The sequence below is a fragment of the Streptomyces kryoterrae genome (assembly GCF_054072135.1).
In genome coordinates this window covers 2,119,811-2,350,496 of record NZ_CM133358.1, presented here as the reverse complement: position 1 = coordinate 2,350,496, position 230,686 = coordinate 2,119,811, and the positions used below count along the sequence as shown (strand labels likewise).

The following is a 230,686-nucleotide window of genomic DNA, read 5'->3' as shown; positions in this document are numbered from 1 at the left end:
ACGACCGCGCTCGTTTCATTCGGTCCGGCGGGGTTGGTGCCGGTTTCGGCGTGGATACCCGCAGGGCCGGCACCAGCCGTCACAGCGTGCCGGGCCAGTGTCAGGGCCGCCTCGGCCTGGAGCGGTTGGACCATCGGCGCCAGCCCCGAGGAGACCGCCGGAATCCGCAGCAAGGGGGCGCCGAACGGGTGGCGCTCGGAGACGTAGGCCTTCGTCAGCCGGTACGCCCCGCGCGCCGCGCCGGTCACGGCGGCCGACCGCAGCAGAGCCAGGCGTGACCGGATCGCAGCGTGCCCAGGGCCGGAGGCGATCGGCGTGGCCGCAGTGCGGTGCACCAGAACCGTGTGTTCCTGGTGTTCCGGATGCGGGAGCAGTGCAGGCCGCTGGACTTCTGGCCGCGGCGGCTCACGCCGTGTCGGGCGCGACGGACCTGGACCGCTTGCGCGACCTGGAGCGAACCGCTCCACTCGCGGCTCGAAGCGACCTGACGACAGGGGTGGCGCCGGCGCGCGGCTTCCTGGCGCTGCTGGGATATGGGTCGGCGCCCCGACTTGGAATTTGTAAACTGATCGGTTTACGATGGCCCTGAAACTGACCGGTTTCCTCAGTCGGAGTCCCGGTGGGGGTGCTGCACCCCCGGTTCCGCGTCGACGGCCGTGCGTGCCGAGATCGAACATCCGAGGTCGCCGGACCGCAATGAAGCGGTCCGCCCTTCTCCGGATATGAGCGTGTTGTCCGAGACCGGAGTAAGCCATGAGTGGGATTCACCCGTTCCGCGTCCTGCGTGCCAAGCCCCTGTGGATAGCCAACGGCGTCATCACGGGCGTCCTCGCGCTGCTGTTCACCGTGTTCTACGTCGGGGCCAACATCGATCCCGTCGATCACATGAAGAATCTGCCCGTCGGCCTGGTCAATGCCGACAAGGGGGCCGCCGTCGGCGGTAAGCAGGTCAACCTGGGGGCTGGGATCACCGAGTCGATCAGGAAGTCCACCGCGAGCGGGGACAGGATCGACTGGAAGGTCATGGACGAGAAGGAGATGAAGAAGGAACTCGGCAAGGGCAAGCTGTACGGCGCGCTCGTCGTCCCCGCCGACTTCACCTCCGCCACCACCGCACTCACCGGTGCCGCGACCGCCGGGGTCCCGACCCGGCCGACGCTGACGGTGCTGACCAACCAGTCCGCCGGCAGCGTGGGCTCCGGTCTGGCCCGGACTGTGACGACGCGGGCGGCCGAAAACGCCTCGCTCCAGGTGGGCAGGGAGCTCACGGCCCAGGGCGGGGCCGGGCAGGCGGAGCTGCCCGCCGCGGCACGCGTCCTGCTGGCCGACCCGGCCGCCGTCACCGTCGAGGACGGTCATCCTCTCGACTCGCACAGCGGCCTGGGCCTGACGGCGTTCTACTACTCGCTCGTCCTGGTGGTCTGCGGCATGCTCTCCGCCAACGTCATCAGCGGCCAGGTGGACCACGCCCTCGGCTACACCCACAACGACATGGGCCCGCTGCGCCTGCACCGCCCGCTGATCCGGGCGACCCGGGTGCAGACCCTCGCCGTCAGCAGCACTCTCATGGCCGGGCTGTCGCTGCTGATGGGGAGCCTGGTCATGATGGGCGCGGTCGGCCTCATGGGCATGCACGCCGCCCATCTGCCGCTGCTGTGGCTGTTCTCGGTGTGCGCCATCGCGGTCTCCGGGATCGGTGCGCTCACCCTGCTCGCCGTCTTCGGTACGCCCGGCATGCTGGTGGTCACGCTGGTCTTCATCGGGATGGCGGTGCCGACGGCCAACGCCACCACGCCGATCCAGGCGCTGCCCGGCTTCTACCGCTTCCTGGCGGAGTTCGAACCGCTGCGGCAGATCACCGGCGGCATCCGCTCGATCCTCTACTACGACGCCCAGGCCGACGCCGGCCTGACCCGGGGCTGGATCATGATGGCCGTCGGCCTCGCGGCAGCCGCCCTCTTCGGCTTCGGCGTGACCAGCTGGTACGACCGCAAAGGGCTGCACCGCATCCCCGCCGAGACGGAGCCCGAGAAGGCCGCGGCCCCGGCGTAGCGGAAGGCGGCTCACCCAGGATGGGGCCACTACTCGGGGTGGCCCCGGTGTGCGTCGCCGCCTTGGGGGCAAGAGGCGCGCATCAACAGGGCTCTGCGACGGTCTCTCCGCCAAGACCGTTGCCGAGCCTCTGAGTGGCCTGCCTTCGTGCGCTCGGCGTCGGGCGTCTCCCCGACACCCCACGGAAACCGATCGGTTTATATTTCGTCCGATTCGAGTTAACCTCGCGGTATGACTACCGAAGTGAAGCAAAGTCCCCGGGAGCGGCTGCTGGAGGCCGCGGCCACGCTCACCTACCGCGACGGCGTCGGCATCGGCGTCGAGGCGCTGTGCAAGGCGGCGGGGGTGTCGAAGCGCTCCATGTACCAACTGTTCGAGAGCAAGGACGAACTGCTGGCGGCAAGCCTGAAGGAGCGTGCCGCTGCCTTCGTGGCGAGGGCCCTGCCTCCGGCGGATGACGGCCGTTCCCCCCGTGAGCGGATCCTGTACGTCTTCGAGCGGGTGGAGTCGCAGGCGGGTGCGCCCGACTTCCGTGGCTGCCGGTACCTGGCTGTGCAGATCGAGCTCAAGGATCAGGACCACCCCGCGAGCCGGGTGGCCCACCGGATCAAAGCGAACCTGACGGCCTTTTTCCGTTCCGAGGCCGAACGGGGCGGCGCGAGCGACCCCGACCTGCTGGCCCGGCAGCTCATCCTGGTCTTCGACGGCGCCAGCGCCCGCGCGGGGATCGGCGCCGACAATCTGACCGGGCTCATCGCGCCCACCGTGACCACCCTGCTCGATGCGGCAGGCGTGCGCTGACGCATCCCCTTTCGAGCAGGTGTCGTGACCGTGCCCTCCCCAGGGCGATGGCTCCCGCCCGCGATTCCCCGCAATCGAGGGGAGCACGGTGGTCGTACGGGTGTTGAGGGGCGTGCCGTGCGCCAGGAAGGCCGTCGTCTCGTCGATATCAGTGCCCAACAGCAGGTACGCGGCTTCCTGGGGTCTCATCCGGTCGGCCCGGACCACTTGGCCGCATCGCCCTTGGCCTCGGCGGCGTAGCCCTACACCTGCAGCTGGAGCGTTCAGGGGTGCCGTAGTAGCCCTTGAGTGCGGAATCGGCGACCGCAGTGCGGATGACACTCTCGCGTCTCTCCTGTGCGCTGACCCTGTCGCCGCAGGTGGCGACCTCGGTCTCGCGCTCGGAAACCGATTGGTTTACGATGGTGGAAACCGGTCGGTTTCTCAATGAGTCCAAGGGCTGGGCCGTGGTCACGCACCCTTCGGGCGGACCCTCTCCGAATCACGCGTCCGCAGCAGTTCACACAAAGGGAAGCCAGCGAGATGCCCAGCCACGAGTCCCGTCCCACGATTCACATTCCGGGGACCATCAGCCAGACCATCGCCCCGCGCGCAGGACACCGCAGCGACGAGGGGACTCTGCGCTACCTCAGAGCGGGCACCGGTGCTCCCGTGGGCCTGCTGCACACCGTGCGCACCCAGGCCCGAGCACTTCCGCGATCTCATCCCGCTGATCGCGGACCAGCACGCCGTGTGTGCCCTGGACCTGCCGGGGATGGGCTGCTCAGAGATCGTGCCCGGCGCGTCGTCGCGGTCAACACGCACGACTTCCCCGGCGGTATCGCCCGCTCCAGCCTTCTCGCCCGTGTGGTGGTCAGCGGTGTCCTCACTCCGGGAGTGGGCCCGGTGGTCGCCGGGGTGGAGCCCAAGCCCGTCGTCCGCCGGATCCTGCAGGGCGGGCTGGTCGACAAGACCGCGCTGCGGGAGGACTACCTCGACGAACTCCTCCAGGTGGGCGGCCGCCCCGGCTACTCGACCGTCGCCCGGGGCGTGTACCAGAGCCTGCCCAGCCTCATCGCCGCCCGCTCGCGCTACCCCGAGGTCAAGGCACCCGTCCACCTCGTCTACGGGCAGAAGGACTGGTCCCGGCCCTCGGACCGGCAAGCCGACAAGGAGCTGCTGCCGGCCGCCGATTTCACGCAGGTGCCGGGAGCAGGCCACTTCATCGCCCTGGAACGGCCCGACCTGCTGGCCGGCCTGCTGAACGCGGTGGCGTGACCGCCCCGAGAGCGCTGTAGTCACCCCCGTTCGGGTGTAGTGCGGGACGGGAACCACGTTCGACCATGTGCCCGACAGCGTCGTGGCACGCAAAGGAGCAGCGCATGGCGGAGATACAGATCGAGTTCGACGTTCCGGCAGAGATGCGTGACGGCACGGTGCTGCGCGCGGATGTCTATCGGCCCGGCGGTACGGGACCGTGGCCGGTGTTGCTGAGCCGGCTGCCGTACGGCAAGCAGACCCCGATGATGGGCGTCGTACTCGATTCGCTGGCGGCGGCCAGGCACGGTTTCCTGGTGGTCCTCCAGGACACCCGTGGCCGGTTCGCCTCCGAGGGGGAGTGGGAGCCGTTCACGTATGAGGTGAGCGACGGTTACGACACCGTACGGTGGGCCGCCGCGCTGCCCGGCTCGAACGGCTCCGTCGGCATGATCGGCGGCAGCTACTTCGGCAACACCCAGTGGATGGCGGCGCTGTCGAAGCCACCGGAGCTGAAGGCCATCGCGCCGATGATCACCTGGTCCGACCCGGACGACGGGCTGTGGACGCGTGGCGGTGCGATCGAGCTCGGCCTCAGCGTGCCCTGGTCGCTCCTGCAGGGGGCCGACACCCTGATGCGCCGTCACTCCACCGACCTCGACGGGTTCGTGAACGGCATCACCGGGCTCGTGCAGGATTTCGACGGCCTGGCGAGCGGCGGTTACGGGGAGCTGCCCGCCGGGCGGTTTCCCGCGTTCGCCCGGCACGACCTGCCCGAGCTGGGCTACGAGCGTTCCCGGCGCGAGCCCGAGTGGGCGGCGTCCTGCACTGTCGCGGGCCGGCACGGCGAGGTCGATCTGCCCACCTTCCAGGTCGGCGGCTGGTTCGACATCTTCGGCCAGGGCACACTCGACAACTTCACCGCCATGCGCCGCGCCGGCCGGTCCGCCACGCTGGTCATGGGCCCGTGGACCCACACCAACTGGCGGCACGTGGTCGGTGACGTCAACTTCGGGTTCGGCGCGCACTCCGACTTCATGGGCATGCGCGGACGCCTGCACGACATGCAGTTCGACTGGTTCCGGCGCACCCTCGGCGAAGGCGAAGGCGAAGGCGAAGGCGAAGGCGAAGGCGAAGGCGGCGGCGACAGTGGAGCTGTGGAGCCGGACACGGGCACGGTGCTGCTGTTCGTCATGGGCATCAACCAGTGGCGCGAGGAGGCGGAATGGCCCCTGTCCCGGGCCGTGGACACGGACTTCCACCTGCGCGCCGACGGACGCCTGACCCCTGAGCCGCCGTCCACCGCCGAGCAGGCCGAGGAGTTCACCTACGACCCCATGGACCCGGTGCCGACCACCGGCGGCGCGCTTCTCATGGGCGGTGGGCTCCTGAACACCGACGAGTTCCGTCCCGGACCGCTCGACCAGGCGGCCGTGGAGGCGCGGGACGACGTCCTGGTCTTCACCACCGAACCGCTCACCGAGGACGTCGAGGTGACCGGCCGGATCCGGGCCGTGCTCTTCGCCGCCACGGACGGACCCTCGACCGACTGGGTGGCACGCCTGTGCGACGTCGATGAGAGCGGTGTCTCCCGCAATGTGGCCGACGGCATCGTGCGGGTGCGCGCGGCGACGCCGGGGGAGGCGGCCGAGCATGTTGTGGACCTGTGGTCGACCAGCATCGTCTTCCGGGCGGGGCACCGGATACGGGTCCAGGTCACCTCCAGCAACTTCCCCCGCTGGGACCGCAACCTCAACACGGGCGAGCCCGAGGAGAGCGCGACCACGGCCCGAGTGGCCCGCCAGCGCGTCTACCACGACCCCGCCCGGCCCTCCCGCATCGTCCTGCCGGTGGTTCCGGTCCCATAAGAAGCACCGGAGATCCACACGGCGGACATGGGCGACTCCATCTCGCACAGGGTGATCCTCAGCAGTACGTCCGTCGAGCGCCACAGTCGTGGGATCGATTGTCACCCACCGGCCTCATCCGTTTCCCTCCCAACGCACCAGCGACCGGGGCGCCTTTGCGTGTGGCGTCGAGGCGCTCGGCGACCGGTGCGGTGTCGCGGCGGCGACAGGCGACACGGGGAGGGCCGGATCGGAGGCCGGATCATCCCGCGACTCTGGTACGTGGGCTCCAGCTCACGCCGGGTGCGTGACCCGTCTGTACGGGGCCGCGCCGGCCCCCGCGGACCGGGCCTCTCGTCGCGAGGTCGCGTCGCCACAAAGGCCGTCGGGGCCGTCGGGCCTGTCCTCCCGGTCGTCGCGCGCCTTCCCCGACCCGCCCGCCGTACTTGAGCTGTCCTTGTGCAGTCGGCGGTCGGCCGCCCTTGGTCGCCGACCCCGGGCCAGGCTCGCAAGGGCGCCGCCGAGCACGTCGGCGACACCGAGCCGTACGGCACGCCACTCCTCACGTCACTCCGCTGCATTCCACCTGAGTCCCAGCCAGGCCACGTCGATCACTGCCGACGGACTCGCGGCTTCACCGGCCTGCGCCCGGTGAGTACGGACTTCGCCGATGGACACGAGGCCGGCCGGCCCCTGAAGCCTGAGCGCCCCCACCGACTCCACCTCGAACCCCGCGTGCCGTGGTCATCCGCCGCACAACCCGACTTGCATGAAAAAACCGATCGGTTTACGGTAGGTGAAACCGATCGGTTTTCATCTTCGTGGAGGTAGTCATGACAGAAATCAAGGGCGCCGGCGTCTTCGTCACCGGAGGCAGCCGTGGCATCGGCCGGATGCTGGTCGAGGAGCTCCATGCGCGCGGGGCCCGCAAGGTCTACGCCACGGCCCGTGACCCGCGCACGGTGACCCACCCCGATGCCGTTCCGCTGGCGCTCGAGGCCACCGACCCGGCATCCGTGGCAGCCGCAGCCGAGCAGGCCCAGGACGTCACCATCCTGATCAACAACGCCGGGGCATCCGTCCGCGCTTCGTACCTCGACTCCCCGATGGAGGACGTGCGCCGGGATCTGGAGACCAACTTCTACGGGCCGCTGCTGGTCACCCGGGCCTTCGTGCCGATCATCGAGCGCAACGGCGGGGGCCACATCCTCAACGCCCACTCCGCCCTGTCCTGGCTGGCCGACGGCACGCCCTACGGCGCCTCCAAGGCCGCCCTGTGGTCGCAGACCAACTCCCTGCGCCTGGAGCTGCAGCCGCGCGGCATCGCGGTGACCGGACTCCACATGGCCTACGTGGACACCGACATGACCTCGGGTCTCGACGCGCCCAAGGCCGACCCCCGCGACATCGCCGTGGCCGCACTCGACGGCATCGAGGCGGGAGCACACGAGGTGCTGGCCGACGACACCACCCGCTGGGTCAAGTCCCAGCTGTCCTCCGACCTGGAAGCCATGTACGCCCAGTTGAAGAAGTGACACCGCGGCGGCGACGACGACGGGCTGAGGGTCGACGCTGAAAATGAGAGTTGACAAGGCCTCTGACCTGCCCACTATCACTTTCACGGTCATCGAAGTAGCTTCGGTTTGTGGAGTTGTAAATGAGAGTGGGTCTGACCAGCCCTTATCGTGAGACGAATCTGGCCTCGCGGCGGCGCGGACTCACTTGATACAGGGGAAGCTGCCGCCTCCGTGCCGGCACACGCGCAGTTGCCGTGTTTGTGCAGCACCGTGACGGGCCCTGTTCCTCGCCTCGTTCGCCTCGCTCATCAAGGACAGGGGCAACGAGTCATACCGGCGCCGGAGGCCACGAACCCGAACCGGGCTCTACAAGAAAGGTAATGGGCTTCCCTCTGGATGAGCTCAAGGTACGGATGGGCCTCTACCGGACCGTGCTCACCGAAGTCCGGCGCGACGACCTGATCCCCTGTTTTATCGCTTTGATGTCGTGTCCCTCATGGGGTACGGGAGGGGTCGGGCCTGCGGGTTTGCATGTTGCACTCTGTCGTGTCCGCCAAAATGTGTTCCATTCCTCTCGCGGGTGGGAGGACTGGCAGGTGTCGGTCAAGCCCGCAGTCCCGGACGGGATGCCGGTCCTGATCGAGGACGACCTTCTCTTCGAGGACTCATCGGGGCCCCGGCCGACCGTGGCGGTGAACCGGTGGCTGCGTGAGCTGCTGACGAACTCTCATCCTCCTCCCGCCCGGCTCGGGCGGCAGGCTCGTCAGCGGCTGGCCGGCGCCGGGGGACGGAACGCGGTGGCCCGCCTGCCGTGGCAGTGCCACGTCAAAGCCGTCCATTCGCCAAGCCGGTCCGGTCTGCTTCGCCGGGACGCGTGCCGCGGCGGATAGGTGTTCTCGTGGTGCGAGCAGAACAGTGCGTGTACCGTCTGCGGTAGCTGTCATGGTTCCGAAGTACCGGTCGCCCGTGAGCACACCTTCACGGGCGATTTTGTTGTCCACCGTCTCTGAGGATCAGGGCGATCACCTCCGGTTCCCCGCACGGTGCGGGACCGATTTCGAGTCCCCTTGGAGGACACATGGCCAGCGGCATCGTTAAGTGGTTCAACGCCGAAAAGGGCTTCGGCTTCATCGAGCAGGACGGCGGCGGCCCGGACGTCTTCGCCCACTACTCGAACATCGCCAGCTCCGGCTTCCGCGAGCTTCAGGAAGGCCAGAAGGTGAACTTCGACGTCACCCAGGGCCAGAAGGGCCCCCAGGCGGAGAACATCACCCCCGCCTGACGCTCGTCTGTTCAGCAGGCGCCGCCAGGTCACTGGCGCACGCCCTGTGAAAAGCCCGGCCGGGCCGTTACTACCGGCCGGGCTCTTCTATGGCGCGTACACCGAGCCTGGAAGCGGCTCGGCAGCTTGAATTTCCACAGTCACGGCAAAGCTCCAGAAGGTAAGCAGCAGAGGACTGGCCTCCGCTAAAACAAGCGGGGCCGCCCGTATAGCGGCCTACAGCCGCACAAGTCGCGCTTGATCGACGATCTTGTGTAAATGGCTTTGAGTACCTGCGCCTGAGCGCGCGTTGCCGTAGGAGTGGGCCGAGTTGATGCACTGGACAACTGCCGGCCGAGCCGCCCCTCAGGGGCGTGATCTCAATCATGTCGGGGAGGGAGGAACGAGGCATGACAGCTCGCGGTGGCACGACACAGGCTCAAGAGCCAGCTCTCCCGTAAAGCGACACGGCTTGCGGGGGACAGCCCCTGGGACACCGCCGCCAAGGCCGTGGCCGTCGTGCTCGGCCTGCTGGAGACGGTGGAAGACAGCAGCCCCCTCGGCGAGTGGGCACTGGACAAGGCGGGCAGCCTGCTCACCACCTTCGAACTGGCCTCACTCACCCGTGGCAGGGTCATGCAGTACGCGATCCCGGAGGAGCTCAAGGGCGACTACGGCGTACGCTCGCAGGCGCCGCGCACCCACCGATGGGTACCTCCGGCCCCGACCCCGGCCGTGCCGTAGAACCTCATGGACGGCAGCCAGTCCGGCACAGCACGGCCGCGGGCGTGGGGTGCCGGGCGGTGCACTCCGTCACCCTGCCCGTCAGTTTTCGGCGCCCGATCTGCTCCCGGCGAGCGCGGTGGGTTCGGCGGCGTCGCATCCGCAAGCAGCCGCGCGAACGTCTGAGCCGCCCGATACCCGCGCCACCTCAACTCCTGCGGGCGACAGGGAGACGCTGGAGAGGTGCCGGCGAATGACGTCCGGATCGGACGATCCACAGCTGTGAAAGAAGTTCAGGCGGGCTGGAAGGTGAAGGTGGGTTGCCCTGTGTCGCTCCGCAGCTCGGCGGCCGCTGCCAGGGCACATCCCTGCGGGCTGTGGTTTCCACGGTCGTGGTCGTGGGGCGAGGCCGGATCGGTATGCACCGACGTCGCGCTCGGTGCCCCGCCGGGCCTGGCTTCCATGGTGCGTTCATACCTCTGAGTGAGGTCGGTCGGGTTCAAGGGGGGCGGGAGCAGGGATCTGCCTAGGGTGATTTCTGGGGTGGCGGGCAGCCGCTCCGATCGGCGCGTCGACTCATGTACGGGAGTTTGTGTGGCGCAGCAGCACACGACGTCACTCCGGCTCCGTCTCCGGTACCGCTTCGACCATCTGGTCTCGGGGGGAACGACCGCGCTCATCGGCTGGCTGGCCCTGGCCTGCCTCGCCGTTGTCGTTCCGGCGAGCATGGTCCTTGTCTGGTCCGACCGGGCTGCTCCGGCAACGCTCTCCGGCCGGCTCACCGCGGTGTGGGTCAGCGTCGGTCAGACGCTGAAGATCGGGGGTGCGGTCGGTTCCCCGCTCTACGTGCTGGCTTCCGTGTCGCTCGCGCTGGTGGCGCTGCTCTTCGTGTCAACCCTGGTCAGTCTGATCACCACGGGTATCAACCGGCGCATCATGTTGCTGCGCCTGGGTCACTCCACCGTGGTGGAGATGCGGCACACCGTCGTCCTGGGGTGGTCGGACCAGGTGTTTCCCGTGATCGGGGAGCTGGTGGCCGCGAACGCGAACCAGCGCCGCTCCGCCGTCGCCGTGCTGGCCCCGCAGGACAAGGTGTGGATGGAGGACGAGATCTCCACCCGCGTCGGCGACAGTGGCAGGACGCGGATAATCTGCCGCAACGGGAGCACCACCGACCCCACCGAGCTGTGCCGGGTGAGTCCGCGCACCGCGAAGGCGGTGCTGGTGCTGCCTCCCACGGGGGATACCGGTGACGCCCATGTGGTGAAGACGCTGCTGGCCCTCGACGCGGCCGTCCCCGGGTTCGGTGAAGGGGAGGCGGTGGTGGTCGCCGCCGTCCGTGACTCCCGCAACCACATGACCGCCAGGCTGGCTGCCGGGCCCACGGGGCACGTCCTGTGCGTCGATGACATCGTCGCCCGGCTCCTCGTCTCGACGGCCCGGCAGCCCGGCCTCTCCCTCGTCTACTCGGAGTTGCTGGACTTCGAGGGAGACGAGTTCTACCCGGTCGCCGCCGGGGGCCTGGTGGGGCGTACGTTCGGCGAGGCGCTGCTGTCGTTCGCCACGTCCTCGGCGGTCGGCCTGCTGCACACCGACGGCAGCGTCACCCTCAATCCGGATCCGGGGTCGGCGATCGGCCCGGGCGACCGGATCATCGTCATCTCCCAGGACGACGACACGGCCGTGCGGACGGACGTGGCCTCCCGTGTCGAGGAGAACGCGATCGTGACGGCCGAGCCAAGGACCGCCCAGGCCGAACGCCTCCTCCTGCTCGGCTGGAACCGCCGCGCCCCGCTCGTCATCGAGCAGCTCGACCAGTACGTGAGCCCGGGAACCACCCTGGACGTCGTGTCGCTCGGCGAGTACGCGGCCACGCGCGGCGCCCGGGCCGTCACGGCCGAGCGGTCCCACCTCGAAGTCTCCTTCCACGACGGGGACATCACCGATCCGCGCACCCTGGCCAAGCTGGACGTGCCCTCGTACGACAGCGTGATCGTGATCGGTGAGACGGAGCTCGCGGCCCCGGCCTGCGGCTCGGCCTCGGACCCGCCTGTTAACTCCCTCGCTCCGGTGCCGGATCCTGAGGCCCGGGCGGACGACAGGACACTGCTCACCCTGCTGCATCTGCGGGCCGTCGCGGACGCCGCGCAGCGGCAACTCGCGCTCACCACCGAGATGTCCGACGACGGCAACCGGCTCCTCGCGCCCGCCCGGGACGGCGCCGACTTCATCGTGAGCGGCAGGCTGATCAGCCTGCTGATGACCCAGATCTCGCAGAGCCCGTATCTCGCCGGGGTCTTCGAGGAGTTGTTCACGGCGGAGGGGCACGAGTTCCACCTCAAGCCGGCCGCGGACTACGTCCGGGCCGGTCATGAGGTCTCCTTCGCCACCGCCGTCGAGTCGGCGCGCCGGCGCCGTGAATGCGCGGTCGGCTACCGGCTGCGCGCGCGGAGCGCCACGGGCCCCGACTACGGGGTGCGGATCAACCCCGACAAGCGGCAGCGGGTCCGGTTCTCGGAGGGGGACTGGCTGATCGTGCTCGCCGAGAGCTGACGGCGCGACGTCTGGGCGGCCCGCTACGCCGTGTGCACTTCCAGGGCGGTCCGCACCGCGGATTCCAGGGCTCCCTCGATCCAGGCGGGCTTGATGGAGGTGTGGCAGCCGGCGAAGTGCAGGTTGCCCTCGGCCTTGCGGACGTGGGGGAAGAGCTCGGTGTGCTGGCCGGGCAGCAGTACGGACGCCTCGCCGTAGGCGTACGGGTCGCGCATCCAGGACTGGGTGCGGCCGACGCCGGTGTAGAACACCTCGATGCGCTGCCCGAACACCTCCTGGACCCCGGCGAGGGCGCGCGGGTAGCGCTCCTCGTCGTCCAGGGAGTCCCACTTCAGGGCGTCGTCCGACCAGCTGTAGGAGGCGAGGATGACGCCGCCGGCGCTGCCTTCGACAGGGTAGGAAGGCTGGAACATGAAGCGGTTGGGGTTGTCGGTGGCCGAACCGCCGCCGATGACACCGGCCGCCTCGGGCTGGTCGCGGGTGACCACGCGGCAGGCGGCGTAGTGGGAGCGCTGGCCTGCGGAGATGTGGCCCTCGGGGACGGAGGAGTGGGCGCCCAGCAGCATTCCGTTCGTCGGCGTCTGCCCGGTCTGGTACTTCCGGTACAGGCCGGGCTGCACGGCCTCCAGCTCACGTTTCCAGTCGGCCTCGTCGAACTCCCACCAGCGGCGGCTGAATTCGAGCAGCACCTTGGTGGCGGCGTCGTAGTGCAGCTCGGTGACCGCGCGCCGCTTGCCGTACGAGAGCGCCGGGGCGACGGGGATGTGGCGCAGCCCGGAGAAGGGGACGGTGATGATGGCGGTGTCGGCGGTGAAGGTCTCGCGCCGCACGGGGCTGCCGCCGCGGCCCTCGGAGACGGTCTCGACGCTGACCTTGCCCTCGCCGTGGGTGATGCGGGTGGCACGGCGGTCGAGCCGTACCAGGTCCTTCACGCGGGCGTACATGGCGTCGGCCAGGGTGGCGGTGCCGTCGGGCAGTTCGTAGAAGGCGGTGTCGGGGCTGATCAGGGAGGCGCCGATGAAACTGTGTACGAAGGCGAGGTGCAGGCGGGAGGTGAGGTTCTCGACGGTTCCGATCAGGTCGATGGTCCGCTCGTCGAGCCTGGCCTCCTCCGTCAGGAAGCGGTACATCGACATGTGGCCGTAGCGCTGGATGACGCGTGCCCAGCCCTCGACGAGTTCCTTGTCCTTCTTGCCCTCGATCTCCTTGCGTACGGGGGCGAAGGCGTCGCGGACGATCTGCGATGCGGGGACGGACTCGTACGCCCGCGGCACTCCGAAGGAACGATTGAGCGTCTGCGGGGCGCGCGCGTAGTCGGCGCGGCGGACGCGGATGCCGTTGACGTAGATCCACGTCCGGTAGGCGGGGCGGCCGGCCGCGTCCACGTCGACCAGGTGGAAGCGACGGCGCTTGAGGCCGAGGCTGTCCATCAGTCCGGTGACCAGGGGGTGGCTGTCGGGGATGCGCATCGCGCCGGCCTCGGCGTACTGCTTCGGGTCGGCGAAGGGCTGGGCGGCGTTCTCGTGGCCGCCGGTGCGGAAGGTCTTGATCCGGCCGCCGACCCGGTTGGCGTTGGCCTCGATGACGGTGACCTGGTGGCCGGCCTCGCGCAGGAGGTGTGCGGCGGTGAGGCCGGCCGGCCCGGCGCCGACGATCAGCACCTTCTTGCCGGGGCGGCGCGAGCGGGGCAGACCGTTGTTCAGGAGGATGTCGGCGTAGCGCGGGACGAGCGGCTGGTCCTCGTCGTCCCGTACGAGGATGGCCCGGGCGATCGTCAGGCAGGCGCCCCAGTCGGTGACCGCGGTGGCGGGGGCGGCCTGCGCGGTCCCGGCGGAGGTGGCGGCGACCGTCAGCCCGCCGGCTCCGGCGACCGCGGCCGCGCCGGCGATGACGGTACGACGGGAGGGCGCAGGTGCGGGCCCGCCGGGGGTACCGGGAGCTTCGGGGTTTTCGGGGTTGGCATCGGGATCCATGATCATGACCCAACTCTTGCCGCCCGCCCGATCCCGGACGGCCAGAATGCACCCGCGCGGGAAAGTACCACCCGGACGTGTGTCGCGCGCTGTCCCGAGCTGACGAACTGAGTTTCGTACGGGCGGTCTTCGTTCCGAGCAGCCGAGCGCCGCACTGGCTGCACCGCCGGTGTTCCTCCTGGCCATGTGCCCCAGGGTTCTCCCGTCCGGCGGGGCCCAGGGACCTCACCCAGCTGGTGGTCAGCGAGCTGGTCACCAACGCCCGCAAGTACGCTCCCGGCCCCGTTCTGCTCCGCTGCTGGACGCGATCGCCGTCGACGGGTTCCCGCTGCTGCCGCCCCGCTCCCTGCGCTACATCGAGGCCCCCGCCTCCTACAGCGGGGACGCCCCGTCGGTCTTCCTGGGCGGCGGCATCACCGGGTGCCCGAACTGGCAGCGGTCGAGGTGGCGGTGAAGTTCTACGACCGCACCGGGACGAGGTCGCCGACTTGGCGATGCGGATTCGCTCGTCCGAGTTGTCCTTTCCGTGGGTTCACGGGCATTTGCATGCCGAAGTCATATATGGAGCAGCATCTGCGCATGGAGAATCCTGCATGCGATGGGACACCGTCGGCGGAGGGGATTTCGTCTGGACCTGAGGTCGTCTTTACGGCGGACTTCGGGTCTACCCGTCAATGGGTGGCAGGGCGTTCGTGGGCATATCCGAACGGCGGACCGGTCAACCCCGGCGACAACAAACTGGATCACCTGACGGCGGATCCCGCGTACAGCCGCTCGGGCACCTTCCGTGCCACCCTCCGCAAGGACGGCCGGTGGGACACGGGCCTGCTCACCACAGAGGGGAGCGAGGAGGCCTTCACCGTCCGTGCCGGGGATGTGCTCGAGGCACGGGTCAGATTGCCGTACGAGGCCGGGGCCTGGCCGGCCATCTGGACCTGGCGGGACGGCGACCAGGAGATCGATGTCTTCGAATACCACCCCGACAACCCCGACCTCCTGGAGCTGACCAACCACGTCCGCGGCGGCAACCTCTACTACCGCGATCCTGCTATCGGCCCGGGCGCGTGGGTCGACCTTCGCGTTGAGTTCGGCCCGAGGTCCGTGATCTGGTGGGTGAACGGCAGCCGGGTGTTCGCCGACCGCCAAGGCGTGGGGCGTGCCTGGCACGCCTACCTCATCGTCAACCTGTCGGTGTCCGCGGGCCGTTATCACCCGTCACCGGCTCCCCACGTCAAGGAGATGTCGTATGAGGTCCAGCACCTCGTGGTGCGGCGGCCGGCCGCGCTTATGGAGGCGCTGCCCGACGAGTCCGAGGCGGCGGCCGACTGCGACGGACCGTGAGCCTGCGGGTGACGGAGATATTCCGCAGGCCAGAAGCGGTGAACGCGGGGACGTGTTACTCACTTTCGGGTGACGGCCCGCACGGTGCCGGGGTGGCGCGGTGTGGCGGCTGCAGGCCGAGGCTTCCCGTCGTCCGCGCTCAGCGTCTCGGCAGCACCCGCGCGCTGGCGGCGAGCAGGTGCTGTGAGGAGCGCGGGACGTGATCTCCGTGGTGGCTTGCCTGTCACCAACCAGCCTTGGCGTTGCTGTAGGCCTGCTGGCAGGTGGTGTTGGTCGCTGCAGTGGAAAGCTTCTGCATGGCGTTGCCCCAGACCTTCTTGGCCACAGTCTCCATGGGGCGGGTCGCCGCCGGAATGTTCGGTGAGTACTTCTGCAGGGTTCCGATAGTGGCGCTGACGAATTTCTGGCACTCCAGGCCGGCGGTGTTCTGGTAGCGGGTGTCGAGGTCCTTCGCCACGGCCGTCGCGTTTGCGGTGGACCACGTGTTCCACGCACTGCACGCGTTCTCGGTGAACTTCTGCTGATCGGCGTCGCTCAGCATGAGCAGCTCCTGCAGAAGGGTGCTCTTGACCTTGTCGGGGACCGTGAACTGCTGGACGGGGAGCTTGTCCTGGAACTCGGCGATGGCCGTCTGGCATGCGGGAGGCAGCTGTGCCGCCTGCGCGGGGGACGGCAGTGTGAGCAGTGATGCGGACACGACGGTGGCGGCGACGGCGGCGCGCTGGAGGGTGTGACAGATGCTCATGGTGAACGTCCTCCTCAAGAGGGGCGGGTACCCGGGCGGGGCGCACGAGCAGCCCATTCACATAACAGCCGTAATCCGTATAAGTTACGCAAGTCGGTGCTGCTTCGGTGCATCGCGTGCGGTGAGCGCCGCAATCGAGGCGTGACGCAGCCCCGCTCCTGCAGCGGGCAGGGCTGCGCCAGTGACTGGCGGGCCAGGTGTCAGGCCCTGCTGGAATCGCGGCAGGTGGCGGCGCACTCTGCGTACTTCGGTGTGGGGTTCCAGAGCAGGCGGCCCTCGCCGGTCTGGCGGGATGTCATGCCGCGAGGCGCAGAGCGGCGTTTTCGGTCCGGAGTCGCACGGTGAGAACAGCCGCGTTGGCGGCGGTGAAGAGCACTGCCGTCATCCAGGCATTGAAGACCAGGGGAAGGGTGATGCCTTCGACGGCGACGAGAAGGTAGTTGGGGTGACGGAGCCAGCGGTATGGCCCGCGGCGGATCAAGGGCATGCCGGGGATGACGATCACGCGGGTGTTCCAATGAGGCCCGAGGGAGCGCACGCACCACCAGCGGCCGGCGTGCACCAGTACCTGCACACACAGGGCGGGACCGCCCAGGTATGGCAGGAAATGCCGGTGCCCGGCCGCCGCTTCGGTCAGGATGCCCGCGAAGAGCCCGATGTGCGCGGCGACCATGAAGGGAAATTGTTTTCGTCCGAACTCCAGCCCGCCCGCCGACTTCGCCCAGCGCGCGTGCTTCCAAGACAGCCACAACTCGGTCAGGCGCTCGACGGCAACGGTGAACAGCAGCACCAGCAGCGCCGCGGGCAGCTCGAAGAATGTCGAGGGATTCACACCTTTCCTTCCCTCACGGCCGGTTTATGTGGCTCCCGGCGGAATGATGGGCGGCCGGCTGCGTGAGAGACCACTATCACCGTCGGCCCCGGGCGGTGTCCTCCAGTGGAGGCTGCCTCGCTCGAACGAGTGGAAGGCCGTTTCTCACGTGCTCCTCGCGGCGTTCAAACGGTGATACATCCGGATGCCGAGATGCTTTGGGGTGGGCTGTGGCGTGCGCTGAGGGGGAGCATGTGCTGCGGGAGTTGGAGCCGTCGGTCGAGCGGCTGCTGGAGCGGCACCTGGCTGTCGCACAAGACTGGCTGCCGCATCAGTTCGTCCCCTGGAGCGAGGCACAGGACTTCGACGGGCCGCTCGGCGGCGCGGCGTGGGAGCTGCACCAGTCAGCTCTGGCCCGGGCCGTACAGGACGCCTTGGTGATCAATCTGTTGACGGAGGACAACCTCCCCAGCTATCACTTCGAGATCGCCACCCGTTTGCGGCGCGACGGTGCCTGGGGCGCGTGGGTGCACCGGTGGACAGCCGAGGAGGACCGGCACGCGGGGGCGCTGCGGGCTTTCATCCATGCACGCCGGGCGGTGGATCCCGTCGCTCTGGAACGCCTGCGGATGAGCCACATGGAGACCGGGTGGTCCGCCGGCTGGCTCTCTCCGCTGCACTGCCTGGCGTATGTGACCGTTCAGGAGCTGGCGACCAGGCAGGCGCACCGCAACACCGGCGCTCTGTGCGGCGACCGGGTGGGCGAGGCGCTGATGGCCCGGATCGCGGCCGACGAGAACCTGCACATGCTGTTCTACCGAGGGCTGTACCACGACGCCCTGCAAGCATTCCCCGACGAGGCGATGGCAGCCCTGGCGGACGTTCTGTGCGGCTTCGAGATGCCCGGCACGGCGATCGCCGGCTTCCGGGCACGGGCCGCGCGCGTCGCTGCGGCGGGCATCTTCAACCTGGACATCCATCACGAGCACGTCGTCCTGCCCCTGCTGCGAGCGCTCGGCGTGATGGAGATGCCGGCGCTCGGCCCGGCGGGACAGCAGGCACAGTCCCGGATCGGCCTGCATGTCGAGGCTCTGCAGACACGGGCGGCCCGCGCCCGCGACGTCTACGCCCGGATGAACGCCGAGCGGACGCATCAATAACGCGAACAGGCCAGATGCCTGACGCCCAATCAGACAGGAAGTCACAGAATGACGTATGCAGCCGAATCGGCGGCTGACCTGCCGGCACAGCGGCACGCGCTGCCTGACCTCCTTGTCACTTTGCTGACCAAACACCTGAACGTGCCCGTCCTCCCGCAGGAGCTCAAGCCCGCCACCACCTTCGAGGACCTCGGGATGGACTCCCTGTCCTTGATGGAACTCGTCGTGGCGGCGGAGGAAGAGTTCGGGATCATCCTCTCCGAGGAGACCCTGGACCTCTCACCGTCCGCGACGCTCGGCGAAGCGGCACGAGGTTTCGACGATGCCCACTGATATCGCGGTCACCGGCCTCGGCCTGGTCACTCCAGCGGGACTCACTCCGGAGGCCAACTGGGCCACTCTCTGCGCGGGCCGCTCCACGGCGGCCGCCGATCCCGTTCTTCACGGGCTGCCGGTCGACTTCTCCTGTCAGATCACCGGCCTTGACGCCGAAGCAGAACTCGGCCGGCTCACACGCCGCCTGGACGACTTCATCCAGTTCGCCATGGTGGCTGCCCGTCGCGCGGTCCGTGACGCGGCTCTCGACCCGCACACCTGGCGGGCTGAGCGCGTCGGCGTCGTCCTGGGGGTAGGGGGAACCAGCCTGACCGCGTACGAAAAGGCCTTCCAGCACCTCTCGGCGGGCCACCCTGACCGGGTCTCCCCGCTCAGCGTGCCGCGCAGCAACCCCAACATGGCAGCCGGCGAAGTCGCGATCGATCTAGGGGCCCGGGGACCGAACTTTTCCGTGTCCACCGCCTGTGCCTCGGGCGCGACCGCGATCGGCGTAGCCCGCGACCTGCTGCGTTCGGGAACGTGCGACATCGTGCTGGCGGGAGGCGCCGAGTCCGCCCGCTCCCGGATGACGGCCGCGTGCTTTGCACGGATGCGGGCCCTGTCCCGGCGCCGCGACCAGCCCCACCTCGCCAGCCGGCCCTTCGACTCCGCACGCGACGGATTCGTCCTGGGTGAGGGTGCCGCCGTCCTGGTCCTCGAGCCCTTGACCGCCGCGCGCTCCCGTGGCGTGTCCGTCCAGGCTCTGCTGCGCGGCTTTGGATCCAGCGCTGACGCCCACCACCCCATCGCTCCGCACCCCGAGGGCCGCGGCGTCATCCAGGCTGTGACCACGGCGCTGGAGGACGCGGGGTGCCGACCGCAGGACATCGGCCACATCAATGCCCATGGAACCTCCACCCCGACCAACGACACTGTGGAGGCGGCCGCCCTCACTCGGATCTTCGGCGACCAGCCGCCACCGGTCACAGCGCCCAAGGGCGTGATCGGCCACTCGCTCGGGGCAGCCGGTGCGATCGAGGCGGCCTACACCGTGCTCGCCCTGCGGCACGCCAGCATCCCGCCGGTGGCGAACTTCGAGTTCCAGGACGGCGATCACAAACTCGACATCGTGGCCGCCAGCCCGCGCCCTCTGACCATGGGCACGGGAATCAGCTGCTCGTTCGGGTTCGGCGGGCAGAACGCCGTGCTGCTGTTCGAGGCCGCCTGATGCGAGACAACCAGAGGGCACGAGATGAGGTACCACTACGGGCAAAGACGCGCCGGCGCGCCTGGCTGATCGTGGCAGGCGCGACGCTGACGGTGCTTTTCGCCGGCGCGCTGGCACCGTGGGCGGTGTCGCAGCTGAGCCCAGGAGGGACGGTCGCCCACAATGCCGAGGCGTTAAAGGCGCACCGGCAGGCGCAGCAACTGGGCGTGCCCGCGCCCGATCTGGTGTTCTCTGTGTCATCCCCTGCAGACGATGCAGACTCCGCATCCATGCCCAAGGCATCTGCAGCACGAGTGGCCGACGGAAGTTACGCCGTGGCGGCGGCCCTGGCCCGGCGACCTGAAGTGAAAACGGTCTGGTCGGCGACGACAACGGGTGATGCATGGCTGCGGTCCAAAGACGGGCACAGCCTGCTGGTCGCCACCCAGCTGAACGGCACGCAGAAGCAGCAGGAGCAGGCCGCGCCCGAAGTCGTCGCCGCAGCCCGGTCGGCCGTCCCGGGACTGCGACTTCAAGCCAGCGGCGCGATGCTGACCCAACGCGCCATGAACGACGCCATCGCACAGGACCTGCGCACAGCCGAATTGCTGGCCGCACCGATCCTCATCCTCCTCCTGGTCTTCGCATACGGCTCCCTGGTCCGCGCCCTGCTGCCCGTGGTCGTAGCCCTCGCGGCAGTCAGCTGCTCGCTGCCGGTTCTGGCACTGGTGGCCCAGTTCACCGAAGTCTCCCAGCTCGCCGTGAACGCCGCCGCGGCGCTCGGCCTGGGACTCGCTGTCGACTACAGCCTCTTCCTGCTCTCGCGCGTCCAAGAAGAAACCGTGCGCCAGATGGACCGGGAGCGGGCTCTGGCCGCCGCCCTACGATCCAGCGGCCGCTGCGTGGCCTTCTCGGCCGCCGCGATCACCGTCTGCCTGGCCACCGCATGGACGGTACCGGTTCCGATGCTCCACGGCCTGGCACTGGCAGGCATGACCGTGGCGGTTATGGCGGCGCTCATCACCCTGCTCGTACTGCCCGCCGTCCTGCGGCTACTGAGTCCCCGCCTCCTGGCCTGGGACCCCATGGCACCCTGGCGACACGCCAGCGCCGGCGACGACAGCCCCTTCTGGCGGCACACGGCTACCAAGGTCACCGCGCGCCCAGCCCTGGCAGGAGGACTGACGGTCCTGCTGCTCGCCCTGCTGGCCGTGCCCTTCTTCCACGTGCGGCTCGGCCTGGCCGACGACCGGGCCCTGCCCCCCACCGCAGCGGCGGCGCAAGCCGCACAGCACCTGCGCGCGGAATTTGCTGCACCCCCCGAACAAATCCTGACCGTCAGCGTCACCGGACCCCACGCGGCGAATGAGGCGATGTCCTACCGCGCCCAGCTCATCGACCTTGCGCACGTCACCGCCGTGCAGGTCGTACGCACCATCCCCGCCGGCAAAGCCGCGGGCCGGCAGCACCAGGCTGCGGCCGTCCTGCTGGTGGCCACATCGGCAGCTCCCGACACACAGCGTGCCACTGACCTGGTGAAAGCGATCAGAGACACCTCTGCACCCGGCAACGTACTGGTGGGAGGCCGGGCCGCAGAAGTGGCCGACACCGCACAAGCGGTCCGCGACGCCCTGCCCCGGTGCTTGACGCTGCTCGCCGCCGGACTGACGTTCCTCCTCGTCCTCTTCACCCGCACCGTCATCGCCCCCCTGAAGGCTCTGGCCGTGGCCGTCATCAGTCTGGGAGCGAGTCTGGGAGCACTCGTCGTCCTCTTCCAAGACGGTCACGGTCGCGCCCTGGTGGGTGACTTCACCGTCACCGGCTCGCTGGACACGCCCGCCCTGCTGTTCATCCTCCTGGTCACCCTCGCCCTTTCGGTGGACTACGAGGTGTTCCTCCTGGGCCGCATCCGAGAGGAATACCAGCGCAGCGGCGACAACCGAACAGCGATCATCGACGGCGTGGCCCGCACCGGCCGACTGGTGACCTGCGCCGCGACCGCGCTGATGGTCTCCACAGCGGCGATGGCAACATCCGACCTCACCCTGCTCAAGTTCATCGGGGCCGGCATCGCCCTCGGCGCCCTCGTGGACGCGGTGCTCGTGCGCGGCGTACTCGTACCCGCCGTGATGGCGGCCCTGGGCCCCGCCAACTGGTGGACACCCATCAACGTCAGATCCTCACTGCCGGTGACCGCGACCGCAGGGAAAGACAACGGCTGAGCGCATGACACTGACGACACAAGCACGAATCACAGACCCGCAGACGCCTGGACCCCGGCTGGCCGCGCTCCACACGGCCTTCCCTCCCTATCGCTACGCACAGTCAGAGCTCACCGCCGCACTGACCGCCCGGATGCCGACGCAGTCCGCAGCACGCACTCACCTGGCCCGCAAAGTCCAGTCCAATGCCGGCGTCGGTACCCGCCACATGTCCTTGCCACTGGACGAACTCCTGGACCTCATCGCAGAGGACGACTTCACCCAAAGAAACCGCATCTGGCTCGACACCGCCCTCGACCTGGGCCAGCAGTCAATCACCGGAGCCCTACGCACGGCAGGCGTGGACCCGCAACAGGTCGACGCCCTGTTCAGCACCACCGTCACAGGCCTGGCCGTACCGTCCCTGGAAACCCGGCTCGCCCACCGAATGGGACTACGCCAGGACGTCAAACGCATCCCGCTGTTCGGCAACGGCTGCGCCGGGGGAGCCGTGGGCCTCGCACGCCTTCACGACTACCTGCGCGCCCATCCCGGCCACGTAGCCGTCCTCCTCGCGGTCGAGTTGTGCTCGCTGGCGTACCGCCAAAAGGACACCTCCATGGCCAACGTCGTCGCCGGCGGCCTCTTCGGTGACGGTGCAGCCGCAGTCGTAGCATTCGGCACACACCGGCCCGGTGCACCAGGCCCTGAGCTCACCGACACCCACAGCTGGCTCATCCCGGACACCGAAGACATCCTCGGATGGGATATCGGCTCTCACGGTTTCAAGATCCTTCTCGCCCCCGAAGTCCCCACCCTCACTGAGGAATACGTCCCCAAGGCCGCCCACGACTTCCTCAGCCGCCACGGCCTGACGCCCAGCCAGATCGGCAGCTGGATCGTGCACGGCGGCGGGCCTAAGGTCCTCACCGCGGTTGAACAAGCCCTGGGTCTGCCCCCGCAAGCGCTGAACCTCACTCGCCAGTCCCTCGCAGCCCGCGGCAATCTCTCCTCTGTTTCTGTCCTGGACGTCCTGCACAGAGCCCTCAAGTCACCCCCACCCCCGGGTACTCCCGGCCTCGTCACGGCCATGGGTCCCGGATTCTCCATCGAGCAGGTTCTGCTCCACTGGTAGGCAACGCACCAGGCGGCGCACGGGCGCGCATCGGGTGCGCGCGGCGCGAGCGGGAGCACGGCCTCGCTCTGGTCGTCACCGTCATCGCCTTCCACCATGCGGAGGCCGCCGACCACGCCGACTGGCGGGTGGAAGTCGCCCACCCCCTCCGGCCGGGAACCTGGTGCCCGACGGCGTGGTGCTCCTGGCCGACGGCTCCAGCGCGTTCGTGGAAACGACCGCACCATGTCCTACGCACGCCTGGTCGCCAAGCTGGAGCGCTACGACGCCTACCGCAACGCACCGCCGTCTGGCCCCACCCCGTACGGCCGCACCAGCGGCTCCCGCCGGAGCTGCCCCGACCCCCGAGCACACCCCCAGGTAGACGGCACGCTGCCGCCGCCAGCCCCGACCACGGCTGGTTAGCGGGACGTGGCTGTCCCGCAGCTACGAGCCGGCTCCTGGCGCAAGTCCAGGAAGAACCGCAGCCGTACACCGGGCTCGCCTGGCTCACGGGTCGTACGGTCCGCAGGTGCGATCGCGCACCGCGCGGCGAGCAGTTCCTGGACCGCGAGTGCGGTTTCGTCATCGGCGGCCGCGATCTCTGTCGGCGGCGGTTGAATCCTGACCCGGTGTGGGCGGTCGAGTTCTGACCCACCGGGTCTGGTTGCTGGTGTTCAGTCGGTGTCGTGTGTGGCGGTGGGGACGCGTCCGAGTTGGCGTCCGCGCATGCGGTAGGAGTCGCCTTTGAGGGAGTGGACCTCGGCGTGGTGGACGAGGCGGTCGATCATGGCGGCGGCCACGGTCTCGTCGCCGAAGACCTCGCCCCAGCGTCCGAAGGGTTTGTTGCTCGTGACGATCACGGACGCGCGTTCGTATCTGTTCGAGATGAGCTGGAAGAACAGGTTCGCGGCCTCGGATTCGAAGGGGATGTAGCCGACCTCGTCGATCACGATCAGCGGATAGCGGGACAGTTTGGTGAGCTCGGCCTGGAGGTGTCCGGCGTGGTGGGCGGCGGCCAGGCGGTCGACCCATTCGGCGGCGGTGGCGAACGCGACCCGGTGGCCGGCCTGGCAGGCGCGGACCGCGAGTCCGATCGCCAGGTGTGTCTTCCCGGTTCCCGGCGGTCCCAGAAAAACGGCGTTCTCCTTGCCGGTGATGAAGTCCAACGTGCCCAGATGTGCGAGCTGTTGGCGCGTTATGCCGCGCAGATGGGTGATGTCGAGTTCCTCGATCGTCTTGATCGCGGGGAAGCGGGCGGTGCGGATGCGGGCCTCGCCGCCGTGGGACTCACGGGCGGAGACCTCCCGCTGGAGGCAGGCGACGAGGAACTCGGTGTGCGTCCAGGTCTCCTTCAGGGCGCGTTCGGCCAGGCGTTCAGCGGCGTCCAGCAGGGCCGGGGCCTTCATCGCCCGGGCCAGGAAGGACAGGTCGGCTGCGGTCTGACGGCCGGTCCGGGACGCCGCCGCGGCGGGGGTCTTGGTGGTGGCGGGCATCAGGAGACCTCCGGATCATCGGCCTGGCCGCCGCCCTCGATGAGGGTGAACATGCGGTCATAGGAGTCGAGCTGGCGTTGTTCGACCTCGACGACATCGGCTGCGGTGGCGGCGTTGTGCCGGCGGGCGGCCTGGGCCCGGGAGGCGTGGTGGTGGCGGTAGTCGCCGCGCAGAACGGCGGCGGCGCGGGCATGGACCGGGTCGGTGATGGTCTGCTGCTTGGCCCAGCACCGTGGATGGCGGGCGACCTCAGCCCCGCCGGGGGCGAGGGTCACGACGACCTCGTCGGTGTCGGTGCGGACCTGGACTTTCTTGCCGATGGCCAGGGGGTGCACGGAGTAGTCGCAGGTGTCGACGCGGATGTAGTGGTCGCGGCCGATGCGGGTGGCGAAACGCCACCAGCGCGGTGGGTCGACCGGCGGCAGGGTGAGCATCTGGGCCCGGTCGGCTTCCCACCGGTCGACGGGGCGGGCGCCCAGGGTGCGGTGCTGGCGCCGGTTGGCGATGGCCAGCCAGGTGGTCAGCTGGGTGGTGAAGTCGTCGGGGCCGGTGAAGGTGCGGCCGGGCAGGAAGCTGGTCTCCAGGTATCCGTTGGCCCTCTCCACGAGCCCTTTCGCTTCTGGATCGCGGGGTCTGCAGAGGTGGATCCGGGTGGCGAGCAGGCCCGCGAAGGCGGCGAAGTCGCCGGTCACCTTGCCGCGGCCGATGCCGGCCTCGTTGTCCCAGACCAGCATCCGCGGGACAGCGTTCCAGCCGGTCAGCAGCTTCCAGTGCCCGTCGATCAGGTCTCCGGTGGTGCGGGTGGGCAGCATCCGCGCGGCGATGATCCGCGAGTAGCCGGACACCATCACCAGCACCGGAGGACGGCCGGACTGCCCGTAACCGAGCGGGACGTCGACGGGTGGGAACCACAGGTCGCACTGGGCCAGCTCGCCGGGCTGATAGGTGGTGCGTGAGACCGGGTCGACGGGCAGATAGGCGGGCCGCAGCTCGCGTACGCGTTCCTTGAAGACGGTCATCCCGCGGTCCCAGCCGATCCGCTCGGCGATCACGGTCGCGGGCATCGTCGGGGTCTGCTTCAACAGCTCCCGGATCTGTGGCTCGACCGTGTCGACCGCCGAGCCCTTCGCCGGCCGGGAGTAGACCGGCGGCCGGTCGGTGGCCAGGGCCCGCTTCACAGTGTTCTTCGAGATGCCCAGCTGCCGGGCGATCGCCCTGATCGGCATCTGCTCGGCCCGGTGCAGCCTGCGGATCTCTGCCCAGTCCTCCACGGAAATCACCCTCTTCTCCTGACCTTCGATCAAGATCAGGTTGGTCAGAAGACCACGAAGTGGGTCAGTTTTGATCCGCCGTCAGAGGGTCACGATTCACCCGTCGCCGACAATCTCCACCACGTGCGCGTCAGTGATCTGCCTCATGCCTGGCACTACGCGCGGACACCCACAGAGGTTCTTCGATCCCGCTGTTTTCACCCGACCGAGTAGCGGCCGCCTCGGTGGCGACGTCCTGGACCTGGTCATGCACGCGAAGGCCGACCGGGAGTGGCCGGCGGCTAGCTTGAGGCGTCGGCCATTTGCTGCTCGTGGTGGTGCTTGAGCGCGCCATCACCGGCCGTGACGACGTCGGCAGGGGCGAGGTCGCTCCAGTACGCGTGCGTGACGATCGTCCCGGCGAGTTCGAATTCCCGCGCCCGAAGCCGGGCGACCTCCGCCGCGCTCTTTGGGATCCCAGCCTGGGGAGGCGGGGCAGGACGACTTCCGCCAGGCGCTCTCGTGCGTCTCCCACGCGTCCAGCGGTTCGGCCGACCACGGAACCCTTCCGGTAGAGCGCATCCGCGGGAAGGGACAGCACTGCGACAGTGAGCTGCTCAGTGGTTTGGGAGGTGTCTTGCCGTCTGTCGACGGTCTCGTATTTGGCTCTGACCGCGTTTTGGTGAATGATCTTGGTTTGTATATGCGAGTGGTCTGGCCTCGGTCGGTGTGGCCGTGCGCCGTCACGTGTGCTGGTTGCGGAGGCGGTGACGACCGGCTCGTAGTCGGCTGGCAGGAGTTTCACTGCCAGATTCACGGCCTCTGTGGCAGTTTCGACTTCGCCGACCACGGCGAGGGGATCACGGCGACGGACCTTGAACGATCCGCTGCGCAGAGGTTCGATGGATCCGGCCTGCAAGATCCAGGGGTCGCTGGTGCGGCTGCTGAAGAGCAGCGCGAAATGGCTGGTGAACGGATACAGCCGCCGTAGCCGTGGTGTCGCGGCAGCGGCCTCCAGCAGCGGAACGATGCCCGGATAGGGGTGTCCTGGCGAGCGAATTTCGTGGACATCGCGTGCCCACCGCCAGCTGAGTTGTAGAGACAGCATCGAGCTTCGACGACGGCGGCAGACCCGTGACTGCGCGCTGCAGCCATGTCGGGCAGAACCGGCTTCGGAGGCAGGGGTGGCGGTTCTGAGGCTTGGCTGCTCGGGTGCACCGCCACAGTGTGCTCCTGTCTGGGCTTTCACGAAAACGGGCAGAGCCTCGTATTTCCCCATCCGGAACTCCTCGTAATTGGCCATGGGGACGGCGGAGTCGGCGTCGTCGTGGCCATGGGGAGGACGGGCGTGCGTCGTCGTCCCCCGCGGTGCCAGGGTTTCCGGGCCGCCCGATAAACCGCCGGTCGTTAGGGCTGGTCAGGACTGTCCAGGGTGGCCGCAGGCCAGCGCGGAGCGCCGCCGAAGGCGCCCTTGACCGGCCGGACCAGCCCCACACTCAGCAGCCGGGCGGCCCGTCACCGCCGCAACCATCGACCCGGCGGGTGCGGGCGAAGCCCTATCCACCGAGTCACGGATGCGTAGGTGAGTGGCGCCGGGTTCAGGTGCGGGGCTGCCGAGAGGACGGCCAGCACCTGGCGCACAATGTCGACGCTGACTGTTCGGCTCCCGAACGCAGCACACCAGCAAGTCACGGCTCACCGCGTTCAGCATGCGGCCGCCGTCTCTGATGCCTGCGACGCCCTGCTCGCTCATACGAGGGGTTTCGGGACTGGTTGGCACGCCAGTGAGGCACGCCTAGAGCTGGGCGGCTGTGACGGTGATTCGTTCCCCCACGGCGCTGGCACAGCCGCACTCGGTCCAGGCCGGTGGACGCTGCCGTGTCCGGCACAAGGGGTGCCGGCAGGATTACTCATCCCTTCTACCCGCGGCGAATCCTATTTGCTGCTCTAGTAAATTCGAGGAAAATCCGCTCGCCTCATAAAGTACGAAGTGAGATGCGTAGGACTTGATCAACGACTCACGTTTTCGCCTACGCGGGGTCACTCATTTGCCACGCATCCGGATGAGGCAAGCGGCGTTAGAGAGGCATGAACGAAAGCAAGCCACAGGAACTGCCTCAACGCAGCGCGAGGACGGATAATCTGCCCTTGGTCCGTAATCTGACCGCGGGGAAATACGCATTTTTTCCTGATGTGGCGCACTCGGTGCTTGCGGTACAGGGCGCTGCGTTCGGCGACGGCGCGTGGGCCGAACATCGGATTACCGAGCCGCTGCTTCGCGACTTCTTCGGGCTGCTCGAGGCGCTTCAGGAGGAACTCAATTCGCGATGGAACAGCCAGGAAAGCTCTGGCCGTCGCGCGAGCAGTGCGTGACGGGGGCGCTATACGTGACACATGACTATGTGAATTCACCGTTCGCGCAGCGTCAGTGGTACTCCGACAGGTACTCCTATGGGTCGGACACCGGCTGGAACGGGGGGCCTGCCGACGGCGTGCACGCAAGGGTTCCCCTGACCACACCGGACGCGGGATGGGACCCGGTCGAGGAACTTGCCTACCTCCTGCAAGAGGCTGTCCCCCCGCAGCAGACGGCCAGGGTGCCGCCACCATGCAGCGAGCCCTCGTCCGGCGCCGACTTCACCGACTCGATGGAGAGCCTGGCGCAGATCACCGCTCAACTGCCGCCCACCCGACACTCCTCCGCCGGGCACCGGAAAATCCAAGTCCGAAAAGCCCGGCTCAAGTGGTTGCAGACCGGCAGCTTCGTCATCGTCGCGCTCGTTGCCGTCATCGTGGCGATGGTCAGCGTCTTCGGCGGCATGGTGGCCTACCGGCCTCTGCAGAACATCACGCCCGGCACCGGACGCGGAACGGTCCCGTCATGGCCCCTACTCGTGTACGGCCCCTGGATGGTGGCCTCTCTCTCCATCCTCCGCACTGCCCTGCATCGGCGCCGAGCCGTGCACTCATGGTTCATCGTTCTGCTGTTCTCTTCCATCGCGATAATGCTATGCGTGGCACAGGCAGACAAAACCTTCACCGCTATCTCCGGAGCTGCTCTGCCCGTCCTCGCATCCCTCGCATGCTTCCAGCAACTCGTCCGGCAAATCACCCTGACCCTGCCACCGCGGCAGGCCGCCCGCCGCCACCGCCAGTAGCCGGACCAACGAGTCCAGCGGCGCGTTGAGGGCGCGGTGTCAGCCCACAGCGGAATGGCGCCCTGTCCCCGATCGGTGGCCACGCTGAAAGACCTCCCTACGTTGTTCTGCGGGACGTGGTGAGCTCCTCGTATGGTTCACCCACCCAGGGGTGCCGGGTGTTTGTGTCCTGAACATGGATTGAGCTGGTTGTAGGAGCAGTTCTTGAAGTGATGCTGTGCGGAAGATGAAGGTTATTGGCCCTTCGGAGTCGCCCTGCGGGGGGAGGCTTCAAACCACCTCGTGCTGCGTTGGCTGAAGACCGTCGTGGTGAGCGACGAGGAAAAGGCGTCGTAAGAGGCGTCAGGTGGGGACCGGGAAGACGAACGCAAGTGAATCGCTGCTGACGTGTCGTAAGAACAAGGTGACATCGAAACCGGGGTGTATACCCAATCCCGGGATGAGTCTGGCGGGTGCCCGTTTACTGGCCAGGCGGTGTCCGGCATGCAGGCGACGTGAGCCCGGTCTGCGGCTTCCGTATGGAACAGGAGAAGGCGTTCCTTGCCGCTGCTCGTCTTGGTGGCGGGCGAGAGGGAGTGTCCCAAGCAGCCGAAACTGCAAGGGATCGAGTACCGAGGTCAGGTGCGCCGGCGGACCGGCTCGTAGTAGTGCTGAAGCCGCTGTAACGGGGGTGGAGCGAAGGGGCCGGGTCGTTCGTAGCTGAGTTGATCGCGTCAACCGGGCAGTGTCCGGGAGGAATTCGGTGGACCAGTTGAAGTCACAGGCCAAGCCGTTTGAGATTTCGAAGTGGGAAGTCAAGGAGGCGTGGAGGGAAGTCAGGGCGAACAAGGGCGCTCCCGGAGTGGACGGGCAGTCTCTTGACGAGTTCGAGAAGGACCTGAAGGGGAACCTCTACAAGGTCTGGAACCGGATGTCGTCAGGGTCTTACTTTCCGCTTCCGGTGCGCTCGGTGGAGATTCCCAAGCCGCATGGAGGAGGCACAAGAACCCTCGGGATTCCTTGTGTTGCTGACCGGGTCGCGCAGACCGTGGTGGCCAGGCATCTCATGCGCCGGGTGGATTCTGCATTCCACCCAGATTCGTATGGATACCGGCCCGGGCGGTCGGCGCTGGATGCGGTCGCGCGCTGCCGGGACCGCTGTTGGGAGAGGAACTGGGTCATCGATCTCGATGTCGCCAAGTTCTTCGACAGTGTCCGGTGGGACCTCCTGGTCAAGGCGGTGGAAGCCCACACTGACGCCGTTTGGGTGAGTTTGTATGTGCGGAGGTGGCTTCAAGCGCCGATGCAGCAGCCCGACGGCAGCCTGCTGGTCCGAGACCGGGGAACCCCGCAAGGGGCGCTGGTCTCGCCCGTGCTGGCGAACCTGTTCATGCACTACGCGTTCGACACCTGGCTGGCTCGGGAGTTTCCCAGCGTCTGGTTCGAGCGTTACGCGGACGACGCGGTCATCCACTGCGTCACCGAGCGGCAGGCCACCGAGGTTCTGGCCGCGCTCACGGACAGGATGGAACAGGTCGGGTTGCGACTGCATCCCGACAAGACCCGGATCGTGTACTGCAAGGACGGCAAGCGCCGGAACTCGTACGAGCACACAGCGTTCACCTTCCTCGGCTACACCTTCCGCGCCCGCAGGAGCCGGGACAAGAAGGGGCAGAAATTTCTCTCCTTCGACCCGGAGATCAGCAAAGAGGCACTGAAGAGGCTCGGGGCGGAGGTCCGTTCCTGGCACCTTCATACTCGTGCCGACCTCTCCTTCATCGATCTCGCCCGGTGGGTCAACCCACGGGTGGCGGGGTGGATGCAGTACTACGGCCGTTTCCGGCGGTCGGGACTGGATCCTCTTCTGACGCGTATCAACGCCTACTTGGTGCGCTGGATCCGCAAGAAATACGAGCGGCTCAGGGCGAAGCGGAAGGCCATCGCGAAGATGAGGGAGATCGCCCAGCGATACCCCCGTATGTTCGCGCACTGGCCCTGGGCCACCGCCTCGGCCTGGTGACCAGGACGGCAGGAGCCGTGTAACGAGAGATCGTTCCGCACGGTTCTGTGAGAGCCGAGGGGTGAGATTCCCCTCGGCTACTCGGCGGTTCAAAAGGCTTTGCCGCTGATGGCTTCTACTGATTGGCCGCCCGGTGCCCCACGACGACTCGGCTGCCAATAAGGAATTGCGAATGATCACCGAGTAGGGAATCGACAGCGAGGTCGTCCGTCGGGATGCACCAGCAGCACACCGTACGGAGGCAGCACATGGCCGCGATATGAGCTGGCATCGACGCAGGTAAGACGCACCACCATGACGTCGCGATCGATGAGAGCGGCCGCAGGGTGCTGTCCCGACGCGTCGCCAACGACGAACCCGAGCTCCTCGAACTTCTCGCCGCTGTCCTGGCCTTGGGCAACGAGGTGAACTGGGGCATCGACCTGGCCGACGGCGGAGCCGCCCTGGCCATCGCGATCCTGACCAACCACGGTCAGCCGGTGCACTACACCTCTGGCCGGGCCGTCCAGCGCGCCTCGGAGAGCTGCCGCAGCGAGGGCAAGACCGACGCCAAGGACGCCGCCGTCATCGCCGACCAGGCCCGCATCCGCTGCGACCTGAACCCCTTACGCACCAGCGACGAATCCGTCACCGCCCCCAAGATCCTCACCGGCCGGCGCACGGACCTGGTCGCCGACCACACCCGCACCAAGCACGCATGTTGATCCGGCAGTCGGTGCGGCTACCGAAGTGACCATGGTGGCGGTACTTTGCATTTCGCGGTCGAAGCCACCGGACTGGCGGGCTTGTCAACGTGTGACCGTGATCAGCGTATGGCCGTCGCTGCGTACGACAGTGTCGCTTCCGGTGTAATGCACCGCGACCTTGTGGATGCCGCGGCCCAGCTTGCCGATCGGCACCACGACTTGGCCCTTGGTGAGAGCGCCGGTGACGGACCTGTCGTCGACGCTGACGGTGACGGAACCGCTCGGGGTGATTCCGGCCGCCCAGGGGACCACCTGTACCGCGACCGAGAAATTGGTCGTCGTGGTGCCCAGCAGGGGCTGCGGAGCTACGAGGACAGTTGCAGCTGTACGGACGACCACCTCCGGGCTCGTCGCGGTCCCTGCCGGTCCGGACGTCGCCGTGGCCAGGACGCGAACGCTTAGATGCGTTCTCTGGTCGGCGCTTGTGACCCGGTAGTCCGACCCCGTGGCACCAGCGATCGGCCTGCCCGCACGCATCCACTGGTACGTGAACTTCAGGCCGGTTTCGCTCCAAATCCCGGCGCTGGCGCTGAGTTCGGAGCCGGGGCGCGGGTCTCCGGTGATCGCTGGGGGCGTGGTCGCGACAGGCCGTGTGAGATCGACCCCGACCGACTTCCGCAGTGGCAGGGCACGCGACGACGAGCCGACTGAGATCCTGTAGCTGCCGTCTGCAACACGCCACCCGTTCGCGTCGCTCCAGACGGAGAACGGCCGGTTGGCGGAAGTCGAGTCCACAACGACCTTGACCTTGCGGCTCTGTCCTGGCGCGAGTCGAACGCGGTCGAAGCCGACCAGACGCTTGCCGGGCTCGTCGACCGCGCTCGGGAAGGTGAGATAGACCTGCGGGACCTCCGCACCCGGCACGCTGCCGGTGTTCTTCAGGGTGAACCGGACCGTCGACTTCACGGCGCCGCTGTCGGGGTCGCTCTTCGTCGAGACGCTCAAGTCTGAGTACTTGAAGGTCGTGTAGGACATTCCGTGACCGAACTCGAAGAGCGGGTCGACGCGCCGGGCGTCGTACGACTTGTAGCCGACATCGAGCCCCTCGCTGTAGCTCACCTGACGGATTGCCGTCGGGTCGGTGCGCGTCGTCGAACCATCGGCGAAGACACCGGGGTACTGCGCGTTCGACCCGGAGCCGGTCGGCAGGTCGGCGACCGACTTGGGGAAGGTCACGGGCAGCTTGCCCGAAGGGTTGGCGTCGCCGAAGAGAAGTGCGGCGATGGCGTCACCCCCGGCCTCGCCCGGGTACCACGCCTCAAGCACCGAGGGCACGCTGTCGATCCATGGCATCACGACGGGCCCCACGTTCTCCAGTACGGCGACCGTGTGGGGGTTGGCAGCCGAGACCGCTTTGATCAGAGCATCGCCCCCACCGAGCAGGTTCGGTGTCGGGAGGTCGAAATACTCGCCTCCGAAGTTGTATCCGAAAACGATCGCGATGTCGGCGGATGCAGCCGTAGCGGCTGCGGAGACGGGGTCGCTTCCGTTGTTGTAGACGACAGTGTTGCCGTCCTTCGCCGCGCGGGCCGTGATGGCGTCGAGCGGAGCGGAAGGATCCGGGCACTCGACTGCCGCGGGCGCTCCCAATTGGCCGTACAGCGGCCCCGTGCACACCGTCTTGGCGCTCACGCCGTTCGTGGGGGTATTGGATGCGGTCGGTCCGATCACCGCGATCGTCTTGCCGTGGCCGCTGAGCGGCAGCAGCTTGCCGTCGTTCTTCAGAAGGACCGAGCCCTCTTCGGCGATCTTCTCGGCCGCGTCGTGGTGCTCGGCAGTACGCACATCCGGCGCTGCGGTGGCGGGCAGAGGGTTGTCGAACTGCCCGTTGGCGAACTTCGCCCGGACGACACGGAAGGCCGCGGCACGGACCTGAGCCTCGGTGATCTCACCGTCGTCGAGAGCCGCATGCAGATTGGCCGGTGAGAAGTAGTTCGGCTGGCTCAGCTCCTGGTCCAGGCCGGCGTTCAGGGATGCCGCAGTCGAGTGCTGGGCCCCGTTGTCGGTCACGACGTAGCCCTTGAAGCCCACCTCGTTCTTGAGGTAGTCCGTGAGGAGCGAGTGGTTTTCACAGGAGTACGTGCCGTTGACCTGGTTATAGGAGCACATCACGCCGGCGGGGCCGCTCGTGTCGTTCGCAATCTGGAACGGCATGCCGTAGACCTCGTGCAGGGTGCGCGAGTCCATGGTGGAAGAACTCGCCGCGCGGTCGAGCTCCTGGTTGTTGCCGATGAAGTGCTTCAGCACCGCAGCAACTGGCTTGCCGGGGTTTCCCTCTCGCAGCCCGTTGACCCAGTCCCCGGCGAGTGTTCCGCTCAGCAGGGGGTCCTCACCCAGGGATTCGGCGTTCCGACCGCTCCAGAGGCTGCGGGTGATGTCTACAGCCGGGCCGAGCACGGTGTTGTATCGCTTACGGAAGGCCTCGTCGGCCTGCGCGGCGCCCTTCTTCCAGCTCAGCCCGGTATCCCAGCTCGCCGCCTGCGCCAGAGGAACGGGGAAGGCGGTCACTCCTGGGGTGTAGGCGACTCCGAAGGGGCCGTCGTCGTCGGCAGTGAACGGCACACATGCGAGCTGGTCCGGATAGACGGCCGACCCGTAAGTCGTCAGGTTCGTCTCGTTCGCTGATGCCTCGTTCAGCCAGCGCATGGTCTGATCCAGCGTGGAGGCGTCCAGCAGGAGGCTCGCGCGCTCGTCCGCGCTCTTGGTCGTGTCCATCCATGCGCAGGCGGGAGCGGGAGCGGAATCGGCCCGTGCCGGGGGCGCGCCCACTTGGACGGCGACTATCAGGGCGGCGAGCGCGACGATCAGGTCTACGCGTCTGCGACGATCTGTCGGCAGGTACTTCCGGAGCGGGCTCTCGGCGATTGCGGGGCCCTGTACAGGGCTGGCCGTGATCTTCATTGATCGATGACCTCTCAGGGTGATGCCGAAGGCAACGCAGTGCGTTGACACGCGGCACGGCCAGACCAGGCGCCTCGGGGCAGCTTCGCCGGGCTGGGGGTCACCGACTGTGGGCTGATGCGCCGTGGGGTTGAAGGTAGCTGCCTCCAAAATGGACGTCAACCGGTTCACACAACTATCTGCTGTGTCGTCGGATGGGGGTGCCGATTGGCCACGTCGATCCGAGCGCCGGACCCGATGTCGAGCCTGAGGCCGTGGAAACTCGTGGCCGGTGGCGCATCACGGCGTCACACCGAGTCCCGGTCGGGACCGTAGACCGGTCCATTTTCGCGGGCATCACGCGCCGCCACGTATGGTCCGGTCCGTCTCATATGAACGGGGCTGTGTCCTGGATCCCTCGCCATGCGGAGGGGGCAGGCCGCCGTCAGGACTCAGCGGCCATAGAGGGGCGGCCGATGCGCCGGGCTTGCCCATGCTCCGGGTGTCCGGCGCTCAGTTCCCCGTGCGACTCTCGGGCAGGGTGCGGCTGCGTGCGGCCTGTGACGAGCCTCTGACTCGCAGCTCCGGGTGGATCTGGTAATGGCGCGCAGTCGTTCGCTCGCCGGAGATCCGCTCCATCAGCAGTTCTATCGCCTTCGCGCCCATCTTCTCGCCGAACTGCGACACGGTGGAAAGCGACACCAGCGGGTGGCCGGCGACGTGGATGTCGTCATACCCCACCACGGAGACGTCCCTGGTGGTCAGCCCCAGATCCGCGAGCGCACGCAGCACGCCGATCGCCAGGGTGTCGTGCCCGGCGAAGATGGCAGTGATCGAGGGATTACGGCTCATCAGTTCGCGTGCCACAGCGTAAGCGTCGTCCTGTGCGTCACTGCAGTATTCGATGATCGAGTCCAGGCCGGCGCCGGCGGTCATCTGCTCGTACGTCAGCAGGCGGAGCGAGTGCGGAGCGCGCGACTGGGCCTCCGGCCGCATCCGCATCGTGAGGTGCGCGATCCGCTCATGCCCCAGAGTGCGCAGATGGTCGAGGGCCAACGTCGTACCTGCGACGTCGTCATTGGTGACTGTGTCGTAGTTGACGGAGTCGTCGTGTCGTCCGATGAGGACGATCGGGAGCTCGAGGGCGAGGGTCTCGAGCCAGGCCGGCGTGACCTCGGGCGAGATCGCGATGAGACCGTCGACCTGACGGTCGGCCAGGTTCTCCAAGACCGGTGCACCGCTGAGTTCGCCGATCCCCGGGGCGATCATGAGTTGGTAGCTCGAGCCCGCCAGCTGTGCGGCCGCACCCTGCATGATCTGGGTCAGGAAGTCGTTGCCGAGGTTGGGGATCTCCAGGCCGATGCTGAAGCTCGACCCCCTCATGGCCCTGGCCGCGATGCGGGGCCGGTACCCCAGCTCCTGGATCGCGGCCTCCACGCGCGTCCGCATGGCATCGCTGACCCCGTACGCGTTGCGGATCACCTTGGACACCGCACCCTTGGACACTCCTGCGGCCCGGGCCACATCGTCCATCGAGGGGCGCCGAGCAGCGCCGGCGGACGCATCCGATCCCACGATTGCCCTCCTTCTTGAAACCATCCGCGAGGCTACCACCGCGCATGCGGCTCACGCCCCAGCCTTGTAGACCGATCGTCACTGAATCCGATCGCGGGTCGACTGCCACACTGCCTCTGAACATTGCTTCTACTCCAGGCTGCCGCTTCGCCTGGCGGCCTAGAGGTCGCGCGAACCAGTGTTTGTGAACCGGTTGACACTCGCATCCCCGAGTCCTACGGTCACTAGCACATTGCCGGACGAGTCCTGTTCACGAGGTCGTAACGTCCAGGCTCCACGTTTGGAATCCAATGGAGCATTTCATGCGAAGAAACCGTGCATTCGCGGTCGCCGGTGTCGGTGCGGCCGCAGCTCTGGCACTTGCCGGATGTTCGACCGACTCGAATTCCGCCTCGGGATCCTCCGGTGGCGGCAGCAAGACCCTCACGGTTGCCGGCTGGTCCGGTGACGACGTGATGAAGGCGGTCATCGCCCAGTTCGAGAAGGACAACCCGGGAGTCAAGGTCAAGCTGACCGGCTATCCTTGGCCGGCCATCCTGACGCAGATCAACACCCAGCTCGTCTCGGGCACCGCGGCTGATGTCAACGTCGTCTTCCCCGGCAACGGAAACCCGATCACGGCCCAGACCCTGGCAAAGGGCGGGTACCTCGCAGACCTCTCCTCCGAGAGCTGGGCTTCGAACTTCAACGAAGCGAACAAGAACGTCATGAGCGCCGATGGCAAGGTGCTGATGGTCGCCAACAACTCGACCATCATCCCCGCCACCTACAACACACAGGCACTCAAGGCCATTGGCAAGACGGCGCCGACCACGTGGAGCCAGGTGCTCGGCCTCTGCTCGGCCGCGAAGGCCAAGGGCAACGTGGCCTACGCGATGGCCGGCCTTGCCGGCGGTACTTTCAACTACCTGCCCTACGCTCTCACCGCCACTCTCGTGTACGGACCGAACCCGGACTTCTCGGCGCAGCAGGCAGCCGGCAAGGCGAAGTTCAGCGACTCCCAGTGGACCACCGCGCTGACGAAGTACCAGCAGATGCTCGACGCCGGGTGCTTCACCAAGGACTCGCTCGGAACGAGCCTCGAAGTCGCGCAGAAGCAGGTCGCCACGGGTGACGCCCTCGGCATCGTGACGGTGAGCAACCAGATCGTCGACATCCAGAAGGACGCGCCGAGCGGAACGACGTTCGAGACCGCCGCACTCCCCGCAACGGACGACCCCTCGCAGACTGTCCTGCCGGTCGGCCTGGGGGCAGGGTACGGCGTCAACGCCAAGGGCAACGTCGCGCTGGGGAAGAAGTTCCTCGACTTCTACATGTCCAAGAAGGGGATGGACGTCGCGGTCAAGGCCGGATCCATCTTCCCCAGCACCACGGTGGAGGGATTCAAGCCCGCGCCGGCTCTGGCGGGGGTCTCGGATCAGGTGCGCAGCGACAAGACCGCCGCTTTCCCCGACCAGACCTGGCCGAACGCCAACGTGACCCAGGTCTACCAGGACGAGCTGCAGAAGCTCCTGGGCGGACAGGCTTCGGTCAAGGACGTGCTCGCCGCGATGGATGCCGCTTACAAGGGATGAGCCGGAAGAACGGACAGCGCGGCGCGAGGAACGCGCACCACGCTGTCCGCCTCCAAGAGACAGCGAGGAGTCTCGTCATGGCAACAAGTGCTGATCCCGTGCGCACGGGCGCGCCGGCCTCCGGACCGAGGCGTCGGTACCGCAGTTACGCACAGTCGGTGTGGTGGTTCGTTCTGCCCGCAGCCGCGCTCTACGGGTTCGCGGTGATCGTTCCTGCGGTACAGGGCAGCCTCTTCGCGTTCACGGACTGGGACGGTGTCTCGTCGGTCAAGCATTGGGTGGGCCTGCACCAGTTCCGGTCGATTTTCGACGACACGAACACCCTGACATCGATCAAGAACACCCTGCTGATCGCTGTCACGGTGACAGTGGTTCAGAACGCCATCGGCCTGCTCATCGCTCTCGGTGTGAACTCGCAGATCAAGTCGCGGAATTTCCTGCGGGTTCTGTTCTTCGCGCCGGTGGTGATCACGTCGATCGCGGTGGGTTTCCTCTGGCAGAACCTCCTCGCCCCGGAAGGGGCACTCAACCAGGTTCTGGGGAACATCGGCCTCGGTGGAATGCGGCAGAACTGGCTCGGTGACCCGGACGTCGCGATCTGGGCGATCATCGCGGTCGTCATCTGGCAGTTCGTCGGATACTCCATGGTCATCTTCCTCGCGGGACTCCAGGGGATTCCGAACGAAGTGATCGAAGCGGCGGCGATCGACGGCGCCGGTCCGGTCCGGCGTTTCTGGTACATCGTCCGCCCGATGCTGGCTCCGGCGTTCACGATCAATCTGATGCTCTCCCTCATCGGGGGCTTCAAGCTGTTCGACCAGGTCTTCGTCATGACCCAGGGCGGACCCGGCGGTGCGACCGACACGATCTCGACGCTGATCTACAAGGACGCCTTCCAGCTGGGGCGATTCAGCAACGGCGCCGCCCTGGCCGTCGTACTGACCCTGTTCGTGGCTGCGGCATCGGCATTCCAGTATCGGATGATCTCCAGGAACGAAGGCTGAGATGTATCGCTACACATGGAGGACAGGGGTCCTCGAAGCCGTCATGATCCTGACGGCCCTGGTGTTCATTTTCCCGGTCTTTCTGCTCTTCAATATTGCCTTCAAGGCTCCTGGCGACCAGAGCTCGACCCTTGCACTTCCCAAGCATCCGACCTTCCAGAACTTCGTCGACGCATGGCACCAGGGTGCTCTCGGCGGTGGGCTCATCAACAGCGCGATCGTGACGGTCCTGACCATCGTCTTCCTGGTCGTCTTCGCGTCGTCCGCGGCCTACCCCCTCTCCCGGCTGCGCTCGCGGTGGTCCACCGTCAGCTACTTCGCGTTCCTTGCGGGACTCCTGCTTCCGATGCAGCTCGCTCTGCTCCCGCTGTACCAGACGATGCGCGACATCCACCTGCTCGGCTCGCTCAGCGGCGTCATCCTCGCGAACGTCGGCCAATCGATGCCGTTCACGATCTTCCTGTACGCCGGCTTCATGCGCGCACTGCCCCACGATTTCGAAGAGGCTGCCGCGCTCGACGGCGCAAGCGCGTTCCGCGCCTTCTGGTCGGTGGTTTTTCCTCTGATGCGGCCGATCACGGGAACAGTCGTCATCCTGAATGCAGTGTTCACCTGGAATGACTTCCTGCAACCACTGCTCTACCTGTCGGGTTCGGGGAACAAGACGATCACTGTTGCCGTCTACGGATTCGTGGGCCAGTACGGCGCCCAGTGGAACCTTATTTTCGCCGGGATCATCATCAGCATCGTGCCGATCCTGATCGCTTACTTCGTTCTGCAGCGCTACATCGTCCAAGGATTCGCGGGCGGCCTCAAGGGCTGATCCCATCGTTTTCCCCCCACCGCGATCTGGCGAATTGGAATTTACGTGACCATCTGGACGGGGCGCTTCATCGCGCCCGAAAACGACGTCGAATCCGCCCCGCGGTTCCGACGAGAGTTCTCCACCGAGCAGGGACACGGAGGACTGGTCGCAGCCACTCTGCGACTGTCCGCATTGGGCATCTGCGAGGCCTGGATCAACGGACGGCCCGTGACGGACGCCGTACTGACTCCGGGATGGACCAGCTACGAGTGGCGACTGCACTTCGTCGAGCTCGACGTGACCGGTCTCGTCGACGAGATCTCCACGCTTGCGATCACAGTCGGCAACGGCTGGTACCGCGGACGTCTGGGCTGGATCGAGACGCATCGTTACGGTCCGGACATCGCTGCCTTCGCGGAACTGCGGCTGACCTACGCCGACGGCCACGAGGCGGTGGTCGCGACCGATGAGTCGTGGATGTCCGGCCCCGGGCCGGTGATCGCCGACGACCTGTACGACGGTCAGGCCATCGATGCCCGACGTGAGGACGATGCCTGGCTGCGCCCCGGATTCCAGGCCGAAGGCTGGGCCGGTGTGCGCCTGGTGGACTACGACAGCGCCCGCCTCAGCCCCGACCCCGCACCGCCGGTACGGCGAATCGCCCACCTGCAGCCGCAGAGAACATGGCGCAGCGCTTCCGGCGCCCTCCTCATCGACTTCGGACAGAACGTCGTTGGCTGGCTCAAGCTCCGTGCGCGCGGACCCGTGGGGACGGTCATCACGGCACGGCACGCCGAGGTCCTCGAAGACGGCGAGCTGTGCGTACGGCCACTGCGTTCGGCTCTGGCGACCGACCATTTCACGTTGAGCGGCGGCGACGACACCTTCGAGCCGACCATGACCTTCCACGGATTTCGCTACGCCGAACTCGGCGGCTGGCCGGAAGGGCTTCCGGTCGATGACGCGGTGACCGCCGTCGTCATCTCCTCCGACCTGCGCCGGACCGGTGAGTTCGAGTGCTCCGACCCGGATCTGACGACCTTCCACGCGAACGTCGTCCGCGGAATGCAGGGCAACTTCGTCGACGTCCCCACCGACTGTCCGCAACGCGACGAGCGCCTCGGCTGGACGGGAGACCTCTCAGCGTTCGCGCCGACGGCCGCTTTTCTGTTCGACGTGAAGGACTTCCTCCTCGACTGGCTGCGTGACCTCGCGCTTGAGCAGTCCCACGCCGACGTCGTCCCACTCGTCGTTCCTGACATCCTCAAGCATGCCGTCGGCGCGGCAGCCGACCAACCGGCCGGCCCACCGACCGGCCACCCTGTCGCCCTGTGGAGCGACGCTGCCGTCTGGGTTCCCTGGGCACTGTGGGAGGCGTACGGCGAGATCACGATCCTGAGCGAGACACTCCCGACGATGCTCGCCCACGCGCGGAGGGTCCGCGCATCGCTGTCCCCTTCGGGCCTGTGGGACACAGGCTTCCAGTTCGGCGACTGGCTCGACCCGGACGCCCCTGCCGAACACCCGGAACGCGCCAAAGCAGACCCCGGTGTGGTGGCAACAGCGTGCGCGTACCGGACGATGACGCTCGTCGCGCAGGCGGCACAACTGCTCGACAGATCTGCGGAAGCCGCCGAATTCGCCGCTGCGGCCGCGGACATCCGGGCCGCGTTCCGTCGCCACTACGTCGGCGATCAGCGCATCAAGAGCGACTGCGCCTCCGTCTACACGCTGGCTGTCGCGTTCGGGGTGCTCGACGAAACGGAACGGGCCTGGGCCGGCGACCGGCTGGCTCAACTCGTCGAAGCGAGCGGCCACCGGATCTCGACCGGCTTCGCCGGAACGCCCTTCGTCACCGGCGCTCTGAGCTCGACGGGGCACATCGACACCGCGTACCGCCTGCTCCTCCAGCGCGAGTGCCCGTCGTGGCTGTACCCGGTCGCCATGGGCGCGACAACCGTCTGGGAGCGCTGGGACTCCATGCTGCCGGACGGCCGCGTCAACCCGGGCGACATGACCAGCTTCAACCACTATGCGCTCGGGGCGGTCGCCGACTGGATCCACCGCACCGTCGGAGGCATCGCACCCCTGACCCCGGGCTACCACGAGGTCCTGGTGGCACCGCAGGTTGCGGACGGCATCGACTGGGCTCGGTGCGCACTGCAGACCCCCCACGGCCGAATCGCTGTCGAGTGGCACCGCCAGGACGACCGCGTGACGGTCTCGGTGACCGTCCCCAGGGGCAGCAGCGCGGTCTTCCGCTGGCCGGGCCGCGCCGACCGCGAGCTGCCGTCCGGACGTCACACCCTCGACGTCGAGTTCTCGCGGTTGCCCGTGCAGATCGGAGTAGCTGGATGAGTCAACCGCCCGTGCGCGCCGCCTCTCCCGAGCGCCCGCATCTCCAGCCCTACCTCGATCCGAGTAGGCCTGTCGACGAACGTGTCGCCGACCTGATCTCACGTATGACCTTGGCCGAGAAGGCCGGCCAGATGCTGCAACTCGACGCCCGCGATGACCTTGACGACCTCGTCCTAGGCTCGTTGTGCGGCTCGCTCCTGCACGCTTCTCCCGAGAGAAGTGTCCACGCCCGCGAACTGGTGATGCGGACACGTCTGCAGATCCCCCTGATCATGGCGGAGGACTGCATCCACGGCCACTCGTTCTGGCCGGGCGCGACGATCTTCCCGACCCAGCTGGCCATGGCATGCAGCTGGGACCGCGAGCTTGTCGGGCGCGCCGCGCGAGCGACAGCCGTGGAGGTGTCGGCCACCGGAGTGCACTGGACGTTCTCGCCTGTGCTGTGCATTGCACGCGACACGCGGTGGGGAAGGTGCGACGAGACCTTCGGTGAGGACCCGTACCTGATCGGCGAGCTGGGCGCGGCCATGATTCAGGGATACCAAGGGGAAGGAATGGACGACAGGACTGCGGTTCTTGCAACGGCCAAACACTTCGCAGGGTATTCGGAAACCCAGGGAGGCCGTGACGCGAGCGAGGCCGACTTGTCTCCCCGCAAGCTCCGCTCGTGGTTCCTGCCGCCCTTCGAGAAGGCTGTAAACGCCGGGTGCCGGACCTTCATGATCGGCTATCAGGCGGTCGACGGCGTGCCGATCACAGCCAACAGCTGGCTGTTGAACGACGTGCTCAGAGGCGAGTGGGGCTTCACGGGAACCCTGGTGACCGACTGGGACAACGTCGGTCGGATGGTGTGGGAGCAAAAGGTGTGCGCCGACGACATCGAGGCAGCCGTCGTAGCGGTCACAGCAGGGAACGACCTCGTGATGACGACACCGGAGTTCTTCCACGCCGCCCAGGCCGCTGTCGCGCAGGGGCGCCTCGCAGAGTCGGCGATCGACGCCGCGGTCGCCCGGCTGCTCCGGCTGAAGTTCGAGCTCGGGCTGTTCGAAGACCCACGCCTCCCCGACCGCTCGCGGCAGGAGTCGGTCATCGGCTCTGCCGAACACACCGCCCTCAACCTCGAACTGTCGCGGCGTTCACTCGTGCTCCTGCGCAACACCGGGATCCTGCCGCTGGACGGGGGAGCAGCCCACAAAGGGGCCGCGCGGACATCCTCGGAGACACCACGCACGATCGCAGTCCTCGGCCCGCTCGCCGACGACCCCCACGCCCAGCTGGGCGACTGGGCGGGCGCATCCGGACAGGTGAACTGGCTGCCCGACGGACACCCCCGCGAGTTGACCACAACCGTGCTCGACGGATTCCACCACCTTGCCCCAGACGACTGGACCGTCGTCCATCGGCGTGGTGCGGAGATCGGTCGGCTGATCCCGGATCCAGCCGGCCCTGTACTGCCGGACGGCCAGCCGCGACCTAAGTTGTTCGTGCCCGCCGAGGCGAATGAGGCGGAGCTTGCTGAGGCGGTGGCGGTCGCGTCCCAGGCGGACCACGTTGTCGTGGTCGTCGGCGACACCGTGGGTCTGACCGGAGAAGGTCGCTCCACCGCGGCGCTCGAGCTCATGGGCTCGCAGATCGCCCTCCTCGATGCCGTACAGAAGCTCGATCGGCCCTTCGTCGTCGTCCTCATCCAGGGCAAACCCTCGACGCTCCCCGACTCGGCCCTGGGCGCGGACGCCATCGTCCAGGCCTTCAACCCGGGAATGCAGGGTGGCCGGGCGATCGCTGAGCTCGTGCTCGGGCACATCGAGCCGAGCGGGCGACTGCCGCTCAGCGTTCCACGCCACGCCGGACAGCTGCCGGTCTACTACAACCAGATCCGGGGACAACACGGTTACAGGTACGCCGATCTGACACAGGATCCGCTGTTCGCCTTCGGCGAGGGCCTCAGCTACACGACAGTGCACTACTCGGAACCGAGGATCCAGAACCCTGTCGTCCCGCCCACCGGGACGGTGCGAGCCACGGTGACACTGACCAACACGGGCCGGCGTCCGGCGCGAGAGACAGTGCAGGCGTATGTCCGCGACCGCGTGACAAGCGTGACGTGGGCCGATCGCGAGCTGAAGACCTTCACACAGGTGGATGTCCAGCCAGGTGATTCAGTCGAGGTGGAGATCCTGGTTCCCGCCACTGACTGCACCCTCGTCGACGCCTCGGGACGCCGCGTCGTCGAGCCGGGTGAGTTCGATCTCCTGGTCGGCAGTAGTTCACGCATCGAGGATCTTCGAGCCGCTACCTTCACCATCGAGCGCCCGGACGAAGCGACCGCTGCGGCGTTCCCCGGAAGGAAGCCCTGACGTGCCTCCGGGGAGGCGTCGTCGAGGCCGTCGTACCAGTCCGTCGGAGTGTTGCTATCGAAGGGACCGGCGTCCAGCCGCTCATGTGTCTCTTCTGATCGTGACGATAGTCCTGGCATCGTGGCGGGTGCCACTGACATCAGGCGACGCCTCTGAGCCTCGGTGCCGCAGATGCGACTGGCCGAGATAGATGTGACCTGGTCGCTTGATCAGTCACGGGGCCGCGCGTGAGGTGCTCGGACCGCCGCACGCCTGGGGCTACATCTTGTGCACCTCGACCGAGAAGCCGCGGGCGAGGACGCTGTTGAGGTGTTCGGCGTGCGCACCAAGCCACTGCTCGGTAGGGATGCCGGGGGTGCTGGTCCCGAGGAGTACGTAGTCGTCGGCGTCGGCGGTGCTCTTGCCGCAGCTGCAGCACAGGAGGCGCTGGAACATGGTGTCGGCGGGGCTTGTGTCACTGAGCATGAGCGGCAGAGTAATGATCATGGGCCGCTCGGCGTGGGGATTAAACCGCCTCCGCGCCCAACTGACCGGAGTTTTCCCGGGCCTCGAACGGGCACTGGACCTCACCAACACCGGACCATTCGTGCTACTGACCGGCTACCAGACCCCGGCGGCTCTGCGCCGGACAGGCAGGAAGAGGCTCGAGACCTGGCTGCGCAACCGCAAGGTCCTGCGTGGCCGCGCCGCGACCGGCTCGCTGAGACAGCCGGGGAGGCTGCCGGACGCCAGCACACCAGCCTGCCCGGCGAGAAACTCACCGCTCAGATGGTGCACACCCTGGCGGTGGAGGGTGATGGCCCTCAACCAGCAGGTCGCCGAGATCGACAAGGCGATCGAGGCCCGGTTTCGCGAACATCAAGACTTCGAAGTGATCACCAGCATGCCCGGCATGTGAAGCGCAGCGGTAAGTGGCCGGTTTTGCGCGGCGCTAAATGGCGGCCTTCGGTGGCTGAGCGCGTTGGAGTTCGCGGTAGACCGTGGCTCGGGAGATGTCGAACAGCTCTGCAAGCTCCGTCTGGGTGTGGGTACCGGCCGCGTGGGTAGCGCGGAGATGGCGGCGCTTCGCGGCGGTGACCTTGGGTTGCTTCCCGCGGCTTGCCGTTAGCCTTCTCCATCGCCATCCCTTCGCGTGTGCGCATGCGGATCAGATCAGCCTCGAATTCCGCGGTCATGCCGAGCACGTTGAAGAGAAGTTGGCCCACCGGGTCGGCAGGATCGTAGATCGATCCGCCCAGGCTGAGCTCGTCGTGGATGCCGCGAGCATCGGGCAGGGAGCGGTCGAGGCTGGTTACCGTGAGGGTGTCGCCGGCGCGGACGGCGACAAACGATTCGCGTAGACCTGGCCGGCTGCGATGGGTGCCGGTGAGGCCGTGGTCGACGTGGATGTTCTCGGGCACGACGCCGAGGGCGATAAATCTTTCGCGCTGCGCGGTGAGGTCCTGGCAGCTGTTGGTGGAGACGCGCGCACCGATGCGTGGAGGACGCAATTCAGGCGAGGCGTCGTGTCGGCCACCGGGCGAGGTCGGCATCGAGGAGCGCTGGGTCCCGGGCCGGTGGCACTTCGTCGAGTATCTCGAGGTGGGTAATTCGCTCTATGCGGAAGCCGCGGATTGCATGACGAAGCCGGCACCAACCGATAAGCAACCAGGCATCGCCTGCGCGAAGCAGGCCCATCGTCTCGACGTCGCGGACAGTGCGGGTTGGGCCATCATCCTTGTTGTCACCCGAGTAGGTGAGCCGCAGCAGACGCCCGTCGGCGATCACATCCGAGAGCATCCCGAGCGGCACGGCGTTATCCGTTTTCGCGACGGCGTCAATGACGTGCATCGTTCCAAGAATTTCCTCCACGGGCCCGCGATGGTCTTCGTTCATGACGGCGGCGATCTTGGCGCGTGCGCGCCGGGCAGCCCCCTGATAGGGCGACGACTCAAGCAGCGCGAGCCCGGCAAGCGTCGCCAGCGACTCGGCGGCAGACAGGTTCAGCGGTGGCAGCGAGTACTCGCGGAGGATCGAGTAGCCGCCCGTAGCCCCGTAATTCGCGTAGATGGGAACACCGGCGAGTTGCAGCGATCCGATGTCGCGTTCAATGGTTCGAGAGGAGACCCCTAGCTCGCCCGCGAGCCGAGCGGCAGACCACGGTCGACGCGCTCCCCGGAGCAGATCGACGAGAGCGTACTGACGCTCGGCTCGCTTCATAACCTCATTGTGTCAGGGGCGGAGGACGGCCGTATCCGCTGGGTCAGCTCCGCATGCTCCGTTGTCCGCCCACGGACCAGACTCGGCGAACACGGCCGTCCTCCGCGAAGTCAAAGACGTCGATGCCGCCGACGCGGACGTCGCCCGCCTGGACATCCCAGAGCAGCCGGCCATGGTCTCCGTCGATTGCGTCGGCGATGCTCGTGAAGACGACGCCAGGGTTCTGCCCGTGCCACCATTCGAGATACTGCGCAAAGTCCTCCGCGGTGCGGATGTCGTCCGCGGGGGTCGACCCGTCGGGCTCCGTCACAGCGAAATGGATTCGGAAGTCCTCGGAGCAGATCTGTCGTGCGATGTCGCCGTCGGTGTTCCACATCGTCAGCCACAGGTCGAGCGAGTCTCTGGCAGTTGCGATGGTCGTGGGTTTTGCGTGTTCGGTCATGCGTCTACCCTCGGGGGCCGGCGCGACAACTGTGTGTCGGTGTTCTTCGGGGTGCTGTGCCGCTTGCGGTGGCATGACCCGGTATTGGTGCCTGGGCTGGACCGGATGCCCTTTTATCGTGGCGCCCGAACATCCAACTCTTATGGGCTCGACAACCCAATGAGGCGTCTTCTACAGATCAGGGAACCAGCCACGAACCCGCTGTCTGACAAACGGGGTCTTCGGATCTGCGGGTGGGAAGGACGGCCTGACTCCTGTCGATGAATTGGGCTCGCGACGACGCCCCACATTGGGAGGTCCTGCTAGGCCGATCGATGCACATGGATCGGGCATGGTCACCGGTGACCCCCCGGGGCCGGCTCAGTTCTCCACAAGGGTCCGCAGTGTCCGGCGGAGCTGACCCGTCGCACTCGGACTGATCCCGGCCAGGAACGCGCTCTCGGCCTTCCCGTGCGCGACCTGCGCCGCGTCGTAGGTCTGCAACCCCTGTTCGGTGAGTGCAACGACGTTCCTGCGCCGGTCTGTGGGGTCCGGTCGTCGCGTGATGATGCCCTTGCGCTCGAGCACGTCCAGCAACGCCACCATCGTGGTGCGGTCGATGCCGAGCGTCTGCGCCGCCTGCAGCTGCGACGTCGGTTCACGGTGAGCCAGGACCCGAAGCGCCCCGAAGTCCTTGCTGTCGATCCCCAACGGCTCGAGCGTTGCGTCCGTCAATGCCGTGAGCTTCAGGGCCGCGTGCTTGAGGAGGTACCCCAGGACCTCGTGCGGGTCAGTGCTGGTGCTCGGCTCGGTGGACATGAAGCCCATCTTAGACTTAGCCTGATCGTCAGTACTACTGACGATCAGACTCCCAACGAAAGGCGCCATCGTGATCCTCGTCACCGGAGGGGTCGGCTTCATCGGCTCCCACACCGTCCGCGCCCTCACCGAGGCCGGCGAGGAGTGCGTCCTGCTCCAGCGCCGCACCCCGCAGGTACCCCCACACCTCGCGGACCTGCCTATCCACGTCGTCCAGGCCGACGTCGCCGACCTCGACGCCCTGCTCGCCGTCGGCCGGCAGTACCCGATCACCGGGATCGTGCACCTCGCCGTCGCCCTGCCGTGGCCGGTAACCGACGACGACCCGATCGAGGCCACGGGGGGAGCCCTGGAGGCGTTCCTCAACGTCGTCCGCGCCGCGCAGACCTGGGGTGTGCGCCGTGTCGTGACCGCGAGCACCATCGGCGTCTACGGCTTCACCTCTGAAGGCGCGCTGACCGAGGACATGCCGATCCCCCTGGGGCACTTCCACGCCATCCCGACGTTCAAGAAGATCACCGAACTTCTCGCCGGCCACCTCTCGGACGTGACCGACGTGGACATCGTCAACGCACGCATCTCCGGCACCTGGGGTCCCGGCGGACACCTGCCCGACCCGTTCTTCGCCGCCCCCTCCCTGGCCCATGCTGCAGCCCAGCGCAACGAACCCGACCTGTCGGGACTCATCGCGCCGCCGCACGCCGAGGACGCTCTCGATCTGCTCTACGTCAAGGACACCGGTCGCGCGCTCGCGCTGCTGCAGCTCGCCGGGAAGCTGCACCACTCCACGTACAACGTCGCCTCTGGTCGTGCCACGAGCAACGCCGACGTCGTTACCGCGATCAACTCCGTCGAGCCCGGCTTCCAGTGCGAACTCCCCTCGGCCGGAGACCGCCCGGTGAGCTGGCTCGACATCACACGCCTGCGCGAAGACACCGGGTTCGAGCCCCAGTACGACACCGGCGCAGCTGCCGCTGACTACATCGCCTGGCTGCGCGCGGGAAACCAGCGGTAACCCCCCAGTCGCCCTCGGCTGTCGTCACGCAGATCCGATCTTTGCCTTGCCGGAGACGACCACCCATCGTCTCCGGCAGGGACCCCGACGCCCTTCGAGAGATCGACCGATGCTGACGACCGAAGCGCGGACACTCGGCCGCCGGATCGCGTGCAACCCCCGTGCGATCAACGGACGGCCGAAACATGCATCCCTCCTGGGGGCGACCACAAGGCACGTCCGGCGCTCTCGCCGACGAGCTACTGGGGCTTCAAGGCATGCACCTGCTCACTCTGGTCCGCGTCGATGCCGGCACCGAGACCGCCGCTGAGCACCCCCACGGGCTCCTGCGCCTGACGGTCGAGACCGCCCGATCGCCTCTGGTCGCCTGCCACAGTTGCGGGGTGCTCGCTGCGGACCACGGCCGGCGCGAGCACCGCCTCGCCGATGCGTCCTGCTTCGGCACCCCCGTGCACTTGATCTGGCGCAATCGACGCTGGCGCTGCCGCGAACCACGCTGCCCGACCGGCGTCTGGTCCGAGGAGCACCCAGCGCTGCCCGCCCTACTTGGTGTGTTCCTCGGCCTGATGGTCTGCTGCGACCTCGGCGGAGCGATCAGCAGGACAGCCGTCGCCTTCGGAATAGTGGGCGTGAGCGGTTACGACCCGTCGAAGTTCAGCCCGATCGACATGACCATCATGGCCGCCGTGGTGGCGGCGGGCATGGTCCCTGCTCTCGGCATGACACTCGCCACCCTGGTTCGCCGCAGGCTCTTCACCGAGGCCGAGCGGGCCTAGGGCAAGACCGCCTGGCTGTTCGGCGCGGCCTCCATGCCCCAGGGCGCAGTCCCCTTCGCGCTGGCCGACCCCCTGCGGATGATCCCGGCAAGCATGGCCGGCGGAGCCGTCAGCGGCGCCCTGATCATGACCTTCGGCACCACGATCACAGTCCCCTACGGCGGCGTCCTCGCCATCGGACAGGTCGGCAAGCCGCTGCTCTTCGCCGTCTCCGTCGCCGTCGGCGTCCTCGTCACCGCTGCGGTCACGGTCGCCTTGAAGAGCCTGCGCCGTACAGCACAGGCCACCGCGCGCCCTGCCCCCGCCGGCATCCGCCGGAAGACGTCGGTGACTGTCTGAGGCCCCTTGGCCGGGAGGACCCGGCCGCCCGTGCGCCGAGTGCTCCAGGTCTTCCGAACTCGCCTTCCGGATCGATCATGAATCCATAGGCCATGGACACCCGTTGGTCTCCGGCCGGAATCAACCATCCCTCCGCAGTTGAGCCCTCGAGAACGTCGGCGTGCAGAATGCGCGGGCCGCCCCCTCGTACGCGGAGGTCGGCGGCAGCGCGATGCCACCCCAGTGATCCTGGAAGGCCACGGTGCGGTCGATCTCCGCAGCGGGAATCCCGTGCCTCAGCCACTTGTCGCGGTGGGGCCGGAAGACAAGAGGTCCGAAGGAGGTCCCGTCCGGCGCTGCGCGTCGGCTCCGGCATCATCACCGACGCCGTCGACCTGGAGGCCGGCGACGAGGGCGGTGGCCACGCAGTCCGTGTTCGCCGCGTCCTTCACCACCAAGACCCGTGTCGCCAAGGGCACCCCGGTCATCACGGTCGAGCCGGACTCCGCCGCCGGGGAGGCCGCCCCGGTCGCCGGCGTGGTCGAGGCCTTCGACGTCACCTTCTCCGCCCAGGCCACGGGTACCAAGAGGAAGCGTGCCCGCCGGAGGTGAGGGGCCGGTGCCGTGGTGCGGCACCGCACCGGCCTCACTGGACGCCGTTCACAGGTGATGGATTCTGCGGGACGACGCCTACAGGGCGACGAGCTGCCATTCCTGGTTGGACCCGCTGGTCGTGGGCCACTGGAGGACCTGGGCGCCGTCTGCTGTGGAGGCATCCTTGACGTCGGCGCACCATCCGTTGCCGACGTTGACGAGCCGGTAGTAGCCGCTGGTCGCGGGGACCAGATTCCACCACTGGTTGCCGGTGCCGGTGTCGGCCCACTGGTCGAGCTGCGCGCCCTGCGCGGAACTGCCCGGACTGTCCAGGACTTTGCCGCTGCGGACGTTGGACAGCCGGTAGGAGCCGTCGCTGTTCGGCAGCAGCTTCCACTGCTGGTTGGTGCCGCCGGTCGACGGCCACTGGATGATGGCGGCGCCGTCTGCGCTGGATGCGCCGCTGACGTCCATGACCTTGCCGCTCTTGCGGTTCACCAGCTTGAAGGTGCCCAGGTCCGCGGTGAAGGGCCGGTCGTAGATCTCCAGGTTGCGGATGGACGCCCAGACCCCGGCGGGCAGTCCGGTGACCGTCACCCGTACGTAGCGGGCCTGGGTACTGAGTACGACGGTCTGCACCTGGCTGGTGCTGGTGGTGCCGGTGCGGTCGACGAGGGTGGTCCAGGTGGTGTTGTCGGTGGAACCCTCGACGCGGTAGCGGTAGTTGGTGGCGTCCAGCTCCCAGGCGATACGGGCGCCGGTGAGGGACTTGGTCGCTCCCAGGTCCACCTTGAGCCAGTTCCCGGCGCTGCCGTTGTTGGCGCACCAGCGGGTGGCGGTGGAGCCGTCGACGGCCTTGGCCGCGGTGTTGCCCTTGGACGTCTCCTCGCTGCTGGCGGTGACGGTCTTGCCCACGGCGATGTCGGCCGGCTGCACGGTCCGGTCCAGGGTCACGCCGACCACGCTGTCCTCGGGGATGCGGGTCCGATTGATCCCGGTGACGGTCACCTTGCCGTCCGAGCTGACGGTGTACGACAGGTCGGTGCCCGACGCCACGTCGAAGACCCGGGTCACGTTGGCGTCCCCGACCGACGGCGTGGTGAACGAGGTGCCGCTGTAGCCGGGCAGCAGGTGGACATAGAAGGTGCTGTCCTTGGACGTGAACCCGTACTTGCCGTCGACCGGGTTCCACGGGCCGCCGCGGGTGCCGTACACGGCCTCGCCGCAGGTGGTCATGAAGGAACCGATCCTGCGCACCAGGTCCGCCTGGGCGGTGGGCACCACACCGGTGCGGTCCGGACCGACGTTGACCAGACAGGTGATGTTGCGTACCCAGGCGTTGACCATGATGTTCATGGCCGTGCCGAAGCTCATCACGCTCGCCCCGGCCTTGTAGCCCCAGGAACCGCCGATGGTGAAGCACTTCTCCGCCAGCTTGCCGGTACGGATCGCGCCGGTCGGGACGGAGGGCCCCTCCTCGCTGGCGAAGTCGCCGATCCAGCCGGAGCGCAGGGTGGTGACTGCGTCCGGCTGGTACTTGCGCACCAGGCCGGTCAGGCCGAGGGGGCGGCCAGTGGCGGTGTCGGTGTCGCTGTAGGCGGAGTCCACCGGCCACGCGTTGGCGGTGTCGCGGAACTTGCCGGGCTCCCAGAAGAACGCGGCGTCCCGGTCAGAGCCCTGCTGGCCCAGCCAGCCGCCGTCCCACCAGATGTCGTCGATCTTGCCGTACTGGGTGACCAGCTCCTTGACCTGCTGGTACACCTCGTTCTTCATGATCCGCGCGTTCTCCTTGTGCGCGGGATCGGTGGTGTAACCCCACGTGTTGGAGAGGCAGTTGGTGCCGTACACGTCGTAGTAGCCCGGGTAGCGCCAGCTCAGCGGCGAGAAGTACAGGCCCACCTTCAGCCCGGCAGCGCGCACGGCGGTCACGTACTGGTCGACGAAGTCACGCTGCAGGGGGGCCTGCCCGGAGTGCCAGGCGTTGGGATGGGTGGACGGCCACAGCGCGAAGCCCTCGTGGTGACGGGTCGTGAGCACCGTGTACTTCGCGCCCATGTCCTTGGCCAGCTGCGCCCAGTCGGCGGGGTTGTAGGCGGTGCCGGTGAACTGCTCGGCGGTGGCGTCGGTGACGTACTTCTTGTAGTTCTCCGGCGTGACGGCGGCGTTCTCCATGTACCACTCGCCCTTGGCCGGGCCGGAGTAGACGCCCCAGTGGATGAACATGCCGAGCTTGGCATCCTGCATCCACTGGATCTTCTCGTTGGACTGTTGCTCGACGCCCATGTCGATCTGGGGGATCCTCAGGGGCGGGAGCGGCAGCGGTTCACCGGCAGTGGCGGCGTGGGCGGGTATCGCCAGTGTCGGAGTGATCGCGGCGGCGACCGTCATGGCCGCCATTCCGGCAAGCACTCTTCGTCGAGTGATCGGATCTGACACGTGGATCTCTCCTCTGCGGCCGCAGGACAGAGCGGAGCGTCCGTGCTGCGGCTCGGCATCCGGGCCGAACAATGGGGGATTCACCCACGGGCAGTGGGGGCAGGGGAGCCCCCCCGGGGGCGTCCACCCACTAGGTGACATCGGATGTATTAAGGGGCAGTAACCCAGGACCTGTCCAGAGGGCAGGAGAAATTTCCTGGTCAACGCATGATTTTCGAGCGTACAAAGTTGTTGGGTCTTAATACATAGGATGTCCAGCAGGTGATTCAGGCTGTGGTGTCTCGCCATCCACAGACCGGCACCCAGGCCGCCGGCCGGCCCTGCCCATCGGCGACCGCATCGTTGACGCAGCGCCATTTCACATCTAGCGTCCTCCGACGGAGCCGCACACAATCCAACAGTTCGGACCGTGCTGACACGGTCCGTCGTGTTCTCTCCCCAGTCCGCCGTCCATCCGCGGATCGCCACCGTGAGTGAATCCGGCCCAGTCCGCCCTTTGTGGACGCGGCCGTTGGGCGCCCTGCGCCACTCACCACCGGTACCGGACCTCGCAGTCCGCCCGGCCCTTCCCCTCCTCCCGAAGGAAACCTGATGCTCCGACGCGCCCTCACCTCGGTGCTAGCCGCCGCCCTGAGTGTGTCCGCACTTCTCATCACCGGATCCCCCGCCCAGGCCGCCCAGGTCACCGTCACCAACGCGACGCAGTTCACCGACACCACGGGAGCCGTGGCGCACGCCCACGGCGGCGGGGTGATCAAGGTGGGCTCCTACTACTACTGGTTCGGCGAGAACCGCAACGCCGACAACACCTTCAAGGCCGTCTCCGTCTACCGCTCGACCGACCTGAAGACGTGGGAGTTCAGACGCAACGTCCTGACCCAGGCCAGTGACCCCGAGCTGGCCGTCGCCAACATCGAGCGCCCCAAGGTCGTCTTCAACAGCACCACCGGCAAGTACGTCCTGTGGATGCACAAGGAGAACGGCACCGACTACACCCAGTCCCGCGCGGCTGTCGCCGTCTCCGACAGCGTCGACGGCGACTACGCCTGGCGGGGCAGCTTCCGGCCGCCGAGCGGCACCACGTCCCGGGACATGACCCTGTTCAAGGACGACGACGGCACCGCATACCAGATCACCTCCGCCGCCGGCAACGCCGACCTGCAGATCTGGAAGCTCACCGCCGACTACACCGGCTACGACAGCCTCGCCGCCAACCCGTGGCCCGGCACCTACCGAGAGGCCCCCGCGCTGTTCAAGCGCAACGGCGTCTACTTCATGCTCACCTCCGCCAACAGCGGCTGGAAGCCCAACCAGCAGAAGTACGCCACCGCCACCAGCATCGTCGGGCCCTGGACCGCCATGACCGACATCGGCGACGCCACCGGGTACGGCTCCCAGACCACGTTCGTCCTGCCCGTCCAGGGCACCTCGGGCACCTCGTACCTCTACCTGGGCGACCGCTGGGGCAACTCCATGGGCGGCACGGTCAGCGACTCGCAGTACGTCTGGCTCCCGCTGACCTTCCCCACCAGGACCACCATGAACATGCCGTGGTATCCGCAGATCGCCATCGACGCACAGGCCGGAACCGTCACCGGCGTGGGCGGCGGCCCCTACTACAACCTCGTAGCCCGCCACAGCACCAAATGCCTCGACGTCTCCGACAATTCCGCCGCCGACAACGCCATCGTCCTGCAGTGGGACTGCAACACCGGCCTCAACCAGCAGTGGCGGCTGCAGGACGCGGGTGACGGATACGTCCGCGTCCTCGCCCAGCACAGCGGCAAGTGCCTGGACGTCGCGAACAACTCCACCGCCAACGGCGCCTTCGTCAACCAGTACCGCTGCGGGACAGGAACCAACCAGCAGTTCCAGTTCCAGGACCAGGGCAACGGCTACTACCGCCTCATGGCCCGGCACAGCGGCAAGTGCCTCGACGTCGCGAACGCCTCCACCGCCAACGGCTCCCGCCTCGTCCAGTGGCCCTGCGGCACCGGCACCAACCAGCAGTTCCAGCGGCACACCGCCTGACGCTCCAGCTGAAGTTCACTGTCACCGCTGCTCAGGGCCGTGTCTCCGCACGCATGGCTGACGTGCCCCCAGGTTCGGAAGGTTCGCGGCCTCTGGTGCGGCGGTGGTAGCGGCAGCGGCGGGCACACGACGGCCCACTGCTCGTCAGATCGGTCGGGTATCGGCGCACACCTCCGAATATTCGATCTATCTCCGGCCAAGATGACCAAGCCTCCGACGGATAGCGATGTGGCCGATGTCCACTCCGCAAATGAGCCGATGAACGTGCCGGGAGATCTCACCGTGATCAATGAATCCCAACCGTAGCGATGAAGCATCCTCGAGTTCGGCGGTGCCCTGGCCCTCGCGCCTCTGATCACTCAGCTGACCGGCGGCGCGGAAGGTGCTGGAGTATCCGTACCCGCCACGGACTGGCAGTCGCAGGCCTTGCCGATCGACAGGAAGCGCAACACCGTTGAGCGGGCGATCAACAAACTGAAGGGTTTCGGCGCGGTTGCGACCAGGTTCGAAAGGCGCGGCTGCATCTACGTCGGTACCGTCACGGCAGCCGCACTCGTCATCCGGCTTCGCTCATGATCGCCAGGACGCTGTCTAGTTGTATTGACCACGAGCGTTGTTAACAGTGGGCGGCGGAGGTCGTGATCAAGGTCGGCGGCACGTTATGGGCAAGGGGAAGCCAGCCGGAGTCGCGTGGTCGCCCACCGTCTCATCCCGTGGACGCCGCTTCATCGCACGATCTCTCCTCGGGAGGTGCAACCTGCACGAGGGCGCCTGGCGCGTGATCAGGCATGTGGTGCGCCACCGTCCCCTGCCAGGCGCGTGAGCCACTCACGCAGCAGGCGCTGCTCGGCGTCGCTCAGGACATCGGCAACGTCGGGTAGGGCGGCGCGCAGCGTGCGAGCCGCCGCGGGGGGACCGGACTCTGAGGCGGGGACCACCGGCTCGGCGCGAGTAACCGCCGCGACCATGGACTCACGCAGGACGGTCAACAGCGCCGGATTGCGGCGGTCCGCAGGGGTGGAGTGCCAGGTGGTGACCGCGCCCTGGCCGGTTGCCTGGATGATCTGGGCGGCCAGCTCCTCGTCGACCCGCAACCACCCCCCGGCCGCCAGCCGACGCACCCGCCCATGGAGGATCTCCAAGCCCGCGCGGTGTGCCGCGTCCGAACCCCGGCCGACGGCCCGGTTCATCACCGCGAACAGCTCGGGGCTGGAGACCCCGAACTCGACCACCATGTCCCAGCCCCGGCGCAGCTCCTCCACCGGGTCCTGTGGAGCGGGGTCGAGCTGCGCGCGCTTTCTCTCCAGGAACTGCGCGTAGCCGTGCTCGACGACGGCCTCAAGAAGCCCCTCCTTATCGCCGAAGAGGCGGTAGATCGCCGGCGGCTGCATTCCGGCCGCGGCCGCGACCGCGCGGGTGCTCACCGCGTCAGGGCCGCCGTTCTCCAGCAGCTCGACGGCGGCCTCGACGATGCGGCGCCGAGGGCTGTCGGTTGAGTCGCGCGTAACCATGAACCGATGGTACCGAGGATCTGGTTCCATCGGAATTTTCCAGTGTTACCGCTACTGTGATTCCAGCGGAAACAGTTTACGGAGACCTCAATGATCATCGTCACCGGAGCCACCGGAAAGCTCGGCCGCCGCACCGTCGAGCGCCTCCTGGAGCGCGTCCCCGCCGACCGCGTCGGCATCAGCGTCCGCGACCCCCGCAAGGCCCAGGACCTCGCCGACCGCGGTGTCCGCGTCCGGCGGGGCAGCTTCGACGACCCCACCTCGCTCGTACACTCCTTCGAGGGCGCCGAGTAACTGCTCCTCGTCTCCCTCGACCGCACAGGCCAGGAATGCGTCAGCGGCCACCGCGCCGCCATCGACGCCGCCGTGCAGGCCGGCGTCGGCCGCATCCTCTACACCAGCCAGATGGGCGCCGCCCACGACGCCCTCTTCCAGGCATGCCGGGACCACGCCCAGACCGAGGACCTGCTGCACGCCACCGGCCTGCCCTGGACCGCGCTGCGCAACGGCTTCTACGCCTCCAGCGCCCTGCAGTTCCTGGAGCCCACCCGCCACACCGGCGACATCGCCCTCCCTGTCGACGGCCCCGTCGCCTGGACCGCCCACGACGACCTCGCCGAGGCCACTGCGGTGATCCTCGCCGAGGAGGCCCGCTTCGAGGGGCCCACCCCGCCGCTCACAGGCCCGGCGGCGCTCGACTTCGACACCATCGCCGAGATCGCGTCCGAGGCCACCGGACGGCCCTTCACCCGCACCGTCGTCCCCGACGACGTCTTCCGAGAGCAGGTCCTGGCGCACGGCGCCCCGGTCCCGATCGCCGACCTGATGCTGAGCATCTTCGCCGCGTCGCGGAATGGCGAGTTCACCGCTGTCGACTCGACGCTGGCCGAGCTGATCGGGCGAAAGCCCGCCACCTTCCGTACCCAGCTGGAGCGTGCCTGGGCCGAATAGATCCAGTGGGGCGCGCAGCCAGCCCGGCCTGACTCGCCGCCCACAAAGGCTCGCCCTCTGTCGCCCGAGGCCGTCGATCACCAGATCGGCGGCCTCGGGCACAAGCCCAGACTCCACACCATCCCAGAGGTTTCCCATGCCCCATCCCCATGCCCGGCTGACCATCCACGGCAGACGGCTCCTCGTCGGCCGGGTCCGTGCTGGCAGGCCCATCGCCCACGTCGCCGAAGAAATGGGCATCTCCCGCACCACAGCCCACAAATGGGTACGGCGCTGGCGAGCCGAAGGCGATCCGGGGTTGTATGACCGCTCCAGTCGACCCCTGACGACACCACACCGAACCCCTGCCGATGTCGAGAATCGCATCTGCGAGCTACGACGCGACCGCAAGCTCGGCCCTGCACGGATCGGCCCGATCCTGGGCATACCCAGCTCGACGGTCCACCGCGTCCTGACCCGCCACGGCCTGAACCGGCTGCGCTGGATGGACCGGCCCACCGGTCAGATCATCCGACGCTACGAACGATTACGTCCCGGCGAAATGGTCCACGTCGACATCAAGAAGCTCGGCAACATTCCCGACGGCGGCGGACATCGGAGCATGCCCCGCCAGCAGGCCGCCGGCAATCGGCAGGCCACAACCGACGCGCGTAGGGGCGGCAGTCCCGTGATCGGCTACAGCTTCGTCCACACAGCCGTCGACGATCACTCCCGGCTCGCATACAGCGAGGTTCTGACCGACGAACGCAAAGAGACCGCGGCCTCCTTCTGGCAGCGTGCGAATACCTTCTTCGCCGAGCACGGCATCACCGTCGAGCGCGTCCTTACCGACAACGGCTCCTGCTACAGATCCCGACTGTTCGGCCAGACTCTCAGCGCCGCCGACATCGTCCATAAGCGCACGCGCCCCTATCGCCGGCAGACGAACGGCAAGGTGGAGCGCCTAAATCGCACCCTGCTCGACGAATGGGCATACGTGCGCTCGTACTCCAGCAACGCCGAACGCACCGAAGCCCTGGCGGACCACACCTACAACTACCACCGGTGCCACACCGCACTCGGCGGCCAACCACCCATCAGCCGCGTCAACAACCCTGCGGGTCAATACATCTAGTGCAACTGGTCCCCGACGGACGATTTGATCATCGCCTCGTCCAGGTCGAGATGGCGCGCTGCCTCCGCGCCGATCGCCCGACTGTCACCCGCGGTGAAGGTGTCGAGCAGTGCGCGGTGGTCGTGCTGCGCGAGTTGATCCACATGGAACGCAGTTACCGCCAGACGGACGTAACGCTCGGACGTCAGCCACAGCTGACCGAGAACCCGCCGGGAGACCGGGTTGAGCGCGGGCGCGAGCATGCTCTCGTGGAATCTGCGGTGCACATCCAGCCACCGCTCGACGTCACCGCCGCCCAGTTCGTGCAGTTCGTCGTGCAGGGTGGTCGCCAGTTCGACGTCACCCGGTGCGCGATCCCCAGGGGCCTGAACCATCAGGGGCGCCTCGATGAGACGGCGCATCGCGTATGTGTTCTCGAGCTCGGCCAAGGTCAGCTGGGTCACCATGGTGCCTTTGCGTGGCACCGTGACGATCAACCCCTCGGCCTCCAGTGTGCGCAGAGCTTCCCGCACAGGGACCACCGAGACACCGAAGCGTTCCTGGAGGTCCTTGGGCAGGAGACGAGCGCCGGAGGGAATCTCCCTGGTCAGAATCAAGGCGCGAACGCGGTCGACAGTTCGCGGTTGATGCCGGGGGACAAAGGGACATTGTTGCTGCGCGGGGTCATCGAGGGACCTCCGCCTCCTTCTCTGTCGGCAATCCTTGAGCCTTTAGAGTTTATAAACTAGTACAGCCCATGCCGCGCCTGCACTGTCGCCTTCCGGGAGCGCCGGGCATCCGTGACAACCTGCTAGGCACCCCACGTGCCGGCTTCACAAAAGACGAACCCACCGCCGTCCTTCGGGTCGTAGACCTGTGGTGCTCCGGCCGACGCGTCATGCGGTGTTACCCGTCCTTCAAGGGCATCGTGGCGGCCAAGAAGAAGCCGGTGACCTCCTGGGACCTGGCGGACCTGCGAGGCGCACCAGGTCGGGCTGCACGGCGCCTGCATCGTGGTCGAGTCGGCGGCCGGGCGGCCAGCGCGCACTACCGGCACGATCGTCAGGAACGAGGGCGCGGGTGGCAAGCAGCTCGCCGCCTTCCTCGCGGAGCACCAGTACGTGTGACCCGGCCGCTCAGGCCTGAGGTTCATCCGAGCCTGACGCGCAGACCGCCCCCACGCCCCTCTGCAACAAGGAGAGACGAAGTCCCATGCCTGAAGTTCTCGTCTACGTCGATCACGTGGACGGTGCCGTCCGCAAGCCCACTCTCGAGCTGCTGACCCTGGCCCGCCGCATTGGTGAGCCGGTGGCCGTAGCCCGCGGTGCGGGTGCGCGGAACACTGCCACCACGCTGGCCGAGCACGACGCGGCGCGGGTGCTGTTCGTCGATGCCCCCGAGTTCGCCGACTACCTGGTAGTGCCCAAGGTGGACGCGCTGCAGGCCGCCTGCGAGGTCGTCTCCCCGACCGCAGTGCTGGTGCCGTCCTCCGCCGAAGGCAAGGAGATCGCCGCCCGCCTGGCACTGCGCATCAGGTCGGGCATCATCACCGACGCCGTCGACCTGGAGGCCGGCGACGACGGCCCGGTGCTACCCAGTCGGTGTTCGCGGCCTCCTTCACCACCAGGTCCCGGGTGGCCAAGGGCACCCCGGTGACCACCGTCAAGCCCAACTCGACGGCCGTGGAGGCATCGCCGGCCGCCGATGCGGTTGAGCAGCTGGCGGTTTCCTTCGGTGAACTGGCCACCGGCACCAACGTCATCGCCCGTACCCCGCGCGAGTCGACCGGACGTCCGGAGCTGACCGAGGCGGCGATCGTGGTCTCCGGCGGCCGGGGCATGGGCGGCGCGGAGAACTTCGCGGTCGTCGAGACCCTCGCCGACCAGCTCGGCGCGACCGTGGACGCCTCGCGTGCCGTGGTGGACGCGGGCTGGTACCCGCACACCAACCAGGTCGGCCAGACCGGTAAGAACGTCTCCCCACAGCTGTACATCGCGGCCGGCATCTCCGGCGCCATCCAGCACCGCGCCGGTATGCAGACCTCGAAGACGATCGTGGCCGTCAACAAGGACGCCGACGCCCCGATCTTCGACCTCGTCGACTACGGCGTGGTCGGCGACCTCTTCGAAATCGTCCCCCAGCTCACCGAAGAGATCAGGAGCCGCAAAGGCTGACCTCGGGAAACCGCCTCGTCCAGCCTGGTTCCGTGGACGATCGCCATGCGGGTTCGCCGGCATCCAGGAGCCGAGGTCGCTGCCGCGGCGCTCGGTCATGAGCCGGCCTGCCTGTGGAGGAGGCTGTGGCTGCCCGTGCGTCCGAGGCCACGGATCTCCCGCAAGAGCTGCCTGACCGGTAGACCGCGGGATCCTCGGACAGCTCCGGCGCAGATGGTTGCGGCAGAGGTCGACCCCGGCAGGCGCGGTAACTGGGGCGGGCGACGCAGCCATCAACCGGCCCGGCGCGGGCTCCGCCAGTCAGCCGCACGCGACCAGGTGCTTCGCCCTGCCCCGCGTCACACCTTCCCTATTTGTTGACACATCAAGCACCTCAGTCAATAATTGACACATCAACAAGTCGCTGCCATGTGGCAGCCGAGCGGGAGTGCAGTAGGGGAGTCCATGACAGCCGCGTCCTTCGAACGGGTGCTTGGCTTTCGGCATGGTCGAGCATTACCGCCCGGTCCACAACGACAGTGCCTCGCCCCCACATCGAGGTGAAGGATGACCATGACCAAGCGCGGCACACACCGCCTTGCCCGCCTGACCGGAACAGCCGCGGCCGGCGCGGCACTCGTACTGACCGCCCAGGCACCGGCATCGGCCGCCGGCCCCTACCCGGTTTACTTCCAGACGAGCACGATTCCGGCTGAGTTCAACAGCATTCGGCCGGTCCACCCCAATGTGAGTTACCCCTGCAACACGGTGGTGCGGTCCGCGTCCAGGACCTCCGCGACGGGAGGCTACCCGCTGATGAAGTCGAAGGGAAACAAGCAGGAGTTCCAGGGCTACACGAGCAAGGACTGTTCCACGGGCGGGGGCACCTCTATCACCGTGACCTTCGGCGATCCGACGATGACTGATCCCAGCAACGGCCAGCCTTACTACCTGCTCGACTGGCGCTGATACCAACTCGCAGGTGGCCCGGGGCCGGGCTGGATCGCCCGGCCCCGGGGCGGAGTTCCAGTACGGGTGCACGGTGGCGGGTGTCGCGGTCGACCTCGAGAGCTCCGGTCCACCGTGCTCGTCCCCAGGCGCTCTGTTGGCCGACTCCGGTAACTCCCGTCGCGCGAACCCAGCCGAAGGCGGCGCCGTCGGTGACGGTGGTGCTGACAACGCGGCGAGGGTACGACGCTGCCGGGCACCCGGCAGCCGGCGCGGACGGAGCCGCCGGAAGCGACGGGCTGCCACGCCATGGGCCGTTCCGGCGCACGGCGTGGCAGCGGCCGAGTGTCCGCAACTTCCGTTTCAGCCGCCCAGTTTGACCGCACGGTGTAGGTCGTCGGCGTAGGCCTGGGGCTGTTCCCAGGCTGCGAAGTGGCCGCCGGCAGGGTGTTCCACGTACTCGCATATGTTCAGGAACGCCTCGGCGTAGCTTCGTGGCTCCGGTTTGGTGTCGCGCGGGAACACCGAGAGCACGGTCGGCGTGTCAATCCGGTCGGGGAGGACGGCCGGTTCGGTATAGGTGGAGAAAGAGGTGCCGATCGTGCCGGTGACCCAGTAGGCAGTGACCCAGGTGAGAAGCTCGTCCGGAGTGAAGGCCGAGTCGTCGGACCAGGACTCCAGCTTCTCGATGATCCACGCCGCGAGTCCGGCGGGTGAGTCGCCGAGGGCGACGGCGAGTGTGTTCGGCCGCGTCGACTGCTCCGCGATGTACCCGCCCTCGGCCCGGAACCACTGCGCCGTCCGGCCGAGGTAGGCCGCCGCGTCGGGCGCGAGCTTTGCCGGGTCGGCCGTGAACGCATGCTGCGGGGCGATGTTCGTGAGGTGCAGGGCGGCCACCCGGTCCGGGTGCTGGGCCGCGAGGATTTCCGCGACGGTGCCACCCACGTCGCCGCCGGACACCGTGTACCGCGGGTATCCGAGCTCGTCGAGAGCGTCCGCGACGATCCCGGCGATTCGGTTGACCGACATACCGGGGGTGGTGAGCGGGGCTGCGAACGGGAAGCCCGGCAGCGCGGGAACCACCACATGCATGTCCGCGAGCAACGGCAGAACGCGCTCGAACCGCAGCACCGAGTCCGGCCAGCCATGCAGCAGCACGACAACCGGGGCGCCGGGATCCGCGGACCGCTGGTGGATCACCCGCAGGTCGGTGTCGCCTGCCTTCACCGTCACCCAAGGCAACTCGCCGATACGGCGCTCGTGCACGCCCCAGTCGTACCCGTTCGCCCAGCGCTCGAGCAGTTTGTCGAGGCGGGTGCCCCTGATGCCGCGCGTTCCGTCTTCACTCCACGGGGTCGTGACACGCCGCGTCCCCTTGAGTCGTTCCAGCATCTCGTTGTTCATGTGTATCAGCATACACATGATGTGTATGCTGATACACATGACTTTGCGCAATGCGGCCGCCACCCGGCAGCGCATCCTGGAGCACGCACAACGCCTGTTCGCCCAGCACGGGTACGCCGCGATCACGGTCAAGGGCGTGGCCGACGCGGCCGGGGTGTCGCCCAACCTCATCACCCGCTATTTCGGCGGCAAGGATGGCCTCTTCCTGGCGGCAACCCGGGTGGAGATCCCGGTCTCCGACTCCTTCGACGGTGACCGTTCCGCGCTGGGTTCGCGCCTCGCGGCGAGCATCGTCCAGCGCTGGTTCGGCGCACCCGGGGAGGATCCGCTGCTCGTGCTGCAACGCGCGTCCGGCGAACGCCCGCAGGCGGCGGAGGCGCTGGCCGCCTTCCTCGACACCAACTCACTGGAACCGCTGCACCGCTACCTGCGCGAGAGCGGCCTGGACGACGCGGACGCCCGCAGCCGAGCCGCGGCGATCGACGCCTTCGTGCTCGGCGTCTCCACCCGTCGCCGGGTCCTGCGTTCCGAACTCGGCGACCCCGCCGAACTCCAGGCCTGGCTGAGCGCCACCATCCAACGCCTCACCGACGGGTGATGCCCGGCAGCGTGACGTACGGAAACTCCGCTTCCGGTCAGCACCTGCAGTCCGGTCATCGGCATCTGCCCGACCATCGTGATCACGGCCTTGGCGCCGCGACCAAGGACGTGAGGTGTGGAGGTCAGGCTGCTCGGGTGGTGGGTTGGCCCCAGCGTCATTCTCGGTGAAATGGTGGATGACCTGCCCGGAGTTCGCCCCGTGCGTGGCGGCCTGCGTGGGGAATTCGGCGGCCTTCCCGCCACTGCCGACCATCACGCCGTCGGGCGACGACGTCACGCTGATGACCGCGCCGGGCTGCACCCCGGCGTACCGCAGGGTGTGCATCGGTCGGGGGTCGGTCTGGATCAGCTCCCTGGTGCGCCGTACGACCGCGCTCGTGCCGTTCGGCCCGGGCTGAAGGTCGCCGAGGCTGACGACGCTCTCGTCGGGGAACGGATCAGCGGTGTACTTCTCGCCGAGGCGGTGGTTGTCAGGACCGCGCGGCCGAGGATGTGGCCGGCCATGGTGAAGCCGAGGGCGGCGGGGGTGGCGTCGGCCGACTGCCAACCGCGGCTTCGCCATGGTCGGCCTTCTCCGACCGCCGCTGGCAGGAGATCGCGGAGACCCGTCGGACCCTCGAACCGGTCATGCTGCGCATGTCCATCGAACGCGGCGATGTCGACTGGGAAGCCCGCGCACGAGCCGCCCACCAGCGTCTGACCCGCACCCCGGCGTGCGTGCCGGAGGAGGGCGAGCACTACAGCAGCGCATGGGCCGAAGCCCACCGCCTCTTCCACCGCACCCTGCTGGAGACCTTCGACCGACTGTGGACCGCGAGCGAGATGGCTCGCCGCTGGTCGGCGCACCGCAACCCCGGCCGGGACGGCGCCCTGGAACATCGCCGGCTGGAGGAGACGGCCCTCGCCCGCGACGCCGACACCGCGGCCCAGGTCCTGACCCAGCACCTCACCCAGACCGCGGACGTACTGACCGACTGCCCCTACCACGAACCCACGAACGAAGCCTGACGCACCCTGTCTGCCTGGCCGCAGAACTGCATCTGATCACCGACATCGGAGCTACAGCACGACCATCTGCTGCGGCGGAGCCCTCACTGTGATCACTGCGACCTGCGGCGGGTCATTGGCCGCCGGGGTGAGGTGTACGCATTTACTGCGGCAGTTCTGGAAGGGCAGGGCAGGCGTGACGATCGAACCAGTGACCGAACTCGAGAGCGGGGGCGCGTTGCGTTTGCCGCGCGCCCGCTCTCTCCTCGGGGGACTTCGTGCCCGCGTTGCAGCCGTTCCTCGGCTCGGCGGCCGGGCTGTCGCCGGGATCCGCGGGGCGCAACGCCAAACCGTTGCGCCCCGCTCGACCCGGGCCTACAGCTTGACCCGTACCACGCTGAACGGGAGGTGCGGGTTCGCGATCTGCCACTGGTAGTTGACCACCAGCAGATCCCTCCCGTCGAAGGCACCGGTGGACGGGACGTCCATTCCCTGACCGTTGATCCGGCGCAGCACTGTGCCCTTCGAGTAGTCCTTGTTCAGTCGGATCTCGCTGACTTCGCCCTCGGGGTGGTACAGGCTGGTGATGCTGTACAGCTTGTTGCCCCGCAGGAGCATCCCGTCCGGGCCGATGTCGTCGGTGCCGAGGTCGACCTTCCGGATCGAGCCGGTCCGGGTGCTGATCCGGTATACCCCGACGTCGGCGATGTCGGACATCAGGACGAACCGCCCGTCCGGCGAGACCACCACGCCGTCGCCGTTGATCTGCCCGCTCTTGTACTTGACCTCGGTGCCGGTGAAGTCCACTGCCTTGAGCAGCTTCTGGTGCGCCTTCTTGCTGTTCAGCTGGGCGGCCGTGATCCGGTACAGCGCGGGGTGGTACGAGTCGGTGGCGTAGGCGTCCCCGTTCGGGGCGATGGCGATGTCGTTGATCAGCGTGTTCTTTCGCGCACCGGAGTCAAAGACGTGCAGCAGGCCGCCGGTCCTGGTGCTGTAGACCCACACCCGGCCGGTCGGGCCGCCGGCCACGATCAGCCGTCCTGACTGGATTTTCATGCCCACCGCGCTGGTGCGGCCGTTCGTGCCTCCGGGCACGAAGACCTTCAGTTTCTTCTGATCGGTGCGGCCCCGGTAGATGGTGCCGTCGGTGGTACTTCCGACGTAGAAGTACTTCGTCCCCACCTGACGGACGATGCCCTCGGGATAGGTGTTCTGGCCTGGCAGGACGTAGGTGCTGATCTGCTTCTGGGATACCGGCGCCCGCTCGGCGGCCTGCGAGCCGGCCGGGAGGGCCACCCCGAGGCCGAGCAGAGCGGTGGCGGCCAGCGTTCCGCCGATCAGACGGCGGGAACGGACTCTGGACATGGTTCTTCTCCTTGACGGTGGATGATCAGAACGTGATGGCGACCTTGAGGGCGTCCCTGGCGTCCATGGCCCGGTATCCCTCCGGCGTCTCCTCCAGGCCGATCGACCGGTCGAAGACCTTTCCTGGCTGGACGGTTCCGTCGAGGATGCCGGGCAGCAACTCGTCCATGTAGGCGCGGACCGGGGCCGGGCCGCCGGTCAGGGTGATCGTGCGGAAGAAGAGGCTGCCGAGGCCGACCGGGGCCTCCTCGTACTGCGGGACGCCGACCCTGCTGATCACGCCGCCCGCCCTGACGATACCCACGGCCTGGTCGTAGGCCGGGCGGTGGCCGACCGCCTCCAGCACCTTGGGCGCGCCGCCGCCGGTCAGGTCGCGGACCTTCGCGATGCCCTCTTCGCCGCGCTCGGCCACCACATCGGTGGCACCGAACTCGCGGCCCAGGTCGGTGCGCTCCTTGTGCCGGCCCATCAGGACGATCTGCTCGGCGCCGAGCTGCTTCGCCGACAGAACGGCGAGCAGGCCGACGGCACCGTCACCGACCACCGCGACGGTGTCGCCCGGGTGCACGCCTGCACGCCTGGCGGCGTGGTGGCCGGTGCCGTACACGTCCGCCAGGGTCAGCAGGCTGAGCAGCTGGGCCGGATCGGAGGTGGCGGGCAGCACCTTCAGCGAACCGGCCGCCTGCGGGATCCGGATCAGCTCGGCCTGGGCGGCGGAGAGCATCTCCATGTGGGCGCAGGCGGTGGTCAGCCCGGCCCGGCAGAATTCACAGGTGTTGTCCTGCACCGACCAGGACGCGACCACCAGATCGCCCTTGGCCAGACCGATGACCGCCGAGCCGAGCTCCTCGACGATGCCGATCAATTCGTGACCCATCTGGATGCCCTGCTTCGAGGCCGGCATGCCGCGGTAGGAGTGCAGGTCGCTGCCGCAGACGCAGGCGCGCACCACTCGCACCACCGCGTCCGTGGGCTGCTCGACGACCGGGTCGGGGACGGTGCCGATGCGGACGTCTCCGGCACCGTACAGAAGCGCTGCGCGCATGGGGTGTTCCTCGCTTTGACTCAGGGGATTCGTCCGGCCGTGATCCGGCGGACGAGAAGAGTCAATGCCCGGGCGAGGGGGTGGAACCAGATCGTGCGTGTGGTGGCACCGGCGCTACCTGGTTACACCCCGGGCAGCCCCGTAGCCTCAAAGGTATGGACGTGGCACGCGAGCTTTCGGAGTTCCTTACCTCACGCCGCAGTCGGCTCAGTCCCGAGCAGGCCGGCATCATGACTCCCCGACAGGCCCGGCGGCGGGTCAGCGGGCTCCGCCGGGACGAGGTGGCTTCGCTGGCCGGCGTGAGCGTCGAGTGGTACACCCGCTTGGAGCAGGGCCGGGCCAAGGGCGTCTCCGAAGAGGTGCTTTTCGGCGTGGCGAAGGCCCTCCAGCTGGACGAGACCGAGCGCGAGCATCTCCTCGGCCTGGCCCACGCTCTGGGGCCGGGGACCCGCCGTCGCTCATCCACCGGTGAGATCCCAACCGCACGGCCCAATCTCCAGGTTCTGCTCGAGACGATCACCGGCGGCGCGGCGATCATGCTGAGCGAGCACGGACACGTGCTGGGCGCGAACGCCATCGGCCGGGCCCTTTACGCGGACATGTTCGCCGTTCCGGGCCCGCTCAACATGCCCAAGTTCATCTTTCTCGACCCGGCCGCCCGGGCCCTCCACCCCGACTGGGAGGAGGTGGCCGACACGGTGATCGCCCTGCTGCGAGCCGCCGCGGGCCGGAACCCCTTCGCCAGGAGCCTGACCGATCTGGTCGGCGAACTCTGCACCCGCAGCGACTACTTCCGCACCGGCTGGGCTACCCAGAACGTGCATCCGCTCACCACCGGGCACAAGCGCTTCCGCCACAAGTACGTCGGGGATCTCAGTCTCGACTACGAATACTTGAACGTCGCCGACGGCCAGGGAATCGTGATCCTCACGTACTTCGCGAAACAGGGCACACCGGCCCACGACGGCCTGCAGCTCCTGGCCGCGGCCGCCCAGCTCGAACAGCGCTGAGACGTTACTCCGAAAGCGCCCGGATCACGTCGGCCAGATACTCCCGCGCGGCTGCCTCGGCGGCCACCTCGTCCCGGGCCACGCCCGCCGAATACTGGCTCGCTCACCGGCGAGACCGACACGACGGACCCACGATCGGAGCGTGCACGCGGACGGACCGGGAGACCTCCGGTCTACCGTCGATCGACGGATCCTGACACCGTGCGGGGCGTCACCGCCCCGCTCCGGCCCGGCCTGCTACGGGAGCCTCCGGCGTCGAACGACACGCAAACCGTGGTACGGGCGGACCGTGCGGGAAGTCCGGGCGGCGCGGCCCGTCGAGGCCGCGCCGCCCGGTTCGGGCTACTCCACCGCGCGCAGCGCGTTGACGATTCCGAACCCGAAGAATCCGTTGACCCGTTTGCCGCCCTCGCACACCGCGTCCTGCGTGCCGTCACCGTCCTGGTCGTACGACACGGGGCAGCCGGGGTTGTTCGCCTGGACCTTGAGCAGCGCCTGCAGCTGGGCCGGGGTCGCCCACGGGTGCTTCGACTTCAGCAGCGCGGCGACGCCCGCGGCGTGCGGCGTGCGGCGTGGCCATCGAGGTGCCCTGCAGGAAGCCGTATCCACCGTTCGGCATGGTGGACAGGATGCGGCCGTTCTGCGACGGCGTGTCAGGTATCTGGTATTTGCGGTCGCCGCCGGGAGCCGCGATGTCGATGACACCGTTGCCGTACGTGGAGTAGTACGACTTGACGTTGTCGACGCCCGTGGCGCTCACCGTGACGACACCCGGGAGTTGGGTCGGCACGAAGAAGCACTCGTGCGGGTCGATCGTGCGTGTGACCGGCGTCGAGTCGTCGGGGCTGCTGTCGTCGACGAAGGCGTCCGAGTCCAGGTCGTGGTTCCAGTTGCCGGCCGCCGCGACGTGCAGGGTGCCCTTCTTCGTGGCGTACTGCTGGGCTCGGTTGACCGCGTCGACAATGGCCCGCTGGTCGGGGTCGTCCATGCAGTTGTACAGCCACGGGTCCACGTAGTAGCTGTTGTTCGTGATCTCCACGCCGTGGTCGGCGGCGAACACGAACGCGCAGACGACGCTCTCCGGGTAGAACAGGCCGTTCTCCCGGTCGGTCACATTGATGCTGGAGACCTTCACACCGGGCGCGACACCGGCCACGCCGACGCCGTTGCGGGCCGCGGCGATCTCACCTGCCACGTGCGTGCCGTGGGAGTCCTCCGGGGTGTACGGGCGCCAGGCGCCCTCGCTGGTGTCCGCCACGCCGCCGGCACAGTTGGCCGACTGCGACGCCGAGAAGTTCGGGGCCAGGTCCGGATGGGTGTCGTCGACGCCGGTGTCGATCACGGCGACCGTGACATTCCTGCTGCCCGGGTTGATCTTCGCGGCCTTGTCGGCGCCGATCGCGCGCAGGTCCCACTGGTCGGCCTCAAGGGGCTCGCTCTCCGGGGTGGCCGCGGCCTCGACCTTGGCGGCCTCGGCGGCCGTCAGGTAGTCGGCGGCACCCTCGTCGGTCGTCCCCGCCGCGGTCAGCGGCGTCGTACGCGTAGCACCCGCGGACTGCACGCCGCGCACCGCGCGGATCTGCGCCCCGAAGGAGGGGTTCGCCGAGTGGACGACGATCACACCGATCTTGCCGAACGTGGTCACGACGGTGCCGCCGGCCGCGGAGATCGCCTTCGTCACCGCTCCGATCGTGTGACGGTCGGTGCTCTTGGTGTTGACGACATACGCGAGGTTGGGACCGTCCGCTGCCGGGGCGGCGAGGGCGGCCGGTTCGGCGGCCGACGCGGCCACGGGCAGGAAGCCCAGGGAGGCGGTCAGGGACAGCACGACCGGCACCGCGAGAGCGAGCCGGCGCCTGGAGCGCAGATGAGCCATGGTTCTCCACATCATCGGGAAACGAGGCCGGCCCGGGCAAGGATGGTTGCCGAGCAGGCGCGGAGCAGGGAAGGGCGACAAGTGAGTACGCGCGAAAAGGCGGGCACGGCCGCGCGGCCCGCACCTTGATTTTGCAGGTACATGACGGTCGGTACAGGGCGAGCTATCCCGCGTCGTCGCTGGCCAGCAATTGTCGCCGTCGACGACGTACGTGTCGTCGTGAGCCGGTCAGAACATGGGTGACTGCGGGGTCCTGCCACGCTGTTGCGGGGGCAGGACCCCGCAGTCACGTCGTCCTCAGGACTTGGCGACGGCGACTTCGTAGGTGGGTGAGGTCGGCGGCACTCCGGTGTCGAAGTGCGCGTTCACCGCTGCGAGGTGGCGGCCGAAGAGCGCTGCTGTGGTAGGGACGCCGAAGTGCGGGCTGGTTATCTCCTTCTGCAGCGTGCCGTGGCTCAGGTCCCTGCTGAGTTCGAAGCGTGCGATCTTGTTATTGAGGCTCTGCACCACCCACAGCCGTCGGTCGTCCAGGATGAGGCCGTCGGCGTTGGGCCGTTGGCCGAGGCCCTCGATGAGTGTGCTGACCCCGGTGGCCGGGTTGACCGTGTAGACCGCTTCCGTGCTGCTGTGGGCGACGATCAAGGTCTTCCCGTCGGGGGTGGCCTGGATCCCGTTGAGATTGAAGGCGCCGCTCGTCCCGCCGGCCGGGCCGGTGACGTCCAGCGTGCGGACCTTGCCCGGCGTGCCGTGCCTGTTGATGGGCAGGAAGTAGAGCTTCGCCTGCGAGGAGTCGGTGAACCAGGCGCCGCCGCGAGTGAGGGCCACGTCGTTGATGTAGCCGGCGCCGACGGCACCGAGCTGCGGGGTGGCGACGGTCGCGCCGGTGCGGGTGTTGTAGATGTACCCCTTGCCGCTCTCTCCGCCGGCGACGAAGAGCAGACCGCGGCCCACATCGGCCTTCATGCCGACCGACACCCGGCCCTCGGGTACGTCGATGAAGAGCTCCGCGGTGCCGCGGCGGATGTCGCCGCGGTAGATGTCGCCGCGGAAGAGGTCGCCTGCGTAGAAGGTCGACCCTGCTCCGGCGGCGATGCCCTCGGCCGAGGTGGCGCCGGGCAGTGTGATGACCTTTTCTTGCCCGGCAAAGGCGCCGGCGGCCGCGGTACTGGCAGTAACCGTGCTGGTGGCGCCACCCGTGGCAGCGGCAGTGGCCGCCGGGCCCCCGCCGATGAGCAGCCCCAACGCCAACAGCGGCACAGCCGTGCGTCGAAAAGTTTTGGTGGAGGAACGGTTTTCAATGGTCTTGGGCATCGTAAGTATTCCCGTCGTGTCCGATTTATGTCTGGCCCGTGCTGCGTCGGTCGGCAAGCAATATGGGGGTCACGAAGGGGCGTCCGGTGTACCGGGCGCCCACCCTCGTCAGCAGCCGAAGGTCAGGGCGTGACGTTCTCGATCAGGACGGTGCCGGCGCCCGCGACCGTGCCGCGCGCGTTCACCAGCCGCACTTGTCCAATCAGGTCGCGTCCGTCGGGTCCGGTGCCCGCGGCGGTGACGTCGGCAGACACCGTCGCCGAGTCGCCCATACCGAGCTTCACCGGCGCCGAGTCGTCGACCGCGACGGTGCCGAGCGCGGCGGAGAAGTACGTGTCGCGGTAGTCGTACGCGGTGGAGCCGCCCGGCACCGCGAAGCCGTACACCTCGACGGTGTACTCGCCGGCGGCCGGGTCGAGGACGGAGACCGTCTCCTCGGAGTCGGCGTCCGCGTCCTGCCCGACCAGGTTGCCGTCCTTGCCGTAGACCGTCAGGTCCAGGTCGGCGCCCGTGTCGGAGGCATCGCCGATGACGACGTCCAGCGACGTGGCACCCTCGGGCACCTCGACGGTGGTGGTCTGTGTGGCGCCCTTGGTGATGGTCGGCCGCGTCGTCCTGGCAGAGCCGAGCGGGCCGCCTTGCACCGTGCCGTCGATCGGCGCGTGGCTGTTCGTCACCTGCCAGGAGACCGCCACCGGGGTGCCGACCCTGGCCTCGGGGACGGTCATGGTCTCCGGGGCGAAGTCCGCGCCGAGCACCTCGACGCTCAGCCTGTACGGGTTGTCGAGCAGGGGCGACGTACGGTGCGACTCGACCTCGATCTCCCAGACCCCCGGCTGCGGGTCGCTGTACGACCGCAGGTCGGCGCGGCAGCTCCTGCCGACGGGGTAGTTGCTGTGGCAGCCCTCCGTCCCGACGCCGTCGGGCAGGAGGCCGTACGGGTGGACGGCGAGGAACCTGGTCCGGCTCTTGTCCCTCAGCCCGCCGAGCGCGACCTCAAGGGTGTGGGCGCCCTCGGGAACGGTGACGAAGTACGACTTGTAGCTGTTGCGCTGCACCGAGTCCGACACGGTGAAGGTGTGGTCGCCCGGGGTGGCGACCACGACGGTCGACAGGATCTGCTTGTCGACGCCCTCGGTCTTCGGGTCGTCGACCTGGAGGATCGCGCTCTTGATGCCCGCGGCCCGGGGAGCGGCCTGGATCCTGACGGTCACCGGCTGGTTCAGCGGCAGCCTCACCGCGTCGGGGCCGAGGATCTCGAAGGTGTCACCGGCGTTGTTCTTGAGACGCAGCGTGTGACGGACGGCCTTGTCGGCGCCGGAGGTACGCGTGACGGTGACGTCGTACGTCTTCTTCTGCCCGGCCTGCAGACCGCCCTCGCGGTCGTAGATACCGGTGCCGAAGCCCGGGGTCTTGAGTGCCTGGTCGAGCGCGGTGTCGACCGGGGCCTTCACCGCGTACTCGTGTGCGGTGGCCCCGGCCCTGATGGCCTTCCACGCGTCCACGATGTCGATGAGGCCGGCGCCCTCCTCGTACGCCTGAAGCCCTGTGATGTGGTGGGCCGTCGAGGTCAGCGCCGTGCGCAGCCTCACCGGCGTGAGGTCGATGCCCCGCTGTTTCGCCGCCGACAGCAGCAGTGCGCTCGCGCCCGCGGCCTGCGGCGATGCCGCTGACGTGCCGTAGTGCGTCGAGTAGCCCGGCGGCAGCGACCAGCCCGCTTCGGCCGTCGTGACGCTGGGCTGCCAGGTCGGCGTGGCGTTGACCGAGGCGCCGGGCGCGGACAGGGTCGGCGTGAAGCCGCCGTCCTCACGCGGGCCGCGCGAGGAGAACGTGAACAGGTTGTTCTTCCTCGTCACGACCGAGCCGTAGTCGGCGGCCCAGGTCTCCCTGGAGACGGTCGCGCCGACCGAGACGGCCTTGTCGGCCAGGCCGGGCTCGTCGATGGTGTTGGCGCCGGGACCCTCGTTGCCCCCGGCGAGCACCAACTGGACGCCGTAGGTGTCGATGAGCCGCGTGTACAGCTCGGCCTGCGCGTTGTTGCCGTCGTTGAGTGCCGGCAGGCCGCCGATGGACATGTTGACGATGTCGACGCCTCGGTTGACGACGAGGTCGATCATGCCCTCGGTCTGGGCGACCGTGCTGCAGCCCGGCCCGAAGCCGCAGGCGCGGGACGAGACGATCTTCGCGCCGGGAGCTGCGCCGTTCATCGCGCCGCCGAACAGGCCGTTCGCGGCGGCGATGCCGGCCACGTGGGTGGCGTGTGCGCGGGAGATGACGCCGATGTTGACGAAGTCGGACTTCTTGCCGACCCAGTCGCCGCCGTACGGGTCCATGGGTACGTCCTTGCGGATCTCCACGACGAACGGCTGGCGCTCGGCGACCTCGGTCGCCGGGTCGTCGGTGCCGAAGTAGCCGATCTGGTAGCCGTCCTTGTACGGCTTCATCGGCTCGTCGTCGGTGAAGTCGCCGTTGTCGTTCACGTCGACGGTGACCGTGCCGGCCGCCGCGTCGTACAGCACGCCCCAGACGTCGGTGGTGTCACCGTCGCGGTTCACGTCGCCCTCGGCGTCGCCGCTGGCCGTGACGGACTCCCGGAAGACGTTGACCTGGTAGTCGCCCGCCGGAGCCTGCCAGGTCTGTCCGCCGTAGGTGAAGACGGGCCCGGACACCGAGTTCGTCATCACACGCCAGCTGCCGTCGCCGTCGATGACCGGGTCGGTCGAGGTCACCCAGTCGACGATCTTCCGCTCGCCGGTGGTGGTCTTCTGCAGCGCGGGGTGGGCGAGGTCGACGCCGGTGTCGAGGATGCCGATGGTGATGCCGCGGCCGTCCGCCTTCGGGTTCTTCTTCACGAAGTCGACGGCGCCCGTCTCGAAGGACGGGTTGTACGGGTTCTTGGCGGGGGTGTTCGCGTCAGGCCCGGGGTAGTTGTCCGCGGGCGCCTTTGTGGAGGCGTTCTTCGTGCCGTCCGGGCGGAGCGACGGGTCGTCCAGCGGTATCTCCTCGCGCAGGTCGATGCCGTGCACGGAGGAGAACTTCGCGGCGGCCGCGATGGCCGAGTCCGCCTTCTTGGTGGGGACGGTAGCGCGGACGTACCCGAGTCTGTCGTAAGTACGGCCCACGGAAGCGCCGTTGACCGCGTTCATCTGCTCGGCGACCTGCTCGGTCCGTCCCGGAGCGGTGGCGATCATCATCGTGACGTTCTTGTCGCCGTCGGCCTTGGCCTCGGAGAGCAGTTCGGCGTCCTTGCTGCCGAGCTTGTCCTCGGCGGACTTGACGCCGTCGACGGACGGGGCGGCTGCCAAGGTCTCGCTGGACAGGGCCACCGGTATCGGGCCGATCGCGGCGGCGCCGGCCACCAGGCCCGCGGCGACGGCGGCACGGATCACGCGTTTCGCGCCCGGAATACGGGCGCGGTGGGGGGTGAAGGGCATGGGGGGTCCCTAAGGATGCGCAGAAATATGCGTGGGGGGTGGATGGCCAGGACCGATCGGTCCCTGGCCACGGAAATTCGGTTACCGGAGGGGACGGCCCGCATGACCGAGGCGTCCGCGCTGACGGCGCTGTCGAAGTCCAACTGCCTGACGGCCGGCCGGATTCGAAGCACACGCCCGCGCCGGCGTCAGCGATCCAGATAGCCGTCGAAGAAGGTCGCGGCGCGCGCAATCGCGGTTTTCGACTCAGGGGCGTCGGGCACAAGGCTGTGGAAGACATGCGGCATGCCTTCGTACAGGTCGAGCACCGCTTCGTGCCGTCCGTCGCGGATCACCTGGTACTGACGGACGAAGTTGCTGAGGAAGATCTCGCGCGTCCCACCCTGGATCAGGGTCGGTGGGAACGGCTTCGTGTAGTCGCCATACACCGGACTGACATAGGGATGCTTCTGATCGGCCACGTCGGCGTAGGCGTCCGCGGCCCATGCGAGCGATTCCGGAGTCAGGATGGGATCCGCGTCCTTCAGCGTCTCGTAGGTGTCGCCGAGCCCGGTGACGTCCGACCACGGCGAGACAAGCCACAGCGCCGCAGGCAGCGGCAGGTGCTGGTCGCGCATCTTCAGGACGGCGCCGGCTGCGAGCCCGCCGCCGGCGGAATCGCCGAAAAGCCCGATCGAGCGGGCGTCGAGCCCGCTCGCCAGCAACGTCTTCCAGACCGCCAGGACCTGATCGGTCACCGCTTGCCAGCGCCCGCGCGGCGCCAGCGTGTAGTCGATCGATATGACTTCGTCGCCCGTCGCGGTGGCGATGAGCGCCGGCAGGCCGACCAACGTCGCGGACGAGAAATAGACATAGGCACCGCCGTGGACGTAGAGCAGCGCCCGTCCGCTCGACCTGTGCTCCCGCGGTGTGATCCGCACCACGGGCACGTCGCCGATCGTCTCGTGGCGGATCGTGGTCCCCAGCGTGGCGGCAAGCTGCTGGTTCCAGGGCGCGAAGGCCGCCTCCATCAGCTTGTTCGCGTTGTCGAAGTCAGCGGTCGTTTCCGGCCTGGTCGGCGCGGGCTGCTGCTCGCCGCCCTCATACATCGCCTTGAGTATCGCGGAGGCTTCGGGCGATACGGTCTCCGGCACCCGGAAACGCGACGGCGCCACCCCGGCGTCCGTCTGGTCGATGGTCATCACGCAATCTCCCTTTGACAATGTTGACAATGGCTCGCCGACCGGTCGCGAGCGGGTTCGCGCGCTGACGACCCGGTGGCCCGTTCATCCGGAATCAGAGCGCGGACGGACCGTCATCAGCGCACGGACCGCCGCTTCGGCATCGGTCGTCAACGCGGACTGGTACCGCATCCGCGCATTCGACGCGTCGGCTTGACCGCGAACGACGCGCTGAAGGCCGCCGGCAACAGGACCGAAGGCTTGGCCACGCGCCGGATCAGCTCGACAGCGCGGTTCGGTAGATGTGCTCGGCCGCCATGATGGTGGACACGTTCGTCGCCGTGGAGGGAACGTCCGGGAAGATCGAGGCGTCGATGACGCGGAGGCCGTCGACCGCACGGACCGCTCCGTGGCTGTTGACGACTGCCCACTCGTCACCGTCACCGCCCATGGGCGCGGTGGAGGTGGGGTGGGCATACGAGGCCAGCGTCCGATCGATGTCCTGCTGCAACTGCTGGTCGGTCCTGACCTCGTCCCCGGGCATCATCTCCGAGTCGGTCACTGCGGCGAAGAGCGCGTCGCGAGCCAGTTCTCGCGTGTGCTTGATGCTCTCCACCATCCGCCTGCGATCGCGGGCCTCCGACAGGAAGTTGAAGTCGATGAGCGGTGCGTCCTTCGGATCGCGGCTGCTCAGCCGGACGCTGCCGATGGAGTCGGGCCGCACCACGGCGACCGCGAGGACGATGGCCGCGCCGGTGGGACTGTAGGCGGGGTCGATGAGGTGCGTGGCCGACACGTGAACATCGAGTTCGTCGCCGCGCGCCTCACTGGACGCCGTCCACAGCAGTGCACCGGAGATCGGTGACATGGCTCCCGCCTCCGGCTTGAGGGCGTGGACGTTGAAGTAGAAGGGCTGGTCCTGGAAGCGTTGGCCGACCGGGAGGTCCGCCACGACGTCGATGCCGAGACCTCGCAGGTGGCTCGCGGGGCCGACACCGGAGCGCATCAGGATGGCCGCGCTGCCGTAGGTGCCTGCGGAGAGAATGACCTCTCCGGCCCGGTGCGTCACCCCGTCCACGGTCATGACACCTGTCGCGACGGTGCCGTTGAACAGCACCCGGTCCACTTCCACTCCGCCGAGGACGACCAGGTTGGGGCGTCGGCGTACTTCTTCGGTGAGGTAGGTGACTCCGGTGTTCATACGGCGGCCCGACACCACATTGAGGGGGTAGGCAAAAACGCCCTTCTGCACGGCCCCGTTGGGGTCGTCGACCCGTGCGTGGCCCTGGTGGGCAGCCGCGACGATGAACGCCTTGAGCGACGGTGTGAGTTCCTCATACGAACGCTGCCGGATGGGGAACGGGCCGGAGCGTCCGCGGAAGTCGTCGGAACCGTCCGTGGTGTTCTCCAGGAGCTTGTACGTTTCCAGCACCTCGGGGAAGGACCATCCGGTCACGCCGTGACGCTCGGCCCAGCGTGTGAAGTCGTCGGCCGGGGCCCGCAGGGCGACGGCGGCGTTGACCGTGGAGCTCCCCCCGAGTGCCTTGCCGCGGGGAACCGGGATCTGCTGGTCGGGCCGGACGGTACTGGCGACGTATCCCCAGTCGTGGTCGGGGTCCCCGCCGACCCGTGCGGCATCGCTCAGCACCTCGGGATACTCGTCCGGTGCGTAGGCCGTACCGGCCTCCAAAAGAAGCACCTTGCGGGAGGGGTCGGAGCTCAGCTTGTTCGCCAGGACGGCACCGGCGGATCCTCCACCGACGACGATGACGTCGAACAGTTCGCTCTGTCCGGTTGTACTCATGCCAGTCACACGCTTTCGTTTGCTCGGGCTCCGCAGCCGGCGAATCAGGAAGAGTGGTGCGGCTCGATGAGGATCTTCATGGTCTGAGCGGCGCGCAGTGACTCGAAGGCCCCCAGTGCTTCGGACAGGGGGACGACGGCGGTCGTGAGGTCGTCCACGCGTATGGCCTTGCTGGTGAGGAGGTCGATGGCCTGCTCGAACTCGTCGATGTAGGTGAACGAGCCACGCACGGTGATCTCGTTGAGAAGGATGACCAGAGGGTCCAGGGTCGCCCCTGCTCCGGACCCGACCACGACGAGGACACCGCCCGGTCGCAGCGCGGCCAGGGCCAGCGTGGTCGCCGAGGCGTTGCCTGAGCACTCGATGGCGATGTCGGCTTGCAGCGGGTCGTCGGAGCGGGTGAGCCGCGCCTCCGCTTCGGCGGGGGTGAGGGCCACGTCGACACGCGAGGCCGCGGCGAACCCACGCCGTTCGGCGGTGGGCTCGACCAACACGACGCGGCCGGCTCCGAGGTGGGCGGCGATGCGGCAGACCAGCTGGCCGATCGGCCCACCGCCGGAGACCAGCACGGTCGCGCCGGCCAGATGCCCGGCCTGCAGCACTGCCCGTAGGGCGGTCGCGGCCGGTTCGACCCACGCCGATTCGACACGGCCCATCTCCTCGGGGAGCGCCCGCAGGGTCGAGGGTGCCGCGACCATGACCGGTGCCAGCGCTCCGTCAGCCTGCAGCCCCAGAGCGGTCTCCATCGTCGCCTGGTGACAGAAGTTGAAGCGTCCGGAAAGGCAGTAGGCGCAAACCCCGCAGACGTTGCCGTTCGGGTTGACCGCGACACGCTGCCCCACCGCCCAGCCCTCGACGTCCGCTCCCACCTGGCTGACCACTCCGCTCGACTCGTGTCCGAGCACGAAGCCGCCCCGGTAGACCTGGGGCAGGCCGGGAGAGTGCAGGTCGCTGCCGCAGATCCCGGACAGGTCCACGTCCACCAGGACCTGTCCGGGTCCGGGAGTGGGCACGGGCCGTTCGGACCGTACGATCCGGCGCTGTTCGTCGAGCAGGATCACCGGCATGGTTGTCATGAGAATCTCCAGTCTCAGCACACCCGTGGGCCGCCGACGTGGATCGAGGTCAGTCGTCTCGGACCGTGTATGGCGTCGGTTGTGTCAGCGCATGATCAATCCTCCGTCGACGCACAGCACCTGGCCGGTCATCGCTGCCGCGTCGTCCGAGGCCAGGAAGGTCACGGCCGCGGCGGTGTCCTGGGGAACGAGTCGGCGGGCCAGGGCCTGCTGGGCGACAACCGCCTCGAACTGCTCGTCGCTGTTGACGGTGCGGGAGCCGGGCGTGTCGGTGAGGCCGGGCGCGACAGCTGTGACGGAGATGCCCGAGGGACCGAGTGTGCGGGCCAGCACGCGCATCATCCCCAGTTGTGCTGCCTTGCTGGTGATGTAGGGCAGCAGCACCGGATCGGGTGGCATCCACACGGTGTCCGACGTGATGAGGATGAGGCGGCCGAACTTACGCTCGGCCATCCCGGGGGTGAACGCCTGGCTCAGCCACAGCATGGACTCCACGTTGACGCTCTGCACGTGGCGCCATCTGCTCACGTCGACGTCGGCCAGCGTGGCCTGGTCGAACGCCGCAGCGCAGTGCACGAGCACGTCGCAGCGCCCGTAGCGTTCGAGGACCTCAGCGGCGGCCGACCGGGTCGATTCCTCGGAGGAGAGGTCGCCGGCCACGTCGCCGTCCCGGTCGAGCGACACGGCGTTCAGGCCGGCCTCACGCAGAGCCGAGACGATCGCGGACCCGATCGCTCCGGACCCCCCGGTCACGACGGCGACTCGCCGGTCGCCGTCGTGACCGGTTGCGTTCACCGTCGTTGCGGTGTCACTCATGCCGTTTGCCGCAGGCCCTTGAGTGCGCCGGCCCAGGCCTCGAGCTGGTCGAACAGCGTGGTGGCCGCGCCGTCGTGCAGCGACTGAGGGGCGAAGGTCGAGAAGTTCTCGAAGTCGGCGAACAGCGAGAAGCTCAACTGCTGGCGTACGTGGGCGATCTGCAGTTCGCTGCTGATGGCGCGCAGGTGCTCAATGGCACGGGCGCCGCCGAGGGCTCCGTAGGAGACGAACGCGGCGGCCTTGTTGTTCCACTCGCCGTAGAGGTAGTCGATGGCGTTCTTCAGCACACCCGACGTCGAGTGGTTGTACTCGGGCGTGACGAAGACGAATCCGTCGAAGCCGGCGATCGTGGCGGCCCAGGTCTTCGTGTGATCGCCGGCGTACTGCCCCATGGACGCCGGCATCGCCTCGTCGAGGTGGGGCAGCGGGTAGTCGACCAGATCGATGAGGGTGTACTCCGCCCCGGAGCGTCCGGCCGCCTTGCGCACGACCCAGTCGGCCACCCCCTTGCCGTTGCGGCCCGGTCGGGTGCTGCCCAGTATGACGGCGATCTTCAGATCGGACATGGTGGTGTTTCCCTTGTCTGCGGGACGCCGTCCGCCTCTGCGGTTTTTGCTGCCGGGCGGGGCGTCGTTCGTGCTGAGAGGTGGTGGTGACCGTGTGCCCGCCCGCCTCCACGCGCGGAGGCGGGCGGGCACACGGCGTTCAGGAGCCCGGGATGTCAGCCGGTGACGGGCCTGGCCGGCCTTCGGCGCAGCAGGCTCGTGCGACAGTCTCGGCGAGGGCTGTCAGGGGTGGATCTGGTTGGCGAATCCGAGATCCAGGCGCATGGACTCCACGAGCGAGAAGGCGTTGGTGGTGGTGAAGACGTCGGCGGCGGCGAGGACACCGGTGTACTTGGCGGCGACGGGAGCTGCCGCCGTGCTGCACACCTCGTCCAGCCAGGTCTTGACCACGGCCCAGGTGTTGTTCCCGTAGCGGGCGTAGTAGGGCGCGATGTCGACGGTGCCCAGAGCCTGCTTGCAGGATTCGTTGAGGTCGGAGATGAACGCCTGGTGCACGGTGACATCGGCCCGCTTGCCCAGACGCCCCATGTGCCCGGAGATGAGCTGCTTCCAGGGGTAGGCCAGGGCGATGGTGGGGGCCTTGACGTATCCGGGTACGTCCTCGCTGAAGTTGAGGTTGCCGAAGGGCGCCCAGCCGGGCATGACGATGTCGACCAGCATCAGGGTGTCGTGGTCGGGGAACTGGATGTAGATGTTGTCCGGGGAGTGGTTGGAGCCGTGCCAGGCCAGTTCGACCCGCTCCCCGCCCACGTGCAGGGTGTAGCGGTCCTTGAACGTGACGTCGGGCAGGGGCTTGGCGGCATCGTTGTCGCGCAGCAGGAGCCTGCGGTTGTCCTCGTGTCCGATCCGTACGACGTTCTTGCCGAACAGCGCGGAAGCACCTATGTGGTCCGAGTGGTGGTGGGAGTGGACCAGGTGGGTGACCTTGTTGCTCACACCGTTGGCGGCGGCGATCTCGTCGATGGCGCGCTGGAGGTTGTGGCCCAGGCTCGGCGGGGCGTCGAACTGGACGACACCGTGACGGGTCGTCAGGAACGCGGCCTGGTAGTCACCGTCCGTGACCCAGTACAGGTTCTTCTTGACTCGTCCGACGTAGTACCCCTGGCTGTTCAGTGCCGGGCCGAGCGAGGCCGCCGGAACCGGCGCGAAGTCCGGCAGATCGGCAGCGGTGGCGGCCCCGGTCGGTGCCGAGGCGGCCGCGGGGGTCGCCCCCGCGGTCAGCGCCAGAGCGGCGGGAGCCGCAGCGGCCGCGGCGGCCAGGAAGAGGCGACGCGTGGAACCGGATATTTCGAACTGGGAGTTTGTCATTCCGACTTCCCTTGGGGGAGAGAAACTATGTGCCGGTGTGCACCTGCATGGGCAGGTCGTATGTACAACGGGTCAGGTGGTGCCGCGGCAGACACCTCGGCGCCGGGCACCGGCGCCGGTCGGCCCCGTCCGAAACAGGGAGGGCCGGCCGACGCAAATTCACGATCCGGTCGATTGCCGGAACCGTTGCCGTCTAGAAGCCCGCGCCGCCCAGGGCCGCCAGGAACGCCTGCGGGTTCCAGTACTCGCGGTAGCTGACGATGAGGCCATCACGGAACGTCACGAAGGTGGCGTACGACATCTCGTAGGCGTTCCCGTTGCTCAGGACGCTGCCCGAGGCACTCCATTCCGCGATGGCCACATTCGGGTCGTCGGTCGAATAGACCTTCACGGAGGGGAGCTTGGCCACGTCGATGACGTCGGGGTAGCCGCGCAGGTACTCGTAGAGGGCGGTGCGGCCTTCCAGCCTCCTCGGGGAGCCCTCGGGGGCGAAGGGGAACTCGGCGACGACATCGTCGGCGCACAGGTCCGCCCAGCCCTTCATGTCCTTGGCGAGGAACCTGTCCAGGCTGCGCTGAAACAGGTCCACGGCGGTGGGGGTGTCACTCATCATTCGCTCCGATCACTTGGTGGGGAACAGGTGATATCGACGGCGAGTCGCCCAAAAGCGCGCCGCGGGCGGCCGGAAAGACGAACCGCGCCGTCGCCGGCCACGCCGAACCGGGTAGGCAGGAAGGGCACGGAGGCATTGCCTGACACGCCGACGGAAACGGCGTGGCGGCTGGGCCAAGGGGACTGCGATACGGCGCTACCTCGAACCGCTCGACGGCAGTCGGTTCGGACTGCCCAGGGCGGCCGGCGCACCACCGGTCGGGACTGACCTCGGGGTCGGACGCCGTACGCGCCGATGGCCTTGCGGATCACTCCGCGTCGGCCAGGCGAACCACCTTTACTATTGTGTTACCCATACATGCAGGGGCACCTACAGAAAGGTGGCCCCGAACCAAAGTATGTGCCTAGGCACATACTTACGTGCCTAGGCACATAAGTCAAGCAAGAGCTCCCTGACCTCGGAGGATCGTCCATGGCTGATGCACCGGAGGAGATGGTGCGCCGATCTGCCCTGGCAAGAACTGCCCCCGTGAGTTTCGGGCTCTTCGCGCTCGGCCGCGCCTTGCACGGCTACGGCGCCGAGTTGTTGTCCGATATCGGCCTGCACGCCGGACAGGAACTCATCCTCATGCAGCTGTTCGACAGGAACGGCCAGACCCAGGCCGAACTCCAACAGGCCGTCGGGCTTGAGCACTCGACGGTGTCGCGGTCGATCAGGCGGATGGAGGAGGCCGGCCTGCTCATTCGCCAGCCTTCCAGAAGCGACCGCCGGGCCATGATCGTCTCCCTCTCCGAGCAGGGAGAAGCGATGCGCCAGCCGATCGCCGACGTGTGGTCGGCCCTTGAGCGGCTCGCTGTGGAAGTGATCCAGAGGACCGCGCAGGAAGGCTTCATGACCACGGCGGCAGAACTGGAGCGTACCTACACGGCCGCCCGCCATTGCTGAGTCGCAGACAGCCCTCTCCGACACCCGTCCGGAAACACGAACGCGTCCCTCCGTGACTGGCTGGGTACGCTCACCTGACTCGTGGACTCGTTCCGGCACCCATGCCATCGGGGTATCCGCTCAGCTCTTCTTGATCTTCTGGGCGTTGTCGGCCAGCCAGTTGTCGAAGTTCTTGAGGGCCGGGTTGAGTTCCCGGATCTTGTCCAGGTCGCGGGCGCCGGTGAACTCCTGGTCGAAGTCGCCGTAGTACTGGAACATGTTGGCGATTTCCTCGGCGGCTGGGGTGTCGAGAGAACGGAAGACGTCGTAGGGGACCGACTGGAAGCGCACCGGCTCGCCGAGCGCGGCCTCGAACTTCGCCGCGTACTGCGCCCCGGTCAGATGGTCACCGGCCAGGCCGACGGTCTCGCCGATGAGCCGCTCGCCGCTCTTGAAGATGCCGAAAGCGGTCCGGCCGATGTCCTCGGAGTCCACGCCGGAAAGCAGTTTGCCGTCCTCCAGCGGCAGGGTCAGCGTCAGCACGCCGTCCTCGCCGCGCTGAGGGCCCATGCCCTGCAGGAACCCCTGGAAGAAGAAGGTGGTGTTCAGGAAGGTGGTCGGCACGCCGGCCCGGCGGAACAGGTCGTTGGCCTCGCCCTTGGCGTCGAAGTGCGGCACGTTGTACTTGTCCTGGAGAACCGGCATCCGCTCGTCCTCCAGCGGCAGCAGGTCGCGGGTGTCCTCCAGCGTCGACCACACCACGTGCTTCAGTCCCGCAGCCTTGGCGGCCCGCACCAGGACGTTGACCTCCTCGATCTCCTTCGCCGCCGAGCCGTGCGCCCAGAAGTTGGTGACCAGGAAGGCACCGTAGGCATTCTCGAACGCACTGTGCACACTCGCCTCGTCGGTGAAGTCCGCCCGGACGACCTCGGCCCCCAGCGCGGCCAGTTCCCGGGCGGCGGGCGAGTCGGGGTTCCTGGTGATCGCGCGCACCGTGAATCCCGAATCCGGGTCGGCGAGGATCGCCCGCGCGGCACCGCCACCCTGGGAGCCGGTCGCTCCGGTGACCGCGATGATCTTGGGGTCGCTCATGAACTGGTACCGCCGTCCGGAGAATATCGGAAAGTTGATGTGTCAATGCAACCTAATGCCAGGCTTGATGATAGGTCAACCTTTCCGGCTAGGCTTGAGCCATGAGTGACCCCGGAGGGCTGACCCAGGCCCAGCTGCATGCGTGGCGGGACTTCAGTGCCATGCAAGCGGCGCTGGTCGGACGCTTGAACACACACCTGCAGGAGGACAGTCAGCTGTCCTCCGCCGACTACACGGTCCTCGTGGCGCTCTCCGAAGCACCCGGGGGGCGGGCCCGATCCGGCGCCCTGGGCAGGGCAACAGGCTGGGAGAAGAGCCGCCTCTCCCATCACGTCAGCCGCATGGAACGGCGTGGGCTGCTGCGCCGCCAGGAGGCGGCAGAGGGCAGCAGGTATTCCGACGTCGTCCTGACCGACGCCGGACGCGCCGCCCTGGAGGCTGCCGCACGATGCCATGTGGCCCACGTGCGCGCATGGTTCGTCGACGCGATGACCCCGGATCAGCTCACCGCGTTCGGCCAGATGTGCGAAGCGGTGCTGGCCCGGGTGAACACGTCAGCGGAGGACCCTTGCCACCTGGAGTGCCAGACCTCCGCGGAGATGACCGACCCCCAGCCATGACCACGGACGACACCCTCCGGCATGCCCGCTCGTCGTTCTCCCAAGGAGCCGACCGGAACCCGAGAGCCTCGTCCCGGAGGGGAAGTCGAATGGTCTCCGCGTCCATGGCACGTGCGTGATGACCATCGGCCAAACGGACGCGTGGATGGCGCCGTTGCGCCTCGGGTTTCCGGCGACCGTATGACCCGAAGCCGCAGTGGCACGCAAGGCGACGCACGGGTTCGGCCAGCAGCAGCCCGCGCCGACCAGGCCGGAAACGACTGCCGACTTCGACAGTGCGAACCAGCTGGTGGAGGCGTGTGATCCGTGAGGGCCCTGTTCTCGTATAGCTACGGCGAAAGGACATGTAGCGCTCCGTAACCATCTGGCAACGGTCCTGATCTTCTGACGTTCCGGCTGGTGCCGCTGTTCTGGACCATGTGAATCCGTATGGCCGGTTCGAGCTGGACATGAACAGCCGCCTCGATCTGGACCTGCCTGTTTGGCCGACGGTGCCCGGCCAGCGCAGCCCGCGGGGCGAGGGGGCAGCCGCCCCGGTATGACGAGTAACGCCGGGAGCGGCTGCCGGGCAGGGCAGCTCAGCTGCCGCACGCGCATCCCGCCGCCGGCACCGGGCGGCACGACGAACGGTTCACCTGGGCGCCGGGCACATCAGGCCACGGCGCCGCCGGCGGTCGGCTCTGCACGGCGGACGAACGGATGGTCGTGGTGCGCGGTCGAGGTGTCAGGCGAGGGCGAGGAAGAGTTTTTCGAGTTCGGCTTCGCTCATCGGGGGTGCGTCCTCGTCGGCGGCGGTCATGCACTGGCGCATGCCACTGGCGATGATTTTGAAGCCGGCGCGGTCCAGGGCGCGGGAAACCGCGGCGAGTTGAGTGACGACGTCCTTGCAGTCGCGGCCGGCCTCGATCATGGCGATGACGCCGGCGAGCTGCCCCTGGGCACGACGGAGGCGGTTGAGAACGGCGGTGCTGGCTTCCTCGTCGACCTTCACGGGCGGCTCCTCCAAGTGGGTTGCTTACGGCCGATCGTACCCCCAGGGGTATTGGTGGGGCCCGGGGTGGGCCCGGGCGAGACCGGACCACCCCGGGCGGGGAGCGGTCAGTCGTGGGAGAAACGGATATCGGGCAGGACCCTGCGCAGCCACGCGGGGCTCCACCACGCGGCGCGGCCGGTGAGGCGGAGCAGGGCGGGGAGCAGAACGAGTCGGATGAGGAAGGCGTCGAGGAGAACGGCGGTGCCGAGGACGATGCCCATCTCCTTGGGCGGGAGCGGCTCGGCGAGGGCGAAGGTGAAGAAGATGGCGACCATGACGCCCGCTGCGGCGAAGATGACGCGGCCGGAGTGAGCGAGGGCGGCGGTCATGGCCTTACGGGGGTCGCCCGTGCGCTCGAAGTGTTCCTTGGCGGAGGAGAGCAGGAAGACGGTGTAGTCCATGGCGATGGCGAAGATCATCGCGAAGAAGAAGACCGGACCCCAGCCGTCCAGGAATCCCTGCGGGTCGAAGCCGAGCAGATCGGCGCCGTGGCCGTCCTGGAAGATCAGCCGGGCGACACCGAAGGCGGCGGCGGTGGCGAGGAGATTGGTGAGCACCCCGAGGGCCGCGATCAGCGGGGCCTGGAGGGCGATGAGCAGCAGGACGAAGCCGAGGGCCAGGATGACGCCGATGACCAGCGGGGCCTTGTCGTCCAGGGCCTGCTTGAGGTCGAGGTTCTCCACGGCCGCGCCGCCGACCGACGCCTGGCTCGGGAGTTCGGCCCGGAGGGTCTTCACGGTATGTGTCAGTGATGCGTCGGAGGGGTCGACCGACGGCATGGCCTGGATCAGGCTCCAGTGCGAGCCGTCGGCGGCCGACTGGGTGGGCAGGACGGCGGCGATACCGTCGGTGGAGGCGAGGGTGCGGGCTGTGGCCTGTGCCTGGGCGGTGGGCGTGACGATCTGGAGCATGCCGGGGGCGCCCTTGCCGAGGGCCTGCTGCACCATTGCGTAGCCCTGCCGTGAGCTGTCGGAGGTGGGGACGACGGTGATGGACGGCATCGCGGTCTTCAGCCCGAACACCGGGACGGCGAGCGCGACCAGGACCAGCACCGCGGGAACCCCGTAGCGCAGCGGGTGCCGCCACAACTGCTCGCCCCAGGCGCCGAAGCGCGGGGAGACGACCTGGTCGGTGCGGGTCCGGGGCAGGGCGAGCTTGTTGACGCGCGGGCCCAGCTTGCCGAGGACGGCAGGCAGCAGAGTCAGAGTCGCGACGAGCACGAAGACGACGGAGAGCATGATGCCGACGGCCATGGTGCGGACCGCCGGGGCGGGCACGAGCATCACGGCGGACAGGCTGACGAGCACGGTCAGTCCGGACAGCAGGACGGCCTTGCCCGCGGTGTCCATGGTCTCCTCCACCGCGCGGCGTGGGTCGCTGTGGCGGGCGAGGGCGCCGCGGAAGCGGATGACGAGGAAGAGCGCGTAGTCGATACCGAGCGCCAGGGCGAACATCAGGGCGAAGTCCATGGCCCAGATGGAGATCGGCGTGACGTGGCTGATCAGGACCAACGAGCCCACGGAGGCGGCCAGCCCGGCCATGGTGAGCAGCAGGGGCAGGCCGGCGGCGACGAGTGAGCCGAAGGCGATCACGAGGACGACCAGGGTGACCGGCCAGGACAGGATCTCGGCCTTGATCATCGCATCCAGGTTGGCGGTGTTGAAGTCGCTCCACAGGACGGACGCCCCGGTGGCCCGCACGTCTATGCCGTCGGTGGACAGCGCGCGCAGCGGATCCTTGAGGTCATCGGAGGCCCGCACCATGTCGTCCGGGTTGGCCTTGGCGCCGCCCAGCAGCACGGCGGTCCTGCCGTCCCGGCTGATCGTCGCCCCGGCCCGAGGCTGGACGACCTCGGAGATCCGGTCGTCGGTGGTCAGCAGCTTGGTCGCCTTGGCAAGCACGGTCCTCACGGCGGGGTCGGTGACCGGCCGGTCGGCGTGGACGACGACCTGGATCGCGGTGGAGCCGGTGCCGCCGAAGTGCTGCTGGGCCAGCTCCCGGACCGCGACGGACTCCGATCCGTTGCTCTGCCAGCCCGCACCGGACAGTGCGGTGGTCACCTGCGGCGCGAAGGCACCGAGCACGGCGACCACGATCAGCCACCCCGCCAGGACGGTCCTGAAGTGGCTCGCTGTCCAGTCGCCGAGGCGTCCCAGCGGGCCGGGGGAGGAGGGTGGGGACGGTGGGGCTCCGGTCTTCGGGGCGTGGTCGACGCTCGTCATGGAATCCTCCTGAGATACCCCGGGGGGTAATTTGGTCTGCGGCGACGAGCGTACACGATACCCTGGGGGGTATTATTGGGTGTGTTCGCATGCTTGCCCATCAGTGGAGAAACCCGTGAGCTACGACCGCACCGTCATCCTGACCAGTGACTTCGCCACCACGGTCGACGCCGTACGCGAAGCCCTCGCCGCCCAGGGCTTCGGCGTCCTCACCGAGATCGACGTCACGGCGACCCTCAAGGCCAAGCTCGGCCACGACATGGAGGACTACCTGATTCTCGGCGCCTGCAACCCGTCCCTGGCCCACCGCGCCATCGAAGCCGACCGCGCCATCGGTCTGCTGCTGCCCTGCAACGTCGTCGTACGCCGAGAGGGCGAGCAGACGCTCGTCCAGGCCCTGGACCCGAACACCATGGTCGCTCTTACCGGTCTGCCCGCCCTGCAGCCCGTCGCACAGGAGGCCGCCGCCCGCCTGGACGCCGCCCTCGCCTCGCTCGCCTGACTGCCGGTGAGATCCCTGCCTTGCGAGGAGCGGCCTGACGCGCCGCTGTGGAACCCGATCCTCACCGGTCGCTCCGTGCGGGGCGCAGGCACGACAGCGCCCAGTTTTCCCCGGCAACGCCTGACGCCCACCGCGTCCGGTAACCACCACCCGCACAGGTCGTGGTCGCCGGGTGAGGGCTCGCGAAGCTGCCACCGCGTAGCTGTGCGTGACAGCCATCGCGTGGCGCGTTCTCACGAATGACCCTTTGCCCGAGCAGGATCAAAAAGGGTCGGGCGAAGATCACCAAGAAGCGGATCGACTCTCAGAACCCGTTCGCGCTCAAAGGCGGCAGGAGGGGAGTTCTACGACTTGCGTTGTGCGAAAATCCGGGTCCATGACGGCCCCTCAAGAATCGTCCGCTGGGCCTGAGTCCGAAGCCGATCTCGTCGAGCGCCATCCGTGCCCGAAGTGCAAGGCCGCCCCCGGCTCGCCGTGCCGCTCGCGCAGCGGCGCAGTCACGAGCGCCTACCACACCGGCCGCTTCACCAAGGTGCCAAAACTGGCGAAGGAGCTGCGGGTGCCGGCCCCGGCCAATCGAGGGCCGGGGCAGCCCTGGAGGCCCGGCAAGTCGGTGCCCGCGGCCGTCGATCCCAGTCTGCCGAGCGCGGACATCCGTATCGGCTATGCGCGTTGCTCGCACCTCAGCCAGGAGCTCGACTCGCAGCTGGACGCGCTCGCCAAGCACGGCATCAGCAGAGACAAGATCTTCAGCGAGAAGATCAGCACCCGGATCAAGGTCCGCCCGCAGTTCGAGGAAGCGCTGAAGACCGCCCGGGAGATCAAGGCGCACGCCCCGCACTGCCGGGTCATCTTCACCGTGTTCGAGATGAAGAGGCTGGGGCGTGACGCGGCAGAACTCACCACCCTCGCGGACCATCTGACTGAGCACGGCCCGGTGCTGGAGATGCTCGCCGGGCCGCTGCCCGGCATCTACGACCCCACCGGCCCCGGCAAACTGCTGTTCGGCTTCTTCGCCGCGATGGCGGAGACGCAGCGGGAGAACATCCGGGAGTCGACGCTGGCTGGGGGGCTGGAGACCGCGGCCCGCAAGGGCAAATACGCCGGCCGGCCCCCGGTCATCAAATGACGACATGCTGCACAGCGTGCTGCGGCGCAAGGCGCATGGCGAGTCCGTCGAGCAGATCCAGCCCGCCCTGATCATCCCCACCGGCAAGCGCAAGGAACAGAACCCGTCGGTCGCCAGCATCTACCGGGCGCTCGCCGAGCACGAGAAGACCCAGGCGTACCCGGAGGCAGTCGAGACGGCACACGCCGACTTCGCCGCCCTTCAGCAGTGTGACCGCAGCCCCAATTAGTCACTCAGTGCTACATGTTCGTTCGCCGTAGCTATACGAGAACAGGGCCGTGAGGGAGAGCATGAAGCGGTGCTCGACCTGTACGAAGGCGTGCCGCATGTCTTCCGCGGCCTCGCGTCCGACTCCCCCGAGTCGAAAACCGCGATGGCGCACGCTGCGGCCTTCTTCGACGGATATCTGGATCGCTGACGCAGGGGCAGACGCGCCGCGCTTCGATTCCAGGCAGCTGCCGCATGGAGGCAAGGTACGTATCCGTATCGGATCACCGACGCTCGGTGGCCTGCGAGTGCAGGACCGGACAGGGCCGCCCCATGATCTCCGGCCGGACAGCACCTTCTCCACGGCCACCGAACCGACCGGCATCCAGATGACGCGTCAACAGCTCGTTACACTCCCTGGTATGACCGACACACCGCGCTGGCTCACCGAGTCGGAGCAGCACGCCTGGCGCAGCTTCGTACGGCTGCAGGACAAGCTCCTCGGCCGGCTGGCCCGCGAGGTACAGGCCGAGTGCGGCCTGTCCCAGGCCGACTACGGGGTGCTCGTCCACCTCACCGAGGTACCCGAGGGCCGACTGCGCCTGCTGGAGCTCGCCAAGGCGGTGGAATGGGAAAAGAGCCGGATGTCCCACCACATCAACCGGATGACCAAGCGCGGTCTGGTCGTCCGGGAGGAGTACGCCGAAGACGCGCGCGTGGCGTTCGTCGTCGTCACACCCGCCGGCCGCGAGGCCCTCGCGGCCGCCGCCCCGCGCCATGTCGAGCGGGTCCGCCGCCTTTTCATCGACCCACTCAGCCCGGCGGAACTCGCCATGTTCGCCCAGATCTCGAACCTCATCCTCGAAGGGCTGGAGGACAACTGCGCGTGAGCGCGACGCGGTAACCGCACCGTGCGGCTCACCGGCGTCCGCATCCCCGTCCATCACGCCGGCCCAAGGGAACAGACAGAAGAGGTCGAGGTCGCCGTGAGCTGACTCCCCGCAGTGCAAGCTCCGCACAGAGAACCAGGGCCGAGTCGTTGACGAACGCGGTGGAAGACACCGGGCGTCGGGCCTTATCACCGCAGGTGATTTTCAGGAGAGCCCATACGTGTCCGCGTCGCGCCACCAAGCCGCTTCGGTAGATCGCTCGGTTAAGGCTGGGCGACGCCGACGCCGCGCAGGATCACGTCGACCAGGTGCTCGACATCAGGGCGCTCAGGATGGGGAGCTCGGCCGGTGGCCGCGAGCACGCTGCGCTCCCACAGCGCGCCGAACAGCAGCAGCGAGATGTCGCGGGCGCAGTCGGCCGCGATCTCGCCCCGGGAGCACGCGCGCTCCACCGAGCGCTGTACCAGGTCCTCCCGCCGCTCGCCGACCTCGGCGCTCACCCGGGCGAAGAGGTCGGGGTGGAAGTGGGCATCAGCCATGAGCCTCGTGCCGGCCAGTCCGCGTGACCCGTGCATCATGACCGAGTAGTCGACGCCCAGCCGCACAAGTTCGTCCCGCAGTGAACCGAGATCCTCGTCGACCAGCCCGGGGGTGAGCTGTTTGAACGCGTCGACGAGCAGGGCAGTCCGGTCCGACCAGCGCCGGTAGAGGGCTGGGCGGCCCACGCCGGCGCGCGTCGCGACGATGTCGAAGTTGAAACCGCTCCAGCCCTTTTCGGCGTAGCAGTCGATCGCTGCGCGCAGGACGTTGTCCCGCAGTTCGGGATTCTCCGGCCGTCCGATGCGTCGCTTGGTTGGGGAGGGCACGGATGTCAGGCTACTCGATCGGTTCGCAGCGCCAACTTCTGTCCTGGGCGTTGGTGAGGGCGGGGAGGAGACGGCGGTTCGCAGCCGCGGTCCGGGCCGCCGAGTCCGCAGCGGCTTGTGCGTGGTTAGCCCCAAGGCGTACCGGCCGATCATTCGATCGAGGCCGGAAGCCACAGTGGCGGGTGTGCCCTTTCACCGTCGTCCACCGTCGTCCACCGGCGGCTCGACGCCTCGTGTCGGCTGTCCCGGCGCAGGTGCTTTTCGGGCAAGAGCGGCGATGTGCGGGTGCCCGTGGGCGCCTGGGGTGTCGCAGGGCAGGCACACAGGTCTCTTCAGTAATCCGAGGCTCGACCTGGATCACGGCTCCGGAATCGGCGTGATGGGATCCCCCGTGGTGAGGACGGCAACGACGTTTCTGCGGCGAGGTCTGCCATGCGCCGACGGGTCTCCACCGTTGCGGAGCCCAGATGGGGGGCGAGAACGACGTTGTCGAGGGTGCGCAGCGTCGGATGCGTCTCCGGCTCGTTCTCGTAGACGTCGAGGCCGGCGCCGGCGATCGTCCCGGTGGACAGCGCCTGGGCCAGCGCCGCTTCGTCCACGATCGGTCCTCGGGCGGTGTTGATGAGGAACGCCCCCGGTTTCATGCGCCTGAGCGCTGCGGCGTCGATCAGGTGCCGGGTCCGCAGGGTCAGCGGGCAGTGCAAGGACACGACGTCCGACGTCTGCAGCAGCTCGCTGAGCCCGACCGCTGTGGAGAGAGCCTCGGTGCGGGCCTCGCGACGGGAGTGGTGCACGATCTCCATGCCGAACGCCGCGGCGCGCCGTGCGACGGCCCTGCCGATGTGGCCCATGCCGATGATCCCGAGCCGTTTGTCCTGCAGCCCGGTGCCGAGCATGAAGGACACGTCCCAGTTCCATGCCGTCCCGGACCGCACCAGGCGGTCGCCTTCCACGACGCGGCGCGTGACCGCCAGGATGAGGGCAAGGGTGAGATCGGCCGTGGCGTCAACCAGCACGCCAGGGGTGTTTGTGGCCACGGCCCCGTGCTGGACGATGGCCTTCGCGTCGAGATTGTCGTAGCCGACGGCCGTGTTCGCCACGATCCTCAGGTTGTGGCCGGCCGCATCGAGAACATCCGCGTCGATCCGGTCACTGAGCATGGTGACCACAGCCGTCGCTCCGGCGACCGCGTCCCGGAGTTCCGGAGCGCTGAGCGGGCGGTCGTGCGGTGAGACCCAGACATCGCCCATCGAGCGCAGCTGCCCAAGAGCGCTCTCCGGAAGTGCCCGGGTGACCACGATCCGCGGGAGGTCGGGGTGGGTCGTCATGAGAAGCGTCCTTCAGTGGTGGCGTGGATGGCGGTTGGCTGTCTCGGTGAGCCCGGTGGACCATCGGCTCAGCCGCGAACCGTGCGCCGGTGGTCAGCTGGACCGCTGCGCCTCTACCCGGACCACGCGAATGGTCTCCGAGCCGACCTGTGGTCGGCTGATCTCGTCGGCCGGATCGATCGCGGGTGCACAAGCGGTCTGGACCGACCCGTCCGGTGCACCTCGCGTCGGTTGGGCAACACACCGCGGTACACCGGATGTGGCCCACCTTCGCGGCCGGGTTCCGGTGGCGCCGGTGCGGTTCCGGCAGGGAGGAACGAGGCTCCTCGTTACTCGATCAGTCCGTAGCGCCGGGCTGCTTCCCTGCTGTCCGCGATGCCGAGGAAGTCGTCGTAGTCCCACAGCGAACCGAATCGGTCCTCCAGGGAGACGGTGGACTCCTCTTTCGCGAGGACCTTGAACGCGGCCTCCATGCCTGCCTTCGCGGCGATGTGCGCGAGGGCGTAGTAGAAGACAACGTCCGTGCCCTGTCGTGCGTGGTCGACGGCCGACTGCCCCTGGATGTCGATCGCGAAGACGGGCACGGTCGCCTCCTTGCGGAGCAGCGCGTACGACGTCTCGTCCAACGGCTCGGGGGTGGCGATGAAGATCCCGTCAGCCCCGGCCTCCTGGTAGGCGAGGACGCGGTCGACGGCGGCTGCCGGGCCTTCGATGCCGGCCGCGTCGGTCCGCGCGATGATCATGAAGTCGGCCGAGGTACGGGCGTCGAGTGCCGCCTTGACCTTCTCGACGGCCTTGGGCACCGGCAGTACCCGGGGCTGCATGGTGAGGTGCTTGCCGAAGTCGTGGTCCTCGATGTGTGTGCCCGCCGCTCCGGCCCGCTCCAGTACCTGGACGGCGCGGGCGACGTGCAGCGGATTGCCCCACCCGCCCTCGCCGTCGACGATGAGCGGGACCCCGACCACCGGAGCCAGGCGGCGGACCTGGTCGGCCATGTCCTCCAGACCGAGGTAGCCGATGTCGGGGATCCCGTACTTCGACGCGCCGGTGGCGTAGCTGCCGACGTAGGCGGCCTGGAATCCGGCTTCACGCACCAGCAGTGCGGAGATCCCGTCGTAGACCGACGGGACGATCAGCGGCTCGTTCGCGGCGATCGCTTCCTTGAGCGACGTCATGGTCATCCTTCTTCCCAGGCCGCGCGCAGCGCCGGCCGGTCGATCGGAACGCCGCCGATGATCACTTGCGAGATCCGGCGGGTGTGGGCGATGTCCTCAAGCGGGTTGGCGTCGAGAACGAGCAGGTCGGCGCGCTTGCCCGGCGTGATGCTGCCGCGGTCGTCCAGACCCAGGAGTTGGGCGGGCAGCAGCGTGGCGGCCCGGATCGCCGCCGGTGCGGGCATCCCGGCCCGCACCATCGCTTCCAGCTCCAGGTGCTCGGCGAAGCCGAGGAACTGGGATCCGACGCCGCTGTCGGCCGACAGCAGGACCCGGACGCCGCTCTCGACGAGCCGGCACAGTCCGCTCTCGAGGACTTCGTAGGCCTTCTGCCAGTCGGTGTCCACCGATGCGGCGAAGGCTTCCACCTGGGCGCGTACGGCGGCCCGGTGGGCAGGGGGCACGGTCTCGGCCAGTGCGGGGTCGTCCAGCCACGCGGTGTCGCCGAAGAAGCCTTTCTGGATGCTCATGGACGTGAACACGAAGACGTCGTGTTCGACAAGGAGGTCGATGAGTTCCTGGTCCGGGCCGGGTTCGCGGACCATGTGGGCGATCCCGTCGGCTCCGGCTCGTACGACGGCCTTGGCGTCGTCGAGTTCGAAGATGTGAGCGATCGCCCGTAGGCCCTGCGCGTGCGCCTCAGCGATGATCGCCGCGGAGATCTCCGGCCCGAACTTCGCCTTCTGCCCCCACCGGTCGTCCACCCAGAACTTGATCACGTCGGGCTTCCGCTTCGCGGCGGCGAGTTCCCGCACCGTGCGACGCGCCTGCCCAGGGCCGGTGACCTCGTGCAGTACATCGGTGGCGAAGAACGGTCCGGCGTTGGCCGAGCCCGGGGTCGGTGCGACCAGCCCGCTTCCGGCGCTGAACAGCAGTGCCAGCTCGGGGTCGGCCAGCTCACCGGACCGCTGTGCGTCCCTGATGGCCAGTTCGATGCCGTCCCGGTCGGTGCCGAGGGACTGGAAGACGCTGACCCCGTAATAGGTGAGCCGGCGCAGGTGGTCCAGGACGTTCTCGCGCGAGTAGTTGCGCGGGTGTGTCTCACCGTCCTTGAGATACCCGATGTGTCCGTGCGGGTTGACGATCGTCGGCATGACCGTCTTGCCGCCGAGGTCGACCCGGGTCGCGCCTTCGGGGACGGGCACGTCGCCGGCCGGGCCCGCAGCGTCGATGATCCCGTCGCGTACGGCGATCACCGCGTCGTCCAGCGGCGCGCTGCCGTCGCCGGTGATCAGCCGGCAGCCGGTGTAATACGTGGTGGGGTTCGTGGTGGGCATCTCACTGCTCCGGAATGATGCGGAAGGAATCGCCGTGGCTCTGGATGCGGCCTGCGCTCGGGGTGCCGAAGTGCGTCCCGATCACGAGCGTGGAGGTGTCGGCGAACCGCTCCAGAAACGCCCGCCGGGTCTCGGCCGACGCCTTCTGGTCGGTGTCCAGGCTGGCCGACCAGTCGGGACGCCCGACCTGGCAGGGGGCGTGCATCAGGTCCCCGGTGATCACCGCGCTCTCACCCGTGGACTCGATGAGTACCGCGACGTGACCGGGCGTGTGACCTGAGGTGTCGATCAGCGACACCTCAGGTGTGACGTGGCCGCCCGCTTCGGTGAACGTGATCAGACCGGCGTCGGCGATGGGCCGCACGGAGTCCTCGTACACCGCGACGCCGTCGACCATGTCGTGCGCCCACTCCGTGTACCCGTCGCCGGATCCTGCACCGCCGCTGCGCGCCTCCGCGTACGCCTTCCAGTGGTCGAACTCGTGCCTGACGAAGAAGTACTCGGCGTTCGGGAAGGTCGGCACCCACGCGCCGTCCACCAGCTGCGTGTTCCAGCCGACGTGGTCCACGTGCAGGTGTGTACAGACGACACCGTCGACCTCGGCCGGGGACCAGACCTTCTCGAACCGCTCCAGGAAGTCGGTGTCGAGCATGTGGAACATCTCCATGGCGCGCTTCTTGCCGTTGCCGATGCCGGTGTCGATCACCAGCTTCTTGTCCGGCGTCTCGACCAGGAGGGCGTGGACGCTCATGTTGATCTGGCCGTCCTTGACGTAGACGGGCCGTAGCCAGTCGATCTCCTCGATCTCCGCGCGGGTCGAACCAGGCAGAGCGTCGCCCAGCCACTCCAGCGGCATCCAGTGGGCGACCTCGTCGACCTTCGTGACGGTGACGTCACCGATGTTCCATCGCTCCGTTGCCATGGATCTCTCGCTTCTGCTTGATCTCGTCGGGAGCCCGGGTGCGGCCCCGTTTTGAGTTTCGAACGAAAAGTGTACGTAAGTCAATGCTGGTGAGCGGCTTTCTTTCCGGGCTGGGGAGTCCCGTGTCTGGCCGGCGCGCAGGGATGTGCAGCGGGAGCAGCGCCCCGACCCGTCGGGGAGCGGAGCGGATCAGTTGATGCGAGGGGCCGGCCGACGGACGGACCACTTGATGGACCGGCTGTAGGGAGGATTCCGAAGACGGCGCTCTCGCGGACACTCATGTTCAGGCAAACGGTCCGGGGCGCCGAGCTGGGGCGAGGTGTGGATGAGAAGCACCTCAGGAAGGACCGGCGACGCAAAGGGTGTGCTCCGGATGGTGCGGAAGCCGTCGTCGATGCCGTCTGGGTGATGCGGCCACCCAGGAGTTGTCCTGTGCCACGCCCGAACCCGTCCGGCGGGTCATGTGCCGCTGATGGTGTCCGCCAAAGCACAACAAGCAAGTACATGACCCAGAGTTCCGTGGGGCGGTGGCCGGCCGGGAACGGCTCACGGTGGTCCTGCTGCCCGGGTACGCACCCGAGCTCAACCCGGGCGAGGGTCTATGGGTGGGCGCACATCAAGCGGAGTCTGGTCAACTTCGCCACCCGCACCCTCAGCGAGCTGCTCCGCAGACGACTTCTCCGAGTCGCCTCCCTGTCACCCCATCAGAAAAAGTAGACACATCAATCTACACCCCTGTACTTTAGTAGACGCGTCAACCAGGCTCCGACGCTGGGGCGGCCGCTGTCTCCAGCTACACCGTCCTCGAGGTGCTACCGGACGGCGTTCCCTCGATCTGGGTCGGCTCTCAAGGAGGACATGTGACCATCAAGGTCATCGACGTGCCTGAAGCACGTCGCTACGAGGCACGGATGGACGGCGACTCCGCGGTGGTCGGCTTCGCGGAGTACATCCGCACGGCGGAACTGATCGCCTTCGTCCACACCGAGGTGGCCCCGGAACACGAAGGCAAGGGAGTGGGGTCCGAGCTGGTGCGGACCTCCCTCGACGAGGCCCGCACCGCGCGGCTGCGAGTGCTGGCCACCTGCCCCTTCTACGCGGGCTGGATCAACCGCCACCCGGCATACGCCGACCTGCTGTACCAGGCCCGGAGCAAGGTCAGCGACTGACTGGCCGAAGACGCAGTGAAGAGAGGCCGACATGAGCGGCGAACCCCAGAAGAAGGCGTACAAGGCGCAGGGCATCACCGTGACCTTCGAGGCGACGCGCTGCCTGCACGCCGCCGAGTGCGTCAACGGCCTGCCCGAGGTCTTCGACGAGAGCAGGCGCCCGTGGATCCAGCCGGATGCCGTCCCGGCCGACAGGCTGGCCACGGTGGTGCGCCGCTGCCCATCGGGTGCTCTGCAGTACGAACTGGCAGATGGCGGGACGGAGACTCCCGACCGGCCCACCCGGATCACCCCGACGCCGGTCGGCCAACTGGTCGTGCGAGGCGAGCTGTCGCTGGACACGCCGCAGGGACCGCGCGCCGAGACCAGGGCCGTGCTGTGCGGTTGCGGGCACAGTCAACTGCGGCCGTACTGCGACCACTCGGGCGCCTGCGGCCGGTGATGCCGACGGCGACCGCCACCCACCCCGCTTCCCGAGAAGTCTTTTCCCACGCAAGAGCATGGAGCTGAGCAGATGTCCCTTGCAGTGCAGTTCTCCGAGTACGGCAGCAGCGAAATCCTGCGTGTCGAGGATGTCCCGGCACCCACTCCCGGCCCCGGGCAGGTGCGGCTCGCGGTCCGGGCGGCAGGCGTCAATCCGATCGACTGGAAGATCATGCAGGGGTTCATGAGCCAGATGATGCCCCTCGACCTCCCTGCGGGCCTCGGGTCCGACGTGGCCGGCGTGGTGGACCAGGTCGGCGAGGGCGTCACCGCGTTCTCCGTCGGCGATGAGGTGCTCGGGACACCGCTCACCCCGGCCTACGCCCAGGCCGCGGTTGCCGACGCCGCCGCGCTCGTTTCCAAGCCGGCCACGGTTTCCTGGGAGGTCGCCGGAGTCCTGGCGGGTTCGGGCGGAACCGCGTGGACGGTCCTCGATCGCCTCAAGATCGGCAAGGGAGAGACCCTGTTGATCCATGCCGCCGCCGGTGGCGTGGGCACTTTCGCGGTCCAGCTCGCCGTGGCCCGTGGCGCACGTGTGATCGGTACCGCGAGCGAGGGCAACCATGAACAACTCCACTCTCTCGGCGCGATCCCGGTGACCTACGGCGAGGGTCTTGCCGAGCGGGTACGGGCGATCGCCCCCGAGGGAGTCGACGCCGTGCTCGACGCCTCCGGCCGCGGTGAGATCCCGGTGTCGATCGAACTCGCGGGAGGCCCCGAGCGCGTCCTCACTCTCGTGGCCTTCGACGCCGGCCAGTTGGGCGTCCACGTCCACAGGGGTGGCCCGAGCGGGAACGGCATCCGGGCCCTGCACGACATTCTTGCCCTCATCGAAGAAGGACGGCTCCGGGTCCCGATTTCGCGCACCTTCCCCCTCGCGGAGGCGGCTGCCGCGCTCGATCTGAGCCGTACGGGCCACCTCGGCGGCAAGATCGTACTGCTGCCCTGAAGGCAGGCGTTTGCGTCCACTGCCGAGGGGCCTCGAGCCGGCGACGTCGTTCGTATCGCCTCCCGAATCGTCGTAGGTAATCTCCGGGTCCTCGTCCAGAAGTTCGGGTACGTCCTGGGCGCCAACGCCAGGATCAGTGGGCTGACCGGGGCCGGCTTCGGGGCCTGTTACGAGCGGCTGATCGCGGACGGCTCGTTCGTGACGGATTCCGGGACCGCGGCTCGGGGTGTGCCGCGTTGCGGCAGGCCGGGCCCCACCGCATCGTGGAACTCGCCGCCGCCTATGGGGAGCTTGCCAAGGCAGCCGTCACACACTGCCCGCCCTCCTCCTTACCCCACCCCCCTCATCGTTTCCCGAAGGAATCACTGTGAGCACGCTCGACTTCAAGGTCATCGACCTGGATTTCCCCGTCGGTTCGAAGAACAAGACCGCCACCCTGATCACGGGTGAGGAGCAGGTGTTCCTGATCGACGCCGGGTTCACCCGCGCCGACGGCCACCGTCTGGTCGCCGAGGTCCTCGACTCCGGCAAGACGCTGACGAAGGTGTTCATCAGCCATGCCGACCCCGATTTCTACTGGGGCGCGGAAGTCATCGCCGACGCCTTCCCCGAGGCGGAACTCGTCGCCACTCCGCTGGTGATCGAGCACATCGGGGCTGCGTACGAGGGCAAGCTGAAGGCGTGGGAGGCGGTCGGTGCCAACCGTCCCACCCGCCTGGTCGAGCTGACCGAGCTGACCGGTGACATCACGTTCGAGGGTCATGTCTTCGAGCTCAAGGGCGGCCACCCCGGCCTGCCGGACCGGCACTACCTGTGGCAGGCGGAGCACCGGGCGATCGTCGCCGGCGTCCTGCTCTTCCACAACGAGCACGTCTGGGTCGCCGACACCGCCACCCCCGCCTCCCGCGCCGTGTGGACCGGGCTGCTCGACGAGATGACGGCCCTGGCCCCCGCCTTCGCCGTCCCCGGCCACCGGCTGCCCACCGACACTCTCGACGCGAGTCCGATCGCGTACACGCGTGACTACCTCACCGCGTTCGAGGACGAACTCGCCCAGGCCGACAACGGCGAGGCATTGACGAAGGCGCTCATCGCCCGCTACCCGGAATCCGGGATGCTCATCGCCGCCCAGCTCGGCGCGAAGGTCGCCAAGGGCGAGATGACCTGGGGCTGACCCGCCCCTTCCCTCGGCCGGTGCCGGCGCTCCACCGACAGCCCGGCACCGGCCACCACTCCCAACGTTCGCCGGGCGCCTGCTCTCCTCAGAAAGATCGCCACCATGACCGAAACAACCGACTTCCACAGGTCCACCGCGCCCGCCGACGTGGTGCGGCGCCAGTACCTCGCCTCCGCCCACGGCGACCTCGAAGCCCTGCGGGCCACTCTCGCCGATGACGTCGAATGGACCGAGATGGCGGGCTTCCCGCTGGCCGGCACCTACCGCACCCCCGGCGGGGTCACGTCCGCGGTCATGGAGCAGCTCGGCAAGGACTGGGCCAACTGGATCGCCCACGACGACACCTACGTCGTGGACGGGGAGAGCGTCGTGGTCCTGGCCCGCTACACCGCCACCAACAAAGCAACCGGCAAGGACATCGACGTACGCGTCGCCCACCACTTCGTCGTACGCGGCGGCCGCATCGTACGCTTCGAACAGTTCGTGGACACCGCCAAGGTGCGGGAAGCCATGCCTGCCTGACACATACTCACCGAGAAGCCGCTTGGGGTAACCAGTACACCGAACGGAACGGCGGTCGTTCTCGGCGCCGGGCCCCCGGGCGATGCTGCGGGGCCGGGGCTCGCCACGAGCAAGCGAAAACATCTCGACCAGGTCTGGCGGACCGCCTGTCGCGGCCGGCCGGACCTGGCATCACCCCGACCACAGGCTCCCCGCTGAACAGCGGTCAGCTGGTACCCGGCGCTGCCGCATCCGCCCGAGCGGGCCTGGCGCCGGGGCCCGGCGCGGCCACCAGGTCCCGGGCGGCGGTGATTTCGTGACCAGCGGCACATACCAGCGCTGTCCTTACGGGCTCGTCACAGTCATGGTGATGCAGTGTGACGGTGGACCCCTCGGGCCCGACGAGCCAGTGGTCGGCCCAGTCGATCAAGGCCACCAGCGCGGGGACAAGGCCGCGGCCCTTGTCGGTCAGCCGGTACTCCTCACGGGCGCGCGATCCCGGCTCCTGATAGGGGCGCTTCTCCAGAAGACCTTCCGAGACCAGGTCGCGCAGGCGTGCCGAGAGCACTCCGGAGCTCACGCCCACGTGGGTCAGGAACTCGTCGAATCGCCGGGTGCCGAAAAACGCCTCACGCATGATCATGCCCGCGGTCTGCGGAGTCAGCACCCGCAACGCCAGCGCGATCGAGTCCGGTTCCAGATCCCAGGCACCCCTGTCCCAGGGCAGGGATGCCCCGTGAGCAGTGCCGAGTGGCTCGAGTGCCTCAGTCATGTCTTCTCCGCTCGCCCGTCTTGCCGTCAGCGTAATCGCCTTCTAGTCTGACTTCGGTTTACCGAAGTCAGGTGAGAAGGAGTGGTGTGTGGTGACTGCCGGAGAGAGCTACCGACGAAGTGCGGTAGGGGATTCCTGGGACGCGATCGTCATCGGATCCGGAATCGGAGGGCTGACCGCGGCAGCGTTCCTGGCCCGTACGGGAAAGCGGGTCCTGGTGCTGGAGAAGCACAGCACCGCCGGTGGCGCCACCCAGGTCTTCAAACGGGCAGGCTACGAATGGGACGCCGGTCTGCACTACATGGGCGAAGTGCACCGGCCCAACGCCGGCCTGCGCAGGATCTTCGACCACATCAGCGGCGGAAAGCTCGAGTGGGAGCGTATGCCGGACGTCTACAACAAGATCGTCATCGGCGACCGCACCTACGAGTACCCCTCGGGGGCCGCACGGTTCAGGGAGCAGATGAAGGAGTACTTCCCGGCCGAGGCCGACGCCATCGACCGGTATGTCGACCTCGTCTTCGAGGCGAACCGGGCCGCGAGTCCTTTCTTCGCGCAGCGCAGCCTGCCGCAGCCGGATGCCGACGCCCTCTACGACGACCTGTGCGGCCCTTTCCGGAGCTTCTCCGACCGCACGGTCACAGAGGTCCTCTCCGAGCTCACCGACGACGAGGAGCTCAGGGCCGTGCTGTGCGGGCACTACGGCGACTACTGCATGGACCCTGGCCGTGCGTCCTTCGGAATGCACGCCATGCTGATCCGGCACTACATCGACGGCGCCAACTTCCCGGTGGGCGGATCGGGCCGGCTGGCGGAGACGATCTGCGACGTGATCCGCGAGGAGGGCGGCGCGGTCCTGGTGGCGGCCGAGGTGAGTTCGGTACTGCTGTCGGAAACCGGCGAGGCCCGCGGGGTGACGATGGCCGACGGCCGGGAGTTCCTGGCCCCGGTGGTGATCAGCAACGCCGGCGCGCTGAACACCATGACGCGGCTGCTGCCGAAGGAGGCCGACACCACGGGCCTCGCCGACAGCTGCCGGGCCATCGGGCCCTCACTCACATGGGTTGTCCTGAACATCGGCCTCAAGGAATCCGCCTCCTCCCTGGGCCTGGACCCTGCCAACATCTGGGCGCACACAGGCCCCGACATCGACGCCCAGGTCGCCGCCTACGAAGCCGATCCGCACAGCCGTCCCATGCCGCTGTACTTCCTCTCCTTCCCCTCGGCCAAGGACCCGGAGTGGGAGACACACCATCCGGGGCGGGCCACCATCGACATCTGCGGCCTGACCGCCTGGTCCCTGTTCGAGCCCTACGCCGACACCGCCTGGATGAACCGCGGGGCCGAGTACGAGGATCTCAAGGAACGCCTGAGCGCCGAACTCCTGGAGCAGGTACTGCGCTTCTGCCCGCAACTGGCCGGAAAGATCGACCACATGGAGCTGGCCACCCCCTTGAGCTTCAACCACTTCCTGGGACGTCAGCACGGCGACTTCATGTCCCTCGCGCACACTCCACAACGGTTCGCAGACCGCGCTCTTGGTACCAGAACACCGGTGACCAACCTGTTCCTCAGCGGGCAGGACGTCGTGGCGGCCGGAGTCAGCGGCGCCATCGTGGGCGGCGTCGTCGCCGCGTCCGCGGTACTGGGGCGTGACGCGCTCCAAGACCTGCCCACCGTGTGATCACTTCCCCGCAGCCAGGTCGCTGTACGCGTCCGCACCACAATCAGCTTGGCCACATGCGACAGCTTGACGGTGGTGTGCTGAACGGCCATCCAGCCCGGTTACTCACCGGGTCTCGCGACACCTGGGCACTGTGGCGTCGCACGTGTCGGTCCGAACCGACACCCGCTTGGTGGGGTCGGTCACGTCTCGGATCTGGCCACCCATGCGGCGGGCGACTCACGGGAGGCACGCAACGGACATTCGATGCGCTCGTTTTTGATCAACTGCGGTTCAGCCCCGGGGAAGCTGAGCCAGCACGTTGCACGAGTGACAGCGACGCCTGCCGCCGACAGCCCGAGGCGTTTGTAACGCCAGGCCGCGAGGCGGGCAGACCGAACGTGGGGGCGCGCTGTTCCGCCGGCGAATTCGTCCGTCTCGGACGGTGCCGTTTCCACCTGCAGTGACCGGCGCGGCAGAACCCGTTCAGGTGTCACGCAACATCTGGAGACGGGTGTGGAGCGTCGCCGCGATCCGGTCGGCTGCCGCGAGCTGCTCCGGCGTGAGGGGATCGACGAAAAGTTCACGAACAGCACGCAGATGAGGCAGGGACACACACCGGAAGGCTTCCGCACCCTCGGGCGTGAGCACCACTTCGGTGCCACGACTGTCAGTGGCACACGCTTCGCGCCGAATCAGCCCTCGCCGCTCCATACGGCCGGTCTGGTGCGAGAGCCGGCTGCAATGCCCGCCGATGTGAGCCGCCAGTTCGGAGGGGCGGAGCCGCCACCCGCTCTCTTCCCGGAGCGCGAGCAGCACGGCGTAGTCGCCCGGCGACAAGGAAGACTCGCGCTTCAGGCGCGCTGCGAGCGGAGCGCTTCCGTCGTCTCGATGAAGTCGCGCCAGATCCGCAGCTCCTCGGCGGTGGGAACTGCCTTGCGTGGCTCTGTCATGGCGTGCCGCCATCCCCTTTGTTGACACGTCAATCATATCGAGCAATACTTGATACGTCAACGAACTGGCTGGCGTGCGCATACGGCCGAGAACGGAGTAAGAGGAACCGTGGCGACCACAGCCTTTCCGCTGGGGCTTGACTCGTTCGGGGAGGACGCGACGGATGCCGACCGCACACCGAGTGACGCCGAGACCGTTCGACTCATCGTCGAGGGGGTGATCGAAACCTGGTGGCAGCACTGGCAGCCGCCCGCGGCCCAACTCGCGGAGGAACGCGGGTTCTGCAAGCCGACAGGCGAACGCTAAGCGTCGATATCGATCAGGGCGTGCTGTTCGCCGGTTCCCCCAAGACGGTCGGCCGCAAGATCGCCACGATGGCCCGCGACCTTCGTCCGAACCGTTTCGACCTCACATACAACGTCATGAACCTGCCCCGCGGCGCCCGTGCCCACTCGATCGAGTCGCCGGGCCGGGAAGTCGCCCCGGGGGTGCGAGAACTGCTCACGAAGGAGCCCACCCATGTCTGATCTCGTCTTCGGTCTGGACACGTTCGGCGATGTGCCGGAGGACGACTCCGGCACCCTCGTTTCCGACGCGAGGGCCATCCGGCAGGTTGTCGAGGAGGCCGTTCTCGCGGATGAGATCGGCGTCGACGCCATCGCCCTGGGTGAGCACCACCGTCCGGAGTACTCGATCTCCACTCCGGAGACCGTGCTCGCCGGCATCGCCACGCGCACCAGCCGTATCCGTTTGGCTTCCGGCGTGACCGTGCTGAGCTCCGACGATCCGGTCCGCGTGTTCCAGCGGTTCTCGACAGTGGACGCGCTCTCGAACGGCCGGGCCGAGGTCATCCTCGGGCGCGGCTCCTTCACCGAGTCGTTTCCCCTGTTCGGATACGACCTGAGCGACTACGACGTGCTGTTCGAGGAGAAGATCGAGCTCTTCGCCAAGCTGCTCGAGGAGAAGCCCGTCACCTGGAGCGGCACCAAGCGAGCTCCTCTCGACAACGCCGATGTCTTCCCCAAGACCGAGTCCGGACACCTGACCACGTGGGTAGGCGTCGGCGGCTCACCCCAGTCGGTCGTCCGCACCGCGCGCTACGGGTTTCCGCTCATGATCGCCATCATCGGTGGTAACCCGGAACGTTTCGCGCCCTACGTCGACCTCTACCAGCGCGCCACCGACCAGTTCGGCACGACCGCCCATCCGGTCGGGATGCACTCACCGGGCTTTGTCGCCGACACGGACGAGGAAGCCCGGGAGCTGCACTGGCCCCGCTACAGGGTCATCCGTGACCGCATCGGCGCACTGCGCGGCTGGCAGCCGGTACGCAGGGAGGAGTACGAGAACGAGATCGAGCACGGCTCCCTCTACGTCGGCTCGCCCGAGACAGTCGCCCGCAAGATCGCGGGTGCCGTCACTGCGCTGGGCGTCGGCCGGTTCGACCTCATCTACACCGCGGGTTCCATCCCGATCAGCGCTCGCCTGCGCGCCGTCGAGTTGTACGGCACGAAGGTGATCCCGATGGTCCGCGACATCCTCGCAGGCTGACCGTGAACGGAGAAGACATGACCAGCGCGGACCTCGGCACGGTCGGCATCCTGGGTGCAGGGAAAGTGGGCACCGTGCTCGCGCGACTTGCCCGGGCAGTCGGCTACCGCGTGCTGATCGCCGGATCGGGCGACCCCGCCAAGATAGCCCTCACCGTCGAAGTGCTCACGCCCGGCGCCGTCGCCGTCACCCCGGCGCAAGCCGCAGCCCGGGCGGACGTCGTCATCCTCGCCCTCCCGCTCGGCAAGTACCGAAGCGTTCCCGTCGAAGCACTGCAGGGAAAACTCGTCATCGACGCGATGAACTACTGGTGGGAGGTCGACGGAGCCCGCGAGGACCTCACAGACCCACAGACCTCGTCAAGCGAGATCGTGCAGGCCTTCCTATCCGGATCACGCGTGGTCAAGGCGTTCAACCACATGGGCTACCACGACCTTGAGGACGGGGCCCGGCCAGGGGGAACACCGGGACGCAAGGCGATCGCAATCGCCGGTGACGATCCGGGCGACCTCGCTACTGCCGCGCACCTCGTTGACGCCCTTGGCTTCGACCCCGTCATGGCAGGCCCCCTTGCCGAAGGCGTACGACTCGAGCCGGGCACCGAGCCCTTCGGCGCCAACGTCGACGCAGGGGAGCTGCGCGCGATGCTCAACCGTTTCCCGTCATCGGAGCGCGGACGGGCTGTCATCAGCGCACGGATCGCTGCTTCAGCCTCTGCCACATGACCGCCAATCCCATGATGTTGTCGGCGTACACGCTCATGCGGCTCTAGCAAGACGGGACTGCCGTTCGTCATGGCGCCTCAAGCTGCGCAGCCCAGGACCGCTGCCCTCATCGCATGAACCCCTGCAAGGACACGGTAGACGGAGGCGACGGATGGGTTCCGGCCCCTGTTCTTGCCTGTGGGGATGAAGAGCTTGGCTGCGATCGCGGGGATGGAGACGCCGTCGGTGCGCAGGGCGCGGGCGTAGTGGGCCATGTCGTCGCCGAAGGACTTGGGCCGTCCGCCGTGGCGGCCCAAGTCTCAGGCAGACGCCTGTCCTTCGAGGGTCGTGTCCCCTGTAGTTGAGGGGCCGCGCGGTTTCCGGACAGGTTTCTGACCGTCTATTACATGTGGCGATTCGCAACTTCTCGTACTCGGCGAGTACTTACCGGTAATTCGTCAAATTCAGCGGTAGAAGTCAATGCCGTGTCCGGTGGTGACGGCGTCGACCAGGGCTTGGAGTTCGGAGGGTGGGTCCGTGCCCGTCCGAGCTCGCCACCATCGGTTGAGGGTGACGGCGGGGGTGAGCCAGGAACGGGGCAGCTCGTAAGGCCCTGGGCCAGCAAGGCGGTTGGGGCCGGTGGGACGGGGCTGGCCCTCCTCTCTGGCGCCTCGTTGGGGCAGGGGTCCGGCGCGGTGGCATCCAGCGGTGCGGGAAGTTCGACGTGGCCGTGCTTTGGGCAGATCACACATGCTCGGAACGCCGCGAACCACTCTCCTGCCGTCACGTTCACGCCGCCCAGCGCGGGGCAGGCCCGGCTGCCGTACACCTCCACCCACTCCCGGGCCGCCGGCGGCCAGTGTGCCTTGCCCGCGGAGAGCACCGCCGCCACGCTCAGCGGCCCACCGTCGAAGACCGACAGGTGCATCCTGTCCACCGTGCCGCCAGGGACCCCCGTCGCTGCGTACACGGATCGCCGGACCGCCTCATCACATTGCACTCCGAACACAGGGGGCCGGGCATTCGCATACACCCCTCGAAGACGCAGCCCCATCAGGTCGGCTACGTCGGCCGGCGGACATCGGTTCACGCGAGCCATCCGATCCACCCACGACGCGAACGCCTCATCAGCCCGCGGAGCTGTGACCAGCGCTAATCGCCGTGGCAACATGCGCCCACCTTCTGAGAGTGACCTGCGTCACTAACATTTTGACGTATTCACTCTCATTTGCACTCTCATGTTGAGGTATTCACTCTCATTTTGAGGTGCCGCACCTCAGCGGCGGGTCGAGCCCAGGCGCCCTTGGCGGGAATAGAAACATGTGACATTGTACTGATGTGAGCAAGCGACTGACCTGCGATGTTGTGGTCATCGGTGCCGGAATGGTCGGCGCCGCCTGCGCCCTGTATCTCGCCAGGGCGGGCCTCGTGACCCTGGTCCTCGACCGGGGGCCGGTGGCCGGCGGCACCACCGGCGCCGGTGAGGGCAACCTGCTCGTCTCCGACAAGGAGCCGGGGCCCGAGCTGGATCTCGCGCTGCTCTCCGCCCGCCTCTGGTACGACCTCGCCGCCGAGCCGGGCATCGGTGGCGCCGTCGAGTTCGAGGCGAAGGGCGGGATCGTCGTCGCCTCCGACGCCGAGGGCATGGCCGCGCTGACCGGCTTCGCCGCCGCACAGCGGGCGGCGGGCGTCGAGGCCGAGGTGGTCGACGCCGGCCGACTCGCCGACCTGGAACCGCACTTGGCCCCCGGCCTCGTGGGCGGCGTCCGGTACCCGCAGGACTGCCAGGTGATGCCCTCCCTCGCCGCCGCCCAGGTCGTCCGGGCGGCCAGGCGGGCCGGAGCCGAGCTGCGCACCGGCACGGCCGTCACGGACATCCTGCGCGCGCCGGACGGTTCCGTGCACGGCGTACGGACGGCGGGGCACGGCGACATCCACGCCCCGGTCGTCATCAACGCGGCCGGCACCTGGGGCGGCGAGGTCGCCGCGCTGGCCGGGGTGCGCCTGCCCGTGCTGCCCCGCCGCGGCTTCGTCCTGGTCACCGAACCGCTGCCGCCCGGGATCGTCCGGCACAAGGTGTACGCCGCCGACTACGTCGCCGATGTCGCCAGTGGCGACGCCGGGCTCCAGTCCTCGGCGGTCGTCGAGAGCACGGCCGCCGGCCCGGTGCTGATCGGGGCGAGCCGCGAACGGGTCGGCTTCGACCGGACCTTCTCCCTCCCCGTCGTACGCCGACTGGCCGCCCAGGCGACTGCGCTCTTCCCGGTCCTCGGCACGGTCCACGCGATGCGCGCCTACCTGGGCTTCCGCCCCTATCTGCCGGACCATCTGCCGGCCATCGGGGCCGACCCCCGGGCCCCGGGGCTCTACCACGCGTGCGGTCACGAGGGGGCGGGGATCGGGCTCGCGGTCGGCACGGGGCACCTGATCGCACAGTCGCTGACGGGCCGGACACCCGACCTCGATCTGACGCCGTTCCGCCCGGACAGGTTCGCGGGGGAGGAGCGGTGAGGAACGTGGAGAGGGCTAAGTGGTTGAAGAAGGCCGAGAGGGTCGAGAAGGTGGAGAAGGTGAAGGAAGTGACTCCGCTGGAGCTGGTCCGGGCCCGGCCCGGACCCCCGTTCACCGTCACCGTCGACGGGGACGAGACCGACGCGTTGCCCGGTCAGACCGTCGCCGCCGTGCTCTGGTCGGCGGGGATCACCTCCTGGCGCCGCACGCGGGGCAGTGGTGCGCCACGCGGGGTCTTCTGCGGCATCGGGGTCTGTTTCGACTGCCTCGTCACCGTCAACGACCGCCCCAACCAACGGGCCTGCCTCGTCCCGGCCGCACCCGGCGACGTGATCCGGACCCAGGAAGGCACCGGCCATGACGAACTCGGGTAGGGCCGTTCTCGCGGTGGTCGGCGCAGGTCCGGCAGGACTCGCCGCCGCGCTGACGTCGGCCGACCGGGGCGTCCGGGTCGTGCTGCTCGACGCCGGCGCGCAGGCGGGCGGGCAGTTCTACCGGCAGCCCGCGGCAGCACTGAGGGCACGCAGGCCGCAGGCCCTGCACCACGCCTGGGGTACCTGGAAGAAGCTGCGGGACCGGCTGGCGGCGCATGTCGCGGCGGGCCGGATCACCCACCTGGCCGATCGTCATGTGTGGCTGGTGGAAAGGGAGTTCGGAGGGGGCGTCGGCTTCGGCGTGCACGCCCTCATCGGTCCCGGGCAGGCCGCGTCGCAGACCGTCACCGCCGACGCAGTCCTCCTCGCCACCGGCGGCTACGAGAAGGTACTGCCCTTCCCCGGCTGGACCCTCCCCGGTGTCCTCACCGCGGGCGGCGCGCAGGCCATGCTCAAGGGCGGCCTCGTCCTGCCGGGCCGTACGGCGGTCGTCGCCGGGACCGGGCCGCTGCTGATGCCGGTCGCGGCCGGTCTCGCCGCGGCGGGCGCCGAAGTCGTCGCATACGTCGAGTCCACGCACCCCGCCGACTTCGTACGGCACTCGGCGACGCTCGCCGCCAACCCGGCGAAGGTCGCCGAGGCGGCCCGTTACGCGGCCCGACTGCTGCGCCACAAAGTGCCGGTGACGGTACGTCACACCGTGGTCGCGGCGCACGGCACCGACCGCGTCGAGGCCGTCACCGTCGCCGCCCTGGACACCCACGGCCGGGTGCGGCCGGCCACCAGTCGGCGGATCGCCTGCGACACCCTGGCCGTCGGACACGGCATGCTCGCGCACACCGACCTCGCCGAGACCCTCGGGTGCGCGATCGACGCCACCGGGGACCCCTTCGTCGTCACCGACGCCGAGCAGCGCACCGACGTCGAGCGGGTCTGGGCGGCGGGCGAGGCCACCGGCATCGGGGGAGCGGTACTCGCGCTGGCCGAGGGCGAGATCGCCGGGCACTCGATCGCCGCCCGGCTGAGGGGAGCCGCACCACGGCACACCGGCCGGGCGACGGCCGCCCGGACCCGTACCCGGCTGCGGAAGTTCTTCGCCGCCCTCGACACCGCCTACGCCCCGCCCGCGCACTGGGCGGAACTGGTCACCGACGACACCGTCGTCTGCCGCTGTGAGGAGGTGACGGCAGCGGAAGTCCGCGAGGCGGTCGAGGAGTTGGGCGCGACGGATTTGCGGACCGTCAAGCTCCTCACCCGGGCCGGGATGGGGTGGTGCCAGGGGCGGGTCTGTGCGCCCGGCGTCGCCGGGGTCGCGGGCTGCCCGGCAGGTCCGACGAAGCGGCCGTTCGCCCGTCCGGTCCCGCTGGGCGTGCTGGCGCAGGAGCCTGAACACCCTTGACATGCAAGGCAGTTGGACCCCGCCCCCACGCATTTCGTTCCCCGTACAACTGACCCGAAGGACGAGGCACCCATGAGCAGCCCCACTTCCGCCCCCGCCCCCACCCCCGTCTGGCGAGGTGTCCTCGTCGCGACCGCGCTGCCCTTGAACGACGACCTGAGCGTCAACTACCCCGCGTACGCGGATCATTGCCGCTGGCTCGTCGAGAACGGCTGTGACGGCGTCGTACCGAACGGCTCGCTCGGCGAGTACCAGGTGCTCACCGCCGAGGAGCGGGTGAAGGTCGTCGAGACCGCGGTCGCCGCGATCGGCGGGGACCGGGTGATGCCGGGCGTGGCCGCCTACGGCTGTGCCGAGTCCGCCCGCTGGGCCGCGCAGGCCAAGGACGCCGGCTGCGCCGCCGTCATGCTGCTGCCGCCCAACGCCTACCGCGGCGACGAGCGGTCGGTGCTCGCGCACTACGCGGCCGTCGCCAAGGCCGGGATCGACATCGTGGCGTACAACAACCCGATCGACACCAAGATCGACCTCACCCCCGAACTGCTCGCCAAACTGCACGCGGCCGGACACATCAAGGGTGTGAAGGAGTTCTCCGGGGACACCCGGCGCATCTACCAGATCCAGGAACTCGCCCCGGAACTCGACGTGTTGATCGGCGCCGACGACGTCCTGCTGGAGCTGGCCACGGCCGGCGCGGTGGGCTGGGTCGCCGGATACCCCAACGCCCTGCCCCGGGCGACGGTCGAGCTGTACCGCGCGGCCGTGGCGGGCGACCTGGCCACCGCCCTGCCGCTCTACCGGCAGCTGCACGCACTCCACCGCTGGGACTCCAAGGTCGAGTTCGTCCAGGCGATCAAGCTGTCGATGGACATCGTCGGCCGGCATGGCGGTCCCGTCCGCCCACCGCGCATGCCGCTGCTGCCCGAGCAGGAGAAGGCGGTCCGCGAGGCCACCGAGCAGGCTGTCGCCCTCGGCCTCGCCTGAGCCGACAGCACGCCGAGAGCAGGCCGACCCGCGTCGGCCCGAGTTGACCTGAGAGGATCGCGATCATGCGCAGCAAGCTCGTCCTGCACGCCGTCGACTCGCACACCGAGGGCATGCCGACCCGGGTCGTCACCGGCGGAATCGGCACGATCCCCGGTGACACGATGAACGAACGCCGGCTGTGGTTCCGCGAACACCGGGACGACGTACGGCACTTCCTGATGAACGAGCCGCGCGGGCACCCCGCCATGAGCGGGGCGATCCTCCAGCCGCCGACCCGGCCCGACTGCGACTACGGCGTCGTCTACATCGAGGTCTCCGGCTATTTGCCGATGTGCGGACACGGCACGATCGGCGTGGCGACCGTGCTCGTCGAGACCGGCATGGTCCCGGTCGTCGAGCCGGTCACCACCATTCGCCTCGACACCCCGGCCGGGCTCGTCATCGCCGAGGTGGCCGTGGAGGACGGCGTGGCGAAAGCGGTCACGATCCGCAACGTGCCTTCGTTCGCTGTGGAGTTGGACCGCAAGGCGACCCTCGCCGACGGTCGCACGGTGACGTACGACCTCGCCTTCGGCGGCAACTTCTACGCGATCCTGCCCCTCGACGAGTTCGGCCTGCCCTTCGAGCGCGAGCGCAAGGACGACATCCTGGCCGCCGGACTCGCCCTGATGGACGCGATCAACGCCGACGGTCCGCCCGTACACCCGGAGAACCCGACCATCAACGGTGTTCACCACGTCTATCTGGCGGCCCCCGGCTCGAACGCGACCCGTTCCCGGCACGCGATGGCCATCCACCCGGGCTGGTTCGACCGCTCGCCCTGCGGCACTGGCACCTCCGCCCGGATGGCCCAGCTGCACGCACGCGGCGAACTCCCGCTGCACCAGGACTTCCTGAACGAGTCCTTCATCGGTACGTCGTTCACCGGGCGGCTCGTCGAGAGCGCTGAGGTCGCCGGACGCCCCGCCGTGGTGCCCACGATCACCGGCCGCGCCTGGATCACGGGCACCGCCCAGTACCTGCTGGACCCGGACGACCCGTTCCCGGCCGGCTTCGTACTCTGACACCGCACCATTCGAGATCCACCCAGGAGAACTCCCATGGCCGTTCAGCGCACCGGCCCCGCCCTCCCCAGCATCGGCGGGCAGCGGCCCAGTTACCGGGCGAGTGTCGCCGACGCGCTGCGGGCCGCGCTCGTCGCCGGTGAACTGCGGCCCGGCGAGGTGTACTCGGCGCCCTCGCTCGCCGCCCGCTTCGGCGTCTCGGCGACCCCGGTGCGCGAGGCCATGCTCGACCTGGTGAAGGAGGGCATGGTCGATCCCGTACCCAACAAGGGTTTCCGGGTCACCACGGTCTCCGAGCGGCAGCTCGACGAGTACACCCACGTCCGGTCGCTGATCGAGATCCCCACCACCGTCGGTCTCGCCGCGACCGCCGACCCGGCCGCCCTGGAGGCGCTGCGCACACACGCGGAGGAGAGTGTCGCCGCGGCGGACAGCGGCGATCTCATCGCCCACGTCGAGGCCGACCGCCGCTTCCACCTCGGTCTGCTCGCTCTGGCCGGCAACCAGCACCTGGTCGAGGTCGTCGGCGACCTGCGCAAACGTTCCCGGCTGTACGGGCTCACCGCACTGGCCGAACGCGGCCTGCTCAAGTCGACCGCCGAGGAGCACCTGGAGATCCTCGACGCGCTCCTGGCCCGGGACGCGGAGCGGGTACGGACCGTGATGACCCGGCACCTGGGCCATGTCCGGGGGGACTGGGCCCACTGAGCGGCCCCGCACACCCCTGCCGAACCGCCGAACCTCGTCCACGAATGGCGTACACGAACTCCGCGTGCGCGTTCGGACGTGTTCGGTTGTTGCCGTACGGGTGGGGGAGGACACTGGATCCATGGCCTCCGCGCGCGCTGACGACGACCATCAGGACGGACCTGACCTGGTGGAACAGGCGTTCCGGCAGGCGTCGTTCTCGATGTCCGTCTTCGACATCGAGCAGCGGTACCGGCGGCTCAACGACGTGGCCTGCCAGGTGATGGGCGTCGGGGAGGACGTGCTGGCCGGCCAGGTCTTCCCGTATGGAGTACCTGCGGACGTCGAGCAGCTCGGCATGCTGGCGGCCCTGCGGGACGTGGCCGCCACGGGCAAGCCCACGCACTACGAGAGCTTCACACGGGCGCCCTCCGGGATCCGCGAGCACGCCTGGAACCTGGAGCTGTGGCCCGTCCGGGACGCCTCGGGCGAGGTGTGCGCGGTCGGGATGGCCGCGTTCGACAGCAGCGAGCAGCACTGGGCGCGGCAGCGGCTGGCGGTGCTCGACGAGGCGGCCGTCTCGATCGGCACCAGCCTGGACCTCGACCGTACCGCCCAGGAACTCGCCGACCTGGTCGTGCCCCGGTTCGCCGACTTCGCCAGCGTGGACCTGCTGGAGGCGGTCATGCGCGGCGACGAGCCCGCCGAGGCCGGCCCGGACGGCGCCGTCGTGCTGCGCCGCCTCGCCCACGCCGCCGGGAGCGTCGGTGCCCCCGGGGCCGTGCTCGGCCCGGGCGCCACCGACACGTACCCGCCGTACTCCCCGCCCGCCCGGGCGCTGCGCACCGGACAGCCGGTGCTCAGCCGCAGCGGCGCCCCGGACTTCGACCGCTGGATGGCGAGCGCGCCCGAACGGGCCCAGAGCCTGCGCGGGGTCGTCGTCACCTCGCTGGTGGCGGTGCCGCTCATCGCGCGCGGTACGACACTCGGGGTCGCCGTCCTGCTGCGCACCCGGCCCGACGTCTTCAACGAGGACGACTTCGTCCTGGCGAAGGAGCTGGCGAGCCGCGCCGCGCTCTGCGTCGACAACGCCCGCCGCTACACCCGCGAGCGCACCACCGCCCTCGCCCTCCAGGAGAGCCTGCTGCCGCGCGGCCCCTCCCGGCAGTCGGCGGTGGACGTCGCCTCCCGCTATCTGCCCACCGACTCACGCGCCGGCGTCGGCGGTGACTGGTTCGACGTCATCCCCCTCTCGGGCGCGCGCGTCGGCCTGGTCGTCGGCGACGTGGTCGGCCACGGCATCCAGGCGTCGGCGACCATGGGCAGACTGCGTACGGCCGTCCAGACGCTCGCTGACGTCGACCTGCCGCCCGACGAGCTGCTGGCCCACCTCGACGACCTGGTCCTGCGCCTCGCCGCGGACGACGACAGCGCCACCGGCGGCGACCGGGTGGCCGTCGGCGCCACCGGGGCGACCTGCCTGTACGCGGTCTACGACCCGGTCTCCCGCGAGCTGGCCGTCGCCAGCGCCGGCCACCCGCCGCCCGTGCTGGTCCTGCCGGACGGCGAGACCCGCGTCGTGGACGTCAGCGTCGGGCCGGTGCTCGGGGTGGGCGGTCTGCCCTTCGAGACCACCGAGGTCCCGCTGCCGGAGGGCAGTCTCGTCGCCCTGTTCACGGACGGGCTGGTCGAGCCCGCCGAGGGCGACCCGGACCTCGGAATCGCCCTGCTGGCCCGGACCCTGGCGGCCGGTCACAGCGCGCACGCCTCGCTGGAGGACCGCTGCGACCGGGTGCTGTCCGCCCTGCTGCCGAGGAACCCCGGCGACGACGTCGCCCTCGTGCTGGCCCGCACCCGTGCCCTGGACGCCGACCACGTCCGCGTCTGGGACCTGCCCGCCGACTTCGAGGTGGTCGCCGAGGCCCGCGGACGTGCCGTCGCCCAGCTGGAGCAGTGGGGCCTGGAGGATGCCGCCTTCGTCACCGAACTGGTCGTCAGTGAACTCGTCACCAACGCGATCCGCTACGGCGCCGACCCGATCCAGCTCCGGCTGATCCACGACCGTACGCTCATCTGCGAGGTCTCGGACGGCAGTTCGACCTCACCGCATCTGCGCCGGGCCAGGATCTTCGACGAGGGCGGCCGGGGTCTCCTCCTGGTCGCCCAGCTCACCACCAGCTGGGGCACCCGGCACACCAGGACCGGCAAGACGATCTGGGCGGAACAGGCGCTGAACTGATCCCATCCGCCGGAGGCTCAGGAAACAGCCGTACCGCCCGTCGTACGCAGCCGCTCCGGCACCGCCCACCACTGGTCCGGCCGGTCCACCACCATGGCCTCGGGTCCGGTCTCGACGAACCGGGCGAGCCGGAAGAGATACGCCGCGATGCCCGCCGCGCCCTGCATCCACGCGGTGCCCGGCGGCAGCAGCGGGTCCTCCTGCCGGTGTTCGAGGAAACGCCAGCGGGCACCCGCCCCGTCCCTGATCGCCCGCTCCACCAGCGCGTCGCCCATCACGCGCGCCGCCCGCACCATGCTCTCCGCGGTAGCGGTTTCCGGGTCCCCGCAGTCCTGTGCCGCGTCGAGGAGTACGTCGCCCACGCCCGCCGTGCCGCAGCAGCGGCCGTCGTTGTCCCAGAAGCCGGGACGCAGCCGCTGTGGGACGCCCGAGGTGAGGATCGAGGTCATACAGCGCTGCCGCAGCTCGCCGACGCCCAGTCCCGATACCTCCGCCACGCCCGCGTGTGCCAGCGCCGAGAACAGGTGCGAGGTGCCCGCCGGACCGTGGCACCAGGTGTACGTCACCGGTTCGACCTCGCGTTTCGACGGCGGGATCGTGTGCGGAACGACGAAGCCGCCGTCGTCCAACTGCCCAACGGACAGAACGTGTTGCGCCCCCAGGACGGCCGCCACGACGAAGTCCTGCCGGCCCAGCGCGGCGCCCGCCACCGCCAGCGCCGAAGCCACTCCGGCGGTGCCGTGGGAGTAGTTCGGCGCCCGCCACTCGGTGGTCGCCCCGATGCCCCAGTCCAGGCCGGCCTCCGTGCGGTGCGCCACCCGCAGCAGCGCTTCGCAGCCCGTCGTCGCGATCGGCTCCGCGAACTCGCCGCCCGCCCAGACGGCGGTCAGTACCACGCCCGCGGTGCCCATGATGATGTCGTTGAGGGGCGCGTCCGAGCCGGCTTCGAAGTCGACGGTGGTCGGCCAGCCGTCGGGGGCGGCCAGCTCGGCCAGCCGCCGCAGGGCGACCGACTCCGTGCCCGGTGCGAGCAGCCTCAGCGCCGTCACGTCACCGGACAGACCGTCGTACAGCGAGGGTTCCGTCCGGGTCTTCGCCGCCGCCGACAGTCTGGTCACGATCCCGGCCGCCAACGACCGCTCCCGCTCGGTCGGTTCGCGGTGGCGGGCGATCTCGGCCAGCACGGGGGCCAGGCCGGCGATTCCTCCGTACAGACAGTCGCGGTCCTTCGCGGGTACGGGGTCCGGACCGTCCTCCGCCGCGTCCTCGGACACCGTCTCCGGCAGCCACGGACCGTCGTCCTCGCGGACCTGGTCCAGCACCCACGACCAGGCGGCCTCGCCCAGTTCCCGGTACCCGTCGTACGAACTCTTCGCGTCGCTTGCGTCGTTCTCCGGCACCCGGTCACGCTACAACCGCACGATCACCGCCGGAAGGCGCCCACCTGCGGCGTTGTGATGCTCCTGCGCCGTCGCCACGGTCGTGGCCAAGGAAATCTGTTCCCATCGTGGGCGGGAAGGTTCACCTCGGCACGGTAGAAAGGACGCATGGCGGAGCGGGAGACCCCTGCGGGGGACATGGACGATGTTGACGCGGTGACCCGTGCGGTGCTGACCGCGTCGCGGCTGCTGGTGGCGGTCTCCGCCCGTTCCCTCGCCGAGGTCGAGGAACGCGTGACGCTCCCGCAGTTCCGGATGCTGGTCGTCCTGTCCACGCGCGGCGACACCAAGCTGGTCACGCTCGCCGAGCAGCTCCAGGTGGCGCCGTCCACCGCGATGCGCATGATCGACCGCCTGATCGCGGCAGGCCTCGCCGAACGGCACCTCAACCCCGACAACCGACGTGAGACGCAGCTCGGCCTCACCGACGAGGGACGTCGTACGGTCGAGGACGTCACGGCCCGGCGGCGGCTCGAGATCTCCGGGATCGTGGCACGCCTGGCCCCGGCGCAGCGGGCAGCGCTCGTCGAGGCGCTCACCGCCTTCAGCGAGGCGGGCGGCGAACCCCCGGCTCCGGCGGCGGACGACACGGAGCCGCACCCACTCGGCTGGGCGGACAGTGCGATCGTCTGACGCCGTCCACGGCGGACGGGATCCGAGCCGAGGTCTCTCAGCCGGCTGACGGCGACGGTCCCGTGGGCGCCGGGGCGGCCGTGTGGATGTTCAGGTCCGGGCGCGCGGTGAGCGAGACCATCGGTGCGCCCTGCGGGGGCGGCGGCGGGGTCGTGTCGCCCTTGGGCAGTTTCGGCGGTGTGCTCTGCTGGAAGTTGACCTGGTCGATGTTGACCAGACCGGTGTTCTCCAGCACGGTCATGTGATCGAGGACGGTGTCGTTGGCCAGGTCGGCCAGGGCGCGGACCATGACGTTCCTGGTGGTGGCGCGGGTCTTGGCGATGACCGGGAAGATCTGGCCGTGGGTCACCCGCATGATGGTGACCGCGGTGGAGTCGAACTGTTTGCCGACGGCCGCGTCCGCGGTGGCCACGAACTGCTGCTGTTGCGGCGACGCCAGGTTGGGCAGGACGACCCCGAGCTCGGGGGCGATCCTGCGGCACATGTCGTCGAGCCCGGCGTGACCGACGATCAGGTGCTTGCCGGCCTCCCTCATCTCCACGGTCGTGCCCCGCTCCATCGCCATCTCGCCCAACGGGTACTCCCACAGCCCCGCCGCGCGCACCTTGACCACGAAGTCCCGGTCGGCCTCGGTCAGCGGTCCGTAGCGGGTGTTGGCGATCACGCGGTCCGGTGAACTCGTCGTGTTCTGCACCCCGAGCATGGCGGGGTAGGCCAGCGCGGCAAGGGTCAGACCCATGGCGCCGAACACGAATACGTTTCCCGCCAACTTGGCCGAGATGGGCATGGGGCCTCCTGGTGTGAGCGGCTCGTACGTCAGGAGGTACGGAAAGGAGGCGACTTTCAATCATTGCGCAGAGCAAATTTTGCACTCTGCTAAATCTGTTTACGCGGCATGATCGGTGGATGGCAGCTGTAGAGGACGAGAGTGGTGGCGGCGACGCGGCCGGACAGGCGGAGATCTCGTCGCCGCTGGAGGCCGCGAACAACGCGCTCGTGCTGGCGTTCGGGCGGTTGCAGGGCGCGGCGAACCGGCTGGAGTACATCCTCGGCCGGTCGCTGGAGCGGGAGTGCGGCATCAGTCACCTCATGTTCGAGGTGCTGCTCATTCTGGGCCGGGCGGGCGGGTCGGGGCTGTCGATGCGGGCGGTCGCCCAGGAGCAGGTGCTGACCACGGGAGGCGTCACCCGTCTGGTGGACCGGATGGCGGCGGCGGGTCTGGTCGAGCGCGCGGAGGACCCCGACGACCGGCGCGGGCGGCTGGTGCGCCTGACCCCGCTGGGCGAGGAGACCACCGTGCGGGCGTCCCGGCTGCACGTGGAGAACATACGCCGCTACTTCCTGGCGCCACTGCCGCCCGAGGACCGGGAACGGTTCGCCGAGGACCTGCGCATCCTCAGCCACTCCGCGCGGAACGAGCTGCCCCGCCTGCCCTGAGGCCGCGGGCGCGGGTGTGTCGGGCGCCACACGGGAGGGACGGTCATGAGGAAATACCTGACGCGTCAGTTACTGTTCTCTCAGGTGAAGCGCTCGCACCCGGTGGGCGCCACACCACTGCCGAGGTCTTTGATGAAGCTCGTCTATGTCTTCGACGCCTACTGCGGCTGGTCGCACGGCTTCTCCGGAACGCTGGGTGAGGTCGTCTCCCGTCACCCGGACGTGCCGGTGGAGGTGGTGTCCGGCGGTCTGTTCACGGGGTCGCGCCGGGTGCCGGTGCGGGAGTTCGGTTACGTCCAGGGTGCGAACGCGCAGATCGCGGAGCTGACCGGCGCGGAGTTCGGTGCGGCGTACGAGGGTCTGATCGCCGACGGTTCGTTCGTGATGGACTCCGAGGTCGCCGCGCGCGGGGTCGCCGCTCTGCGGCAGGCCGCGCCCGCCCGTGCGGCGGAACTGGCCGGCGCGTTGCAGCATGCCTTCTATGTCGAGGGCCTCAGCCTTTCCGAACCGGCGACCTACCGGAAGGTCGCCGGGGCGGCCGGTCTGGACGCCGACGCGGTGGTGGCCGCCTTCGAGGGTCCCGGGGTGCGGGTCGCGGCCGGGGCCGACTTCCACCGGGCCGCCTCGCTGGGCGTCACCGGATTCCCGACCCTCCTGGCCGTCGACGGCGACCGGGTCACCGTGCTGGCCAGGGGCCATGCCACCGCCGACGAGGTCGACCAGCGGCTCGCGCCCCTCCGTACCCCCTGAACCCTCCCTCCCCGTCCCCTCCCTCCCCGTCCCCCGCTCAACCCCCTCACCCGCAAGGAGCTTTCGATGAGTGCTCTGTCCTTCAAGGTCCTGGACCTGGACTTCCCGGCCGGCAGCAAGAACAAGACGGCGACCCTCGTCACCGGCGAGAACGAGGCCCTGCTGGTCGACGCGGCGTTCACCCGCGCCGACGGCCACCGCCTGGCCGCCGAGATCCTCGACTCGGGCAAGACGCTGACGACGGTCTTCGTCAGCCACGCCGACCCCGACTTCTACTTCGGCGCCGAAGTGATCGCGGACGCCTTCCCCGACGCGGTGTTCGTCGCGACCCCGCTGGTCATCGAGCACATCCGGGACTCCTACGAGGGCAAGCTCAAGGCGTGGGCGGCGCTCGGCCCCAACCTGCCCACCCGTCTGGTGGACCTTCAGCCGCTGAACGGTGACCTCACCCTGGAGGGCCACCGTTTCGAGCTGAAGGGCGGCCCGGCCACGCTGCCCGACCGCCACTACCTGTGGCAGGCCGAGGCGCGTGCGCTGCTCGGCGGTGTGCTGCTGTTCCAGCAGGAGCACGTCTGGGTCGCCGACACCGCCACCCCGGGTGACCGCGCCGCCTGGATCACCCTGCTCGACGAGATGGCCGCCCTCGACCCGCAGCTGGTCGTGCCGGGGCACCGGCTGCCCGGGACGGCGGCGGACGCCTCCGCGATCACGGCCACGCGTGACTACCTGGTCGCCTTCGAGGAGGAGCTCGCCACCGCCGCGGACGGTGCCACGCTGACCGAGGCGCTGGTCAAGCGGTACCCGGACAACGGGATGCTGATCGCGGCGCAGATCGGTGCGAAGGTCGCCAAGGGCGAGATGAAGTGGGGCTGACCATGACCGAGTTCGCCGCGTCCACCGCGCCCGCCGACGTCGTACGCCGTCAGTACCTTGCCTCCGCCGCCGGAGATCTGGACGCCCTGCGGGCCACTCTCGCCCCGGACGTGGAGTGGACGGAGATGGCCGGCTTCCCGCTGGCCGGCACCTACCGGACTCCCGAGGGCGTCACCGCCAGTGTGATGGAGCAGCTGGGCAAGGAGTGGGAGGGCTGGACCGCTCACGACGACACCTATGTCGTGGACGGGGAGAACGTCGTGGTCCTGGCCCGCTACACCGCGGCCAACAAGGCCACCGGCAAGGCGATCGACGTCCGTGTCGCCCACCACTTCGTCGTACGCGGTGGACTCATCGTCCGCTTCGAACAGTTCGTCGACACCGCCCTTGTCCGCGACGCCATGACCCCCTGACCTGGTCGTCGTCGCGACGGCTCGTGGATGTGGACGTGGATGCAGATGGTGGTCGTGGATGTGCCGGTCAGCGCTCCCGCGCCGGCCGGTGCGTCCGCGTCCCGGTTCCGTGGGCGGCTGCCGCCAGGCACGCGACCGTGGTCGCCACCCACAGGGGATGCCCCACCAGCCAGGTCTGGACGCCCTCGAAGGGGTCGGTGGAGGTGAGGGTCGTGCGTTCGAGCATCCAGGACGACGCGAAGAGCAGGCCGACGACCGCCACGGCGATGCGGAACGCCGGGTAGAAGCGGGTGCGGGCCAGGACGAGCAGGGACGGCATCAGCAGGGCCACGACCAGGAGCTGGGTCAGTTCGATGCCCAGGTTGAAGCCGAGCAGGGTGGTCACCAGCGAGCCCCGGTCCAGACCGAGGTCGGTGATCAGGGAGGCGAAGGCCAGGCCGTGGATCAGGCCGAAGCCGGATGCGATCAGGACCTCGCCGTGCGCCACCAGGGGGCGGATCGCGTGGATCGCCGACACCGCGATCGAGAGCGCGATCAACGTCTCCACGGGGCGGGTCGGGAGGTCGACCACTCCCGTCGCCGCCAGGGCCAGGGTGAGCGAGTGGCCCACCGCGAACGCCGACACCACATGCACGACCCGCATGATCGCCCGCCGCCGTGACGCCGCCGGGCGCCAGCTGCCCCCGGTCGCCACCAGGGGCGCCGGGATCAGCAGCATGAGCAGGAAGAGCAGATGGTCGGCGCCTTCGCCGATGTGCTCGATACCGAGGGCGGCCGTCGAGGCGAAGCCCCGTAGCCAGGAACCCTCGTCCGCCGGGACCGTGAGGGTCTTCGTCGCGTGGTCGAAGACGCCCAGGGTCTCGGCGTCGTCCGTCTTCAGGATGCCCCGGTCGAAGTCGTACCCGACGGTGACGATGACCTTGTGCGTGAGCAGTTCCTCGACGATGACGTCGTACCTCAGGTCGAAGGCGGTGACCTCGCCGTCGGGCGGACGGATCTCCAGGGGGTAGACGAGGTGGGGCGACGCGTCGATCGACCTGACCGTTCCGGTGCCGAGTTCCACCGTCCAGGGCTTGCCGTCCTTGCCGACAGCGCTGATGTGCCGGGCTGTGTAGCTCTTCAGGAACGCCCGGTCGGCGCCCAGGACGCGGGCGCCGGTCAGGTCGCGGTGCACCGCGATGGACAGCCGGTCCAGGGGGAGCTGGATCTCTCCGTCCACGCTGTCGTCGCCGATGTCCAGGAGCACCGCCGAGGTGGCCATCGGGTGTGCCTCGGCCGTCGGCGCCAGGAGGCCGGTCAGGAAGAAGGCCGCGAGGAGGAGCGCGGGCAGCAGACGGTACGCCGGTTTGCTCATGATCTGTCCTGTGTCCCTACGTTCCCGTGTCCGGTGTCCCGTGCTCCTCCTCGCGGCTTCAGTTCCGTCAGTTCCAGCCGTAGTCGGCCGTCTCGTCACGGAAGATCGTGTGCTGGTGGATCTCGTCGGTCGAGGCGCCGGGCTGGTTGGAGAACTCGATCCACGCCGAGGGGCCGTCGAGGCGTACGTAGGTCTGGTCGTTGTCGAGGGTCGTGCCGCCGCTCCACCCGATGTACGTCTTGTTGTACTCGGAGACGTACTTGGCGAGGAGCCGCTTGGCGGCCGCCTCGTCGAGGTCGTCCACCCACGCCTTCAGCATCGCGGTGACCTTGGCCTGCTGCTTCTTGGTGAGGGAGCTGACGAGCACGCCCTCGGGATTCACCGGGAAGGGGCCGTCGTTGCCCGGGCCCAGGAACAGGTCGTCGAAGCTGCCGTCGATCTCGGCGGAGGTCAGCTCGGTCGCGGTCAGGGACTGGATCGCACCGATGGTGGCGGTCCGCTTGTCCTCCAGGGGGGCGTAGAACATCTCCTCCCAGTCGAACTCCATCGGTTCGACGGCGGTCAGGGTCGGGGAGATGGACACGTTCTGGCCGGCGTAGGTGAGGTTGTACGCGGCGTGGTGGCCGCCGTACTGAAGTGTGAACTGGCCGGTCTTGCTGGGCTGCCCGAAGAAGGAGATGTAGTACCACTCCGAACCGAAGTTGGCGCCGCCGCCACCGCCGCCGCCACCCGGAGGACGGGTGCCTCCACCGGTGGGAGTGCCGCTCGGGGTGCCCGTCGGGGTCGTGGTCGGAGCCGTGGTCGGGGTGGCCGACGGGGTGGCGGTCCCGTCGCCGGCCGTCAGCGAGGCGAGGTAGTCGTCCGCCTTGCGGATCTCGACGAGTTCCTCGTACCCCTGCTTGCTGAGCGTGGCCTCCATGACCTTCAGGGCCGCGGCCTCCTGCGCGTCGGTGAGGTCACCCAGCTTGAGACCGTTGCGCTCCACGACGGGGGTCGGGAAGTTGGACCAGCCGGTCTTCTTGGCCGCGTCGTCGAAGTCGTACAGGACGGTGTCCTGCTGCTCGGCGGAGAGCGTCGCCAGGAACGCGTTGGCGGCGGCCACGACCTTGGCCGTGTTCGCGCCTCCCACGCCCTTGACCTTCTTCGCGACCTGGGCCGCGTTCAGGGCCGCCGGTGCGACCGAGGACGCGGTGGTCGCGGCGGAACAACCGGTGACGCCCAGGCTGACGCATACGGCCAGAGCTGTCATGGTGCGGCGCATGGAGACTCCTGTGGAGGGGGTGATCAGGAGATCCCATGGTGTGCGGCCGTCCTTGGACCCCGGCGGGAGCTGTTCGGGAATTGGATGAGAACCGAGGACGATGTCCCCTGGGCAGCACGTGGGTTGTCGCCCGTCCGTGGGCCATCATGAAGCCCATGCCGAACCGTGTCCTCATAGCCGACGACGATCGTGCGATCCGCGAATCCCTGGAACGCGCCCTGGAGTTGGAGGGGTACGAGGTCGTCACCGCCGCCGACGGAGTGGAGGCGCTGACCCAGGCCCGCCGGGGTTCCTTCCACGCGCTCGTCGTGGACGTGATGATGCCCCACGTCGACGGCGCCGGGGTGTGCCGGGTGCTGCGCGCCGACGGCGACCGCACCCCGGTACTGATGCTCACCGCGCGGGCCGGGACGCCGGACCGTGTCGCCGGCCTGGACGCGGGCGCCGACGACTATCTCGCCAAGCCCTTCGCGGTGCCCGAACTACTGGCCAGGCTAAGGGCGTTGCTGCGCCGGGCCGCGCTGACACCGGACGACGACGAGGAAGCCGACACGTCCGGCGCCGAACTGCGGATCGCCTCGCTGCGGATCGACCCCTCCGGGCGGCGGGCCTGGTGGGGCGGAGCCGAACTGCGGTTGTCCAAGACCGAGTTCGACCTGCTGGAGCTGCTCGTGCGCAACGAGGGCATCGTGCTCGGCCATGCGACCGTCTACCGGGAGATATGGGGCGAGGACTTCGCCGTGGACGGCAAGAACCTCGCCGGATACATCGGCTATCTGCGGCGCAAACTGGGTGACGCCGGTGCGCCCGACCTCATCCACACCGTGCGGGGCGTGGGTTACGCGGTGCGGCGGCCATGAGCACACGGTCAGGGTTGGTCGCGCGTCTGCGAGCCCGGCGACGGTCGCTGCCACGGTCACGGTCACGGCTGGTGCGGGGGCTGACGGGTTCGGGGCCGCGGGCATCCTTCGTACTGAGTCTGCGTACGCGGTTCGCGCTCGCCTTCGCTGTCGTGGGCGCCGTGGTCGCCGTCCTCGTCGGGCTGCTCAGCTACGGTGCCGCCTCCGACCGGGTCATGGCGGAGATCGACCGTACGCTGCGGTCGGCCACGGTGGCCGTGGCCCAGAATCCCGACCAGGCGCTGTCCCTGTCCGAGGCGGTCGAGCGCGCCCCCGACCTCTACCCCGGCCCGGACCTGCCCGGTCCCGGCGACGAGGGTGAGCGGACCGTCATCACACGGGCCGTGGCCAAGGACGGCACCGTCACCCGACTGGGCGGCCCGTCCGTGCGGTTGCCCGTGTCCGACACCGCACGGGCACTCGCCGCAGCCGGCACCGCAGGACAGGCGGACACCACCGAAGTCGCCGCCGACTCCCACACGTTCCGCCTGCTGACCACCGCGCTCGGCGGCGACCGCGGTGCCCTGCAGGTGGCCGTACCGGTCGACCAGACCCACTACGTGCTCGGCGGCATGGCCCGGGAGATCGCCGCAGCGAGCCTCACGGTCATGCTCGCGGCGGCGTGCGCCGGATGGCTGCTCGCCCGGCGCATCACCCGACGCCTGGAACGGCTGGCCGGGGTCGCCGAGGAGGTCAGCGTCGGCGACCGGTTCGACGACGCGGGACTGGTGGACGGCCGCGACGAGGTCGGGCGGCTCTCGGCCTCCCTGAGCCGGATGCTCGGCCGGCTCGCCGCCGCCCGCGAGGCCCAGGAGCGGCTGGTGCAGGACGCCGCGCACGAACTGCGCACCCCGCTGACCAGCCTGCGGACGAACACCAGTGTGCTGCGCCGGGTCACCGAACTCTCCCCGTACGCCCGTGACCGGCTCCTCGACGACGTGGAGGGCGAGACCGCGGAACTCGGCCAACTGGTCGACGAACTGGTCGAGTTGGCCATGGCCCGGGACCGGAAGGTGGCCGAGGAACCGGTGGAACTGGCCGCGCTCGCCCGGCGCGTGGCGCAGCGCGTCCATCGGCGCACCGGACGTTTCGTGCTGCTCGACGTCGACGACTCCGTGATCACGGGCCGCCGCCAGGGGCTCGAACGGGCGGTGGGCAACCTGCTGGAGAACGCCGCCAAGTTCGACACCGACAGTGACGCCCCCGTCGAAGTGAGCGTTCGGCAGGGGGAGATCACCGTCGCCGACCACGGCCCGGGTATCGCCGCGGCCGACACCCTGCGCGTGTTCGACCGCTTCTACCGCGCCGACACCGCCCGCGCCCTGCCCGGCTCCGGGCTCGGCCTGGCCATCGTCCGCGATGTCGCCGAGGCCCACGGAGGCACCGTCTTCGCGCGGACCCGGTCGGGCGGGGGCGCGGAGGTGGGGTTCACCGTGGAGAAGTCCCGGCTGCTGGGCCCGGAAACGCCGGGCCCGGAGGCGGCGGGGGACCGGCATCGGAGACAGGGCGCCCGGGGGAACGCCGCAGGGCCGTAGACGGTGGCTGCCGCACGAGAGTGAAGGCGGGAGTTCCCGCACTCCATGATTCCGGAGCGCTCCGTACTTCCCGTCGTCGAGCGTGACCATGGCCGGTCCGGCCGGTGGGCCCGATGGGGACCCGGTGGCCGGCCCGGAAGGGCCGGAGATCGCCGATATCACCGGCCGCGCGCCGTTGACCAGCCCATCGGCCACCCCGTTCAGGTTGTGTTCAGGCTCGGACGGGCCTTGGGCAACTCGGGCACCAGAAGCGCCAAAGCTCTGGCAAAGGGGTCTGGGGCAACCGTCGGGCGCCATGTCATCGTGCCTGCCATGACGACAGATCACCTCACTGAGAACCGGCCTCCGCGCCACGCACGACACGCGGCGAGCAAGGTGCCGGAGGTGACCGTCTACTTCTGGATCATCAAGGTGCTGACGACCGGTATGGGTGAGACGGCCTCCGACTGGCTGGCCCGTCTGTTCGGCCCGATCCCTGCGGTGGGCCTCGGTGGCATGGCCCTGATCGTCGCTCTGGTGGTCCAGTTCGCCGCCCGCCGGTATGTGGCCTGGATCTACTGGACGGCGATCGTCATGGTCAGTGTGTTCGGCACGATGGCCGCCGATGTCCTGCATGTCGGCCTCGGCGTGCCGTACACGCTGTCGACCCCGTTCTTCATGGTCACGCTGGCCGCCGTGTTCGCTCTCTGGTACCGCGGCGAGGGCACTCTGTCCATCCACAGCATCCACACCCGGCGCCGCGAGACCTTCTACTGGGCCGCCGTGCTGGCCACCTTCGCGCTGGGGACCGCCGCAGGGGACCTCACCGCCACGATCGGCCTCGGCTACCTGGGTTCCGCCGTTCTGTACGCCTCCGCGATCGCCGTTCCGGCTGCCGCTCACCGTTGGGGTGGCCTGAACGCGGTCGCCGCGTTCTGGGCGGCGTACGTCATCACCCGCCCGCTCGGTGCGTCCGTCGCCGACTGGATGGCCGTCGGCCACGGCAGGGGCGGGCTCGACCTGGGCCTGGGGCCGGTGACACTGTCCTGGACGGTGGCCATCCTCGGTTTCGTCTGTTATCTGGCCGCCTCTCGCAAGGACGTCCGGCACGAAGTCACGCCGTGATGCGCCGGTACCGCCGGCGGGGCGCTGCTGTCAGTCGGCGGGCAGGCTGACGACGAAGCGTGCTCCGGGTGTGTGCAGATCGAGCTCGGCTCCGGCCTCGCCAGGACGACGGTGACGACGATCCTGACCCGTCTGCACGAGAAGGGTGTCGTCAGCCGTGAGCGGCAGGGCCGGGGCTACGCCTACTTCCCCGTGCAGGACGCTCCCGGCCTGACCGCCCGGCGCATGCACACCGAACTCGACGGGGACACCGACCGCCAGACGGTCCTGGCCCGCTTCGTCGCCCAGCTCAACCCCGGCGACGAACAGCTCCTGCGCCGACTGCTGGAGGGTGACGAGCTATGACCGCCCTCCTGCTCGTACCATTGTTCCTGCCCTTCCTCGCGCCCACTTTGGCACGCCGGACCCTCGACCGCTTGGCCCCCCGCCACCGTGCTGTGGATCCTCACCGCATCGGCCCTGGCACTGGCCGGAGCCTGCGTCGCCGCCCTCGGCGCCCTGGTCCTGACCGGACTGCTCGAACTCCCCGCCTTCGCCTCCCTCGGTGAACTCGTCCACCTTCTGCGTACCCCCTCGGACTACTGCGTCCTCCCTCGGCCGCCGCGGCCACCGGAGTGCTCACCCTCAGCGCACTGACCCTCGCGCGCTCGGCCTTCCGGCAGACCCGCGCCTTCCGTACCGCCCGCACACAGGCCGACCCCCCCCGCCGCCGGTGACCCGTGCGTCGTCGACTCGCCCCGCCCGGACGCGTACTGTTCACCTCTACCCCGCCGGTCCCGCCGACGCCTTGACACACTCATTGAGATTCCACTCCACGAGCGCATGCGGCAGGTCGAGTGCGTCAGGACAGGGAACCAACGAGGCTCCTGCGTGGACGGGTTGACACGTCGAACACCTCATCTCAACGGCACGGGAGCCTTGTGCTTTGCGGCCACCGAAGGCTTCACTCGATCGGTGGCCACGCTGAAAGAGCTCAGTGATTGGGGACCTTGGTTGTTGCATGCCTTCATTCGGGGCTGACGTACGGCAGTGCCGCCGCAGCTCCTAAAGGATGAAGCACTTTGTGGCCGCGGCTTTGAAGTCCGCTGGGCACGTGGGCGGTTCCGAGCTGGGGGTGCCTTGTGTCGTTCCAGCCTGTCTCCGGAAAATCCGTAGCGGTCAGAGGGCTACTCGCCCCGCTGTACGGGCAGTTGGCTTGTGTCGGGACGATTCGTGCGGCGGGGTGTGATGCGGGGGCGTCATATGAAGATCTTTCTGAGCTGGTCCGGATTGCCGTCCCGGACCTCTGCTGAACGGCTCGCCTCGTGGCTGCGTTACTTCAGCGATGAGGTCGAGCCGTTCGTCTCTTCGGAGAGCATCAGGAAGGGCGCCCGCGGGCTGGACGAGATCAAGAAGCAGCTCGACGAGAGTTCCTTCGGAATCGCCTGCGTCACCCGGGCGAACCTCGACGCCCCGTGGATCACCTTTGAGTCGGGAGCCCTGTCCAAGGAGGTCGACGAGCGCCGGGGCCAGCTCGTGCCCTTCCTGCTGGAGGGCAGTCACGACGACTTGGAGGCGGCGAGCAGTCCTCTGCGCCAGTTCCAGTCGACGCGGGCGCACGACGAGGAAGACGTGCTGAACATGGTCAGGACCATCAACTCCGTCCTGCGTGAGTCGGCCAACCGCCACCCCGACAACACCCGGGTCGACAGCCTTTTTCACAAGGTGTGGCCCGAATTACGCGATGCCCTCGCCGCGATCGACTTCACGACGGACACCCCCGAGCAGACACAGCCGCGTCGGTCCACGGAGGAGATCCTGGAGGATCTCACCTCGCTGATGCGGGAGCAGATCAGCAGGATCACCGACCTGGAACAGACCGTGAAGGCACTGCGCGACGAACAGACCAGCGTACCGAGGATCAGGTCCAGATTCACCGGCGTCTACGAAGAGGCGCCGCGCACCGTGTCCGCCCCGGCTGTGAACACGGGCACCGAGGGGCTGGCATGAGCCGGATGATCAGGCATCAGGTGCGGACGATCTTCGGCACCCGCCTCGGCCTGTCCACAGCAGTCCGTGCCTGCGCCGTTCGGTTCGGTCTGCTGTCGGGCGCTGTCCAGCTGTACCTGGCATTCTGGCCGGACAGCTCCCTGCCGCGCGCCACGGCGTTCCTCACCGTCGTCGGCCTCTCGCTGGCCGGCGGCATCCTTGGATCCTGGCCGCGGACCCAGGTGAGCCATGAGTTCCTGCACCCGGAATTCCGGGTGACCATCAAGGTCGGCGACCTCTTCGAGCAGCCGGGCCATCTCGTCATCGGCAGCAACGACGTGTTCGACACCGACACCCGTGACGATCTGCTGATCGTCCCCCGCAGCGTGCAAGGCCAGTTCCTGCATCGGCTGTACGGGACAGAGACCACCCGGCTCGATGACGATATCGACGCCGCACTCGCGGGAGTGCTGCCGGTTCGGGTGGAGGACCGGGCGGCGAAGCGGGCGGGGAAACTCGCCCGCTACCCTCTGGGCACGGTCGCCGTCCTCGGATCGCCGCAGAGGCTTTATTTCCTCAGCGCCTATGGCACGATGCGCAACGACCTGACGGTCGATTCGGGGCCTGACCAGATCTGGAACAGCCTGGAAGCACTGTGGCATGTGATGCATCTGCACGCACGCCGCGAGGCGGTGGCCATGCCGGTGATCGGCTCGGGCCTGGCCCGCATCGACAGTATGGATCACGCGAGTCTCCTCAAGCTGATCCTGCTGTCTTTCGTCACGCGGTCACGGCGGTCGGTCATCTGCAAAGAGCTGACGATCGTGGTTCTTCCAGAGGATTATGTGCGGGTCGACATGCTTGAGTTGGCCCTGTTCCTGCGGACACTGTGACCGCCGGACGTGTGGGGGAGAGGGCTTGGTGTGAACCAGGAACCGGAGCGGACGGACCCATATGTCCCGTACTTCTTCCTCAGCTACGCGCACACACCGCGTCGCGCGACCGACGGCCCGGACCCGGACATGTGGGTACGCCGGCTCTACCAGGACCTCTGTGAGCACATCCTGATGCTGACGGACCTGTCGGCGGGCGAGTCGGTCGGGTTCATGGACCGCACCATGCGGATCGGTGAGGACTGGAGTTCGCACCTGTCCGCCGCACTGGCCACCTGCCGGGTGTTCGTACCGCTGTACTCACCGCGCTACTTCGTCAGCGACCACTGCGGCCGCGAGTGGCGGGCCTTCGCCCTGCGCCAGGTGCGGGGCCGGCGGCCACAGGACACGGTCCCACCGGCGATCGTGCCGGCGCTGTGGATGCCCGTGCACGACGAGCGACTGCCCTCGACCGCGAAAAGCCTGCACCACGATCACGAGCTGTTCGGCCCGCACTACGCGTCCGGGGGCCTGTACTCCCTGATGAAGCTGCGCAGATACCGGAGCGACTACGAGCACGCCGTCCTGCTGCTGGCCCAGGCGATCGTCACCACGGCCCACGAGAATCCGATGCCCAGAGGCGAACCCCTGGACCTGGCGGACCTGCCCAACGCCTTCGGGGAGCCCCCCGTGCTGCGCCGGCTGCGCATCGTGGTGGCCGCGCCCAGCAGTCGCGAACTGCCGCCGGGGCGCTCAGAACGCTGTTACGGCCCTTCCCCGGTCGACTGGAACCCTTATCGGGAGAGCGACGTGGATGCCGGCCGGCCGCTCGCGGACTTCGCCGCGGAGCAGGTGCGCGGGCTCGACTACCTCACCACGGTCGAACCGCTGGACGAGGCGGCCGGCGGTCTGCTCGCCGAGGAGCGCCCGTCGGCACCGACGGTGATGCTGCTCGACCGTTGGGCGGTCACCGACCCGGAGCAGCGGGAGCTGCTCACCCGGGTGGACGCGGCAGCCCAGCCGTGGGTCGTGGTCATCGTGCCGTGGGACCGCTCCGACCCGGACAACGAGTCCTCAGGGGCGGAGCTGCAGTCGGCCCTGGAGAAAACCCTGCCGCGCACGTTGCAGCGAGGTCGCAGCGTCTCACGGGCCGCGACGGGTGGAGTCCCCTCGCTGGCCGCGTTCGCCGACATCCTCCCGACGGTGATCCAGTGGGCGGCTGCTCAGTTCCTTCGATACGTGGCACCCGTATACCCGCCCGCAGGCCCTCAAATTCCCCGACCGAGGCTGCTCGGCCCCTCCCCGGAGCCGGGGATCCGCCCTGGAGACGCGTGATGACTCCCGGATCCGACGGGCAGATCGTCACTTTCTACTCCCAGAAGGGCGGCACCGGGCGGACCATGGCCGTGGCCAACGTCGCATGGATCCTGGCCTCCAACGGCTACCACGTGCTGGCCGCCGACTGGGACGTGGAAGCGCCGGGGCTGCACCGCTACTTCCACCCGTTCCTCGACGCCGCGACCTCGGCCGCCACCACGGGCGTGCTCAACCTGTTCTCGGGCTACGTCACGGAATGGCGTACGAGACCGGGCACCGAGTCGGCGGCCGACCTGAGGCAGCGTCTTGCCCGAGTCCTGCCGCACGCCGTCTCCGTCGATTGGACCTTCCCCGACGGCGGGAGCCTGGACTACATGCCCGCAGGCCGGCAGGACGGCGAGTACCTGACGCACCTGATGGACTTCAGTTGGCGGGAGTTCGCCGAGCGGTTCGGTGGTGCGCGGTTCCTGGAGGCGCTGCGCCACGACATGAAGAGCCATTACGACTTCACGCTCATCGACAGCCGCTGCGGCGTGAGCGACCTGGTCGGCCTGTGCACCATCGACTTGCCGGATGTCCTGGTCAACTGCTTCAACCTGAGCTCCCAGAGCATCGAGGGCGCGGCACGCATGGCACGCTCCATACTCCGGGACGTCCATCCCCGCCCCCTGCGCATACTGCCCGTCGCGATGCGGGTCGCCGACGGCCGGGACACCCGTCTGGCGGCGGCCCGTGAGCTAGTCCGAGTCAGTTTCCAAGAACTACCGGCCGACTCCAGGACCGGCATGGAAGTCCCGCACCGGTCGGACTACGCCTACGAAGAGACGCTTACCACGTTCGGTGACCCTCCGGGCGAACCGAACAGCCTGCTGGCCGCCTTCGAGCGGCTGACGGAGCTGATCACCGAGGGTCGCGTACGGCGTTTCCCGCCCCTGGACGACGAACTGCGCAGACGCCATTTCGCCTCCTACGTCAGGTCGTTGTCCCCCATCGCGACGCCGCTGCGGCTTTGGTGCGCCCCGCAGGACCGGATGTGGGCCGACTGGGTCGACTGGCTGCTCACCGGCGCCGGCTTCGAGGTGATCGCCGCTGGCAGTGGCACCGAGCCGGGCGCCCGGGGCGCCCCTCGCACCCTGGCCCTGCTGTCGTCGTCCTTCCTGCGCTCGCCGCAGTCCCGGACACTGCAGGAGAGCATGGGCGAGCCCGGTTTCGGTTCTTCGGGAAAACTGATCCCGCTACGGATCGAGCCCGTCCCGCTCACGCCCCCGTTCAGCGATTACGAAGCAGTGGACCTGACCTCCCTCGACGAACCGCGCACGGCCGAGACCCTGCTGCGCGGCGTCGGACTGTCCGGCGAGGCGGTTGAGCGGCCACTGGGCTCGGCCCGGCCGCGGTTCCCGCGCCGGACGCCGGGCGTGTGGGAGGCGCCGGCGCGCAACCCCTTCTTCGTAGGCCGGGACCGGCTGCTGGACCAGCTCGACGCCACTCTGAAGGTCAGTCAGCAACGGGCCGTGATACTCCCTCACAACGGTCTCACCGCCACCGGGCGCACCCAGCTGGCGGTCGAGTACGCCCACCGCTTCCAGGCGGCGTACGACCTGGTGTGGTGGGTCCGCGCACAGAGCCGGGAGTTGGTCCTGCTGTCGCTGGCACAGTTGGCGGAGCGGATGAGCCTGCGCAACGGCGACGACGTGCCCACGGCCGCACGCCAGGCCCTCGACGCGTTGGACTCGGGGTCACCGAGCGGTCGGTGGCTCCTGGTCTACGACAACGCCGGTGGCCTGGCGGCCCTGTCGGGGCTGCTGCCCACCGGACCCCACGGACATGTGCTGGTGACCTCCCGGGACCGCGCGTGGAGCGAGGCCATGCATCCACTATGGGTCGACCTGTTCACCCGGGAGCAGAGCATCGAGCTGCTGCGGCGGAGGGTTCCAGCGCTCTCCGCCGCGGACGCGGACCGCATCGCGGCCACCGCGACGGACGTCCCGCTGGCCGTCGCGCAGGCCGGATCGTGGCTCGCGCAGTTCCCGTCGGCGCACGAGTACTTGCGCCGGCTGACCGTCTACAGCGACGACCGGACCGGGACGTGGGGAGACGAGCCGACCTCCCAGGCGATCGCCGCCAGTACCGGCGTGGCCCTTGACGCACTCGCCAAGCGCGCCCCCGCAGCGCTGCGGCTGCTCGCCCTGTGCAGCTGGCTCGCGCCGCTGCCGCTCCCGCTGGCCCTGGTGTACACCGACACCGCGCTGCGCCTACTGCGTCCGCACGACGCCTCTCTGCGTGAGCCGATGCTGGTCGACCGAGAGGTGCAGGAACTCAGTCGGCTGGGTCTGGCCGAGGTTGACCAAGCCGGCCACACGCTGAAGGTGCACCGGGTCGTGCAGCGCCTGGTGCTGGCTTCCCTGCCCACGAACGAGGTGCAGGCGGTATGCCACGAGGCACACCGGCTCCTCACCGCAGTCGCCCCCCGGCGCGACGACTCCGTCGCCGAGACCGACGACTTGGCGTTCGAGCGGTTGTGGCCCCATCTGGACCACGCCGGTGCAGACGCGTGCCGCGACAGCGACACCCGTGCCGTGCTGCTGGAGCGGGTGCGCCGGACCGCCCGGTACGGCATGCCGGCTCGGGCCCTCGAACTGGGCCGCCGCCTGGACCAGAGTTGGACCGCCGCCGACGGGGGAGACGACGACCAGCAGCTGCTGCAGCTGCGCAACCACCAGGCGGCCGCTTTGCGGAGCCTAGGAGCCTTTGACGAGGCGCACAGTCTGGACTCTCGTACCCTGACCAGGCAGCGTGGACTGTTGCCGCCCGGACACGCCCACACCCTGATCACGGCAACGGGCGTGGCGGAGGACCTGAGAGCGCTGGGCCGGTTTGGCGAGGCGCTGGAGCTGGCGCGTGAGGTGTACACCGGGTTCCACAACCTGTTCGGCGAGGAGCACCCGCAGACGATGACCGCCGCCGAGGCGCTCGCCGCGTCGCTGCGTCTGGTGGGGGACTACTCGGCCGCGCGGGAGCGGAGCCTGGCCACCTGGCAACGGCAGTGCCGAGTGCTCGGAGACGGCCATCCCTCGGCGTTGGCGTCGGCCCTGGGCCTCGCCCGGGACCTGCGTGAGCTGGGCGACTACGTTGGCTCCGTGCGCGTGCTGCGCCCCACTCTGGAGAGTCTGCGCGCGCAGAACACCCATGGCGCGCTGCGCGCGACCGTCAGCCTGTCGGTTTCCCTGCGGCGCATCGGACAGCGCCACGAGGCTGACGCGCTCGCCGCGGATGCCGAGGAGGGCTATACGACGGGACGGGACCGAGACGATCCCGACCTGTTGGTGTCCGGCGTCAATCTGGCGGCCCTGACCGCCGACGCGGGCGACCTGGCCGCCGCGCGCACCGTGATCAGCCGTCTCCAGCACGGTGTCGCCCAGCTGCGTGGCCCCGAGCACCCGGACAACGCGGTCTGCGACCACAACCTCGCGGCGTGGCTGCGTGCCGCAGGAGAGACCGACGAAGCGCTGGCGGCGGCCACGCGGACCGTCCGGTCCTTCGGCAAGTATCTCGGCGACGCCCACCCCTACACCCTGTGCGGACGGTTGACTATGGCCAACGTCCTGGGCGACCTGCAGCAGTTCACCGCAGCCGAGAGCATGGCGCGGGCCTGTGCGGATGCCCTGCGCGCCTGCCTCGGGGACGGTCACCCGGACACCTTGATCGCCGACCTGTGCCTGGCGGTCACCCTGCGCTCGATGGGCCGTACGGCGGATGCCAGCCGGTTGCGGGACCGGGCGGTGAGCGCCTTGGACGCGCGGCTCGGCGCCGGACATCCCTGGACGGCGGCGGGCCGCGGCTGGCAGCGCATCGACCGAGATCTGGAATTCCTGCTGCCCGCCTGAAGTGTGTTGGTTCGGCCTGCTGTGCGAAGTCCCAGTGAGCGTCCGGGGCAGCGATGACGAGAAATCACCGCTGCCGCACAGGGCATTGCGGTACGCATTGCCCACCGCGCGCAGGGGCTGCGAAGATGGCAAAGGCATGCTTGGCGGAACGTCTACGCGCACCGTGTCCACTCCAGCCCCGGACTCTCGCCGTCCCCGGTGTGTGGGAGGGCGGCCCCGAACCAAGGTGAAGCTGACGCAGATGAAGACTCCGGTCACGAAACCCGCAGACCTGCTTCTTACGCAAGTGCCGACTTCCGAGAGAACCCCGCTCGCGAAAATCTGCACCAATGGGATCGAGGTCACTACGGCCCTGAGGCGAGTGACCCAGGCTCAGGGAAAGGATGGTGTCAGGACATACCCCACCTTCAACTCCGCCGTTTAGCCTGGTCGGAGGCGGTCGCGCGGCGCTGTAGGTGAGGGGGACGGACGTGGCCATCCGGGAACTGGTCCTGAAGGTCCACAGCAGATGCGACCTGGCGTGTGACCACTGCTATGTCTATCGGCACGCGGATCAGAGTTGGCGGAGGATGCCGCCGCTGATCTCCGAGGAGACGCTCCGTCAGGTCGCCCGCCGGCTCTCCGAGTACGCAGACGAGCAGCAGCTCGCGTCGTTCACGGTCATTCTGCACGGTGGTGAGCCGCTGCTCGCGGGCCCGGCCCGGTTGCGGTCGATCTGCGCGGAACTCACCCGTTCCCTGGCTCCGACGACCGACCTCGATCTGCACATTCACACCAACGGTGTGCGGCTGAACCGCGCACACTTGGAGGTGTTCAGGGAGTTTGGCGTCAAGGTGGGCCTCTCCCTGGACGGCGACCCGGTCGCGAACGACCGGCACCGGCTCGACCACCGGGGCCGCAGCAGTTACGAACGGGTGCGGCGAGGATTCGAGCTACTTCGCCTGCCCGAGTACCGGCACCTTTTCCAGGGGCTGTTGTGCACGGTCGACGTGGCCAACGACCCGGTCCTCGTGCACGACGCGCTGACCGGCCTCGAACCACCGGGGATCGATTACCTTCTGCCCCACGCGACCTGGGACGCACCACCGCCTCCGGGGCGCCAGGGAGCGTCCACGCCCTACGCCGACTGGCTTCTCAGGATCTTCGACCGATGGGACGAGCAAGGGCGCCCAGTGCCCGTGCGGACCTTTGACTCGATCCTCAGTACGCTGCGCGGTGGTCCCGCCCTGACGGAAGCACTGGGACTCGCCCCGGGTGGCATCGCGGTCGTAGAGACCGACGGCACGATCACGCAGTCCGACTCACTCAAGATCGCTTACGATGGCGCGGCCGCCACCGGGTACAACGTCTTCCGGCACGGCTTCCGGGAGTTCACCGAGCGCGCGGAGGTCTCTGTCCACAGGAGTGGGGTCAGCGACACCTGTCGGCGATGCCGAGTCCTCGCCAGCTGCGGCGGAGGACTGTACGCACACCGCTACAGCACCGGACGGAGCTTCGACAACCCGTCGGTGTACTGCAGGGACCTGCGCGCCCTGATCGAGGGCGTCGCCGAACGGATCACGGAGCGCACGCTGGCTCCGGCGGTGACGAGCGTGGGCGAACTCAGACGAGCGCGGCTGCGGCTGGACCGCGCGCTGCTTGCAGGGGCGAACACCAAGCTCGCCGGCAGTGCCGGCTGGGACGAGGTCTGGAGACTCTTGGTCCGCTTGGACTCCGACGAGGCCACGGCCCCCCACCTCGATGCGGTCATCTCCCATCCCTATCTCCGGCCCTCCCTGATCCGCTCCTGGGACGGCACGGTGGATGTGCCGCGCTTCATGGCGGTCGGTACGGCCGCGGCGCTGCGCGCGGGTGTCGAGGCGACTCTGTGCTGGGAGCAGTCGACCCCCCTGGTTCACCTACCGACCCTTGGCACCGTACGGCTATCACGGCCCGGGTGGGTGCGATTTCGGGTCGGTTCGGGCGATTTCCGGGTTCTCTGCGAGGGTCCCGCAGCGGGCAGGCCTGGCGACTCCTTCCTCACCCTGAGGAGATGGCGGCCGTTGGTGGCGCTGCCTCTCGGGCACGGTCTGCCGCTGCTGATCGATGACGCCGACCCGTTCCGTGACTGCTTCCCCGCAGTTGTCACCCCTCCGCTCGACCCTGGCCCCTTGGACGCGTTCAGGAGTCGGCTGGCAACGGCGTACGGTCTCTTGGACGAGCGTGAGCCTGGCTGGTGGGAGGGCGCCAACGCTCCCCTGACAACGACGATCACCCCGCTCACCGCCGGCGCCGGACTGCGCCTGGGTACCTGTGGCAGCGGCGCACTAGGGGTGGCGACTGACTTCGAGCCGGAGGAGTTCGTCCGTGAGCTGCCCCGCCTCGGTCGCAGGGCGAGGCTCGCCGCTTTGCGCGAGGTCGTCGACCTGCATCTGCCGGGCAGCCCGGCAGGGCGACTCCTCGACCTGGCGAGTGAGTACGTCGGCAGAGCTGCTGGTCCGTCACCGGAAGCCGGTTCGGCGCGCGTCCTGGCCGGCCGCGTCCTGAGCGAGCTGTCCGGTCTCCCTCCGCACGAACTCACGGAAAACGGGAACTACTTGGCCGACGAGCTACGGGCGGAATGGACGACTTTCCATGACTGACGGCACCCGACTCGTCCGCTTCCTGAGCGACTTGGGCGTCCGGCGCGGCGGCGTTCTGCTGGCGCACGCCTCCCTGAGCGGTGCCGGCTTGGCTCCCGCCGTGGTACGTGACGCCTTTCTGCGGGTCCTCGGCCCGGAGGGGACGCTCGTCACGCCGGCCTTCACGCCCGAGAACTCCGATACCTCCGACCGCGACCGCGCGCTCACCGCGGAGTTGACCGAGCAGGAGAAGGCGGTCTACCGGGCGGGCATGTCGGCGTTCGAGCCGGACGTCGCCCCGTGCCCGTCGGTCGGTGCGCTGGCCGACTGTGTGCGGGCGACCCCCGGCGCAGTGCGCAGCGGGCATCCGCAGACCTCGTTCGCGGCGATCGGCCCCCGGGCCCGCGATCTGCTCGACGACCACGACCCGCACTGCCATCTGGGGGAACAGTCCCCTTTGGCGCGGCTGTACGCGGTAGATGCGCAGATCTTGCTCTTCCGGGTGGGATTCGAGGCGTGTAGCGCGTTCCACCTCGCGGAGTACCGCATGGCGCCGCTGCCGCCGACGCGGGCATACCGCTGTGTGGTGGGCGGCGAGTGGATCTCCTACGAGGACATCGTGCTCGACGACAGCGACTTCGCCGCGATCGGGGCACTGCTCCCGCGCGGTCTCCTGACGGAGGATAAATTCGCCGGAAAGGCGGCCACCCTCGTGGAGATGAGGGACACTGTGGACGCCGCTCAGCGTCAGATGTCCGGATACAGGTGGAGAACGACGTAAACGAGCCACCCGTCGGAGAGTCGGGTGGTGCACAGTGTTGGTTCCGGCCACATGCCGCTGTCGGGTGACACTCGGGGCATCAACCGGTAGGGGGGCGTTTGGAGACGCAACATCGAAGCAGCGCTCACGACCCCTGCTCCCGCCCGAGCCGTGTCAACTCGCAGATCCAGGGCTGCGGTCGCCATCCCAGGTGCCGGACTGCAATGGGGACTACTCGGGTGAGCGTTTTCCACGCGTACCGGCGCGCGCGCGATCCCGCAGTCCCTCGGAAGCGCAGACGGGTACCCCACCCCGGCCTCGTCCCATCGAGCCCGCCAACTCCCTGCCCTACGTGTCAGGGGTCGACAACGGAGGAAAAGCATGACGGCGCGCCGGAGTGGACGTATTATCACGTTCTACTCTTACAAGGGTGGTACGGGCCGCACGATGGCCCTGGCGAACACGGCGTGGATCCTCGCCGCCAACGGCGCACGTGTGCTGGCCGTTGACTGGGACCTAGAAGCCCCCGGACTTCACCGCTTCTTCCACCCGTTCCTCGACCCCAACACACTCGCGGCCACCCCTGGGGTGATCGACATGATCACCGAGTATTCCTGGGCGGCGATCAACGGAGGTCATCGCTCCGGCGCCTGGCACCGGCAGTACGCGCGCGTCGGGCTGCACGCGGTCTCACTCAATCCCGAGCCCCTCGGACTGTCGTTCCCCGACGGAGGCTCACTCGACTTCCTGTCCGCCGGTCAGCAGAACCGCGCCTACTCGGCCACAGTGTCCTCCTTCGAATGGGACAACTTCTACGACCGCCTCGGCGGCGGCATCTTTCTGGACGCGTTGCGCGAAGACATGAAGGCGTCGTACGACTACGCCCTCATCGACAGCCGCACCGGCCTGTCGGACAGTGCGGACATCTGCACCATTCAAATGCCCGACGTCCTGGTCGACTGCTTCACGCTCAGCGACCAGGCTCTAGAGGGTGGTGCCGCCGTGGCCCGGACCGTCGAGGCGGACTACCGCGACCGGCGGATCCGGGTGCTTCCCGTTCCGATGCGGGTCGATGAGGGCGAGAAGGAGAAGGCTGACGCGGGACGGGCGCTGGCCCGTCTGAAATTCGATGGGTTGCCCAAGGGGAAGGATCAGGAACTGCTCGGCCCGGCGCAGCTGAACGAGTACTGGGGCGCGGTCGAGATCCCGTACCGCCCGTACTACGCGTACGAGGAGATGCTCGCGGCCATTGGTGACCAGAGCGGCGTCTCGAGTTCGCTGCTGTCCGCCTTCGAACGCCTCACGGAGGTCATCTCCGATGGAGAGGTGACCCGGCTGCCGCCGATCCCCGAGCCGGTGCGGCAGCGTTGTCTGTCCGCCTACACCCGGCGCAGGCCGACGACCCTGGCAGCGGATGTCTTCGTCGTGTACGCGGGCCAGGACCGTATGTGGGCGGAGTGGTTGGAGGGGATCCTCAAACCCTACTGCTCGCGGGTGACCCTGCACGACGTGTCGATTAGCGTCCCGGAGCGCCCGGACCCGGCCACGCGCACGCTGCTCCTGACGTCGGAGGCCTTCCTGCAGGCCAGGCACGGACGGGCCGCGTGGCGGGCCCTCACCGACTCCGCTCCGGGCCTGACGCCCGCCGAGGTGACACGACTGAGGGTGGACCGTGTGCAAATGCCCGGCTCCGATCCGCAGCATGCCTCGGTGGACCTCAACCTCGTGGACGAGACCGAGTGCGTCAAAAAAGTCTTCAAGGCGCTGAAACTGACGGCTGAGAGGGTTCCCGCCGGTACGACGAGCCCACGTTTCCCGGGGACCATGCCGAAGATCTTCAACGCTCCCAGTCGCAACACCGTCTTCACGGGTCGGGCCGCCGTCCTGGAACAACTGCGCTCGCAGCTCGGCGAAGGTATCTCCATCGTGCTGCCCCAGCCCCAGACGCTCTACGGACTCGGTGGCGTGGGCAAGACACAGATCGTCCTGGAGTACGTGCACCGGTTCATCGCCGACTACGACCTGGTGTGGTGGATCTCCGCGGAGCACAAAGACGCCATCATCGCGTCTCTCGCTGAACTCGGTTCGAAAATCGGCGCGTCCGGAGGCGACGACATGGCACTGGCCAGCGCCGAGGTCGTCGAGATGCTGGCGTCCGGCGTGCCGACCACGCGATGGCTGCTCGTCTTCGACAACGCGGACGACCCCGAAATGCTCAAGCGGTACTGCCCGGCCGGCGGCGGGCACATCCTGATCACGTCCCGGAACCAGGCGTGGGCACAACAGGGCACCTCCCTGTCCGTCGACGTGTTCCCGCGTCAGGAGAGTGTCGAACACCTCACCCGGCAGGCCCCTGGTCTGAGCGTCGACGAGGCGGACCGCGTGGCGGACGCCGTGGGCGACCTGCCGCTGGCTGTCGAACAGGCCGCGGCCTGGCTCGCGCAGACGGCCACCCCCACCGACGTGTACCTGCGGGAGCTGACCGAGCAGACCACCGCGGTGCTGGGGCTCAACCACCCCAAGGACTACCCGCAGCCGGTGGCCGCCACTTGGAACATCTCCATCGCCCGCCTCAACGAACGGTCGCCTGCCTCGGTACGGCTCCTTCAACTGTGCGCCTTCATGGCGCCGGAACCGATCTCCGTACGCGTGCTCTACAACAAAGTGATGCTGGACGCCCTGCGGGAGTGGGACCCGACGCTCCAGGAGAGTCTGCTCCTGGGACGGGTGATCCGCGAGATCGGGCGCTTCGCCCTCGCCAAGGTCGACCAGATCAGCGGCAGTATCCAGATCCACCGACTCGTCCAGGCCGTGATCCGCTCACAGCTCTCGGAGGCGGAACGGGAAGAGGCCCGGCACGTCGTGCACACCGTCCTCGCGAGTGCACGGCCCGACGGGGACGAGCCCACCGACAACCCGGCGACCTGGCCGCTCTTCGACTCCATCTGGTCTCACCTGCTGGCTTCGGGCATCCAGGACTGCTCGGAACCGAAACCCCGCCGACTGCTGATCGACCGGGTGCGGTACCTGTGGAAGCGGGGGGACCTCTCCAGCGCCCGGCAACTGGCCGAGGAGGTGCTGGAGCACTGGAGCGAGAGCCTCGGTGAGAACGACATGCAGTATCTGTACATGCGCTGCCAGCTTGCCAACGTGTTCCGCTCTCAGGGGCGCTACCAGGAAGCCCGGGAGATCGATCAAGAGCTGCTGGAACGTCAGCGACAGGTCCTGGGCTCCAGCCATCCGCACACCTACATCACCGCGTCCAGTCTCTCGAGCGACCTGGCCGCGCTCGGCGAGTACCGGTCGGCGGTGGAACTGGCCAGCGCCGCGCACAGAGGGTTCCGCGACATCTTCCACGAGTCGCACGAGCGGACCCTCAGCGCGGCCAACAACCTCGCACTCGCGTTGCGCATGGTGGGCCGCTACGACGAGGCTCGAGCCATGGACCAGAGTGTCTACGACCGCCGCATGGTCGTCCTCGGACCCGAACATCCCTACACACTCGGCTCGGCCTCCAGCCTCGGTCGCGACCTGCGTGAGATCGGCCGCTACGAGGAGTCCGTGGCGATCCTCTCCCGCGCGTACGAAGACCACAAACGCATCATGGGCGAGCACTTCCCGCCCACCCTCAGCTGTGCCAAATCCCTCGCCGTGTCACTGCGGAGAGTGGGGCAGGTGGAGGACGCGCTACGGCTGACGACCGCGACCCTGGCAAGGTACCGCGAGCAGTACACCTCGCCGAATCCGGATTGGCTGGCCTGCGACTTGAACCTTGCGTCAGACCTGTACGCCGCCAGCGAGAAGGAGCGGGCCCGTGAAGTCGCCCGCCAGGCGCTGGCCGGGTACATGAAGGTTCCCGGTGAGGCCCACCCGTACACGCAAGGCGCACTCAACAACCTCGGCATCTTCCACTGGGGCTGCGGAGACGTGGAGGAGGCCGAGGGGGTGTTGCAGAAGGTCCTGCCGCGTATGAGGGACATGCTGGGCACGGACCACCCGCACACGTTGATCTCGAGCCTCAACCTCGCCAACGTGCTGGCCGACCAGGGGCGCTTCGAAGAGGCGTACGGCCTGGAGAACAAGGCCGCCACCGGCCTGAGCGCGGTGCTGGGGCCGCACCACCCTGACACCTTGACCGCAGCCGCCAACTCGGCGCTGACGCTGCGTGCGCTGGGCAACCACGAGGCTGAGCGCCTGCGCGAGGTGACACTGGGCGAGTTGGTGCGGCTGCTCGGCGACGACAACATGATCACGCGGTCCGCGCGCCACGAACGACGGATCTACCGCGACCTGGAGCCGCTGGCGGTCTGAGACAGGATGGTGGAATCCTCCTCCTGGAGCGGGAGCGCCTCGTAAGGAGAGGAGTCGATGAGCGACCATCTCAGCACTTCGGGCAGTACGCGCAGGGCTCCGAAGTGGGCTGCGGACGGCTCGATCACGGACGTGGCCCGTGGGATGCGCTCGGCGAGCCAGGAGGAGTGGGACACCGGTGAGAAGGCGTCACGGGCGCCGTGCCACAGCAGTACCGGTACCTGGATACAGGCCGGGTCGAAGCCCCAGGGCTCGGTCAGGGCGAAGGCGTCGTCGATCCAGCCGTACGGCGAACTGCGCAGCGCCTCACAGTAGTTGCGCAGCAGCATGGAGCGGACGCCGCTGTCCGAGACGATCTTCCAGTCGTCCTCGGTCATCTCCTTGCGGAGTTCCTCCAGCAGCCGGGCGGGGTCGGAGCGAATGAAGTCGGTGCGGGGGATGAGCCGGGCTTCGAACTGCTCGGGGGCGGCGACCGCTGTGCTGAACTCGTCGATGTTGGAGGGTGCCATCCCGGCGAACCAGTCGAGGCCCTCCGCATCCCGCGGCGCGAGGGTGACGAGGGCGGCCGCACGGGTCACCCGGTGGGGCAGCCGGGCCGCACACGCTAAGGCGTGCGGGGCGCCGCCGGAACGGCCGACGACCGCGAAGCGGTCCATGCCCAGGGCGTCGGCCACAGCGGCCACGTCCTGCACGACATCCACGACGCGGCGGCCGGGCTGTCGGTCGGATCCCCCGTAACCGGGGCGGTCGTAACTGATCAGCAGTACGCCGCGCTGATACAGGTACATGGGGCGTGGTCTGGGGCCGACCCTGCTGCCCGGCGTGCCGTGGAGCAGGAATACAGGACGCCCACGCGGGTCCCCCGAGCACTCGACCCGCAGCCGCCTCCCGTCCGCCGTCCGGACGTGGTCCAGCGTCGACGCCAGGTCCCGCACGATGGTTCCCCTCTCCCTGCCCACAGATCAGGTTCCAAGCTGCCGGAACTTGCCCCACTCGTCCAGTCGACACCGTTGCTTTCGGCTCAGTGTCGAACAGTCAGATGGAGAGGCGAGGAGGCGTGTCGCCGCCGTGACCAGCCCCCAGACTGCCCGGCTCGGCCGCGCGGCGAACCAGCCCGGGCAGCACACTTGGACGAGTGGTTCCTACGTGGCTCCGCGGTAGGCGATGACTGGTCTCGTGATCGGTGCGTCGACGGTGAACTGGTATGCCCCGGTTCTGATGGAGTCGAGTTGCGTGGTTTCAGGCTGCTGGTGGGGTGCGGAGTTCGTACTCCACCGGGCGGAGCATGCCCAGCGCGGACTGCCTGCGCTGGCGGTTATGGAGGTTTCCAGGTACTCGAAGAGAGGGGTGGACGGTTCCAGACGCGTCCGCCACCGTCTGCGGTTGAACAGTTCGACCTGGACCCCCGTGCCCAGAAGGGCTCCATCATCGCGTTGTCCACGCAGTCCGCGATGGAGTCCATCGAGGGCAGCAGGCCGGAGGCCCTCGCGCGCCGGGTGAATGCCCAGGACCCGAACTGCACTCCGTGGTCGGAGTGGATGATGGTGCCGCCGGGCCGAGGGGAGCGGTTGCCGATGGCCAGGGCCATGGCGTCGGTGGCCAGCGCTGCGGTGGGCGAGGCATCGATCGACCAGGCCACCACGCGTCGCGAGAACGTGTCCAGGACGACCGCGCAGTACACCTTGCCCTCAAGGCGGGGTGCTCGGTGATGTCGGCGACCCATAGCTGGTCCTGGGTGTGGCGGGTGAAGTTGCGTTCCACCCTGATCGGCTTCGGTCTGGACCCCGTCATCGAGGTCACCTCGGCTGCAGCGGTCGCCTGGCAGTTCTCCGCCCGCGAGCACGCCGTACGCGAAGCCCGGGAGAAGACCACCCTGCGGATCATCGCGCTGTCGTTCTTGGTGCTCGCCGCCTACGTCACCGTCGACGCCGTACGCGCCCTGACCGGCACCGGCACCGGCGAGGCCGAACGCTCGCTGCCCGGCATCGTGCTCGCCGCCCTCTCCCTCGCGATCATGCCGTTCCTGTCCGCCGCCCAGCGCCGCGCCGGCCGCGAACTCGGCTCCGCCAGCGCGGTCGCCGACTCCAAACAGACCCTGCTGTGCACCTACCTCTCCGCCGTGCTCCTGGTTGGCCTGGTCCTCAGCGCCACCCTCGGCTGGTCCTGGGCCGACCCCTTAGCCGCCCTCGTCATCGCCGCCGTCGCTGTAAAAGAAGGCCGCGACGCCTGGCAGGGCAAGGGCTGCTGCGCGCCCGCGACCGCTGATGCGGTGCCGGCCGCCGGCCCCGAGGTCGCCGACGAATGCGGCTGCGGCCCTGGTTGCGCCTGCTGCAACTGACCGTCCACGCACGCCGATCCGGCCCTCTCTCACTGTTGAGTGCGCGGAAATCTATGCTGTCTGAAGTAGACATTCGGTGGTGGGTCTGATTATGGTTTCTCTCGTAGCCCAGAGAGACAGCAGGGCCTGGCAGACACGAACTGCCGGGCGGCAGTACATGTAGTAGCAGTGCTCAGGGCGGTGCGGTGGTGGAGTTTCGAAGCCAGGGTTGTTGCAGGACGGCGACGGGACTGACGGCCGGACCGGGTGGCCCGCAGTGATCAGGGGCCGCCGTGAGCGGTACCGCGGTTGACGCGGTGGCAGTACTGGTAAGTGCAGTTCGTAGTTCTCAGCAGTGAGGTCGGTGAGCAGTACCTCGGTGAAGGCGTCGGCTGCGGGCGCGCGCACCGGGAGGTTCGGCAGTGGGGTTCCAAGCCAGAGCAGACGCAGGACAGGCGAACGGGGCTGGCTGCCGAAGAGTGGTGCTCTCTCAGGCCACTGAGCAGTTCGCATCACCAGCAGTGCGCATTCCCCCCCTTTAAAGCGAGTTGATCCCAGAGGGAAGAACGGAGGAGCCGAGCGCCATCAGGATCGCCCGGGTGGACATCTTGAGCCCGGGTACCGCAGGACATCGATAGTGAGGTGGTCTCCGGTCGAGCAACCGCGATCCCAGCATTCCCGGCAGCAGTCCGGTCGGGCGTGCGGAAACAGTAGGCCGGCGCGGTAACCAGGGCCGGCAGATGGTGTAGCAGTTCCTTCGGGGCCCTGGTGCCAATGGCACCAGGGCCCCTCCCTGTGTTCCACAGAGAGGTGAGATGACAGCGGACGACTCCTACGGCCGTCTGGACGACGACGATTACCCCGCCTACACGATGGGCCGGGCTGCCGAACTGCTCGGCACCACCCAGAGCTTCCTGCGTGCCATCGGGGAAGCCCGCCTCGTCACCCCGCTGCGTTCCGAGGGCGGGCACCGTCGCTACTCCCGTTACCAGCTGCGCATCGCCGCCCGCGCCCGGGAACTCGTCGACCACGGGACCCCCATCGAGGCCGCCTGCCGCATCATTGCCCTCGAGGACCAGCTCGAGGAAGCCCAGCGCATCAACGCCGCATACCGCCGCACCGCATCGCTGTACACGGTCGGCGTCTGACCCGCACTGCACGGCGACGCGCCGGACCGTACTCTTCCGCCGATTTCAAGAATATGGGCATGATCGCCGAAGATGCCCAGCTGCCGGTACGGGACGGGAGTTCGCCTCCCGCCCGGCACCCCGCTCGGCACCTTGCGTACCCCCGCGACTGATGCGCCTGCTGGCGCGGCCGGCCGGGCTGCCGGGCTGCCGGGCAGGCAGCCGCCGGCCTCACCCGCGAGCACTGGCAGGGCCGGTGGGCCGAAGGTGGGTTCCGCGTCTACGACGGGAAGATGCCGATCGTGGCGACCACGCTGGAGCTGCTGCGCGAGCACGGCCCGGCCGGGCCCGTGTTCTGGCGTTTCGGCCGTGAGGGCCGACAGAACCTGTGGGACGCGATCGGCAATCCCCGCCGGGATGCCTTCCTCGCCCGCCGCACCGAAGACGCGCGGCGCCGCCAAGCGCAGGAAGCCGCCGAACGCGAGGTGCAGCGCCCGGCGTGCAGAGGACTGCGGGCAGAAGTTCACCGACGACCGGTGGAAGGCCAGCACCGCGGTCGAATGGGATCGCGGGGACGGCCACCCGCATCTGTGTGACGACTGCAAGTACCGGGCGCTCGAAGCGGAGCAGCGGGCACGCTCGGATGAACGCGAGCGCCAGGAGCAGGAGCGCCAGTCGACACCGGACAGGATCGGCCAGCACGGCCTGGAGGTCGTCAGTGCCTGAGGCACTAAAACAACCCGGCATCGGGCCGAACGCGGCCATGACACAATCAGAACTGATCCGTGGTCATGTCCGCCGCGGTCGCTGAGGTACCCGACGATGCGCTGTTGCGGCCCATGCTCACCATCTTCTGGGCGAGGCGACTGTACGGACACGTACGGTCCCTGCGTGAACCGCCGCCCAGCGGGCCGCTCCACAGCTCGGGTATCGGAACGTCCAAGCAAACTACCCCTGGCTGGGAGCTCGTAATGGCGCGGATAGTCCTGCGTGACAAGACCGCTGAGGATCGTGGGGAGTGGGTTCCCGGAAAGCCTCCCCTGTCCACGTTCGGTCGGGTGCTGGCCATGATGCTGGCTTTCGCGGGGACGGTCGTATTCGCGGTGGTTCTGGCCCGGCTGACTCTGGAACCCTCGGCAGCATCCGTGCCGCTGACGCACAATAACCTGCGCCCCGGTGACTCCATCCGTGCGTACCTCGCGCACCCCATGGCTCCTGACACGGTCAAGCAGCTCGGCGGCAATATCGTGATGGGGATACCGTTCGGTGTGCTGTTGCCGGTACTGGTGCCCCGAACGCGAGGACTGGTCCGCGTAGCGGCGGCCACCGCTTTCGTGATGATCTTCGTCGAACTCGTCCAGGGCGCCCTCATTACCGGGCGCGCCTTCGACGTCGATGATGTACTGCTCAACACCACGGGTGCCCTCATCGGTTACCTGCTGATCGGCCGCCGGATGGGTCTCGCAGTGCATCCCCGACGCCGCCACTGGTGGCACCGGCTCACCAAACGCCAGCTGACTGCTGAAGACCCGGCATAGGCGCGCTGCGCCCCTTGTCCCGCCGCCCCTCTGGCGCACCATGGAGTTTGATGCTCGGGCCCGGCCCCGGGGGTGGGGGCGACGGCGGGATCCTCGGCCGGCTCGCTCCTCGACACGGCTCCCTGCCTGTTCGCCGGCCGGGTGCCTGCTGCGCCCGGCCGATCGCCCTACGGCGGGCCCCGCCCTGTGGACGCAGTCCAGCCGCCGGGAGGGTGGAAATCTCCTTCCCTCCATTGATCACGATGGGGTCACGGCCGACATACCTGTAGAGGGTGCACGGCGGGATCAACCCGCCCCAGCCCAAACGGCGGCGACGGTGCCGACCGGCGGTCAGCTCTACACAGCGGGCGCCGTGGTCTACGGACTCAAGCGCCCCGACCCCTCACCGGCCTGGTTCGGCTTCCACGAGGTCTTTCACGCCCTGACCATCGCCGCCTTCACCGCGCATTACACTGCCATCCTCCTCGCAGCGACATGACGGTGTACGTAGCGGGCAGAAGTCGAGTCCGGTGGTGCATGTGACCTGTCCGGGTACCGGGCTCGGAACAGGTTTTCCGCGTCTTTCTGGGCGAAGTCCCGAGCGTCATCCAGCAATGAAGGAGTCGCATGACCGTAGGAAGGCCGAACGGCGGCCGGGCCGCTCGTCCTCCCGGGGACGAGAGTCGCCTGGGCCGGGCGATGACTCTGGCGGGGACGCTGGAGGCGGCGGAGGCCGCGGCGCCTGTGGAGTCGCTCGACGTGGTCGCGCGCATGCTCCAGGAGCGCCTCGGGGCCGTGTCGGTGTCGTTCCTCATCACCGACTTCACCGGCAGCTCAGTCGTGCGGCTGGGGGCGGCGGGCAGTGTCGACACTGGTGAGCCCGCCCGGCGGATCAAGCTGCGGGGCACGCTGTACGACGACGTCATCCGCACCCAGAGGCCGGGCCTGGAGGACAAGGGCGAGGGCGCGCTGGTGCGGATCGTCGCGCCGGTGACCAACCGTGGGGACGCCATCGGGCTCCTCGAACTGTTCCTGCCCGTGGCGCCGGACGCGGAGGTGATGCGGGAGATCGGCGAGACCGCGCACGCGCTGGCGTACATCGTCATCGCGAACCGGTCCTACACCGACATGTACCAGTGGGGCCGCCGCACCACCCCGCTGAGCCTGGCCGCGGAGATCCAGCACCGGCTGCTCCCGGATGCGCTGGCGTGCGAGGCCGCGCAGTTCGCGGTCGCCGGGGCGCTGGAACCGGCCGACCACGTCGGGGGCGACACCTTCGACTACGTCATCGACCGGGACAGCGTCCAGCTCTCCGTCACCGACGCCATGGGTCACGATGTCGACGCCGCGCTGCTGGCCACCATTGCGGTGGGCGCCCTGCGCAGGGCCCGGCGGGCCGGTGCCGATCTCGCCGAACAGGCCCGCCAGGCCGACCAGGCCATGCGCGAGCACGGTAACAAGGGCTACGTCACCGGCCAGCTCCTGCGCATCAGCCTGATCGATGGCAAGACCGAGTTCGTCAACGCCGGGCACCCCTGGCCGCTGCGGATGCGGGACGGCGAGGTGCGGGAGATCACTCCGACGGTCGACATGCCGTTCGGCTTCGACGCCCCTCATACCTATCGGGTCCAGTCGCTGGACCTGCGGCCGGGCGACCGGCTGGTGATGCTCACCGACGGCATGCTGGAGCACAACCCAGGCAGCCTCAACCTGTCCGACCTGATCGTGCGCACCCGCGCGCTGCACCCCCGCGAGGCCGCCCGCACCCTCATCGCGGCGATCGTCGACGCCAACGACGGCCACCTGCAGGACGACGCGACCGTCATGTGCCTGGACTGGCACGGCACCAACCACTCCCAGCGGGACGCCGACACCGGCGCCAACCTCACCGACGCCTCACGACCGTCAGGGACGAAACGGACCACTCCCAGGCGATGACCCTGGGCGTTTGATGGCGAGCCCGGCCAGACAGCCGGAGGCCATCGCTGCGCTTGTGTGGGGGCGTTGCGCATCGGCCCGGCCGACGCGCTTTGATCGATGGGTGGCGAGGCTGGTAGCTCGAAGATACAGGTGGCAGCGGTTCGTTGATTCGTTGTTGGCGGGTTTGCTGAGGGCTAGTAGGACTCCGTTAGGTCTTTCTGTCGGTGGTGTTCAGCGGCATGGTGGGTGTGTGGACGCACATGAAGTGAACCGTGCTCGGGCGAAGTTGGCGTTGTTCGTGGCTGATGTGTTCTCCTCGGTGCCGCGCAAGGACCAGCGGGCCAAGGGCGGCTGTTATCTGCGGGGACTGATGGTGGACGGGCGGCGCAAGTCCATCCAGGCCATGGCTGCGCGGCTGCCGGACGGCAACGAGCAGAACCTGCAGCAGTTCGTGAACCAGTCGCCGTGGGATCCGGTGCCGGTGCGGCGGCGGATCGCGGAACGGATGGTGCCGCTGATCGGCCCGGATGCCTGGGCCATCGACGACGTGTCGTTTCCCAAGGACGGGAGGATGTCGGTCGCTGTGGCTCACCAGTACTGCGGGGCCCTGGGCAAGCAGGCGAACTGTCAGGTGGCGGTCAGCGTGCACGCGGTCACCGATGCCGCCTCCGTCCCGCTTCAGTGGCGGCTGTTCCTGCCCGGGGAGTGGGACAGCGACGCCGAACGCCGGCTTCGCTGCCAGGTGCCCGATGAGGTCGGGCACCGGGAGAAGTGGCGCCTGGCCCTGGACACCCTCGACGAGCTGGCCGGGTGGGGGCTGGTGCCGCCGGTGGTGGTGGCCGACGCCGGCTACGGGCAGAACGCCGACTTCCGCGACGGCCTGGCCGGCCGGGGCATCGGATATGTCGTAGCGGTCCGTTCGGATGTGACCGTGCACCCGCACCATGCGCAGCCCGCCGCCCCGGCCTGGTCCGGGAACGGCCGCAAACCGCAGGCCCGTTACCGGGACAAGCCGTCCTCCGTGTCCGTTCTGGCCGTTGGTCACGGGCGACAGGCATTCACCGAGGTCACCTGGCGTGAAGGCTCCCGCGGGCCGATGCGCTCGCGCTTCCTGGCCCTGCGGGTGCGGCCGGCCGGGGTCCGGGCCCGCCGCCTGGCCCGGGCCGCCGCGACCGCGCAGGAGGGCTTGTGGGACGGTGTCCTGCCCGAGGTCACGCTGCTGGTCGAGTGGCCCGAAGGCGCCGAAGCACCCACCGACTACTGGCTGTCGAACCTGCCCGCCGGCACCCCGGTGGCCGAACTGGTCCGCCTGGCCAAGATCCGCTGGCGCATCGAGCACGACTACCGGGAACTCAAGCACGGCCTCGGCCTGGACCACTTCGAGGGACGTTCCTGGGCGGGGTGGCATCACCACGTCACCCTGGTCACCGCCGCCCACGCCTTCCTCACCGAACAGCGCCTGGCCCCAAAAGCCGATACGGCGGACTCACCCTCTACCAGATCCTCGACACCATCCAGGACCTGCTGAACTGCTGGACGGGCACCTGCACCACCTGCCACCGCCCTCTGCCCAGAACCTCCGCCACCAGCCCAAACCCAAGAGCCAAAGCAACCTAACGGAGTCCTACTAGAACCTGTCACTACCCATGGCCGGAAGCTGACCGGTTCATCGCGCCTTCATCGGGAATGCCGCCGGAGATCAGCAGCGGGAGGTGGCCGTCGGCGCCCCAGGCGAGCACGGCCCCGACGCTCATGTCGATGCGTTGTTCGGTGAATCCCTGGTGGAGTGGTGTGGGTTGGCGAAGGACGTGGACCAGTAGGCGACGCCGATGTACGAGGCCACGGCCACGCACTGAAGGATCACCCATCCCCCTGAACATTCGGGCGGTCGGCTGTCGCGTTCCTGCTGCTCGGCCGTTGTGGCAACTCCGGGAGATCGCCGATATCACCGGCCGCGCGCCGTTGACCAGCCCATCGGCCACCCCGTTCAGGTTGTGTTCAGGCTCGGAAGGGCCTTGGGCAACTCGGGCACCAGAAGCGCCAAAGCTCTGGCAAAGGGGTCTGGGGCAACCGTCGGGCACCATGCCATCGTGCCTGCCATGACGACAGATCACCTCACTGAGAACCGGCCTCCGCGCCACGCACGACACGCGGCGAGCAAGGTGCCGGAGGTGACCGTCTACTTCTGGATCATCAAGGTGCTGACGACCGGCATGGGTGAGACGGCCTCCGACTGGCTGGCCCGTCTGTTCGGCCCGATCCCTGCGGTGGGCCTCGGTGGCATGGCGCTGATCGTCGCCCTGGTGGTCCAGTTCGCCGCCCGCCGGTATGTGGCCTGGATCTACTGGACGGCGATCGTCATGGTCAGTGTGTTCGGCACGATGGCCGCCGATGTCCTGCATGTCGGCCTCGGCGTGCCGTACACGCTGTCGACCCCGTTCTTCATGGTCACGCTGGCCGCCGTGTTCGCTCTCTGGTACCGCGGCGAGGGCACTCTGTCCATCCACAGCATCCACACCCGGCGCCGCGAGACCTTCTACTGGGCCGCCGTGCTGGCCACCTTCGCGCTGGGGACCGCCGCAGGGGACCTCACCGCCACGATCGGCCTCGGCTACCTGGGTTCCGTCGGCCTGTACGCCTCCGCGATCGCCGTTCCGGCCGTCGCCCACCGCTGGGGCGGCCTGAACGCGGTCGCCGCGTTCTGGGCGGCGTACGTCATCACCCGCCCGCTCGGTGCGTCCGTCGCCGACTGGATGGCCGTCGGCCACGGCAGGGGCGGGCTCGACCTGGGCCTGGGGCCGGTGACACTGTCCTGGACGGTGGCCATCCTCGGTTTCGTCTGTTATCTGGCCGCCTCTCGCAAGGACGTCCGGCACGAAGTCACGCCGTGATGCGCCGGTACCGCCGGCGGGGCGCTGCTGTCAGTCGGCGGGCAGGCTGACGACGAAGCGTGCTCCGGGTGTGTGCCCGGGGTCGTACGTCACGTCGCCGCCGGCGGAGCGGGCCAGGCGTCGCGCCAGCGGCAGTCCCAGGCCCGCTCCGCCGTGTCCGTCGCCGGGATCCGCACGTTGCCCGGGCTCGAAGAGCCGTGCGGCGAACGGGGGCGGTACGCCGGGCCCGTCGTCGATGACGTCTACGTGTACGCCGTCGGGTGTGCGGTACACGCGCACGGCGACGCCGGAGCGGGCGTAGCGGCAGGCGTTGGCCAGGAGGGGGCTGACGATGCGTTCGAGAAGGGCGGGCGGGACGCCGGCCCGCAGGTGTGGGCCGTCCGCTGTGACCGTCAAGTGACCTGGAACGTCCAGGAGTTCGGTGAGGCGGTGCAGTGCGGGCAGGACCTCGGCGGTGCCCGGAGCGCTGAGGGTGGCGCCCCGGGCGTCGTCCAGGAGGGTGTCGCAGATGGCGCGCATGGACTCGGCGGCATCCGCGATGACCTGGTGGGTGGCGCGCGTCTGGCCGGTGGTGCGGGGGCGGGTCCGCCACCAGTCGAGTTCGGCGATGATCCGGCTCAGGGGCGTACGCAGCTCGTGCGAGAGTTCCCCGGTGAGCTGCCGTTCGTGGCGCAGCAGGGTGCGGATGCGGTCCAGCATGGCGTCCAGCGACGTACCGAGGCGCGCGAGTTCGGCCGGGTGCCCGGTGCTGCCGAAGCGTTCCTCGGAGGCTACGGCGCTCCACTGGATGGCCTGGTCGGTCATCGTGCGGACGGGACGCAGCGCACGGCCGACTGCCAGCCGGGTCAGGGCGTAGGTGCAGGCGAGCATCACGGCGTCCAGGGCGAGCGATCCCAGCAGCAGGGTGTCGGCCGAGCTGCGGTAGGGGGAGAGGTCGAGCGCGGTGACCACCGTGGCGTCGCTCCTGCCGCCGGGCACCGGCTGGGAGCACAGCCGGAGGGGGCTGTGGACGTCGACGGTGACGCACCGTCGTCCGCCGCGCCCGGCGAGTGTGTCGGCGACGTGGGTCAGCGGGCCGGCGGCCGGTGGCTCTTCCAGCAGTCGCCGGCCGGCGTAGATCCACACGTTGGTGTCGAGGAGGTCGTCGTGGGAGGTCTCCAGCACGCGAACGGTCGTGCCGCTGGTGTCGATGGTCGTCGCGACGGCGGCGGCGCGGGTGCGCAGTTCGTCGTCCGCCTGGTGCTGGAGGCGGCGCTGGGCCACGGCGTTGAAGGCGACGGTGAGGACCAGCATCAGGAGTGCGGCCGTGGTGAGGGCCACGAGTGAGAGCCGGCCGCGCAGGGTGCGGGGCGCCAGACGGTGGAGGACGGCGGTCATGGTCGGCCGCGGCCGGTGGCGGACACCGCTCATGACAGGCGGTGGCCGATCCCTCGGGCCGTGGCGATCGTCCGGTCGCTGCCCGCCTCGCGCAGCTTGCGGCGCAGGCGGGTCAGGTACTGGTCGAGGGTGTTGTCGTGGACCTGGGCGCCCTCGTGCCAGCCCGCCCGGACCAGCTCACGGCGGCGCACGACACCTCCGGAAGCCGCCATGAGCGCGGCCAGGAGACGGAACTCGGTCGGCGTCAGATCGACCCGGATGTCCTGGACGCTGACCAGGTGCCGGACGGCGTCCAGGACCAGGTCCCCCGCTGTGGCGACGGGATGCGGGGCGGACCGTTTGAGGGCTGCCCGCAGACGGGCGGCGAGTTCGGCGAGGTGGAACGGCTTGGGCAGGTAGTCGTCGCCTCCGGCGGAGAACCCGGACAGCCGGTCGGCCAGCCGGTGATGGGCGGTCAGGAAGATGACGGGGGAGAGGAATCCGTTCGCGCGCATGGCCTGGCAGACGTCCCGCCCGTCGGCGTCGGGCAGCCCGATGTCGAGTACGGCGGCGGAGACGTCGGCGGTGGCCAGCCGCAGGGCGGTGGCGCCGTCCGGCGCGGGCACGGTGTCGAAGTCCTCGTCGCGCAGTCCGCGCATCAGCACGTCACGCAGGGCGTGGTCGTCCTCGACGATCAGGATCGTCTGACGCATGGTCATGGTTCTCCCTCTGTTCTCGTGCCCTGTCCGTGTCCTTGGTGCCGGGGGTCCAGCGCTCGGGCAGCCAGCAGGCCACGGCGCACAGACACACGCCCAGCCAGCCGATGGCGAACAGCCAGCCGCCGACGACATCGGTGAACCAGTGCACTCCCAGATAGACGCGGGTCAGCCCGACCAGCGCGCCCCAGCCGCCGATGACCAGCGTGAACGATGTCGCGCCACGCGGGTCGCGCACGTGGACGGCGACGATCAGCAGTCCCGCGGCGAGGGCTGCCGTGGTGGTGTGACCGGACGGGAACGCCCACCCCGAGGCATGCGTCTTCCAGTCCGTCAGGGGTGGCCGCGGCCGGGTCACGAGCGCCATCACCGCGTACCGCAGCGCCTGGCCCGCTCCCAGACAGCCCAGGCAGAGGGCGACGGCGAGCGCCCGCTGCCGGAGGGTGCGTCCCGCGATGACTCCGGCCAGCGCGGCCAGCGCGAACGGGACGGCGCCCGTCCCGGTGGCGGTCAGCCCGCGGGCGAACGCCAGGGCCACGTCCGGCCGGTGGGCGGCGGACCACGAGAGGAGGTCGCCGTCCGCGAACAGCGGTATGCCGTCCTGGCCCACCACGACCATGGTCAGGACACCGAACGCGGTCCACGCGCCGAGGCCGCAACTGCCGGCCAGTTCCGCGACGTCGGCGCGCTTCATGACGCCACCACCAGCAGCGGACGCAGACGGGTGGCCGCGAGCCGCCGGGCCAGGACATCCGTACGCCCGCGCAGTACGGGCACGGCGAGCAGCGCGGTGACAGTGCCCACCACGACCCCCGCCAGCACGTCGTGGGGGTAGTGCGCGCCGACCCAGACCCGCGAGACCGCCATCGCACCGGCGGCCACCGCGGCGACCCTGCCGAGCCGGCGGGAGACGAACAGCAGGGCGACGGCCGACGCGGCGGCGACGGCCGCGTGGTTGCTGGGGAACGACCAGTCGCCGGACGCCGGACACGCCTCGAGCGTGGCCACCCGCAGGCTCTGGCAGGGCCGGTCCTCGCGCACCAGCAGCTTCAGCGCCGCATCCACTCCGTACGCCAGGACCACGACGAACGGCGCGGCGAGCGCCGTCACCGACGCGGCGGCGCCCACCCGCCGGGCCTGCCACCAGCCGACGGCCATGAGCACCGCGAACAGGGCGAGCCCGTACGTCGACCACGCGGTCACCGTGTCGTTCAGCCACGCGGGAGCGTGCCCGGCCAGGTTCACCACGTCGGTGTAGGCCGGGCCGTCGACCGCCGAGCCGTCGAGAGCGAGGATCATCCGCGCGCCTCCTTCGCCTTCGCCTTCGCGTCCCGGCGCGAGCGGCGCACTTCGGTGGCCACCGGGATCAGCGACAGGGCGACGATGACCGCGACGATCGGCAGCAGGTACCGGTCCACGTTCGGTACGGAGGAGCCCAGCGCGTATCCCGCCAGGGTGAGACCCAGACTCCACACCAGTCCGCCGGCCACCTGCCAGAGGGTGAACGTCCGCACCGGCACCCCCAGGGCGCCCGCCATCGGGTTGAGGACCGTGCGCACCACCGGAACGAAGCGGGCCAGCACGATCGCCTTCGCGTAGCCGTAGCGCTCCAGCAGTTCCTCCGCACGTTTCGCGCCCTCGTGCAGGCGGGCCGAACGGCTGCGGGCGAGCAGGCCACGGCCCGCTCTTCGGCCCAGGAGATATCCGCACTGCGATCCGGCGAGGGCCCCGACCGCCGCGGCGACCAGGAGCGGGGCGAGCGACAGCTTCAGGCCGCGGTCGTCGGCGCCGGTGCACAGCAGACCGGCGGTGAACAGCAACGAGTCGCCCGGGAGGAAGAACCCGATCAGCAGCCCGGTCTCGGCGAACAGCACCACACCCACGCCCAGCACGCCGAACGCGGACAACAGGGACCGGGCATCCAGCACATTGACGGCGAGCTGCGACGATAGGTGCACGGCTGTGGTCATCGTCGGGCGCCCTTCATCCTTCTCCTCGCGGACCGTCGGATGCGGCGGAACGGCACACCCGACGGTCCGACTACAATTCTGTAGACGGTCTACTGAACTGTAGACGATGGTGGGGTGAGGAAGGTTCCATGACCGACGCGAAGGACGAGAGGCGGCCGGCCGGTGAGCTGGAGGCCGCTGTCATGGCCGCGCTGTGGGCGGCCGGGGTGCCGCTCAGCGCGGGGCGCGTGCAGATCGAACTCGGCTCCGGCCTCGCCAGGACGACGGTGACGACGATCCTGACCCGTCTGCACGAGAAGGGTGTCGTCAGCCGTGAGCGGCAGGGCCGGGGCTACGCCTACTTCCCCGTGCAGGACGCTCCCGGCCTGACCGCCCGGCGCATGCACACCGAACTCGACCGGGACACCGACCGCCAGACGGTCCTGGCCCGCTTCGTCGCCCAGCTCAACCCCGGCGACGAACAGCTCCTGCGCCGACTGCTGGAGGGCGACGAGCTATGACCGCCCTCCTGCTCGTACCGCTGATCCTGCCCTTCCTCGCGCCGCTCCCGGCCCGCCGCACCCTCGACCGCCTGGCCCCCGCCACCGCGCTGTTGATCCTCACCGCATCGGCCCTGGCACTGGCCGGAGCCTGCGTCGCCGCACTCGGCGCCCTCGTCCTGACCGGACTGTTCGAACTCCCCGTCTTCGCCTCCCTCGGTGAACTCGTCCACCCCCTGCGTACCCCCTCGGACTACTTCGTCCTCCCGGTGGCCGCCGCGGCCACCGGAGTGCTCACCCTCAGCGCGCTCACCCTCGCGCGCTCGGCCTTCCGGCAGGCCCGCGCCTTCCGTACCGCCCGCACACAGGCCGACCGCCGCCCCGCCGCCGGTGACCTGTGCGTCGTCGACTCGCCCCACCCGGACGCGTACGCACTGCCCGGACGGCCCCACCGCATCGTCGTCACCACCGCGATGCTGCGCAGCCTCGGCCCCGCCGAGCGTGAGGCCCTCTTCGCCCACGAACGCGCCCACAACCGGGCCGGCCACCACTACTTCCTGGCCGCCGCCGAACTCGCCGCCCACTGCCACCCCGCCCTGCGCGCCGTCCGTGACACCATCCGGCTCGCCGCCGAGCGGGCCGCCGACGAGACCGCCGCCACCGCCGTCGGCGACCGACGCCTGATCGCCACGGCCATCGCCCGCGCCGCCCTGGCCGGCCACGCCTCCCCCTCCACCCGCCCGGACTTCGCACCCGCGGCGACGACCGGCCCGGTTCCGCAACGCGTCGCCGCCCTCCTCGCCCCCTCCCCGGCGCGTTCACGCCCCAGGCGCCCTGCCGCGCTGCTCCTCGTGGCCTGCACGGTCCTGTCCGTCGCGGCCGGAACAGTGGGCGTGGTCGACTTCCACCACGAGGTCGAGATCGCCCAGGGCGAGGAGAGTCCCTGACCGGTTCGGGCCCGGCGGCCCACCGCCCGGGGCTCGACCTGTCCGCCGCGTGACCAGCCTCGGGCGAGAACCGGCTCCAGCAGCCGGAGCAGGTCGCCGGTGACGACGGCGGCGCCCAACGTGGTGAGGGCGCCGAGCGCGCAGCGCATCCCATGCGGCGGCCGGGCGCCTGCTGCGACCGCTGCGGGGGCGACGAACACGGAAGTCACCGCAGGTAGCCGCGTGGTACCGCGGTACTACGCGCACGGCGCGGTTCAGCCTCCTGGTACCACCGGATCGGGGTGATTCGGCTCTTAGCGTGGCCGGTGAGGCGTCGGAAGCGACGCACGCCGGAGCCCGACAGGGAGAACGCGAATGATCGACGCACGGCAGCTGACCAAGAAGTACGGCGACAAGACGGCCGTCGACGGGCTGGACTTCGTCGTGAAGCCGGGCACCGTGACCGGTTTCCTGGGGCCCAACGGCGCGGGCAAGTCCACGACGATGCGCATGATCGTCGGCCTCGACGCCCCGACGAGCGGAACCGTCACCGTGAACGGCCACCACTACGCCCGCCACCACGCACCGCTCCAGGAGGTCGGCGCCCTGCTGGAGGCGAAGTCGATCCACCCGGGCCGCTCGGCGTACAACCACCTCAGATCCCTCGCGCTGACCCACGGCATTCCGGGCCGCCGGGTCGACGAGGTCATCGACCTCGCCGGCCTCGGCAGCGTGGCGAAGAAGCGGGCCGGCGCCTTCTCCCTCGGGATGGGCCAGCGGCTGGGCATCGCGGCGGCTTTGCTGGGCGATCCGCAGACGGTGATGCTGGACGAGCCGGTCAACGGGCTGGACCCGGAGGGTGTGCTCTGGATCCGCAACCTGCTCAAGGGACTCGCCGACGACGGCCGGACGGTGTTCGTGTCCTCCCACCTGATGAGCGAGATGGCTCTGGTCGCCGACCACCTGATCGTCGTGGGGCGCGGCCGGCTGCTGGCCGACACGACCGTCGCGGATCTGATCCGCGAGGCGGGCGGCGACACGGTGAAGGTGGCGGCGCAGGAACCGGCGCGGCTGCGGGACGTGCTGGCCGGGCCGGGCGTCGAGGTCACCGGACTGATCGGATCCGAGGAACTGCAGGTGACCGGCCTGAGCGCCCGCGAGATCGGGCTGAAGGCCGCCGAGCACGGGATCGCGCTGTTCGAGCTGAGCGCGCGGACCGTGTCGCTGGAGGAGGCGTTCATGGACCTGACCAGGGATGCCGTGGAGTACCACGGCTCCACGACCGGTATCGAGACCCTCGGGAAGTCCGCATGAGCACCCTCACCACCACCGTCGGGGAACCCCGGACCACCACCCCCGCCCGGCCCGCCTACCGGTTGACCGGACGGCGCGTGCTCTCCTCGGAATGGGCCAAGCTGTGGTCCCTGCGCTCGACCTGGATCACCCTGGGCCTCGGCCTGCTGTTCCTGGTGGCCTTCGGCCTGATCTCCGCGAACCACTACAGGTCGGGGATCGACTCCGGCCAGACGGACCCGGACTTCGCCACGTCCACGGCCGTCAGCCTGTCCCTCTTCGGTACGAACTTCGCCCAGCTGGCCCTGGGTGTGCTCGGCGTGCTGGTCACGGCGGGGGAGTACTCGACCGGCATGATCCGATCGACACTCGCGGCGGTGCCCCGACGGCTGCCCGTGCTGTGGTCCAAGGCGGCCGTGTTCGGGCTGGTCGCGCTGGGCGTGGGAACGCTGGGCGGGTTCGTCGCCTTCCTGATCGGGAGCGGAATGGTCTCGGGTACGCCGGCGGCCATGGGCCTTTCGCACGCGGGTGTCGTACGGAGTCTGCTCGGCGCAGGGCTGTATCTCGGCCTGGTCGGGGTGATCGGCACCGCCCTGGGCGCGCTGCTGAGGTCGGTGGCCGGCGGGATCTCGGTGCTGGTGGCCGCCCTGATGCTGATCCCGGGACTGATCTCCCTGCTGCCGAGCTCCTGGCGGGACGACATCAGCCCCTACCTGCCGTCCAACGCGGGGGAGTCGATGTTCGCGCTGACCCACGACTCCACGACCCTGTCGCCGGGCGCCGGACTGCTGGTCTTCGTCTGCTGGACGGCGCTGGCGCTGGGCGGCGCGGCGTACCGGCTCGCGCGCTCCGACGTCTGACACCCGCACCATGGACAGGTGACGCCCGTGACCACCGATGACCTCAGCGGAATGGGACCGCTGGTCGCCCGTCTGTCCCGGGGCGGCCAGCGGCTGCGGCAGGCCGACCGGACACATCCATGGGTGCTGGACACCGCGGTCGTCGTCCTGGTCTTCCTGATGTTCTGCCTGCCCGACCTGCTCCACGACGGTGTGGAGGACAGCCACGGCGACGGTGACGGCCCGCGCCTGTTCCGCCTCGCCTTCACCCAGCTGCCCGTGGCGGGAACGCTGGCCTTCCAGGCCGGACTGGTGCTGCCCCTGTTGTGGCGGCGACGCAAACCCCTCGTGGCGTTCGCCGCCATCACGGCGGTGTTCGTGCTCCAGTGGTCCCTGGGCGCGGCACTGCGCGCGGACGTCGCCCTCTTCGTCGCCCTGTACAGCCTCGCCCTGCACGGACGGCTACGGCAGCTGCCGTGGGCCTGCGCGGCCATAGCGGGCGCCATGGCACTGGTCGCGGTCCGCGTGTCCTCGGCCGTGTATGTCTGGGACGCGCTGTTCTTCCTGCTGAGCACAGCGACCGCGGCCCTCGCGCTCGGCCTGATGGTACGGATCCGCCGGGCCCAGCTCGCCGGACTGCGCGAGAGGGCCGCCCGGCTGGAGATAGAGCGCGACCAGCGCAGCAGGCTGGCCACGGCCACCGAGCGCACCAGGGTCGCCCGTGAGATGCACGACATCGTCGGCCACAACCTGTCCGTCATCATCACGCTCGCCGACGCGGGCTCCTACGCCACCGACATCGCACCCGAACGCGGCAAGGAGGCCCTCCGACTCATCGGCGACACCGGCCGGCAGGCCCTCGGCGAACTGCGGCGCGTGCTCGGCGTGCTGCGCGAGGCGGAGGGCGGCCCGACGGGCGGGCCCGAACTCAGCCCGCAGCCCGGCATCGCGGACCTCGAGGCGTTGTGCGCCAACGTGCGCGCCGCCGGCCTGGAGGTCGTCTACCGGACCTCCGGCGAGGTGGACGCCCTGGACGGCGGGGTGCAGCTGACGGTGTATCGCATCGTCCAGGAAGCCCTCACCAACACGCTGAAGCATGCCGACGCCGACACCCGGGTGCGTCTGGCGATCGTCGAGAAGGACACCCGGCTGACTGTCCGGGTCCAGGACACCGGCCCGGCCACACCGTCCGGACCACCGAACGAGGAAGGACACGGCCTGGTGGGCATGCGGGAGAGAGCGGCTCTGTACGGCGGCACCGTCCATGCGGGACCGGCGGCCGGCGGTGGATGGAGCGTCGAGGCCGTCCTCGACCTCACGCCCCAGGGCGGTGCCCGGTGACCACTGTGCTCATCGTGGACGACCAGCCGCTGCAACGCTACGGCTTCCACCTGCTCCTGGACTCCGTCCCCGAGACCGACGTCGTCGGCGAGGCCGCCCATGGAGCCGAGGCCGTCCGCAAGACAGCCGAACTGCGCCCGGACGTCGTCCTGATGGACGTCCGTATGCCCGGTATGGACGGCATCGAGGCCACCCGCCGTATCGTCGCCGCAGGCGGCCGCTCACGTGTCCTCGTGCTCACCACCTTCGACGTCGACGAGTACGTCCACGCCGCCCTCCGCGCCGGCGCCAGCGGCTTCCTCCTCAAGGACGCGCGCCCCGAGGAACTCCTCGCCGGCATCCGTGCCGTCGCGGTGGGCGACGCCGTCATCGCGCCCGCCCTCACCCGCCGTCTCCTGGACGAGTACGCCCGCTACGTCCCCGCCCATTGCGCGGACTCCCCCGAGGACCCGGGGCTGGGCTCCCTCACCGAGCGCGAACGCGAGATCCTCGTCGCCGTCGGCAAGGGCTGGACCAACGGAGAGATCGCCGCCCGGTTCGTCCTGTCGGAGTCCACGGTCAAGACCCACGTCGGCCGCGTCCTGACCAAGATCGGCGCCCGCGACCGCATCCAGGCCGTGATCTTCGCCTACGACCACGGCCTCGCCCGGCCCAGCGTGGACTGAACAGACGAGCACTGGTCGGGAAGGCCGGGCAGCCTGCTCGCTACTGCCGCGCCGACGGCGTCCGTCAGATCTCCAGGCGGTAGCCGTGCCCCCGCAGGGTGGTGACGCGGGGCAGGCTGCCGGGACGGGCCGAGACGTCGGCGGCCTCCGCGAGGCGCCGGCGCAGGCCGGCCATGGTGACGTCCAGCGTCTTGGTGGAGCCGAACCAGTTCTCGTCCCAGACCTCGGCCATCAGGGTCTCCCGGGAGACGGCCTCTCCTGCGTGCCGGGCCAGGACGGCGAGCAGGTCGAACTCCTTGGGACGCAGCTCGATGTCCTCGTCGTGCAGCGTGCAGCGGCGGGCTGCGACGTCGAGGACGAGGTCGGCCAGCCGGACGGGTTCCTGCGACGGCGTGGCGACGACCCGGCGGCGCAGATGGGCGCGGAGCCGGGCGAGCAGCACGGTCAGGCTGAACGGCTTGACGAGGTAGTCGTCGGCCCCCGCGTCCAGTCCGGCGATGACGTCGATGTCGTCCGTGCGGGCCGTCAGGATGACGATCAGCAGGTCGGGATGGCGGGCACGCAGTGTGTGGGCGACGTTCAGACCGTCCATGTCGGGCAGCCCAAGGTCGAGCAGCAGCACGTCGTACGGGGTGCGTGCGGCCTCGGCCAGAGCGGCGGAACCCGTCCGGCTCCAGGTCGGTGCGTAGCCGTTGCCGCGCAGGCCGGATTCCAGATGACGGCCGATGGTGTCGTCGTCCTCGACGACGAGGACACGGTGGCGACTGTGGTCGGCGGTCACGTGCGTACGCATGCTGGACAGCGTAGGAGCGGGCGAGGCGCTCGGCCCGCCCGCTCCCGGGCGTTCACAGGTCACGCAGTTCCTCCACGGCGGGCCGGCCGGCGCTGCGGATGCCGTTCAGCGCGGCGGCCAGTACGGCGGCGACGGCCGCGCCCGCGGTCAGGGCGAGGTAGCCGCCCGGCACCGACAGGCTCGCGGGCGGCGGATCGAAGACGCCCGTCAGGACCTTCACGAGCATCTCGGACAGGGCCCAGCCGATGAGGGCGCCCCCCGCCAGACCGCCGGTGGCCAGCAGCAGGGCCTCGGTGAGGACCATGCCGCGCAGTTGGCCGCTGCGAGCGCCCAGGACGGTGGCGATGGCGAAGGTACGGCGGCGTTCGGCGAGTCCGAGGGCGAGGAGCAGGCCGCCGGCCCCGGCTGCCAGCAGGACGGCGAAGGCGAGTTCGATGCGGGTGAGTCCGGCCAGGTCCACGGAGGTCAGGCTGGTGCCGACGGTGCCGCGGGTCTGGGTGAGGTCGGTGACGGTGGCGCCGGTGCCCAGCCGGTGGCGCAGCTGGTCGGCGATCTGCTGCTGGTGGGTGCCGCCGGTGTCGAGCAGGAAGGCGCCGACCGCGTCGCTGCCGGTCGCCTTCGCCACGTAGGCGGCGTTGGCGACGAAGAAGCTGTCCTTCGGCGCGGTCGGGAACTCCTTGACGATCCCGGCGTAGTGGAAGGGCACCGTGCGCAGCGCCTTCGTACGGGCGTCCTGGACGCGGAGGTTGACCGTGTCGCCGGGGGAGAGCTGGAAGTCGTGCACGGTTTCCGCGCTGACCAGCAGGTTGTCGGGGCGCTGGGTGAGCCGGCGCATCAGCTGCGCGGCAGTGCCGCCCGAGAAGTAGGCGTCCTGGAGCGAGGTCGCCTTCGCGACGGTGGCGGGCCGGACGCCGTAGAGGTCCTGGAGGTCGGAGCCGACGTAGGCGTAGCGGTGCTGGAGGGGCTCGACGTGCCGGACGCCGGAGACCTTCAGCTTGCCGGCCGCGCTCGGCGGGACCTGGGCGCCGGGGGGTTGGGTGACGGTGACGTCCGCGCCGTTGGTGAGGCGGGCGTCGACCTCGGACTGCTGCCGGTAGGTGGAGTTGAAGACGGCCGTGGAGATCGCGAACGACACGGCGAGGGCGAGCAGCACCACCGAGCGGGCCAGCGGACGCCGACGGCGGGACAGTACGGCCGCCGTGGTCGTGGCGAGGGTCGCGGTCAGCGGCCGGGCGAGGCGGGCCAGCGCCGGCCGGCCGTGGGCGAGAGCCAGCAGGGTCAGCCGCCACAGCAGCAGGGCCGCGCCGAGCCACAGCAGGGCCGGGCCGAGGAACGCCCAGTAGGAGACGGAGACACTGGGCACGCCCTCGGGGGCGAGGACCAGGGCGTACTGGTTGCCGGAGGAGGCGCGGAAGACCAGCCACGAGCCGATCAGCAGCGCGAAGTCCAGGCCGCACCGCAGCCACCAGGGCGAACGCGACACGCGCCGCTCCCGCCCGGTGTCCGCGACGGTCACCGTGCGTAGATCACGCAGGGCGGGCACGAGCACGGCACCGGCGGCCACGACCACGCCGAGGACGAAGGCGATGACGTACCAGAGCGCCCAGGTGCCCGCGCTCGCGCCGAAGGAGGTGGCGCCGAAGGCCAGGCGGCCAATCAGCGCGGCGAGCCCGAGACCCCCGAGGCCGCCGACCACACCGACCAGCGCGGCCTCCAACCCCGCGAGCGCGGTGATCTGACGAGGGCGCAGCCCGCGCAGCCGCAGCAGACCCTGCTCCCGGCGGCGCCGTTCGCCGCCTGCCGAGGCGACCGCCACGGTCAGCGCGGCGGCCAGGACGGCACCGGGGACGCCGAGGAAGAGGAAGAGGATCTGGGCGTAGAGGGCGTCCTGCCGGGCGGAGTCGAGGGCCGCGCCGAGGTTGTTCCCGACGAGCACGGCGCCGGCCGACCTGGCCTCCAGGTTGTGGGCGGCGCCGGTGACCGAGGTGAAGGCGGCGGCCGGGTCGGTCGGCAGGTTCGCGTCGCGGGCCACGTGGAGCTGGGTGGTGACGTCGGTGGCTCCCCGGGTGAGGGACGCGAAGCGGGCGGCGGGCAACAGGACGACGTTGTCCGGGGGAGCGGTCGGCTGGGACTGCGCGGGCGCGCCGACCTTCTGGAACAGCGAGTCGGCCTGCGGCAGGTCGACCACACCGTCCACCCGCACCTGCCGCAGTCCGGCGCCGGGCAGCCGTACGCCGATGGTGTCGCCGGGGGCCGCGTGCAGGTTGGATGCGGTCTGCTGGGCGAGCAGGACGCCGGTGCCGGAGCCGGAGAGTGTGCGCAGTTCGTCGGGGAAGCGGCTGCGGTAGTCGGCCGGCAGGCCGAGCGCGACCCCCGGTCCGGTGGTCTGGGTGCTGCCTCCCACGGTGGCGGTGAAGCCGGTGGTGCGGGCGAAGCCGACGGGCAGCGCGGCCCGGGTGCCGGGAGTGGATCGCACCAGTGACCCGACGGTGTTCGGGTCGGCGCCCGGCTGTACTTCGACCTGCCAGTCCACGGCGACCGAGCGGACCGCCCGCTGGGTCATGGTCGCCTTGGACGCGGTGAGGAAGGAGCCGAGCGCGGCGACCAACGCGACGGCGAGGGCGATTCCGGCGACGGCGGCGAGGAGCCGCCCGATGCGGTGGCGGGCCAGTCCGCCCGCCCAGGCGGTGATCATGACAGGCTCCCTGACGGGTCCGGCGCTTCCGCCGTTTCGGGTGCGTGCAGCCGGCCGTCGCGCATGGTCCGCCGTACGGTGAGCCGGGCGGCGACGGCCGGGTCGTGGGTGGTGACGACGAGGGCCGCGCCCGTCCGGTCGGCCGCCGCCAGCAGGGCGTCCAGGACGCGGGCGCCGGTGGCGTGGTCGAGGCGGCCGGTGGGCTCGTCGGCGAGGATCAGGCGCGGCGCCTGCGCCAGGACGCGGGCCACGGCCACCCGCTGGGCCTGTCCGCCGGAGATCTCGTCGGGCAGCCGGTCGGCCAGCCCGGCCGCGCCGACCACGTCGAGCGCCTCGGCGACCGACCGGCGGGTCTCCTCCTGCGAGCGTCCCGCGAGGACGAGCGGCAGCGCGGTGTTCTCCGCGACGTCGAGGGCGGGGATGAGGCTGTCGGCCTGGAAGACCAGGCCGATGTCCCGCGGTCCGTCGAGTCCGGGCCGGGCGATCGTGCCGCCGGTGGGGCGTTCGAGCCCGGCCAGCAGATGCAGCAGGGACGACTTCCCCGACCCGGAAGGGCCCACGACCGCCAGCCGGTCGCCGGAGCGGACGTCCAGGTCGGCGCCGTGCACGGCCACCACGGCAGTGGGGCCCCGCCCGAAGGTGAGTGCGACACCCCGGCAGGAGAGGAGCAGGTCAGCGGAGGCCATGGCCGTGCTCCTTCGCGTGCGCCGTGCCCCGGTGTCCCTCGTGGGCCCGTCCGTCGTCCAGTGTGATCACCCGGTCGGAGCCGCGTACCGCCTCCGCGCTGTGCGTCACGATCAGCACCGCGCAGCCGTCCGCCGCCCGGTCCCGCAGCATCCGCAGCACCAACTCCTCGGTCCCGCCGTCGAGTTCACCGGTCGGCTCGTCGGCCAGCAGCACGGCCGGAGAGTTGGCCAGCGCCACGGCCAGTCCCGCGCGGGCCAGCTCACCGCCGGACAGTTGCCGAGGCAGCGCGCCGGCCCTTCGCCCCAGCCCCACCTGTTCCAGCAGCGCTTCGGCCCTTACGGCGGGACGGCCGCGCACCGCATGCTGGGCGATCCGGATGTTGTCGCGCACGGTCAGATGCGGAAGCAGGTTGCGTGACTGAAGGAGCACCCCCACGTGCCGGGCGCGCAGCCGGGCGCGTTCGGTCTCGGGCCGGTGGCTGATGCGCACGCCCGCCACCCGGACCTCGCCGCCCGACGGCTCGTCGAGACCTGCCAGACATGCCAGAAGGGTCGACTTGCCCGCCCCCGACGGACCGACGACGGCGACCGTCTCCCCCCGCCGCACCCGCAGTGACACCCCGCGCAACGCGAGCGTCTCCTCCTCGCCGGCCCGGTAGAAGCGGTACAGCTCCCGGGCGGCCAGCACCACGTCGTCGTCCGAGGGCCCGGCGGGCATCGCACTCACCATCGCACTCACCATCGCGCTCACCGCCACGCGAACGAGTCGCTGACGGTTCGCCACGGGTCGACGTTGTCGGCGTTGACGGGGCCGGACAGGGTCAGGTCCACCTCATGACCCTGCCGGGCGAAGGCGTACCGCTCGAACGCGTCCCGCACCACCTTGCCGGTGACCGGGTCCCTGGCCGAGTCGCCCTGGTAGGTGAGAAGGACGACGGGGCCCGCCTTACGGGTCACCTGCGACACCTTCGGGGACGCGAACTTCGTTACCCGGCCGCTCAGTTGCTGGACGACGGTGCTGTTGACCGAGGCGACGGTCGGGGCGGTGGAGGCGGTGGCCGTCGTGATGGTGACGCTGTTCAGCTTGTCCGTGAACACGGTCGCACCGCCCTTGTCGGTGCGGGCCCAGCCCTCCGGCACCTTCACCGTGAACCCGGTGAAGCCGCCGGTGGGCCGGTAGGCCACGAACACCTGGTTGTCGGGGATGTCCCCGGGCGGGTTCGACTCGGTGGGGGCCGGGTTCGCCCGCACCGGGGCCGTCGAACCCGAGCCCGAGTGTGCCCCGGACGACGATCCGGAACACCCCGCGATCACCGCCGCGATCACCGTCACTGCGACGACGCCGGCGGAAGTACGTGCGTACGACATGCCACTGCCCTCCCGAGGAACTGCCGGGAACTGCTTCCTGGTCATGCCGCCGACGCTAGAGAGCCGTCGGTTAACGCCCCGACCGCAGACGGTTAGACGACGGCAAAAGCGCGTGGCGGACCGTCCCCGGGCCGGTCGGGAGCCCGCAGGATGGGGGCATGAGACAGCGCGTGGTGCGAGTCGCCCTCACCGCTGCCCTGGTCGCCGTCGTCCTCCTCGCCGTCCCCCTGGCCCTGGCCATCAGGTCGACCCTGTACGCCGACCAGCGCGACACCCTGGAACGGACGGCCCTGTCCGGCGCCGTACGCGTCAGCCCGGACTACGTGACCGGCGACCCCGTGGAACTGCCCGCGCCACCGGCCGGCGGACGCCTCGGCCTGTACGACCCCGCGCTGCGGCTGCGGGCCGGTACCGGACCCCGCACCGGCGACACGGCCGTGCGAAGGGCGCTGGTCGCGGAGGTGGTGCGCGGCCGGTCAGGCGGTGACCTGGTCGTCGCGGTGCCCGTGTCGCACGCCGAGCAGGTGATCGGCGTCGTACGGGCCTCCTCACCTGCAGCCGCCGTACGCGACCGTGTCCTGCTCGCCTGGGCGGTCCTCGCCGGGGTCTGTGCCCTCGCGCTGACCGTGGCCGTCCTCGTCGCCCGCCGCCAGGCGCGGGTCCTGGCCGCGCCGCTGGAGGACCTCTCCCGGCACAGCCGGGCGGTCACCGCCGGCGACCTGAGCGCCCGGGCCGCGTCCAGCAACGTGGCCGAGATCGACCAGGTCGCCCGCACCCACAACGAGATGCTGCACAGCCTGACCGAACTCCTGCGCCACGAAAGGGACTTCACCGCCAACGCCTCACACCAGCTGCGCACCCCGCTCACCGGACTCCAGCTCACCCTGGAGGCGGGAATCGCCCAGGACGACGACACCCGGCTGCGGCCCGCCCTGGAGGAGGCCCTGGCCACCACGCGCCGCCTGCACGGCACGGTGGAGGAGGTGCTGCGCCTGTCCCGCTCGCGTGACCTGCCGCGCCGGCCCGCGCCCGACACGTCGGTGGCACGGCTGCTGGACGAGACCGAGGAACGCTGGCACGGACTGTTCGCCCGCGACGGCAGGCGCCTGGAGTGCGGGACTCGCGAGACACCGGACGACGTCCGTGTCCCCGGAGCCCCCGTCACCGAGATCCTCGGCGTCCTGCTCGACAACGCGCGCGTCCACGGGCACGGCACCGTCCGACTCACGGCCCGCGACCTCGGCGACGCCGTCGCCTTCGACGTCACCGACGAGGGCGCCGTGGACGGCGGGGGAACCCGGCTGTTCGACCGCGGTCATGTCGGCGCGGGAGCGGGCTCCGGCATCGGGCTGTCCCTCGCCCGCGACCTGGCAGTCTCCCTCGGCGGCAGACTCTCCCTGACCAGCAGCCGCCCGGCCGCCTTCACGCTGCTCGTCCCCGTACGTCAGGAGGAGGCCGGGCCGGAGGGCCGTGGCTGAGCATGTTCAGCTGCCTGCTGCGGGAGCGGGTCGGAGGTGGGTGACGATCCGGCTCGCGGCGGTCTTCTGCAGCAGCCCGTAGGCGAGGACCGGCAGCAGCAGGTGCGGTTTGTCGGGCAGGGACGCGGTGATCAGGACCGCGCTGGCGCTGCTGTTGTTCATGCCGCAGGCGAGCGTCAGCGACGAGGCGGAACCCGCCTCCAGCCGCAGGACGCGGGCGGCGACCCGGCCGAGAGCGAAGGACAGCAGGCAGACCACGGCGGCCACGGCCAGCGCGGCGGCGAACAGCAGCGGGCGGGGCCGGGTCAGGACGGATCCGAGGGCGCCACTGGCGTTGACGTAGGTCAGGAGCAGCGAGCCGGTGAGGGCCGGCGGCAGCACTGTCCCGTGGAGACGGCGCAGACACCGCGCGGGCAGGACGAGAGCGCCCAGAAGGCCCGCCGCGCAGGGCAGGACCACGGTGGCCAGGCCGAACCCGCCCTGGGCCAGCCTGCCGGTGTCGACGAGTACCTGCCCGTAGCCGCCGCTCAGCAGCGGCGCCAGGGTCTCCAGCAGGAAGGGAGTGGTGAGTGGGCTGAGGAGCGTGGAGGCCAGGACGAGGCCCACCATCGTCGGCTGGTCGCCGTCGCCCTTGTCGGTCCACACGGTGGCTCCCGCGGCGACGGGCATCGCCACCACGAGGATCATCGCGGTGAGCAGTCCGCTGCCGCCGTCGGAGTCGGGGGTGCGCCGCAGAAGGAACGCGACGAACGGCACGACCGCCAGCGGGATCGCAAGGTGCAGCACGAGCCCGGCGAGCAGCGTCTTCGGGTGCCGCAGCAGGCGCCCCAGCTCACGGACGGGCACCTGAAGCCCGGCCGAGAACAGCACCAGGGACAGCAGGAGCGGTGCGGTGTGCAGCGTCAGGTGTGTCAGCGGTAAGAGATGGGGGCGGCGCAGCCACAGACCAGGTCCGGGCAGGAACAGGGCGAGGAGATAGGCGAGAACCACGGCACGGCCGAGCCGGTGCCGCAGCCAGGACGCGGCGCGGGTGTGCATCGGCCCATCGTGATCAGGCCGGACCCGGCGGGCCGGGAAAGCCGCGCGGCAGTCAGGATGTGTTCAGGCAACCGCTGGCAGTGTCCCGCCCCATGACCTACGAACTCTCCGAGACACCTGAGGCCGAACCGGGCACGAGTGCCTCCGCCCGCCCGTCCCACCGCCTGCGCTGGAACAAGGTCCCCGAGGTCACCGCCTACTTCTGGATCATCAAGGTGCTGTGCACGACGGTCGGCGAGACCGCGGCGGACCTGCTCAACGAGAAGGCCGGTCTGGGCCTGACCGGTGTGTCGGTCCTGATGAGCGCGCTGCTCGCGGTCGTCCTTGTCGTGCAGTTCCGTACGACCGCCTACCGCGCGGGCGTGTACTGGCTCGCCGTCGCCCTCATCAGCGTCGTCGGCACACTGATCAGCGACAACCTCACCGACAACATGGGCGTACCGCTGGAGACGACCACCACGGTCTTCGCGATCCTCCTCGCGGTCGTCTTCGTCGTCTGGTACCGGCGTGAGCGGACCCTGTCCATCCACAGCATCGACACCACCAGCCGTGAGGCGTTCTACTGGCTGGCCGTACTGTTCACGTTCGCCCTCGGCACAGCGGCCGGCGACCTGGTCTCCGAGCGCATGGACCTCGGGTACTGGCTCGCGGCCGTCCTGTTCGCCCTGGCCATCGCGGCCGTGGCGCTCGCGCACTTCACGCTGGGTCTGGACGCGGTGTGGAGCTTCTGGATCGCCTACATCCTCACCCGCCCGCTCGGAGCCTCGATCGGCGACTACCTCTCCCAGCCGACCGGCGACGGCGGCCTCGGTATCGGCACCGTCGTCACCAGCGGGCTCTTCCTGGCGGTCATCCTCGGCCTGGTCGTCTACCTGGCGGTGACCCGCAAGGACATCGTGGACCCCGGGCGCGTCGCTCGGCAGACGGCCTGAACGGCTCGCGAGAGATCGCGGCGACGACGTCGGGCGACACGGCGCCCGGCACCGAGGCCCTCGCTGTCGCCAACCCCGGACACCGGCGTACCGGTCATCGGGTGCGGCCTGTCCAGGACGAGCGGGGAGAGGAACCCGCCCGCCGACCGCCTTGCCATGGCCCGGGAGACCGGAAACAGAGTGCTCCCGGGCCGAAGTCCCACAGAAGTCCCCGGGCGGCCGTCGCTCAGATGTCCCGGAAGATCTCGATCTGCGCCCCCACCGAGTTGAGCCGTGCCGCCAGATCCTCGTACCCCCGGTTGATGACGTACACGTTCCGGAGTACGGACGTGCCCTCCGCCGACATCATCGCCAGCAGGACCACCACCGCCGGTCGCAGCGCGGGCGGGCACATCATCTCGGCGGCTCGCCAGCGGGTCGGGCCGTCGACCAGCACCCGGTGCGGGTCGAGGAGCTGGAGGCGCCCGCCGAGGCGGTTCAGGTCGGTCAGATAGATCGCGCGGTTGTCGTAGACCCAGTCGTGGATGAGGGTCTTGCCCTGCGCGGAGGCCGCGATGGCCGCGAAGAACGGCACGTTGTCGATGTTCAGGCCCGGGAACGGCATGGGGTGGATCTTGTCGATCGGCGCCTCCAGCTTGGAGGGCCGGACCGTCAGGTCGACCAGCCGCGTACGGCCGTTGTCCGCGAAGTACTCAGGCGTACGGTCATGGTCGAGGCCCATCTCCTCCAGGACCGCCAGCTCGATCTCCAGGAACTCGATCGGCACCCGGCGTACGGTCAGCTCGGACTCCGTGACGACCGCAGCCGTCAGCAGGCTCATCGCCTCGACCGGGTCCTCGGAGGGCGAGTAGTCGACGTCGACGTCGATGGTCGGTACGCCGTGCACGGTGAGCGTCGTCGTGCCGACGCCCTCGACCCGTACGCCCAGGGCCTCCAGGAAGAAGCACAGGTCCTGGACCATGTAGTTGGAGGACGCGTTGCGGATGACGGTCACGCCGTCGTGCCGGGCGGCGGCGAGCAGCGCGTTCTCGGTGACGGTGTCCCCGCGCTCGGTCAGCACGATCGGGCGGCCGGGGGAGACGGAACGGTCGACCCGGGCGTGGTAGAGCCCTTCCGTCGCCGCGATGTCCAGCCCGAACCGGCGCAGCGCGATCATGTGCGGCTCGATGGTCCGGGTGCCGAGGTCGCAGCCACCCGCGTACGGCAGCCTGAAGCTGTCCAGGCGGTGCAGCAGCGGGCCGAGGAACATGATGATCGAGCGGGTCCGGCGGGCGGCCTCGGCGTCGATGGCCGCCATGTTCAGCTCGGCCGGCGGCACGATCTCCAGGTCGACACCGTCGTTGATCCACCGCGCCCGTACGCCGATCGAGTTGAGCACCTCCAGCAGGCGGTACACCTCTTCGATGCGGGCGACGCGGCGCAGCACTGTGCGCCCCTTGTTGAGGAGCGAGGCGCACAGCAGCGCTACACACGCGTTCTTGCTGGTCTTGACGTCGATGGAGCCGGACAGCCGACGGCCACCGACCACGCGCAGATGCATCGGACCCGCGTACCCCAGAGAGACGATCTCACTGTCGAGCGCTTCACCGATTCGAGCGATCATCTCAAGGCTGATGTTTTGATTGCCTCGCTCGATGCGGTTGACCGCGCTCTGGCTGGTGCCGAGCGCCTCGGCGAGCTGCGTCTGTGTCCAGCCCCGGTGCTGTCTGGCGTCACGGATGAGCTTGCCGATACGTACGAGGTAGTCGTCTGCCATGAGGTTGAGGTTATCTCAGATATGAGATGACGCCTCGTGTGGGATCCGCTCGGGTGACGGCTGGTCAGTCGTCCTTCTTCGTGCGGGTCTTCCGCCACCCGAACGGTCCGGGCAGATTCATCGATGTCGTGCGACGTCCTGTGGTGCTGCGCGTGTGTCGCGGACCGTTCTTGCCGCCTGTGGTGAACGACATGGATCGCCTGTTGATGTTCAGTCGGAGCCAAGGGAGTATCCGGAAGCTCTTGCGAAATGTGAGAGGCATAGGGCCCTGTTACCCCGGATCGGCGCAGTGATGGCTACATCACACGGCGGCCGGGCATGACCATTCGCCACCCATGCACTAGAGTTATCTCGACATCGAGATATCTCTGCCGGTAAGGGTTACCTAACTTAGCCTGACCTTAACGGATCGGCCAAGTCGTCGTGGCGGCAGGATGCGGTGAACGCGCACATCAATGAAGGAGACTGTCGTGTCGGCGAACAGCTTCGACGCCCGTAGCACGCTCAGCGTGGGCGACGAGTCGTACGAGATCTTCCGGCTGGACAAGGTGGAAGGCTCGGCTCGCCTTCCGTACAGCCTGAAGGTGCTGCTGGAGAACCTGCTCCGTACCGAGGACGGCGCGAACATCACCGCCGACCACATCCGGGCCATCGGTGGCTGGGACTCGCAGGCGCAGCCCAGCCAGGAGATCCAGTTCACGCCGGCCCGCGTGATCATGCAGGACTTCACCGGCGTGCCCTGTGTCGTCGACCTCGCGACCATGCGTGAGGCCGTCAAGGCGCTCGGCGGCGACCCGGCGAAGGTCAACCCGCTCTCCCCGGCCGAGATGGTCATCGACCACTCCGTGATCGCCGACAAGTTCGGCACGCCGGAGGCCTTCGGCCAGAACGTCGAGCTGGAGTACGGCCGCAACAAGGAGCGCTACCAGTTCCTGCGCTGGGGCCAGACCGCCTTCGACGACTTCAAGGTCGTCCCGCCCGGCACCGGCATCGTCCACCAGGTCAACATCGAGCACCTCGCCCGTACGGTCATGGTCCGTAACGGCCAGGCGTACCCCGACACCCTCGTCGGCACCGACTCCCACACCACCATGGTCAACGGCCTCGGTGTGCTCGGCTGGGGCGTCGGCGGTATCGAGGCCGAGGCCGCGATGCTGGGCCAGCCCGTCTCGATGCTCATCCCGCGCGTCGTCGGCTTCAAGCTCACCGGTGAGCTGACGCCCGGCACCACCGCCACCGACCTCGTGCTGACCATCACGGAGATGCTCCGCAAGCACGGTGTCGTCGGCAAGTTCGTCGAGTTCTACGGCGAGGGCGTGGCCGCCACCTCCCTCGCGAACCGCGCCACCATCGGCAACATGTCGCCGGAGTTCGGTTCCACGGCCGCGATCTTCCCGATCGACGGTGAGACCCTGAAGTACCTGAAGCTCACCGGCCGCGACGAGCAGCAGGTCGCGCTCGTCGAGGCGTACGCCAAGGAGCAGGGCCTCTGGCTGGACCCGGCCGCCGAGCCCGACTTCTCCGAGAGGCTGGAGCTCGACCTCTCGACGGTCGTCCCCTCCATCGCCGGCCCGAAGCGCCCGCAGGACCGCATCGTCCTCGCGAACGCCGCCGAGCAGTTCAAGGTCGACGTCCGCAACTACGTCGACGACGTGGACGAGGCGGGCAAGGAGTCCTTCCCGGCCTCCGACTCCCCGGCCGTCGCTCCGAACGGCGTTCCGTCCAACCCGGTCACCGTGACCGCCCCCGACGGCTCGACCTACGAGATCGACCACGGCGCGGTGACGGTCGCGGCCATCACCTCCTGCACCAACACCTCGAACCCGTACGTCATGGTCGCCGCCGCGCTGGTCGCGAAGAAGGCCGTGGAGAAGGGCCTGACCCGCAAGCCGTGGGTCAAGACCACCCTCGCCCCGGGCTCCAAGGTCGTCACCGACTACTTCGACAAGGCGGGGCTCACCCCCTACCTCGACAAGGTCGGCTTCAACCTCGTCGGCTACGGCTGCACCACCTGCATCGGCAACTCCGGCCCGCTGCCGGACGAGGTCTCCAAGGCCGTCAACGACCATGACCTGGCCGTCACTTCGGTGCTCTCCGGCAACCGTAACTTCGAGGGCCGGATCAACCCCGACGTCAAGATGAACTACCTGGCGTCCCCGCCGTTGGTCGTCGCGTACGCCCTCGCGGGTTCCATGAAGGTGGACATCACGCGCGACGCCCTCGGTGTGGACCAGGAGGGCAAGCCGGTCTTCCTGGCCGACATCTGGCCCTCCGAGGCCGAGGTCAACGACGTCGTGGCGAACGCCATCGGCGAGGACATGTTCGCCAAGTCCTACGCCGACGTCTTCGCGGGCGACGCCCAGTGGCAGGCCCTGTCGATCCCCGAGGGCAACACCTTCGAGTGGGACCCGCAGTCGACGTACGTGCGCAAGCCCCCTTACTTCGAGGGCATGACGATGGAGACCACCCCGGTCTCGGACATCGCCGGCGCCCGCGTCCTCGCCAAGCTCGGCGACTCGGTCACCACCGACCACATCTCCCCGGCCGGCGCGATCAAGGCCGACACCCCCGGTGGCAAGTACCTCACCGAGCACGGTGTCGAGCGCCGTGACTTCAACTCGTACGGCTCCCGTCGTGGCAACCACGAGGTGATGATCCGCGGCACGTTCGCCAACATCCGCCTGCGCAACCAGATCGCGCCGGGCACCGAGGGCGGCTACACCCGCGACTTCACCCAGCCGGACGCGCCCGTCGCCTTCATCTACGACGCCTCGCGCAACTACATCGAGCAGGGCATCCCGCTGGTCATCCTGTCCGGCAAGGAGTACGGCTCCGGCTCGTCCCGTGACTGGGCCGCCAAGGGCACCGCCCTCCTCGGCGTCAAGGCCGTCATCGCCGAGTCGTACGAGCGCATCCACCGCTCGAACCTCATCGGCATGGGTGTCCTCCCGCTCCAGTACCCGGAGGGCGCCACCGCCGAGTCCCTCGGCCTCACCGGCGAGGAGACCTTCTCCTTCACCGGCGTCGAGGAGCTGAACAACGGCACCACCCCGCGCACGGTCAAGGTGACCACCGACACGGGCGTCGACTTCGACGCGGTCGTCCGCATCGACACCCCCGGTGAGGCCGACTACTACCGCAACGGCGGCATCATGCAGTACGTGCTTCGCCAACTTGTCGGTTGATGAGCTGATCGGCTCGGATGTCAGAGGATCTGGTCGCTGACCCGCCGCCAACGGCCGTCGCACCAGAGTCTCGCACAAGCGCCCCGTCAGGCTTCGGCCTGGCGGGGCGCTTGCTGGTTCATGCTGATCGAGTAGTGGCCGGTACGTGTCCCGCCGACGCTGATCCGCCCTTTGCCCTGAGCTGCCTGGGGCAGGGCTCACCGTCACACGAGGGGCTAGAAGTTGACTGAGTGCGTTGTGGCACTCCCTGTTCGGTGGCCGCTTCGGGGCCGGTGAACCGGGTGGAACTGACGCGGGCGGTGGGCCGGGAAGCGGAGATCAAGAACGAGGTGGAGAAGATCCGGCACCGTGCCTACGTGCTGGAGAAACGGGGCTGGCTGGTGCGGGCGTCGAGCCGTTGCTGACTGAGCCGGGTCCGAAGCTGGTGGAGGGCCGGCCGCGGGTGCCCGACCGGCAGGCGCTGTGCGGGATCCTGTTCGTGCTGCACACCGGGACCCAGTGGGAGTACCTGCCCCAGGAGCTTGGTTTCGGCTCGGGCATGACGTGCTGGAGGCGGCTGGCCGCGTGGAACGAGGCCGGGGTGTGGGACCAACTGCACCTGGTGCTGCTGAAGAAGCTGCGGGCGGCGAAGAAGCTGGACTGGTCGCGGGCGGTGATCGACTCCTCCCGTGTCAGGGCGGCCCGGCGGGGCCCAAAAGCGGTCCCAGCCCGGTCGACCGCGCACGGCCGGGCAGCAAGCACCACATCCTCACCGACGGCCAGGGCATCCCGCTCGCGGTGTCCCTGACCGGCGGCAACCGCAACGACGTCACCCAACTCCTGCCCCTGCTCGACAAGATCCCCGCCGTGGCCGGAGTGGTCGGCCGGCCACGGCGACGGCCGGACATGCTCTTCGCGGACCGCGGCTACGACCACGACACATACCGGCGGCCGCTTTGGCAGCGCGGCATCCGCCCCGTCATCGCCGAACGGGGCCGGCCCCACGGCTCCGGCCTGGGCATCTTCCGGTATGTGGTCGAGAGAACGATCGCCTGGCCGCACGGCTTCCGCCGCCTGCGCATCCGCTGGGAACGACGCGACAACATCCACGAGGCCTTCCTCGGCCTCGCCAGCCGACGGCCACACCGAGGCAGCGCTTCATCGCGCCGAGGCACAGGCCGCCGATCATCAGCCGCGCCCGCATCATGGCGTCGTTGGCGACGTCGAATCCCCACTGAAAGTCACATGATCAACAACTTCTCTTAGGACCTCTAAGGGCGCCCGGGCCAAGGCCCGCCGCCGTGGCCAGGCGCGCGAGGACTACGTGCTGGACACCGTCTACTGGGACGCCGGCACCGCCCGACTGCTGCCCCGGCTTCTCAAAGCGAAGTACTCGTGCCGGCCGTCGCGGCGCGGCGTTGACTGCAGCGGCGACGCTCGCCAGGATCGCGTGGCCGGGGGCGACGCCGAGGTGCTGGGCGGAGGTGAGCAGCGCCGAGGCGATCTCCGGTTGTCGTGGTCCACTCCATGGACTGCGGCCTGGTCCGGGCGATGACGCCGGTCCCGAAGCCGAGGGCGATCACCAGCGTCGCCGGTGCCATCCCGGTCCAGTGGTCCGTCTCGGTCGCGATCAGGGAGGACCAGACCAGCGGGCTGTGCTGCGGCACTGGGTGAGCGCGAACGCGAGAGGAGCGTGACCGCACCCCGTGCCGCCGGTGCCGAGGCGGTGATCACGCTCCGGGACGGCCAGCCCCCGCCAGCGGTCGGTGTGATGAGGCAGGAAGAACTCCACGTCGCGTGGGAAAGTGGATGCACGGCCCCGGGCGTCGAGTTCCGGATGATCGTCACCGAGTTCCGCGCGGAACTCCACCGTCACCATGCCGCCCTGACCCGGATCGAGGAGGCCCAGGCCCGCAGGTCCGTGCTGATGGCCCAGATCGACCAGGCCGAAGCCCAGATTGGAGACCTGCTCGCCGAAGACCTGCGCAGGGATCTTGACGAGGACTGACGGCCCTCCCATCCGCCCCTCTACCTGTTCGCCAAGCGGGGCCGGGCCCTCACGCCTTCAAGGTCATCCCACGGCCTGATGCTCCTCAAGCCCCCTACCGCCCCCGTGCAGCCCTCGCGCTGCTCGTTCCTGTCGTGCCCGGCGGTCTCCCGGTGCGCACGCTTCAACTCCCAGAACGCTGCCCGGTACGCCTCGCGTGCGCGCAGGCACCACTCCCGCTCGGTCTCGTCGAGATGAGACCAGCAGGCACCGACGTCGTCCACCTCGACGAAGCCCTCCGGTCACTCTGCCGCCTGCTGCGTACACGGCTGGCCGTCCGCCCGGGCCCGCAGGCACCCCGGCTTGTCCAGGCCCAGCCGGGCACCCCACGGAGGCGACGCGAACCGCACCCAGTCCGCCGGCAGCGTCCGCACCGTACCGAGCGGGGGCAGCTGGAGGTTCAGTTGCAGCCGCCCGCTGACCACGCCGTCCTCCGTCGTCCGGTAGTCGACCGGGGTCCCGGTCGAGGCCCATGAGCCAGCGAGGTGCACGGCGATGGTCTGCAGCGTCGCTTCGTCCCCGGCGACGATCTCGACGACCGCGAGCCCGGGTTCCGACACGAGGCCGGTGATGATGTCTCCCATGCCGTACGAGACGGCCTCCGCACGGGGCTTGTAGAAAACTCCATCGCCGCAGGTCAGCGGGTGGCCAGGAGATCGCTCTGGAACGCACACCCGCCACTACGGGAACGTTCAGGCGATCGCTGCAGGTCAGGACGGTTGCGGACAGACCGACGACAAGAGTCGGGAGTTCGCAGCAGCGAGCCGAGCCCGAGGAAACGCAGGTCCTCACCGAGCTGGCGGGTCGGATCGTTCGAAGCGCGCTGCTGAGTTCGGGACCCATCTCCACAAAGCCGGTCCCCAACCGTCCGTATCCCGCCGAGCTCGCTTAATACATTCCAGGGCGAGACGCAGGTCCATCCGGCCTTCTCGCCGCCCGAGCGGGCAATCGTGGTGCCGCCGTCGACGGTGCGATCACTCGAACGGACAGACCGGATTCGGCGCGTCCTCGAACCGCGGCGCGCAGTGCGCGAGCACTCCCGGTCGTCCCGCGGGGCCCCGGGGGTACTCCGCCGCGGACTCAGAACTCCTCGTAGACCTCCGGGTCCCCGCCCAGCCGCCGGGGGACGTGGTCCGCGACGGACCGCATCTGGGCGGGGCTGAGAGTGAAGCCGAAGATATCGAGGTTCTCGCGCTGCCGCTCGGAGCTCGCGGACTTGGGGATGGGAATCGCGCCAAGCTGGGTGTGCCAGCGCAGGACCACCTGGGCCGGGGTCACTCCGAGGTCCTCGGCAACGGTGATGATCTTGGGTTCGTCCAGCAGGTGCTTGCCGCAGCCCAGAGGGCTCCAGCTCTCCGTGCGGATGCCCTTGGCCTGGTGGAACGCGCGCAGGCCGTCCTGCAGCAAGTAGGGGTGCAGTTCGATCTGGTTGACGGACGGCAGGACGCCGGTCTCCTTCTCCAGCCGCTCGATGTGCTCGGGAGTGAAGTTCGAGACGCCGATCGAGCGGACCAGGCCGTCCTCGCGGAGCTTGATCATGGCCCGCCAGGAGTCGACGTACTTGTCGACGCGGGGCAGCGGCCAGTGGATCAGGTACAGGTCCACGTACTCCACGCCGAGCCGTGCGCGGGACGCCTCGAAGGAGGCCAGGGTCTCCTCGTATCCGTGGTGCCGGCCGGGGACTTTCGTCGTCACCACGATCTCCTCGCGAGGGACGCCACTGCGCGCCATACCGCGGCCGACGCCGGTCTCGTTGCGGTAGCTCGTCGCCGTGTCGACGAGGCGGTAGCCCATGCCGAGGGCTCCGGCCACCGCCTCCTCCGCCTCCGCGTCTGTCATCGGCCAGGTACCCAGACCGGTCGCCGGGCTCGACGTTCCGTCGTTGAGTGTGTGGACCGGAATGTTGGTCACCGTTGGACTCTCTTTCGACTGTGTCATACACCCTGCGTCACCGATGGGGTGAAGCGTTGATCAACCGGACGGGCGGGGGACGAGGCCCGAGTCTGACCTCACCGGACGTCGTGCGACTCGCGGGTGCACTTCGCACCGCGGTCTCCTTCACGCGCCGACGGGCTCGCAAGGCCTCGTCGTCACCACTCGCGAGCCCTGCCACGGTCGTCGGGGAGCCCGTGCAGGAAGTCAGCGCTGACGAGTTCGTGGTCGGAGATGGGATGGCCGGCCGAGTTCACCGCAGGTCGACACAGGGGATTTCGTGCGGCCAGGCCGCGCCGGAAAAGCCAGTCCATCCTGCGGTGCGGGGCGCGGGGCAGGCCGTTGCCCAGGGTGCGACGAGTCGGGACCGCCGAGTTGCAGTCCAGCCAGTCGAAACCCGCCGCTGCGAACACGTCGAACAGCGGCTCGTGGTGACCAGGTTTGGCGAACCAGTCGTCCGGCGCTTCCTCGTCGGGTACGTCTGCTGTGTTGAAATCGCCGCCGATGACGGTGGGCAACGTCGAATCGGTCGAGTCGACGAGCGCCGAAAGCTCCGCGGACCTCGTGTCGGGATCGGACAGGCTCTCCAGATGGACGCTGCCCACCCTGATCCGTTCCGTACCGACAGCGACGGTTGCGAACAGAGCCCGCCGACCACCGATCCGGCGGTGGTGCCAGTCCAGTGAGTACCACAGGCCTTGTGCGGGGGAATTCACGACCAGCGGTTCCGACAAGGGGAAACGGGAAAGAATTCCATTGCCATGGATTCCGACCAGGTTGCACTCGTCAGCGAACTCGACTTGCTCGGATTGATTTCCCATGCCCAGCTCAAGAAACTCCGCGCAGTACGCATAGCCGAAACCGAGCTCTTCGGCCAGTGCGCGCAGTGTGTGCAGATTGGCGGAACGGGCCATGCCCACGTCCATCTCGGACAGCAGCACGACATCGCAGCCCGATTCCCTGATGAGCTGCGCGCTTGCCCCGACGTACTTGCAGCGCTCCGCGTTCCACGCGCCTATCCGTACTGGCCCGTCATGTTTCGAGACGGCATTGCTCGGCTGACGCACTTCGATCTGGCCGAAGATTTCGGCCTCACCGAACAGCCGGTCATGCTCGGCCGGATCGCCTGTGGCCCGCCGGGCACGCTCAAGGAAATCAGTGTCCACCGCGGACAATTCCGTCACTACGTCCTGCCGCATGCCGTTCATGCGCGTTCCCCCACGTGCTCACCGGGCCGCGCGGGCAGGATTCGATCGAGATCGACATCGGCGCGGAACCGCTGCGCGATCTCCACCGACTCGCGCCAGATCCCCTCGCGCAGAAGGGTGGGGGTGAAACCGAGCTCCGAGAAGCTCTCGTTGGTCACGCTGAGGGTGTTCTGCGCCTCCTCGTTCCTCGGATTGTCCACGTAGGAAATCTCGGCACCAGTCTGATCCGATATCACGGTGGCTACATCCAGCACCCGCAGGCACTCGGCCACCTGGTTGCGGACCCGCACCCGATCACCCGGCGCCGGCGGGTTCTCCAGGGCGAGGTTGACGCAGTTCACGGCATCTTCGAGGTGGATGAACGCGCGAGTTTGCTCGCCCACGCCGTATACGGTCAGGGGGTGATTGAGCGCCGCCTGCATGAGGAAACGGTTCACCACGGTGCCCCAGACGGAGTCGTAGTCGAAACGGTTGACCAGAAGATCGCTCTGGCTCGTCAATCGGGTCTGCGTTCCCCAGACGACACCCTGGTGCAGATCGGTGATCCGGAGGTTGTCGTACCGGGCATAGAACTCGAACAGTTGCGCATCCATGCACTTACTGAGGTGGTAGATAGAAACCGGTTCGAAGGGATGCAGTATCTCCACTTTCCGGTCCGGGTGCGCAGATGACGGGACGGTGACCTCAAGATAGCCCTCCGGCATCGTCCAGTCCTTCGACGAATAGCCGTACACCCCCACCGACCCAAGGTGCACAATGTGCGTGGGCACCCCTGAGAGGCGAATTGCCTCAAGCAGGTTCTGAGTCGCTATCAGGTTGTTACGCACCGTGTAGGTTCGATGCGTCGAGGACAGCATCGAATAGGGCGCGGAGCGCTGTTCGGCGAAGTGGACAACGGCGTCCGGCCGGTATTTGTCCAGGAGTCCGCTCAGAGCCTCGACGTCCGCCGAGACATCCAGCTCGACAAAGTCGATGGTCCGGCCCGACAAGGCACGCCATGTCTCCAGCCGTCGCTCCGGGCTCTGGATCGGGGTCAGCGAGGCCGTTCCAAGTTCAGCATCGATCTTGCGGCGGCTGAGGTTGTCGACGATGACGACATTGCGACCCCGGTCAGACTGGTCCAGAGCGGTGGGCCAGCCGCAGAATCCGTCCCCACCGAGGACAAGGACGGTCTGAGGGCGCTCATTTGGCATATGCAACTCCTTTTACCTGGGTGCCGGATGTCGGCGGAAAACGGTGCGACCAAAGCCGCGAGCGGGCCGAGCCGGGCACGGCCGAGCAGATCAAGTCCGATTCCACGGACCGGTCACTGTCTTCGTCCGTGCAATCGGATATCTATGGGGCGTCCGCGTGGCGCGTCAGGCGGACGCGGAGGAACCGAACGACCAGAGCGGACGGACGTCACCGGCTCCCGCCAGCCCTGACGAGGGCGGAGAAGCGGGAAGCGGCGTCCTGCCAAATCAGTTGGCCGCGAGGCCGGCCTCCAGGGTCTGCTGATGGTGCGTCACCCAGGCATGTGCGGCCCGAATCTCCTCCGGGACGCCCGCCTCACACAAACTGATCAAGGCCGGATCTCCGCCGGCGGCTCCGCTCTCGATACCCCACCAGCAGCGTTCCTGCCACGCGGCCACATTTGGTACCAGCTCCTGGCGGTCGGCGGATGCCAGACCGTAGGCATCCGCGACCTCACGGATCCGTCCGGACGCCCATACCGGATCCGTGCCGGGACCGAGGCTCAAGTACTGCCAGCACAGATGCGCCACATCATGGACACGCCGACCTGGTGCCGCCAGGTCCCAGTCGATGAGAGCGATGGGCTCCAGTGGTTCATCCGTGGAGCGGTACACCGTGTTCTTGGGTGACAGATCGTTGTGGCACACCACCTCATGCCCGTCCGCCAGAGGATGGCCTGCCGTGAGGTCGTGGGCCGCGCGGACCAGGCGGGCAAGCGCGGTCAAGGCCGCGGAGGAGGCGACCGCGGGGTTGCCGCCCTGCCAGGGCACATATCCCTGGACATAGCTGAGCGTGTCCCGGCCCTCCTCGTCTCTACCGAGGTAGCGGGGCGCGCCGTTCCAGGAATTCGCTTCGTAGTGCTGCAGCAGGCGGTTGACGAAACCGGAATTCCCGGTCGGACTACGTCGCACCGTGCCGTCCACCAGGACCACGCCACTTATGAAGCCGCCGAGGAGTTTCTCGATTTCATTCATGGTGTAGCTCCTAACCTAAGTCTTTTCGCTCACGAACGTGGTGAACCGGGCAGCTGCCGCAGCCTCTCGGAGAGCATGGCCGTGGGTACCAGTACCTCTGGCGTGGGCTCAAGACCGAACGGCACCACGGGCACCTCCCGGGGATCCCGGGTCCGTGTGACCTCGGCGTGGGTGGCGCTGCTCACGATCATCTCCGCCCGGTCGGGATGTACCAGGTGTTCGAAGTCGATGTAGCGCTGCGCGTAGGTGTAGCGGCACGGGGCGAAGGCATCGGGTATCTCACCCTGTACATGAGCCTGGCGCAGCGACTGCCACGCCTCGCCGTTCCAGATCTCCTCGAAGGTGTTCTCGCGCAGGGAGCCGAGGGTGTACTCGCCGTTGCCGATCAGGTGGTCGCAGAATCCGACGTCCCCGTTGTAGCGAATGTACGCATAGCTCCACGGGTGCATGCAGGCCGGCTTGCGGACCATCTCCGGCAGCGCCAGAGAAGGGTCCGGTGCGGCACCGAGCTGCACGACGACGCCGAGTTCGCGGCCGGCCTCGGCCGCCTCGGCGTACGCCTCGCGCGTCCGGCCCAGGTCCTGGCGCAGGTGGGAGGGGTCGTCGGCAGCGGCAACCAGCGGGTGGATGACCAGGAGCGGAATGTCCAGCCGGCTCGCGAGCCGCACGATGTCGGCGAGCTCGTCCAGGTTGTCCATGCTGGAGACGACATTGAAGTTCACATGGTCGCGCGGGACTTGGTAGCGGTCGCGCGCCTCCACGAGGGCGCGGCAGGTCGCTTCGAGCCGCTCCAGGCTTCCGCCGCCCCGCAACTTCTTGAACAGGGCGGGCGAGGCGGCGTCGCACGAGACGGTGACGATGCCCTGCCCCCGCATCATGGCGTCCCAGACGGCGGGCCGGTTGATCTGGCCGTTGGTCACGACCCGGACCCGGACCTGATGCTCGAGGGCGCGCAGCACCATGTCCCCGAAGCCGCTGAGCATGGTGGACTCGCCCCAGCCGCGGACGTCCACCAGATGCGCGTACGGGAAGAGTTCGTCGGCCAGCCGGTCGAACATTTGCTCGTCCATGTTCAGGGCCGGGTCATACTTTTCCCCGAAGCGGCACATCGGGCATTTGAGGTTGCAGTTCTCGGTGAGTTCGACGAACAGAGCCAGCGGCCGGCTGTGCAGCTTGACCGCCCCTTGCTGGTACTCCTCGAGGTTCAGGGCCTGGTTGTCGCGGCGTCGGTCCGTGAGCTCGAACGGATGCACTGACGCAGTCAGGAGTCGGTCGTCTTTTCGCATATCAATCTCCTTACCGGAGTGAAGACGGTTGGGTGTCGCGTCACCGATCGGTGCGCGGCGTGGTGAGTAGCGCCAGCGCCTGCTGCACGCCCACGGAATCGTCGAGAGTGACGTAACTTTCCCCGCGCCCACTCACCATGTGGACAAAGCGGTCGACCATCAGTTCGTACATGTCGACGCCCGCGTAGGTGGTCAGCTCCCGGTGCCCGTCCGCCGTCAGCAGGGTCAGACGACCTTCTCCCGTACCGGGGTTGAAGCAGTGGTCAAGGCTGAGGCTGCCCTTGTCTCCGCGGACCACCAGCCGTGAGTCGTGCCAGGGGAGCAGAAAGCTCGCCGAGAGCTGGGCGGTCCTGCCACGGCCGTAGTCGAGAACGGCACAGGTGTGGAGGTCTACGCCGGAGTCACCACGGTGGCTGACGGCGGAGCCCGTGACAGGGAGGCCGCCGTACACGAGGTTGGCGGCGTCGGCGATGTAGCACCCGAGGTCCAGGAGTGCCCCGCCGCCCAGTTCGTCCGACATCCGGATGTCAGCAGGATCTTCCAGGACGAAGGACAGTGCGGCTTCCACGCTGCGGACCTCGCCGACGGCGCCCGCACGGATCCGCTCGACGAAGGCCGCGAACTGGGGGTGGACGCGGTACATGAACGCCTCGGCGACGACGCGGCCCGCCTCGCGTGCAGCGGAGCGGATCGCCTCGGCATCGTGCGGCGTGGTGGTGAGCGGCTTCTCGCACAGCACATGCTTGCCTGCGGCCAGCGCGGCGAGCGTCCACGGCGCGTGTAGTGCGTTGGGCAGCGCGATGTAGACCGCGTCGACGTCAGGATCGTCCAGCAGAGCTTGGTAGTCGCTGTGCACCCGCGGCGCACCCACTGCTTCGGCGAGCCGTCGCGCGGCCTCGGGACGGCGTGATGCGACGGCGCGCACTGCAGCGTGGGGTGAACGGGCCAGGGCCGGTCCGACGAAGTGCTCGGCGATACGGGCTGCGCCGAGGATGCCCCAGCGCAGGGCGTCCTCGGGCGCAGGTGCGCTGACGGTCACGAACTGCTCCTTTCTGAGAGACGGGTGACATCGACGGCGTGCGCCCCGACGTCCGGTGGAGATCGGGCTAGCGCGTGGGCGTCCCCTCGGTGCCGTCTGTGCCGTCGGTGAGGGAGCCGTATCCCCACGCGAAGATGTCTCCGAACTCGTCGAGGCCGCGGCCGTTGCCGACGCGGAATTGGCCCAAGTACGCGCCGAGCAACCGCGCCGCGAGGTCATCGCCGCGCAGGGCGTGGTAGCCGAGTGCCTCCAGATTGCCCCGCAGGTAGCACTTCTGTTTCTGCTCGGCGCGGTCCGTGGTGAGCCACGAGTTGTGGACCATCTTGGCCTGGGGGACGTAGGCGACCTTGCGGCCTTCCCGCATCAGCGCGTAACCGAGTTCGGTGTCCTCACCTGAGGCAGGACCGGTACCGGGGCCGAGATGGGGGAGGAACACGGGGCGGTCGGGCAGCAGCAGGCTCCTGCGCAGGGCCAAGTTGTTGGAGGAACCGACCACGGACACGGGAATGGTGGGAGGTCCGGTGTACACACCCGGCTGCCAGCCGGGCGCCGATACGGCCGGGCACCACAGGTTGCCGTCGGGCGTCTCGGCCTCCCCCCACGCGTTTTCACCCAGCAGGGGCACGACTTCGGTACCCAGCCGCCAGTTCGGCAAGGGAACGGGCTCGACCCGGCCGAAGCCCGCTGTGACCTCGGGCTCGTCGGACATGTAGGTGGCCATCTCCGTGACCCAGCCGGGCTCGGGCAGGCAGTCGTCGTCGAAGAAGAGCACCACATCCGTCCGGGCCTCGGACAGGGCCAGGTTGCGTCCGACGGAAGCGGGACCCGCGCCGTTGAGAACCCGCACGGGAAGGCCTCCCGCGGCGCCGGCGACGGCCGTACGGTCCAGCGAGCCGCCGGTGTTGTCGACGACGATCAGTTCGGCGACGAGGCTGGTGTCATCCGCGGCGATCAGGCTGAGGGCCCGGAAGAGGTCGGTGCGCCCGATGCTGCAAACGGCCACGGTCAGAGGGGAGTTGAGGGGAACGGAGGTCGTCATACGGCAACTGGCTCCTACTAGGAAGGGGACGGTGGAGGGGGAAGAGGGCGCACCTGACGGCAGCGCTGGACGCGGTTCGTGACGGGCTCTGCCCGGCTATGCGGCGCCGGCCGGGACGACGGGCACGGTCCGGCCCTGGCGCGCGGAGAGCTCGGCGGCCTGCAGTACCGCGAGGACATCGACGCAGGTGTCCGCAGGCGCGGCGAAGGGCTCTCCGGCGCGTACCGCGGCGAGCACATCGCGGTACAGACCCGTGTACGAGGGTTCGACCGGCTGCGCTTGCGTCGGACCGGAGGCCGGAAAGATCTCGCACGGTCCGCAGTCGCCCTCCAGGCGGAGCGACCCGTGCTCTGCGTGCACTTCGAGGACGCGTTGGGCACGAGGGGCGCACCACGCCGTCTGCACGCTGGTGAGTGCGCCGTTCTCGTGGTCCAGCAGCACCATGGCGACGTCCGCGGCGGACGTGGCGTCCGGCCGCGCAAGGCGCGCCGTGACCTGTACGACGGGTGAGCCGGTGAGTTCCCGCGCGACGTACACCCAGTGGTAGGCGTTGTCGGTCAGGCAGCCGCCACCGGTGTTGTGCCGGCGCCAGTGCGGACTGACTCCGGCGCCGGGGAAGTGCCCGGCATCGGGCTGCTCCAGGCGCAGAAAGCGGATGCGGCCGAGTTCGGCGGTGCGTAGGTGTTGCATCGCTTGGCGTACGTCGCTGCGGTGGAGGTAGTTGTGCACCAGGCCGAGCCGGTCGCGCGGGGCGAGCCCCGCCAGCCGGGCGGCCTCATTGGCCCCGATGGACATGGGCTTCTCGCACAGGACGCGGACGCCGCCGCGGAGCAGCCGCTCGACGACGGCCGGAGTGCGTTCCGGCGGCAGCACGACCACCGCGAGATCGACCGGCTCGTCGTCTGCGAGCAGCGCGTCGACCGTGTCGTACCGACGGCTGGGAGCGACGGACAGCGCATCACCGAGCAGGTCGCGCCGGGCCGGGGCGAGGTCCACGACGGCGCTGACGACGGCGTCGTCGGGCAGCGCCAGGAACGCGGGAGCGTGGCCGAGTTCGGCGATGGCCCCGCAGCCGACGAGTGCGACACGAACGGGCGGACGGCTCACCGCAGGGCTCCCCTTTGCGCGGTGCCGGTGTGCCAGAGTTGCCTGGTGAACTCGGCGTCGTGCTGGAGTGCGGCGGGGAGATCGGGCGCGGGCATGGCGCGTTCCACGGCCGTGACCGCGATCGTCCCGGTGCTCCGCGCGGTGGACCAGCCGTGCGCCAGCTCGACTTCCCCGGTACCCAGGTCGAACGAGTGGGGCGATTCCGGGTCCGCGATCAGCCCGTCCTTGATGTGCAGGTAGTCGCAGCGCCCAGCGGTCGCCTTGAGCGTGCGTTCGAGTGCGCCGGCCACCGAGGCCCAGTGGAGATCGACCACGAATCCCAGTTCTTCGGGGGCGGTCTCGGAGCAGAGGATCTCCAGCGGCGTGCGACCGTCGTGCAGCGGCCTGGCCTCTTCTTGGTGGTTGTGCACCGCCACCCGTGTGCCGACGTCAGCGGCGCGTGCGACATGGTCACGCAGCGCGGGCAAGGTGTCCAGGGTGGCGGCCACCGAGTCGACGGGGAGTCCCGACAGGATCAGCCGGTTGCAGGCGAGCACCCGCAACGTCTCCCAGGAGAAGTCGTCGAGTTCGTGCCAGAAGAGATGCACGGCCACAGTGTCGAGGCCACGCTCGGCGCAGGCGTCCCGCAGCCGGGCGGGGTCGCCCAGGAGCGAGGACATGACCTCAAGGCCGTCGTATCCGGCGGTACGGATGGCGTCGAGTGTGCCGTCCAGATCCGTCTCAGCTCGTTGACCCAGGATTCCGTAGCCGTAGATGCCGGTTTGCAGGACGAGTCGTGGATTCACCTTGTCTCCTCATCGTGACCTTCGGGCGTCCCAGTGGCGGTCGGCACGAAGCGCTCCTCCGGGAAGTAGTCGAAGCGCTTCATGGCCAGCGTCGGCTTGCCACGGCGGATGGCCTCGAGCGTGATCCCGAGGTGGTAGCTCCAGTCGACGGAAACGGCCGCCGCGGCGGATGCAGCGGTTGTGTCGGCGCGGCGAGCGGTCTGGCGTGTGTCGTTCCCGAACCACAGGGCGGTTCCTGCGGCGGCGGTCAGCAGAGCGGGCAGGCGGTGCCGCGGCAGGAGCGCCGCGGTCGCGCCGGCGGCCAGGGCGACCGTCGTCGGATTGGGCCACCAGCGGGTGTGCTCCGGCTGCCGGGCGCAGTTGTAGACGCAGGCTCTGCCGTACAGGAAGAGCTTGCGGCGGAACTGGTGCAGCCGCGTGATTCCGTCCGTGGCATGGACCACCACGGCAGTGGGGTGCCCGAGTGTGCGGTACCCGGCGGCGTCCAGGCGCACCCCGAGGTCCACGTCCTCGCCTCCCACCACGGTGTAGGTGTGCTCGTCGAAGCCACCGATCGCGTCGAAAGCCGTCCTTCGCACGGAAAGGTTGGATGTGGCGGCCCACCACAGCTGCTCGAAACGCAGAGGCCAGTTCCACGGGGCATTGGCGACCAGCGAATGTCGAACGGTGCGCCAGGGACCGGAGCCGGCCTCGCCTGCGACCACGGTGGGACCGGCCACGGCGCCTATGTCCTGTCGGCCCCGGTGCGCGTTGTGGAAGTCCAGGTGCTCGCGGAGCAGGGTCGGCGTCGCGACGCAGTCGGAGTCGATGAACAGCACGAGCGGATGGCGGGTTTCGGCGACGCCGAGGTTACGCTTGGCGCCGACCCGGCGGGGCCCGCGCAGATAACGCGCACCCGACTTCTCGCAGGTCTCCCGGATTTGCTCGCCGTCCTGGTACGACGAGTCGTCCACGACGACGATCTCGGTCTGGACTCCGGCGGGCAGCTCCGTCACGGCGACGCCCAGTGACTCGACGAGCCGTTGGACTGCCCAGGGGTTTCCCTTGGTCGGGATGACCACGGACAGGGCGCTGAACTCGGCCTGCGCTGTGCCGACCGGGGTGACGGGCGAAGGGTTCGGCTCTGTCATCGGACCAGCCCCGGGCTCGCGACGCGGGACTCCGCGAACCAGCGAATCGTGCGCCGCAGCCCCTCTTCGAGATCGATCCTGGGCCGCCAGCCAAGGCGCTCCGCGGCGAGGCTGGTGTCAGGGCAGCGCAGGGAGGGGTCGTCCTCGGGGCGGGGTACGAAAACGACATCGGACGCCGAACCGGCGGCCGCGATCACCGCACGGGCCGTCTGCAGGACGCTGAGTTCCCCGCTCCCGCCGATGTTCACCGGACCACGTACGTCGGGGCTGGTGAGCAGAGCGAGCAGGCCGTCCACGGTGTCGTCCACGTAGCACAGTGAGCGGGTCTGTTCACCGTTGCCGGCGACGGTGAGCGGGTCACCCGCGAGTGCCTGGGTGATGAAGGTGGGGATCATCCGGCCGTCGTCGCCGCGCATCCGCGGGCCGAAGGTGTTGAAGATCCGTGCGATACGGGCGTCGAGGCCCTGCCGCTCCCGGTACGTGACGGTGAGGGTCTCGCTGAAGCGCTTCGCCTCGTCGTACACGGCGCGAGGGCCGACTGGATTGACGTTTCCCCAGTAGGACTCCGGCTGCGGGTGGACCAGCGGGTCGCCGTAGACCTCACTGGTCGACGTGAGGAGGAAACGGGCCCCATGGCGGGCGGCCAGGTCCAGGGCGTGCTGGGTACCGGCCGAGCCGACCCGCAGGGTTTCCAGCGGAAGCCGGAGATAGTCGCGCGGTGAGGCCGGACAAGCCATGTGCAGGACGTCCGTCACAGGGCCGGTGACGTCCAGCCCCGCCGATACGTCGGCCTCCAGGAACGCGAAGTTCGGGTCTTGGGACAGTGCCCGGATGTTGTCCAGGGTGCCGGTGCTCAGGTTGTCGATGCAGACGACCGAGTAGCCGAGAGCCAACAGGCGTTCGCACATGTGCGAACCGAGAAAGCCGGCTCCGCCGGTCACCACTGCGCGGCGCGCGGCCCGCGTCATCGTCCCTCCCTATTACCGCCCTGGAGTGCACGGATCAGCCGCCGATACGGCCGACGGCTTTCCTCCGCCGCGGCGATTGCGCAAGTCCTACTGACCGCTCGGCCGGTGTTGGGGCCGACAGGGAAAACAATTGGGAACGTCACTGTATCGCCGTCTTCCTGAATCAAATCGACCAATTATCGAGAGTCGTGGTTTCAGTGGCGCGGCGGGGGCGCCTGTGCGCTCGAAGGTCACCCGGCGCCGGCCCAGACTTCGGCCCTCGCGATGGTGTTCAAACTTGTCGAGCCCGCCCATGACCGTCGACGCGTGGTGACCGAATTCCACCTCGTCGCCCTGGTCCGTACAGGCGTCATGTTCAAGAACGGTGTCCTGGTCACGTCGACAGTCCCTCGGTGTCGTCAGTGATCTCCGCGATGCCCCGTCTCGACTGGGAACGTGCACAACTTAGCACCGGCTATCGAGTCGATCAAGAGGTCGTCGCGGCAACGTCCCACCGTGGCAACGACGTTGGAGGGATGTCCGAATTCATGATCGTATGCGTCCGCGGAACAGAGCGCGCGTGGCGCCATCGGCGTGTTCATACCGACACGCAGCGCTATTTGCCCAGTTGGGCAGGGTAGTAACGGAACGCGTCGGGTTGCCCGGGATCGCAGCGGAGTGTGGCAACGCCCACCCCAGCGACGGCCCGTCGGCCTCAACTCAGCGCGCCCGGTGATCTCTTGACAGCCACTCAAGGAGCCTCCAAGATGACGTTCCTTGCACTGAGATCGTTCCCACAAAGCACAGAGCAAGGAGATCAGGTTGCACCCAGCGCCCCGCTTTCCCCACCCGGACACAATGGTCTTCGGGGCTGACTACTACCCGGAACAGTGGCCCGCCGAGACCTGGCACGAGGACATGGCCCTGATGCGGCAGGCCGGCATCAACCTGGTGAATATCAATACGTTCTCGTGGGTATCACTCGAACCCGAGCCGGGCAGATACGAGTTCGCGGCTCTGGACAAGGTGATGGATCTGCTGGCCGACGCCGGAATCGGCGCCAGCCTGGCAACGCCGACCGCCGCGCCTCCGGCATGGTTTCTACGGCAGTACCCGCAGGTACTGCCCGTGAATTCGGCCGGTGTGACCCTCGGAACGGGTGCCCGCGAGTCTTTCTGCCCGAGCGCGCCGGAATACCGGCAGGCGGCCACCGGAATCGCGCGAGCGCTCGCCGAGCACTACAAGGACCATCCGGCGCTGCGGACTTGGCATGTCAACAATGAATACGGGGCGCACGTCCCGATGTGCTATTGCGAACGCAGTGCGACGGCCTTCCGTGACTGGCTTGCACGTAGCTACGGGACGATCACCGCGCTGAACGAGGCATGGGGGACGGCCTTCTGGGGCCAGGCGTACGCACGGTGGGAGGAGATCACCCCGCCGCGCAAAGCACCCATGCCGGTCAACGCGACCCAACGCCTCGACTTTCTCCGCTTCTCGAACGACGAACACATCGCGTGTTACCACGCCGAAGCCGACGTACTACGCGACATCACCCCCGGTGTACCCGTCACCACGAACTTCATGGTCGGCGAGGCGAAGTACGTGGACTACTGGAAGTGGGCCGGGCACGTCGACTACGTCGGCACCAGCAGCTATCTCCAGACAGCCGAACCGGACAGTCATGTGCTGCTCGCCATGTCCGCCGACCTGGCGCGTGGGGTGGCCGGCGGACATCCGTGGCTGCTCATGGAGCACTCCACCGGCGCCGTCAACTGGCGGCCGCGCAACCCGGCCAAGGCTCCCGGCCAGATGCGTCGCAACACCTTGGCCCACATAGCCCACGGATCCGACGGGGCGATGTTCTTCCAGTGGCGCGCCTCGCGCTTCGGTTCCGAGAAGTTCCACTCCGCAATGCTGCCCCAGGCGCACACCGACTCGGCCCTCTGGCGCGACGTGGTCGCTCTCGGCGGCGATGTGCGCGCCCTGTCGGAGGTCCGCGGCTCCCGGGTGGTCGCGGATGTGGCGATCGCCTGGGACTGGCAGTCGTGGTGGGCGATGGAGTTCGAAGACAAGCCCAGTTGCGACCTACGTCATCTGGATCGCATGCACGCCTACTACCGGGCGTTGTGGGGCGGCAAGGTCACCGTCGACTTCGTGCACCCGGGAGCCGAGCTCGGCGCGTACAAGCTGGTCGTTCTCCCCAGCCTCTACCTGCTCGACGAGGCCTGCGCCGCGAATGTGCGCGACTATGTCGCCGCGGGCGGCTGCGTGCTCGTCTCCTACTTCAGCGGAATCGTCGATCAGCACGATCACGTGTACCCGGGGCCGTATCCGGGCGCTCTGCGCGAGTTGCTGGGTGCCTACACGGAGGAGTTCCATCCCCTGGACCTCGACGAGGAGGTGCTGCTCTCGGACGGGACGACGGCTCGGGTCTGGTCGGAGCGGGTCGTGACGACGGGTGCCGAGCCGAGGCTGTCCTTTGCGACCGGGCTCGATGCCGGAGAGCCTGCTGTGACCCGCAACGCCTTCGGCGACGGCAGCGCGTGGTACGTCGCGGCACGGCTTGAACCCGATGCGCTGCTTCCCCTGCTGGAGACGGTATTCGAGGACGCCGGCGTGCGACCGGCCGATTGTCCTGAGCCGGTGGAGGCCGTGCTGCGTCAGGCCGAGCACGTCGAGTATCTCTTCTTGATCAACCACGACCGGGCCGGGACGCACAAGGTCACGGCCTCGGGCACCGATCTGCTGAGCGGCGCCGTGCACGAGGGCAGCATCGAACTCGGTCCGTCGCAGGTTGCCGTACTGCGTCGGCCGCGTGGGGACAAGCAGTGAGTGACGAGAAGCGGCCGGTGATCGTCGCCCATGGTCTGCGGCGTACGTTCAAGGTCCCCCGGCGCGACCCGGGTCTGGCCGGCGGCCTGCGCTACCTCGTGCGCCCGCGCTACGAGACGAAGGTCGCGGTCGAGGACGTGAGCCTCACCGTCGCGGAGGGCGAACTCGTGGCGCTGCTCGGCCCCAACGGCGCCGGCAAGTCGACCCTGATCAAGATGCTCACCGGCATCCTCGAGCCCACCGCGGGCAGCCTCACCGTCGCGGGACTTGTGCCCCACCGCAACCGACTGGCCAATGCCATGGCCATCGGTGCCGTCTTCGGCCAGCGCAGCCAACTGTGGTGGGACCTGCCCGCGCGGGAGAGCTTCCGCATTCTGCGCGAGGTGTTCGGCATAGCTGAGCACGACTACCAAGTCCGGCTGCGTGAGTTCGACCGGCTCCTGGAGCTGTCGGCCTTCTGGGAGACACGGGTACGGCATCTGTCGCTGGGGCAACGCGTGCGCTGCGATCTCGCCGCCGCGCTGCTCCACGATCCACCGGTCGTGTTCCTGGACGAGCCGACGATCGGCATGGACGCGATCGCGAAGGAGAGCGTCCGGGAGTTCCTCCGCCACCAGGTCGAATCCTGCGGCAGAACAGTGCTTTTGACGACACATGACATGACGGAGGTTGACCGGCTCGCCCACCGCGTGGTCCTGGTCAATCACGGCAGGACGGTTTTCGACGGTCTGATCGAGGATCTCCGTTCCCGCTACGGCAGCGACACCCACGATCTGGAGGACGTGATGAATGTTGCCTACCGCGAAACCCGATGAGCGCCGAGCCGGGCCGAGTCCGACACCCGGACGGTCGACCCGCCGCTGGATCACCATCGCCGGAATCTCCTGGCGCACGGAACTCGGCCACCGAGCCAGGGTGATCAACTCCACCATCCGCCTGGCCATGCAGCTCTTCGTCGTGTCCTGCTTCTGGCGGGGTTTCTACCAGGCGTCCGGCGGTGCGCACAGCATGGCCGCCACACAGACCGTCAGTTATGCCGTCCTCGCGATCCTGGTGACTCAGACGGGCGGCATCGACCGGATGTTCTCCCGCGACAGCATCGTCCAGCACCTCCAGCGTGGAACCATCCTCTACTGGCTGGTGCGGCCGATCCCTCCCCGCCGCTACTACGCCATGCGCGCCATCGGCGACCGGGCATACGGTCTGGCGTGGGGAGCGCTCGGCTACGTCGTCTGCCGGTACACCGGCGTCATCGCGGCGCCGGCAAGCCGGTCGGCGGCGGCCATCGCCCTCGGATCGTTCGCGCTCGGCTGCGTCACGCTCTTCTACCTCAATCAGATCCTGGATCTGATTTGCTTCTGGACGATGCTGAATACCAATGCGCTGAACATATACCAGTTCGTCATGAGCCTTTTGTCCGGTGCCATCGCGCCACTTTGGTTCTTTCCGGGATGGTTTCGCGAGGTTAACGAGGTCTTGCCGTTTCAGAGCATCCTCAATACTCCGCTGTCCATCTACGTGGGCCGGACATCGGCGAGCGCGGCAGTTCCGCTCATCGGTGTTCAACTGTTGTGGATAGTCATACTCATCATGCTGACCCGGCTGATGTGGCGCCGAGCTGAGTCGAGCACGGCAATCGAGGGGGGATAACCGTGTGCGGAGACGTGACAAAAACACTGGAGGTTCAGGCTCAACAACTCGCGCATCCCCCTGGAATCGTGGCGCTGGCACGGCTCCGCCGCCGCAGATTCCACAACCTGCGTCTCATCTGGTGTGTGACGAAGGTGAACTTTCGGGCGAACCTCGAATACCGCGGCGACTTCCTGCTCGCCATCGTGTCCGGGATCATCTGGCAGGCTTCCGTCCTGGTATTGGCCACGGTGCTGGTCAACCGCTTCCCTGACCTGGCGGGATGGACGAAGGGCGAGATCCTCATGGTGGCGGCGATCCGACTGCTCAGTCACAGCCTGTACGTCGCAGGGTTCGCCTCGCTCGCGTCGCTTCCCCGCATCGTTCAGGAAGGAAAGATCGACACCTTTATGCTGCGCCCGCTTCCCGTCTACCGGCAGATCCTGTTGGACAAGCTGTTCCTCAATGCTATCGGCGACCTGATCGTGGCGATCACGCTGTTCACCATGGCCCTGCCGGAGATGCATGTGCACTGGACAGCCCCGCGCATCGGCTATCTGATCCTGGCCGTCATCGGAGGCGTGTTCCTAGAGGCGTCCCTACATACCGTTATCGCCTGTTTCGCGCTGCGCTCGATATCAACTATTCCCTGGTCGCAGTGGGTCGACGAGCTTCTTGCCACCTTCGGAAGTTATCCGCTCAAGATCTTTCCGGTGAATGTGCAAATGCTGCTCACCTTTGGTATTCCGATAGCGTTCATCAGTTATGTTCCGGCGGCTGAGCTGGCCGGCAAGACGGCGGAACTCCAGTTTTCTCCCTGGCTGGCGACGGCCGCACCGCTCGTCGGAATTCTCGCCTTCGCGGCCGCCAGATCCCTGTTCACCGTCAACCTGCGAAAATACACTGGCGCGGGAGGCGTCTAATATCTGCGGATTTCGACTTCATTGGAAAAGCACAGCCGTTTTTCACGAGCCATGGAACCGTCTGCCAGGAACTGACGGTCTGGTTCGACCTCGGCGGTCCGATCCGCTCCCGGGACTGGGTGCTGCCCCGGATCCGCGCCGGGTCAGTGGCGTAGTCATTCACCGCTGGGTCCGGGTTGGTACCGCTCGGCGGCTGCTCGAGGTGGCGGACTGTCGGCTAGCCGGGCTACCGCGGTTCTCGTCCCCCGGCGCGGAGTTGCCCGGCCGCCGGCGGAGTATCCGGACGAGTCACTCTGCTCCGGCCGAGGACGTCGATCTCCGGTTCTTCGCCCACGAGTTCCTCGGCATTCTCACGACCTCGCCTGTCATCCGCACCGACATCCACCGCCATCCGGCCGCTCGGCCCGCCTTACACCCCGCCGTCAGGCGGCCTAATCCGAAGGGACACCCTCGTTCATGAAGCTCACCGTCATCGGCTGCGGATACCTCGGCGCCACCCACGCCGCCTGCATGGCCGAGCTTGGCCACGAGGTTCTCGGCCTGGACTCCGACGTCGACAAGGTCCACGCCCTCAACACGGGCAAAGCCCCCTTCCACGAGCGCGACCTCGACGACCTCCTCGCCAGGCACACCGCCAGCGGCCGACTGCGGTTCACCGCCTCCTACGCAGAGGCCGCCGCCTTCGGCGACCTGCACTTCATCGGGGTGGGCACCCCGCAACAGCCCGGCGCACATGCCTACGACCTCAGCCACCTGCTCACTGCGGTCCGTCAGCTCGCACCCCACCTGACGCGCCGGGCCGTCGTCACGGTGAAGTCCACCGTCCCGGTCGGCACGGCCCCCCGCGTCCGTGATCTGCTGCACGAGTACGCGCCCGCCGGCCACGCGGTCGAGGTCGCGTGGAACCCCGAGTTCCTGCGCGAGTCCTGCGCTGTCGAGGACACCATGCGACCCGACCGCCTCGTCCTCGGCTTCGAGAGGGAGGGCTCCTGGGCCGAAGCCGTACTCCGGGAGTGCTTCGAGAGGATCATCGAAGCGGGAACGCCGACAATCGCCACCGACTGGGCCACCGCCGAACTCGCCAAGACCTCCGCGAACGCCTTCCTCGCCACGAAGATCTCCTTCATAAACGCCATCGCCGAGGTCTGCGAAGTCTCCGGCGCGGATGTCACCCAGCTCGCCGAGATCCTCGGCCACGATGTCCGTATCGGCCGCGCCGGCATGTGGCCCGGCCTCGGCTTCGGCGGCGGCTGCCTGCCCAAAGACATCCGCGGCTTCATGGCCCGCGCCGGAGAACTCGGCGCCGACCAGGCCCTGACGATCCTCCGAGAGGTCGACGCGATCAACAACCGGCGCCGCGAACGTGTGGTCACCCTCGCCCGCGAACAACTCGACGGCGACCTCGCCGGCCGGCGGATCACCATCTGGGGTGCCGCCTTCAAACCCGAGACCGACGACATCCGCGACTCGCCCGCCCTGGCCGTGGCCCAGAGACTCCACGAGCTGGGCGCGACGGTTACCGTCACCGACCCCAAGGCCCTGGACAACGCCCGCAAGGCACACCCCGAACTCGGATACGTCGAGGATCCGATCGACGCCGCCCAGGACGCCGACCTGCTGCTCCACCTGACCGAATGGCCGGAATTCTCGCGCATCGATCCGCGCGTACTCGCCAGCCATGTGGCGAGCGCGAAGGCCGTTGACGGCCGCAGCACCCTCGACCTCCGCTGCTGGCGTGAAGCCGGATGGAACCTCCGTGCCCTGGGCCGCCCCTGACCGTGACCGCCAACGCCTCCTCCAGCCGCTCACGCGGCAGGGAGAAATCACGTGCCTCAAGATCGTCCGCCCGGGTCGGCCACCGCCCAGCCGTGCTCCGACAAGGTGCTGGCGACATCGTCGCTGAGGAAGCGCAGCATGCCGAGCGTGAAGGCAGATCGGGTCGTCGGAGTCGGCCATGCCTTCGGCCCTGCAGAAGCCGAGGAGATTGCGCCGAAGCATCATTGGCGAGAAGGCCGGGGATCGCCAAGAAACGGGCGCACAGGGGCCCGGTCACGCGAGGACCTGGACCCGCCGCCGTAGTAGCGGGCGGAACACGGGGCAACCGCCAACGGAGCACGTCGACTCTCCGTGCCGCGCGTGTTGAGGTGCTGCGTTGGCGGTAGGAAAGCTCAGCCAGACGTGCCCTCCACGCCCGGAAATGATGCGCATAATGGCGATCTGATGCGAGGATCACTGCTCATAACGCCATCGTCCTCGAGATCCTGCAGAACTACCGTGCAGCGGGAGCATGTCTCAGTACGTCTGCGCAACCTGATCCGCAACTAGTAGGACTCCGTTAGGTCTTTCTGTCGGTGGTGTTCAGCGGCATGGTGGGTGTGTGGACGCACATGAAGTGAACCGTGCTCGGGCGAAGTTGGCGTTGTTCGTGGCTGATGTGTTCTCCTCGGTGCCGCGCAAGGACCAGCGGGCCAAGGGCGGCTGTTATCTGCGGGGACTGATGGTGGACGGGCGGCGCAAGTCCATCCAGGCCATGGCTGCGCGGCTGCCGGACGGCAACGAGCAGAACCTGCAGCAGTTCGTGAACCAGTCGCCGTGGGATCCGGTGCCGGTGCGGCGGCGGATCGCGGAACGGATGGTGCCGCTGATCGGCCCGGATGCCTGGGCCATCGACGACGTGTCGTTTCCCAAGGACGGGAGGATGTCGGTCGCCGTCGCTCACCAGTACTGCGGGGCCCTGGGCAAGCAGGCGAACTGTCAGGTGGCGGTCAGCGTGCACGCGGTCACCGATGCCGCCTCCGTCCCGCTTCAGTGGCGGCTGTTCCTGCCCGGGGAGTGGGACAGCGACGCCGAACGCCGGCGTCGCTGCCAGGTGCCCGATGAGGTCGGGCACCGGGAGAAGTGGCGCCTGGCCCTGGACACCCTCGACGAACTGGCCGGGTGGGGGCTGGTGCCGCCGGTGGTGGTGGCCGACGCCGGCTACGGGCAGAACGCCGACTTCCGCGACGGCCTGGCCGGCCGGGGCATCGGATATGTCGTAGCGGTCCGTTCGGATGTGACCGTGCACCCGCGCCATGCGCAGCCCGCCGCCCCGGCCTGGTCCGGGAACGGCCGCAAACCGCAGGCCCGTTACCGGGACAAGCCGTCCTCCGTGTCCGTTCTGGCCGTTGGTCACGGGCGACAGGCATTCACCGAGGTCACCTGGCGTGAAGGCTCCTGCGGGGCGATGCGCTCGCGCTTCCTGGCCCTGCGGGTGCGGCCGGCCGGGGTCCGGGCCCGCCGCCTGGCCCGGGCCGCCGCGACCGCGCGGGAGGGCTTGTGGGACGGTGTCCTGCCCGAGGTCACGCTGCTGGTCGAGTGGCCCGAAGGCGCCGAAGCACCCACCGACTACTGGCTGTCGAACCTGCCCGCCGGCACCCCGGTGGCCGAACTGGTCCGCCTGGCCAAGATCCGCTGGCGCATCGAGCACGACTACCGGGAACTCAAGCACGGCCTCGGCCTGGACCACTTCGAGGGACGTTCCTGGGCGGGGTGGCATCACCACGTCACCCTGGTCACCGCCGCCCACGCCTTCCTCACCGAACAGCGCCTGGCCCCAAAAGCCGATACGGCGGACTCACCCTCTACCAGATCCTCGACACCATCCAGGACCTGCTGAACTGCTGGACGGGCACCTGCACCACCTGCCACCGCCCTCTGCCCAGAACCTCCGCCACCAGACCAAACCCAAGAGCCAAAGCAACCTAACGGAGTCCTACTAGGCGATCCGGTAGAGCAGTTGGGCCGCGCTCTCCGCTCAGGCGGGGAGCGCGGCCCTTCGTGTGTGTGCACTACGTGTGCGTACGGCCCCCTACACCCAGCCCCGCTGTGCGGCCCGTACCCCCAGTTGGAACCGGCTCGACGCCCCCAGCCGGTCCTGCAGCTCGCTCACCCGTCGGCGTAGGGTCCTGAGACTCACGCCCAGATGGCGGGCCACGGCCTCGTCCTTCAAGCCGGCCGTCAGCAGTCGCATCAACGTCCGCTCGCCCTCGGAGAGTTCACCGTCACCGGCCCCCTGGCCGAGCGGGGTCGCCTGCTGCCAGGCCAGCTCGAAGAGCTTCTGCAGGGCCTCGGTCACCGCCGAGTGCCGCACCACGACACAGCAGTAGCCGCCCGCCGCCGAAGCGGTCAGCGGGAGCAGTGCCCTGCACCCGTCGACCACCAGCAGCTTGACCGGCACCGACGGCAGCACCCGGGCCTGCTCGCCGAGTCCGACCATCCGCCAGGCGTGGGCCAGGATCTGCGGTTCCTCCAGCGCGGTCGCCGCGTAGACGGCGCGCGAGACGATACCGCGGTCGAGCAGGTCGGCCTGACGGTTCAACTGCGGTGTGCGCGGGCCGAGATACGGCGGGGTGTCGAAGAGGCACACCTCGCGTTCGGCTCGCGCGTACAGCTCCTCCAGGCGTGCCGCGATGGCCCCTTCGCCGGAGACGACCTCGATCAGCCGGGTCGGCTCCTCGCGCAGCAGCCCCGCCTCGTACGCGGTCGCCATCTCCTCGGCGGTGGCGGTGAGCAGTTCGGACTCGGTCTCGCGCTGCCGGATCAGCGCGCGGATCGCCACCCGCGGGTCGACCGCGGGTAACCCGCCCATGGAGTCCGGCGGTTGCAGCAGACCGAGCGCGAGCAGCCGGTCGCAGGACTCGCGGATCCGGGCCGGCGGGGTGCCGGTCAGCAGGGCCCAGCCGGCCGCGCCCGCGTCGGGCTGATGGAGGATCGACTGGTACACCAGCTCGTCGGAGGCGGAGACCCCCACCGCGGACCATGGGCTCGCGGCAGGGGTCTGTCGTGCTGTGTCGCGCGCCGTGTCGTGTGCCGTGTTCATGGCTTGGCACGCTAGATGACGCTTGTTAAGGCTGGTGCACAGGTTGCGGGTGTGGCCTACTTCAGACCGAAGGCCCGCAGCACGGTCTGGTCGATCCCGTTGCCGTCCCGGTCGGTGGCCCGCACCCGCAGCGTCACCGACTCGGCGCCCTTCGCGGCCTTGAACCGGGCCGTGCCGCCCTTGACCTTCACAACCTTCCAGGACGCGCCGTCGTCGTAGGAGACCCAGGCCTTCAGACTGCTCGCCCGCACCCGCCCCAACTGGTTCGCGACCGGCAGCCCGATCTCCAACTCCCTTTTGCCGTCGGCCCGGTTGAGAAGGTCGAGCCCCTTCGGGGCGATGCCGACGGTGAGCAGCGGCAGCGCGGTGGTGGCGTCGGTGTGCGCCGAGGCGAAGGTCCACTCGGTGTGCGTGCTCGTGGAGTACCTGGCCCAGGCGGCCCGGCGCCGCACGTCCAGGACGAAGCGGTACGCGGCCTTGTCCGCCGGCACGTCGAAGACGCCGTACCCGCCGAGCGCCGAGTCACCGACCGGTTGCCCGTCCGCGTAGAGCTTGCCCTTCGCGGTGTTGTCGGTGCCGTCGACGTACCCGTAGTGACCGGGCGTGGAGTCGTTCAACTCCGTGACGGTCATGGTGAGTTTGTCACCGGTGCGTTCGGAGAGACCGTACTCCTCGCTGGTTCCGGGCCGGACGACCTGGCGCAGCCAGTTCTCGCTGGGTTCCGTGCCCGCCTTGCCGAAGGTGCGCAGCGGGCTCCACTCGCCCCTGGAGGTGTCCCAGTTGGGATAGACGACGTGCCAGGTACGGGTGTCGGGGTCGGCGTAGTAGTACTCGTCGCGTTCCGTGCCCAGCTTCACGGGGACGCTGTTCTCGATGCCGTAGCCCTGCCAGGGGCGGAAGGTGTACGCGGTGTCCGCGCCGATCTCGCCGGCCGTCGCTCCGTGGTAACGGGCCTTGCGCTTCACGGTGTTGGACCTGTCCAGGCTGTACGTCTGGTTCGCCGAGATGGCGCCGCTCTGCGCCGCGAGCAGGTTGTAGACGTACGGACTGTCCGGCGTACCGCCCAGCTTCAGTGTGACCTTGCTGCCGGTCTTCAGCAGCCCGGCCAGCCTGGCGCCCTCCTCGCCGGTGGCGATCATCAGCGGGACGGCGGTCGCGCGGTCCACGGCCTCGATCCAGAAACCGGGGGTCTTGTGGTAGGCGATGAGGTAACCGGCGCCGGCCCTGGTCGCGTTGTCCAGAGCGCCCTGTGCCCGCTCCGTGGCGCCGAGCCCGACGACCGCGACCTTGCCCTGGACGTCCAGCCCCGCGAAGTCGGCCGCGGTACCGCCGCCCGCGTCCACCGCCCGCACCTTGTGGTCACCGCTGATCTTCGACGGCAGGCCCTCGTACGTCTGCGAGTAGTAGAGCGAGGACAGCGCCGACTTCTCCGGACTGATGACGCTCGCCGTCAGATCCTTCGCGTACAGCCGGAACTTGGCGGAGAAGTCCAGGGTGCCCTCGGTGACCTGCGGGGTCGGCGCGACATAGACGTGGTCCGTCCAGAAGCCCTGGCTGTAGGTGAGCCCCCAGGCATTGCCCGGCCCCTCGCGGTGCATGCTGGTGCTGAAGCCCTGGAACTCGGAGTCCTCCTTCGTCCTCGGCTTGATCTCCACCGCCTTGCGGGCGTCGAGGACGACCTCGGTGTCCCCGTTGACCTTGATCTCGGGGTTGACGACGATCGAGGTGCCGACGGCCAGACCACCCGCGTCGCGGTCCGGGATCCAGGTCGAGACGGAGTACGTACCGGCCGGCACCTGCCAGGTCCAGCCGGTGCCGAGGAAACCGTGCTGGTTGGGGATGGCGCCGTTCAGCTCCATGAGCGTGTAGATCGACGCCGCGGTGGACGGCTTGCCGTCGCGGCCCAGGATCGAGACCTTGAGCGCGTGCGTCCGCGGAGCCTTCTCGAAGCCGACGCCCGTGGTGACCTGGATACCGTCGGCGGTCGCCGTGACATGGCCCGTGTACCGACCCTCGGCCTCCTGTGCCGGGTCCACGCCGACGGGGACCGTGGCGGTGCCCCGCGCGGGCACGGTCAGCGTGCCGACGCCCAACGTGACGTCGGCGAGCGACGACGAGAGCTTCAACTCCACCGCTTTGTCAGTGGTGTTGGTGTACGTGATGTCCTTGGAGGTGACCCCGCTGTCACCGTCCTCGAACCTGCCGAAGCTCAGCGTCGGCGTGGCGAAGACGTTCTGCCGCACCGCCCGTACGACGTCGACCCGGCCGTCGCCCTGCTCGAACACGGAGTTGTCGGCGTTCGTCTTCGCCGTGCTGGCCAGCGCCTCCTTGAGCTGCGCTCCCGTCCAGTCCGGATGGGCCTGCGCGACCAGCGCCGCCGCGCCCGCGACATGCGGAGTCGCCATCGAAGTACCGCTCGCCGTCGTGTAGTTGTCGTCGACCGGCACACCCATGACGGTCCCCGCCGCCCGGGCCGCCGTGATGCTCACACCCGGCGCGGTGATCTCCGGCTTGACCGCGAAGTCGCCGGGGCGCGGACCCCTGCTGGAGAACGGGGCCAGCTCGTCGGACCTGTCGACCGCGCCCACCGTCAGCGCCGAGTCGGCGATGCCCGGCGTGCCCACGGTCCGCTCGCCCGGGCCCGCGTTGCCCGAGGCGATCACGAAGAGGGTGCCGGTGGAGGCGGACAGCTCGTCGACGGTCTCCCTGAGCACGTCGGACGAGCCGGTCGCCGTACCGCCCAGCGACATGGAGACGATCTTCGCACCGGAGTGCGCCGCCCACTCCATACCGGCGATGATCCAGGAGGACTGGCCGCTGCCGCGGTTGTTCAGCACCTTGCCGACCAGCAGCTCCGCACCCGGCGCCACCCCCTTGAGGCGGCCCCCCGAGGCCGCGCCCGAGCCGACGATGGTCGAGGCCACATGGGTGCCGTGGCCATGGCCGTCCTGCACCGACTCGCCCGGTACGAAGCTCGTCGACCCCGCGATCCGCCCCGCGAGGTCCGGGTGTCCGGCGTCCACGCCCGTGTCCAGGACGGCGACCCTGACGCCCTTGCCGTCGTAGCCGGCCTGCCACACCTCGGGCGCGCCGATCTGCGGCACGCTCACGTCGAGGGACGCGGTCACCTGGGCGTCCAGCCAGAGCTTCTCGATGCCCTCGCCGAGCTGCTTCGCGGCCTTCGTGGTGGGCTCGGTGCCGAGGGCGGGGGCGATGTCCGCCCAGAACGCGGTGGACTTCCCCGCGCTCAGCGCGGCGCCGTCGATCCCGGGTAGCGCGAGCGTCCGGCGCGAGCCCTCCGGGGTCGCGCTGCCCTTGCTGTACGTCGCGATCACGGGCGTCGCGGCGGTCCTCGCGTCGGTGTAGCCCTGCTTCACCAACTGGCTGACGTTGAACAGGGCCGGGTCGAGACGGCCCGCCTGGATCAGCGGGATGGCGTCCGTCGGCAGGACGCTGACCTCACCGTTCTTCTCGCTGGACAGGAAGGTGGCGGCCTCGCGCCCCTTGCCCCGCCGGACGTCGACGGCGTTCTTACCGTCCGCTCCCGCGGTGAGCGACACGGTGTCGCCGGTGATGAGGGTGACCGTCTGCGCTGAAGCAGTGGTCGAGCCGGGGCTCTTGACGGTGGTGGTGACCGGGGACACCGGACCGGCCGCCGCGGGTACGACCGCACCCGCGACCAGCCCGGCCGCTCCTGCCGCGGCCCAGAGGGCATGGAGTCTTCGCATCTGTGGACGTCCTCCCCGAACGCTGGAAAAAGCTTCCGGCCTGGTGAGCGGAAGCCGGTGATCAGCGTGGGCGCTGTACGGAACGGGACTCAAGGGATTCCTGTGGCCGGGGAGTGCCAATGCCACCTTCGGCCAAGGCAGTTGACCGCATCCGGCACCGCGTCCGATGCCGCGGTCGATGGCTCCACAAGCGCGTCCCACGGCCGTCACCCAGGTTGAACACAGGATTCCCCCAGGAAACCGGGACACGATTCGTACATGTCTGGCACTTATGGGGTTCGCGGCGGTCACGTCCGTGTGCTGATCGTCGACGACGAACCGGCACTCACGGAACTGTTGTGCGTGGCCGTCACCGAGGCGGGCTGGCGGCCCTACCCCGCCGCCGACGGCGAGAGCGCGCTGCGCATCGCCCGTTCCTCGGCTCCGCACGCCGTGGTCCTCGACGGCATGCTGCCCGACCTCGACGGCCTCCAGGTGCTCCGCAGGCTGCGGTACGAGCGTCCACGGCTGCCCGTCCTCATGCTCACCGCCCGCGATGCCCTCGAACACCGTCTCGACGGACTGGAAGCGGGCGCGGACGACTACGTCACCAAGCCGTTCTCCCTGGAGGAGGTCGTGCTGCGGCTGCGCGGACTGCTGCGCCGCTGCGGCGCCGAACAGACGCGCACCGACGACTCCGTACGCGTCCTGGGCGACCTCGTGGTCACCGGGGAGAGTCGTGAGGTGCACCGCGACGGCACGCCCGTCCAGCTCACCGCCAAGGAGTTCGACCTGCTCAACCTGCTGATGGGCCACCCGCGCCAGGTGCTCAGCAAGGGGCAGATCCTCGACCATGTGTGGACGAGCTGCTTCGACAGCGGCGACAACCTCGTCGAGGTGTACATCTCCAGTCTGCGCCGCAAGATCGACAAGGGTCGGGCCCCGATGATCCACACCGTGCGCGGACTCGGCTACGCGATCCGGGCGGGGGAGGACGGGAGATGACCGTACGTCTGCGCGGGCGCTCACTGCGGACCCGCCTGCTGTTCTTCATCGGGGTCACCCTGGCCGTGGTGTGCGCCGCCATGGCGGTCACCACCATCTTCGCCCAGCACAGGTACCTGCTGGGCAGCCTCGACGACCGGGTCGCCAACGCCGTCGCGCGCAGCCAGGGCGGCGCCGCGCTCCACCCCGAACTGGACACCAACCTCGGCTTCCTCAACGAGAGCGGCCAGCCCGCCGGAACCCTGGCCGCCCGTCTCGCCGCCGACGGCACCCTGCTCACCGCCCAGGTCGTCTCCCAGGACGCGGCGCCGCGGGACCTGGACGCCGCCCAGCGGTCGGCCCTCGCCGGCATCAAGGCCGACGGCGCGATGCACACCCGCACCGTGCCCGGCCTCGGCGTCTACCGGATCACGGCGATCGGCGGTACCACCGGCAACGGCGTCCGGGTGCTGACCGGGCTGCCGATGGACGACGTCCAGGACATGATCCAGGGCCTGGTCGTCATCGAGGCAGCGGTCGCCGTGGTCGGACTGACGATCGCCGGCTGCGTCTGCGCGGTCGTCATACGGCGCCAACTCCGGCCCCTGGGCCGGGTCGCCGCCACCGCCGTCGAGGTCTCGCGCGCGCCGCTGGGCCGGGGCGCGGTCGTCGGCCTCACCCGCGTCCCGGAACGCGACACCGACCCGCAGAGCGAGGCCGGCCAGGTCGGCGCCGCCCTCAACCGGATGATCGACCACGTCGAGTCGTCCCTCGCCGAACGCCAGGCCGACGAGGAACGCATGCGGCGCTTCCTGTCCGACGCCAGCCATGAACTCCGTACCCCGCTCGCCTCGATCGCCGGATACGCGGAACTCATGAACCGGGGTACGCAGCGGATCGAGCCGGCGCTGGCCTGGCGGCGCGTGTCGGCGGAGTCGGCGCGGATGACGGGGCTGGTGGAGGACCTGCTGCTGCTTGCCCGCCTCGACGAGGGGCGGCCGTTGCAGTCCGCCGAGGTGGACCTCGCGGCGGTGGTCGCCGAGTCGGTGTGGGACGCGCGGGCCGCGGGCGAGAACCACCACTGGCAGCTGGCGCTGCTCCTCGACTCCCCGGCGCTGGTCGTCGGCGACGAGGCCCGGCTGCACCAGGTGGTGGCCAACCTGCTGGCCAACGCACGGGTCCACACCCCCGCCGGCACCACGGTGGTGGCCTCGGCGGAGGTCGTGGGCGAGCGGTGCGTCATCCGCGTACGCGACGACGGCCCCGGCATCCCGCCGCACCTGCTCCCGTCCGTCTTCGAACGCTTCACCCGAGCCGACGTCTCGCGCGCCCGCAGCGGCCCCCGGGACGGGGGTTCGGGCCTCGGCCTCGCCATCGTGTCGGCCATCGTGGCCGCTCACGGAGGCAGTATCGACGTCGAAAGCGCCCCGGGACACACCGAGTTCACGATCGAACTGCCCACCGCGAGAGTGGCGCCGCCGCCGACGTCGCGCCCGGAACTCCGTACACCCCTCCGGCGGTGACCATGGTGACGGCCGCATGCGAAGCGGCGCCCCCGGCTCCCGCCCTCAACGCCCGCCTTCGGCTTCAGGATTCGCCGGAGCCGCAGCCATCCGGGTGCGGTCCTCGTGCGTCAGGCGTTTACAACGGCACCGTGCGGCGCTAGCTTCAAAGGAGGGTGAGGTGGGAGCGCTCCCACACCGAGCGGACCGGAACCCGTAAGCGGGAACTGCTCCCACCTCACCACCCCCCACGCATCACACCGTGCGCATCGCGCATCACGCGTGCCCCCAGTCGGGCGCGCCCCTTCACCCGCACGTTCCGTACGTACCGCACGACGTACGGCGCATCGCGTACGACTGAAGGCAGGTATGACATGGCCCTGACATCAGTATCCCCACCTTCCCCCCGGACCCCACGCCGATTACCGCTACCCACCCGAGGCAGAGCCTTCTTCCTCATCCTCCTGGCCCTGCTCACCGCCATCCCGGCCCTCGGCCTGGTCGTCACGGCGGGCGGCGACGCGGAGGCCCACGGCACCCCGATGAAACCCGGCAGCCGTACCTTCCTCTGTTGGGAGGACGCCCTCACGGACACCGGCGAGATCAAGGCGATCAACCCGGCCTGCAAGACAGCGCAACAGGTCAGCGGAACCACGCCGTTCTACAACTGGTTCTCGGTACTGCGCTCGGACGGCGCGGGCCGCACCCGGGGCTTCGTCCCGGACGGCCAGCTGTGCAGCGGCGGCAACACCAACTTCACCGGGTTCAACACCCCCAGCGCCGACTGGCCGGTGACCCATCTCACCTCGGGCGCCAACGTCGACTTCTCGTACAACGCGTGGGCGGCGCACCCGGGTTGGTTCTACGTCTACATCACCAAGGACGGCTTCGACCCGACCAAGACCCTCACCTGGGACGCGATCGAGTCCCAGCCGTTCCTGAGCGTCGACCACCCGCCGCTCAACGGCACCCCGGGCAACGTCGAGGCCAACTACTCCTGGAACGGCAAGCTTCCGGCGAACAAGTCCGGGCGCCACATCATCTACATGGTGTGGCAGCGTTCCGACAGCGCGGAGACCTTCTACTCCTGCTCCGACGTCGTCTTCGACGGTGGCAACGGCGAGGTGACGGGCATCAAGGACCCCGGCAACCCGCCGACCGAGCCCCCGCCCGGCGCGTGCACCGCAAGTCGCCGTACGACGGGCAGCTGGAACGGCGGCTACCAGTCCGAGGTGACCGTCACCAACTCCGGAACCGTGCCGATGCTCGGCTGGATGGTCGACTGGACACTCCCGGCGGGCCAGACGGTGGACAGCCTCTGGAACGGCAACGCCACCTACAACGGCCAGGCGGTGATGGTCCACAACGCCAACTGGAACGGCTCGCTCGATCCCGGCAGGACCGCGACGTTCGGATACGTCGTCCGGGGCTCCGGCGCTGATACGGCGACCACCCTGCCCTGCCGGGTCGGTTAGACCCGCGGGGCTGCACATTCAGGCTCGATTTCAAGCAGGTGCAAGGCCGCTCAGGGCGGACCCGGTGGTCGATACCCACCGGGTCCGCGAGCCGGGCCGGCACGGGGGATGAGGCCCGGGTGGAGTGCGTCGGGGAGGTGACCAGTTGGAGACAACGTTGTCCAGCGGTCCGAACGTCACCCTATCGCCCCAACGGACAGCATCGTCAAGCCGGTCGCCTCGCCTCCGCGGTCCCCCAGGGGAGTGGACGAGGTACCCCGCACGCGTGACCGGCCTGCGTGTCCTCTCGGAGGCGCTCGACCTCCCGTGGTACCGCTGACGCACGTCACTGTCCCCGCGGCTTGTGCGACCTGTGGAGCGCGACCCGTCCGAAGGAGGAGGGGCCGCGTCATGCGTGTCCGCCCTACGTCCCTGCTGCTGGCCGCCGCTCTCGCGCTCGGCACACCCACCCCGACGCTCGCGACGACGGCGGCACCTCCGAACCCCTTGGTCCAGGACCCCGCTCCCTACGTCGATCCGCTCATCGGCACCAGGAACGGCGGCGATGTCTTCCCGGGCGCGGTCGTTCCGTTCGGGATGCTCTCCTGGAGCCCGGAGAACACCCGGGGCGACGCCACCCGGACGGCGGCCCCCGGTGGCTACCACTACGACGCCACCCGCATCCGGGGCTTCAGCCTCACCCACATGTCCGGCACGGGCTGCGCGGGCGGCAGCGGCGACATCCCGTTCTTCCCGTACGCCGGTCAGGTCACGTCCTCCCCGCCGAGCGACACCAAGGACGCGGTGTACGCGGCCGACTTCAATCACGCCGACGAGAAGGCGGAGCCCGGCCACTACCGGGTGGGCATGGCGTCCGGGGTCACCGCCGACCTCACGGCGACCACCCGCACAGGCTCCGCCCGCTTCACCTACCCGCCCGACAGACCGGCCTCGATGCTGATCCGGACCGCCAACTCCGAGGTGGGCTCGACGGATTCGACGGTCACGATCGACCCCGCCGCCCGTACGGTCTCCGGCTCGGTCACCTCCGGCAACTTCTGCGGCCACCTCGACCCCGAAGGCCGACGCCCTTACTACACCCTGCACTTCACGGCCCGCTTCGACCGCGCCTTCAAGGCGACGGGCACCTGGCAGGACGAGCGGCTGAGCCCGGGTGCCACCTCCGCGTCCGGCGGAACAGGCGGCTTCACCGCCGACAGGGGCCGTCCCGTGGCGGGCAAAGGGGCAGGCGGATATGTGGAGTTCGAGCCCGGCACGGGCCCGGTGGGCGTCAAGGTCGGCATCTCGTACGTCAGTCGGGCGGGCGCCGAGGCCAACCTCGCGGCCGAGAACCCGCCGGCCCGCTCCTTCACGTCGGTCCGGTACGCGGCCCAACGCGCCTGGCGGGCCAGGCTCGCCGCCATCGAGGTCGGCGGCGGCACGGAGGCTGAACGCACCACCTTCTACACGGCCCTCTACCACTCCCTCCTCCACCCGAACGTCATCAGCGACGCCGACCGCCGGTACCGGGGCGGCGACGGCGAGGTCCATCTGGTCCGCGCGAGCCACGGCCACCAGTACGGCACCTTCTCCGGCTGGGACGTCTACCGCTCCCAGGTCCAGCTGCTCACCCTCCTCGACCCCGGCGCCGGCTCGGACATCGCCCAGTCCCTCTACGAACTCGCCCGGCAGAACGGCGGGTTGTGGGACCGCTGGCTGCACGGCGCGAGCGGCACCCACGTCATGAACGGCGACCCCTCGCCCGCCGCCCTCGCCGGCATCCGTGCCTTCGGCGGCACCCGTTTCGACCTGCGCGGAGCGCTGGACTCCCTCCTGCGGGCGGCGACGGTCCCCACTCCGCAGGACCTGTCCCCGGCGGGCAGGCCTGTTCTGTCGGCCGGGCAACGTCCTTCCCTGGACGCCTACTTGACGCACCACTACATGCCGTCGGTGTCCAACGCGTGGGCCGGCGCGGCGGAGACGCTGGAGATGTCGGGCGCGGACTTCGCCCTCGCCGAACTGGCGCGCGCGGCGGGGAGGACGAGGACGGCGGACGGTTTCATGAAGCGCGCCCAGTGGTGGCAGAACAACTTCCACATCGCGGCCCACCGAAGCGGCGGCTACATCACCAACCGCAAGGCGGACGGCAGCTGGGTCCCCGGTTTCACCCCGGCCACCGGCAACGGCTTCGTCGAGGGTACGGCGGCCCAGTACACCTGGATGGTCCCGCACAACCCGGCGGGCCTCTTCGCGGCGATGGGCGGCACGGCCACGGCAACCGACCGCCTGGACGCCTTCTTCCACCACGCCGACGGCAGCTGGGCGCTCACCGGCAGCGGCGGCGAGAAGTCCGAGCTGGACAACGAACCCTCGGTCAACGTCCCCTACCTGTACGCCTACGCGGGCGCGCCGCACAAAACCCAGGAGACGGTGCGCGCGGCGATGACAAGGCTCTGGTCGACCCGCCCGGACGGCATCCCCGGCAACGACGACCTGGGCGCGATGTCCTCCTGGTACGTCTTCGCAGTGCTCGGCATGTACCCACAGGTGCCGTCCCGAGCCGAACTGATCCTGGCCTCACCCCTGTTCCCGAGGATCGAGATCAACCGCCCGTACGGCAACGACATCTCGATCCGCGCACCGGGAGCGGCGGCGGATGCCCCGTACGTCCGGTCCCTCGCCGTCAACGGCCGCCCGAGCGACCGCCCCTGGCTCCCGGCGTCCTTCGTCCGGCGCGGCGGCACCCTGGACTACGCCCTCGCCGCGACCCCGAACCCCACCTGGGGCACCGCTCCGTCAGACGCCCCGCCATCCTTCCGGGCGGGCGAGCAGCCGTACCAGATCGGCGTCGGTCCCACGACGGCGACGCTCGCACCGGGCGCCAGCGCACAGGTGGACATCCGGGCACTGTCCCTGACGGGCAGGGGCGGCGACGCGGGCCCGGAGGTGCGCTTCGAGGTGGAGACCCCGGCCGGTGTTTCGGCAACACCCGCTTCAGGAAAGGTGGTTGACGGTATCCAGCGGATCACGCTCACCGCACAACCCGGGATCGGCCAGGGCTTCTACGAGGCGACTATCAGGGTGACGTCGACGGACAACACGGCGTACGAGCAGCCGATCTCCCTCACGGTGGCGGCCCCCGGCTCCCTCCTCACCGCGTACAACAACACGGGCATCTCCGACGACACCGGCGACCACACCGAGGCCGACTACGACGGAGGCGGCTGGAGCCACTCCCGCCAGGCTCTGGCAGCGGCGGGCCTGGCCCCGGGCACGCGGGGCAAGCTACGGACGGGCCTGGCCTTCACCTGGCCGACCTCGCCGCCGGGCCGCCCGGACAACGCGTCGGCGACGGCCCAGAGCATTCAACTAGCCGCTCCGGCAACGCGGTTGTCGTTCATCGGCAGCGGAGTCTTCGGCAACCAGCAGACGAAGGCGACTGTCGCCTACACCGACGGCACCACCGACTCGATCGACCTCGCCCTCACCGACTGGACCCTCTGCGGCGGCACGAGCACCGTCCAGTTCGGCAACGAGATCGTCGCCCGGACCCCGTACCGGAACGTCTCGGGAGCGGGCCGGGACCCGGTCCCGACGTACGTCTACGCGACGAGGCCGTTCCAGGCACCGACTGGCCGGAGTATCGCGAGCGTCCGCCTCCCGGTCAACGCCAACCTGCATGTCTTCACCCTCGCGACCGCCTGACCGTCGCCGCCTCTGGCGGGACACGGCGTTGCGCGCGACCATCGTTGGATGGGGCAACGGCCGAACCTGTCAGAGGAGTTCAGGTCGGAGGCGCGAGCCGCCTTCGCGTTCCTCGTCGAGAGCGAGGGCTTCTCGGAGCCCGAGGACATCGACAACGGGCTGATGTTTCGACGGGAGGATCTGGCAGTTCGCCTCTGGTTCCTGGGGGGCCGAGAGGCCGAGGTCGCGACGCGGCTGATGCCAGTCGCTCCAGACGGAACACAGGCACTCGGCGCGTGGCTTGAGGACGTCTACACAGCTGCAGGCTGCGGCCCGCCCCAGGACGTCCCCGGCACAGTCCACAACCGGCGCTCCATGCTCAAGCGCGTCCACCAACACGCCGACTCCCTACGCCGGTTGCTCCCCCGCCTCCCCGCCCGCTTCCCCGATCCTTGACTGGCGAAGCGGGCGTTGGACGCGCTGGTCAGCCCAGCAACTCCACCTCCGCCAGCGTCGACTCACCGTCGAGGACCAGCCGGTAGCGCGTGTACGAGCCCGCGGACGCCACCGAGAACGCCCTGGTCTGCCTGTCCCACCTGAACGACTCACCTGAACGCCGGTCCAGCGTCCGCCAGTTCGTGCCGTCCGAGGAGCCCTGCAGCTTCCAGCCCGTCGGGGCCTCGGCCCGGTCCGAGGACGTCAGCGTGTACTGAACGGCCTTCGTGCGACCGGCGATCGACAGGTCCACGGACCTCACCGTCGCGTCCGTCGCCGACGTGTTGTCGAACAACGCGCCCCCGCCGGTCACCACGTCCGCCCGCGGCGTCGGCACCTTGTCGTCCTGGGTGATCGACACCGGCGCCGCGCTCTTGGCCGCTCCCCACGTCGAGGGCTCGGGGCCCATGTCGAACTCCAGGGTTCCGCCCCGGGAGACGATCGAGTGGGGGAGTGAAGTCGACGTCCAGGGCAGGCCGTTGACCTTCAATCCCTGCACGTACACGTTCCGCGCGCTGTTCTTCGGGGCCTTGATCACCAGGTCCCGGCCGTTCTCCAGATGGACGGTCGCCTTGGTGAACAGCGGGGAGCCGATGGCGTATTCGCCGCTGCCCATGACCAACGGGTAGAAGCCGAGCGCCGAGAACAGGTACCAGGCCGACTGCTCGCCGTTGTCCTCGTCGCCGTGGTAACCCTGACCGATCTCGCTGCCCGTGTAGAGACGGGACAGGACCTCGCGGACGTTCTTCTGTGTCTTCCAGGGCCGGCCGGCCGCGTCGTACATGTAGTTCACGTGGTGGGCCACCTGGTTGGAGTGGCCGTACATGCCCATCCGGACGTCCCGGGCCTCCGTCATCTCGTGGATGACCCCGCCGTAGGAGCCCACGAACTCCGGTGAGGCCGTCTCCGGGGTCTCGAAGTAGTCGTCGAGCTTGTCCGCGAGGCCCGCCCGGCCGCCGTACAGGTTGGCCAGGCCCCGGCTGTCCTGCGGGGCGGTGAACGCGTAACCCCAGCCGTTCGTCTCCGTGTAGTCGTAGCCCCAGACACGCGGGTCGTACGCCGACGACTCCACCCGCCAGTCGCCCCGCGCGTCCCGGCCCTGGAAGAAGCCGGCCCTGGTGTCGAACAACCGGACATAGTCCTGGGCACGGTTGAGGAAGTACTCGGACTCCTCCTTGTACCGTTTCCCGCCCGTCTCCCGGTACAGCTCCTGGCCCATCCGGGCGATGCCGTAGTCGTTGAGGTAGCCCTCCAACGCCCACGACAGGCCCTCGCGCGTCTCGGTGCTCGTGTAGCCGAGGAAGGGCGAGGTCGCCATGCCCTTGCGGCCCACGCCCGACGTCGGGGGCACGACGGTCGCGTTCTTCACGGCCGCGTCGTACGCCGACTTCGCGTCGAAACCGACGCCCTTCACATAGGCGTCGGCGAACGCCACGTCCGACGAGGTGCCCGTCATCAGGTCGGCGTACCCGGGGGAGGACCAGCGCGAGGTCCAGCCGCCGTCCTTGTACTGCTGCACGAACCCGTCGACCATCTCACCCGCCTGACGAGGTGTCAGGAGAGAGTAGGCGGGCCAGGTCGTCCGATAGGTGTCCCAGAAGCCGTTGTTGACGTACACCTTGCCGTCCACGATCTTCGCCCCGGTGTGCGTCGGAGTGTCGGGACCCGGCATCGGGGAGAACGGCGACGCGTACTGGTACTTCGAACCGACCTTCTCGAAGCCGGAGTTGGGGTACAGATACAGCCGGTACAGGCTGGAGTACAGCGTCGTCAGCTGGTCCGGCGTTGCCCCCTCCACCTCGACCTTCCCGAGCAGCCCGTCCCACTGCCGCTGTGCGGCGGCCCGTACCGTCTCGAAGGACGCCCCCTCCGGAATCTCCTGGCGCAGATTGGCCTTGGCCTGCTCGACGCTGATGAGCGAGGTGGCCAGCCGAAGCGTCACCACCCCGGTCGGCGCCCTGAACCGGAGATAGCCCTTGACCCCGCTCGACGACCCCTCCGTGACCACCGCGTCGTCGTCGAACACCCCGTACACGAACAGCCGGGTCGCCCCCGTCGACAGGCCCGACTTCACGTCCGAGTAGCCGGTGAAGGTGCCGTTCTCCTGGTCGAGGGTCAGGCCCGCCTGGTCGGTGACGTTGTCGAACAGGACGCTCGCGTCGGCGCCGGGGTAGGTGAAGCGCAGGACCGCCGCGTGGTCGGTCGGGGTCATCTCGGCCTTGACGCCGTTCTCGAACCGCACCCCGTAGTAGTCGGGCCGCGCGGTCTCGTTCTCGTGCCGGAAGGCCAGCGCCCGTGCCGTACGGCCGGTGTCCGGGGGGCCGGCGGCGGCCGACGGCATCACCTGGAAGGTCTGCCGGTCGCCCATCCAGGGGCTCGGCTCATGACTCGCGCTGAACGCCTGGATCGTCGGCAGGTTGTCGGCGTTGTTGGCCCGTGCGTAGTCGTACAGCCAGCTCAGCGAGCCCGCGTTGGTCACCGGCGTCCAGAAGTTGAAGCCGTGCGGCACTGCCGTCGCCGGGAAGTCGTTGCCCCGGGAGAAGCCGCCGCTGGAGTTGGTGCCCCGGGTCGTCAACGCGTAGTCGGACAGGTGTTCCCGAGGCGGCTCGGGGGCGACCGACCGGAGCGTCACGTCGTCGATCCAGCCCCGGAACCTCGCGGGACCGGTCGGCGAGTCGTACGCCACCAGCACTCGGTCGACGGTCCTCCCCTGCGCCACCGACCCGATCCGCGAGGCCACGTGGTTCCACTGGTTGACGTACAACCCCTTGGCCGCGCCCTGCCCCTGGGGCGTCAGCGCGAAGCCGTGCTGGTCGACCGCCTGAAGTTCACTCAGAAGGGTCCCGTCCGTGAAGGCCAGGTCCACTGACACGTTCGTGGCGGCGTAGTCGAGATCGCCGTCCGCCATCGAGGGGAAGACCCGGTACGACAGCTCGGTGTCCCGGTCGACGGCCACGTTCACGTCGAACACCTTGTTGGCCGAGTACGCCCGTCCGGCCGCCCGGTGTGTTCCGGCGTATCGCAGCGCCTGTTTGCCCGTGAAACCGGCGCGGGCCTTCGCGGTCGGTGAGCCGCTCGGGCCGCGGTCCACCAGGGACAGCATGTCCCGGGGCACGGGCGTGTCGACGCTGCCCGTCGAGAACTGGACATCGGCGAGCTGCGTGATGGCGCCCCCGTTGTTCCGTCCGATGTCGAGCCGGAAGTGCCGGTACCCGGCGGGCGAGGACAGGTCGTACGACCTGGTCTGGAACCGCTCCGCGAACGACTCGCCCGTACGGCTGTCGAGGGTCGTCCAGCCCGTCGTGCCGTCCGCCGAGCCCTGGAGGGTCCAGTCGGCCGGGTCGCGCTCGGCGTGGTCGTTGGCCGAGGTCAGCGCGTAGGTGACCACCCTGACCGGCTCGTCCAGGTCGAACTCCGCCCAGCCGGTCGACGCGAACGTCAGCCATTTGGTCCCCGGCACACCGTCGACGAGGTTCTCCTTCACCTCGCCCCCGCCGGTGTTCTCGCCGCTCGCCCGTACGTCCGTCACATGGTCGGTCACATTGCCCGGAATGCCGCTGCTGTAGCCGCCGTCGACACCCGAGGCCCGCTTCGTGCCGTCCGGCCCCGTGTCGACGGTGTTCAGCCAGTCCGGCGCCGGCTCACCCGCCTCGAACGAGGAGACGAACTCCCGGTCGGCGGCCTGCGCGGTCACCGGCAGAGCGGTCGCCACGCCCTGCCCGCCGATCACTAGTGCGAACACCGCTGCGATGGCCGGAATTGATCCGAACGCCCATCCGTAACGAGTCCTGTACCGAGCCCTGTATCGAACTCCCTGCCGCATGCGAGAGCACCCTCCCTGCCGTCGGACAACGTTGTCACCTTGGCTGCGCAGGAACCAGTAGGGAGTCAAGTGGCCAGTGGTGTCAAGGGTGTTGAGTGTGGCATTCGGGCCCAATATCGCGAATTTTTCGCGCAAAGGGATGCGTGCGGTCCACACATTTCCGCGAGGTCTCAACTCGGAAAAGACCCGCGACCAACCATGCTTTCGATCTTGCCCCTTTGACGGGAAGTGGACTATACCTGTCGGCATCTGCCACTGTTCGACCGGCCGACGTCAGGTGTGAGGGGAGCCGGAAGGGTGGTTTGACGTGCTGAACGCGCGGCCCACCGGGTATTCCCTCTGACCAGGGGCGCATCACGCACTAAGCACTTCCTGCACGACCCAGTTCGACCCGATCGCGGTGCCGGGAGGATCCGGTTCACCGCCTGAGTCCTGGAGAAGGCGAGGACTTGAGCATGGGATCCACTTCCGACGAGAGCCGCACCACCGACCCCACCACCGGTGCCACCGGCACCACCACTGGCACCACGGCCACCGGCCTCGGCCGCCGCGACCTGATCAGACGGTCCGCGGCGCTCGGCCTGATCGCCGTCCCCACGATGAGCTTCCTGTCCTCCTGTGCGAGTAGCGGCGGAGGAGACGAGGACAAGGCCAAGGCGGGTACGAAGACCGCGAAGAACCCCCTGGCGGTCAACGACAGCGCCCAGCTGGAGTTCGTGCTCTTCGACGGCGGCTTCGGCAAGGAGTACGCCGAGGACGCGGTCAAGATCTACGAGCAGAACTTCCCGAAGGCGAAGGTCAAGTTCTCCGCCACCCAGAAGATCCAGTCCACGCTCCAGCCCCGCTTCAACCAGGGCACCCCGCCGGACCTCATCGACAACTCCGGTGCCGAGCAGATGGACATGGGTGTCCTGGCCGGCAAGAGCCAGCTCGCCGACCTCACCCCGCTGCTGGACGCCCCGTCCTTCGACGACCCGAACAAGAAGGTCCGCGACACACTGCGGCCGGGCATCGTCGAGATGGGCCAGCTCGACGGCGACCCGGTGTGGATCATGTACTACGCCTACACGGTGTACGGCGTCTGGTACTCCCAGAAGGCCCTGGACTCGCTCGACGCCACCTATCCGGAGACGTGGGACGAGATGCTCGCCGTGTGCGAGAAGGCCAAGAAAAAGGGCATCGCCGGCTGGACCTACGCGGGCAAGTACCCGTACTACCTGCCCTTCTCGCTCTACGCGATGATCGGCAAGGTCGGCGGCGTCGAGGTCCTCAACGCCATCGACAACCTGGAGCCGAACGCCTGGAAGGCCCCGGCTGTCAAGGCCTGTTTCGAGGCGTACTACGAGCTCTACAGGAAGGGGTACGTCCTCAAGGGCACCCCCGGTCTCGACCACATCCAGTCGCAGACCGCGTGGGCCAAGGGCAAGGCGCTGTTCATCCCGAACGGCTCCTGGGTGGAGAACGAGTCGGCCAACGTCATCCCCGCCGACTTCGACCTCGCCGTCTCCGCGCCGACCGGCATCGACGCCTCCGACAAGCTGCCGTTCGGCACGATCTGGGCCTCCGGCGGCGAGCCGTTCATCGTCCCCGCCAAGGCGAAGAACACGGCGGGCGGCATGGAGCAGCTGCGCATCATGCTCAGCGAGGCGTCCTCGAAGAACTTCACCAGCAAGGTCAAGTCGCTGACCGCGTACAACGGCGGCACCGACGGCATCACCCTCACCCCGGGCCTCAAGTCCGGTGTGGCGGCGCTGGAGAAGGCCGGCGACAACGTGGTGAACCCGCGTCTGCAGGACTGGTACGTACAGCTCCAGAAGGAGAAGATCGGCGTGTCCGGGCTCGGCGAGATGATGGCCGGACGGCTCACCCCGGCCGAGGCCATCAAGAAGATCCAGGACTACGCCGACGAGACCGCGAAGGACTCGTCGATCAAGCACTACAAGCACCAGTGATCAGCAGCCGATGATCTGTCACCAGCGGCGGCACCCGCGCACGGAACGGGGTCTGTGGTAATGCAGCACGGCAAGTACCGCTTCATCGTGGGATTTTTGGCGGTCCCTCTCGGGCTGTACGCACTTTTCGTCATCTGGCCGTTCATCCAGTCCATCTATTACTCGTTCACGGACTGGACCGGACTGAGCCCGGAATTCAAGATGGTGGGCTTCGACAACTACAAGAGGATGCTCGACGACGACATCTTCTGGAAGTCGTTGCAGCACAGCCTCCTGTTCGCGTTGGTGCTGCCGCTGGTGACGATCAGTCTGGCGCTGTTCTTCGCCTTCATGATCAATGTCGGCGGCAAGCGGCGCCGCGGCGGACCGGTGATTTCCGGGGTCCGCGGTTCCTCCTTCTATAAAATCGTCTACTTCTTTCCGCAGGTGCTGTCGATCGCGATCGTTGCTCTGCTGTTCGCGTTCGCGTACAACCCGGACAGCGGCTCGATCAACTCGCTGCTGCGCGGCATCGGGCTCGACAGCGTCCAGCCGCTCTGGCTGGGCGATCCGAGCCTCGCCCTGTGGTGTGTGATGGCGGTACTGGTCTGGTCGACGGTCGGCTTCTTCGTGGTGCTGTTCTCCGCGGGCATGGCGTCGATCCCGGCGGACCTGTACGAGGCCGCGCTGCTCGACGGCGCGGGCCGGGCCACCACGTTCTTCCGGATCACCCTGCCGCTGCTGTGGGACACCGTGCAGTCCGGCTGGGTCTACATGGGCATCCTCGCGCTGGGCGCCGAGTCGTTCGCGGTCGTCCAGATCATGACGACCGGGCCCGGCGGACCGGACTACTCGACGACCGTCATGGTCCTGTACGTCTACCAGAAGGCCTTCCGCGACGGCCAGGCCGCCTACGCAACCACCATCGGGGTCGCCCTGCTCGTCGTCACGCTGGCCTTCGCGGCCCTCGTGCTGCGGCTGGGCCGGCGCGAGCGGCTGGAGTACTGACACTCATGAAGACGACCGACAGCACACCGCCGGACACGGTTCCCCAGCAGTCCGCAGGGCCCGTGCGCAAGGAGAACGCGTCCGGGAAGGACGAGCGCGAGAAGAAGGAGGGCACCGTCCTCAACGTCTTCTCGCACGGCATGCTCGTCCTGTGGGCGTTCATGGTCGCGATGCCGCTCGTGTGGGCGGTGATGACGTCCTTCAAGGACGACAACGCGATCTTCAGCTCGCCCTGGTCCCTGCCGGACAAGCTGCACTTCGACAACTGGGCGCGGGCCTGGACCGACGCCAACATGAGCGACTACTTCCTCAACACCATCCTGGTGGTGGGCGGTTCGCTCATCGGCACCCTGGTGCTGGGTTCGATGGCGGCCTACGTCCTGGCCCGCTTCGACTTCCCGGGCAACCGGTTCATCTACTACCTGTTCGTCGGTGGCATGAGCTTCCCGATCATGCTGGCGCTGGTCCCGCTGTTCTACGTCGTGAACAACATGGGCCTGCTGAACACGATCCACGGGTTGATCCTGGTCTACATCGCCTACTCACTGCCGTTCACGGTCTTCTTCCTGACCGCGTTCTTCCGGACCCTGCCGGGCTCGGTGGCGGAGGCCGCCTTCGTCGACGGCGCCTCGCACTCCCGGACCTTCTTCCAGATCATGCTGCCGATGGCCAAGCCCGGGCTGATCAGCGTGGGCATCTTCAACTTCCTCGGCCAGTGGAACCAGTACATGCTGCCGACGGTGCTCAACACGGACCCCGACAAAAAGGTCCTCACCCAGGGCCTCGTGCAGCTGGCCGCCAGTCAGGGCTACAAGGGCGACTGGTCGGGTCTCTTCGCCGGTCTGGTGATGGCGATGATCCCGGTCCTCGCCGCGTACATCGTCTTCCAGCGCCAGGTGGTGACGGGACTCACGGCGGGTGCCTTGAAGTAACCGGAACCCTCCGTTCAGCCGCCGTACGCGCGCGTGCATACCGCAAACCGTGCACGCGCGCAGCTATGTGTACAAGACCTCGGATGCAGTTCAACCTCTTGACGGGAGGTGACCCGAACGGCTCAGCTTAGAGTTCACTAGTTGGACATAGTCGGGGCCTCGTCGAAGCGGTCCCGCGCGCAGGAGGTCGTCGTGGAGACTCCGGGGTCGCAGTCGTCACTGCACCGAGCCAACCTGGAACGGGTCGTACGGGCCGTGCGCCTCGCCGGGTCGCTCACGCAGGCCGAGATCGCCAGGACCACCGGTCTGTCCGCGGCCACGGTGTCCAACATCGTCCGCGAGCTGAAGGACGGCGGAACCGTCGAGGTCACGCCCACCTCGGCGGGCGGCCGAAGGGCCCGGGCCGTCTCGCTGAGCGGCGACGCCGGCATCGTGATCGGCGTCGACTTCGGGCACACGCACCTACGGGTGGCGGTCGGAAACCTCGCCCACCAGGTGCTGGCCGAGGAGTCCGAGCCGCTGGACGTGGACGCCTCCGCCGCGCAGGGCTTCGACCGGGCGGAAGAGCTGGTCAATCGCCTGATCGCAGCAACGGGCGTCGACCGTTCCAAGATCGCCGGCGTGGGCCTGGGCGTACCGGGTCCGATCGACGTGGAGTCGGGCACCCTGGGCTCCAGCGCGATACTGCCGGGCTGGAGCGGCACCCGGCCCGGTGAGGAGCTGCGCGGGCGCCTCGACGTGCCCGTGCACGTGGACAACGACGCCAACCTCGGCGCCCTCGGTGAGCTGGTCTGGGGCAGTGGCCGGGGGGTGCGCGACCTGGCGTACATCAAGGTCGCGAGCGGTGTCGGGGCCGGACTGGTGATCGAGGGCAAGATCTATCGGGGCCCGGGTGGCACAGCGGGAGAAATCGGGCATATTACTCTTGATGAATCCGGCCCCGTCTGCCGCTGCGGAAACCGGGGCTGCCTGGAGACCTTCGCGGCGGCGCGCTATGTGCTGCCGCTCCTCCAGTCCAGCCACGGTACCGACCTGACCATGGAAGGTGTCGTACGGCTGGCGCGGGACGGCGACCCGGGCTGCCGTCGCGTGATCGCCGACGTCGGCCGTCACATCGGCAGTGGAGTCGCCAATCTCTGCAATCTGCTGAACCCGAGCAGGGTGGTCCTCGGTGGTGATCTCGCCGAGGCCGGTGAGCTGGTGCTCGGTCCGATAAGAGAGTCTGTCGGCCGCTATGCGATCCCCAGTGCGGCACGTCAACTGTCCGTTCTTCCAGGGGCACTTGGAGGTCGTGCGGAGGTGCTCGGAGCGCTCGCTCTCGCGTTGAGCGAAATGGGTGATTCGACACTTTTGGACGGCACGCTGAACGCAGGCACTCCTGCCTTCACCTAGAGAACGAACAAAGCCGTTGCCAACCCGTTAAGGATTTACTTCTTGACGTCGCACGTGTGGCCGAGTTGACTTCCAGCCACCTCGGTCGCAGCGTTGCGGCCCTGTCAGGGAGGCACCACCGAATGAACGCCATGATGCGTAGAGTCGTTATCGGAACCACGGCGATTTCCATGGCCCTTGCCGTGGCAGCCTGTGGCAAGGCCGGCGACGACAAGTCCGACAGTGACACCAAGACCAGCTCGGGCGGCGGCAAGTCGATCGGCCTGCTCCTGCCCGACAGCGTCACCACCCGCTACGCCAAGTTCGACAAGCCGTACTTCGACGCGAAGGTCAAGGAACTCTGTTCCGACTGCACCCTCGAGTACGCCAACGCGGCGGGCAGCGCGGCCACGCAGGCCCAGCAGGTCAGCAGCATGATCACCAAGGGCGTCAAGGTCATCGCGATCAGCGCCGTGGACTCGGCCGCCATCAAGTCCTCCATCCAGGCCGCGGTCGACAAGGGCATCAAGGTCGTCGCGTACGACCGTCTCGCCCAGGGCCCCGTCTCCGCGTACGTCTCCTTCGACAACGAGAAGGTCGGCCAGCTCCAGGGCCAGTCGCTCCTCGACGCGCTGGGCGCCAAGGCCACCCCGAAGGCCAAGGTCGTCATGATCAACGGTCTGGCCTCGGACCCGAACGCCGCGCTGTTCAAGAAGGGCGCCCACAGCGTCCTCGACGGCAAGGTCGACATCGCCTACGAGCAGGCCGGCGACTGGGACGACAAGGTCGCCGCCCAGAAGATGTCCGCCGCCATCACCCAGCTTGGCGCCAAGAACATCGCGGGCGTCTACTCGGCCAACGACGGCATGGCCGGCGGCATCGCCACCGTCCTCAAGGGCGCGGGCATCAGCACCGTCCCGCTGACCGGTCAGGACGCCGAGCTCAGCAGCATCCAGCGGATCCTCGCCGGCACGCAGGCCAGCACGATCTACAAGGCGTACAAGCCCGAGGCCGACGGCGCCGCCGAGCTGGCCGTCAACCTGCTGGAGGGCAAGAGCATCGACTCTCTCGCCAGCACGTCGCTGACCAGCGGTTCCGGTGACAAGGTGCCCTCGCAGCTGCTGACCCCGGTCGCGCTGACCAAGGCCAACATCAACGACACCGTGATCAAGGACAAGCTGTACACCGTGGCCGATATCTGCACCGCCGAGTTCGCCGCCGCCTGCAAGACCGCCGGTCTTCAGTAGGCACACCCCGATCGCCGGCACCGGGTGAGCGCTCACGGGCGCTCACCCGGACATGACCGCCCGGCGGTCCCGCGAGACCTGTCCGACGCCCGCCCCGGCCTTCAGACCCCGCTGCCGGGACGGGCGTCGGACGGAACCGTTGCCATCGGCAGCGGAATCGCGCATGTTCACCCTGTAAACCAGTGCCTTGTGCACAACCCTCCGCGCCTATTGACAGCGCGGCATCCCCGCCGGTCAGGCGGCGAAGGAGATGGTTAACGTGTCCGCTACGCCCGTGTTGGCGTTGCGCGGAGTCTCCAAGCGATTCGGTGCGGTGCAGGCCCTCACCGAGGTCGAACTGGAGGTCCACGCCGGAGAAGTGGTCGCGCTCGTCGGCGACAACGGCGCAGGAAAGTCCACACTGGTCAAGACGATCGCCGGTGTGCATCCCATCGATGACGGCGTCATCGAGTGGGAGGGCAACCCGGTCAGCATCAACAAGCCGCACGACGCCCAGGGACTCGGCGTCGCGACGGTCTACCAGGACCTCGCGCTGTGCGACAACCTCGATGTCGTCGGCAACCTCTACCTCGGACGGGAGCTGCTGCGACGCGGCGTCATCGACGAGGTCACGATGGAGAAGAACTCGCGTGAACTGCTGAGCACGCTCTCCATCCGCATCCCCAGCGTGCGCATCCCGATCGCGAGCCTCTCCGGCGGTCAGCGCCAGGTCGTCGCCATCGCCCGCGCGCTGATCGGTGACCCCAAGGTCGTCATCCTCGACGAGCCCACCGCCGCCCTCGGCGTCGAGCAGACCGCGCAGGTCCTCGACCTGGTCGAGCGGCTGCGCGAGCGCGACCTCGGCGTCATCCTCATCAGCCACAACATGGCCGATGTCAAGGCGGTCGCCGACACCGTCGCGGTGCTGCGCCTGGGCAAGAACAACGGTTCCTTCTCCGTGAAGGACACCAGTCAGGAAGAGATCATCTCCGCCATCACCGGGGCCACGGAAAACGCCGTGACCCGTCGTGCGGGGCGTCGCAGCACGGAGGCCGCGAAGTGAGCGACACGTCGAAGACAGAGAAGAAGGACGGCGTGGTCGAATCCCAGGCCACCGTGGCCCCCACCGACGATCCCACGGCCGCGGCCGTGCAGGTCGTCGACCCGCGTCTGCTGGTCCGTGAAGAGGGCCTGAAGGGCTACTGGACAGAGTTCAAGCGCAAGGTGAAGGGCGGCGAGATCGGCTCCCTGCCGGTCGTCGTCGGCCTGATCGTCATCTGGACCATCTTCCAGGTGAAGAACGACCGGTTCCTCAGCGCCGAGAACCTGTCCAACATCAGCTTCTACCTGTCGGCCACCGGCATGATCGCCATCGGCCTGGTGTTCGTGCTGCTGCTCGGCGAGATCGACCTGTCCGTCGCCTCCGTCAGCGGCCTGTCGTCCACACTGTTCGCCGTGTTCGTGGTCAACCACGGGGTGAACGTATGGCTCGCCCTGCTGCTGACCATCGCTGTCGGCGTCGGTATCGGCAGCCTGCACGGCTGGTTCTTCGCCAAGCTCGGCGTACCGGCCTTCGTGGTCACCCTGGCCGGCTTCCTCGGCTGGAACGGCCTGATGCTGTGGCTGCTCGGCTCCACCGGCACCATCAACATCCCCGACAACGGCCCGGTGCACCTCCTCGGGCAGCGGTCCTTCTTCATGGACCAGGCCATCATCGGCGCCTACCTGCTGGCCGGCCTCGGAGTGGCCTCGCTGCTCGCCGGATCGGTCATCGAACAGCGCCGCCGCAAGGCCGCGGGAGTGCCCTACCGGACCAACGCCGAGATCGTGCTGCGCGTTGGTGCACTCGCGGTGGCCGCGTTCGTCGCGGCGTACGTGCTGAACTCCTCCTCCGGCGTGTCCAACGCGCTGGTGATCTTCCTCGCCTGCCTGGTGATCGTGGACTTCGTGCTGCGGCGTACGACGTTCGGCCGCAAGGTCTTCGCGGTCGGCGGCGGCATCGAGGCGGCCCGGCGTGCGGGTATCAACGTCCCGCTGATCCGGATCGCGGTCTTCGCGATCGCCGGTGGGTTCGCCGCGATCGGCGGCATGTTCTTCGCCGGACAGACGCAGAGCGCTTCGCTGACGTCCGGTGGCGGCAACACCCTGATGCTGGCGATCGCGGCGGCGGTCATCGGTGGCACCAGCCTCTTCGGCGGGCGGGGCACGGTGTGGTCGGCGCTGCTGGGCATGCTGGTGATCCAGTCGATCCAGACGGGTCTGGACCTGCTGAACATGAACACGTCGATCCAGTACATGATCACTGGTGCGGTGCTCCTGGGTGCCGTTGTGATCGACTCCCTGTCGCGCAAGAGCCAGAAGGCGGCGGGTCGAGCCTGATGGCGCCCCCGCGCCCCTGAAAGCGGCGCCCCTGGCGCACTTTCGAACAAATGTGCCCGGCATCCGCATCGCGGTGCCGGGCACAGGCGTGTCATGGACGACACGTTTCCTGGGTACGGCCGATCACGTGACGTATCACGCAGAGGCCGGGCGTTGGTCGCGAAGGCGGAACACTAGACTCGACACGCCCGGCGAAAGCTCGATCAGCTCTACTGCAAGGAGGCACGGGTGCCGCTGCTGACCCGCATCAAGGGACCGCGCGATCTTGACCGGCTCAGCCTGGAACAGCTCGACCAGCTGGCCGAGGAGATCCGGACCTTCCTCGTCGACGCGGTCTCCAAGACCGGCGGCCACCTCGGCCCCAACCTCGGGGTCGTCGAGCTCACCATCGCGCTGCACCGGGTCTTCGAGTCGCCGAAGGACAAGGTCCTGTGGGACACGGGCCACCAGTCCTACGTCCACAAGCTGCTCACCGGCCGCCAGGACTTCTCACGGCTGAAGATGAAGGGCGGCCTGTCGGGCTACCCCTCGCAGGCCGAGTCCGAGCACGACGTCATCGAGAACTCGCACGCCTCGACGGTCCTCGGCTGGGCCGACGGTCTGGCGAAGTCCAACCAGGTACTGAAACGCGACGACCACCACGTCGTCGCCGTCATCGGTGACGGCGCGCTCACCGGCGGGATGGCCTGGGAGGCGCTGAACAACATCGCCGACGCCAAGGACCGACCGCTGGTCATCGTCGTCAACGACAACGAGCGGTCGTACGCGCCGACCATCGGCGGCCTCGCCAACCACCTGGCCACCCTGCGCACGACGGACGGCTACGAGCGCTTCCTCGCCAAGGGCAAGGACCTGCTGGAGCGCACCCCGGTCGTCGGCAGACCGCTGTACGAGACCCTGCACGGCGCCAAGAAGGGCCTCAAGGACTTCATCGCCCCGCAGGGCATGTTCGAGGACCTGGGGCTCAAGTACGTCGGCCCGATCGACGGCCACGACATCGAGGCCCTGGAGTCCGCGCTGGCCCGCGCCAAGCGCTTCGGCGGCCCGGTCATCGTGCACTGCCTCACCGAGAAGGGCCGCGGCTACCAGCCCGCCCTCCAGGACGAGGCCGACCGCTTCCACGGCATCGGACCCATCCACCCCGACACGGGCCTGCCGGTCAAGGTTTCGGGCGCCGACTGGACCTCCGTCTTCGGCGACGAGATGGTCCAACTCGGCCAGGAGCGCGAGGACATCGTCGCGATCACGGCCGCGATGCTCCAGCCCGTGGGCTTGAAGAAGTTCGCGGACGCCTTCCCGGACCGCATCTACGACGTCGGCATCGCCGAGCAGCACGGCGCCGTCTCGGCGGCCGGGCTCGCCACCGGGGGAGTGCACCCCGTCTTCGCGGTGTACGCCACCTTCCTGAACCGGGCCTTCGACCAGGTCCTCATGGACGTGGCGCTGCACAAGTGCGGCGTGACGTTCGTGCTCGACCGGGCCGGCGTCACCGGCACCGACGGGGCCTCGCACAACGGTATGTGGGACATGTCGATCCTCCAGGTGGTCCCCGGCCTCAGGCTCGCCGCGCCGCGCGACGCCGACCAGGTCCGCGCGCAGCTCCGCGAGGCCGTCGAGGTCGACGACGCGCCGACCGTCGTCCGCTTCTCGAAGGGCGCCGTCGGCCCCGCCGTACCCGCGGTGGGACGCGTCGGCGGCATGGACGTGCTGCGCGAGCCCGGCACCGAAACGCCGGACGTGCTCCTCGTCTCCGTGGGCGCGCTGGCGCCGATGTGCCTGGAGATCGCCGGGCTGCTGGACCAGCAGGGCATCTCGACCACCGTCGTCGACCCGCGCTGGGTCAAGCCGGTCGACGAGGCGATGGTGCCGCTCGCCGAGCGGCACCGCGTGGTCGTCACCGTCGAGGACAACTCCCGGGTGGGCGGCGTCGGTTCGGCCGTCGCGCAGGCACTGCGGGACGCGGGTGTCGACGTACCGCTGCGCGACTTCGGTATCCCGCCGCGCTTCCTCGACCACGCCTCCCGGGCCGAGGTCATGGCGGAGATCGGCCTGACGGCACCGGACATCGCCCGCCAGGTCACCGGGCTGGTCTCCAGGATCGACGGACGGTTCGAGCAGTCCGAGGTCGACTCGGTGGAGTCCGCCCGCGACTGACCCAGGGCTGACCCACGGCTGAGCTCCAATGGGCCGGTTCCCCCACTCTTTACGGTGGTGGAACCGGCCCATTAGCGTGAAATCCCGCGCGCCGGGGCAGGCGCTCCCCCAGTCTCGGCTTCACTCGACCGGGGGGACCCCCATCGCCCCCTCTTGATCATGTCGGGGACGACACAGCGTGGGAGGTACGCCCGTGAGCAGCACCCTCTTCAGGACGAAGAAGGTCGAACAGTCCATCCGCGACACCGAGGAACCAGAACACGCGCTCAAGAAATCCCTGTCCGCGCTGGATCTGACGGTCTTCGGCGTCGGGGTCATCATCGGCACCGGCATCTTCGTCCTCACCGGCACGGTCGCCAAGAACAACGCCGGCCCCGCCGTCGCCCTGGCCTTCGCGGTCGCCGGAGTCGTCTGCGCCCTCGCGGCGCTCTGCTACGCCGAGTTCGCCTCCACGGTCCCGGTGGCCGGGTCCGCGTACACGTTCTCCTACGCCTCGCTCGGCGAACTGCCCGCCTGGATCATCGGCTGGGACCTGGTACTGGAGTTCGCACTCGGTACGGCGGTGGTGGCCGTCGGCTGGTCCGGGTACATCACCTCCCTCCTCGACAACGCCGGCTGGCATCTGCCGGAGGCGCTCAGCGGCCGGGACGGGGCCGACGGCTTCGGCTTCGACATCCTCGCCGCCGCGCTGGTCCTGGCGCTGACCGGCATCCTCGTGATCGGCACGAAGCTCTCCGCGCGCCTCACCTCGGTCGTTGTCGCCATCAAGGTGGCCGTCGTCCTCGTCGTGATCATCGCGGGCGCCTTCTTCGTCAAGAGCGACAACTACCACCCGTTCATCCCGAAGGCGCAGGAGGTGCCGGCCGGCGGCGGCCTCCAGTCGCCGCTCATCCAGCTGATGTTCGGGTGGGCACCGTCCAACTTCGGTGTGATGGGCGTCTTCACCGCCGCCTCCGTCGTCTTCTTCGCCTTCATCGGCTTCGACGTGGTGGCCACGGCCGCCGAGGAGACCAGGAACCCGCAGCGGGACATGCCCCGGGGCATCCTCGGCTCCCTCGTCATCTGCACCACCCTGTACGTCGCGGTGTCGATCGTGGTGACCGGTATGCAGCACTACACCGAACTGTCGGTGACCGCACCGCTCGCCGACGCCTTCAAGGCCACCGGGCACCCGTGGTTCGCCGGCTTCATCAGCTTCGGCGCCGCCGTCGGCCTGACGACGGTCTGCATGATCCTTCTCCTCGGCCAGACCCGGGTCTTCTTCGCGATGAGCCGCGACGGCCTGCTGCCCACCTTCTTCTCCCACGTCCACCCGCGCTTCAGGACCCCGCACCGGCCGACGATCCTGCTGGGCGTGATCATCGCGATCGTCGCCGGCTTCACCCCGCTGAGCGAACTCGCCGAACTGGTCAACATCGGGACGCTGTTCGCCTTCGTGGTCGTCGCGATCGGCGTGGTCATCCTCCGCGGGTCCCGCCCCGACCTGCCCCGGGCCTTCCGGACCCCGTGGGTGCCGTTCGTCCCGGTCCTGTCGGTGCTCGCCTCGTTCTGGCTGATGCTGAACCTGCCCGCCGAGACCTGGCTCCGGTTCGGCGTCTGGATGGCGATCGGCTTCCTCGTGTACTTCCTGTACGGCCGCTCCCACAGCCGCCTCGGACAGGAGCAGAAGGCGACGGCCGACACCAACTGACCCGAGAGGTCGGCGGAGTTGGCCAGAGGGCTCCGTACCGGTACGACGTGCGCTAGTCGCTCCGTACCGTACGGGGCCCGGTGACCTCGGCACCCAACTCGGCTACCCTGCGCCGCAGTTCACGATCGGCGGTGACGACAAGGCGCTCCCGGTCCGCGAACTCGGCGACCAGCTCGACCATCCGGTCGTCCCCGCTGCCGGGCGCCGACTCCACCCGTACGCCCGGCACCGAAGCCACCCCACGGGCCGCGCCCTCGACCACCAGGACGATCTCCACGGGCCCCGCCCGCCCCGGCAACCCGCTCTCCGCGTACGCCACCAGCCGGTCCCGCAGGCGTTGCGCCGCCCCGTGCCGGTCCCGCCACCAGCCGTCGGGTACCGAGCCGACGACATTCGCGGCGTCGACGATCACGAGCAGCGGGGCATCCATGCGGATCAGGGTCGCACGCGGGACCGGAATCAGGGCTACCGGATGAGGGGGCCGGGGGGCGCGGCAAAGGTAAGAGCACACTAAAGTAGTCCAGTGCCCATTGTTCCTCCTTCCCCCACCACGGCCGCGGGGTGTCCCGAGTCGGTCAACGGCGACTGGCTCATACGGGGTCGCGACGGCCGGCTGACCGCGTACGACGCCGTGGGAGACGGCATCGTCTGCCGCGCGGAGTCCCGGCCCGGCGGGCCCTGGCTCCCGCCCCGGCGCATCGGCGGCGACCAGCGCGTGCATCCCACGCTCGGCGTCGGCCAAGGCGCCGACGAGTACGCCCACTTGGCGACCTGGCGGCCCACGGTGAAGGGGGAGGCGGGACTCGTCCACACGACACACTTCCGCCCTGCCCTCGCCGCCCTCGACTGGACGCCCCTCGGCCACCCGAACCAGAAGGGCGACCGGACCGGCGTACCGGCGGTCGCCGTCGACGCGGAGGGCCGCGCCCATGTCTTCGTACGGAACGCCGTGGGCGGCGTCAGCATGCGCGGCCAGAAGGAGCGCGGCGGCTGGGGTCCCTGGCGCGACCTCAAGGGCGAGGACGTGGAAGAGCAGTTGACGGCCGTCACGCGTGCCTCCGGCCGCGTCGAGCTGTACGGCAACTCGCCCCACGGCATCCTGCGCTGGACGCAGGGCGGCCCCGGCTGGATCCCGGAACTCGACGAGAGCCCGCTGAAGGCGACGGCCCGTCAGGGCAGTCTGCGGGCGCTGGTCACGTCCGACGACCACGTGACGCTGTTCTACACGGACGACACGGACACGGTGTGCGCGTGGCGGCCGGGCAGCGAGCCGGTCGAACTGCTCCCGGGGGCCGGTCCCGGCCCGGTGTCGGTCATCCGCTGCACGCTGGACGAGGTCGACTGCACGTTGCTCGCGCAGCGCTCGGCGAGCGGGCGGGTGGCGTTCGCCGCGTATCCGACCGAGCAGGAGTCGGCGGGGGCGTGGTGGACGGAGTCGGGCCCCCAACTCCCCCTGGACGCAAGGGTGTCGCTGACGGAGGACGTGGATGGCAGAGTGGTCGCGGCGACGGTGGTCCCCGGGGGCGGCGAGCTGAGGGTCGCGCGGCGAAAGCGGGAGGCGGGGCTGGCGCTGGAGGCGTGGGTCGTG

Annotated in this window: 184 protein-coding genes and 18 pseudogenes (2 of these 202 cut by a window edge); 123 read left to right on the top strand and 79 right to left on the bottom strand. The window is 68.8% G+C overall.

The genetic code is table 11. The features are described 5' to 3' along the window. Positions 1–335: the 5' portion of an acyl-CoA dehydrogenase family protein gene (locus ACW4TU_RS09850; protein ID WP_457426683.1), read on the bottom strand. The gene continues 151 nt to the left of window position 1, outside the view; 335 of the gene's 486 nt are visible here — the first part of the coding sequence; it begins with the start codon at positions 333–335; the stop codon falls past the left edge of the window. A 418-nt stretch (positions 336–753) separates the two neighbouring features. Between ACW4TU_RS09850 and ACW4TU_RS09845 the strand changes: the two genes are divergently transcribed. The 8 genes and pseudogenes from ACW4TU_RS09845 (at position 754) to ACW4TU_RS09810 (ending at position 11,990) form a co-directional block, all read left to right on the top strand. Next, entirely contained in the window at positions 754–2,052 is a 1,299-nt protein-coding gene (locus tag ACW4TU_RS09845) for an SNG1 family protein (RefSeq protein WP_457426681.1), read from the top strand. 231 nt (positions 2,053–2,283) lie between these two features. Continuing rightward, positions 2,284–2,853, top strand: a complete 570-nt coding sequence (locus ACW4TU_RS09840) for a TetR/AcrR family transcriptional regulator (protein ID WP_457426679.1) — start codon at positions 2,284–2,286, stop codon at positions 2,851–2,853. 522 nt (positions 2,854–3,375) lie between these two features. Continuing rightward, positions 3,376–4,110 (top strand): annotated as a pseudogene (locus ACW4TU_RS09835) (alpha/beta fold hydrolase). A 104-nt stretch (positions 4,111–4,214) separates the two neighbouring features. Next, the gene (locus tag ACW4TU_RS09830; RefSeq protein ID WP_457426677.1) at positions 4,215–5,957 is read left to right on the top strand and encodes a CocE/NonD family hydrolase; all 1,743 of its coding nucleotides are present in this window, start codon (positions 4,215–4,217) and stop codon (positions 5,955–5,957) included. Between the two features lie 812 nt (positions 5,958–6,769). Next, complete coding sequence (locus ACW4TU_RS09825) at positions 6,770–7,471, top strand: SDR family oxidoreductase (protein WP_457426675.1); 702 nt, start codon at positions 6,770–6,772, stop codon at positions 7,469–7,471. Positions 7,472–8,531: 1,060 nt separating this feature from the next. Continuing rightward, entirely contained in the window at positions 8,532–8,735 is a 204-nt protein-coding gene (locus ACW4TU_RS09820; protein ID WP_164319327.1) for a cold-shock protein, read from the top strand. A 462-nt stretch (positions 8,736–9,197) separates the two neighbouring features. After that, positions 9,198–9,458, top strand: a pseudogene (locus ACW4TU_RS09815) (oxygenase MpaB family protein); the annotation flags it as partial. Between the two features lie 573 nt (positions 9,459–10,031). Next, positions 10,032–11,990, top strand: a complete 1,959-nt coding sequence (locus tag ACW4TU_RS09810; RefSeq protein WP_457426673.1) for a CASTOR/POLLUX-related putative ion channel — start codon at positions 10,032–10,034, stop codon at positions 11,988–11,990. 23 nt (positions 11,991–12,013) lie between these two features. Here ACW4TU_RS09810 and ACW4TU_RS09805 read toward each other — a convergent pair whose 3' ends face one another. Then, positions 12,014–13,963 (bottom strand): flavin monoamine oxidase family protein, encoded by a 1,950-nt coding sequence (locus tag ACW4TU_RS09805; RefSeq protein WP_457430007.1) that lies wholly within the window; start codon positions 13,961–13,963, stop codon positions 12,014–12,016. A gap of 579 nt (positions 13,964–14,542) precedes the next feature. Between ACW4TU_RS09805 and ACW4TU_RS09800 the strand changes: the two genes are divergently transcribed. Further along, positions 14,543–15,304 carry a LamG domain-containing protein gene (locus ACW4TU_RS09800; RefSeq protein ID WP_457426671.1) on the top strand — a complete coding sequence of 254 codons (762 nt, stop codon included), beginning with the start codon at positions 14,543–14,545 and terminating at the stop codon, positions 15,302–15,304. Between the two features lie 223 nt (positions 15,305–15,527). On the opposite strand, the gene ACW4TU_RS09795 is transcribed toward ACW4TU_RS09800, so the two are convergent. Further along, complete coding sequence (locus ACW4TU_RS09795) at positions 15,528–16,049, bottom strand: hypothetical protein (protein WP_457426669.1); 522 nt, start codon at positions 16,047–16,049, stop codon at positions 15,528–15,530. 295 nt (positions 16,050–16,344) lie between these two features. After that, positions 16,345–16,881: an isoprenylcysteine carboxyl methyltransferase family protein gene (locus tag ACW4TU_RS09790; RefSeq protein WP_457426667.1), complete on the bottom strand. Its 537-nt coding sequence runs from the start codon at positions 16,879–16,881 to the stop codon at positions 16,345–16,347. Positions 16,882–17,090: 209 nt separating this feature from the next. Here ACW4TU_RS09790 and ACW4TU_RS09785 point away from each other — a divergent pair, with 209 nt between their 5' ends. The 6 genes from ACW4TU_RS09785 (at position 17,091) to ACW4TU_RS09760 (ending at position 23,283) form a co-directional block, all read left to right on the top strand. Next, complete coding sequence (locus ACW4TU_RS09785) at positions 17,091–18,020, top strand: acyl-ACP desaturase (protein WP_457426665.1); 930 nt, start codon at positions 17,091–17,093, stop codon at positions 18,018–18,020. A 48-nt stretch (positions 18,021–18,068) separates the two neighbouring features. Next, positions 18,069–18,353 (top strand): phosphopantetheine-binding protein, encoded by a 285-nt coding sequence (locus tag ACW4TU_RS09780; RefSeq protein WP_189152214.1) that lies wholly within the window; start codon positions 18,069–18,071, stop codon positions 18,351–18,353. Next, positions 18,343–19,563: a beta-ketoacyl-[acyl-carrier-protein] synthase family protein gene (locus ACW4TU_RS09775; RefSeq protein WP_457426663.1), complete on the top strand. Its 1,221-nt coding sequence runs from the start codon at positions 18,343–18,345 to the stop codon at positions 19,561–19,563. Before ACW4TU_RS09780 ends, ACW4TU_RS09775 begins: the two co-directional genes overlap by 11 nt. A 269-nt stretch (positions 19,564–19,832) precedes the next feature. Continuing rightward, positions 19,833–21,764: an MMPL family transporter gene (locus ACW4TU_RS09770; protein ID WP_457426661.1), complete on the top strand. Its 1,932-nt coding sequence runs from the start codon at positions 19,833–19,835 to the stop codon at positions 21,762–21,764. 4 nt (positions 21,765–21,768) lie between these two features. After that, positions 21,769–22,878 (top strand): type III polyketide synthase, encoded by a 1,110-nt coding sequence (locus ACW4TU_RS09765; RefSeq protein ID WP_457426659.1) that lies wholly within the window; start codon positions 21,769–21,771, stop codon positions 22,876–22,878. 225 nt (positions 22,879–23,103) lie between these two features. Beyond that, on the top strand, positions 23,104–23,283 hold the full coding sequence (locus ACW4TU_RS09760; protein ID WP_457426657.1) for a hypothetical protein: 180 nt from the start codon (positions 23,104–23,106) through the stop codon (positions 23,281–23,283). On the opposite strand, the gene ACW4TU_RS09755 is transcribed toward ACW4TU_RS09760, so the two are convergent. The 4 genes from ACW4TU_RS09755 to ACW4TU_RS09740 all read right to left on the bottom strand — a co-directional run bounded on the left by ACW4TU_RS09755 (position 23,280) and on the right by ACW4TU_RS09740 (position 26,711). After that, positions 23,280–23,459: a DUF6207 family protein gene (locus tag ACW4TU_RS09755; RefSeq protein ID WP_457430006.1), complete on the bottom strand. Its 180-nt coding sequence runs from the start codon at positions 23,457–23,459 to the stop codon at positions 23,280–23,282. The two genes, ACW4TU_RS09760 and ACW4TU_RS09755, sit on opposite strands and share 4 nt — an antisense overlap. A gap of 75 nt (positions 23,460–23,534) precedes the next feature. Continuing rightward, positions 23,535–24,353 carry an IS21-like element helper ATPase IstB gene (gene istB, locus ACW4TU_RS09750; RefSeq protein ID WP_457417023.1) on the bottom strand — a complete coding sequence of 273 codons (819 nt, stop codon included), beginning with the start codon at positions 24,351–24,353 and terminating at the stop codon, positions 23,535–23,537. Next, on the bottom strand, positions 24,353–25,633 hold the full coding sequence (istA, locus tag ACW4TU_RS09745) for an IS21 family transposase (RefSeq protein ID WP_457417022.1): 1,281 nt from the start codon (positions 25,631–25,633) through the stop codon (positions 24,353–24,355). The genes istB and istA overlap by 1 nt, the downstream gene beginning before the upstream one ends. Before the next feature lie 121 nt (positions 25,634–25,754). Beyond that, entirely contained in the window at positions 25,755–26,711 is a 957-nt protein-coding gene (locus tag ACW4TU_RS09740; RefSeq protein WP_457430004.1) for a DUF6193 family natural product biosynthesis protein, read from the bottom strand. 980 nt (positions 26,712–27,691) lie between these two features. On the opposite strand from ACW4TU_RS09740, the gene ACW4TU_RS09735 reads away from it, so the two are divergent. From ACW4TU_RS09735 to ACW4TU_RS09720, 4 genes and pseudogenes are all read left to right on the top strand, one after another. Next, positions 27,692–27,976 carry a hypothetical protein gene (locus tag ACW4TU_RS09735; RefSeq protein WP_457426655.1) on the top strand — a complete coding sequence of 95 codons (285 nt, stop codon included), beginning with the start codon at positions 27,692–27,694 and terminating at the stop codon, positions 27,974–27,976. Further along, positions 27,931–28,761 (top strand): DUF2637 domain-containing protein, encoded by an 831-nt coding sequence (locus tag ACW4TU_RS09730; RefSeq protein ID WP_457426653.1) that lies wholly within the window; start codon positions 27,931–27,933, stop codon positions 28,759–28,761. The genes ACW4TU_RS09735 and ACW4TU_RS09730 overlap by 46 nt, the downstream gene beginning before the upstream one ends. Positions 28,762–29,503: 742 nt before the next feature. Continuing rightward, positions 29,504–30,760, top strand: coding sequence for a group II intron reverse transcriptase/maturase (gene ltrA / locus ACW4TU_RS09725; RefSeq protein ID WP_457426651.1), 1,257 nt, complete (start codon positions 29,504–29,506; stop codon positions 30,758–30,760). Between the two features lie 269 nt (positions 30,761–31,029). Then, a pseudogene (locus ACW4TU_RS09720) lies at positions 31,030–31,446 on the top strand (IS110 family transposase); the annotation flags it as partial. A 102-nt stretch (positions 31,447–31,548) separates the two neighbouring features. Here the strand turns inward: ACW4TU_RS09720 and ACW4TU_RS09715 are convergent. Both ACW4TU_RS09715 and ACW4TU_RS09710 read right to left on the bottom strand, forming a co-directional pair. Next, positions 31,549–34,407 (bottom strand): beta-glucosidase, encoded by a 2,859-nt coding sequence (locus ACW4TU_RS09715; RefSeq protein WP_457426649.1) that lies wholly within the window; start codon positions 34,405–34,407, stop codon positions 31,549–31,551. A gap of 492 nt (positions 34,408–34,899) precedes the next feature. Further along, positions 34,900–35,961, bottom strand: a complete 1,062-nt coding sequence (locus ACW4TU_RS09710; protein ID WP_457426647.1) for a LacI family DNA-binding transcriptional regulator — start codon at positions 35,959–35,961, stop codon at positions 34,900–34,902. A gap of 302 nt (positions 35,962–36,263) precedes the next feature. Here ACW4TU_RS09710 and ACW4TU_RS09705 point away from each other — a divergent pair, with 302 nt between their 5' ends. The 5 genes from ACW4TU_RS09705 (at position 36,264) to ACW4TU_RS09685 (ending at position 44,059) form a co-directional block, all read left to right on the top strand. Next, entirely contained in the window at positions 36,264–37,535 is a 1,272-nt protein-coding gene (locus ACW4TU_RS09705; protein WP_457426645.1) for an ABC transporter substrate-binding protein, read from the top strand. A gap of 77 nt (positions 37,536–37,612) precedes the next feature. After that, positions 37,613–38,539 (top strand): carbohydrate ABC transporter permease, encoded by a 927-nt coding sequence (locus ACW4TU_RS09700; protein ID WP_457426643.1) that lies wholly within the window; start codon positions 37,613–37,615, stop codon positions 38,537–38,539. 1 nt (position 38,540) lies between these two features. Further along, complete coding sequence (locus ACW4TU_RS09695) at positions 38,541–39,362, top strand: carbohydrate ABC transporter permease (protein ID WP_457426640.1); 822 nt, start codon at positions 38,541–38,543, stop codon at positions 39,360–39,362. 45 nt (positions 39,363–39,407) lie between these two features. After that, positions 39,408–41,702: a family 78 glycoside hydrolase catalytic domain gene (locus ACW4TU_RS09690; protein ID WP_457426638.1), complete on the top strand. Its 2,295-nt coding sequence runs from the start codon at positions 39,408–39,410 to the stop codon at positions 41,700–41,702. Then, the gene (locus tag ACW4TU_RS09685; RefSeq protein WP_457430002.1) at positions 41,699–44,059 is read left to right on the top strand and encodes an exo-beta-d-1,3/1,6-glucosidase; all 2,361 of its coding nucleotides are present in this window, start codon (positions 41,699–41,701) and stop codon (positions 44,057–44,059) included. The genes ACW4TU_RS09690 and ACW4TU_RS09685 overlap by 4 nt, the downstream gene beginning before the upstream one ends. 258 nt (positions 44,060–44,317) lie before the next feature. Here ACW4TU_RS09685 and ACW4TU_RS09680 read toward each other — a convergent pair whose 3' ends face one another. Then, positions 44,318–44,524, bottom strand: coding sequence for a hypothetical protein (locus tag ACW4TU_RS09680; protein WP_457426636.1), 207 nt, complete (start codon positions 44,522–44,524; stop codon positions 44,318–44,320). 40 nt (positions 44,525–44,564) lie between these two features. Between ACW4TU_RS09680 and ACW4TU_RS09675 the strand changes: the two are divergent. Then, a pseudogene (locus ACW4TU_RS09675) lies at positions 44,565–44,954 on the top strand (IS110 family transposase); the annotation flags it as partial. Here ACW4TU_RS09675 and ACW4TU_RS09670 read toward each other — a convergent pair. The 4 genes from ACW4TU_RS09670 to ACW4TU_RS09655 form a co-directional block, all read right to left on the bottom strand. Beyond that, the gene (locus tag ACW4TU_RS09670) at positions 44,935–45,591 is read right to left on the bottom strand and encodes a recombinase family protein (protein ID WP_457426634.1); all 657 of its coding nucleotides are present in this window, start codon (positions 45,589–45,591) and stop codon (positions 44,935–44,937) included. The pseudogene ACW4TU_RS09675 and the gene ACW4TU_RS09670 overlap by 20 nt on opposite strands. Continuing rightward, a complete protein-coding gene (locus tag ACW4TU_RS09665; RefSeq protein ID WP_457426632.1) occupies positions 45,551–46,258 on the bottom strand; it encodes a helix-turn-helix transcriptional regulator in 708 nt (235 codons plus the stop codon). The genes ACW4TU_RS09670 and ACW4TU_RS09665 overlap by 41 nt, the downstream gene beginning before the upstream one ends. A 43-nt stretch (positions 46,259–46,301) precedes the next feature. Beyond that, entirely contained in the window at positions 46,302–46,700 is a 399-nt protein-coding gene (locus ACW4TU_RS09660) for a nuclear transport factor 2 family protein (protein ID WP_457426630.1), read from the bottom strand. 360 nt (positions 46,701–47,060) lie between these two features. Next, positions 47,061–47,498, bottom strand: coding sequence for a MarR family winged helix-turn-helix transcriptional regulator (locus tag ACW4TU_RS09655; protein WP_457426628.1), 438 nt, complete (start codon positions 47,496–47,498; stop codon positions 47,061–47,063). Between the two features lie 70 nt (positions 47,499–47,568). Between ACW4TU_RS09655 and ACW4TU_RS09650 the strand changes: the two genes are divergently transcribed. The 4 genes and pseudogenes from ACW4TU_RS09650 to ACW4TU_RS09635 all read left to right on the top strand — a co-directional run. Beyond that, complete coding sequence (locus tag ACW4TU_RS09650) at positions 47,569–48,513, top strand: NAD-dependent epimerase/dehydratase family protein (RefSeq protein ID WP_457426626.1); 945 nt, start codon at positions 47,569–47,571, stop codon at positions 48,511–48,513. A 257-nt stretch (positions 48,514–48,770) separates the two neighbouring features. After that, a complete protein-coding gene (locus tag ACW4TU_RS09645) occupies positions 48,771–49,289 on the top strand; it encodes a transposase family protein (RefSeq protein WP_457426624.1) in 519 nt (172 codons plus the stop codon). Positions 49,290–49,322: 33 nt separating this feature from the next. Further along, positions 49,323–49,628: a hypothetical protein gene (locus ACW4TU_RS09640; RefSeq protein ID WP_457426622.1), complete on the top strand. Its 306-nt coding sequence runs from the start codon at positions 49,323–49,325 to the stop codon at positions 49,626–49,628. Between the two features lie 323 nt (positions 49,629–49,951). Continuing rightward, positions 49,952–50,195: pseudogene (locus tag ACW4TU_RS09635) on the top strand (electron transfer flavoprotein subunit alpha/FixB family protein); the annotation flags it as partial. A gap of 102 nt (positions 50,196–50,297) precedes the next feature. Here the strand turns inward: ACW4TU_RS09635 and ACW4TU_RS09630 are convergent. Beyond that, positions 50,298–52,637 (bottom strand): alpha-L-fucosidase, encoded by a 2,340-nt coding sequence (locus ACW4TU_RS09630; protein WP_457426620.1) that lies wholly within the window; start codon positions 52,635–52,637, stop codon positions 50,298–50,300. A 591-nt stretch (positions 52,638–53,228) separates the two neighbouring features. Here ACW4TU_RS09630 and ACW4TU_RS09625 point away from each other — a divergent pair. Further along, positions 53,229–54,668: an RICIN domain-containing protein gene (locus ACW4TU_RS09625; RefSeq protein WP_457426618.1), complete on the top strand. Its 1,440-nt coding sequence runs from the start codon at positions 53,229–53,231 to the stop codon at positions 54,666–54,668. A 782-nt stretch (positions 54,669–55,450) separates the two neighbouring features. Here the strand turns inward: ACW4TU_RS09625 and ACW4TU_RS09620 are convergent. After that, positions 55,451–56,179, bottom strand: coding sequence for a TetR/AcrR family transcriptional regulator (locus ACW4TU_RS09620; RefSeq protein WP_457426616.1), 729 nt, complete (start codon positions 56,177–56,179; stop codon positions 55,451–55,453). Between the two features lie 90 nt (positions 56,180–56,269). On the opposite strand from ACW4TU_RS09620, the pseudogene ACW4TU_RS09615 reads away from it, so the two are divergent. Further along, positions 56,270–57,130: pseudogene (locus ACW4TU_RS09615) on the top strand (SDR family oxidoreductase). Between the two features lie 136 nt (positions 57,131–57,266). Beyond that, on the top strand, positions 57,267–58,244 hold the full coding sequence (locus ACW4TU_RS09610; protein ID WP_457426614.1) for an IS481 family transposase: 978 nt from the start codon (positions 57,267–57,269) through the stop codon (positions 58,242–58,244). Here the strand turns inward: ACW4TU_RS09610 and ACW4TU_RS09605 are convergent. Next, the gene (locus ACW4TU_RS09605; protein WP_457426612.1) at positions 58,241–58,840 is read right to left on the bottom strand and encodes a GntR family transcriptional regulator; all 600 of its coding nucleotides are present in this window, start codon (positions 58,838–58,840) and stop codon (positions 58,241–58,243) included. The two genes, ACW4TU_RS09610 and ACW4TU_RS09605, sit on opposite strands and share 4 nt — an antisense overlap. Positions 58,841–59,130: 290 nt before the next feature. Between ACW4TU_RS09605 and ACW4TU_RS09600 the strand changes: the two are divergent. The 3 genes and pseudogenes from ACW4TU_RS09600 to ACW4TU_RS09590 form a co-directional block, all read left to right on the top strand. Beyond that, positions 59,131–59,350 (top strand): annotated as a pseudogene (locus ACW4TU_RS09600) (electron transfer flavoprotein subunit beta); the annotation flags it as partial. Positions 59,351–59,435: 85 nt separating this feature from the next. Then, positions 59,436–60,397: pseudogene (locus ACW4TU_RS09595) on the top strand (electron transfer flavoprotein subunit alpha/FixB family protein). Positions 60,398–60,949: 552 nt separating this feature from the next. Next, positions 60,950–61,345 (top strand): hypothetical protein, encoded by a 396-nt coding sequence (locus ACW4TU_RS09590; protein WP_457426610.1) that lies wholly within the window; start codon positions 60,950–60,952, stop codon positions 61,343–61,345. 342 nt (positions 61,346–61,687) lie between these two features. On the opposite strand, the gene ACW4TU_RS09585 is transcribed toward ACW4TU_RS09590, so the two are convergent. Next, on the bottom strand, positions 61,688–62,728 hold the full coding sequence (locus ACW4TU_RS09585; RefSeq protein ID WP_457426608.1) for an epoxide hydrolase family protein: 1,041 nt from the start codon (positions 62,726–62,728) through the stop codon (positions 61,688–61,690). Between the two features lie 37 nt (positions 62,729–62,765). Here ACW4TU_RS09585 and ACW4TU_RS09580 point away from each other — a divergent pair, with 37 nt between their 5' ends. Together ACW4TU_RS09580 and ACW4TU_RS09575 are read left to right on the top strand one after the other, a co-directional pair. Further along, positions 62,766–63,326 carry a TetR/AcrR family transcriptional regulator gene (locus ACW4TU_RS09580; RefSeq protein WP_457426606.1) on the top strand — a complete coding sequence of 187 codons (561 nt, stop codon included), beginning with the start codon at positions 62,766–62,768 and terminating at the stop codon, positions 63,324–63,326. Positions 63,327–63,504: 178 nt separating this feature from the next. Further along, complete coding sequence (locus ACW4TU_RS09575; RefSeq protein ID WP_457426604.1) at positions 63,505–63,726, top strand: hypothetical protein; 222 nt, start codon at positions 63,505–63,507, stop codon at positions 63,724–63,726. A gap of 61 nt (positions 63,727–63,787) precedes the next feature. Here ACW4TU_RS09575 and ACW4TU_RS09570 read toward each other — a convergent pair. Continuing rightward, positions 63,788–63,865, bottom strand: a pseudogene (locus ACW4TU_RS09570) (YbhB/YbcL family Raf kinase inhibitor-like protein); the annotation flags it as partial. Between ACW4TU_RS09570 and ACW4TU_RS09565 the strand changes: the two are divergent. Beyond that, positions 63,848–64,336 (top strand): annotated as a pseudogene (locus ACW4TU_RS09565) (FCD domain-containing protein); the annotation flags it as partial. The pseudogenes ACW4TU_RS09570 and ACW4TU_RS09565 overlap by 18 nt on opposite strands. 354 nt (positions 64,337–64,690) lie before the next feature. Here ACW4TU_RS09565 and ACW4TU_RS09560 read toward each other — a convergent pair. Beyond that, positions 64,691–65,680, bottom strand: coding sequence for an SMP-30/gluconolactonase/LRE family protein (locus tag ACW4TU_RS09560; RefSeq protein WP_457426602.1), 990 nt, complete (start codon positions 65,678–65,680; stop codon positions 64,691–64,693). Positions 65,681–65,705: 25 nt separating this feature from the next. Next, complete coding sequence (locus ACW4TU_RS09555; protein WP_457426600.1) at positions 65,706–66,725, bottom strand: zinc-binding dehydrogenase; 1,020 nt, start codon at positions 66,723–66,725, stop codon at positions 65,706–65,708. A gap of 155 nt (positions 66,726–66,880) precedes the next feature. On the opposite strand from ACW4TU_RS09555, the gene ACW4TU_RS09550 reads away from it, so the two are divergent. Continuing rightward, the gene (locus ACW4TU_RS09550) at positions 66,881–67,735 is read left to right on the top strand and encodes a helix-turn-helix transcriptional regulator (RefSeq protein WP_457426598.1); all 855 of its coding nucleotides are present in this window, start codon (positions 66,881–66,883) and stop codon (positions 67,733–67,735) included. Between the two features lie 342 nt (positions 67,736–68,077). Here the strand turns inward: ACW4TU_RS09550 and ACW4TU_RS09545 are convergent. From ACW4TU_RS09545 to ACW4TU_RS09500, 10 genes and pseudogenes are all read right to left on the bottom strand, one after another. Next, a pseudogene (locus ACW4TU_RS09545) lies at positions 68,078–69,611 on the bottom strand (S8 family peptidase). A gap of 297 nt (positions 69,612–69,908) precedes the next feature. Next, positions 69,909–70,922 (bottom strand): SMP-30/gluconolactonase/LRE family protein, encoded by a 1,014-nt coding sequence (locus ACW4TU_RS09540; RefSeq protein ID WP_457426596.1) that lies wholly within the window; start codon positions 70,920–70,922, stop codon positions 69,909–69,911. 122 nt (positions 70,923–71,044) lie between these two features. Further along, a complete protein-coding gene (locus ACW4TU_RS09535) occupies positions 71,045–74,356 on the bottom strand; it encodes a S8 family serine peptidase (RefSeq protein WP_457426594.1) in 3,312 nt (1,103 codons plus the stop codon). A 188-nt stretch (positions 74,357–74,544) separates the two neighbouring features. Then, positions 74,545–75,537, bottom strand: a complete 993-nt coding sequence (locus ACW4TU_RS09530; RefSeq protein WP_457426592.1) for an alpha/beta hydrolase fold domain-containing protein — start codon at positions 75,535–75,537, stop codon at positions 74,545–74,547. Positions 75,538–75,793: 256 nt separating this feature from the next. Continuing rightward, positions 75,794–77,320: a GMC family oxidoreductase gene (locus ACW4TU_RS09525; RefSeq protein ID WP_457426590.1), complete on the bottom strand. Its 1,527-nt coding sequence runs from the start codon at positions 77,318–77,320 to the stop codon at positions 75,794–75,796. A gap of 44 nt (positions 77,321–77,364) precedes the next feature. Next, positions 77,365–78,396: a zinc-dependent alcohol dehydrogenase gene (locus ACW4TU_RS09520; protein WP_457426588.1), complete on the bottom strand. Its 1,032-nt coding sequence runs from the start codon at positions 78,394–78,396 to the stop codon at positions 77,365–77,367. Positions 78,397–78,480: 84 nt separating this feature from the next. Then, positions 78,481–79,212 (bottom strand): SDR family NAD(P)-dependent oxidoreductase, encoded by a 732-nt coding sequence (locus ACW4TU_RS09515; protein WP_457426586.1) that lies wholly within the window; start codon positions 79,210–79,212, stop codon positions 78,481–78,483. Next, positions 79,209–79,778, bottom strand: a complete 570-nt coding sequence (locus tag ACW4TU_RS09510) for an NADPH-dependent FMN reductase (protein ID WP_457426584.1) — start codon at positions 79,776–79,778, stop codon at positions 79,209–79,211. Before ACW4TU_RS09510 ends, ACW4TU_RS09515 begins: the two co-directional genes overlap by 4 nt. A 222-nt stretch (positions 79,779–80,000) precedes the next feature. Continuing rightward, positions 80,001–81,086: an MBL fold metallo-hydrolase gene (locus tag ACW4TU_RS09505; protein ID WP_457426582.1), complete on the bottom strand. Its 1,086-nt coding sequence runs from the start codon at positions 81,084–81,086 to the stop codon at positions 80,001–80,003. Between the two features lie 193 nt (positions 81,087–81,279). Beyond that, a complete protein-coding gene (locus tag ACW4TU_RS09500) occupies positions 81,280–81,675 on the bottom strand; it encodes a nuclear transport factor 2 family protein (RefSeq protein WP_457426580.1) in 396 nt (131 codons plus the stop codon). 495 nt (positions 81,676–82,170) lie between these two features. Between ACW4TU_RS09500 and ACW4TU_RS09495 the strand changes: the two genes are divergently transcribed. Next, positions 82,171–82,644 carry a MarR family winged helix-turn-helix transcriptional regulator gene (locus tag ACW4TU_RS09495; RefSeq protein ID WP_457426578.1) on the top strand — a complete coding sequence of 158 codons (474 nt, stop codon included), beginning with the start codon at positions 82,171–82,173 and terminating at the stop codon, positions 82,642–82,644. Between the two features lie 120 nt (positions 82,645–82,764). Here ACW4TU_RS09495 and ACW4TU_RS09490 read toward each other — a convergent pair whose 3' ends face one another. Further along, positions 82,765–83,715 carry an NmrA/HSCARG family protein gene (locus ACW4TU_RS09490; protein ID WP_457426576.1) on the bottom strand — a complete coding sequence of 317 codons (951 nt, stop codon included), beginning with the start codon at positions 83,713–83,715 and terminating at the stop codon, positions 82,765–82,767. A 101-nt stretch (positions 83,716–83,816) separates the two neighbouring features. Between ACW4TU_RS09490 and ACW4TU_RS09485 the strand changes: the two genes are divergently transcribed. Beyond that, positions 83,817–84,335, top strand: a complete 519-nt coding sequence (locus ACW4TU_RS09485) for a MarR family winged helix-turn-helix transcriptional regulator (RefSeq protein ID WP_457426574.1) — start codon at positions 83,817–83,819, stop codon at positions 84,333–84,335. A 724-nt stretch (positions 84,336–85,059) separates the two neighbouring features. Here the strand turns inward: ACW4TU_RS09485 and ACW4TU_RS09480 are convergent. Together ACW4TU_RS09480 and ACW4TU_RS09475 are read right to left on the bottom strand one after the other, a co-directional pair. Further along, positions 85,060–85,326 carry a metal-sensitive transcriptional regulator gene (locus tag ACW4TU_RS09480; RefSeq protein ID WP_457426572.1) on the bottom strand — a complete coding sequence of 89 codons (267 nt, stop codon included), beginning with the start codon at positions 85,324–85,326 and terminating at the stop codon, positions 85,060–85,062. A gap of 107 nt (positions 85,327–85,433) precedes the next feature. After that, positions 85,434–87,590 carry an MMPL family transporter gene (locus ACW4TU_RS09475; protein WP_457426570.1) on the bottom strand — a complete coding sequence of 719 codons (2,157 nt, stop codon included), beginning with the start codon at positions 87,588–87,590 and terminating at the stop codon, positions 85,434–85,436. Positions 87,591–87,705: 115 nt separating this feature from the next. On the opposite strand from ACW4TU_RS09475, the gene ACW4TU_RS09470 reads away from it, so the two are divergent. From ACW4TU_RS09470 to ACW4TU_RS09455, 4 genes are all read left to right on the top strand, one after another. Further along, positions 87,706–88,092, top strand: a complete 387-nt coding sequence (locus tag ACW4TU_RS09470) for a DUF302 domain-containing protein (RefSeq protein WP_457426568.1) — start codon at positions 87,706–87,708, stop codon at positions 88,090–88,092. Positions 88,093–88,468: 376 nt separating this feature from the next. Further along, on the top strand, positions 88,469–89,221 hold the full coding sequence (locus tag ACW4TU_RS09465; RefSeq protein WP_457426566.1) for a recombinase family protein: 753 nt from the start codon (positions 88,469–88,471) through the stop codon (positions 89,219–89,221). Positions 89,222–89,225: 4 nt separating this feature from the next. Next, complete coding sequence (locus ACW4TU_RS09460) at positions 89,226–89,450, top strand: hypothetical protein (protein ID WP_457426564.1); 225 nt, start codon at positions 89,226–89,228, stop codon at positions 89,448–89,450. A 400-nt stretch (positions 89,451–89,850) separates the two neighbouring features. Further along, a complete protein-coding gene (locus ACW4TU_RS09455) occupies positions 89,851–90,318 on the top strand; it encodes a MarR family winged helix-turn-helix transcriptional regulator (RefSeq protein WP_457426562.1) in 468 nt (155 codons plus the stop codon). Between the two features lie 263 nt (positions 90,319–90,581). Here the strand turns inward: ACW4TU_RS09455 and ACW4TU_RS09450 are convergent, their stop codons facing one another. The 5 genes from ACW4TU_RS09450 to ACW4TU_RS09430 form a co-directional block, all read right to left on the bottom strand. Next, the gene (locus ACW4TU_RS09450; RefSeq protein ID WP_457426560.1) at positions 90,582–91,184 is read right to left on the bottom strand and encodes a TetR/AcrR family transcriptional regulator; all 603 of its coding nucleotides are present in this window, start codon (positions 91,182–91,184) and stop codon (positions 90,582–90,584) included. Positions 91,185–91,516: 332 nt separating this feature from the next. Next, complete coding sequence (locus ACW4TU_RS09445) at positions 91,517–92,512, bottom strand: 2-hydroxyacid dehydrogenase (protein ID WP_457426558.1); 996 nt, start codon at positions 92,510–92,512, stop codon at positions 91,517–91,519. A 329-nt stretch (positions 92,513–92,841) separates the two neighbouring features. Further along, on the bottom strand, positions 92,842–93,687 hold the full coding sequence (locus ACW4TU_RS09440) for an isocitrate lyase/PEP mutase family protein (RefSeq protein WP_457426556.1): 846 nt from the start codon (positions 93,685–93,687) through the stop codon (positions 92,842–92,844). Positions 93,688–93,689: 2 nt separating this feature from the next. Further along, entirely contained in the window at positions 93,690–95,003 is a 1,314-nt protein-coding gene (locus tag ACW4TU_RS09435) for an amidohydrolase family protein (protein ID WP_457426554.1), read from the bottom strand. Between the two features lies 1 nt (position 95,004). Continuing rightward, positions 95,005–95,925: an MBL fold metallo-hydrolase gene (locus ACW4TU_RS09430; RefSeq protein ID WP_457426552.1), complete on the bottom strand. Its 921-nt coding sequence runs from the start codon at positions 95,923–95,925 to the stop codon at positions 95,005–95,007. A gap of 527 nt (positions 95,926–96,452) precedes the next feature. Between ACW4TU_RS09430 and ACW4TU_RS09425 the strand changes: the two are divergent. The 6 genes and pseudogenes from ACW4TU_RS09425 to ACW4TU_RS09400 form a co-directional block, all read left to right on the top strand. Beyond that, positions 96,453–96,603, top strand: a pseudogene (locus ACW4TU_RS09425) (IS630 family transposase); the annotation flags it as partial. A gap of 182 nt (positions 96,604–96,785) precedes the next feature. Next, positions 96,786–97,094: a GNAT family N-acetyltransferase gene (locus tag ACW4TU_RS09420; protein WP_457426550.1), complete on the top strand. Its 309-nt coding sequence runs from the start codon at positions 96,786–96,788 to the stop codon at positions 97,092–97,094. 31 nt (positions 97,095–97,125) lie between these two features. After that, complete coding sequence (locus tag ACW4TU_RS09415; protein WP_457426548.1) at positions 97,126–97,536, top strand: (4Fe-4S)-binding protein; 411 nt, start codon at positions 97,126–97,128, stop codon at positions 97,534–97,536. A gap of 72 nt (positions 97,537–97,608) precedes the next feature. Next, the gene (locus ACW4TU_RS09410; RefSeq protein WP_457426546.1) at positions 97,609–98,526 is read left to right on the top strand and encodes an NADP-dependent oxidoreductase; all 918 of its coding nucleotides are present in this window, start codon (positions 97,609–97,611) and stop codon (positions 98,524–98,526) included. A 367-nt stretch (positions 98,527–98,893) separates the two neighbouring features. Next, positions 98,894–99,700, top strand: coding sequence for an MBL fold metallo-hydrolase (locus ACW4TU_RS09405; protein WP_457426545.1), 807 nt, complete (start codon positions 98,894–98,896; stop codon positions 99,698–99,700). Positions 99,701–99,805: 105 nt separating this feature from the next. After that, a complete protein-coding gene (locus ACW4TU_RS09400) occupies positions 99,806–100,225 on the top strand; it encodes a nuclear transport factor 2 family protein (protein WP_457426543.1) in 420 nt (139 codons plus the stop codon). Between the two features lie 205 nt (positions 100,226–100,430). On the opposite strand, the gene ACW4TU_RS09395 is transcribed toward ACW4TU_RS09400, so the two are convergent. After that, positions 100,431–100,976, bottom strand: a complete 546-nt coding sequence (locus ACW4TU_RS09395) for a winged helix-turn-helix transcriptional regulator (RefSeq protein ID WP_457426541.1) — start codon at positions 100,974–100,976, stop codon at positions 100,431–100,433. An 88-nt stretch (positions 100,977–101,064) separates the two neighbouring features. Here ACW4TU_RS09395 and ACW4TU_RS09390 point away from each other — a divergent pair, with 88 nt between their 5' ends. After that, entirely contained in the window at positions 101,065–102,660 is a 1,596-nt protein-coding gene (locus ACW4TU_RS09390; RefSeq protein WP_457426539.1) for a phytoene desaturase family protein, read from the top strand. 465 nt (positions 102,661–103,125) lie between these two features. On the opposite strand, the gene ACW4TU_RS09385 is transcribed toward ACW4TU_RS09390, so the two are convergent. Then, positions 103,126–103,458 (bottom strand): MarR family winged helix-turn-helix transcriptional regulator, encoded by a 333-nt coding sequence (locus tag ACW4TU_RS09385; RefSeq protein WP_457426537.1) that lies wholly within the window; start codon positions 103,456–103,458, stop codon positions 103,126–103,128. Positions 103,459–103,701: 243 nt separating this feature from the next. Here ACW4TU_RS09385 and ACW4TU_RS09380 point away from each other — a divergent pair, with 243 nt between their 5' ends. From ACW4TU_RS09380 to ACW4TU_RS09365, 4 genes are read left to right on the top strand one after another with little or no spacing between them, the layout of a single operon-like run. Beyond that, positions 103,702–103,899, top strand: coding sequence for a hypothetical protein (locus ACW4TU_RS09380; protein ID WP_457426535.1), 198 nt, complete (start codon positions 103,702–103,704; stop codon positions 103,897–103,899). A gap of 20 nt (positions 103,900–103,919) precedes the next feature. Beyond that, positions 103,920–104,120 carry a hypothetical protein gene (locus ACW4TU_RS09375; RefSeq protein WP_457426533.1) on the top strand — a complete coding sequence of 67 codons (201 nt, stop codon included), beginning with the start codon at positions 103,920–103,922 and terminating at the stop codon, positions 104,118–104,120. After that, positions 104,113–105,144: an LLM class flavin-dependent oxidoreductase gene (locus ACW4TU_RS09370; RefSeq protein ID WP_457426531.1), complete on the top strand. Its 1,032-nt coding sequence runs from the start codon at positions 104,113–104,115 to the stop codon at positions 105,142–105,144. Before ACW4TU_RS09375 ends, ACW4TU_RS09370 begins: the two co-directional genes overlap by 8 nt. Positions 105,145–105,161: 17 nt before the next feature. Next, entirely contained in the window at positions 105,162–105,869 is a 708-nt protein-coding gene (locus ACW4TU_RS09365) for an NADPH-dependent F420 reductase (protein WP_457426529.1), read from the top strand. A gap of 456 nt (positions 105,870–106,325) precedes the next feature. On the opposite strand, the pseudogene ACW4TU_RS09360 reads toward ACW4TU_RS09365, so the two are convergent. Both ACW4TU_RS09360 and ACW4TU_RS45675 read right to left on the bottom strand, forming a co-directional pair. Next, positions 106,326–106,563: pseudogene (locus ACW4TU_RS09360) on the bottom strand (IS701 family transposase); the annotation flags it as partial. 72 nt (positions 106,564–106,635) lie between these two features. Then, positions 106,636–106,947 (bottom strand): annotated as a pseudogene (locus tag ACW4TU_RS45675) (hypothetical protein); the annotation flags it as partial. Between the two features lie 239 nt (positions 106,948–107,186). Here ACW4TU_RS45675 and ACW4TU_RS09355 point away from each other — a divergent pair. The 7 genes from ACW4TU_RS09355 (at position 107,187) to ACW4TU_RS09325 (ending at position 115,109) form a co-directional block, all read left to right on the top strand. Further along, positions 107,187–108,359 carry an NAD(P)/FAD-dependent oxidoreductase gene (locus ACW4TU_RS09355; RefSeq protein WP_457426527.1) on the top strand — a complete coding sequence of 391 codons (1,173 nt, stop codon included), beginning with the start codon at positions 107,187–107,189 and terminating at the stop codon, positions 108,357–108,359. Positions 108,360–108,427: 68 nt separating this feature from the next. Further along, positions 108,428–108,733: a (2Fe-2S)-binding protein gene (locus ACW4TU_RS09350; protein WP_457430001.1), complete on the top strand. Its 306-nt coding sequence runs from the start codon at positions 108,428–108,430 to the stop codon at positions 108,731–108,733. After that, positions 108,717–110,132: an FAD-dependent oxidoreductase gene (locus ACW4TU_RS09345; RefSeq protein ID WP_457426525.1), complete on the top strand. Its 1,416-nt coding sequence runs from the start codon at positions 108,717–108,719 to the stop codon at positions 110,130–110,132. The genes ACW4TU_RS09350 and ACW4TU_RS09345 overlap by 17 nt, the downstream gene beginning before the upstream one ends. 72 nt (positions 110,133–110,204) lie before the next feature. Continuing rightward, complete coding sequence (locus ACW4TU_RS09340; RefSeq protein ID WP_457426523.1) at positions 110,205–111,116, top strand: dihydrodipicolinate synthase family protein; 912 nt, start codon at positions 110,205–110,207, stop codon at positions 111,114–111,116. A gap of 65 nt (positions 111,117–111,181) precedes the next feature. Next, positions 111,182–112,183 carry a proline racemase family protein gene (locus tag ACW4TU_RS09335; protein WP_457426521.1) on the top strand — a complete coding sequence of 334 codons (1,002 nt, stop codon included), beginning with the start codon at positions 111,182–111,184 and terminating at the stop codon, positions 112,181–112,183. A 36-nt stretch (positions 112,184–112,219) separates the two neighbouring features. Then, positions 112,220–112,891 carry a GntR family transcriptional regulator gene (locus tag ACW4TU_RS09330; RefSeq protein WP_457426519.1) on the top strand — a complete coding sequence of 224 codons (672 nt, stop codon included), beginning with the start codon at positions 112,220–112,222 and terminating at the stop codon, positions 112,889–112,891. A 121-nt stretch (positions 112,892–113,012) separates the two neighbouring features. Continuing rightward, positions 113,013–115,109 carry an ATP-binding SpoIIE family protein phosphatase gene (locus ACW4TU_RS09325; RefSeq protein ID WP_457426517.1) on the top strand — a complete coding sequence of 699 codons (2,097 nt, stop codon included), beginning with the start codon at positions 113,013–113,015 and terminating at the stop codon, positions 115,107–115,109. Between the two features lie 17 nt (positions 115,110–115,126). Here ACW4TU_RS09325 and ACW4TU_RS09320 read toward each other — a convergent pair whose 3' ends face one another. Further along, positions 115,127–116,509, bottom strand: coding sequence for a lanthionine synthetase LanC family protein (locus tag ACW4TU_RS09320; RefSeq protein ID WP_457426515.1), 1,383 nt, complete (start codon positions 116,507–116,509; stop codon positions 115,127–115,129). A 147-nt stretch (positions 116,510–116,656) separates the two neighbouring features. Between ACW4TU_RS09320 and ACW4TU_RS09315 the strand changes: the two genes are divergently transcribed. Beyond that, positions 116,657–117,181 carry a MarR family winged helix-turn-helix transcriptional regulator gene (locus ACW4TU_RS09315; protein WP_457426513.1) on the top strand — a complete coding sequence of 175 codons (525 nt, stop codon included), beginning with the start codon at positions 116,657–116,659 and terminating at the stop codon, positions 117,179–117,181. A gap of 37 nt (positions 117,182–117,218) precedes the next feature. Here the strand turns inward: ACW4TU_RS09315 and ACW4TU_RS09310 are convergent, their stop codons facing one another. After that, positions 117,219–117,968: a DUF4142 domain-containing protein gene (locus ACW4TU_RS09310; RefSeq protein WP_457426511.1), complete on the bottom strand. Its 750-nt coding sequence runs from the start codon at positions 117,966–117,968 to the stop codon at positions 117,219–117,221. A 119-nt stretch (positions 117,969–118,087) separates the two neighbouring features. Here ACW4TU_RS09310 and ACW4TU_RS09305 point away from each other — a divergent pair, with 119 nt between their 5' ends. The 4 genes from ACW4TU_RS09305 (at position 118,088) to ACW4TU_RS09290 (ending at position 120,654) form a co-directional block, all read left to right on the top strand. After that, complete coding sequence (locus ACW4TU_RS09305; protein WP_457426509.1) at positions 118,088–118,618, top strand: MarR family winged helix-turn-helix transcriptional regulator; 531 nt, start codon at positions 118,088–118,090, stop codon at positions 118,616–118,618. Positions 118,619–118,750: 132 nt separating this feature from the next. Further along, positions 118,751–119,368, top strand: a complete 618-nt coding sequence (locus ACW4TU_RS09300; RefSeq protein ID WP_457429999.1) for a DsbA family protein — start codon at positions 118,751–118,753, stop codon at positions 119,366–119,368. Positions 119,369–119,434: 66 nt separating this feature from the next. Continuing rightward, positions 119,435–120,241 (top strand): MBL fold metallo-hydrolase, encoded by an 807-nt coding sequence (locus ACW4TU_RS09295; RefSeq protein ID WP_457426507.1) that lies wholly within the window; start codon positions 119,435–119,437, stop codon positions 120,239–120,241. 2 nt (positions 120,242–120,243) lie between these two features. After that, entirely contained in the window at positions 120,244–120,654 is a 411-nt protein-coding gene (locus ACW4TU_RS09290) for a nuclear transport factor 2 family protein (protein WP_457426505.1), read from the top strand. 67 nt (positions 120,655–120,721) lie between these two features. On the opposite strand, the gene ACW4TU_RS09285 is transcribed toward ACW4TU_RS09290, so the two are convergent. Both ACW4TU_RS09285 and ACW4TU_RS09280 read right to left on the bottom strand, forming a co-directional pair. After that, positions 120,722–122,008: a HupE/UreJ family protein gene (locus tag ACW4TU_RS09285; protein ID WP_457426503.1), complete on the bottom strand. Its 1,287-nt coding sequence runs from the start codon at positions 122,006–122,008 to the stop codon at positions 120,722–120,724. Between the two features lie 67 nt (positions 122,009–122,075). Further along, on the bottom strand, positions 122,076–123,269 hold the full coding sequence (locus tag ACW4TU_RS09280; RefSeq protein ID WP_457426501.1) for a DUF3500 domain-containing protein: 1,194 nt from the start codon (positions 123,267–123,269) through the stop codon (positions 122,076–122,078). A gap of 155 nt (positions 123,270–123,424) precedes the next feature. Here ACW4TU_RS09280 and ACW4TU_RS09275 point away from each other — a divergent pair, with 155 nt between their 5' ends. The 12 genes from ACW4TU_RS09275 (at position 123,425) to fxsT (ACW4TU_RS09220) (ending at position 142,519) form a co-directional block, all read left to right on the top strand. Next, entirely contained in the window at positions 123,425–124,129 is a 705-nt protein-coding gene (locus ACW4TU_RS09275) for a response regulator transcription factor (protein WP_457426499.1), read from the top strand. A gap of 71 nt (positions 124,130–124,200) precedes the next feature. Continuing rightward, positions 124,201–125,703: a HAMP domain-containing sensor histidine kinase gene (locus ACW4TU_RS09270; protein ID WP_457426497.1), complete on the top strand. Its 1,503-nt coding sequence runs from the start codon at positions 124,201–124,203 to the stop codon at positions 125,701–125,703. Between the two features lie 312 nt (positions 125,704–126,015). After that, on the top strand, positions 126,016–126,807 hold the full coding sequence (locus ACW4TU_RS09265; RefSeq protein WP_457426495.1) for a COG4705 family protein: 792 nt from the start codon (positions 126,016–126,018) through the stop codon (positions 126,805–126,807). 24 nt (positions 126,808–126,831) lie between these two features. After that, positions 126,832–127,152: a BlaI/MecI/CopY family transcriptional regulator gene (locus tag ACW4TU_RS09260; RefSeq protein WP_457429998.1), complete on the top strand. Its 321-nt coding sequence runs from the start codon at positions 126,832–126,834 to the stop codon at positions 127,150–127,152. A gap of 87 nt (positions 127,153–127,239) precedes the next feature. Continuing rightward, the gene (locus ACW4TU_RS09255; protein ID WP_457426494.1) at positions 127,240–127,443 is read left to right on the top strand and encodes a hypothetical protein; all 204 of its coding nucleotides are present in this window, start codon (positions 127,240–127,242) and stop codon (positions 127,441–127,443) included. A 606-nt stretch (positions 127,444–128,049) separates the two neighbouring features. After that, on the top strand, positions 128,050–128,796 hold the full coding sequence (locus ACW4TU_RS09250) for a toll/interleukin-1 receptor domain-containing protein (protein WP_457426493.1): 747 nt from the start codon (positions 128,050–128,052) through the stop codon (positions 128,794–128,796). Beyond that, positions 128,793–129,668: a macro domain-containing protein gene (locus ACW4TU_RS09245; protein WP_457426491.1), complete on the top strand. Its 876-nt coding sequence runs from the start codon at positions 128,793–128,795 to the stop codon at positions 129,666–129,668. The genes ACW4TU_RS09250 and ACW4TU_RS09245 overlap by 4 nt, the downstream gene beginning before the upstream one ends. A 30-nt stretch (positions 129,669–129,698) precedes the next feature. Further along, positions 129,699–130,982: a TIR-like protein FxsC gene (locus ACW4TU_RS09240; protein ID WP_457426489.1), complete on the top strand. Its 1,284-nt coding sequence runs from the start codon at positions 129,699–129,701 to the stop codon at positions 130,980–130,982. After that, positions 130,982–134,848 (top strand): FxSxx-COOH system tetratricopeptide repeat protein, encoded by a 3,867-nt coding sequence (gene fxsT, locus ACW4TU_RS09235; RefSeq protein WP_457426487.1) that lies wholly within the window; start codon positions 130,982–130,984, stop codon positions 134,846–134,848. Before ACW4TU_RS09240 ends, fxsT (ACW4TU_RS09235) begins: the two co-directional genes overlap by 1 nt. 470 nt (positions 134,849–135,318) lie before the next feature. Continuing rightward, a complete protein-coding gene (fxsBH, locus tag ACW4TU_RS09230) occupies positions 135,319–137,469 on the top strand; it encodes a radical SAM/SPASM protein FxsBH, inactivated beta-hydroxylase extension form (RefSeq protein WP_457426485.1) in 2,151 nt (716 codons plus the stop codon). Then, positions 137,462–138,229 (top strand): AAC(3) family N-acetyltransferase, encoded by a 768-nt coding sequence (locus tag ACW4TU_RS09225; RefSeq protein WP_457426483.1) that lies wholly within the window; start codon positions 137,462–137,464, stop codon positions 138,227–138,229. The genes fxsBH and ACW4TU_RS09225 overlap by 8 nt, the downstream gene beginning before the upstream one ends. Before the next feature lie 360 nt (positions 138,230–138,589). Continuing rightward, positions 138,590–142,519 carry an FxSxx-COOH system tetratricopeptide repeat protein gene (gene fxsT / locus ACW4TU_RS09220; RefSeq protein WP_457426481.1) on the top strand — a complete coding sequence of 1,310 codons (3,930 nt, stop codon included), beginning with the start codon at positions 138,590–138,592 and terminating at the stop codon, positions 142,517–142,519. Here fxsT (ACW4TU_RS09220) and ACW4TU_RS09215 read toward each other — a convergent pair. Together ACW4TU_RS09215 and ACW4TU_RS09210 are read right to left on the bottom strand one after the other, a co-directional pair. Beyond that, positions 142,489–143,454 (bottom strand): alpha/beta fold hydrolase, encoded by a 966-nt coding sequence (locus tag ACW4TU_RS09215; RefSeq protein ID WP_457426479.1) that lies wholly within the window; start codon positions 143,452–143,454, stop codon positions 142,489–142,491. The genes fxsT (ACW4TU_RS09220) and ACW4TU_RS09215 overlap by 31 nt on opposite strands. A 380-nt stretch (positions 143,455–143,834) precedes the next feature. Continuing rightward, complete coding sequence (locus ACW4TU_RS09210) at positions 143,835–144,242, bottom strand: transposase (RefSeq protein ID WP_457426477.1); 408 nt, start codon at positions 144,240–144,242, stop codon at positions 143,835–143,837. Between ACW4TU_RS09210 and ACW4TU_RS09205 the strand changes: the two genes are divergently transcribed. From ACW4TU_RS09205 to ACW4TU_RS09170, 8 genes and pseudogenes are all read left to right on the top strand, one after another. Further along, a complete protein-coding gene (locus tag ACW4TU_RS09205) occupies positions 144,228–144,857 on the top strand; it encodes a cation efflux transmembrane domain-containing protein (protein ID WP_457426475.1) in 630 nt (209 codons plus the stop codon). The two genes, ACW4TU_RS09210 and ACW4TU_RS09205, sit on opposite strands and share 15 nt — an antisense overlap. 794 nt (positions 144,858–145,651) lie before the next feature. Then, positions 145,652–145,984, top strand: coding sequence for a helix-turn-helix domain-containing protein (locus tag ACW4TU_RS09200; protein ID WP_457426473.1), 333 nt, complete (start codon positions 145,652–145,654; stop codon positions 145,982–145,984). Between the two features lie 396 nt (positions 145,985–146,380). After that, a complete protein-coding gene (locus tag ACW4TU_RS09195) occupies positions 146,381–146,689 on the top strand; it encodes a hypothetical protein (protein ID WP_457426471.1) in 309 nt (102 codons plus the stop codon). A 245-nt stretch (positions 146,690–146,934) separates the two neighbouring features. Then, positions 146,935–147,501, top strand: a complete 567-nt coding sequence (locus ACW4TU_RS09190) for a VanZ family protein (protein ID WP_457426469.1) — start codon at positions 146,935–146,937, stop codon at positions 147,499–147,501. A 316-nt stretch (positions 147,502–147,817) separates the two neighbouring features. Continuing rightward, a pseudogene (locus ACW4TU_RS09185) lies at positions 147,818–147,979 on the top strand (hemolysin III family protein); the annotation flags it as partial. A 200-nt stretch (positions 147,980–148,179) separates the two neighbouring features. Then, positions 148,180–149,418 (top strand): PP2C family protein-serine/threonine phosphatase, encoded by a 1,239-nt coding sequence (locus ACW4TU_RS09180; protein ID WP_457429996.1) that lies wholly within the window; start codon positions 148,180–148,182, stop codon positions 149,416–149,418. Positions 149,419–149,650: 232 nt separating this feature from the next. Next, a complete protein-coding gene (locus ACW4TU_RS09175; RefSeq protein ID WP_457426467.1) occupies positions 149,651–150,928 on the top strand; it encodes an IS701 family transposase in 1,278 nt (425 codons plus the stop codon). Positions 150,929–151,499: 571 nt separating this feature from the next. Then, positions 151,500–152,291, top strand: a complete 792-nt coding sequence (locus ACW4TU_RS09170; RefSeq protein ID WP_457426465.1) for a COG4705 family protein — start codon at positions 151,500–151,502, stop codon at positions 152,289–152,291. 30 nt (positions 152,292–152,321) lie between these two features. Here the strand turns inward: ACW4TU_RS09170 and ACW4TU_RS09165 are convergent, their stop codons facing one another. The 5 genes from ACW4TU_RS09165 to ACW4TU_RS09145 are packed head-to-tail and all read right to left on the bottom strand — an operon-like array spanning position 152,322 to position 156,333. Continuing rightward, on the bottom strand, positions 152,322–153,701 hold the full coding sequence (locus tag ACW4TU_RS09165; protein WP_457426463.1) for a sensor histidine kinase: 1,380 nt from the start codon (positions 153,699–153,701) through the stop codon (positions 152,322–152,324). Next, entirely contained in the window at positions 153,698–154,360 is a 663-nt protein-coding gene (locus ACW4TU_RS09160; RefSeq protein ID WP_457426461.1) for a response regulator transcription factor, read from the bottom strand. Before ACW4TU_RS09160 ends, ACW4TU_RS09165 begins: the two co-directional genes overlap by 4 nt. Then, positions 154,314–155,057, bottom strand: a complete 744-nt coding sequence (locus tag ACW4TU_RS09155; protein ID WP_457426459.1) for a phosphatase PAP2 family protein — start codon at positions 155,055–155,057, stop codon at positions 154,314–154,316. The genes ACW4TU_RS09160 and ACW4TU_RS09155 overlap by 47 nt, the downstream gene beginning before the upstream one ends. Further along, positions 155,054–155,662, bottom strand: a complete 609-nt coding sequence (locus tag ACW4TU_RS09150) for a phosphatase PAP2 family protein (protein ID WP_457426457.1) — start codon at positions 155,660–155,662, stop codon at positions 155,054–155,056. Before ACW4TU_RS09150 ends, ACW4TU_RS09155 begins: the two co-directional genes overlap by 4 nt. Then, a complete protein-coding gene (locus tag ACW4TU_RS09145) occupies positions 155,659–156,333 on the bottom strand; it encodes a DedA family protein (RefSeq protein ID WP_457426455.1) in 675 nt (224 codons plus the stop codon). Before ACW4TU_RS09145 ends, ACW4TU_RS09150 begins: the two co-directional genes overlap by 4 nt. Positions 156,334–156,461: 128 nt before the next feature. Here ACW4TU_RS09145 and ACW4TU_RS09140 point away from each other — a divergent pair, with 128 nt between their 5' ends. From ACW4TU_RS09140 to ACW4TU_RS09115, 6 genes are all read left to right on the top strand, one after another. Then, positions 156,462–156,833 (top strand): BlaI/MecI/CopY family transcriptional regulator, encoded by a 372-nt coding sequence (locus ACW4TU_RS09140; RefSeq protein ID WP_457426453.1) that lies wholly within the window; start codon positions 156,462–156,464, stop codon positions 156,831–156,833. Next, positions 156,830–157,759, top strand: a complete 930-nt coding sequence (locus tag ACW4TU_RS09135; RefSeq protein WP_457426451.1) for a M56 family metallopeptidase — start codon at positions 156,830–156,832, stop codon at positions 157,757–157,759. Before ACW4TU_RS09140 ends, ACW4TU_RS09135 begins: the two co-directional genes overlap by 4 nt. A gap of 354 nt (positions 157,760–158,113) precedes the next feature. Beyond that, positions 158,114–159,052, top strand: a complete 939-nt coding sequence (locus tag ACW4TU_RS09130; RefSeq protein WP_457426448.1) for an ABC transporter ATP-binding protein — start codon at positions 158,114–158,116, stop codon at positions 159,050–159,052. Then, a complete protein-coding gene (locus ACW4TU_RS09125; protein ID WP_457426446.1) occupies positions 159,049–159,891 on the top strand; it encodes an ABC transporter permease in 843 nt (280 codons plus the stop codon). The genes ACW4TU_RS09130 and ACW4TU_RS09125 overlap by 4 nt, the downstream gene beginning before the upstream one ends. A gap of 27 nt (positions 159,892–159,918) precedes the next feature. Next, on the top strand, positions 159,919–161,211 hold the full coding sequence (locus tag ACW4TU_RS09120; protein ID WP_457426444.1) for a sensor histidine kinase: 1,293 nt from the start codon (positions 159,919–159,921) through the stop codon (positions 161,209–161,211). Next, the gene (locus ACW4TU_RS09115; RefSeq protein ID WP_457426442.1) at positions 161,208–161,876 is read left to right on the top strand and encodes a response regulator; all 669 of its coding nucleotides are present in this window, start codon (positions 161,208–161,210) and stop codon (positions 161,874–161,876) included. The genes ACW4TU_RS09120 and ACW4TU_RS09115 overlap by 4 nt, the downstream gene beginning before the upstream one ends. A gap of 64 nt (positions 161,877–161,940) precedes the next feature. Here the strand turns inward: ACW4TU_RS09115 and ACW4TU_RS09110 are convergent, their stop codons facing one another. From ACW4TU_RS09110 to ACW4TU_RS09090, 5 genes are read right to left on the bottom strand one after another with little or no spacing between them, the layout of a single operon-like run. Beyond that, on the bottom strand, positions 161,941–162,669 hold the full coding sequence (locus tag ACW4TU_RS09110; protein ID WP_457426440.1) for a response regulator transcription factor: 729 nt from the start codon (positions 162,667–162,669) through the stop codon (positions 161,941–161,943). A gap of 52 nt (positions 162,670–162,721) precedes the next feature. Then, the gene (locus tag ACW4TU_RS09105; RefSeq protein ID WP_457426438.1) at positions 162,722–165,364 is read right to left on the bottom strand and encodes an FtsX-like permease family protein; all 2,643 of its coding nucleotides are present in this window, start codon (positions 165,362–165,364) and stop codon (positions 162,722–162,724) included. Further along, a complete protein-coding gene (locus ACW4TU_RS09100; RefSeq protein ID WP_457426436.1) occupies positions 165,361–166,050 on the bottom strand; it encodes an ABC transporter ATP-binding protein in 690 nt (229 codons plus the stop codon). The genes ACW4TU_RS09105 and ACW4TU_RS09100 overlap by 4 nt, the downstream gene beginning before the upstream one ends. Then, positions 166,037–166,768 carry an ABC transporter ATP-binding protein gene (locus ACW4TU_RS09095; RefSeq protein ID WP_457429994.1) on the bottom strand — a complete coding sequence of 244 codons (732 nt, stop codon included), beginning with the start codon at positions 166,766–166,768 and terminating at the stop codon, positions 166,037–166,039. Before ACW4TU_RS09095 ends, ACW4TU_RS09100 begins: the two co-directional genes overlap by 14 nt. A gap of 29 nt (positions 166,769–166,797) precedes the next feature. Next, positions 166,798–167,463 carry a hypothetical protein gene (locus ACW4TU_RS09090; protein WP_457426434.1) on the bottom strand — a complete coding sequence of 222 codons (666 nt, stop codon included), beginning with the start codon at positions 167,461–167,463 and terminating at the stop codon, positions 166,798–166,800. Positions 167,464–167,576: 113 nt separating this feature from the next. On the opposite strand from ACW4TU_RS09090, the gene ACW4TU_RS09085 reads away from it, so the two are divergent. Next, the gene (locus ACW4TU_RS09085) at positions 167,577–168,896 is read left to right on the top strand and encodes a sensor histidine kinase (protein WP_457426432.1); all 1,320 of its coding nucleotides are present in this window, start codon (positions 167,577–167,579) and stop codon (positions 168,894–168,896) included. Between the two features lie 6 nt (positions 168,897–168,902). Here ACW4TU_RS09085 and ACW4TU_RS09080 read toward each other — a convergent pair whose 3' ends face one another. Further along, complete coding sequence (locus tag ACW4TU_RS09080) at positions 168,903–169,934, bottom strand: bile acid:sodium symporter family protein (protein ID WP_457426430.1); 1,032 nt, start codon at positions 169,932–169,934, stop codon at positions 168,903–168,905. Positions 169,935–170,026: 92 nt separating this feature from the next. Between ACW4TU_RS09080 and ACW4TU_RS09075 the strand changes: the two genes are divergently transcribed. Then, the gene (locus tag ACW4TU_RS09075) at positions 170,027–170,866 is read left to right on the top strand and encodes a COG4705 family protein (protein ID WP_457426428.1); all 840 of its coding nucleotides are present in this window, start codon (positions 170,027–170,029) and stop codon (positions 170,864–170,866) included. Between the two features lie 226 nt (positions 170,867–171,092). Here ACW4TU_RS09075 and ACW4TU_RS09070 read toward each other — a convergent pair whose 3' ends face one another. Both ACW4TU_RS09070 and ACW4TU_RS09065 read right to left on the bottom strand, forming a co-directional pair. Continuing rightward, positions 171,093–172,622 carry a helix-turn-helix domain-containing protein gene (locus ACW4TU_RS09070; protein WP_457426426.1) on the bottom strand — a complete coding sequence of 510 codons (1,530 nt, stop codon included), beginning with the start codon at positions 172,620–172,622 and terminating at the stop codon, positions 171,093–171,095. Positions 172,623–172,686: 64 nt separating this feature from the next. Next, positions 172,687–172,884: a DUF4236 domain-containing protein gene (locus tag ACW4TU_RS09065; RefSeq protein WP_164414246.1), complete on the bottom strand. Its 198-nt coding sequence runs from the start codon at positions 172,882–172,884 to the stop codon at positions 172,687–172,689. Between the two features lie 208 nt (positions 172,885–173,092). Between ACW4TU_RS09065 and acnA the strand changes: the two genes are divergently transcribed. The 6 genes and pseudogenes from acnA (at position 173,093) to ACW4TU_RS09035 (ending at position 177,794) form a co-directional block, all read left to right on the top strand. After that, complete coding sequence (acnA, locus tag ACW4TU_RS09060) at positions 173,093–175,807, top strand: aconitate hydratase AcnA (RefSeq protein ID WP_457426424.1); 2,715 nt, start codon at positions 173,093–173,095, stop codon at positions 175,805–175,807. 281 nt (positions 175,808–176,088) lie between these two features. After that, the gene (locus ACW4TU_RS09055) at positions 176,089–176,211 is read left to right on the top strand and encodes a hypothetical protein (protein WP_457430765.1); all 123 of its coding nucleotides are present in this window, start codon (positions 176,089–176,091) and stop codon (positions 176,209–176,211) included. Continuing rightward, positions 176,181–176,914, top strand: a pseudogene (locus ACW4TU_RS09050) (IS5 family transposase); the annotation flags it as partial. The gene ACW4TU_RS09055 and the pseudogene ACW4TU_RS09050, both read left to right, overlap by 31 nt. A 142-nt stretch (positions 176,915–177,056) precedes the next feature. Continuing rightward, positions 177,057–177,176 (top strand): annotated as a pseudogene (locus ACW4TU_RS09045) (site-specific integrase); the annotation flags it as partial. 125 nt (positions 177,177–177,301) lie between these two features. Next, the gene (locus tag ACW4TU_RS09040) at positions 177,302–177,460 is read left to right on the top strand and encodes a hypothetical protein (RefSeq protein WP_457426422.1); all 159 of its coding nucleotides are present in this window, start codon (positions 177,302–177,304) and stop codon (positions 177,458–177,460) included. Between the two features lie 19 nt (positions 177,461–177,479). Continuing rightward, positions 177,480–177,794 carry a hypothetical protein gene (locus ACW4TU_RS09035; RefSeq protein WP_457426420.1) on the top strand — a complete coding sequence of 105 codons (315 nt, stop codon included), beginning with the start codon at positions 177,480–177,482 and terminating at the stop codon, positions 177,792–177,794. A 281-nt stretch (positions 177,795–178,075) separates the two neighbouring features. On the opposite strand, the gene ACW4TU_RS09030 is transcribed toward ACW4TU_RS09035, so the two are convergent. From ACW4TU_RS09030 to ACW4TU_RS08975, 12 genes are all read right to left on the bottom strand, one after another. Further along, complete coding sequence (locus ACW4TU_RS09030; RefSeq protein ID WP_457426418.1) at positions 178,076–178,417, bottom strand: DUF6207 family protein; 342 nt, start codon at positions 178,415–178,417, stop codon at positions 178,076–178,078. 496 nt (positions 178,418–178,913) lie between these two features. Further along, complete coding sequence (locus ACW4TU_RS09025; protein ID WP_457426416.1) at positions 178,914–179,744, bottom strand: aldo/keto reductase; 831 nt, start codon at positions 179,742–179,744, stop codon at positions 178,914–178,916. Between the two features lie 179 nt (positions 179,745–179,923). Continuing rightward, positions 179,924–180,973 (bottom strand): endonuclease/exonuclease/phosphatase family protein, encoded by a 1,050-nt coding sequence (locus ACW4TU_RS09020; RefSeq protein WP_457426414.1) that lies wholly within the window; start codon positions 180,971–180,973, stop codon positions 179,924–179,926. Further along, positions 180,970–182,166, bottom strand: coding sequence for an NAD-dependent epimerase/dehydratase family protein (locus ACW4TU_RS09015; protein ID WP_457426412.1), 1,197 nt, complete (start codon positions 182,164–182,166; stop codon positions 180,970–180,972). The genes ACW4TU_RS09020 and ACW4TU_RS09015 overlap by 4 nt, the downstream gene beginning before the upstream one ends. Before the next feature lie 267 nt (positions 182,167–182,433). Then, a complete protein-coding gene (locus ACW4TU_RS09010) occupies positions 182,434–183,180 on the bottom strand; it encodes a phosphotransferase family protein (RefSeq protein WP_457426410.1) in 747 nt (248 codons plus the stop codon). A 29-nt stretch (positions 183,181–183,209) separates the two neighbouring features. Next, positions 183,210–184,466, bottom strand: a complete 1,257-nt coding sequence (locus ACW4TU_RS09005; protein ID WP_457426408.1) for a radical SAM protein — start codon at positions 184,464–184,466, stop codon at positions 183,210–183,212. A gap of 40 nt (positions 184,467–184,506) precedes the next feature. After that, positions 184,507–185,505, bottom strand: a complete 999-nt coding sequence (locus ACW4TU_RS09000) for a Gfo/Idh/MocA family protein (RefSeq protein WP_457426406.1) — start codon at positions 185,503–185,505, stop codon at positions 184,507–184,509. 67 nt (positions 185,506–185,572) lie between these two features. Further along, positions 185,573–186,544: a glycosyltransferase family 2 protein gene (locus ACW4TU_RS08995; RefSeq protein ID WP_457426404.1), complete on the bottom strand. Its 972-nt coding sequence runs from the start codon at positions 186,542–186,544 to the stop codon at positions 185,573–185,575. 96 nt (positions 186,545–186,640) lie between these two features. Beyond that, positions 186,641–187,651, bottom strand: a complete 1,011-nt coding sequence (locus ACW4TU_RS08990) for a Gfo/Idh/MocA family protein (RefSeq protein WP_457426403.1) — start codon at positions 187,649–187,651, stop codon at positions 186,641–186,643. Then, positions 187,648–188,436 (bottom strand): sugar phosphate isomerase/epimerase family protein, encoded by a 789-nt coding sequence (locus ACW4TU_RS08985; RefSeq protein WP_457426401.1) that lies wholly within the window; start codon positions 188,434–188,436, stop codon positions 187,648–187,650. The genes ACW4TU_RS08990 and ACW4TU_RS08985 overlap by 4 nt, the downstream gene beginning before the upstream one ends. Then, complete coding sequence (locus tag ACW4TU_RS08980) at positions 188,433–189,566, bottom strand: glycosyltransferase family 2 protein (RefSeq protein WP_457426399.1); 1,134 nt, start codon at positions 189,564–189,566, stop codon at positions 188,433–188,435. Before ACW4TU_RS08980 ends, ACW4TU_RS08985 begins: the two co-directional genes overlap by 4 nt. Continuing rightward, a complete protein-coding gene (locus ACW4TU_RS08975) occupies positions 189,563–190,534 on the bottom strand; it encodes a UDP-glucuronic acid decarboxylase family protein (RefSeq protein WP_457426397.1) in 972 nt (323 codons plus the stop codon). Before ACW4TU_RS08975 ends, ACW4TU_RS08980 begins: the two co-directional genes overlap by 4 nt. 837 nt (positions 190,535–191,371) lie before the next feature. Here ACW4TU_RS08975 and ACW4TU_RS08970 point away from each other — a divergent pair. The 6 genes and pseudogenes from ACW4TU_RS08970 to ACW4TU_RS08945 all read left to right on the top strand — a co-directional run bounded on the left by ACW4TU_RS08970 (position 191,372) and on the right by ACW4TU_RS08945 (position 199,555). Further along, positions 191,372–193,348: a beta-galactosidase gene (locus ACW4TU_RS08970; RefSeq protein ID WP_457426395.1), complete on the top strand. Its 1,977-nt coding sequence runs from the start codon at positions 191,372–191,374 to the stop codon at positions 193,346–193,348. 17 nt (positions 193,349–193,365) lie between these two features. Further along, positions 193,366–194,109: pseudogene (locus ACW4TU_RS08965) on the top strand (ABC transporter ATP-binding protein); the annotation flags it as partial. 154 nt (positions 194,110–194,263) lie between these two features. Then, positions 194,264–194,998, top strand: coding sequence for an ABC-2 family transporter protein (locus tag ACW4TU_RS08960; RefSeq protein WP_457426393.1), 735 nt, complete (start codon positions 194,264–194,266; stop codon positions 194,996–194,998). A 14-nt stretch (positions 194,999–195,012) separates the two neighbouring features. After that, on the top strand, positions 195,013–195,900 hold the full coding sequence (locus tag ACW4TU_RS08955) for an ABC transporter permease (protein ID WP_457426391.1): 888 nt from the start codon (positions 195,013–195,015) through the stop codon (positions 195,898–195,900). 456 nt (positions 195,901–196,356) lie between these two features. After that, complete coding sequence (locus tag ACW4TU_RS08950; protein WP_457426389.1) at positions 196,357–197,676, top strand: UDP-glucose dehydrogenase family protein; 1,320 nt, start codon at positions 196,357–196,359, stop codon at positions 197,674–197,676. Between the two features lie 601 nt (positions 197,677–198,277). Beyond that, a complete protein-coding gene (locus ACW4TU_RS08945; protein ID WP_457426387.1) occupies positions 198,278–199,555 on the top strand; it encodes an IS701 family transposase in 1,278 nt (425 codons plus the stop codon). A 192-nt stretch (positions 199,556–199,747) separates the two neighbouring features. On the opposite strand, the gene ACW4TU_RS08940 is transcribed toward ACW4TU_RS08945, so the two are convergent. Continuing rightward, a complete protein-coding gene (locus ACW4TU_RS08940; RefSeq protein ID WP_457426385.1) occupies positions 199,748–200,758 on the bottom strand; it encodes a helix-turn-helix transcriptional regulator in 1,011 nt (336 codons plus the stop codon). Positions 200,759–200,814: 56 nt separating this feature from the next. Continuing rightward, entirely contained in the window at positions 200,815–204,486 is a 3,672-nt protein-coding gene (locus ACW4TU_RS08935; protein WP_457426383.1) for a S8 family serine peptidase, read from the bottom strand. A gap of 258 nt (positions 204,487–204,744) precedes the next feature. Here ACW4TU_RS08935 and ACW4TU_RS08930 point away from each other — a divergent pair, with 258 nt between their 5' ends. The 5 genes from ACW4TU_RS08930 (at position 204,745) to ACW4TU_RS08910 (ending at position 212,545) form a co-directional block, all read left to right on the top strand. Further along, complete coding sequence (locus ACW4TU_RS08930; protein WP_457426381.1) at positions 204,745–205,470, top strand: response regulator transcription factor; 726 nt, start codon at positions 204,745–204,747, stop codon at positions 205,468–205,470. Continuing rightward, positions 205,467–206,972, top strand: a complete 1,506-nt coding sequence (locus ACW4TU_RS08925; RefSeq protein WP_457426379.1) for a sensor histidine kinase — start codon at positions 205,467–205,469, stop codon at positions 206,970–206,972. The genes ACW4TU_RS08930 and ACW4TU_RS08925 overlap by 4 nt, the downstream gene beginning before the upstream one ends. Before the next feature lie 353 nt (positions 206,973–207,325). Further along, positions 207,326–208,426, top strand: coding sequence for a lytic polysaccharide monooxygenase auxiliary activity family 9 protein (locus ACW4TU_RS08920; RefSeq protein ID WP_457426377.1), 1,101 nt, complete (start codon positions 207,326–207,328; stop codon positions 208,424–208,426). Between the two features lie 390 nt (positions 208,427–208,816). Continuing rightward, the gene (locus ACW4TU_RS08915; protein ID WP_457426375.1) at positions 208,817–212,110 is read left to right on the top strand and encodes a GH92 family glycosyl hydrolase; all 3,294 of its coding nucleotides are present in this window, start codon (positions 208,817–208,819) and stop codon (positions 212,108–212,110) included. A gap of 48 nt (positions 212,111–212,158) precedes the next feature. Then, positions 212,159–212,545 (top strand): hypothetical protein, encoded by a 387-nt coding sequence (locus tag ACW4TU_RS08910; protein WP_457426373.1) that lies wholly within the window; start codon positions 212,159–212,161, stop codon positions 212,543–212,545. 28 nt (positions 212,546–212,573) lie between these two features. On the opposite strand, the gene ACW4TU_RS08905 is transcribed toward ACW4TU_RS08910, so the two are convergent. Further along, positions 212,574–216,407 carry a GH92 family glycosyl hydrolase gene (locus tag ACW4TU_RS08905; protein WP_457426371.1) on the bottom strand — a complete coding sequence of 1,278 codons (3,834 nt, stop codon included), beginning with the start codon at positions 216,405–216,407 and terminating at the stop codon, positions 212,574–212,576. 455 nt (positions 216,408–216,862) lie between these two features. On the opposite strand from ACW4TU_RS08905, the gene ngcE reads away from it, so the two are divergent. The 9 genes from ngcE to ACW4TU_RS08860 all read left to right on the top strand — a co-directional run bounded on the left by ngcE (position 216,863) and on the right by ACW4TU_RS08860 (position 229,098). Further along, positions 216,863–218,359 (top strand): N-acetylglucosamine/diacetylchitobiose ABC transporter substrate-binding protein, encoded by a 1,497-nt coding sequence (gene ngcE / locus ACW4TU_RS08900; RefSeq protein WP_457426369.1) that lies wholly within the window; start codon positions 216,863–216,865, stop codon positions 218,357–218,359. Between the two features lie 60 nt (positions 218,360–218,419). Continuing rightward, positions 218,420–219,346 (top strand): carbohydrate ABC transporter permease, encoded by a 927-nt coding sequence (locus ACW4TU_RS08895; protein WP_164414261.1) that lies wholly within the window; start codon positions 218,420–218,422, stop codon positions 219,344–219,346. Positions 219,347–219,351: 5 nt separating this feature from the next. Further along, positions 219,352–220,278: a carbohydrate ABC transporter permease gene (locus ACW4TU_RS08890; RefSeq protein ID WP_457426366.1), complete on the top strand. Its 927-nt coding sequence runs from the start codon at positions 219,352–219,354 to the stop codon at positions 220,276–220,278. Positions 220,279–220,470: 192 nt separating this feature from the next. Then, complete coding sequence (locus tag ACW4TU_RS08885; protein WP_457429993.1) at positions 220,471–221,670, top strand: ROK family transcriptional regulator; 1,200 nt, start codon at positions 220,471–220,473, stop codon at positions 221,668–221,670. Between the two features lie 122 nt (positions 221,671–221,792). Then, positions 221,793–222,896 carry a sugar ABC transporter substrate-binding protein gene (locus ACW4TU_RS08880; protein ID WP_457426364.1) on the top strand — a complete coding sequence of 368 codons (1,104 nt, stop codon included), beginning with the start codon at positions 221,793–221,795 and terminating at the stop codon, positions 222,894–222,896. Positions 222,897–223,146: 250 nt separating this feature from the next. After that, complete coding sequence (locus tag ACW4TU_RS08875; RefSeq protein WP_457426362.1) at positions 223,147–223,938, top strand: ATP-binding cassette domain-containing protein; 792 nt, start codon at positions 223,147–223,149, stop codon at positions 223,936–223,938. After that, entirely contained in the window at positions 223,935–225,254 is a 1,320-nt protein-coding gene (locus ACW4TU_RS08870) for a sugar ABC transporter permease (RefSeq protein WP_457426360.1), read from the top strand. Before ACW4TU_RS08875 ends, ACW4TU_RS08870 begins: the two co-directional genes overlap by 4 nt. A gap of 228 nt (positions 225,255–225,482) precedes the next feature. Next, positions 225,483–227,408, top strand: coding sequence for a 1-deoxy-D-xylulose-5-phosphate synthase (gene dxs / locus ACW4TU_RS08865; RefSeq protein ID WP_457426358.1), 1,926 nt, complete (start codon positions 225,483–225,485; stop codon positions 227,406–227,408). Positions 227,409–227,601: 193 nt separating this feature from the next. Next, entirely contained in the window at positions 227,602–229,098 is a 1,497-nt protein-coding gene (locus tag ACW4TU_RS08860) for an amino acid permease (RefSeq protein WP_457426356.1), read from the top strand. A gap of 52 nt (positions 229,099–229,150) precedes the next feature. On the opposite strand, the gene ACW4TU_RS08855 is transcribed toward ACW4TU_RS08860, so the two are convergent. Then, positions 229,151–229,528: a PIN domain-containing protein gene (locus ACW4TU_RS08855; RefSeq protein WP_457426354.1), complete on the bottom strand. Its 378-nt coding sequence runs from the start codon at positions 229,526–229,528 to the stop codon at positions 229,151–229,153. Between the two features lie 93 nt (positions 229,529–229,621). Between ACW4TU_RS08855 and ACW4TU_RS08850 the strand changes: the two genes are divergently transcribed. After that, positions 229,622–230,686, top strand: the 5' portion of a protein-coding gene (locus ACW4TU_RS08850) for a PLL family lectin (protein WP_457426352.1). Its footprint extends 6 nt past the window's final position; only the first 1,065 of its 1,071 coding nucleotides appear in the window; it begins with the start codon at positions 229,622–229,624; its stop codon lies beyond the right edge, outside the window.

Coding starts and splice junctions, on each gene's coding strand:
- ACW4TU_RS09295 (WP_457426507.1), top strand. CDS start 119,435: ATGAGTGCTCTGTCCTTCAAGGTCCTGGACCTGGACTTCCCGGCCGGC.
- ACW4TU_RS09430 (WP_457426552.1), bottom strand. CDS start 95,925: ATGGCAACGGAGCGATGGAACATCGGTGACGTCACCGTCACGAAGGTC.
- ACW4TU_RS09155 (WP_457426459.1), bottom strand. CDS start 155,057: ATGAAGCGCGCCGACGTCGCGGAACTGGCCGGCAGTTGCGGCCTCGGC.
- ACW4TU_RS09655 (WP_457426628.1), bottom strand. CDS start 47,498: ATGTCCACCGAGCCGAGCACCAGCACTGACCCGCACGAGGTCCTGGGG.
- ACW4TU_RS09520 (WP_457426588.1), bottom strand. CDS start 78,396: ATGACAACCATGCCGGTGATCCTGCTCGACGAACAGCGCCGGATCGTA.
- ACW4TU_RS09130 (WP_457426448.1), top strand. CDS start 158,114: ATGATCGACGCACGGCAGCTGACCAAGAAGTACGGCGACAAGACGGCC.
- ACW4TU_RS09795 (WP_457426669.1), bottom strand. CDS start 16,049: ATGAGCATCTGTCACACCCTCCAGCGCGCCGCCGTCGCCGCCACCGTC.
- ACW4TU_RS09145 (WP_457426455.1), bottom strand. CDS start 156,333: ATGACCACAGCCGTGCACCTATCGTCGCAGCTCGCCGTCAATGTGCTG.
- ACW4TU_RS09460 (WP_457426564.1), top strand. CDS start 89,226: ATGCTGCACAGCGTGCTGCGGCGCAAGGCGCATGGCGAGTCCGTCGAG.
- ACW4TU_RS09305 (WP_457426509.1), top strand. CDS start 118,088: ATGGCAGCTGTAGAGGACGAGAGTGGTGGCGGCGACGCGGCCGGACAG.
- ACW4TU_RS09735 (WP_457426655.1), top strand. CDS start 27,692: ATGAACGAAAGCAAGCCACAGGAACTGCCTCAACGCAGCGCGAGGACG.
- ACW4TU_RS09435 (WP_457426554.1), bottom strand. CDS start 95,003: ATGCCCACCACGAACCCCACCACGTATTACACCGGCTGCCGGCTGATC.
- ACW4TU_RS09030 (WP_457426418.1), bottom strand. CDS start 178,417: ATGGGAGACATCATCACCGGCCTCGTGTCGGAACCCGGGCTCGCGGTC.
- ACW4TU_RS09180 (WP_457429996.1), top strand. CDS start 148,180: ATGACTCTGGCGGGGACGCTGGAGGCGGCGGAGGCCGCGGCGCCTGTG.
- ACW4TU_RS09150 (WP_457426457.1), bottom strand. CDS start 155,662: ATGATCCTCGCTCTCGACGGCTCGGCGGTCGACGGCCCGGCCTACACC.
- ACW4TU_RS09090 (WP_457426434.1), bottom strand. CDS start 167,463: ATGACCAGGAAGCAGTTCCCGGCAGTTCCTCGGGAGGGCAGTGGCATG.
- ACW4TU_RS08875 (WP_457426362.1), top strand. CDS start 223,147: ATGGTTAACGTGTCCGCTACGCCCGTGTTGGCGTTGCGCGGAGTCTCC.
- ACW4TU_RS08920 (WP_457426377.1), top strand. CDS start 207,326: ATGGCCCTGACATCAGTATCCCCACCTTCCCCCCGGACCCCACGCCGA.
- ACW4TU_RS08940 (WP_457426385.1), bottom strand. CDS start 200,758: ATGAACACGGCACACGACACGGCGCGCGACACAGCACGACAGACCCCT.
- ACW4TU_RS09105 (WP_457426438.1), bottom strand. CDS start 165,364: ATGATCACCGCCTGGGCGGGCGGACTGGCCCGCCACCGCATCGGGCGG.
- ACW4TU_RS08930 (WP_457426381.1), top strand. CDS start 204,745: ATGTCTGGCACTTATGGGGTTCGCGGCGGTCACGTCCGTGTGCTGATC.
- ACW4TU_RS09065 (WP_164414246.1), bottom strand. CDS start 172,884: ATGCCTCTCACATTTCGCAAGAGCTTCCGGATACTCCCTTGGCTCCGA.
- ACW4TU_RS09010 (WP_457426410.1), bottom strand. CDS start 183,180: ATGAATGAAATCGAGAAACTCCTCGGCGGCTTCATAAGTGGCGTGGTC.
- ACW4TU_RS09135 (WP_457426451.1), top strand. CDS start 156,830: ATGACCGCCCTCCTGCTCGTACCGCTGATCCTGCCCTTCCTCGCGCCG.
- ACW4TU_RS09530 (WP_457426592.1), bottom strand. CDS start 75,537: ATGACCATCGACCAGACGGACGCCGGGGTGGCGCCGTCGCGTTTCCGG.
- ACW4TU_RS09550 (WP_457426598.1), top strand. CDS start 66,881: ATGGACGTGGCACGCGAGCTTTCGGAGTTCCTTACCTCACGCCGCAGT.
- ACW4TU_RS08995 (WP_457426404.1), bottom strand. CDS start 186,544: ATGACGACCTCCGTTCCCCTCAACTCCCCTCTGACCGTGGCCGTTTGC.
- ACW4TU_RS08855 (WP_457426354.1), bottom strand. CDS start 229,528: ATGGATGCCCCGCTGCTCGTGATCGTCGACGCCGCGAATGTCGTCGGC.
- ACW4TU_RS09695 (WP_457426640.1), top strand. CDS start 38,541: ATGTATCGCTACACATGGAGGACAGGGGTCCTCGAAGCCGTCATGATC.
- ACW4TU_RS09225 (WP_457426483.1), top strand. CDS start 137,462: ATGACTGACGGCACCCGACTCGTCCGCTTCCTGAGCGACTTGGGCGTC.
- ACW4TU_RS08970 (WP_457426395.1), top strand. CDS start 191,372: ATGGTCTTCGGGGCTGACTACTACCCGGAACAGTGGCCCGCCGAGACC.
- ACW4TU_RS09160 (WP_457426461.1), bottom strand. CDS start 154,360: ATGCGTCAGACGATCCTGATCGTCGAGGACGACCACGCCCTGCGTGAC.
- ACW4TU_RS09250 (WP_457426493.1), top strand. CDS start 128,050: ATGAAGATCTTTCTGAGCTGGTCCGGATTGCCGTCCCGGACCTCTGCT.
- ACW4TU_RS09365 (WP_457426529.1), top strand. CDS start 105,162: ATGACCAGCGCGGACCTCGGCACGGTCGGCATCCTGGGTGCAGGGAAA.
- ACW4TU_RS08950 (WP_457426389.1), top strand. CDS start 196,357: ATGAAGCTCACCGTCATCGGCTGCGGATACCTCGGCGCCACCCACGCC.
- ACW4TU_RS09620 (WP_457426616.1), bottom strand. CDS start 56,179: ATGGTTACGCGCGACTCAACCGACAGCCCTCGGCGCCGCATCGTCGAG.
- ngcE (WP_457426369.1), top strand. CDS start 216,863: ATGGGATCCACTTCCGACGAGAGCCGCACCACCGACCCCACCACCGGT.
- ACW4TU_RS09410 (WP_457426546.1), top strand. CDS start 97,609: ATGTCCCTTGCAGTGCAGTTCTCCGAGTACGGCAGCAGCGAAATCCTG.
- ACW4TU_RS09760 (WP_457426657.1), top strand. CDS start 23,104: ATGTCCTACGCACGCCTGGTCGCCAAGCTGGAGCGCTACGACGCCTAC.
- ACW4TU_RS09315 (WP_457426513.1), top strand. CDS start 116,657: ATGGCGGAGCGGGAGACCCCTGCGGGGGACATGGACGATGTTGACGCG.
- ACW4TU_RS09820 (WP_164319327.1), top strand. CDS start 8,532: ATGGCCAGCGGCATCGTTAAGTGGTTCAACGCCGAAAAGGGCTTCGGC.
- ACW4TU_RS09195 (WP_457426471.1), top strand. CDS start 146,381: ATGCCTTCCTCGCCCGCCGCACCGAAGACGCGCGGCGCCGCCAAGCGC.
- ACW4TU_RS09455 (WP_457426562.1), top strand. CDS start 89,851: ATGACCGACACACCGCGCTGGCTCACCGAGTCGGAGCAGCACGCCTGG.
- ACW4TU_RS09705 (WP_457426645.1), top strand. CDS start 36,264: ATGCGAAGAAACCGTGCATTCGCGGTCGCCGGTGTCGGTGCGGCCGCA.
- ACW4TU_RS09640 (WP_457426622.1), top strand. CDS start 49,323: ATGCCCCAGGGCGCAGTCCCCTTCGCGCTGGCCGACCCCCTGCGGATG.
- ACW4TU_RS09445 (WP_457426558.1), bottom strand. CDS start 92,512: ATGACGACCCACCCCGACCTCCCGCGGATCGTGGTCACCCGGGCACTT.
- ACW4TU_RS09730 (WP_457426653.1), top strand. CDS start 27,931: ATGGAACAGCCAGGAAAGCTCTGGCCGTCGCGCGAGCAGTGCGTGACG.
- ACW4TU_RS09340 (WP_457426523.1), top strand. CDS start 110,205: ATGAGCAGCCCCACTTCCGCCCCCGCCCCCACCCCCGTCTGGCGAGGT.
- ACW4TU_RS09100 (WP_457426436.1), bottom strand. CDS start 166,050: ATGGCCTCCGCTGACCTGCTCCTCTCCTGCCGGGGTGTCGCACTCACC.
- ACW4TU_RS09560 (WP_457426602.1), bottom strand. CDS start 65,680: ATGTCCAGAGTCCGTTCCCGCCGTCTGATCGGCGGAACGCTGGCCGCC.
- ACW4TU_RS09275 (WP_457426499.1), top strand. CDS start 123,425: ATGCCGAACCGTGTCCTCATAGCCGACGACGATCGTGCGATCCGCGAA.
- ACW4TU_RS09585 (WP_457426608.1), bottom strand. CDS start 62,728: ATGAACAACGAGATGCTGGAACGACTCAAGGGGACGCGGCGTGTCACG.
- ACW4TU_RS09370 (WP_457426531.1), top strand. CDS start 104,113: ATGTCTGATCTCGTCTTCGGTCTGGACACGTTCGGCGATGTGCCGGAG.
- ACW4TU_RS09165 (WP_457426463.1), bottom strand. CDS start 153,701: ATGAGCGGTGTCCGCCACCGGCCGCGGCCGACCATGACCGCCGTCCTC.
- ACW4TU_RS09095 (WP_457429994.1), bottom strand. CDS start 166,768: ATGCCCGCCGGGCCCTCGGACGACGACGTGGTGCTGGCCGCCCGGGAG.
- ACW4TU_RS09780 (WP_189152214.1), top strand. CDS start 18,069: ATGACGTATGCAGCCGAATCGGCGGCTGACCTGCCGGCACAGCGGCAC.
- ACW4TU_RS09680 (WP_457426636.1), bottom strand. CDS start 44,524: ATGCTCAGTGACACAAGCCCCGCCGACACCATGTTCCAGCGCCTCCTG.
- ACW4TU_RS09245 (WP_457426491.1), top strand. CDS start 128,793: ATGAGCCGGATGATCAGGCATCAGGTGCGGACGATCTTCGGCACCCGC.
- ACW4TU_RS09020 (WP_457426414.1), bottom strand. CDS start 180,973: ATGAACGGCATGCGGCAGGACGTAGTGACGGAATTGTCCGCGGTGGAC.
- ACW4TU_RS09840 (WP_457426679.1), top strand. CDS start 2,284: ATGACTACCGAAGTGAAGCAAAGTCCCCGGGAGCGGCTGCTGGAGGCC.
- ACW4TU_RS09800 (WP_457426671.1), top strand. CDS start 14,543: ATGGAGAATCCTGCATGCGATGGGACACCGTCGGCGGAGGGGATTTCG.
- ACW4TU_RS09170 (WP_457426465.1), top strand. CDS start 151,500: ATGACGACAGATCACCTCACTGAGAACCGGCCTCCGCGCCACGCACGA.
- ACW4TU_RS09845 (WP_457426681.1), top strand. CDS start 754: ATGAGTGGGATTCACCCGTTCCGCGTCCTGCGTGCCAAGCCCCTGTGG.
- ACW4TU_RS09005 (WP_457426408.1), bottom strand. CDS start 184,466: ATGCGAAAAGACGACCGACTCCTGACTGCGTCAGTGCATCCGTTCGAG.
- ACW4TU_RS09610 (WP_457426614.1), top strand. CDS start 57,267: ATGCCCCATCCCCATGCCCGGCTGACCATCCACGGCAGACGGCTCCTC.
- ACW4TU_RS09015 (WP_457426412.1), bottom strand. CDS start 182,166: ATGCCAAATGAGCGCCCTCAGACCGTCCTTGTCCTCGGTGGGGACGGA.
- ACW4TU_RS09645 (WP_457426624.1), top strand. CDS start 48,771: ATGCACCTGCTCACTCTGGTCCGCGTCGATGCCGGCACCGAGACCGCC.
- ACW4TU_RS08905 (WP_457426371.1), bottom strand. CDS start 216,407: ATGCGGCAGGGAGTTCGATACAGGGCTCGGTACAGGACTCGTTACGGA.
- ACW4TU_RS09415 (WP_457426548.1), top strand. CDS start 97,126: ATGAGCGGCGAACCCCAGAAGAAGGCGTACAAGGCGCAGGGCATCACC.
- ACW4TU_RS09125 (WP_457426446.1), top strand. CDS start 159,049: ATGAGCACCCTCACCACCACCGTCGGGGAACCCCGGACCACCACCCCC.
- ACW4TU_RS09475 (WP_457426570.1), bottom strand. CDS start 87,590: ATGACGAGCGTCGACCACGCCCCGAAGACCGGAGCCCCACCGTCCCCA.
- istB (WP_457417023.1), bottom strand. CDS start 24,353: ATGCCCGCCACCACCAAGACCCCCGCCGCGGCGGCGTCCCGGACCGGC.
- ACW4TU_RS09440 (WP_457426556.1), bottom strand. CDS start 93,687: ATGACGTCGCTCAAGGAAGCGATCGCCGCGAACGAGCCGCTGATCGTC.
- fxsT (WP_457426487.1), top strand. CDS start 130,982: ATGACTCCCGGATCCGACGGGCAGATCGTCACTTTCTACTCCCAGAAG.
- ACW4TU_RS08895 (WP_164414261.1), top strand. CDS start 218,420: ATGCAGCACGGCAAGTACCGCTTCATCGTGGGATTTTTGGCGGTCCCT.
- ACW4TU_RS09555 (WP_457426600.1), bottom strand. CDS start 66,725: ATGCGCGCAGCGCTTCTGTACGGTGCCGGAGACGTCCGCATCGGCACC.
- ACW4TU_RS09085 (WP_457426432.1), top strand. CDS start 167,577: ATGAGACAGCGCGTGGTGCGAGTCGCCCTCACCGCTGCCCTGGTCGCC.
- ACW4TU_RS08890 (WP_457426366.1), top strand. CDS start 219,352: ATGAAGACGACCGACAGCACACCGCCGGACACGGTTCCCCAGCAGTCC.
- ACW4TU_RS08980 (WP_457426399.1), bottom strand. CDS start 189,566: ATGACAGAGCCGAACCCTTCGCCCGTCACCCCGGTCGGCACAGCGCAG.
- ACW4TU_RS09670 (WP_457426634.1), bottom strand. CDS start 45,591: ATGCCGACCTCGCCCGGTGGCCGACACGACGCCTCGCCTGAATTGCGT.
- ACW4TU_RS09515 (WP_457426586.1), bottom strand. CDS start 79,212: ATGAGTGACACCGCAACGACGGTGAACGCAACCGGTCACGACGGCGAC.
- ACW4TU_RS08915 (WP_457426375.1), top strand. CDS start 208,817: ATGCGTGTCCGCCCTACGTCCCTGCTGCTGGCCGCCGCTCTCGCGCTC.
- ACW4TU_RS09070 (WP_457426426.1), bottom strand. CDS start 172,622: ATGGCAGACGACTACCTCGTACGTATCGGCAAGCTCATCCGTGACGCC.
- ACW4TU_RS09210 (WP_457426477.1), bottom strand. CDS start 144,242: ATGGGTCGCCGACATCACCGAGCACCCCGCCTTGAGGGCAAGGTGTAC.
- ACW4TU_RS09540 (WP_457426596.1), bottom strand. CDS start 70,922: ATGCCCAAGACCATTGAAAACCGTTCCTCCACCAAAACTTTTCGACGC.
- ACW4TU_RS09495 (WP_457426578.1), top strand. CDS start 82,171: ATGGCTGATGCACCGGAGGAGATGGTGCGCCGATCTGCCCTGGCAAGA.
- ACW4TU_RS09490 (WP_457426576.1), bottom strand. CDS start 83,715: ATGAGCGACCCCAAGATCATCGCGGTCACCGGAGCGACCGGCTCCCAG.
- ACW4TU_RS09300 (WP_457429999.1), top strand. CDS start 118,751: ATGAAGCTCGTCTATGTCTTCGACGCCTACTGCGGCTGGTCGCACGGC.
- ACW4TU_RS08975 (WP_457426397.1), bottom strand. CDS start 190,534: ATGACGCGGGCCGCGCGCCGCGCAGTGGTGACCGGCGGAGCCGGCTTT.
- ACW4TU_RS09310 (WP_457426511.1), bottom strand. CDS start 117,968: ATGCCCATCTCGGCCAAGTTGGCGGGAAACGTATTCGTGTTCGGCGCC.
- ACW4TU_RS08925 (WP_457426379.1), top strand. CDS start 205,467: ATGACCGTACGTCTGCGCGGGCGCTCACTGCGGACCCGCCTGCTGTTC.
- ACW4TU_RS09740 (WP_457430004.1), bottom strand. CDS start 26,711: ATGCTGTCTCTACAACTCAGCTGGCGGTGGGCACGCGATGTCCACGAA.
- ACW4TU_RS09485 (WP_457426574.1), top strand. CDS start 83,817: ATGAGTGACCCCGGAGGGCTGACCCAGGCCCAGCTGCATGCGTGGCGG.
- ACW4TU_RS09830 (WP_457426677.1), top strand. CDS start 4,215: ATGGCGGAGATACAGATCGAGTTCGACGTTCCGGCAGAGATGCGTGAC.
- ACW4TU_RS09805 (WP_457430007.1), bottom strand. CDS start 13,963: ATGGATCCCGATGCCAACCCCGAAAACCCCGAAGCTCCCGGTACCCCC.
- ACW4TU_RS09625 (WP_457426618.1), top strand. CDS start 53,229: ATGCTCCGACGCGCCCTCACCTCGGTGCTAGCCGCCGCCCTGAGTGTG.
- ACW4TU_RS09770 (WP_457426661.1), top strand. CDS start 19,833: ATGCCCAAGGCATCTGCAGCACGAGTGGCCGACGGAAGTTACGCCGTG.
- fxsT (WP_457426481.1), top strand. CDS start 138,590: ATGACGGCGCGCCGGAGTGGACGTATTATCACGTTCTACTCTTACAAG.
- ACW4TU_RS09575 (WP_457426604.1), top strand. CDS start 63,505: ATGACCTGCCCGGAGTTCGCCCCGTGCGTGGCGGCCTGCGTGGGGAAT.
- ACW4TU_RS09400 (WP_457426543.1), top strand. CDS start 99,806: ATGACCGAAACAACCGACTTCCACAGGTCCACCGCGCCCGCCGACGTG.
- ACW4TU_RS08935 (WP_457426383.1), bottom strand. CDS start 204,486: ATGCGAAGACTCCATGCCCTCTGGGCCGCGGCAGGAGCGGCCGGGCTG.
- ACW4TU_RS09505 (WP_457426582.1), bottom strand. CDS start 81,086: ATGACAAACTCCCAGTTCGAAATATCCGGTTCCACGCGTCGCCTCTTC.
- ACW4TU_RS09765 (WP_457426659.1), top strand. CDS start 21,769: ATGACACTGACGACACAAGCACGAATCACAGACCCGCAGACGCCTGGA.
- ACW4TU_RS09200 (WP_457426473.1), top strand. CDS start 145,652: ATGACAGCGGACGACTCCTACGGCCGTCTGGACGACGACGATTACCCC.
- ACW4TU_RS09080 (WP_457426430.1), bottom strand. CDS start 169,934: ATGCACACCCGCGCCGCGTCCTGGCTGCGGCACCGGCTCGGCCGTGCC.
- ACW4TU_RS09285 (WP_457426503.1), bottom strand. CDS start 122,008: ATGAGCAAACCGGCGTACCGTCTGCTGCCCGCGCTCCTCCTCGCGGCC.
- ACW4TU_RS09140 (WP_457426453.1), top strand. CDS start 156,462: ATGACCGACGCGAAGGACGAGAGGCGGCCGGCCGGTGAGCTGGAGGCC.
- ACW4TU_RS09665 (WP_457426632.1), bottom strand. CDS start 46,258: ATGAAGCGAGCCGAGCGTCAGTACGCTCTCGTCGATCTGCTCCGGGGA.
- ACW4TU_RS09535 (WP_457426594.1), bottom strand. CDS start 74,356: ATGCCCTTCACCCCCCACCGCGCCCGTATTCCGGGCGCGAAACGCGTG.
- ACW4TU_RS09290 (WP_457426505.1), top strand. CDS start 120,244: ATGACCGAGTTCGCCGCGTCCACCGCGCCCGCCGACGTCGTACGCCGT.
- ACW4TU_RS09265 (WP_457426495.1), top strand. CDS start 126,016: ATGACGACAGATCACCTCACTGAGAACCGGCCTCCGCGCCACGCACGA.
- ACW4TU_RS08880 (WP_457426364.1), top strand. CDS start 221,793: ATGAACGCCATGATGCGTAGAGTCGTTATCGGAACCACGGCGATTTCC.
- ACW4TU_RS09465 (WP_457426566.1), top strand. CDS start 88,469: ATGACGGCCCCTCAAGAATCGTCCGCTGGGCCTGAGTCCGAAGCCGAT.
- ACW4TU_RS09525 (WP_457426590.1), bottom strand. CDS start 77,320: ATGAGTACAACCGGACAGAGCGAACTGTTCGACGTCATCGTCGTCGGT.
- ACW4TU_RS09075 (WP_457426428.1), top strand. CDS start 170,027: ATGACCTACGAACTCTCCGAGACACCTGAGGCCGAACCGGGCACGAGT.
- ACW4TU_RS09775 (WP_457426663.1), top strand. CDS start 18,343: ATGCCCACTGATATCGCGGTCACCGGCCTCGGCCTGGTCACTCCAGCG.
- ACW4TU_RS09345 (WP_457426525.1), top strand. CDS start 108,717: ATGACGAACTCGGGTAGGGCCGTTCTCGCGGTGGTCGGCGCAGGTCCG.
- ACW4TU_RS09205 (WP_457426475.1), top strand. CDS start 144,228: ATGTCGGCGACCCATAGCTGGTCCTGGGTGTGGCGGGTGAAGTTGCGT.
- ACW4TU_RS09685 (WP_457430002.1), top strand. CDS start 41,699: ATGAGTCAACCGCCCGTGCGCGCCGCCTCTCCCGAGCGCCCGCATCTC.
- ACW4TU_RS09325 (WP_457426517.1), top strand. CDS start 113,013: ATGGCCTCCGCGCGCGCTGACGACGACCATCAGGACGGACCTGACCTG.
- ACW4TU_RS09510 (WP_457426584.1), bottom strand. CDS start 79,778: ATGTCCGATCTGAAGATCGCCGTCATACTGGGCAGCACCCGACCGGGC.
- ACW4TU_RS09825 (WP_457426675.1), top strand. CDS start 6,770: ATGACAGAAATCAAGGGCGCCGGCGTCTTCGTCACCGGAGGCAGCCGT.
- ACW4TU_RS09660 (WP_457426630.1), bottom strand. CDS start 46,700: ATGACCGAACACGCAAAACCCACGACCATCGCAACTGCCAGAGACTCG.
- ACW4TU_RS09590 (WP_457426610.1), top strand. CDS start 60,950: ATGACCAAGCGCGGCACACACCGCCTTGCCCGCCTGACCGGAACAGCC.
- ACW4TU_RS09330 (WP_457426519.1), top strand. CDS start 112,220: ATGGCCGTTCAGCGCACCGGCCCCGCCCTCCCCAGCATCGGCGGGCAG.
- ACW4TU_RS09280 (WP_457426501.1), bottom strand. CDS start 123,269: ATGCGCCGCACCATGACAGCTCTGGCCGTATGCGTCAGCCTGGGCGTC.
- ACW4TU_RS09580 (WP_457426606.1), top strand. CDS start 62,766: ATGACTTTGCGCAATGCGGCCGCCACCCGGCAGCGCATCCTGGAGCAC.
- ACW4TU_RS08910 (WP_457426373.1), top strand. CDS start 212,159: ATGGGGCAACGGCCGAACCTGTCAGAGGAGTTCAGGTCGGAGGCGCGA.
- ACW4TU_RS09395 (WP_457426541.1), bottom strand. CDS start 100,976: ATGACTGAGGCACTCGAGCCACTCGGCACTGCTCACGGGGCATCCCTG.
- ACW4TU_RS09190 (WP_457426469.1), top strand. CDS start 146,935: ATGGCGCGGATAGTCCTGCGTGACAAGACCGCTGAGGATCGTGGGGAG.
- ACW4TU_RS09700 (WP_457426643.1), top strand. CDS start 37,613: ATGGCAACAAGTGCTGATCCCGTGCGCACGGGCGCGCCGGCCTCCGGA.
- ACW4TU_RS09110 (WP_457426440.1), bottom strand. CDS start 162,669: ATGCGTACGCACGTGACCGCCGACCACAGTCGCCACCGTGTCCTCGTC.
- ACW4TU_RS09715 (WP_457426649.1), bottom strand. CDS start 34,407: ATGAAGATCACGGCCAGCCCTGTACAGGGCCCCGCAATCGCCGAGAGC.
- ACW4TU_RS09335 (WP_457426521.1), top strand. CDS start 111,182: ATGCGCAGCAAGCTCGTCCTGCACGCCGTCGACTCGCACACCGAGGGC.